Source organism: Rhodococcus sp. ACPA4, from assembly GCF_002300185.1.
GTDB lineage: Bacteria > Actinomycetota > Actinomycetes > Mycobacteriales > Mycobacteriaceae > Rhodococcus_F > Rhodococcus_F globerula.
On the sequence record NZ_NSDY01000002.1, the window covers coordinates 1,044,124 to 1,268,762 of the forward strand.

A 224,639-nucleotide genomic window follows, 5' to 3' on the forward strand; every position below is an offset into this window, starting at 1 on the left:
CGCGTCGACGGCCGGTTCGGCGCTCGAAGTTCCCGACGACCTGGTCCGTCTGTCGGTTGGTATCGAAGATGCCTCCGACCTGGTCGGCGATATCGAGCAGGCGCTGGCGTAACTCTGTGCTGTGCGCCTTTGTCAACCGCGGGCGGTTGACAAAGGCGCACAGTGTCAGTCGTCCGGCCACCCTGCCAGGGTGGTGACCCGGAACTCCTGATCGACCAGGCGGGCCGGGCGATCCAGCTTGTGCAGCCAATCGATGGCGGAGCCGCTCATTCCCACGGCTACCCGGCTCAGTGCTGCTGCCTCCGCACAGGATTCGGCTATCACCGATACCGTGCGCCACATCGATGTTGCCGTCGATTCCCGGGCAAGCGGCTTGACGGTGCTGGCCGTCGCGATGCCGCACCCGGAAGGAACGGCAACCTGACACGTGGGGTCACCCGGGAGATCTTGAACCTGAATCTGCCAGCCGCCTTCCGGCGACGGTCCGGCCACGGCTATGTCTCCGCCCAAGGCAACGAGAACCCCGCAGCCGAGAAGTTCGGCTGTGGTTGCGGCGCAATGGTCAGCCGAACTGGCGCGCGCAGTGGCGGATAGATCGAGGACAACGTCGGCCGGGCTGAACACCCGGTTGCTCTCGACGCGGATCTTCCACCAGGAGTGTGGATCTCGCGAGCCTGCCGTTGGGGTGAGTTTGCCGTCGGTGAGGCGCGCGATCGCGAGTGCGTCCGTGAGGAAATGCGCAAACATCGGCGTTATGGGGGCGCCGTCGACCTCGAGAGCCGGGCCGGATCCGAATGTGCGGATCTCGGAGTCTGCGCGATCGCGATTGGTGGCCGCGTCGGCAGCGCTCAGATAACCCCGCACGAGACTGGCGGCGGAGGCGAGGGCGCCGGGATCGGTGACGACTACGCGTGCCTGGACGCCCCAGGTGAGCCATTCGGTTGCGGCGCGTGGTGCGTTCACGAACCGTTCGAGACGGCGTCCGGAACTCCGAACCCGCTGGCTACGACCAGTCGTGATGCGGCCGCATGCTTCGAGGTGGTGTCGGTGGAGATGGCCGTCGTGGTGGAACTGTCGGTGGGGTTGGAAACGAGGGATAAGCCACCACTTGCGATGGCGCCCGCAACAGCCGTCGCAGCAAGCGCGAGGTGAACGGGTCGGTATGCCGAGGTGCGAGCCCGAGTGGGCCGTGTCCGATCGTCGCTCATGTCCACAGCCTGCCCGCCGAACCTGAGAAAAGCCTTGGGGTATGTGGTCATTTGGGTAACGTCTGACGTGATAAATGAGACATTGGTTACAGGTTGGTGTGCCACCGGGGATATCGAATGCATGTTCGAAACCCTAGGCGGTGCCACCGACAGGTTCGGCCGGCTCGTGGATCGATCAGTTACCGGAGGTTTTTGATGGCAGTGAGTGTCCTGGCGATCACTGTGTCGATCGGTACTGCACTGGGGGTGATAGGAGCAACACTGGGGACGCCCGCCGAGGCGAATGCAGCTCCCGCCGCGGAAATCTCACTCGCGGCCTGGGGCGGGCCGGTGCGAGCACAAGAGAATCCGGAAGGGCTTGTGCCCTCGGTGCCGTCCAATTTTCCCGGTGCTGCTCTGGCGCCGGTTGGCGCGGTCGCGGTATTTGCTCCGTGGGTCAAGAAAGCGGGCGCAATCTGCCCGGAGATCACGCCGGCGGTGGTGGCATCTCTGTATTCGACGCGCAGTGGCTTTCAATACGGCCCCGGCGCAGAAGTGTCGGACGAGGGTGGGCGCGGACCTGGCCGATTCACCACAGCAGCGTGGACGGCGTACGGCAAGGACGGCGACGGCGACGGCAAGATGGACATCTTCGGTGTCGCAGACCCCGTAATGACGTCCGGCTACCGACTGTGTGAACTGGTGAAGCAGGCCCAGGCGTGGCAGCAATCAGGGGAGGTCCAGGGCGATACCGTCGAACTGGCGCTGGCAGCCTACGACGTCGGGCCCGAGGCAGTGCGGGCAGCGCACGGCGTTCCGCAGGATCAGACTGCGGCACCCTTCGTCGCGCAGGTCACGTCCTTGCAGGATTCCTTTGCCCTGATGCTTGCGCCGTTCAATTACAACAATCTTGCGGCCGCGGTGGGCGGTGTAGTCCAAGCCGGACTGAAATTCCTCGGACTGCCGTACGTGTGGGGCGGAGGAAACATCAACGGTCCGTCGATGGGCGGGTTCGACTGCTCGGGACTGACGTCGTACGCCATCCACGCCGCAACCGGGATCACTTTGCCACGCACGTCGGAAACCCAATGGGGTGTCGGCGTCGAGATTCCCCTCGATCAAGCGCAACCAGGTGATCTGCTGTTCGGAAACTGGCAGGCAGGCGGCCCCGGACACGTCGCGATCTACGTCGGAAACGGGCAGATGCTGCACGCGCCGACCTTCGGCGACGTAGTGAAAGTCGGTCCGATCTTCGCCGGTATGAAGGCGCGACGAGTGATCTAGGCAAGAAAAAACGTCGCCCGGACGAGTATGTCCGGGCGACGTTTGTTTCGTGTGTAACCGATCAGCTGTGGTACGGCTCCGCGCTAACGAGGGTGACCTTCATGGTGCCGCCGTTAGGCAGGTTGTACTCGCGAGTCTCGCCTTCCTTGGCCTCGAGAAGTGCGCTACCCAGCGGAGAGTTGGGGGAGTACACCTCGAGCTTGGCGTCACGCGCGCCCTCTTCGCGGGTTGCGATCAGGAAGGTCTCGGTGTCGCTCTCGTCGCCGTCGTAGTACACCTTCACTACCGAACCCGGGAGTGCAACACCGGACTGAGTGGGTGCTTCGCCGACCTTTGCGCTGTTGAGCAGATCCTGAAGCTGGCGGATACGAGCTTCCTGCTGCCCCTGATCCTCACGTGCAGCGTGGTAGCCGCCGTTCTCCTTCAGATCGCCCTCTTCGCGACGCTCGTTGATCTCGGCGGCGATGATGGGGCGGTACGCGATGAGCTGGTCGAGTTCCTTCTTGAGCCTGTCATGTGATTCCTGCGTAAGCCAGGTCACCTGGGTCTCGGTCATCTCGATCACTCCCTAGTAGTCGGAGCCGGGGGCTCCCTCGACAGATCACTGCGACAGCAATGAACTCACCGCAACAGCACTGAACTCACTGCAACAGCAATAAACAACGGCTCGAACGCGCCTGGGCTAGGCGTGATCTTGCCGTCAGCGCTGCGCTCGACGCCAACCTGGCCGTCAATGCAGCAATACACGGTTCCACCCGGAACCGTGTACCAAGCAATTCTATCACGCAGGACTACCCGCCCTGTCGGAACTCAAACGTCGGACAGGGCGGGTAGTAGGCGCAGTCAGTTTTTGGTCAGATACTCCGGGACGTCGAGGCTGCATCCGAAGACGTCGGCCATGCCTGGTGGGAGGGACGTTTTGATCTCGGTGTTGAACTCCAAGGTCTGGTACGTCGTAGCGGGAACGTAAACCTCGCGTCGACCGGTTTCGGATCCGCCCTTGGAGCGGGCGCGAACGATGCACACAGCTTCCTGGCTCGGATCGTCACGCGTGACGGTGAACCGGATCTTCATGGTCGAGTCGTCGGCGATGTCGTACGAGATCGTTTCGGTCGTGATCTCTTTCACCGAGAATTTGGTGTATCCGACGTAGGCGATACCGGTGCCCACAACGATGACGAGGGCGGTCAGAGCCCACACGATCCACTTCTTGGAACCGCCCGTGCGAGTCGCGCTCGGGTACCGATCTTGGGGAAGCGTATTACTCATCACTCTGCTCTCGAAGACTCGAGTTCGTGTTCTACGCAACCGCGGACTGGGGTCATGGCTGCATCAGGAACTCTCGGGTGGAACTATAGAGGACGCGCCCACTGGCGCTGCCGGTAGGTTTGACGGCAAGAGTTCGGAGCAGACGCCGGTAACGGCTACAGGTGAAGTTGAGGTGAACGAACACGTGAGCGGATTCCGGCTCATGGCCGTCCATGCCCATCCCGACGACGAGTCGAGCAAGGGTGCGGCCACCACCGCCCGTTATGCAGCCGAAGGCCATGAAGTGATGGTCCTGACGCTCACCGGGGGTGAACGTGGCGACATTCTCAACCCGGCCATGGATGTCCCCGGCGTCCGCGACCGCATCAGCGAGGTGCGCCAGGAAGAAATGGCGGAAGCTGCGCGGATTCTGGGCGTCAAGCACCGCTGGCTGGGCTTCGTCGACTCGGGCCTGCCCGAGGGTGATCCGTTGCCGCCGCTTCCGGAGGGCTGCTTTGCGCTGGTGCCGCTCGAGGAATCGACGCGCGCACTCGTCAAGGTGTTCCGCGAATTCCGTCCGCACGTCATCACGACGTACGACGAGAACGGTGGATACCCGCACCCCGACCACATTCGGTGCCACGAGGTGTCGATGGCTGCGTACGAAGCGGCTGCCGACCCGGAATATCATCCCGAGGACGGCGAACCGTGGGAGATCAAGAAGGTCTATTACTCGCACGGCTTCATCCGTAAGCGTCTCGAACTTTTCCAAGAGGAGTACGAGCGCCGCGGCGAGCCGTTCCCCATGGCGGATTGGCTCAAGAAGTGGAAGACCGAGCGCGGTGACATGATGGTCCGGGTCACCACCCAGATCGCCTGCGGCGATTACTTCCCCCAGCGCGACGACGCTTTGCGTGCGCATGCGACGCAGATCGACCCCAACGGTTCGTTCTTTGCGGTGCCGCTCGATATTCAGCAGAAGATCTGGCCCACAGAAGAATTCGAACTCGCGAAGACGCGGGTTTCTACGTCCATCCCGGAAACCGACCTGTTCGCAGGTCTTGAAGAGGACGTCTGAAAGTGAATGCACTATCCGCCGAATTGGTAATCGGCACAACACAATTGCTTGCACAGAGCCCGAGTAACCCCTCCGGCCCCGAGTTCGGCAAGTCGTCGCCGGTCGGACTGGTTGTCGTCTTGGCATTGTTCATCGGTGTGATCCTGTTGGTCGTGTCGATGAACCGTCAGCTCAAGAAGTTGCCGGAAACTTTCGAACCCGAACACCCGGAAGCCGATCAGCAGTTGGATGAAGGAACGGATCGTGGTGCGATCGCCACCCCGGAAACGGATGCCGGCGACGCATCAGCCGAGAAGACTCCCAAGCACGATTCCTGACGCGAGCGAGGTAGGGCACATGGACCCACGGATGAAGAACAATCTGGGTGGGTCCACCAGTCCCTACCTTCGTCAGCACGCCGACAATCCGGTCCACTGGCAGCAGTGGGGGCCGGAGGCCATGGAGTGGGCACGCGAACGTAACGTGCCGATTCTGTTGTCGATCGGATACTCGGCGTGCCACTGGTGCCACGTGATGGCCCACGAATCGTTCGAGAACGACGACATCGCGGCGATCATGAACGACAACTTCGTCTGCGTGAAGGTGGACCGCGAAGAGCGGCCTGACATCGACGCCGTCTACATGAATGCCACGGTCGCGATGACCGGTCAGGGTGGCTGGCCGATGACGTGTTTCCTGACTCCTGACGGTTCGCCGTTCTACTGCGGCACGTACTACCCGCCGGCGCCGCGCGGTGGAATGCCTTCGTTCATACAGCTTCTCGAAGCGATTGCCGAGACATTTGCCAACCGTCGCGGCGAGGTCGACGATGCTGCGTCGTCGATCGTGACGGAGTTGGCGCGCGCGTCGGGTGGAATCCCGTACAGCGGTGCGCCGATCGATGCCGCGCTCCTCGACGCAGCGGGCCAGGCAGTATTGGCGGATGAGGACCTGCCCCGCGGCGGTTTCGGCGGCGCCCCGAAGTTTCCGCCGTCCGCGTTGCTCGAAGGACTGCTGCGGCAGTTCGAGCGGACCGGTTCGAACAATATTCTCGGTGGACTGCAGCGCACTGGTGAAGCCATGGCGCGCGGCGGTATCTACGACCAGTTGGGCGGCGGTTTCTCCCGTTACTCCGTCGACGCGGAGTGGGTGGTTCCGCATTTCGAGAAGATGCTCTACGACAATGCGTTGCTGCTCCGGTTCTACGCGCACTGGGCACGTCGGACGGGTTCCGAGTTGGCGGCCCGCATCACGGAGGAAACCGCAGGATTTATTCTCGGCGATCTGCGAACCGAAAACGGCTGCTTCGCTTCGGCTCTGGACGCGGACACCAACGGCGTCGAAGGATCGACCTATGTGTGGACGCCCAGCCAGCTGATCGATGCGCTCGGCGAGGACGACGGACGGTGGGCGGCAGAGTTGTTCCGCGTCACCGCCGACGGAACCTTCGAAGATGGTGCATCGGTGTTGCAGTTGCTCAGCGATCCCGACGATTGGTCGCGCTGGCAGAAGGTTTCCGACGCACTGCGCGCAGTGCGAAAAGACCGTCCGCAGCCTGGCCGAGACGACAAAGTCGTGACCGCATGGAACGGGCTCAGCATCACCGCCTTGACGGAAGCCGGGCTTGCACTGAATCGACCCGAATGGATTGACGCTGCACGGGTGTGCGCGCACACCCTTCTCGGCCTGCATCTCGTTGACGGCAGATTGCGCCGCGCATCTCTCGGTGGCGTTGTCGGTGAGCCCGCCGGGGTCCTCGAGGACTACGCAGCCCTGGCCACCGGACTCCTCGCGCTGTACCAGGCAACCGGGGAATCGGAGTGGCTCGACACCGCGCGGCAGTTGCTCGACCTCACTCTCGATCATTTTGCCGACCCAGCCGAGCCCGGAAGTTGGTTCGACACAGCAGATTTTGCCGAAAGCTTGGTGACCCGACCCCGCGATCCGATGGACGGCGCAACACCGTCGGGAGCGTCAACTGTCACGGAGGCGCTGTTGACGGCGGCTGCGCTCACCGAGCCCGAGCGCGCCTCTCGCTATGCCCAAGCCGTATCCGACTCCCTTGCACGCGCATCGTTGCCGCTCGAGCGTGCTCCGCGCTCGGCCGGGCATTGGCTTGCGGTGGCGGAAGCGTCGCTGCGCGGGCCGATCCAGGTAGCTGTTGTGGGTGACGGTGATCTGCTGGACGCGGCCCGTCGCCTCGCCCCCGGCGGCGCCGTGATCGTCGCAGGTGAGCCGGATTCCTCACCGCTGCTGGCAGATCGGCCTCTGGTCGACGGCGCTCAAGCGGCCTACGTCTGCCGAGGCTTCGTCTGTGACCGCCCGGTCACAGACGAAGCAGGCTTGGCGCTTGCGCTGGCGCACTGACCTGGTCAGGACTTGGCGTGCCGCTTTGCCAACATCCAGCGCGAGATCTTCATGTCGCGCGCCTTCCGCTCGATGGTCAGTAGATCCAGTGGTGCGCTGAACTTCTGAACTGCCATCGATTTGACGCTGCTGAACTCGCGCAGTCCGTCTGCCCCGTGGATGCGGCCGAATCCGGAATCACCGACACCGCCGAACGGGAGGGCGGCGATTCCGGCAAATCCGAGAACCGAATTGACGGTGACCACACCACATTCGAGTTTCTCGGCAATTGCCCGCCCCTTCGATGTGCTCTTCGTGAACACCGACGCGCCCAATCCGTACTTCGACGCGTTGGCGCGCTCGATGCCTTCGTTCATGTCGGCAACCTTGTTCACCACGACGCTCGGTCCGAACGTTTCCTCGGTGACCGCGGTGGAATCTTCCGGTACGTCGGTCAGGACGATCGGGTCGATGAACGGGCCACGGAAGGACTCGAGGCCGCCGAGAACAGCTTTGGCTCCTCGGCCGAGCGCGTCTTCGATCTGACCTCGCACGATCGCCGTCTGCTTGCCCAGCGTCATGGGGCCGTAGGTCGAACCGGCGCGGGCATCGCGCAGCGCCGCAGTGAGTTTCGACAGGAAGGCGTCGTAGACCGGGGCGGCGACGTAGATGCGCTCGACACCGGCGCAGGTTTGTCCGGCGTTGCCGACCGCACCGAATGCCGCGAAGGCTACGGCGGCATCAAGGTTGGCGTCGGAATCCACCAGCATGGCGTCCTTGCCGCCGCACTCGGCAACCAGGGGAGTCAGGGTATCGGCGCAGGCAGCCATGACGCGTTTTGCGGTGGCCGTCGAGCCGGTGAACGCAATCTTGTTCACCCCGGACGAACACAGCAGTGCGCCGGTCTTGCCGTCGCCGGTAATGGTTTGGAGGACAGGATGTCCGGGTGCTGCGAGGTTCCACAGGCGGGCCAGTTCGACGCCGACGCCTGGTGAGAGTTCGCTTGGCTTGAAGACGACGGCGTTGCCGGCGGCCAGTGCGTACCCGATCGATCCCATCGGTGTGTACAGCGGATAGTTCCACGGACCGATTACACCGACGACGCCCATCGGCCGATAGCCGACGGAGGCGGATTGGTTGGCGCTGATCAGGCCTGCACCGACGCGTCTGCGGCGCAACACCTTCTGTGCGTTGCGGGCGGCCCAGTCGAGATGTTCGACTGCCAACATCACTTCGAGTAGCGCGTCGTCGCTCGGCTTTCCGGTTTCCGTGGAGATGATCGACGCCATCGAATCCGCGTGGGAGGCAATGGCAGCCCGGAAGTCACCGAGGACTTTCTTTCGCCCTGCAAAACCGAGTTGATCCCACCACGCCGCTGCGGTGTGTGCTGCGGCCACGGCCTTGTCGACCGCCTGCTGATCGGCGACGGGGTACTGCGCGATCACGGTGTCATCGCGAGGGTCGAGGCTCGCGAAGGTGGGATCGCCTGACGTCGGATCTGTGGACGTGCTGTGTCGGCCGAGCTGTTCGGTCATATTTCTCAGATCCTCCAGGAGTCGACGCATCACATATATGTGATGTGATTTACTGTGCTGGTAGTCACAGTATGCGTCGGACGGAGGTCCGACAAGCCTCCAGCCATTTCTCACCCGGGAGTTTTCGATGCACATGGATTTCACGCAGGAGCAGTCTGATTTTGCCAAGTCGGTGGCCGCGTTCTGCAAGAAGGAAAGCGGTACGCGCGAGCAGCGAGACCTGCTGACCGATCACGGAGCGCACAACCACAATCAGGCGTACTACGAGAAAATGGCGGAACTGGGATGGCTTGGACTGACTGTGCCGGAGGAGTACGGCGGATCGGCCGGCAGCACGGTTGACCTGTGCATCTTCCTCGAGGAAGCGGCCAAGGGGATGGCGCCGATCGGCGGACTCGGCCCGACGGTCATCACGGGGGCGGCGTACGAGAAGTTCGGCAGTCCGGCGCAGAAGGAAGCGGTACTCGGCGGCATCGTCCGAGGGGCTTCGCAGTCGATCTCGATGTCGGAACCCGAGGCGGGCTCGGACGTCGGTAACTTGAGTTGCCGTGCCGAGAAGGTCGACGGCGGATGGCTGATCAACGGACAGAAGACGTGGTGCTCCAATGCGCACTTCGCCGAGAACATCCTGCTCGTCGCGCGTACGTCGAGAGGTGAGGGCAAGCACGAGGGCCTGACGATGTTCCACGTTCCGGCAGATATTTCCGGCCTGAAGATCAGCGGAATCGACACGATGGGCGGCAAGGAGGTCAACGACCTCTACTTCACCGACGTCCTGCTGCCTGACGACGCTGTGGTCGGCGAGGTCGGCAACGGCTGGCGTCAACTCATGGCGGGGCTCAATATCGAACGGCTCATCCTGGCGGCGATGATGCTCGGAACGGCGCAGCGGGCTTTCGATGACACCCTCGAATTCATCACCACCCGTAAGCAATTCGGGCGTCCTGTCGGTTCGTTCCAGGCGCTTCGGCACCGCGTCGCGGATCTGGCTACGGAGATCGAATGCGGCCGACTGCTGGTCTACAGCGTCGCCAGGATGGTCGACGCCAATCCGATGAAGATGTTCCCGCGCGAGGCGTCGATGGCAAAACTGAAGCTCACCGAAACCGCCAAGAAGGTTGCGCTCGAGGGCATGCAGATGATGGGCGGGTACGGTTACGCCACGGAATTCGACATGGAGCATCATGTGCGAAAGACTCTGGTGTCTTCCATTTATGGTGGTACCAACGAGATTCAGCGAGACATCATCGGCAAAACGTACGGACTGTGAGGATCGGTTGTGGCAACGTCTGCACGCACTCGGAGGGTGACGTCTGAGCTGAGGAGACGGCCACAGCTGTCCGAGGATGTGGCGAACCATGTTCGCAACCTCATCATGTCCGGGGAGGTTCGTCCGGGCGAGTTCGTTCGCCTCGACGAAACCGCAGCCGACCTCGGGGTCAGCGTCACGCCAGTTCGGGAGGCTCTGGTCGCGTTGCGCGGCGAGGGGATGGTCGAGTTGGTTCCCCACCGTGGCTATCTGGTATCGCCGCTCAGTCGCCAGGACATCGAAGACATCTTCTGGTTGCAGGGGCAGATTGCGGTCAAATTGGCGTTGCGGGCCGCTGACAAGATCACCGCTGACCAGCTTGCAGAGTTGGTCGAGCTCAATGCCGATTTACGGGCAGCGGTCGACGCGTCGGATGCGGCTGCGATCGAGCAGTGCGAATTCCAATTTCACCGCCTGATCAATCTTGCTGCGGGCGGGGCAAAATTGGCGTGGTTCCTGTTCGGTGCAATCCGCTACACCCCGGCGCGGCTGTACGCGACCGACGCGGGCTGGGGTGAGCTTGCGGTGTCGAGCCACGACAAGTTGATCGAGGCGTTCGAGAAACGAGACCTCGAGCAAGTGGACGCGCAGATGCGAGTTCAGTTCTCCGACGGTGCCGCTCGTCTGCTCGCCCACCTCGACAACATCGGCCTCTGGGACTGAGCTTCGAGTAGGGCCCTCAGGACGGCGGCATTGCCGGAGCGAGCAGGATCGCCGCACATTCGGCAACCAGTTCGTCTTCCGTGACGTCGATGTATCCGTCGAGCCATGCGCTCAGCGTTTGAGCGAGGCCGCCGACCAGGAAGGTTGCCGTCAGCGTCAGCTGGCCGCTGTCGCCGAGTCGGTAGAAGCTCTTGGCGTTGGCGGCGAGGAGACCGATGAATATCGTGGTCGACGCCCGGCGTTTCTCGACGAGGAGCGGGCTTGTGAGCGCGCTCGAGAAGAGTAGTCGCCCGCGCCTTGGGTCGCGGGCAACGGTGCGGACGATGTTGGCTATGGCCGCCACTGCCTTGTCTCGTTCGGCGTCGGCCGCGTCCACTGCTGCCTGGGTGGAGACGGCGATATCCGTGATGACCGTGTCGTACACCGCGGAGATCAGGGCGTCGCGGTCGGTGAAGCTCTCGTAGAAGTACCGGGCAGCTACACCAGCCTGTTTGCACACCCCACGCACTGTCAGTTCGGGTTCGGCTGATCCCATCAGTTCGAGCCCGGCTTCGATCAGCGTCTCGCGGCGCGCAGCGACGCGGAGGGCGCCGTCGACGCCACCGTACAAACGCGGTTGGTCATTCATGTAGACCATCTTGGCATCTCGAAGCTATTGACATCGTGAGGTTTCAGCGCTTCACTCATCTGAGAACACGCGTTCGCAGATATCCGACTCGAAGGGGTTAATGCCGTGACGGTGAGTAGAGATTCGATCGACATCGATGCTGAGGTCGAGAAGGCGATGTCCGGGTTGGGACTGTTGGCCGCCGGCGCAAACGTAATCATGCAACTTGCGCGCCCCGCGGTGGGTTACGGCGTGTACGAGAGCAAGGTCGAGACCGGCAGGTTGGACCGTCATCCGGTCAAGCGCACTCGCACAACGCTGACCTACCTGGCGGTGGCAAGCCTCGCCACCGAGGACGAGAAGAAGCAGTACCGGCGCGCAGTCAACGGAGCACACAAGTATGTCCGTTCGGACGAGAACAGTGCCGTCGAGTACAACGCGTTCGATCCCGAACTCCAGTTGTGGGTTGCTGCCTGCCTGTACCGCGGCTTCGAGGACGTCTACAAGGCACTGTACGGAGACCTCGACCCCGCAACCCAGGACGCCTTCTATCAGCGTAGTTCAAGTTTCGGCACCACCCTCCAGATGCGCCGCGACATGTGGCCGGTGGATCGAGACGCATTCGAGGTCTACTGGAACGAGAACCTGAACAAGGTCAGCATCGACGACACGATCCGTGAGCACCTGTACGGGATCGCGTCGGCTACTTTCACCCCGAAGTTGTTGCATCCCTTGGTCGGACCGCTCAATCGCTTTCTCGCGACGGGATTCCTGCCGCAATCCTTCCGGGACGAAATGCGCCTCCCGTGGTCCGAACGGAGGCAGCGCGGATTCGACCGATCGATGCGCGTCGCGGCGGCAGTCAATCGAGTTACCCCGAAGGTCATTCGCATGTTCCCGTACAACTTCTACCTGTGGGATGTGCGTCGCCGGATAGCCAAGGGGATTCCGTTGGTCTGACGGGACAGTCCACAGTTCAGACGAGGTTCTTGCTTCGCTTGATCCGGCGACGGAGGTCGCGCATCTGAATGGTGTTGCCTGCCTGCCGGATCGATCGAGGTATGAATCTGTTGACGAAGGACACGAAGATGAAGAGATGTTCGAAGCGTCGACGGTCGTCCTCGGTCCACTCGAGTCCGAGTTGGTCACGGTAGATCGGGGGAAGAAACCCGATTGTCAGAAATCGCAGCAGGTTTCGAAACACCAGGCGCAGTGGCCAGGCAATCATGCGTAAGTCGATCAGATCGTTGAGATACCGGCTGGTGCGTTCGTCGATGATCACACGTTCACAGCCGAGGTTCCAGTACCGTTCGAAATCCGCGCGCGTGGCCGGCCACATCTCTTCGGTAACCTGCAGAGTGGTTCCCAGAGTAGAGGCGGATTGGTAGAACGACTCCGCCTGTTCTTCGGACATCACACCGTGCAGCAACTGGTGACTGTCTTCGAATCCGATGAACAGGCAAGCCGCGACCCATAATTGGAGTTCACGGTTGAAGGCGTTGTACTTGACCGGGCTGTTTGCATCTGACCGTACGTGCCGGTGCACCGAGTTGACTGCTTCGCGGTACGCCAGACGCTCTTCCTCGTTACCCAGAATCGCGACAGTCAGATATTGCGTGGTGGTCCGCGCGCGTTTCCACGGATGTGCCGTCAGAGCACCTGACTCGACCTTGCTTTCCATGACGCCGTACGCCACTTCCGGCCAGCCGAGTTGCAGGACGACGTTGGCGGCGGCGCCGGCAAACGACCAGAAGTCGAGCGCATCGGTGATGTGAGCAGGTTTCCTGGCCCACCGCCGGCGCAGGCCGGTGATGGTGATTCGCGTCTGATCGGTTCGAAGTGACGACTCGGTCTGTTCGGAATCCAGGTAATGAGTGGGCATCGACCCTCCTATTTCGTCTCTACATTGCTGACGAGCCACTGGTCGTTCGATCGGACCATCGAGATGACCATCCGATACTTCTGCGCATTCCCTTGCGGCGCAGCAACATTTTTGGCTTCCTGATCGACGAACACCAGAACTGTTGCCGATGAACTGTCCATGGACTCGATACCTACGTGTGCCGCCGTAGCGGTTGCCTGCCCCTGCCCGCCGGCGACGACATCGCGCAGCGAATCGACCATGGTTCGGTAAGTGCCGGCAAACTCGTCGGTCGACATGGAGGCAATCGAGTCCTTGTTCGCGTCCAGATCCTGGTAATCGAAGGAAGACATGATGACCGAGTATTCGCGGGCAGTGTCGAGAGCTTCCTGGCGCAGAGTGTTGTCCTGGCTTTCCGAATACATCTGAAATCCCCACGCCGCCACTGCTGCGACCAGTGCCAGCGCCAATACGGCAGTCAGGGCGGTGCGCGGCGTCTTCAGGCGTCGCAGCAACGACGGACGGTCCGGCTGGTCACCCGATTCCTGCTCGGTCGTTTCCATCAGTGTGCTTTCAGCGGGTGCCATTTCCCAGTCCTTCCAACATCGATCTCCAATAGTTCAGTGCGTCTACGCCGGTCGGAATGAGAATGGGATCATCGACAACCGGCGGGCCGATCGGCGTGCCGGGGATGGTGGCATTCTGCAACCCGAGATCGTTCGGTCGCGGAGCATTTCGCGCTCCGCGTTGGACCAGATCATCGGCCGGTGGGCAGTACATCGCGAGGTTCGGGCTGGTGGGGGAGAGATCACCGACTTCGCGCCTGGGAGTGTCGTAGTTGCATACCGGTCCTTGTGTGGCGACCAGCGCAAAATCGGCGCGATCACCCTTCACGATCGAAGCCAGATCCGCGAGGCCTCGAGGGATCGTGACCAATCCCGTTTCCAGGGCATCCGTGCGGTCGGAGATGATCGGAGCAACTGTCACGAGATTGGCCAAGACGGCTCCAAAAGTGTTGTGGTACTGGTCGAACAACTGTTGTGCACTGCTCAACGCTGCCGGTGAATGATCGGTGAGGTAGATCAGTACCGGCGCGTTGGAATCGAGTTGCTCGGTGAAGTTCTTGGCAGCCGACATCCCGCGGACAAACGAATCCGATTGTGTTGACATGGAATCAACCAAGGTCGAGGTGCGTGAGAGCAGCGCCGCGAGTTCCGCGGACTGATCGTTCAACTGTGCGGACAGCGTCCCACCGTTCTCGATCATCGTGGACAGACTTGGGCCGAGTCCGTTGAACGAGTTTCCCAATTCGGTTCCGATGTCGCTGATCGCCTGCGGATCGAGACCCTCGAGCACATCCGACGCCTGAAGCATCAACTGGCTCATCTGAACCGGCTGTTGATCCGCCGGCATCGCGATCTCGTCGCCGTCCTGAAGGTAAGGTCCCTGATCGGTGTTGGGATAGATGTCCACGTTCTGAATTCCGGCGGCAGTTCCCATCGTCACTTTGGCAACACTGTCGGCGGGTATCTCGGCGTTTTCGTTGAGCGAGAGCTCTACGCGAGCGGAACGGGTACTCGAGTCGAGAGCAACCTCGCTGACCTTTCCCACCTGCACCCCGCGGTACGTGACCACCGTTCCCGCGGTCAGGCCGAAAGCGTCGGACATGGTGGCGTGAAGCCGGATGTGATCTCCGAAACCTTGTGGACCGACGACGTAGACGATGCCGAACGGAATGACGACGGCAGCGGTGAGCGCAAACAAGACAAGTTGCACGAGCGCAAGACGTTTCATCGTCGGCCTCCCTGCAGAAGATCGGTCAGAGTTCCGGGCGCCGCGATAGCTGCTGCGCCGCCGGCCATCCCACCGGTCCAGAGTTTGTCGATCGTGCCGGGAATGTCGAGGGCGCCGTCGAACATCAGGTAGTCGCCGCGCACCGCATAGGTGAAACTTTCGAGCATTCCGTTCATATTTGCCAGTGTCTGGCCCATCTCGGAGTTGAACGAATCGAGAGTCCCGACAACGGTCGACGCATCCTTGAGCATGCTGTCGAACCCGCCCGGAGAGGAGTCGAGAATCGTGTTCGCGTTGACGGCGAGTTGAACCGTCGAGTTCAACAGGCTGGAAATCTGATCCTTCTGACCGACAAGAATCGACACCACCTGAGGGACGGAATCCAAATAGTTGTCGATGATCTCGCGTTGTCCGGCGAGCTGCGAGGAGACCCGAGCGGCGAGATCGACGGCCTCGTTGAACTCGTCCTGATGACTACTGGCTTCCGCCATGAGGGAGGTGAGAGTATCGGTCAGGGAGCGCACCTCACCGGACCGGCCGGAGAACGCAGTGTTGAGTTCTCTCACGACGGTATCGAGTTGGTCGATGCCGCTCCCGGTGAGAACTGTCCCGAGTGTCGCGAGTGCACTTTCCACCTGCGGGCCGATCTCGGTGCGGGACTCCGGAATGGTGTCACCGTCGCTCAACACCGAACTCGATGGTACTTCCGGCAGAAGTAGTCGAATGAACGGATTACCCAGCGCTGAGGGAAGTTCGACGGATGCTTCGACATTGTCCGGCAACTGAGTCGCAGTGTCCAGACTCAGACTCACCCGGGCTCCGACCACGTCTGCGGACAGTGCGGATACCCGTCCGATCACCTTCTGACCACTGCGGACGTCGGCTCCCAGAACAAGACCGTCAGCGCCCGCCAACTGCACTGCCACGGTGTACGCATCACCGTCTGCCGAGCGGCCCAACGGAAGATCCTGGATACCGGCGCTGCAACCGCCGAACGCAAAGACCACCGCGCAACCAACACCTACTGCCGCGACTGCGGTGACTATCCGAACAGACTGCCGCATCAGTTGCCACCTCCCGAGGCCACGCCGCCGGATACCGCAGACGCGATTCCGAGCGGATCGGACTCACTGAGCGGGAAGGAAATGGGGTTGGTGAAGCCGGCGCCGGTGCAGATCGGCAGCTTGTACGTCTCGCACAACGGTTGCGCCACAGCAAATTGCGTCAGTGCTGTCGAGACATTGAGTCGAATACGTCCACGCTGATCGGGGCCGATGGTGCCGGACAGGTTTGCCATCATCAACGGCACAAGGTCCATGAATTCGGCGAGACCCGGTTGTTTTGCCGCCAGTACGTCGCCGAGGACCGCAACGTTGCCGGCGATGGCACCGACGTCGTCGCCGTGAGTGGTCATGAAGCGCTCCAGCTGATCGAACACTACCTGTAAATCCTGAAGTGGTTGGGAGATGTCCATGTTCTGGCTCGACCACTGATCACCCAATTGGCCCAAGTCGCCGACCAGTTCGTCGAGACTGACCTGCCGGGCGTCGAGAGCGGCCATCAAGGTGCTGAGGTTGTCGACGAGTGCGCCGATGTCTTCGGACCGAGCACCGACTACTCCCGTTGCCGTACTGAGGTTTCGGATTGCGGTGTTGAATTGATCGCCCTGGCCCGCCCACCCGGCCGCACCGCGACTGACAAGATCCCCGAGATTGCCGCCGTCGCCGGCAAATGCTTCGGCCAAGGTGCTGACGCTTCCCATCAAACCGTCGAAATCGATTGGGGAATGTGCGCGTTCGACGGGAATCTGATCGCCGTCTTCCAAAGTGTCTCCGCCGGTGTACGCCGGTCCGAGTTCGATGTGGCGATCACTGATCACCGAAGGATTGAGAACATACGCCGACGCATCTGCCGGAAGTTCCACGGAGGTCGGCATGGACATCGCCACCCGAACCGATGTTCCGCGGGGCTCGACCGACGTGACTGTCCCGACGCCGACACCGAGAACTGTGACCTTGCTTCCCTCGTAGATCCCCCCGACGTAACTGAAATCGGCGTAGACGGTCGTCGACTGATCGGTTCGTCCGAAGATGTACCAGCCTGGCAGCGCGATCGCGAGGGTCACGACGAGCAGGGCAGTGACAGCTTTTCGTGGATTCACTTGCAGCCCTCCATGATGCCGAGCGCGCAGAGCAGATTATCCGGGATCACGGCTGCCGGTGCATTGACGTCGGTCCAGTCGCCCGTGCCGGTGGCGTCGGTGACCGAGCGCAGTGCAGACGGAAGACGTGTCATCAGCAGGTCGATCTGATCAGCATTGTTCTTCAGCGTTGTGGTGACGGCGACCAGGTTGTCTGTCAGTGCTCCGAATTCGCCCTCGTGCGCGGTGAACGTAGTGGAAAGCTTCGAGATGATGATCGTCAGGTTGTCGACGAGTTGAGTGAGGGCGTCCTTGCGCATGGCAAGTGTGCGCACGATGGTCTGAGCGTTTGCGGCCGTGTTCACTATCGAATCAGTCTGCGCCACAGCCATGTCCGACAGCTCTCGCGACATCGTCAGGATTTGGTCGATCTGCTCGCCGTTCTGTGCGAAGGCTGCGGAGGCACCACTGATTCCGGCCAGCGCTCGGCCGACCTGATCGGAGTCGGTCGGAATCACCTGCGAGAGAGTGTCCATCATCGACTCCATCGCTTGCAGATCTACGCCGGTTGCCGCGTGGGTTGCGTCGGCGCTGACGTCGTCGAGGCTGTACGGCACCGTTGTTCGCGAGAGCGGGATGACGCGTCCGTCGTTGTCGTCCACAACACCGGCAGGCACCACTTCGAGGTAACGCTTACCCAGGACGGTCTTGAGTCGGACGGTGGCGGTGCTCTGGTTGCCCAACGGTTGATCCTTGTCCAGGCGGAAGCTGACGATCACGTGGTCTCCGGCAAGTTCGATGGAATCCACCCGTCCGGCGGGAACTCCGGCTACGTACACCGGGTCGGTGTCGGAAAGTCCACTGGCATTGGCAAATTCAGCTGTGTATGCCGACGTTCGAACGTTGTACCAGAGTTTCGGAATACCCAGCGCGGCAGCCAGTCCGACCACCAGAACAAAGATCCCGAGGCTGCCCAACGCCAAAGCCGTTCCGCTGCCGCTCTGGCGACGGTCCCCTTTGAACAGAAAGAGCATGATGCCGACAAAAACGTCGATCAGCTTGACCAGAAACATCATGAGCACACCGGCGAATGTGTTGCGCCGAAGATATTGGCTTCCACGTCCCCTGCCTTCAGTGTGAAATTGCACAGATAAAGATTGATGAAACTTCCGTAGCTGCCGATCCTGTTTGCGGCATCGGCAAACTGGGGGAGGTTCGCGACAAGTCGATTGAATTCGTCGGTGCTCGCAATCCAACCGGCGGTAACATTTTCGAGTTGTGCAACCGTCGTGCCGAAAGATCCGTTCGATCCGGTCATCAGCTGAGCCAACGACGAGACGGTGCGGTTTCCCTGATCCAGAAGTGTGGCAAGTTGGTCGTTCTGTTCGACAACCGAGGTACTGAGACCGTTCAAACCGTCAAGGAGGCTGACCATTTCGGGTTGGCGATCGTCGACGGAGGTGAGGAGTGTGTTCATGTTCGTCAACAGTTGCGCAAAAACATCTTGGCGGTCGACGAGACCTGATGTCATGACGGCGATCTGGTCGAGAAGCGCGGAGATCGCGCCACCTTGCCCGTTGAACGTTTCGACAAAACTCCGAGTGAGTGTGTTGACCTGCTCGGGTTGTAATGCGGCAAACAGTGGTTTGAAGCCGTTCATCAACGCGGTCAGGTTGATCGGGGGCGTTGTCTGCGTCAGCGGAACAGTCCCACCAGGTTCCAGCGTTCTCGCTGACACCGATGCTGGTCCCGAGTGCGCATCGTCATTGTGAGTCAGTGCGAGGTAGCGGGCGCCCAACATGTCGCCGTAGCGGACGGTAGCCCGAACGTCGGACGCGAGAGAATACTGCGATTCGATCTCCACGTCGACGATCGCTTTGCTTGTGCCACCACCGTTGTCGGCAAACGCGACCGAGTCCACCCTGCCGATCCGGACACCCGACATGGTCACCGGATTACCGGGATTCAAGCCCTCCACGTCCGTGAACTCGAACGAATAGGAAGCGGTGTCCCCACGAACCGGTACCGACAGCGTGTTTGCCACGAACGACGCGCACGCGAGCCCGGTGATACAGAACAGTGACAAGCGAACTACCTGAGCGGTCCGAATTTTCACGGAATACTCACCTCGTTTCCCCGGACCAACGGCCCCAACATGAGAGTTGTTGCGGGGTTGGGAGCGGTGGCATCGCCGGCCGTGTTGTCGAGTGGCGTGTTGTCGAGTGGCGGGTTGCCGAGCAGCTGATCCTCGAGAAAGAGAAGCGCTGAGGCTTCGTCAGCGCCACCGGTAACCGGAATCAGAGTGGTGCCCGAACTCAGATTGGTACCCGAACACTGCGCGCCGCGCTCATCCACGTACTGAGGGCAATCCTCGCCTGTGTACGGAAGCGGATCGGCAAACGTGGGAACTGCTGTGATGTTGAATTTTCCGGTGGAGAATACCCGCGCACCGGCGGCGCCGAAAGCGCCGGCATTGGCCAGAGTGGAGCGTAGGCCTTCGGGGTTGGCTGCTGTTGTTGCGAGTATCTTTCCGGTGGAGTCGATGACGGTGATGATGTTGCCGGTGTTCTCGGCGACAAAGTTGTCGAGCGTCGCGGCGAAGACCGCGGCCGCACTCATCGACCTCTCGAGGTTTTCCTGGTTGGCGACCATGCTGTTGGAGACTGACGTGGCCGCTGCAAGGGTGTCGAGTATGTCGGGAGTTGCGCGGTCCAATGCGTCGACAACCGACGTGAATTCCGGTGTCGAATCGAGGAATTGGTGTGCCGCCGGTGTCAGCACTGCCGAGGCGGCGCTGAGATTGTCGATAGTGGCACCGATTTCGGCGCCGTTCCCGTCCAAGGCCTGACCCAGCGCGGTCAGAGCGGTGTGCATTTTCTCGGGGCGCATCGCGGTGAGTACCGACACCAGTTCGGTGTACACGTCGTAGAGTGCGACGGCTTCGGGACCGGTGTCCATGGGGATGGTGTCGCCCTGCGACAGCGTTGTCTGACTCTGGGCATTCGGATTGTCGACAAGCTGCATGTAGATGTCGCCGAAAAATGTCCGGGGTACTACCCGTGCCACGACGTCTGCCGGGATCTTCGACGCTTCACCGGTATCGATCTGCAGCTGCACCACCGATTCTGTAGTACCCGAATCGATGTCGCCGATGCGGCCGATATTGACCCCGTGGTATCGAACCGGGGCCTCGCCACTGATCAACCCGGCGTCGGCAGGAACCGCGACGTACACATCGGTGCTGCGTTCGAGATTGCCCGAGCCGCGCAACACCATGGCGACGGCGGCGACGACGGCTACCGCTATAGCCACCGCGCCGCGCAGTGCGTAGGCCATCTTGGTGCGCGTAGTAAGTCTGTCCACGGCTCAGACCCCCATTCCGGGGATTTGGGGAACGAGACCCCACAGGCCGAAAGTCATGATGACGTCCAGGATTCCGATCGCCAGGATTGCAGTGCGGAGCGCGCGGCCGGCCGCCTGACCCACACCCGCCGGTCCACCGGAGGCGTAATATCCGTAGGCGCAGTGCACAAGCGCGACAACGGCTGCGAAGACCACGGCTTTGAGACCGGAGTAGAGAAGATCCTGTGGGGAGATCGCGAGGTGGAAGAAGTAGTCGTACGTTCCCGCCGATGCGCCATTGAAGAACACGACGACAAGGCGGGTCGACAGGTAGCTGGCCAGCAGACCGATCATGTAGATCGGAATGACGCAGATCATTGCCGCGATCACCCGAGTGCCGGCGAGGAACGGGATGGATCTGATCGCCATCGAGTCCAAGGCATCGATCTCGTCGGAGATGCGCATGGCGCCGATTTGCGCGGTAAAGCCCGTTCCGACCTTGGCGGCCAACGCAATTGCAACAACAACCGGCGCAAGTTCACGTGTGTTGGCAACGGCCGACAGCATTCCGGACAGTGAGGTCATGCCCACGAGTTCGAGTCCTCGATGCATTTCGACACCCAGCATCATTGCGGCTGCCAGGGACATCGCGAACACGATGCCGATAGTTCCGCCGCCCGACAGCAGCGAGTTCGTGCCGAAGCTGACTTCGCTGATCTGACCGAGTACATGCTTGCGATACTTGGTGAGGGCAAACGGAATTGACGCGACTGTACGGACGTAGAACGTCACATGCTGACCGAGCGACACCAAACCGTCGGCAGCGGTCCGCAGCGGTCTGCTCGCCTGGTGGGCTCTGATCCGTAGATCGACGAGCGACATCAGAATTCACCGACTGCCGGAACTATCACGGTATACAGCGCGGACAGAACCGTGTTGGCGATGAAGACCAGAGCAAAGGCGATGACCACGGCTTCGTTGACGGCATCGGCGACGCCGCGGGGGCCGCCCTTGGCGTGGAGTCCTTTGAAGGTGGCGACCAAAGTCGAAGCGATACCGAAGATCGCGGCCTTGACCAAGGCCATGACAAAGTCGGATGACCGGCCGTACTGGCTGAACGTCGCCATGAATGTTCCGGCAGGCAGATGCTGAACGTAGATGTGGTAGAGGTAGCACGCAATCACTCCGCCGAACGTGACCATGGAACATAGAGCTAGGGAAACAACTACCGCTGCAACCAATCTCGGAGCAACAAGACGCTCGATGACGTCGATACCCATGACTTCCATGGCGTCGATCTCTTCGCGGATCTTCCGTGAGCCCAGATCGGTGCAGATTGCCGATCCGGCAACCCCTGCCATCATCAGCGCGCACACCAGTGCTGCGGCCTGACCCACGATGATGAACGCGACAACTGCACCGGAGTAACCGCCTGCGCCGATTCGCCCCGCGAGCTCACCGACCGATACCGCGATGAAGACCCCGATCGGGATCATGAGCAGCAGGGACGGACCGGTGCTCACCCGGCCGATGAAGAGCGTTTGAGTTATCGTCTCGTGCAACGAGAGCCGCCTGCGGATGATGGCCGTGAACAGGCCGAACAGTGCCTGCACCGAGAATCCGATCAGGTAGCCGCCCTCGAGCGCTACGTCTCGTACCGGGCCTTTCGAGGCTGGCAGTTCGTACGTCACCTGGTTCTATTCCTTTGCAGCTCAAGTTCTTTCATTGAAGATGTCGAGTGTGTTCAGGCGTCGAGACGGGCCGACGTGCAGGGGTGCGATCGTGGCGGATTATGTGTGAATCATTTCACAGCAACTCGCGTGCGGCAATAGTTATGTGAATGGGAATTCTTCTCAGAACTTGTCTGGTTGGCGACGGAAACTTGATATAACTACAGTTGAAAGCTGCATCTTCGAGTGCGTGCACGGTAGGTGCGCGCAAGATGTGTATGACTATTCTCGATAGGGAAGCAGGCCGGAGACAGTGACAACAAGAGACCTGAGGGTTGCTCCGGCCGTCGGTCGGAGTCGTGCGGTCGAAGCAAAGAAGAGACCGAAAGACCGCAAGGCACAAATTGCGGCCGCAGCGGCAATCGCCTTCAGTGAGCGCGGCTACCACGGTGTCAGTGTCGAAGACATCGCGTCGTCGGTGGGCATCTCGCCCTCGGCTCTCTACCGCCATTTTCCGAAGAAGTACGCACTGTTTCAGTATTCGGCGCTGTCGTTGATGGAAGCGCTCACCGAGGCTCTCGATGCGGTGGAGAGCAGCGGGCAAGATGCCGATCGGCTTCCGCGCGATCTGCTGGCTGTAATCCGAACCACGATCAGCAATCGCCGGACCGCGGGTATCTACCGTTGGGAGAGCAGGTTTCTCGAACCATCAGACAAAGCGGTGATTCGCGAGCATTCGATTCTGATCAATCGCCGGGTGGGTGCCCATTTGTCACCGTCGGACACTCCGGTCAGTGAGCGCGACGCAAGGCTTGTGGTGGCCGCGATGTTCAGCGCGATCGGAAGCATCACGGCCCACAATCTCGTCTTGCCGCAGAAGACAATTGAACGCATCCTGCTGAGTGCATGTGTGGCGATAGATCAGGCGAGATTTGCGCGAGGTCGCCAGGACAATCCACAAAGCCGCCGCTCGGTGCTTGCGCCGCTGGGGGACAACAAGCGGGAGCGTCTACTGCATGAAGCGGTGCGGCTCTTCGACTCCCATGGCTACCACGACGTCAAGATCGAAGAGATAGCTGCCGCAGCTGGTTTGAACGCGTCCGGCATGTACCGATACTTCCCGAGCAAAGCCGACCTTCTCTCCGCCATCTTCTACCGGGCTGCAGATCGCCTGGACGTCGCTACGGTGTCGGTGCTGGACGCGTCGGATTCGCCGGCCGAGGCACTGGCATCACTGTCGTTGATGTATGTCGACTTGTCTTTTGCGCAACACGAGTTGATGTCCATCTACTTCTCCGAGATGCACAATCTGTTGCCCAGTCATCGAAATGACTTGAAGAGTCGGCAAAAACTCTACGTGGTCGAATGGGCGCGATTGCTCCGTGAGATCCGACCGGAGCTCACGGAGCCCGAGAGCATGTTCGTCGTGCATGCTGCGCTGAACGTGGTTCCCGATGTCGGCCGTCTGCTCGGATTCGATCCTGGGCCGGAGAATGTGTGGAAAGTTCACTGCTTGGTTTCGGCAGTTCTGTTCGGTGGACCAGCGCAGCGGTGATGCGTCAGTTGAAGACGACGAGCCAGACGGCGATGTAGTGGCAGATTGCCGCGACGACCGTTGCGGCGTGGAAGAACTCGTGATGTCCGAACGTCGTGGGCCACGGGTTCGGCCATTTGGTGGCGTAGAGAATTGCTCCGACGCTGTAGAGGATTCCGCCGACCAGTAACAGCACCATCGGCGCGACGCCAACCTGGTGGGTCATCTCACCGGCGACGGGCACGATGGCCCATCCCAGAATCAGGTACAGCGGCACACCCACCCACTTAGGGGCTGTCGGCCACAGCATCTTGAGCGCAACGCCTGCGAGTGCACCAGCCCAGACGACCGCAAGGACGACAGTGCCGGTCTCGCTGGGCAAGCCCAGCATCGCAAACGGTGTGTAGCTGCCCGCGATGAACAGGAAGATCATCGAATGGTCGGCGCGCTTCATCCAGATGCGGGCGTCGACGGTTTTCCAGTGGATGCGGTGATAGGTCGCGCTGATGCCGAAAAGGCCACAGATGGTGATGCTGTAGATCGCCGTGGCCAAGGCCGCCTTGGCTCCGACTTGAGCGCCCGCCACCGCGACGAGAACGATGCCCGCTACGACGGAAACGCAGAGTGCCCACAGATGGATCCATCCGCGCATGCGTGGTTTGACCGGAAGTGCATCCAACCCGAGTGCTGTCATCGTTTAACTCCTTTCGGCAACGCTGCCAGAACCTACGGTACCGTAGGTTACGTGTCAGTAGCATAACCTACCTGCAGCTTTTCGACGCGCCCATAAAGCGTGACGGCGCTCGCAAGTGGGGACAAGGTCCCGGCGTAGTCTTTGTCACCATGGTGATGTCACGGTGAAGGTGCGCGGACTGCTGTACAGCATCTACGAGCGACGGCTCTTGAAGCATTTGGATGGACTCACCCATCCGAGGCACGTCGCGGTGATGTGTGACGGTAACCGACGCTGGGCGCGCGAGAACGGTTTCACGGACGTCAGTCACGGGCACCGGATGGGCGCACTCAAGATCTCCGAACTGCTCGACTGGTGCGATGCCGCCGGAATCGAGATGGCAACGATCTACCTACTCTCCACCGAGAATCTGCGCCGGGACCCCGAAGAGTTGGACACACTCCTCGAAATCATCACCGATGTGGTCGAGGAGATTTCCGGGCCGAGTAAGAACTGGAGCGTGCAGATCGTCGGCGCTCTGGATCTGTTGCCGGCCGAGCAGTCGCGGCGCCTTCGTGATGCCGCGGACGGAACCGAAGGCCGCACCGGAACTCACGTCAACATCGCGATCGGATACGGCGGCCGCCAGGAGATCGCCGACGCCGTTCAGTCGCTGCTGAGTGAGAAGCTCAGCCAAGGACTCAGTGGCGACGAACTGGTCCAGGCGATCACCGTCGACGGTATCGACAGTCACCTCTATACGTCAGGTCAGCCCGATCCCGACCTGGTGATCCGCACGTCGGGGGAGCAGCGGCTTTCGGGATTCCTGTTGTGGCAGAGTGCCTATTCGGAGATTTGGTTCACCGAGGCGTACTGGCCCGAGTTCCGCCGGGTCGACTTCCTCCGGGCCCTTCGTGACTATGCGGCAAGGCACCGCCGGTTCGGCGCCTGAGCAGTATCAGAGCTTGCGCAGGCGCAGCCGGTTGATCGTGTGATCGGAGTCCTTGCGCAACACCAGCGTTGCTCGCGGACGGGTGGGGAGGATGTTCTCCACCAGGTTCGGTTGATTGATCGAGTTCCAGATGTCCTTGGCGGCGCTGGTCGCGTCGCGGTCCGATAGTCCCGAGTAATGGTGGAAGTGCGCGTTCGGGTCGGCAAACGACGTTTTCCGTAGTGCCAGGAACCGTTCGATGTACCAAGCTTCGATGTCCTCGATCCGGGCATCGACGTAGATGGAGAAGTCGAACAGATCCGAGACCATCAGACGCGGACCGGTCTGCAGCACGTTGAGGCCCTCGATGATGAGGATGTCGGGCTGACGGATCAGGTGGAATTGGCCGGGGATGATGTCGTACAGAGTATGCGAATAGACCGGGGCCGCTACCTCTTCGGCGCCCGATTTCACCTCGGTCACGAATCGCAGGAGTTTGCGGCGATCGTAGCTCTCGGGAAAACCCTTGCGGTGCATCATGCCCCGACGGTGCAGTTCTTTGGTGGGGTACAAGAACCCGTCGGTGGTGACAAGATCGACGCGCGGGTGATGGTCCCATCGGGCCAGGAGTGCTTGCAGCACACGGGCCGTCGTGGATTTGCCGACGGCCACCGAACCGGCCACGCCGATGACGAAGGGAACTTGTCGATCGGGGTGTTTCTCGCCGAGGAACGTTGCGGTAGCGGCAAACAGTCGCTGCCTTGCGGCAACCTGTAGGTGGATCAGTCGAGCCAGCGGGAGGTACACCTCGGCAACTTCCTCGAGGTCGATCTGCTCACCGAGGCCGCGGAGGCCGTACAGTTCGTCCTCCGTCAGGACGAGCGGAGTCGACTTACGCAGTGTGCGCCACTGCTTACGGTCGAACTCGACATACGGGCTGGATTCGCCGGCGCGTGCCATCAGCGCAGCTCGCCGGTGCCGAGGAACTGTGATGCCGTTGGTACGGGCGAAGCGTGCGAGCAAGCCAGGCGCGAGTGCGCACGATCCAAGTGCATAACCGAATTGTGCTTGGTGCCACGTAAGGAGTTGTCGTCGGGTCGCATTCCGGGCGCGGGCGCTAGGCTTGTGCCTTATGGATCCAGACTCGCTCGTTCGCCGATATCTGCTGCTGGGACTAGGTTTCGATCGACTCGAGGAAGGGTTTGTCGACGCGTTCACCGGCGATCCGGCACTCCGTCAGCAAGTTGAAAATGCAACGAAGCCCGATCCGGGCGTACTCGCCCGCACCGCTCGAGAGCTTCGCGCCGAGTTGCCGGCAAGTGGTCTGAACGCCGACCGGGCTCACTTCATCGACGTTCACCTACGGGCTCTCGAATGCTCCGGCCGCAAGTTCGCGGGCGAGGAGATCGGGTTTGTCGACGAGGTCGAGGCCTACTTCGACGTGCGAATTTCGAAGGGAAACGAAGACGCATACGGCGATGCTCACCGCCTGATGGGTGAGGTGCTACCAGGCCCGGGAACGCTGGTGGAGCGCGTGCAGGCACATCGCAAGGCCGACGAGATTCCGGCTGCGAAACTGGCCGAGTGCGTCGACGCGATGTCCAGTGCCCTGCGTGATCTGGTGCGTGGCACGTTCCCGCTGCCGGCGTCGGAAACCGTCGAATACGAAGTGGTGGGGGACAAGCCGTGGTCCGGGTTCAACTACTACCTCGGTGACTATCGCTCCAAAGTTGCGATCAATTCCGATCTCCCACAGTTCATGGCGAATCTGCCGAGACTGATTGCCCACGAGTCGTATCCGGGCCATCACACCGAACATTGCCGCAAGGAAGCCGGATTGGTGGGTGCCGGGCAACTCGAGCAGACGCTCTTTCTGGTGAACACGCCGCAGTGCCTCATGGCAGAGGGCCTGGCGGATTTGGCACTCGAAGCGATAGTCGGCCACGACTGGGGACTGTGGGCGCAGGAGATCTACGCGGATCTGGGGCTGGCATTCGACGGAGAGAAGGCCCAGCAACTGTCGGCGGCATCGGGCCAGCTGATCAGTGTGCGGCAGGACGCTGCGCTGATGCTGCACGACGAGGGACGCAGCCACGACGACGTTGCCGGATTCCTCGAGCGGTGGTCACTGTCGACGCCGGAGCGGGCACGGCAGTCGCTGCGATTCCTGTCCTCCCCGTTGTGGCGGGCGTACACCAGCACGTACGTCGAGGGATACCGGTTGCTCGGCGGGTGGCTCGATCAGGCTGCAACGCCAGCCGACCGTACAGACCGATTCCGGCGTCTGTTGGACGAGCCGCTGGTGCCGAGCTCACTGCGTTCGGCACCGGGTGGAGACACGTCGGGTGACCTTCGTAGACTGGACACATTCGATCCCGCATCCACCTTGGAGATTCCTCGATGACCGCTGTGCCTGGCTCCGACGTCAACTCTGCACCACTCGCCGAACTCGACCCCGAGGTCGCCGAAGCTATGGCGGGTGAATTGGCTCGTCAGCGCGACACTCTCGAGATGATCGCGTCGGAGAACTTCGTCCCCCGCTCGGTTCTGCAGGCTCAGGGCAGCGTCCTGACCAACAAGTACGCCGAAGGCTACCCGGGACGCCGTTACTACGGTGGCTGCGAGAACGTCGACATCATCGAGGACCTCGCCCGTAACCGTGCCAAGGAACTCTTCGGCGCCGAGTTCGCCAACGTGCAGCCGCACTCGGGCGCACAGGCCAACGCTGCCGTTCTGATGGCTCTGATGAACCCGGGTGAGAAGCTGCTCGGCCTCGACCTCGCTCACGGTGGTCACCTCACGCACGGCATGAAGCTCAACTTCTCCGGCAAGTTGTACGACGTCGCGTCCTACGGCGTGAGCAAGGAAGATCACCGCATCGACATGGACGAGGTGCGTACCATCGCCCTCGCCGAGAAGCCCAAGGTCATCGTCGCCGGTTGGTCCGCGTACCCGCGTCAGCAGGACTTCGCAGCCTTCCGTGCCATCGCCGACGAGGTCGGTGCGTACCTGTGGGTCGACATGGCGCACTTCGCCGGTCTGGTTGCCGCTGGTCTGCACCCGTCGCCCGTCCCGTACGCCGACGTCGTGTCCTCCACCGTCCACAAGACCCTCGGTGGCCCGCGCTCCGGCCTGATCCTGGCGAAGAAGGAATGGGCCAAGAAGCTCAACTCCGCAGTCTTCCCCGGCCAGCAGGGTGGACCGCTCATGCACGCCATCGCAGCCAAGGCCGTCACCTTCAAGATCGCTGCCGGTGAAGAGTTCAAGGACCGTCAGGTGCGTACCCTCTCCGGCGCCCGCATCCTCGCCGAGCGTCTCGGCAACAAGGACGTCGCAGATCAGGGCATCAGCGTTCTGACCGGTGGAACCGACGTCCACCTCGTTCTCGTGGACCTGCGCAACTCCAAGCTCGACGGCCAGCAGGGTGAGGACCTTCTGCACGAGGTCGGCATCACCGTCAACCGCAACGCAGTTCCGTTCGATCCCCGCCCGCCGATGACCACCTCCGGTCTGCGTATCGGCACCGCAGCCTTGGCTACTCGCGGATTCGGCGACGCCGAGTTCACCGAGGTCGCCGACATCATCGGCACCGCCCTCGCCGGCGATGCCGATCTGGTTGCCCTGCGCGCCCGCGTTGCCAAGCTCGCTCTCGACGTTCCGTTGTACGACGGCCTCGAGGACTGGGGCTTGCTCAGCAAGAACGTCTAAGCAGTAGTTCCCGACAGCCCGGTACCCGTTGTGGTGCCGGGCTGTCGGCGTTCTTACGGCGCCTACGATGGGCCAATGGCTCAGTCGCGGACAGTTGCATTGGCACTCGGTTCCGGTGGCGCGCGAGGCTACGCCCATATCGGTGTCATCCAGGTGCTCGAGGAACGTGGCTACTCGATAGTCGGAGTGGCAGGTTCGTCGATGGGTGCGTTGATCGGTGGGTTGTACGCAGCCGGAAAGCTGGACGAATTCACCGAGTGGGCGACGACGCTGAAGGCCCGCGATGTTGTTCGGTTGCTCGACGTATCGATGTCGGCACCCGGGGCGATCCACGCGGAGAAGGTGCTCGGGCGGGTTCGAGAGATCCTGGGCGAAACGTGCATCGAAGACATGCGCATCCCGTTCACCGCCGTGGCCACCGACCTGGCGGCGGGTAGGTCTGTGTGGTTTCAGCACGGGCCGGTCGACGCCGCGATTCGTGCGTCCATCGCTATCCCCGGAGTCATCACTCCCTTGGTTCTCAACGGCCGGGTGCTGGTGGACGGCGGCATCCTCGATCCGCTTCCCGTCGCGCCGACGCTCTCGATTCGTGCAGATCTGACGATCGGTGTCAGTTTGGGCGCGGACGCCCGTGAGAATCGCACGCCCGCTCGGGTGGGTACGGAGCCACGGCCCGTCGACGAGTGGGTCGGCCGATTCAAACGGGGCACCGCCCAGTTTCTCGATCGGGAGACAGTGAAGTCTGTGGTGTCTCGATTCGGTGGTCACTCGACGGGCCTGGGTCTTGAAGAGGTGGGCCTGGATGAGGTGAGTGTGGATGACGTGAGTGTGGACGAGGTGAGCCTGGACGAGGGAGTCGTCGATACGGGTCGTGATATCGCTCCGAAGATCGGGCGTTTGGAGATCATGGGTCGTTCACTCGAGGTCGTGCAGTCCGCGCTGGCCAGGTACCAGCTCGCGGTGTATCCACCGGACATTCTTATCCAGGTACCCCGCAAATCGGCCAGGAGTCTCGACTTTGCGCGGGCTACCGAGATGATCGCGATCGGTCGGGCTTTGACCGAGTCGGCGCTCGATGCCGAGGATTTCTGAGCTCACGCGTCGATAGTGCGGACGGCGTCGACAAGCACCTCTGGGTCGGTAAATGACACGAGTGGCATTTTGTAACCTGGCGTTCACGCATTGTGTGTCGGAATTCGTGGCGGGATGGCCCGAAGCACAGTACCGTCGGCAGTATCGAGTAGCGCAGAAGTTACTTGTGCGGGAGGTTCTGATCGTGACTGAAACATTCAGTGCGAGGGGGCCGGCGCCCGGCCCTCGTGTCACCTGACACAAGAGCCGACCGGTCCAGCGAGAACTAGTTTGTGCGGCGTAGCGCAGACCTAGGAGCCCACCGTGACTGCATCACGCTCCGTTTCTGCCCACTCGATTCCGGGCAGTATTTCAGCCGGTAATTCAGCCGGGAGTCATTCGGTAGATGCACTTCGCACGTATGTCTTGGATACGTCGGTCTTACTGTCCGATCCGTGGGCCGTCACAAGATTCGCCGAGCACAATGTGGTTCTGCCCCTTGTTGTGGTCAGTGAACTCGAAGGCAAGCGACATCATCACGAACTGGGATGGTTTGCGCGAGAAGCACTCCGCATGCTCGACGACCTCCGGATCGAATACGGCCGGCTCGACCGTCCGGTGCCGATCGGTAGCGAGAACGGTACCTTGCAAGTCGAACTCAATCACACTGATCCCGCAGTACTCCCCGTCGGATTCCGCACGGACAGTAATGATTCGAGGATACTTGCCTGCGCGCTCAATCTTGCGGCCGAAGGCAAAGATGTAGTCCTGGTCAGCAAAGACATTCCGCTCCGAGTCAAAGCGGGCGCCGTGGGGCTTCCCGCCGACGAGTACCACGCGCACGACGTCGTTCCCTCCGGGTGGACCGGTATGACTGAGTGTGATGTCGCGTCGACGGACATCGACGAACTGTTCTCCGAGGGCTTTCTCGATCTCGAGGAGGGGCGAGATCTGCCGTGTCACACCGGGGTTCGGCTGCTCGGCGGTTCGTCCAGTGCCTTGGGGAGGGTGACACCGGACAAACGGATTCAGCTTGTCCGCGGTGAGCGCGAGGCATTCGGTCTGCACGGCCGCAGCGCCGAGCAGCGGATTGCACTGGAACTGCTGATGGACGAAAGCATCGGAATCGTCTCTCTCGGCGGCAAAGCGGGTACCGGAAAGTCGGCGCTGGCCTTGACCGCGGGACTCGAAGCGGTGCTCGAGCGTCGAAGCCAACGCAAGGTGGTGGTCTTCCGGCCACTGTATGCCGTTGGCGGACAGGAACTCGGATATCTCCCGGGCAGCGAGAGTGAGAAGATGGGCCCGTGGGCTCAGGCCGTCTTCGACACACTCGACGGGTTGGCGTCACCCGAAGTTCTCGAAGAGGTCCAAGCCCGGGGGATGTTGGAAGTCTTGCCGCTCACGCACATTCGTGGACGTTCTCTGCACGATTCGTTCGTGATCGTCGACGAGGCGCAGTCCCTCGAACGAAATGTGTTGCTGACGGTGCTTTCTCGACTCGGAACCGGATCGCGAGTGGTGTTGACGCATGACGTCGCGCAGCGTGACAACCTGCGAGTCGGCCGCCACGACGGTGTTGCCGCCGTGATCGAAAAGCTGAAGGGGCATCCACTGTTTGCGCATATCACGCTCACTCGAAGCGAGCGTTCGCCGATCGCCGAGTTGGTTACCGAAATGTTGGAGGAGTTCGGACCGACTCCCTGAGAATAGTTCTCCCCGTGCGGCATGCTTGCCGCACGGGGAGTGGCTCAGTTCTCCAGCGGTCCCAATTCCGCGTTGAGGACTTCCTGGACAACGCGCATAGCAGCGAGTCCGGCCGGGGCGCCGCAGTACGCGCTGGCATGTATCACGGTTTCGACGATCTCGGTGCGCGTCAAGCCATTTCGCAAAGCGGCACGGACGTGGCCTTTCAGTTCGTTCTCCGCCCGCAGAGCGATCAGCATTCCCAGATTGATCAGACTGCGGCTGCGTCGATCGAGGCCTGGACGCGTCCACACCGATCCCCACACGTTGGCCGTCACGAAGTTCTGCAATTCTTCGCTGTCGGTTCCGCGGGTGCGCTCGAACGCTGCGTCGACAAAATCGGCACCCATGACTTCTGTGCGCACGGCCAGTCCGGCGTCGAAGGAATCGGATGTGTTGTATTCGGTCATCGGGCGAGTGCTCTCTTCCGGCAGGTGTTGTCAGGCCGGAGCCAGCCTACTGCGAGAGCCGATACCCAACACCGCCTGCCCGATCGCGGTCACCACACCCCACGCAACGTCGCGCAGCGAGAAGTAGTCCCGCCACACGGCGATCTTGCCGTCGCGTAATTCGAAAGTTCCACACACCCAGAACTCGATGCGCAGTGGTCCGACGGTCAGGATGTCGGTGCGTTCGGTGAGGACGGTGAACTCGTCGCCGATGATGTGATGCATGTCGGCCTCGAACTTGAGTGACGGCTTCGTGACCATTCGAAGCGCCCGGACCACGGCATTTCTCCCGCGCAACGTCGGCAGCGAGACGTTCTGCCAGATGATGTCCTCGGTCATCAACTCGGCGGCGCCGTCCACATCGAAATCGGTGAGGGCGCGGAACATCTTTCGAACTGTGGTGACCGAATCAGTGTTCATCGAAACCCCTGTTCATCACGAGCCTGTGTTCATCACGAGCCTGTGTTCATTCGGTGCTCTGACAAATGTGCCCAAACCGTCGCTGTCGAAGTATCCCAAGGTTAGCGAGTTTCCGTCGAATATGGCTCGGGATGGTTCTGTTCGATCGACTATCTGGGAGATCCCGTGAGGTCAGCTACCGAATCCGGTGAACTCGAGTGATCCCAGGGATCCTGTGGTGGGTTGTTCGGGTGTGATCGGGGCCTCGGCGACATTGACGGTAACGACAAGGGTCAGGTCGGGATTGACGCCGTTGGTGGCGTTGAGGGTGAACGTGTAAGAGCCTGCAGCGGCGGGTGTTCCGGACAGTGTTCCGTTAGTGAAAACCATGCCGGTGGGCAGTTTTGCCGGGTCGATCACTGTGATGGTGGGGGCAGGGTTACCGGTGACTGTGAATTCACGGGTAAGTGCTGTTCCGGCAACAGCATCGAGCGTCACGGGTCCGGCATCGGTGAACATCGGGGCGGCGGGTGCTGCTGCGACGATGAGGGTGGCGTTGAGCGTTGCCGGATTTCCGACGCCGTTGGTGGCGCTGACCGTGAAGGGGAACGATCCTTCGGTGGTGGGTGTTCCGGTCAGAGCCCCAGTTTCACTGAGCGTGAGTCCGGCCGGGAGTCCGGTGGCGGTGACAACGGGGGTGGGGTTTCCGGTGGTGGTGAACGCGTGGGAGATTGCTGTTCCGGCAATACCGTTTACGGTGACGGGGCCCGCATCGGTGAACGCAGAAGCGGTTGCAGTTTTCAATGCCAATGAACGGTTGCCGCCGCCGGCGATGGCGGTGTAGCCGGTGCCGGTCGGGGCGGGAAGCTGCCCACCACCGCTGCTTCCCCATTCTGCGATGGTGCCGTCGGCAGTCAAAGCCAGTGAATGGAAGTCGCCGCCACCGATGGCGGTGTAGCCGTTGCCCCTTGGGACGGTGCCTAACCCGTTGCCACTTTGTCCCCAGGTTGTGATCGTGCCGTCGGCGGTCAACGCCAACCCATGGAAACCTCCTGAAGCAATAGTGGTGTAGCCGTTACCGGTCGGAGTGTTGGTCTGACCTTCGTAGTTGTATCCCCAGCCGACGATGGAGCCGTCGGCGGTCAACGCCAACGAATGAAGGCTGCCGGCTGCGATGGCTTTATAGCCGTTGCCAGGAAGCGTGTTGGCCTGTTTCCAGTAGTTGTAACCCCAGCCCACGACGGTGCCGTCGGCGGTCAACGCCAACGAATGGTAACCGCCGGCCGCGATGGCTTTGTAGCCGTTACCAACTGGGATGTTAGCGAGTTGCCCGAGGCTGCTGGCTCCCCAAGCCACGATGGTGCCGTCGGCGGTTAACGCCACTGAATGAAAGGCGCCGACGGCGATGGCTTTGTAGCCGCTACCGGCCGGGATGTTGTCGAGTTGACCGTCATTGTTGTTCCCCCACCCCACGATGGAGCCGTCGGCGGTCAACGCCAACGAATGGGAGTAGCCGGCCGCGATGGCGGTGTAACCGCCTCCCGCCGGGAAGTTGTCGAGCTGCCCGTTGTCGTTGTTTCCCCCTACCCCGTAGCCCCAACCTGTGATTGTGCCGGGATCGGTGACCGGCACACCTTCCGCCGCGGCAGTGGTCGCAGCGGCGAGGGCGAGTGCTCCAGCGGCAATGAGAGCGGTGAGCCCTCGCAGTCGTCTGCCTCGGTGAGATCTGTGACGGTGATCGAGTGGTGCCATCGTGGTGTGCCTTTCCTGGCGGATTCCGCCGGGAGGGCGGTGCGGTCACGGTTAGTGACCACGCAGTGACGATAACGGGCGGGGAGGCACAAAACGCCCATTTTTGCTGGCCATTTTAGGCCAGATGGCATTGATGGCCGAAAATGGCCTTCTATGCCGAGCTGTGAACAGAGCGCCCCACGCGGCCCAAGGCAAGCATTTGAATCAGTGCGAATTGAATGTGCCGGTGCGGAATTAGCCCGCGGTGATCCGTTGTTGAGGCATGCAGCAGTCGCGGAGTGTCGCGATACTCGACGAAGGAGCACAAGAATATGCGCATCGGAATTATCGGAGCTGGTCAGATCGGTGGAACGCTTACCCGCAGGCTGACCGCGCTTGGTCACGACGTGCGCGTCTCGAACTCTCGGACGCCCGACACTCTGGCAGACCTCGAGGCGGAAACCGGTGCAAAAGCGGTACTGAACACCGAAGCCGCCGAAGGTGCAGACCTGGTGATCGTGAGCATCCCGCAGAAGAACGTCGTGGACCTTCCCGCCGGCATTCTCGCGGGCGCTGCCGACGGCGCTCCGGTGATCGAGACCAACAACTACTACCCGCAGCAGCGAGACGGATTGATCGCCGCAATCGAAGACGGTCAGGCAGAAAGCGATTGGGTGCAAGAGCGCCTCGGAGTTCCGGTCTTCAAGGCATTTAACGGAATCTGGTGGAAGCACCTGCTCGAGAAGGGTCTACCGGAAGGGTCGAGCGGCCGCATCGCGCTCCCCATCGCCGGTGACGACGAGCTGAAGAAGCAGGTTGTCTTCGACCTGATCAATCAGCTCGGCTTCGACCCCGTCGACGCGGGCACCATCGAAGACTCCTGGCGCCAGCAGCCGGGAACTCCGGTCTACGGCAAGGATTTTGGTCGCGACGCTACGTTGAAGGCGCTGGCGGAGGCAACTCCCGAGCGCACGGACGAGTGGCGAGCTGTCGCGGAGTGACTGACTGACCTGTGCCTCGCGGCGGTTCGCGAATGCGGAACCGCCGCGAGGCCGGTGGGTTAGTCCTTGACCTTCGCCATCGCGAGCACGTCGAGGCGCTTGTCGAGCTCGGCTTCGCTGAGCTTGTCCGGAACCAGTCCGCGCTCGAGCACAACCTGCCGAATCGTCTTTTTCTCCTTCAATGCTTGCTTGGCAACGGACGCGGCTTCCTCGTATCCGATAGCCGAGTTGAGTGGCGTCACGATGGACGGCGAGGACTCGGCAAGGGTCTTGAGGTGTTCCTCGTGCGCAACCAAACCGCTGACACACTTGTCCGCGAACAACCGAGAAACGTTGGCCAGCAACGTGAATGACTCGAGTAGATTACGTGCCATCATCGGGATGTAGACGTTGAGCTCGAAAGCGCCGGCAGCGCCGCCCCACGCGATGGCTGCGTCGTTTCCGATCACCTGTGCGGCTACCTGCGTAACAGCCTCCGGCAGAACCGGATTGACCTTGCCCGGCATGATCGAGCTACCCGGCTGCAAGTCGGGGAGCGCTATCTCGCCGAGGCCCGTCAACGGTCCCGAACCCATCCAGCGAATATCGTTGGCGATCTTCGTCAGTGAGACCGCGATGGTGCGCAGGGCACCTGACGCTTCCACCAGTCCGTCACGGGCAGCCTGCGCCTCGAAGCTGTTCTTTGCCGGGGTCAATGCGTCGACGCCTGTCGACTTGACCAGTTCTGCAACAACTTTGGGCCCGAATCCGTCCGGCGCGTTGAGTCCGGTACCTACTGCGGTGCCGCCGATCGGTAGTTCGCCGAGTCGGGGGAGCGTTGCCTTGATTCGTTCGATGCCTGCCTCGATCTGGCGGGCGTAACCGCCGAACTCCTGGCCGAGGGTCACCGGAACTGCGTCCATCAGGTGGGTGCGTCCGGACTTGACGACGGACTTCCACTCCGCGGACTTCGCGGCGAGTGCAGCGTGCAAATGCTCCAGAGCCGGAACAAGATCCGTGACGGCGGCTTCCGTCGCTGCGACGTGCGTGGCCGTCGGGAAGGTGTCGTTGGAGGACTGTGACATGTTGACGTGATCGTTCGGATGCACATCCACGTCGTTGGCCTGTGAGATCGACGCGATGACCTCGTTGGCGTTCATGTTGGAACTGGTGCCGGAGCCGGTCTGAAAGACATCGATGGGGAACTGATCGTCGTGCTTGCCGTCGGCGATTTCATTGGCTGCCGAGATGATGGCATCGGCCTTGTCCGCGTCGAGCAGGCCAAGATCTTTGTTGACCTGCGCACACGCGGCTTTGAGAAGGCCCATCGCACGAATCTGAGTGCGTTCGAGAGGTCGGCCGCTGATCGGGAAATTCTCGACTGCGCGTTGGGTTTGCGCTCGCCACAGTGCGTCGATGGGCACCCGAACTTCACCCATGGTGTCGTGTTCGATCCGGAACTGCTGTTCGTTGCTTTCCGTCATGGTTCCAGAGTAGGGGCCTTCGGCCCCTGTGCGCCTTTTTGGTAGCGGTGACTACCAGAAAGGCGCACAGGGCGGAGCCTGTCAGAACGTCGGCGGAACCGCGCCCTCTTCGCCGTCGAAGTCCACCGAGCTGTACTCGCGGAGCTTCTCGAGGCGGTGGTACGCGTCGATCATGCGGACGGTGCCGGACTTGCTGCGCATCACGATGGACTGCGTACTGGCGCCGCCGCCGTAGTAGCGGACACCGCGCAGCAGGTCACCGTCGGTGACGCCGGTGGCGCAGAAGAAGACGTTCTCGCCCGAGACCAGATCCTCGGTGGTCAGGATGCGATCGAGATCGTGACCGGCGTCGATGGCCTTCTGACGCTCTTCGTCGTCGGTGGGAGCCAGCTTGCCCTGCAACGATCCGCCCATGCAGCGCATGGCCGCAGCGGCGATGATGCCCTCAGGGGTGCCGCCGATGCCGACGAGCATGTCGGTGCCGGACTCCGGACGCGCTGCGGCGATAGCGCCGGCAACGTCACCGTCGGAGATCAGGCGGATACGAGCGCCCGTGTCGCGAACGTCCTGGATCAGCTGGTTGTGGCGAGGACGGTCCAGGATGCAGATCGTGATGTCGGAGACCGACGCCTTCTTGACCTTGGCGACGCGCTTGATGTTCTCGGCGATCGGCGCGCTGATGTCGATGACATCTGCAGCGTCCGGTCCGACAGCGATTTTCTCCATGTAGAACACAGCAGACGGATCGAACATCGCGCCGCGCTCGGCAACAGCCAACACCGAGATGGCGTTGGGCATGCCCTTGGACATCAGCGTGGTTCCGTCAACCGGATCGACAGCGAAGTCGCAGTCCGGGCCGTCGCCGTTGCCGACCTCTTCGCCGTTGAACAGCATCGGCGCTTCGTCCTTCTCGCCTTCGCCGATCACAACGATGCCGCGCATGGACACCGAAGAAACGAGCTGACGCATCGCGTCGACGGCAGCTCCGTCGCCGCCTTCCTTGTCGCCGCGTCCTACCCAGCGACCTGCAGCCATCGCGCCGGCTTCGGTGACTCGGACCAATTCGAGAGCAAGGTTACGGTCCGGGGTCTCACGATGAATGCTGCTGGCCGTCATGTGCGGTGCCTCCTGGCGCGGTCGCGGTCGACGGGGTGTGTCGACGCAAGTGGTTTCTACAGGCGTGATTGTCCCAGATGGGAGCCACTGTGTGCGCTGCTGGGTCAGGGGCGTGGTGATTTGTCACGCTTAGGGGTACCGGGAATCGTTACAAGCGGCCGGTACCTGGATACTGGGAGTGTGGCATCGAAGAAACCCCGCATTCTCGAAGACAACAAAGACATGGTCTGGTCTCTCGTACCGCTGGTGCTGTTTTGCATCATCATCGCGGGCATCGCCAGCCAGTGCACGTTCAGCCCCGGAGGCCCCACCCAGGGGCCGATCCCGAGCGTCGACATCGACGCAGCGCTGAACTACGACGCCAAGGAACTGGGTTTCCCGATCCGCAAACCTGTAGTTCCCGAGGGCTGGACCCCGAACTCGGGTAGTCGGAAAGTGATCACCGGCGACGGCGGCGGCGATTCCAGCACTGTGGGATTCATCACGACCAACGGTAGCTACATTCAGCTGACGCAGAGCAATGCCGAAGAATTCCCCCTGGTGTCCTACGTAGCAGGCGGACAGCGTTTCGCGACGGGTGTCGAGGACATCGACGGCCATACCTGGAACGTCTTCGGCGGCGAGGGCGTCGAATCGATCTGGGTTACCGACGTCGACGGAGTTCGTCTCCTGATCACCGGCGCCGCTCCGGCCGAGGACTTCACGACCTTGGCGCGCAACGCCGGCCAGGCCGAGCCGATCGTCCCCTAGCTACTCGTCCGACGCGGACAGCCTCTACTCGTCCGACCCGGACAGCCTCTACTCGTCCGACCCGGACAGCCTCTACTCGTCCGACCCGGACAGCCTCTACTCGTCCGACGCGGACAGTGCCGTCTCCACACGAGCCCTAGCGCCCGCCAGGTGCTCCTCACAGCGCTTGGCGAGCGCTTCGCCACGCTCCCACAGGGCCAACGAGGCGTCGAGGTCCAGACCGCCCTGCTCGAGGATCTTCACGACGCCCACCAGTTCGTCGCGGGCAGCTTCGTACCCGAGTTCGCTGATGTCGACGTCTGCGGGGTTGTTCTCGGCGTTGCTCATTTTTCTCTTCCCATTACTGCGGCGCGAACAGCGCCGTCTGCAAGTCGAACTCGTATCTGCGTGCCGGGCGGCGCATCCTCGACCGAGCGCAGCACTTCCGGATCTCCGTCGGCGATGATGCGCTGCACCACGGCATAGCCCCGGGCCAGTGTGGCTGCCGGACCAAGAGTTGTCAGGCGTGCCCGTAAGTGCTCGACGGTTCGGGATTCGGAGTCGATCAGCCTGGTGACATCGCGTCGGCCTGCGGCTTGCAGTCGTTCGATTTCCTCGGCCCGACGGTCGATGGCCAGTAGCGGCGACGCCATCACGGGGCGGGTGCGCAGTTGCTCGATGAGGTGCGATTCGCGCTTGACCCAGCTGCGTAGCGCTGCGGCACTGCGATCGCGGAGTTCGGAGACCAGCGCTGCTTCCGCAACGGCGTCGGGAACTACCCGCTTGGCAGCATCGGTAGGGGTGGCGGCGCGAAGGTCGGCGACGTGGTCGCTCAACGGACTGTCGGGTTCGTGGCCGATTGCGCTGACGACAGGAGTCGTACAGGCGACGATGGCCCGGCACAATGCTTCGTCGGAGAACGGAAGCAGATCTTCGACGCTTCCGCCGCCGCGCGCGAGGATGATGACATCGACTTCGGGGTTCGCGTCGAGATCCTTCAACGCCTCGATGATCTGAGGCACGGCTGTCGGACCTTGAACTGCGGTGTTGCGCACAGCAATTGCGACAGCGGGCCAGCGACGATGGGCGACGGACACGACGTCCTTCTCGGCAGCACTGGCTCGTCCGGTGATCAGCCCGATTGTCCCGGGCAGGAACGGCAGCGGACGCTTGAGCCGGGGATCGAACAGCCCCTCGGCGGCAAGCAGTGCGCGTAGTCGTTCGATGCGCGCGAGCAGTTCACCGATGCCGACGGCCCGGATCTCGGTTACGCGCAGCGAGACGGTGCCGCGTCCGGTGTAGAACGAGAGCTTTCCGAACATCACTACCCGAGAACCTTCCGTCAACGGGACGGGAGAGTTGTGCAGTAGTTGCGGTGAGCACGTCACGGACAACGACATGTCGGCCGACGGATCACGAAGAACCAGAAACGCCGTCCGGGTGCCGGGGCGCGCATTGATCTGGGTGATCTGGCCCTCGACCCAAATGCTGCCGAGACGGTCGATCCATCCTGCGACCTTGGCCGAGACGGTACGAACCGGCCACGGTTGTTCGGGGGAGCTGGCACCCGAACCTGTCGGGCGTTGCTGTGCGGGCGGACGCTGGGCGGAAGTCACTTTGCCTTGGCTGTGGTGATGCGGTTGGTCAACATGGTGACGTACGGCGCGCGCGAACGAGTTGCGTTCTCGTAGTCGAGCAGCGTCGTCAGGTTCTCGACGCTCAACGACTTGATGCGGGCACGCAGCTCCGCGAGCGTGAGGTTGGCGTAGTCCAGTTCGGCAACAATGGGCGGTTCCGACGCAGCAGTGTTATCGGTATCACTGTCGAGATCAGCCTCCGCGTCCGGTTGGGGCGCGGTATCAGCTGTGGGATCGACCGAGTAGAGAGCGAACCGTCCGGCGTTGGTCGGGCTCTCCCGAGTCTTCGGCGACGACGGCTTCACGTCCTCGTCGAAAACGGCCCACTCCGGCTGCTCGTCGTCGCCGGACCAGCTGAGCAGCGCAAACGCCTGATCGCCCTTGATTGCGAGCGACGTGATGGACTGCTGTAGCCGCATGCTCGTCTGGAGCATCTGACTGACGGCGGTCATGGGCAGGGCGACTGCGGTTTCCGGAAGCTTCTTGGCTTCTTCCAACGCGGTGACGGCGAGTCCTGCAGCCACACGTGCCACGAACGGGGGTCGAATCATTCCAACAGCTTGCCGTAAAGCACCGACAATCGGTAGCCGACTCGGCGCTAGCGCGGAGGTAGACCTTCGCCGAAGTGTTGCACAAGGAAGCTGCCAGTAGGCTGGTGCCATGTCTTCGGCTGTTCCTCTCAATCTCGGTATCGCGCACTCCGCGGATTCGGCGTCCATTCGCAAGGGCACAGGCAAGCGGGTACTTCTCGCTGAGCCACGCGGCTATTGCGCCGGCGTCGACCGGGCGGTGGAGACCGTCGAAAAGGCGCTGGAAAAGCATGGCGCGCCCATCTACGTGCGCAAGGAAATTGTTCACAACCGTCACGTCGTCGAGACGTTGGAAGATCAGGGAGTGATCTTCGTCGACGAAACCGACGAGGTTCCCGAGGGTTCCCTTCTGGTCTTCTCCGCGCACGGCGTCTCACCGGCCGTCCACGAATCGGCTGCCGAACGCAATCTGCGCACCATCGACGCGACGTGCCCACTGGTCACCAAGGTGCACCAGGAAGCAAAGCGGTTTGCACGAGACGACTACGACATCCTGCTCATCGGCCACGAAGGCCATGAGGAAGTCGAAGGCACCGCAGGTGAGGCACCCAACCACGTCACGATCGTCGACGGCCCCGACTCTGTGGATGCGGTCACTGTCCGCGACGAGAACAAAGTGATCTGGCTGTCGCAGACCACGTTGAGCGTCGACGAGACGATGCAGACTGTCGCTCGTCTGCGAGATCGCTTCCCGAATCTGCAGGATCCGCCGTCCGACGACATCTGCTACGCGACGCAGAACCGTCAGGTCGCGGTCAAGGCCATGGCGCCCGAATGCGATCTGGTGATCGTGGTCGGCTCGCGCAACTCCTCGAACTCGGTTCGGTTGGTCGAGGTCGCACTCGGTGCGGGCGCCCGGGCGTCGTACCTGGTCGACTATGCCCGTGAAGTTGATCTGAGCTGGCTCGAGGGCGTCGAGACGGTCGGAATCACGTCCGGCGCTTCCGTCCCGGAGGTGCTGGTTCGCGGAGTGATCGACCTGCTGGCAGATCATGGTTTCAAGGATGTGCAGTCGGTGACCACAGCCAACGAGACGCTGGTGTTTGCGCTACCGCGCGAGCTGCGAGCAGCTCGCACCTAGTAGTCGCTACGAAAAACCCCGAACCAGCACACACAGGTTCGGGGTTTTTCGTTTGGTACAAGTGCGTCAGGTCGGCGTTTCGTCGCGGTCGCGGTAACGCACGCGCGGAGCCGGGTAGGCCGGCAGGTCCGCGCCCGCTGGGCGCCGACGCGGGGGGAGCGGCACGTCGTCGGCCCCACCTGAGGCAAAGAACGGTTCCATGCGTTCTTCGGAGGGGCGACCGGCTTCAGTGGTACGACGCTCTCCATACGACGGGTACTCGCGGCGCTCGCCGTACGAAGGGGAGTCGCTCCGCTCGCTGACCGGTTGGTTGCGTCGCGGCGGTTGGTAGCGATCGTGGTCTGGTTGGTAGCGATCGTGGTCGACGGGAGTGGAGCTACGACGCGGTGGTGTGCGATCAGGCGCGGCAGCCGGGCGGTACGACGGCCGCTCGTTGTAGACGGGACGTTCGCTGTACGCCGGGCGATCGGCCTCGCGTCGCCGGGGTTGCGGCGGGATCAGGTCCGTTGCCTCTGCGGCATCCGGTCGGCTCGGTTCCGGCCGACGGCGACGACGTTGCGCAGAATCGTCGCCCGTACTACGTGAGCTCTTGGCCGGCGGCGTGTCGCGCCGGGTTCGGGTGGATCGAACCGGACCCGTCGGACGCTGCTGCAGCAGGAAGTAACGCAGGCAGCCGATAATCAGGACCACGATGCTGGTAGCCAGCATGACGGGGAAGCGGTCTACCAGCGGGTATGCGATGTTGATGGCAATGTCGCGGAGTGAAGTGCTGTTTTCCTTGCCGATCAGGGTCTGAGCAACCGGTACCGCGACCAGAAGCAGGAGCGGGGGCTGCGCCATCGCCGTGAACAGTGACTTGTTTGCGGCGGCAACCACGGCGAACAGGCAACCGAGGAAGTAGAACGTCGAGAAGACGGAGGTCAGCTCGCCGCCACCGCCGGATGCATCGATCAGGACACCGATCGAAGTGACTCCGGCAGCGAGCAGAATGACTCCCCACCAGGGCAGGCCGGGGACTGTGACGACCAGAGATCGTTTGTCCAGCGGTACCCCGGAGCGAGCACGTTGGGTTGCAGACACACATTGACATTAGCCGCTTTCTCGGTGTGAGCAGTGTTTGTGCCGGTCGTGGCTTCGGGTTTATCTGTCGGTGGGGTCCTCTACCGTCACTGGAATGAAGATCCTGCACACGTCCGATTGGCACATAGGTCGCACTTTCCATGGTGTGGACTTGTTGGCCGATCAGGCGAGTGTGTTGAACACCATTGCGGCTCTGGTCCGTGAACACGGCGTGGACGTCGTGGTTGTTCCGGGGGATATCTACGATCGCTCCATTCCCAGTTCCGACGCGGTCACGGTGTGCAATCGAGGGTTCGAGGCCATACGTGATGCCGGGGCGATCATCGTCGCCACGTCCGGCAATCATGATTCGGCCGTGCGCTTGGGTGCCGGTGCGTCGTTTGCCGCGGCCGGCGGGCTGCATCTGATCACTCGAGTTGGTCAGGTCGATTCACCGGTTGTGGCCGAGGACGAGTTCGGTCCCGTGGTGTTCTACGGAATTCCGTATCTCGAACCGGAGATTACGAGAGTCGAGTTGGATGTGCCCCGTGCGCGTAGCCACTCGGACGTTCTCGGGGCGGCTATGGCCCGGGTGCGGGCAGACCTGACGGGTCGGCAAGAGAGTGACCCGAAAACCCGGTCGGTGCTTTTGGCACATGCCTTTGTAGTCGGCGGCGAGGCGACGGGTGAGGAGCGTTCCATTTCTGTGGGTGGCGTCGAGACGGTGTCGGCAGCGGAGTTCGACGGTGTCGATTACGTCGCGCTGGGGCATCTCCATTCGCCGCAGATGTTGTCGGAGCGGGTCTGGTATTCAGGTTCGCCGTTGCCGTACTCGTTCGGTGAGCGCAGCCATAGGAAAGCGGCGTTGTTGGTTGAACTCGACGGCAGCGGCCTCGTCTCGACGTCGCGTCTCGATCTTCCGATTGTTCGGGGATTGCGACAGTTGACGGGCACCCTCGAGGTGTTGCTGAGCTCGTCGGATTACGACGATGCCGAGGATTGTTACGTCTCGGCGCTGCTTACCGATCCGGTTCGCCCGATCGATGCGATGCGCGCGTTACACACGAGGTTCCCGTTTGCCGTCCATCTCGAATGGCAGCGGCCAGAAGGTAATTCGGAACTCAAATACCGCGACGCAGTGCGTGGTCGAGACGATATCGAAATCGCCCGGGGGTTTGTTTCCGCGGTCCGCAGCGAGCCTACCAAGGGCGAAATCTCTCTGATGGAAGATGCACTCGGTTCGGCTGATCGAGCCGACGAAGCCACAGCTGAACTGGGCGTGAGCGCGTGAGACTTCATACGCTCCAGGTCAGGGCCTTCGGCCCGTTCGCTGACACCGTCACGGTCGATTTCGACAGGCTGGGGGCCGACGGACTTTTCCTGTTGCACGGTGATACCGGCGCGGGCAAAACCACTGTCCTCGACGCCGTGGCCTTTGCGTTGTACGGCCGCGTGCCCGGTGCTCGAAACGAGGGCAAGCGGTTGCTGTCCGATCATGCTCCGGTCGGGTCCGTACCGCAAGTGACGCTCGAAGTGACCATCAGCGGTCGACGCCTCAAACTTGTTCGTAGTCCAGAGTTTTCGCGTCCGAAAAAACGTGGATCCGGTTCGATCGTCGAGAATGCCAAGGCAACTCTGACGTGGCTCGACGGCCGCGGCGAGAACCTCTCGCGAATTCCGGATATCGGCGACGAGATCAACCGACTGATGGGAATGAGCGCCGATCAGTTCTTCCAGGTTGTTCTGCTCCCACAAGGGGAGTTCGCCAAATTCCTTCGCGCCGAGAACGAGGAGCGCGGCAAGCTGCTCGAGCGACTGTTCGACACCAAGAAATTTGTGTCGGTCGAGGCGTGGTTCGACGAGAAGAAGAAAGCCAGTGCCAGCGCTCTCGCCGACAAAGAGCAGGCCGTGCAGGTCTTACTTGCGCGCGTCGAGACTGCGGCGGGTTTGGAAGTGGGAGCGGAAGCGCATCCGCTCGAATGGTCGCGCAAGTTGCTCGCGGAGGCGCAAGACGGCCGCGATCTGGCAAACGGAGTACTCGAGAAGTCCAAAGCTGCTGCAGCGGAGGCAAACCGAATTCTCGGGATTGCCGAGCGTACTGCGGATTTGGTGCGCCGTCGAGACCGTGCGCGCGCAGAGATCATTGCACTGGACGAGGGGTCGGCAGACCTGGCGGTCATTGCAGACGAGTTGGCTACAGCCACACGGGCGCAACCGGTTTCGGTAATCTCTCAGGATTCGGATTCGGCGCAACGGGCAATGGCGTCGGCACTCGCACAGGCTGAGAAGGCGGTGACGCTCTACTCCGAGCACGGCGGTCCCGACATCTTCGGTGGGGGAGGGTGGCCGGCGCGAGACGGTGAACGCGGCGAGGTCTTGGCCCAGGTCCGAGACTGGCGAGACGAGATCGTGCGACTGGATTCGGTGGCCGAGCAGGCGCGGATCGCGGATGCGGCGGAGTCGGAGATCGGCACACTGTCGGCGCGGCACGCCAAGATGATCGCCCGCACCGAGGATATCGCCCGCCAGCGCGCGCAGCTGCCGGAACAATTGAGCTCTGCCGCATCGGAACTCGCCGATGCGCAGCGCTGCGAAGCGTCGTTGCCGGGCCTTCGAGCTGCCTACGCAGCGGCGGCGGACAGTGCTTCGGCTGCGCGCGACATCGTTGGTGTGCGGGCAAGGGCCGAGGCAATGCGCGCCACAGTGCTTGATGCGCGGGACGCACATCAAGCGGCGCGCGGTCGCTGGCTTGATCGCGTGCAAACGCGTATCGAGGGAATGGCGGCGGAACTGGCCGGTTCACTGAAACCGGGTGACGCGTGCCAGGTGTGTGGTTCTCCGGAGCATCCCGCACTTGCGCAGCCCGGAACCGACACCGTGACCGAGGTGGACGTGGAGAAAGCCGCAGTTCTCGAACGCGCCGCAGAAGGTGCTTTGACGGTCGTTCTCGAGCAGGAGAGCGCTCTGGCGTTGGAGATCGAGCGTTTGATCGCCCGCGGCGGCGATGGTGATGTCACGGAACTCGAGGCAGTGCGAGAGCGGGCACAAGCGGCGCTCGAGAGTGCAACATCCATGGCGCGTCGGGCAGCCGATTTGGCTGCAAAGGCAGCGGAACTCAGCGGCCGCGACAACACACTCGAGCAGGAGTCCTCAGCGTTGGCCACGGAAGCGGCCACAGTCATCGAGCGTATCTCTGCTCTGACGCTGCGAGCGCAGGAGATTCGCGCCGCGATTGTCTCTGCAGCGGGCGAGGATTCGAGCATCTCCGCCAGGCGGGCCCGGTTCGAGACCTGGGCAAACGCAGCTGTGACGGCTTCGGAAGCCCGCGACGACGCGGCCCGAGCACAGGCTCGAGCTGCCGAGTTGTCGGCCAAACTGGTTGATGCAGCACTCTCCGCTGGTTTCGAGTCGGCTCCGGCCGCGCTGGCAGCTGTTCGGACGCCGGCACGCATCGCGGCTCTAGAGGCTGAGGTTGCCCGGGCACGTGATCGCAGAGTAGCCGCGAGGTCAGTTCTCGACGACCCAGATGTTGCTGCAACGGCTGATGTTGCGACTGTGGACGTGGATGGACCGGCGCTGGTTTCGCGTGAATGTGCGGCGGCGGTCAACGAGGCTGTGGCAGCGGCGTCCTTGGCCGAGAATCGGGTTTCGGACCTCGAGCGGCTCAACGGCCAGCTCGAGAAAGCCTACGAGGCAATCGCGCCGCAGCGTGCGCGCCACGACGAGTTGGCAGCGCTGGCAGACGTGATCGCGGGCAAGGGGCAGAACAACCGCAAGATGTCATTGCGGTCGTATGTGTTGGCGTCGCGGCTCGAGGAAGTTGCACTGTCCGCGTCGGTTCGGTTGCGTCGAATGTCCGGTGGACGATACGAATTCGTTCACAGTGACGAAGCCGGATCCCGTGGTCGCCGCGGTGGGCTCGGGCTTGATATCCGTGACGATTTCACGGGCGTCGTGCGGTCGGCAAAAACGCTGTCGGGCGGTGAGTCCTTCTTGGCGTCGCTGTCTTTGGCATTGGGGCTTGCCGATGTTGTTGCGGCTGAATCCGGTGGCGTTGTGCTGGACACCATGTTCATCGACGAGGGATTCGGAACGCTCGATGCAGACACACTCGACTCGGTGATGGGTGTACTGGACGAACTTCGCGACGGTGGACGTGTTGTCGGGATAGTCAGCCACGTCGACGAAATGCGACAGCGAATCCCGAGTCGCCTGCACGTCATTCGGGGACGTGCAGGCTCCTCGGTAGAACTGATTGCCGGCTGATCAGGCCTTCTGGTCTCCGGCGGTGTTTGCGCCGTTCTCGGACTGTTCGACCAGATCGGCCGCGTCGCCCTTCGGCATAGGTTCGTTGTCGGTTGCGCGTTCGTCGATCTGCTCGCCGATGTAGCGGATGACGACGGCGGCGACAGCGGCCACGGGGACTGCGAGGAATGCGCCGATGATTCCGTAGAGGGAGCTACCCGCCGCGACGGCGAGAAGCACGATAACGGCATGGAGCTTCATCGACTTGCTTTGCAGGACAGGCTGAAGGACGTTTCCTTCGATTTGCTGCACCAGCAGGATGATGATCAACACGATGATCGCCGTGGTCAGGCCGTTGGCTACCAACGCAACCAACACCGCAAGGGCGCCGGCAACAAATGCGCCCACAATCGGAATGAAGCCGCCGATGAAGGTGAGAATCGCGAGCACGGGTGCCAGAGGGACGCCGAGGATCAACAGTCCGGCGCCGATGAACACTGCGTCGATCAGACTCACCAGAGCCTGGGTGCGGATGAATCCACCAAGGGTGTCCCACATGCGCGTCAGAACTTCTTCGAGGTGCCGTCCGGCCTTTCCGCCGCCCACCGCATGGAGCCACGGGATGAACCGCGGGCCGTCCTTGATGAAGAAGAACGACAGGACCAGAACGAGGCCCAGGGTGACGAGAAGGGAACCAGCGGTACTCACGCCACTGAAAACGCCTGAGGCGATAGCGGTTCCACTTTCCTGGACCTTGGCGACAACTGAATGGATGGCGTTGTCGATCTGATCGTCTTGCAAGTTCAGCGGCGGTCCTTGGAGCCAGTCCTGAACTTGGTTGATGCCCTCGGTTGTCTTGTTCGCGAGTTCAGGGGCCTGCCCGACTACCGACGGGATGATCCCGGCGATCACACCTGCGAGCACTCCGATCGACAGCAGCAGGGTGATGCCGGCGGCCGCTGCCGGCGGTAATCCGCGTTTGACCATTTCGCGAGTTGGCGGCCACATGACAGTCGCAAGGACAATCGCCAGAGCCACGGGCAGCACGATTACCCACAGCTTTTCGACGAGCCAGCCGAAAATCAATGCGCCGATCGAAATGGATGCCAAGACCAATGACCATTTGGCGAGCCACAGGCCGCCCTGTCCGATGATCTCGCCGCGGTCGCGTGTACGCGCGGGAGCCGGCCCAGCTACCTCGTTGCCTTGCTCGCTCACTGATCGTCCTTTCGGTCGGCGTGGGGTTCTCCCCGCCGATGTAATTGACGTGGTTTCGCTTGCCTGATCGTAACGCTGTCCGGTTTGGTGCAGTACGCGCGACGCTAACGGTTGATCGGTATCTGGCGGCGTCGGTGCGCGGCTACCATTTCCGTTATGAGAATTGCAGCAGCAGTTGTGGCAGCAACAATCGTCGTTCTGGGTCTCACCGCGTGCAGCGAGGAACAGACGAACGATGCACAGGACAAGGTCAACAGCGCGATCACCAGTGGGCAGCAGGCTTTCGAGACTGCAAAAGAGTCAGCGGGCAATGCCATCGATCAGGGAAAATCTGCCCTGTTCGTGGCAACGTTCCGCGGTGCGTACGCGCCGTTGGCGGCTGATCGTGATGACGCGGACATCGAGAAGATCCTGACGACAACGTGTGACGAAGTCGCGAAGGGCACCGACGAGGCAGAAGTGAAGGCAGAGATCATCACTCTGGCGGAAAACAACGGAACTGTTCCGACTCAGGAGCAGGCCGACCACATTTACTCTCTGGCCAAGGCAGCCTGCCCCTGATCGTCAGTCAGCAGCAGCGGGCACCAGGATTGCTGTCCGCTGCTGCGTGACGTCGACGCCAGAACTCACGCTCGCTCAGAAGCGGCGCATCGGTGTGGTTCCGCCGGGTGTGTTCGACGTACCGGGCGTAGTCCAGATCGCCCATCACCGAACGGATCCACCACAGGATGCCGCGCAGGGTTGTTGCGACGTGTGCAGTCATGATCAGTGCCCACCCGCATGTGCGGCGCCGGGTGCGCGAACCTTACCCGCCTTGATGAGCTCGTCCCATTCCTTCTGAACTTCCTTTTCTGCCGGTGTCGGGATGAAGCTCGCGGGACCGAAGATCTTCGACGGTTCCTCGGGGGATTCGGTTGTGGGTAGTCCACCGGCCCTGATTGCCTTGATGCACACGATGATTCCGGCAATCACCACGACGATGACGAGTGACGCGAAGATGATCGACAACGTGCCCTGAATGAACGTGTTGCGAATGACGGCGTCGATTGCTTCGGGAGTCTTCGCGGAGCCGTGCGACGTCTCACCTGCGGCCTTCGCATCCTTGAACACGTTGTGCTGAGCCCAGTATCCGATTGCCGGATTGTCGGAGAAGATCTTCTGCCACGACGCCGTCATGGTGACGATCAAGTCCCACACCAACGGAACTCCGGGGATCCAGGCCCACTTGAACAGTCCCTTTTTCATCACGATCGTCATGACCACTGTCAGTGCGATGGCTGCGAGTAGCTGATTGGCGATTCCGAACAGGGGGAAGAGCGTGTTGATGCCGCCGAGTGGATCGGTGACGCCCATCAGCAGGATTGCGCCCCAGGCCGCAACAACGATCAGCGAGCAGAGCCACGCACCGATGCGCCACGACGGATCCTTGAACTTCTTTGCGGGACCGCCGAAGTTACCCAGTGAGTCCGAGAGCATGAACCGCGCAACTCGGGTGCCGGCGTCGATGGTCGTGAGAATGAAGAGCGCCTCGAACATGATCGCGAAGTGATACCAGAACGATTTCAGTGAGTCACCACCGAACACGTCGCTGAGGACTTCGGACATGCCGAACGCCAGCGTCGGAGCGCCGCCCGTTCTCGAGATGATCGATTCCTCTCCGACGGCCTCAGCTGCCTGAGACAGGACGTCGGGGGAGATGGGAGCGATTCCGAGGGGCAGGTTGTTGACGTATTCTGCTGCGGTTTCCGGTGTTCCGCCGGTCAGTGCGGCGGGAGCGTTGAGCGCGAAGTACAGGTGCTGATCGAGGATGCAGGCGGTAACCAGGGCCATGATGGCGACAAACGATTCGGTCAGCATGCCGCCGTAGCCGATCATCCTGGTCTGGCTTTCCTTCTCCAGCAGCTTCGGTGTGGTTCCCGACGCGATCAGTGCGTGGAACCCCGAGAGTGCGCCGCAGGCGATGGTGATGAACAGGAACGGGAACAGTGCGCCGGCGAAGGCAGGTCCCTCTCCGTTGGAAGCGAACGGCGTAACGGCAGGCATGTTCAGTGCTGGTCGCGCAACCAGAATTCCGATGGCCAGCAAGGCAATTGTGCCGACCTTCATGAACGTCGACAGGTAGTCGCGGGGTGCGAGGAGAAGCCACACGGGCAGGACAGAGGCGGCAAATCCGTACGCGATCATCAGCCACGCGATGGTGACCTTGGACAGCGTGAACCAGTCTGCGCCCCAACCGGTATCGGCGACCCAGCCGCCGGAGACGATGGCCAGCAGCAGCAGGACCACGCCGATCAGCGACACCTCGGAGACCTTGCCGGGGCGAAGGTAACGCAGGTAGACGCCCATGAACAGTGCGATGGGGATGGTCATCGCGATAGAGAAGACGCCCCAGGGACTTTCGGCGAGCGCGTTGACAACCACAAGTCCGAGAACGGCGATGAGGATGATCATGATGACAAAAACGCCGATCAGTGCCGCGACGCCGCCGACGAGGCCGAGTTCTTCACGAGCCATCTGACCGAGGCTGCGGCCGCGTCGTTTGGACGAGATCCACAGAACCAGGAAATCCTGTACGGCACCGGCAAAGACGACTCCGATGATGATCCACAGAGTGCCTGGCAGATAACCCATTTGCGCGGCCAGGACCGGACCGACCAGTGGGCCGGCGCCCGCGATGGCTGCGAAGTGGTGACCGAAGAGAACCCGTCGATCCGTCGGCATGTAGTCCGCGCCGTTTTCCATGATTTCGGCAGGGGTGGCGACGTCGTCGCGTGGTTTGACGATTTTGCGTTCGATCAACCGCGCGTAGAACCGATAGGCGATCAGGTAGGTGCAGATTGCGGCCAACACGAACCAGACGGCGCTGATGTGTTCGTTTCGCACTATCGCGATCATGTACCAGGCGAGGCCGCCTACCAGTCCGATGACCAGGAACACGAAGCGCGCAGTCGGCGAGATGGGGGTGCGGTCCACCACGCCGACGGGTGGCAGGTCAGGGTCTGTTTTCAGGTACTCGACATTCGGTTCCGGCGCCGTCGTCAGGCTCATCGTCGAACTCCGTCCACTAGTTCAGATGTGGCCGCCGTCACAGCGGGCCATCTGTCACTGTAGGACTAGAAGAGTGAATCCGCGCGGCACCTGGCCGGTATTTCAGAATCGATGGGCGTCGGCGTCGATCCAGTCGGTGAGCCAGCTTTGTGGCGGGGAGTCGAGGAGTTCGCCAGGCATGAGCCAGTCGAAGAGATCGGCATACGTCCGGGTTGTGAGGCCGTCGATCCGGCGGTTGAGCATCGCCGGTTCCAGCTGATCGAAGGAGTCGATACCCATCGACGCGATCATCTGTTGCGCGCTTGCGACGGTTGCCTTCTGGAATCGATACACGCGTTCGCTCTTGTCGGGGATGTCGAGCGCACGGGTGCGGGCCGGGTCTTGAGTCGCAACGCCGACGGGACAGCGGTTGGTGTGGCACATCTGGGCCTGAATACAGCCAACGGCAAACATCATGGCGCGGGCGGCCATCGTGAAATCGGCTCCCTGAATGATGCGTTTGACGATGTCGGAGCCGCTGGCAACCTTGCCGGACGCGCCGACCTTCACGAGACCCCGTAATCCCGTCCCCACCAACGCATTGTGGACCAACATCAATCCCTCGGTCAGCGGCATACCCATGTGGTCCTCGAACTCGACCGGACCTGCTCCGGTTCCGCCCTCGGAACCGTCGACGATGATGAAGTCGGGCGTGACGCCGCGCTCGATCATCGCCTTGCAGATGCCGAGGAACTCACGACGCGAGCCCACGCAGAGTTTCAGTCCGACCGGCTTGCCGCCGGACAATGTCCGCAGAGTGTGAACGAAGTCGACCAGTTCGACAGGGGTACTGAATGTGGTGTGCGCAGGCGGCGATATGACGGTCTGGCCGACGGGAACGCCTCGGGTGTCGGCGATTTCGGGGGTGACCTTGACTCCGGGAAGTACCCCACCCAATCCGGGCTTGGCGCCTTGCGAGAGCTTGATCGAGATGGCCTTCACCTGGTCAAGAGCCGCACGCTCGGCAAAGCGGTCCGGATCAAATTGCCCGTCAGCGGTTCGGCACCCGAAGTATCCCGACGCGATTTCCCAGATCAGATCGCCGCCGTGTTTGCGGTGATGCGGACTGATGGCTCCTTCGCCGGTGTCGTGGGCAAATCCGCCCTTCGCGGCGCCGGCGTTGAGTGCCTCGATTGCGTTGGCGGACAACGACCCGAAGCTCATCGCGGAGACGTTCAGAAGAGCGATGTCGTACGGTTTGGTGCAATCGCGTCCGCCGAGACGCACTCGCGGAATAGTGTCGGGGGCCTTGCGGGCCCGGATCGAATGTGTCATGAACTCGTAGCCGATTGCATTGACGTCGCGCTCGGTCCCGAACGGTTCCTCAGCCAGAGTGCCCTTTGCGCGTTCGTAGACCAGATCGCGCGTCTCGCGATCGAATGGCGTTCCATCGGTGGATGATTCGACGAAGTACTGCTGAATCTCCGGTCGAATCTTTTCGAGCAGAAAGCGGGCGTGTCCGATGACGGGATAGTTTCGCAGAATGCTGTGCCGCCGTTGACTCAGGTCGTAGGTGCCCACCATTGCCACAGCGAGCGCGACGACAGCGATCACCCACCACCCCGGGGCGACGACGCTCGCAAGCGTCGCGGCTCCGAGACCAACTATCCATATGGCGAGCACGATCAGCATCCGGGTCACACCGCGAGCGTAGGCGCTCACTACGACACGGCAACGCCTGCTTCCGTTAGGTTCCTCAGTAGAGGAACCGAAACCGAATTTTTGGGGGAACGATGACCGAACCGCAGGAACCTAAACCGACTTACGGCGAGACACCGAGTTACGACCAATCGGGCAACGCCGGCCAGCAGTATCAGCAGTACCCGACCGAGCAGTATCCGTCAGGTCAGCAGTACGGCACGCCGCAGCAGTACGCCGCCCCGCAGTCCTACGCGCAGCCTCAATACGGTCCGCCGAAATCGAATGCAGGTTGGGCCGTCGCCGCGATCATCTTCTTCTGGCCCGTCGCGTTTGCCGCGTTCAATCATCTGCACGATATCTACCCGAAGTGGGCGATGGGCGATCACCAGGGCGCGCAGTACGCGTCAGAGCGGGTGAAGAAGCTCGGCCAGATCGCGCTCTTGATTGCCGTCATCGGATGGATTCTGCTGATCGCGTTCTACGTCATCTTCCTGGTCGCGGTCGTGGCGTCCGTCGACAACTACAACTACAACTGATCACCTGCGGCGACGTGACGGTGGGGCGAGTACCCGTCGCGTCGCCGCGAGGCCGTAGAATCCACAGACCGTGAGCCTTACCCTCGGAATCGTCGGACTGCCCAACGTCGGCAAGTCCACCCTTTTCAATGCACTGACCAACAACGACGTGTTGGCTGCGAACTACCCGTTCGCGACCATCGAACCCAACGTCGGCCTGGTCGAGCTGCCCGATCCGCGGCTGCAGAAGCTCGCCGAGATCTTCGGCTCCGAGCGCATCCTTCCCGCGACCGTGTCGTTCGTCGACATCGCCGGAATCGTGAAGGGCGCCTCCGAGGGCGCAGGCCTTGGAAACAAGTTCCTCGCCAACATTCGTGAAGCTGACGCAATCTGCCAGGTAGTGCGCGTCTTCGCCGACGACGACGTCATCCACGTCGACGGCAAGGTCGACCCGGCCTCCGATATCGAGGTCATCGAGACCGAGCTCGTGATCGCAGACATGCAGACACTCGAGAAGGCTCTCCCGCGTCTGGACAAGGAAGCTCGCAAGAACAAGGAGCTCAAGCCTGCCCACGACGAGGCACTCAAGGCTCAGGCCTTCCTCAACGAGGGCACGACGCTCTTCAGCGTCAAGGACAAGCTCGACTTCTCGCTGCTGCGTGAACTGAGCCTGCTCACCACCAAGCCCTTCCTCTACGTTTTCAACGCCGACGAGTCTGTGCTCACCGACGCAGCGAAGGTCGAAGAACTGCGCGCATCCGTCGCTCCGGCCGACGCCGTGTTCCTCGACGCGAAGGTCGAGCAGGAACTCCTCGAGCTGGACGAGGAAGACCGCCAGGAAATGCTCGACTCGATCGGTCAGACCGAGCCCGGCCTGCACGCGCTCGCGCGCACCGGCTTCCACACCCTCGGGCTGCAGACCTACCTGACGGCCGGTCCGAAGGAAGCGCGCGCGTGGACCATCCACAAGGGTGACACCGCGCCCCAGGCTGCCGGCGTCATTCACACCGACTTCGAGCGCGGCTTCATCAAGGCTGAAATCGTGTCCTTCGACGATCTCGTCGAGGCGGGTTCCATGGCCGCAGCCAAGGCTGCCGGCAAGGTCCGCATGGAGGGTAAGGACTACATCATGGCCGACGGCGATGTGGTGGAGTTCCGCTTCAACGTGTAGTGGTGCTGTGTTTCCCCAGGTGGGCAGTGCGATCCTCCGGCAAAAAAGCTGGTGAGAGTACGTTTTCCGTCGTCCTGTGTTCGCTTCGTGCGCACCCCGTATTAGCCCCGGAACGGCTCGCGATGGGGCTAGAACCGGGCTAGCAGCACCGACCTCGAATACGAAAGAACCCCGCCGTGAGTACGGCGGGGTTCTTTTGTTGGAAGGCGTACTTACTGGGCTGCGGCCTCGCGGTTGACGATCGACACGATGCTGTCATAGGTCAGCGACATACCGAGGGATGCCGTGATGCAGCCAGCTGACTGTGTTCTCGACATCTCACATCTAGCATCGGTGTACGTGTCGTGGTTTTCTTTGTATCTCTCAATAGCGCCAAGGACATCGGACCTGGCCTTGCTCTTAGGAAGCTCCTCGGCATCGCGTGCGAACGAGTCGATCCCTGCGTTCTGAAGTCCGAGGCACGTAGCTTGGTATGCCGCGTTCAGGTTGCCGCAGTTCAGCCCGAGGAACTTAGAGTATTCGCTTTGTAGGTACTTCCAGTTGGTCACACCCGTCTCCGCGACCGAGGCCATTGCTGCAGATGTCGCGGTAATGTCGGCGGAGTTCTGTATCACCGATGCGTGGTATTTCTCCCAGATAGGTCCACTGCACTCGTCAGGGTTCACATTCGCGTCGTAAACCGATTTATCAGCGAGAATCGCGTCGAGTCGCCGCTGAGCATCCGCACGTTGCTCGGCCGACAGAGATTTGTCCATTGATTCCCTGAGCGTCTCACTCTGCCTCAATTGCCGCTCACCCATTCCCTGATACGCATCACACGCCTTCGCGCGGAGAGAGGCGTCCTCGGCGACGGTCTGAGTGGGGGCTGAATTGACATCATTCGCGGTTCCACTCCCACATCCAGCGAGTCCGCATATAGCAAGGGCAGCAAACGCACCCGCAAACAATCTCTTCATTCTGACTCCTGAAAGGAAGAGCCCAGCGGAATCACCGGGCGATAATGCCAGAATTGAACCATGCGTCCGGTTTTAGTCGAGCGATTGGGATGGAGGGAAGTGATCGTCGCGGACGTATCGCTCGGAAATGCCTGTGCCGTTGCGCGTGCTGTGGTTGGTAACTACTGGCCTGCAACGCCTTTTAGACAGGCCCACCGAGCCAGCGAACTGGTTCGCCGTGCCGGGTGTGCGTGTGTGCGCACCCGGCACAACGTCAAGCATTAGCGCTTCAATTTCGTGCCTGCGGCAGCTCTGCGGTTGGGGTTGGGCCTGGCTGCGAAGGTCAGCTTCTTTTGCTGAACGTCCAAACTGGGCGTGATATCGAAACGGCGGTTGGGCTTTCCGCGATATCCCACGGCACCCTTAACGACCACGCCCCGGCCATTCGGCGTCTTGAACTCAGCACCGACCTTCACGCCCTTGAATTCGCCGGTCTGGCCGACGGCAAGGTTTCTAGAGAAGGAACCCGGCACGTAACTGTTGCCGATACCCGTCACCACTTTCTTGGCTCCGGTCTTCGTCGCAGCCTTGGTCGCAGTGCGAGCACCCTTGGCCGTAGAAGCGATCTTCGTCCCCGCGCCAGAGAACCGGCCAAGGCGGTCTCGGCGCTGATTTCTCTTCCGGGCCATGTCAGGCACAACCTCTCGCTGCGAGTTCGTCAGCCAGAGCACGTAGGCCAGCGGGATCGCCCATCGGAGGCGTCTTGCCGCGATAGCGACCGCCCTCGCTGAGTGAGGCATCTTCCAGGCCCGGAGGCGTCAACCCTGGACCCCAGCCATATTCGCCTGCAACCGCTTCAGAGTTGCGCGCCATCACGACCACGCCCAAGTCGGCGCGGTGTAGGTCGTACCAGCAGTTACCTGAACCACGCACGCAGCAGAGCGGTATCGAACACCACAGCCGAAACTCCGCTGGAAGAAGCTGTCCTGCAGCGGGTACCGCTGGTCACGGCCAGCCAAGAGCCTGAGGCCCTGATATGCGGGGTTCACATGCTGACGGAAAGCAACAGGATTCAGGCTGCTATTCGGCCCACCTGTCGCAACTACGGCCAGATAACCCTGTGGCACAAAGTAGCTGGGGATAATCCACACAGGTCCGTAGCTGCCGGAAACTTCCAGACCACCGAACTCCGCTGGAGCAACTTGACCGACGATATTCTCGGTCGTCAAGTAGGCCGGGGCGCTGGCCGACGGAATGAAGTCGAACTTGCTGACAACTCCGTTGGTCTCGATCCCAGCACGGAACGTCGATATCTCTTCAGCCTCTGCAGGATTGCAGAGAACGATTAGGCGAGTGTTGCCGCTCGTGCCGAATCCCTTGCTGCGCACCTGATTGATCGCGTCCACCAAGTCGCCCGGATCAACCACTGCATTCCCAGACGCAAGATAGTGCGAGTTGCTCGCCAGAAACGTCCTTCCAGCATGCGGGGGCGGCGTCATGCCGTCGGTACCGTTCCACAGGCCGAAAACGCGGTGGCCATGCTCGTTCAAGCCCTGCGTCGGGTTGAACAACCGCCGCAGCACTGTCCCGGTGACCTTGCGATTGTCGGCCTCGAGCGCACTGTTGATGCTGGCTTTTACCTGTTCTGCTGATGCGGCTCGAAGGAACTTCCAGGTCATACGTGACGCAAGGTCGTAATCCTTGAAGTCATAGCCAAGGAGGAGGGCGTCGGGATTGCTGTGAATTCCTTCCGGCTCGCCGTACTCCGATGCTTCCTCGAAATTTTCAGCGGCGACCTGCTGCGGAATCGCGTCGCCGACATTTGTAGTCGAGTAGCTGATCAGTGAAGCCAGGGCGGACCGCTGACGGTTATAGAGCGACATTGCCGTGGCGACTTCATTCCAGATACTCGCTAAATCGACGCCGTCGGCAGTTTGATTCACCAGAACGTCGCCCTGCGCGGAATAACCACCGTCGCCACCTGAAGCAAACAATGCAGCAACGGCCTCGACGGTTGCCAAACTGGCGGCGGTAGCGGGGTGTGAGAGCAACGGGCGGGAATTCCAAGTGCGGGTATCAGCTGAACGAGTAGTGGTCATTGGGTGCTCCAATTCGATGATCAGCGAGAAATCGCTGTAAGACGGGCGATGGAACCAAGCACCTGCTCTGGTTCTGGGAAGCCGGTCTCCGACCGAACTGAAATACGACGCGACACAACCGCGTGGCAGAAAATGAGAGCACTGCTCTCCTTATGTAAGTGTACCACCCTGTGCAGCAACAGATTTGGGCGAAGCATGCTCAGTGCTGCGCGTCGTTGTGTGGTGGCTACATCCCGTGGTAGGTTGCTTTCAACGCGCCGGCTTAGCGGCCAGATGTGTGGGTGACCTGGGGTCATCATGTGAGAGCGGAGCTCTGCATCAGTTCCAGAAATTTCTGGGAGATGCATTGAGTTTCGCTCTTTTGCGTTCTCCCGGATTGAACCGAGAGGAATCCGCAATGTCTCGTCAAGCTTCTGCGACGCTAGACCCCGCCGCGATCGCAGTCACAAAAATCGAAGTTGGCCCTGCTCCCGTCGTGCCGGGGATCGAACCTATGGACGTCAACGACCTGGACGAACGCCAGGTGTTCGCCTACTTGAGTGCGATCAATGCGCACATTACGCGCCGAATGGTACGAGTTTCAGTGTTGCGCAAGGATCTTCGTGGGGTTCGTCATGGGAACAAGAATCTCTTCTCACGTCGTTCGGCGTTGGCATGGATGACTGGCGGTGCAGCATGAATGCAATGTTTGACGAGGCGGCCTGGACACGAGCCGAGGCTGATCGTATCGGCGCGATGATTCGCGATGTGGAGCGCTTCGATCGCGGGTTCGGCAAGACCGAGCTGGGGAATCGCAAGATGCTGAGGTTGGTAGACCGGCATCGCGCGGCTGCTCGGTTCTTCGGTGAGCCGGATGACCCTGGCTTCTGCCTCTTTTCGAGTACTCCGACGATTGGCGAATTCAGCTCTAACAACCCCGACCATCTGCTCGCGCCAATCGTCTTGCCCGCGTGGGATCAATGCCTTGCCTTTGTAATCCGTGGTACCTGGACGGTCGAGAAACTGCTCGGTAGCGGTGAACTGTTGGAGAAGGCCGGAACCATGAATCCCGAAGTGAAGAGCCGACTGAAACGCACCCGTTGCTCTTGGCATGAAGGGCCGATCAGGCCTGACCGAGACGGCGGAACACGTTGCTCACTATTGACGGTGACTCGCGGTCAGTACGTCGGTGTGTGGTGGGTGTGCGCTCACTGCCGTGAGAGTCTCGAGCGTCGGCACCCCGGGAGCCTCAGTTGGTGCGTCCCGGCGAGGGAGCCCTCATGATTGCCGTGCGGTGGGTGGGATTCAACCAGCGAGCAGTCTCGACGCAATCTCGGATATTCCGAGCTGGAATGGGTGAGAAACTCCTCGCTATTCCATTGAAAAGTATTATGCAGCAACATAACCCGTGTTTATGGCGGTGGTAGGGTAGGCATTGCCTTGGTAATGGCACAGCAAAACGCCCGTCCTACCTTGGGCAAGGAGTTCGACGGGCGCCTGCTGAATATGAAATCGGCTTCCGAGATCGCGACTTTTTCGGGCTGGTTCCCATCTTCATTTGAAAGGGTCAACCGTGGCTAACAATACCAGTACCGTTGTGCCGGTACAAGTTACAGAAGCTTCGAGCGTTGCGGACGTATGGCGGGCTTTGGGCTTCCAATCCAACGAGATTGCGTCTCTGCTTGCTGTAGATCCAGCGACGCACCGCACCGACTCGAAGCTGCACCCTCTCGTGGAATACGAAGCTGCCGAGCTGGATATCCCCGACGACGTCAATCTGTACTTTGGAGTGAATCCTCGACGTGAGGGTCTCGAGTACGGGCGCGGTGGTGAAATCGACGTCACCCGCGTGGTGACTCTGTTTGCCGACCTGGATGTTAAGGGCGGTGCCCTCGGGTCGATAAAGGAATGCCACCGTGTGGTGGGGAAGCTGACCAACGCTCTCGGTATCAAGCCTGTGGTGCTCATCGAGACCGGGCGAGGACTCCAACCGTTCTGGCGAATCGCCAATACAGTGAGTTCCCCGAACGTGATCCACGACGAAGATGACCGGCTGGCCTGGAAGATCCTGCTCGCACGCTTCGGTGGCCTGGTGCAGCAGATCGTGGACGAAGTACACCCTGGCGCGAGGATCGACGACGTGTACGAGCTTGCCCGTGTGTTGCGATGCCCCGGTTCGGTGAATAACAAGTACGACGATCGACCCATCGTGACAGCAACCGTCAACGCCGAGGCTCGCGCCGTCAGCCGGAATAAGCTGCTCGCGACGTTGGATCGGCGAGACGCTCGTTCGCTGGGAGGTCCGGTGAGCCGACCGACTCCTAAGGTTGCGACCGATCTGGAAGATGCCGAACAGGGATTCAGGCGGTCCCCCGCTGGGACGCCAATTACGACGACATGGGCGCGGCCCTGCGGTGGCACTGCAACTACCGCGACATGATGGACAAGTTCGCGCACGGTACAGATGACGACACGTCGGCTCATAACCTGATGCGGAACCGCGTATTCCACGCCATCAATTGCGCCACCGAAGGAGAAGCTGGTCTCGGTTTAGCGCTCGGCCTGATTCGTGACGCATATCAGGAGACGATGAAGCTTCGTCGCGAAGGCGAGCTGGCTGGTGAGGGGCGTTCGCAGGTTGCTGCTGAAGACGACTTCAATCGGGCGGTCAAGGGTGCCGTCTCGTCGGCGCGGTATCAGGCTCCGGCAGACGGAGATCGCGAGCGTATCGCGCTGACTGCTTCGGCTGAAGTGGAGGCCTGACATGTTCTACGACCTCATAGAGAACCAGGACGGCACTCAGAATATGCGCTTTGGATCGGCCGACTCTTCGGCCGAGACGAAACCGACAGGAAGGGGTGATGAGCAGAGGCGACGCTCGCGGCTCCTCCGTGCAGTCGATGACGGCGATGTGAGGCACGCCAGGGCGCAGATGGAAGCAGAGGCTGTGAATCACTGGCCTAATCCGAACGAACCCACGAAGGTCGCTAGGAAGCTGGTCGAACGGAAGGCGTTCAGCGGTGGCTCTCCGCTCTTCTGGCAAGAGGATTGGATGATCTGGACCGGCTCACACTGGAGCCGCGTCGGTAAGAACGATGTCAGCTCAGACCTTCGGAAGATTTTTGAGAAGGGGATGTATCTCAAGTCCGCGAAGAATGACGACGGCATGGAGCAAACTCCGCTTCCGTGGAATCCCAACCGGCGCAGTCTAGGTGAGGTGATGGATGCGCTCCGTGACATCTCTCTGGTGAAGAGCGACACGCCAGTGCCCGCGTGGATCAGCGCCGACGGCACGGTCGCGGGTGGCCACGTCTACGGCGACCCGCAGCATTGGATCGCGTTCAAAAACGGCCTGTTCCGCTGGACCGATCGAGAGTTCGTTGCGTGTACGAGGGAGTTCTTCAACGAGTCGTCTTTGCCGTTCGCGTACGAACGAGATGCGCCAGCCCCGGAGCTGTGGCTGCGGAGCTTGAAGCAGTGGTTCGCAGACGACCCGGAAGCGATTCAGCTCCTGCAGGAGTGGTTCGGGTATGTGATTTCGGGGCGTACGGACTTGCAAGCCGCGCTCTACATTCAAGGCGTCGCTGGATCCGGCAAGTCCAAGGTTCGCGGTGTGCTGGAGATGCTCATCGGAAAGACGAACGTCGGACCGATGAGTACCAGCCAACTGACCAACGACAACTTTGGTCTGGAAGGTGCAATCGGCAAGTTGTTGTTGTCGTTCCCTGACGCAACGTTCGGCGCGAACGCGAGAAACACAGTTGAGAAGTTCAAGGAGATCATCGGAGGCGATGCGATTGCCATCCGAAGAAAGAACAGAACTGACTGGAGTGGAACGCTTCCCGGCCGGATGATGTTCACGTCAAACCACGCGCCGCATTTCCCCGACAACTCCGGTGCTCCGCTGGATCGCCTCTATACCTTGGCGATGAACCGCAAGTTCCGCGGGACGGAGGCCATGAATTCCGGGCTGGACGAGGAACTGAAGGGAGAAGCGTCGGGGATTCTCAACTGGGCTTTGGACGGACTGAATCGCCTGAACGCTCGAGGGCGGTTCGTGCAACCGGAGTCCGGCCGCGAAGTGCTACAGGATGCCGCCGAGATCGGTTCACCCCTCGGAGCTTTCGTCCGCGAGAGCTGCGAAGTCGGCCCCGAGCGATGGGTTTGGACGAAAGACCTCTATGTCACCTACAGAACGTGGTGTGAGCAGAACGGTCATCGACCGTTGGCGAGCAACAAGTTCGGAGCTGAGCTGAAGTCCTACATGCTTGCATCGCATCCCGACGCCCATCGCGACAAGAAAGACAAGGGGGAGGACAGGAAGCCGACGTACTACGGGCTCGCTTTGAAGGAACCTGAGTCGCGGACTATTAGGTACAAGACCGCGAACTGACCGTTGAATCGCAGAGCGTCAGTGGCGCAGCATAAGTGGATCGCTGACGGTCTGCAGGTCTCGACTGCAGTCACAGGGGTTGACGTAGCAGTGACGTAGCTTGACGGTGCTGGTTGTTCAGCACTACGTCACGCATTTGTGCAGGTAAAGGGCTATTTTTAAACAGTTTGACGTAGTTGACGTAGTAAAAGTGTTGTATCTGGTTATATAGAAAATTAACAGGGTGCTGGTGTGTGGGGCATCGTGTATGGGGCAGTGGGGGTGTATTTACGTTACAAGCCCCAAGGGTAGGTGGTTACTACGTCACACCACGTCAAGGCCAAAATATGCCTCTTACCTGCACAAATGCACGGCACAGTACTACGCCACAAGTGCGTCAAGCACTACGTCAGACGTGCTCCGCGGCGGTCGATACACACCTCGCGGACAATCCGAACACCAATCAACGAGAGGAATCTCAATGTTCGAACAGAATGAATCTCAGAACCCATCGAATCGTATTGTGGAGTGGAAGGACGGCAGAACCCCTCGGCCAGAAAGCATTTGCACTGCGCACAGGTCCAACGGCGTTCCTTGCCGCAAGCAGCGCGTCACCGGTGCGACGGTCTGCACGACTCACGGAGGCCGAGCTCCCCAAGTGAAGGAGAAGGCGCGCATCCGGCTTGAGATGGCTGGCGACAAACTCGCAAAAGAATTGCTGCGCATAGCTATTGATGATCCTGACGTTCCCGATGCTCTCAGGCTTGCGGCTGTGCGAGATGCTCTCTCGCGGATTGGCATCACCGAGAAGACGGCCGTCGAAGTTCAGGTCGGTCCGACGAAGCCTTTCGAGGAATTGCTCACGGATATGTTCGTCGGTGGCAGCAGAGCCGAAAGCCGTGCAGCGCGAAGCGTTGTGGACGAATCCGCCTTCGGCTGGATCGACGCCGAACTGGTAGATGACGGAGGTGACGACTTGGATGGCCACAACCGCGACGACGTTGACTCGAGGTCGGCGCGTCCTGCTGTCAGTGAATTACCTGCGCCGGTAGTCGTTCGCGATGCCGTTCCGATGAATGGTCTTCTCTCGCTTGAGGATGCGTTGAATCAGCTACGTGACACATCGCCGCCACCCGCGCCGTACGCGCGCCGCCGCAGGGGCAGGTAGGCCGTTCGTTGCCGTCTGAGCGTCCTGTGTGCGGGCTTGCGGTGGCTGGGTGCGCCCGCGCACAGGTTGGCGAGAGGTCAAGCGCACATCCGACGTGTGAATCCCGAAATCTCCTGTGAAATCGCCATTTTGGGGCTAGATCAGGGCTAGGAGTGGGTCACTCTAGCCGATCCGTGCAGGTGAAACATCAAGTCTGACAGCGTAAATGGCGTGTGAGCTGAACGTTTGGACATGTACGCTGGCGTAGACAGGTTGCGGGACAATGGATTAGAGGAGCGGGAATATGGGAGCCAATCGCTACGCGATCAGGGAGCAGACCACAGGGCGCTATCAGGCGCGGTGGTATGACGACGCAGGGAAACGTCGCAGCAAGACGTTTACAACCAAGACTGAGGCCAAGAAGTTTCTCGACAACATCAAGAGCGATCGCAATCGTGGCGACTACATCGACCCCAACGAAGCTCGCCGCACCTTCCGTGAAGTAGCGGAACTGTGGTTCGGCAGTCGCAACCTGCGACCAAAGACGGCGCGGTCGTACCGGACGATCTTGGATCAGCGGCTCTATCCCACCTTCGCGGATCGGCCAATTGGCAGCATCACCACCTTGGATATCGCTGCGTGGATCACCGACCTGTCGTTGCACGGCAAGCGGATCAACCACAACAACAAGGGTGAGGCAGACCTGTCCAACACGAACACCCTGCGAGACCAGCAACGTAAGGAACGGCTTGCGGAGCAACGACGACAGAACGGCGAACCTGAACCGGTAGGCGCTCCGCTGGCAGCGGGCACGGTGGGGAACGCAGTGCGAGTGATGAACCAAGTTCTCGACGCAGCAGTGCGAGCACGGTACCTGCGTGGCAATCCGGCTAACGGACTCACTCGCGACGACATGCCCAAGCATCACCGTGAGGAGCCGGCGTTCCTGACTGCTCGTCAGGTGGAACAGTTGGCCGTTGCGATGGAAGGGCTTGTGCGCGAGGGGGTTAACGCCGACGACGCTTCAGGACTGGGGCTGCTGGTTCGGTTTGGGGCACAGACTGGAATGCGCGCTGGCGAGATATGCGGCCTCCGGTGGGAGAACGTGGACTTCTTGCGGAATCGGGTGACGGTCTCAGAGTCCATCAGCACCATCAACTCGGGGGAGTGGTACGTGGTGCCGCCTAAGACCAACAAGACGCGCACCGTGCCGCTACCGGCAGCATTGGCCGATGCCCTGGCCACCCACGCGGAAGGTCAAGCAAAGCGTGGAGCCTTCGACCCGGATATGTACGTCTGGCCGACCCCGCTCGTCAGTGCGAACAGTCCCTACGGTTCGACGCCGATGCACTGGGGCCGCGACTTCTATCTGACCTACTGGAAGAAGGCAGTCCAGCTCGCGGGAATGCCGAGCAAGCTGCGCGCTCACGACCTTCGGCATACCTGCGCGGCCTTGCTGATTGCCGCCAACGTACCTGCCAAGGCGATCCAGGCGCATCTGGGTCACAGCTCGTTCAAGGTGACGATGGATATCTACGGCCATCTGTACGAAGACGCCAGCGATGCCGTTACCGATGCAATGGGTGCTGCATTCGCAGCCCCGGCAGCAACACCGGAGCCAACGAACGTGCGAGCAATCAGGGGTTAGACCTGGTCTGCACGATCTTTTGCTGCCAGGTGTCGGCGATGTCACCAGGCAAATCGATGTTTTCCAACACTTCGCGTTTGTCTTGCTGATTCAGCCAAATCAGGAAGCTACGGTCTACGACATTCAGTTGTCGATGTGCCGAGTCGTAGTCAAAAACGATCGGGGTCATTCCATGCTGTACTTGTAGGCTAGCGAATGCTCGCAGCGCCTGTGTGACGTTTCCTGCGTTCAGGTCTTCGCCGCGAGGATGGTATGCCGCGAGGATACGGCGAATCTCACGCAATTCAAGCCCCGTCTCGTGTTCCGATACCGGCGTCATGATGATGGGAACAAGTAGCCATTTATACATCTGAAGATCAGTTGACCCGAAACCCTGTGCAAATCCAACCAGAAAGTCCATATACCGAGCAGACTGTCTATTTACAACATCTCGAACGATAGCTTTGGCATCCCCGCCGATGGTTCTCTTGACTTTGACCGTCTCGTATATATCGCTCTGTTCGAGCGCTTGGAAGCAGCTCTCTTGCACGACATAAATGCTGTCGTATGATTCGTCGACTAATGAATTCTTAAAATTGTCATCAAATTCCACATTGATGAGTTGCTCGCCCTGGTGAATGGCATCAAGAAGTTCGGCACTGCTCCACTTATCCGCGTTGATCGTGGTCACGCGGCCGGTGAGGTCACCGTTGTACTGGACCAATCTATTTTCCTGTAGCCAAACTCCGATAATGATAAACGTGTACTTTGAGCTTTCATGAAAAGCTTTTAATGCAACTGCGAAGCGTTTCTGGGTTTCGTCCGGCAAGTAGTGAAAATCTTCCAGAACTATCCATCCTGTAAATTTTGCGCGTTCCAGGGCTGTGATTATGTCATTTACATCGGCTGGATCCAACTCCAAGGCAACTTCGGTCACCTCCTTGCCTCGGGCACCTGTAAGCTCAGTGCCTACTTCTGCATCTACACCATTGCCGAACAATCTGGCCTTAAATCCACCCTTCGCGGTGATTTTAGCTTCCCCGGATGTTGCAATGGTTGTCGACTGCTCGACGGTGTACCCGAGTTGCTTAAGGACTGAACTCATCAGTTGCGGTAGGTTCCAAGTGTTCAGACACGTTACGACGACGTACTCAGACGGATCCAGGTGGTTCTTCCGCAGTGATGTTTTTCCCTGCTTCGAGCTCCCGTAGATAACCAAATGCTTGTCTCTAGCCAGGCTGTTCACCATCTCGGTATCGACGGATTTGCGGTATGCGTAGTTGAGCGGTATCTCGCGACTGATTCCGAACACCTCGGACGTCTTGTATGTCTTTGCCATGGACACATCTTGCCTGACTGTCCGGTTTGCAGATCTAGACGCGCCGGTCTGGGGCTAAAACGGGGCTAGCGGTGCGCGTTGAACTCACATTTGTGCAGGTAGGCGCGGAAAGCGAGTTTGGGCTAGCGTTCCGCTTCAACGTCTAAATCCTCTGTACTGTCGCAGGGCGATTATGCGCTCGCGTGGGTTATCAGCCGCGCGTATGCATAATCGCCCTGCGGCGTCTGGTCCTCACCCCACAGGCATCTCGCTGAGCGTCCGACGTGTGACAAACCGCCGCGGTCTCCCGGACAACGGGTCGGTGAATTCGAGTTCCCTCGCGAGCAATTGGAGTGGGAGGGAATGATCATCCGGCGCGTCGGGCAACAGGTCGGGGTATCGCCGGTCGCCCAGGATCCCGGCGCCGAGAGCCGCCAAATGCACCCGCAACTGATGCATCCGTCCGGAGTGCGGACGTAGAACCGTGTGCAGCACAGTACGTCCGGAGGCGCTCACGCCCGTCCCTCGCGCCTCGATCATGGTCTCGGAGTTAGGTTCACGGTTGTCGTCGACGAGGACCCGCAACTCGCCGCGCCGAGCTTCGATGTGGTTGCGGTAGACGAGGGGACCGTTGGATTCGCTGAGCCCCGGTGCGCCCTGGACCCACCGGGGCGGTCGCGCCGACACCGCCTCGTAGACCTTCGTGACCTGCCGCTTCTCGAACAGTGACTGGTACGCGCCGCGCGTCGCGGGGCGGGCCGAGAACATCACCACGCCTGCGGTGCCGCGGTCGAGTCGATGGATCGGGGTCAGATCTGGGTTGTCGAGGCGGACCCGCAGTCGGACAAGCGCAGACTCGCGCAGGTAGCGCCCACTGGGGGTGGTCGGGAGAAAATGTGGCTTGTCGATCACGACGAGGTCGTCGTCGACGTGCAGGATCTCCTCGTGGAACGGCACCGGGTCCTCCGCCGGTAACTCGCGGTAGTACCAGACGAACCGGTGCGCGCTGAGCTCGGTGCTCCGGCAGATCGGGTGGCCGTCGATACCCACGAACTCGCCGTCGTCGAACCGCCGATATAAGTTTTCGGCGTCCAGATGGTCGAACTTCGCCACGACGTACTCGGCGATCGTCGCCCACGGCCCGGACGGTGGGATGCGTAGGCGCGTCGGGCCAACTCCGTTCTTGACGGGCAGCGGTGGGGACATGGACACGCAGGTCATCATCCCATCGACTGCTGATCAGCGGTGATTCGGTGTGGGCCTTGACGGAGACGTCCCCGCGGGGACGCCGGGACCAACTCGGAGCGGTGGCCACCCAGAGATTCTCGGTTCAGGAAAATCCGAAGTGCGCGTCTGATTCCTACACGTGACGACCCGAGGCCCTCAGCCGGGACAGCTGTTCGACCAACCTGAGGCGATGTTCTCTGAACCTCCGGACTGCATCACCGTTGTCGGTGAGTTCCGCGTCAGCCAGTAGGTATTCACAGTTGTCCAGCTGATCCGCCAAGGTCATCACCTGAAGTCACCTTTCATCGCCTGAATAAGTACCGATTCAGAATGCGGGCGGGGGACGGCTGGAGACATCCGCTGAACTACCTATCCAGGTACCTATAACGGCGTCCTCGCCATCGTCGGTAACGATCCAGCGACACCTGCGGTCAAAGTTGCGCATGGTTCGCCTGTTGTCGTAGATACTTCACCGGTGAATCCGACAAAACGGACCGTCCTTTCTGCTGTATCGATGGTGATGCTTGTTGTCGCGGGATTGCTGGTCGCGGCCCCGGCCAGCGGCGCTGAGCCGTCGGCCTGGCGGTACACGATGGTGGCGTTCAGCAATGCCAGCGATCGCGACATGGATGTATTCGAGTCCGCGGACGGCACTGGATTCCAACTCGTCAAACCGTCGGCGTATCGGCCCCCGTCCGGGCTGGTACGTGATCCGAGCATCTTCCGGAATACAGACGGAATGTATTACCTCACCTACACAACGGGCGGAACGAGTATCGGCTTCGCACGCAGTAGCGACCGCATCACCTGGACACCTCTGGCGAACTATTCACTCCCGTTCTGCTGTGCCTTCATGCCAGGCACCGGGGACGGCACGGGTTCAGCGAGCCCGCCGGGTTTCTCGGGGTCGGCCGGCTTCAGCGACGGCCCGTCGTTGTCACCGTTCGTCACCAAAGCCTGGGCGCCCGAGTGGTTCGTCGACGGCGGCCGCGTCAACGTCATCGTGTCTATGTCGACCGGTGGAGGATTTGTGCCGTATCTGATGACGGCACTGGAACCGTCGCTGCGGTTGTGGAGCCTGCCTGTTCCGCTCGCCGGGATCGGTGCGGACCACATCGACACCACCGTGGTCAAGGTGGGATCGACCTATCATGCGTTCACCAAGAACGAGACGAAGAAGGTCATCGAGCATGCGGTCGCGCCGTCGGCGACGGGACCCTATTCCTTTGTCCCGCCGGGAAATTGGGGCACCTTGGTGGAGGGCCCAGCCTTGGCTCAGTTGCCGGACGGCACCTGGCGGCTCTATCTCGACGCCTATACCGAGGGGAAGTATCTCTATTCCGACAGCACGGATGGGTTGAGCACGTGGTCTGACGCGCAAGAGCTTCCGGGTCTGTCCGGGACGGTGCGCCATATCGGAGTGATGAGAGAGCCGGCGTAGCGGCGCCTACCCGCAGGGCTGCAGATTCAGGCTGCGGGGACGTGCTCCCTGACGTCCTGAGCCTGTGCCGTCATCCAATCAGCCAGCACTTGGCAACCCGTGCGTCCGCTGGCGTCGAAGGCCTCGCTCGCATAGCTGACATGCCGGCCGCCACGGGGGTTCCGGATCTGAAAGCGTCGCCAGCTCACAAGGCTCGGTAGGTATCCGAGGACTTCGAGGAAGGCGGTGCGTAGGCGTCGTAGATCTTTGCGCCATTGGCTCGGGCTGAATCGAGTCTTCTGCGCGTTCTGAAATGTGTTGCTGCGGAGCAGTTCCCACACCTTGTTCGCCCACACTCGCGCTTGGGTGAAGGACATCCAGCCAGTGAGGTCGGCGATATCACGAATGTAGCTGTCGTCGCTGGCATTGCAGATCAAGTCCTGCGGATGCCCGATCCACTTGGCCGGAATCCAGGACGGAATTTCAGGTCCGTCGCCGGCGACGCCGTACCCGTCGCAACCTGGGAGAACCCCCACTGGTTGCTGCGGATCGGAGATCAGCCCGATCCCGATGATGTTGCTGCCGTTCGCTTCTGGCAGGGCGGTGCGAATAACCGAGCATCCCTGGGAGTATCCGATGAGCATGACGGGTCCGCGGACCTCGGCGAGAGCTGCCAAGAGTGCCCGGGCGCCCATTTCGGTGCTCCGGCGAAAACTGGAGCCGCCGTCGGCAACAGGTCCGTACGATGCGGGGTAGCTCACCCACTTCGCGTCGAACCGATCGTCGAGTTCACGTGTGACAGCGCTCAGTAGTCCGACAACGTGGGTGCGGGTGTCACCGTCGTACGACTCGCCGGTGCCGCCGACTGCAAAAACCGTTACCTCTGTCATGTTCACCATGGTCTACGGCAATTCTGAGAGGTCTGCGATCAAAGCCTGAGAGAACGCTGGCAATCCCGATATCCTGCAGAATCGTTATAAAGGGCGCAACATCAAAGATATGACGACGGCATATCGCTCTCGGAAGAAGAAGGTTTCCATCGTCGGCGCCGGCAGTGTCGGCACGGCTATCGCCTATGCGTGCCTCATCCGCGGATCAGCGGACGTACTGGCCCTCTACGACACAAACGCCGCGAAGGTGCGAGCGGAAGTGCTCGATCTCAACCACGGCACTCAGTTCACCCCACCGTGTTCGGTGGACGGTGGTGACGACATCGCGGTCACCGCAGGGTCCGATCTGGTTGTAGTGACAGCCGGAGCCAAACAGAAACCCGGCCAGTCCCGTCTCGAGTTGGCGGCGGTCAACGTCAAGATCGTGCAGACCTTGACGGAGCAACTTCTCTCGCAGTCGCCCGAAGCAATCATTCTTTTTGTCAGCAATCCCGTCGACATCGCGACGTACGCAGCGGTTCAGGCCGCGGGTCGGCCGTACCGTCACCGGATTTTCGGATCCGGGACGGTGTTGGATACAGCACGTCTGCGCTTTCTCATGGCGTCGAAGTTGGGCGTGGCGGTCGAGAATGTGCACGCCTTCATCGTTGGCGAGCATGGGGACTCCGAAATTCCTTTGTGGTCCAGCGCCACCATCGGCGGGGTTCCGGCGACGGCATTTGTGGGTCCTTCGGGGAACACACTCGACAGCGCGATCCGTGACGAGGTCGCGACCGCGGTGGTGCAAAGCGCGTATCAGATCATCGAGGGCAAGGGCGCGACCAATCTGGCCATCGGATTGTCGAGCGCCTTCATGGTGGAGGTGGTGTTGCGCGACGAGCAGCGGGTGCTGCCGATTTCGACCCTGCAGAACGGGGTGCACGACCTCGAAGGGGTATGTCTGTCGTTGCCAACGCTGGTTGGTGGCGGCGGAGCCGGCCGAGTGCTGGAGGTGCCGTTGTCGGAAGGTGAACGCGAGGGTCTGCATGCGTCGGCGCGGGCATTGCGCGACGTTCAGGATTCTCTCGGATTGTGAAGTGCTGCCGTGACGTATATCGGGCATATAGGATCGGTTAATGATTAGTTTTCTGATTCGCGCCGCGATATTCCTCGGGTCTGCCGCGGTCGGACTTCTTGTTGCGACGTGGTTGCTTTCGGGGTTTTCTGTGAGCGCGTCGGGTTTCATCACGGCGGTTGTCATCTTTGCGATCGCGCAGTCGGTCCTGTCGCCGTTCATCGCCAAAATGGCTAAGCGCCACGCGCCGGCATTCCTCGGCGGAATCGGGTTGGTCTCGACTTTCGTCGCTCTGCTGATCGCATCGATTTTCGGCGGGCTGACAATCACCGGTGTGTCGACGTGGATTATGAGCACGGTCCTCGTGTGGCTTGTCACGGCCCTCGCGACTCTGCTGCTCCCACTCATCTTCGTGCGTAAGAAAGTTGCGGAGAAGAAGGCTTAGCGATGCACCCGGATATCGGAATGGACTACACAGTCCTGGACTGTCCGGATCCGGCTGCGCTGGCACGCTTCTACGAACAGGTTCTCGGATGGAGAATTGTTCGCGCGGAGGATGATTGGCACGTCATCGAAGGCCTGCCAGGTCAACGACTCGCGTTTCAACTTGCCCCGGGTTTTGTTCCGGTGGACTGGCCGAAGGTGGGTGTGGGAATCCACCTCGATCTCCTGGTAGAGGCTTTCGACCCGGCCGAGGAGTGGGTACTGAGCCTCGGAGCGCAACGCGTCGACGGGATTGCTGAGCATCCGACTTTCCGGGTCTACCGCGACCCGGTCGGCCATCACTTCTGCCTGTGCCTGCGCGATTGAGTTCTGTCTCGACGGCGGCAGCGTCACGGTGGATAATTCCGTCAGACTGATCGCCCCGAGAACTTCTGGAGAGACGACTATGGCTTCACCGAATTCCGACGAGTTTCTTGTCGAACGCTCCGCTGTGATCAATGCGGAGGCTGCCACAGTCTTCGATCTGATCAACGACTTCCACCGCTGGACCACCTGGTCCCCGTGGGAAGGACTGGACCCGGCGATGCAGCGGACATACTCGGGACCGGATTCCGGTGTTGGTGCGTCGTACGCCTGGTCTGGCAACAAGAAGGCCGGTTCAGGCTCGATGAAGATCACCGAATCGGTGCCGGGTAGCCGTGTTGTCTTGGATCTTTCCTTCCTCAAACCGTTCAAAGCGCAGAACGTCACGACGTTTCTTCTCGAACCGCAGGACAGTTCGACTCGGGTGACATGGCAAATGACAGGGAAGAAGAACTTCTTCTTCAAGATTTTCGGATTCATTTTCAGCATGGACAAGATGGTGGGCAAGGACTTCGAGAAGGGCCTTGCACAGTTGAAAGCCGAAGCCGAAAAGGGCTGATGCCGCGGTGGTACCGTCACCCGGTGTTACGGATGACGCCCACCGACGCCCAAACTTTCTGGATTTCGGAAAAGATCCCCAACGATCAACTCCTGCTGTACTGCTTCGAGGGGCAATCGGAATCGCTCGAGGATGTACGACGCGCGGTCCTCGATCGCGCGTCGTCGATTCCGGATCTGTGCGTGCGGATTCGTGAAGTGCCGTGGCATCTGGATTATCCGCTGTGGGAACCGATGCCGGTCGACCAGTCGTTGGTCGTGACGCATCGACTTCCCGACTCTTCGTGGGAGCAGTGCATCAACGCGATCGAGGTGTTGCTCGAGAACCACGTCAATCCGCGCGCGACACCCTGGCTGCTGCATCTTTTCGAAGGCGTGCGCGGCGCACCGCGCTGCGACGGCCCTGCGTTGATTGCCGTTCTGCAAGTGGCTCATTCGCTGGCGGACGGCAAGCGGGCGAGTGCTGTTGCCCGCACGCTGTTCTCGGCAGACGAGCCGAAAAGCACAGAGATCGACAGACGCTCGATCAGTTCGGTAGAAATACTCGCCCGGGCAGCACTGCGCCTGCCCGGCCAGATCTACCGACTGTTTCGCGACGGCCGCGCGGGTCATCAGGCTCAGCTACAACTCCAGGCCGATACCGAGTCGGGAGTTGTTGCGCCGCAGGCCCCGAACCGTCCGAAGGTTACCTCGAACATCGCCCCGGATGCGCACAGGCTTGTTCGGATGGTCGTGCGCGACGCGGCAGATCTCCGAGCCGACGGGGTCTCCGTGACAGTGGGGGCGATGACGGCTATCTCGGTGGCCATGACCAAGTACCTGCTGGCCGCCGATGGCGTCGTTCCTCCTGAGTTGGGCGCGGAGGTCACGATCGCGAAGGATGGAAAACCGAAATCGCGCAACCACTTCCGGAACGCAGGTGTCGGTTTGTTTCCGGAGGTGGCCGATCTTCGCGAGCGAGCCGAACGCATCACGGAATCGCTGGCCGAGCGCCGAGCGCGAGCAGCGCACCCATCCAGTGCGGCGTCGGACCGGGCGCTCGAGGCTGTTCCGGGGCCGCTGATTCGTTGGGGCGTGCAGCAATACGACTTCACCGCGATTCCCGAGACGGTGACGGGTAATACGGTGGTGTCGAGTGTTGCTCGCGGAGCCGCGGACTTGGTGTTCGGCGGCGCAACGGTGCGATTCACGGCAGGGTTTCCGAGCCTGTCGCCGGTCATGTCACTCACTCACGGTGTCCATGGAATCGGTGACACCGTGACCATCAGCATCACAACCAGTCCGTCGGCGATTGCGGATATCGATCACTACGAACAGTTGATGCATGACGCGATCGACGAGGTGCGCGATACCTTTGCGCGGCGGGTCTGATGTACTGGCACTATGGGATTCACGCGCGCGGAGTTGGAGTCGTATCGCGACGCCGAGATCGACGATCTGATCGGACCGGGTTGCCGATTGCTGTTCGTGGGTATCAACCCGGGATTGTGGACGGCGGCAACTGGTGCGCATTTTGCGAGGCCGGGTAACCGTTTCTATCCGGCGTTGTTGCGGGCAGGCATCATCGAACGCCCGATAGATCCGTCAGACGGTATGTCGGCAGCAGACACGCAACACCTGATCGATCGGGGAGTGGGCATCACGAATCTCGCTGTGCGGGCAACGGCGCGCGCCGATGAATTGACGCCGGAGGAGCTGGCAGCGGGTGGAGTTCGGGTGCGAAACGTCGTGCAGGAAACCAAGCCTGTTGTTGTTGCCTTCGCCGGGATCACCGCCTATCGAACAGCTTTCGGCAACAAGAAAGCCAAGGCCGGCCATCAGGACCATGATTTCGAGGGGGCGAAACTCTGGATCGTGCCCAATCCGAGTGGGCTCAATGCGCACGAAACGGTGGATACGCTCGCCGCTAAATACCGCGATGCGGCCCGGGACGCCGGAATCCTGTAACTGATAGCGGAGTTCGGTAAAAGCGGCGTGAACTAGGCGCTACAGTGCAGATATGTCATTTCTTTACAATATCTTTGTAGTTATTCATCTGCTCGGTATGGCGGCCCTTGTCGGTAGCTATTTCACAGTCCTGAAGGCTCCGAAGATCACCGAGGTCATGGTTTGGGGCGCGCGCGTCCAGTTCCTGTCCGGTCTCATCATCGTCGGACTCGGCGAAGGCGCCCTGGACAAGAATTACATTCACGCGAAGATCGCTGTGAAGCTTGTACTTTCACTGGCCATCGTCGCGTTGGCGGAGATCACGCGGGCCAGGCAGAAGAAGGGGCAGCCAAACCCCAACCTGGTACACGTGGTCGGCGGACTGTCCGTCGTGACTGTTTTTGTAGCTGCTCTCTGGACCTGACAAACCCACAAACAAGCCCCGGCGAATCGGAATTCGCCGGGGCTCTTTGCTATCGGACTGTCTACAGACCCGGACGCTTGCCGATCGTCAGGGTTACCTCTCCGGTATGGGCAAAGAAGTCGTTGCCCTTGTCGTCTACGACGATGAACGCGGGGAAGTCCTCGACGTCGATCTTCCAGACGGCTTCCATACCCAGTTCGGCGTACTCGAGGATGTCGACCTTCTTGATGCAGTCGAGTGCCAGACGAGCCGCCGGTCCACCGATCGATCCGAGGTAGAAACCGCCGTGGGTGTTGCACGCGTCGGTGACCTGCTTGGACCGGTTTCCCTTGGCCAGCATGATCATCGAGCCACCAGCGGCCTGGAACTGCTCGACGTACGAGTCCATGCGGCCGGCCGTGGTCGGGCCGAACGAACCGGAGGCCATTCCATCCGGAGTCTTGGCAGGTCCGGCGTAGTACACCGGGTGATCCTTGAGGTACTGCGGCATTTCCTCGCCGGCGTCGAGGCGCTCTTTGATCTTGGCGTGCGCGATGTCGCGGGCCACGACCAACGGACCGGTGAGCGACAGACGCGTCTTCACCGGGTGCTTGGACAGCTCGGCGAGGATCTCGGCCATGGGCTTGGTGAGGTCGATCTTGACCGCTGCGCCCTTGCCGGTTCCGGAGATTCCGTCGGTTTCGGAGTCGAGCTGCGCGTCGGTGACCTCGGGCAGGAAACGGCCCGGGTTGAATTCGAGCTGTTCGAGGAAGACACCTTCGGGCGTGATCTTGGCCTTGGCCTGACGGTCTGCGGAGCACGACACGGCAATGGCAACGGGCAGCGAAGCGCCGTGGCGGGGGAGACGGACGACGCGGACGTCGTGGCAGAAGTACTTACCGCCGAACTGTGCGCCGATGCCGATCTTCTGCGTGAGCTCGAAGACCTTCTTCTCGAGTTCGTGATCGCGGAAGCCGCGGCCCGTGATGGCGCCTTCGGTGGGGAGCTCGTCGAGGTAGTGCGCGGACGCGTACTTGGCCGTCTTCATCGCGAACTCGGCAGACGTGCCGCCGACGACGATCGCGAGGTGGTACGGCGGGCACGCTGCGGTACCGAGCGAGCGGATCTTTGCCTCGAGGAACTGCATCATCGAGTCGGGGTTCAGGATCGCTTTGGTTTCCTGGTACAGGTAGGACTTGTTTGCGCTGCCGCCGCCCTTGGCCATGAACAGGAATTTGTACGAGTTCTCGTGTCCGGCAGCAGTATCGGCATACAGCTCGATCTGTGCGGGGAGGTTGTTTCCGGTGTTCTTCTCGTCCCACATCGTGATGGGGGCGTTCTGCGAGTAACGCAGGTTGAGGCGTGTGTAGGCGTCGTACACACCGCGGGCGATGGACTGCTCGTCATCACCGGGGGTCAATACGTGCTGTCCGCGCTTGCCCATGACGATTGCGGTACCGGTGTCCTGGCACATCGGGAGAACACCAGCGGCTGCGATGTTTGCGTTCTTCAGGAGATCGAGAGCAACGAACTTGTCGTTGTTGGACGCTTCGGGATCGTCGAGGATGCTCGCCAGCTGCGTCAGGTGGTCGGTGCGCAGGTAGTGGGAGATGTCGTGCAGAGCCGTTTCGGTCAGCAGACGCATCGCTTCGGGCTCGACCTTCAGGAAGGTCCGACCGTCCGGGCCTTCGACTGTCGACACCCCTTCAGTGGTGAGCAGTCGGTACTCGGTGGTGTCCTCACCGATCGGCAACAGGTCCTCATAGAGGAAGTCGGCCATCTTTTCTCCTGAACAAGGGTGCGTGCGAAGGTCTCGTTCAGGTTATCGTTGGGGGTTTTCCTCGATTACGCCGGGCGGTCGGACGGTAGTCGTGACTGGGTCGTTTGCCCTCGAAACGGAACATTTCGGGCAATAATGTCCATCTGTGCTCGGCAACTCGAGGGACGTTTTCATGAGAGGTATCCGCATAGCGCGTGCATTGATCGGTGCTGCGACGGCCGCAACCGTTCTCTTTGTCGTGTCGTCGCCGGCAGTGGCCGAGACGGGCGGTCCACGCGTGATCAGCGCCGTACCCGCGCAAGGCCGCCTCGTAGACATCGTCGTGTATTCACCGTCGATGGATCGCGGAATTCCGGTCCAGGTGCTTCGCCCAGCCGACACGTCGACACCCGCGCCGACGCTGTATCTGCTCAACGGGGTGGATGGTGGGAAGAACGACGCGACATGGTCGGTACGTACCGACGTGCCGGAGTTCTTCGCCGACAAGCACGTCAACGTGGTCACTCCGTTGGACGGGGCGTTCAGCTATTACACCGATTGGTTGCGGCCGGATCCGGGGCTCGCACAGATCAACGACAACAACGGCGTGAACAGGTGGACCACGTTTCTCACGTCGGAACTGCCGCACGTGATCGACGAGTATTTCGATACGACGGGCGAGAACGCACTCGGGGGGATCTCGATGGCGGGTACATCTGTGTTGAATCTGGCGATGAGTGCGCCGACGGTCTACAACAGCGTCGCTTCGTTCAGTGGCTGCGCGATGACCAGTCCCGGTCCGGGACAGGATTTCGTCAAAGTGGTCGTCGGGATCGGTGGGGGTAACCCCGAGAACATGTGGGGGCCGTACAACGACCCCGCGTGGGTTGCACACGATCCGGTGGTGAATGCGGAGAAGCTACCGCGAATTCCGATGTACATCACGACCGCAACGGGCATCCCCGGCCCGTACGACACGTTGGCAGATCCGCGAATCGACAACGACGTCGCGGTGCTGGCAGCGACGCTGGCTCTGGGTGGGGGCATCGAGGCTGCGACACATTTCTGCACAATGCAGTTGGCGGATCGCACCACCGCACTGGGCATGGATAACATCCGATACAACATCAAACCGGCCGGTACCCACTCGTGGGGCTACTGGCAGGACGACCTGCACGATTCGTGGCCGATGTTTGCCGCGTCCCTCGGCTTGTAAGGACTTTTGCATGCGTATGTCTCAGATCGCACTGGCGTGTGCCGTGTCGCTGGCGTCGGTCGTGGCTCTCCCGATCGTTGCGAGCGCGGACGAAGCAGCGCCGCCGGCACAAACCGTGTCCGCCGATGCGTCGCCGCGAATCGCCGCGACCACTTCGGTGTCGGAGCGGGAAGTGCTGCTCGACGTCGACAGTCCGGCGATGGGCCGCACGATGGCCGTGCGGGTGTTTCTCCCGGCCGATAGTTCGGAGCCTCGGCCCGTTCTGTACCTGCTCGACGGAAACTCGGGCCAGATCGAGGACAACAACTGGTTCGAACCGACGAAGGGCAATGCTCGGGAGTTCTTCGCGGACAAGAACGTTTTTGTGGTTGCGCCGATCGGCGGAACCGGAACCATGTACACCGATTGGCAGGAAGACCACCCGAAATTCGGCAAGCTCAAGTGGGAGACATTCCTGACCAAGGAATTGCCGCCATTGATCGACGGGGCGTTCGACACCAGTGGGCGCAACGCGATCGGTGGCATCTCGATGGGGGCCGAGGCCGCGCTCATGCTTGCCCAGCGGGCACCGGATCTGTACGACGGGGTAGCTGCCTACAGTGGGTGCTACACGACGGTGGGTGGATTCGGTAAGGCTCTGACGGATCTTGTTGTCATCAACGGAATGGCCACATCGGAGCAGATGTGGGGTCCGGTGGACAGCCCCGCGTGGCGCGAGCACGACATCTTTGCCAACGCGGACAAGCTTCGCGGCACAAAGGTGTACCTGTCATCGGGCACAGGATTGCCGGGTCCCCACGAAACACTCGAGACGCCCGACCTTGCTCGGGTCGTTGTCGTCGGTGGTGTCATGGAACTCGGTGCCAATCTGTGTACCGATCAGATTTCCGGTGTTCTCCGCAGTCACGGCGTCGATGTCACGCGCAGCGCGCAACCGGTGGGCACACACGGTTGGCCGTATTGGTCCGACGAACTGGCGCGTTCCTGGCCGGTGATCGAGTCGGCTCTGTTCGACTGAACTACCCGATGATTTCCGGCGGCCGGGACGGTCTATCCCTGTGAAGACCGTCCCGACCTAAGGAGTAGTCATGCCCTCGATCACCCCGTGCCTGTGGTTCGACACGCAAGCGGAGGAAGCAGCACAGTTCTACATCTCGGTTTTCGGCAAAGGGAAAATCATCGGAATCGAGCGATACGGCGAGGGATCGCCGTCCGGTCAACCGGCAGGGTCGGTCATGACGGTGGTGTTCGAACTCGACGGACAGCGATTCACCGGGTTGAACGGCGGACCGATGTTCACGTTCTCGGAGGCGGTGTCGTTCGAGATTCCGTGCGCCGACCAGGCTGAAGTCGACCACTACTGGTCGGCTCTGACCGAGGGCGGTGAGGAAAGCCAGTGCGGTTGGCTCAAGGACAAGTTCGGTCTGTCGTGGCAGGTGGTGCCGAACCGATTGATCGAATTGATGCAGGATCCCGATCGCGCAAAAGCCCAGCGTGTGATGGACGCGATGATGCAGATGAAGAAGATCGACGTGGCAGAACTCGAACGTGCCGCACTCTGAGAGTCGACTGTGAGTGTCGACGCAAACCTGGCGGGCACGTCAGCAGCGTCGGTACACTTGAATGAGTGAATTTTCAGCTAACTGCGGCGATGGGTGACGGCCTTATATGAGTTTTTCAACCGTGTCCGATGCTGCTGTCCTGAACACGGCCCCGTCTACCTCGCGTCCTCGCGTTCACGCGTACATCGACATCGCGGTGGTCATCGCGGTTCTGGTGGGAACCAATCTGATTGCGCACTTCACCACGGTGTGGGCGAGCATCGCGACGGTTCCGATCTCGGCGCTTGTGCTCCTCGCGATGAGCAAGCGCAGAGGGCTGGGTTGGGCGGAGTTGGGTCTGTCCCCGAAGCATCTCAAAAGCGGTTCGAAGTACGCACTCATCGCGGTCGGACTGGTTCTGACCGTCGTGGCGGTCGGCGCGTTGCTGCCGCTGACCAGGCCGTTCTTCATGGCTGATCGTTACGCGACCATCTCGGGCGCCATCATCGCGTCGATGATCATCATTCCCCTGCAGACCGTCATTCCGGAGGAATTGGCATTCCGCGGTGTCCTGCACGGGACGCTTAACCGGGTCAGTGGCTTCCGGGGCGTCGCCGCAGCGGGTTCGTTGACGTTCGGGCTGTGGCACATCGCGTCGTCGATGGGTCTGACCAGTGGAAACGCGGGGCTGTCCGGCTTCCTCGGTAATGGGGTCGTCGGCCAGATCGCCGGTATTCTCGGCGCGGTTCTGGCTACCGCGGCGGCCGGTCTCGTCTTCACCTGGCTTCGCCATCGAAGTGGCAGTCTTCTTGCGCCCATCGCATTGCACTGGTCCCTGAACGGCGCGGGCGCTTTGGCCGCAGCGTTCGTGTGGCACGCCACCATGAACTGATCCGGACAATTCGAACGCGCGGTATCGCCGCGACTGTGATTTGCTCAATGAGTGATACAGCTGCATCGGGGCCATATCTTCCACATTTCCGGTAGCCCGACGGTCGAGGGCGCGGCCGACGCGCTCGTCTCCCTCCCCGACGGTGTGCTCGCGATCGACGACGCCGGTGTTGTGGCTTTCTGTGGTGAATTCGACGCGTTGCCGCAGCATCTGCACGGCGGCGACGTCCACGATCATCGCCCAGGGTTTCTGCTCCCCGGATTCATCGACACTCACGTTCACTTTCCGCAGATCTACGCCGGTGACGCCTACGGCGGTGGACAACTACTCGAGTGGCTCGATCTCTGCGTGTTCCCCTCGGAATCACGATTGGCCGATCCGGAATTTGCCGCGCACGCCGCTGCCGCGTTCTGCGCTCGCCGGATAGCCACCGGAACTACCGCGGCAATGGTCTTCGGTTCCGCTTTTCCGCATGCGCAGGACGCGTTGTTCGCGGAAACTCAGCGAACCGGGCTTCGCCTCGTCAGCGGCCGTGGCATCCAAACCACGGGGCCCGAATCTGCAGCAGCGCTCATCACGTCCGAGGACGACGCGATCACACTGACCCGCGACGAGATCGATCGGTGGCACGGTGCGGACACCGGTGACGTTGACACTGCTCTCCTGCACGTTGCCGTCGTACCGCGGTTTTCTCTGGCCGTAACGACGGAGACCTTGAAGAATCTGGGGGAGTTGTACGACTCGGTGCGAGGCCGTGGCGTGTACTTCCACAGTCACCTCAACGAGAACAACAGGCCGGGCACAGGCGAAGTGGCGACGACGCTCGAGCGTTACCAGGTTCAGTCGTACCTCGATACGTACGACGGCAAGTTCCTGCCAGGCTCCGAAGTCGGTGGCAAGTCTTTCCTCGGACCCCGCGCAATTCTTGCGCACTCCGTCCACTGCCAGGATTCCGAATTGGCTCGGATGGCGGAGACCGGAACGTCGATTGCTCATTGCCCGACGTCGCAGCAGTTCCTCGGTTCCGGCACGATGCCGTGGAAGCGAACGGTGGCGGCGGGAGTCAACATCGCGATTGGTTCGGACTTCGGCGGCGGCGACGAATTCCTCCTGTCGCGGGTTCTGGGCGACGCTTTCAAAGTGCACATCTCGGAGGAGGGCGACAGCGCGCTTTCGCTCCACCCGGCCGAATTGCTGTTCACGGGAACACTGGCCGGAGCGCGTGCGCTGGACATGGAGAACCGCATCGGAAACCTCGACGCCGGTAAAGAAGCAGATTTCCTCGTCGTTGATCCGGCCGGGTGGCCGGCGCTGGGCAGTCTGATCAACTTCGGCACGCGGTCGCCTGATCCGATTCTGGCGCGTGATCAAACTCTGTTCGGATTGTTGATGGCGATGCGTGAGCCGGCGATCTCGCACGTGTACGTCCAGGGTCGCAGGGTGTCGACCTGACGTGTCCGGTTCGGCGACGGTTGTCACGGCCTATCACCGCCCCGAGAACGGTGGCGACGAGCTGTTCGCTGAGTGGGCCGCTCAGGCCGTCGTAACGGCAAAATCGGCTCGGGGTTATCTCGGCAGCGCAGTCAGTGACGGTTCAGAGCTTTCCGATTACGGTGTGTCCCATACCTTTTCCGGCGTCGACGAGCTGCATGGCTGGCTCGACTCTCCTGAGCATGCACGCGTCGTGGAGGACGGTGTGGCGCGCGGGGTCCGGGCCAAGAGTTCGGACCTTGTCCTTGTGGACGATGCCGTGCCGCCGCCCGGCATCGGCGTGTACGACCACACGGTTGTCGCCGGACGGCAAGACGAATTTCTGCGGACCCAGCATCGCCTGATCGCGGAAAGTTCGCGTTTCTCGGGGTACGAGAGTGCATTGCTGCTGTGCTCGACTGCCGATGCGACGCGGTGGCAATCGGTTCTGCGCTTCCGGACGGAACCGCAACTGTCCGCGTGGATGCGATCGGAGCAGCGGGCGGCGGTGTTGCCTGCGCTTCGCGAGGAGTTGGCGGAAGACTTCACCGAATCCGTGCGCTCCACCCCTTTCGGCACGATCTTGCGCACCGAGAACGGGCAGACGCGGGCGACTCCGAACTGGAAGACCGCGATGATCATTCTTCTGGTCCTCTACCCGACAGTGATGACGTTGTCGCGATTTCTCGGTCCGGTGCTCGACGGGATCGGCGCACCGCCCTGGCTGTCGATGTGGCTGAGCCAGATCGTCAGCGTCGGGGCGATGACGTGGTTCCTGATGCCGGCGGCGACGCGTCGGTTCGGTCGATGGCTCGACCCGTTCGACGGAGCGAAACTACGCACGAACGTCCTCGGCACCGCCGCTGTCCTGGCGATATATGCCGGGACGCTCGGGCTGTTCGCTTCCGTGAAGTGGTTGCAGTTCTGGGACTACTTCGACTGAATCCTGCCGCGCCGGAAGTACGTGATCGGTCCGAAAAAGTTGATCGCGATGATCGCTGCCCATTTGGCCTTACTGCCGTTGACCGCCGCACGATCGCGCTTCGCGAGATCGGCCCAGGCGGCGATTGCCAGAATCGACTGGATCGACCCCATCACGATCACAATGCGTCGTTGGCGCGGTGAGAGTTCACTCCATGACTTCTTGTTGCGGCTCATGACATCAACTGTGCCCGATGCGTCTGCAACGGCCCGGACATTTGGTGTGAATAGCATCACGTTCTGGGAGGTCGGGTTTGTTTCGGGCTTCGTTTCGATCGGCCTCGACAGGCATCAATGTTCTGTTAATCGCAGCCGTGGCTGAAGAGTTGCGCGGCATGGCGTCCGTGCGCCGATCGGCCTCGCGGGGAATCGTCCCATTCCTGGTCAGGGCGGCGCTAGTGCTGAAACAGGAACAATTAAGTTAGGCTTACCAACATCATTTGGCCGAATTGAGAGATTGCGAAGTAATAACCACTAATGGAAACCGTGTTCGGATATCGTTAAAAATAGGGCGAATTATCTCGATCGGATCACGCCTCCTGGGCGTTACCTGTGAATATGCGTTTGCCGCCTAGGTCCGAAGATGTAACGTCCCGGACACATTTGGTGTCGCGGAAGTAACGGAAGACCTCTAGTCTTAGCCCAGCAGGTCAGCAAGAGGGCCTGTTAGACCACTGATGTTTCATCTTCGACAGGAGTTAACACATGACCAGCGCTGAACTCTCGGGCCAGTTCTCTTTCATCACCGACTTCCTCAGCAACGCATCTGACCTGTTCAGTGCTCTGACGTTCTTCACGTCGCTCAGCTGATAACTTCCGGCCGCTACGGCCGATGACGATGGCCCTCGAAACGAAAGTTTCGGGGGCCATCGTTTTTGTTGTCGCTGGTCACGGCGGTGGTGTGGCTGGTGTTGGTCAAGTGCAAGGCGGTGGCCTTGTGACTGTGGTGCAATCGAGTGAATAAAGAAACTCGACTTTCCGCCTAGATCGGGCGGGATACGCCGATGATCGGAGCAGTGTGCACGTCTCACGAAGAAGTTTGTTCAAGTACGCGGCCGCAGGTTCTGCCGCCGCTGGACTGGCCGCGCTCAGTGGCACGGCGACGGTGGCCAATGCCGGCTCGCTCGGAACTCTGCTCGACTACTCCGCCGGGGTCCCGTCGGCGCAGTCGATTCGGGCGGGCGGCTACGCGGGCGCGATCCGCTACGTATCCGACCGCCGCCCTGACGCAAACTGGATGGTGGGGAAGCCAGTCAAAGCGGGTGAAGTGAACGCTCTGACAGCAGCGGGACTGCAGGTCGTGTCCTGCTATCAGTTCGGAAAAAGTGCGACGGCCGATTGGCGTGAAGGCCGCGAAGGCGGCAAGAGGCATGCAACACGGGGCCTCGAATTGCACCGTCAAGCGGGTGGACCCGAGGGGCGTCCGATCTACGCGTCCATCGACGACAACCCGTCGCCGGCCGAGATCAACAACCTCATCAGGCCCTATCTCGAGGGATGGGCGTCGGTGGTCGGCAATCAGAATCTTGGTATCTACGGAAACACCGGCGTGCTCGACGCGATGATCGGCGTGGGGGTCGGAACCTGGTACTGGCAACATAATTGGGGCTCGCCGAAGGGCTACGTCCATCCTCGGGCGCACCTGCATCAGTTCGAGATCGACAAGCGCACGGTCGACGGTATCGGCGTCGACCTGAATTCGATCCTTGCCCTCGACTACGGGCAGTGGTCATTGGCCGGTTCGATCGTGCCCAACATTCCGATCGGCTCTATCGCACCATAGCGCCGAATTTTGCCAACCAGGCGCGGGCATCCTCGGGAAGGTTGCCCGCGGCTTCGGCGGCCAAGCACCAGGCTTTGGTCATCGCCAGGAAATTCATCGGGTTGTATGCGTCTTCCTCGCGGGAGAACAATCCGTCTCCGGCGTAGTGCAGGATCGTGATGTTCGCGGCGCCGTGAGTGGATCCGTCGCCCGGGTCTTCCATAGGATTGTCGATTTCGCAGATGATCCACCCGCGCTCCTCGTCGATCACGTACCAGTTTGCGGGGAACTCCGTCATGCGTTTTCCCGGGAACTCGGTCATCGTGCGGGTAACCCACTTACGCACTGCCTCACGGCCGTTGAGGGTGCCGAAGGCATGCTCGACGTAGACGACGTCCTCGGTGAACATGTCGGCAAACGGATTCCAATCGCCGCTGCGCGTGCATTCGACGACGGTGTTCTGGAAACCCGTAAAGGCCTGATCGAGTTCAGCGCGTGTCCATGCCATGTGTGACTCCTCGGGTAGACGACCGAGTCAAATTAGAACATGTTCTCGTGTCCGAGAGGTGCGGATTCGGCCGATCTTGTGTTGCGGTACCGTCGTTGACGGGTCGGGACCCGTATTTGCGAGAGGAAATATTTTCATGGAGTTTCTCATCGACTTCATCTACACCCTGCTGTCGAAGCTGCAGATTGCCGGCAGCATCGAAGGCGCTTCGGAGAAGTAGCACCTCCCGCAGTTCTTACGGCCGTGTCATTCTTGCGGCCGCGACGTGGTTGATTCCCTGTGCGGCGCTTTCCGTTTGGGAATCAACCACGCGAAGATCATCGCTACGGCCGCCGCGACAATCGAAATCACGAACGTGGCTTTGAACATATCGAGCGTGGGGTAGACGCGGTCGTGGACCATGATGGTGGCACCGGCAAGCACAACGCTCACCACGGCGGCGGAACTCGAGGTTCCGATCGACCGCATCAGTGAGTTCAAACCATTGGCGGCAGCCGATTCCGTGATCGGAACCGAGCTCATGATGAGGGCCGGCATCGCCGAGAATGTCAGTCCCACACCAGCTCCGATCACCATTCCGGCCAGCGCGACTTGCCACACCGCGGACGTCGCGAAGAGGGCGGCGACGTAACCGAGTCCGATGACCAGCGATCCGGTCAGCAAGGTGATGCGCGGACCCTTCCAATCCGAGATGCGGGCGGAAACGGGGGAGAGTGCCATCATCACCAGTCCGGCGGGTGCGAGTACCAGGCCGGTGGTCACCATCGACAATCCGAATCCGTAGCCGGTGTCCTTCGGAGCCATGAGAAGTTGTGGCAACGACAGCGAATTCCCGTACATCGAAAAGCCGATGGCAATGGATGCGAGGTTGGTGAACAGCACTTGTTTACGTGCCGCGATTCGCAGATTCACCAGCGGCGCACTGCGTCTGAGCTCCCAGAAGCCCCACGCCACGAAGATGACGACCGACGACGCCAGTAGCCCCAGGGTCTTGGGATCGGTCCATCCCCACGTGCCGCCCTTGGTGATCGGCAGGAGCAGGGCGATCAGGGCAGCGGCCAGGCCGAGGGCGCCGACGAAGTCGAAACGTCCCGGTTTGCGGACGGATGACTCGGGAATGACGAAGAACACCAACAACATACAGAGGCAACCCAGAGCCGCGGACACGACAAACAGGAAGTGCCAATCGGCGCTCTGAGCGATGAGCGCGGCGATAGGCAGGCCGACAGCGCCGCCGACGCCCAGGGTGGCGCTCATGACGGCCATCGCGCCGCCCACCTTCTTCGGTGGCAGAACGTCACGCAGGATGGCAATGCCCAGCGGGATGGCACCAACGGAGGCGCCTTGGAGCGCGCGCCCGATCACCAGCACGATGAGCGACGACGACAGCGCGCAGATGACGGAACCGAGAACCACCAGGCCGAGACTGACCAGGATCATGCGTTTCTTGCCGAACATGTCGCCGAGGCGGCCGCTGATCGGGGTGATGACAGCAGCGGCGAGAAGCGTAGCGGTGATGGCCCACGACGTGTCGGCCGGCGACGCGTTCAGCAGGCTCGGTAGCTGAGGGATGATCGGGACGACCAGCGTCTGCATCAGGGCGACGACGATCCCGCACAGGCCGAGGACAGTGAGGATCAATCGTGGGCGCGGGGACACTGTCGCGTCGACGGCTGTATCCGTGTTCGACGGATGGGCGTGAACGGACATTCGGCTCCCGAAGTATGTGGGTAGCGCTTGCCACCTATTCTGTGCACGCTACACATTCTGTGTATCCTGCACAACGTGACGAATGCGCACGGACAAAAGCCGGACCCAGACCGCGACCTTGTCGACATCGAATACGAGTTGACGCTGTTGTCGCGGTATCACGCCCTGGCACAGCGCGCCGAACTTCATCTGGACCGCTCGGCATACCTGCTACTCGGGCGCCTGGAACTACAACAACCGATGAGCTTGAAAGAGCTGTCTTGCGCCTTCGGATTGGACATCTCGACCATCAATCGGCAGATCGGCGCTCTCCGTCGCCAAGGCTTGGTCGAACGCGTCGAAGACCCGGACGGCGGACTCGCGAGAAAGGTCCGCCCCACCGAGTCCGGTCTGGCACAACTGCGCGCGGACCGTGAACATTCGACTGCCGGTGTGGCAAAGGTGGTGCGAAACTGGACGCCGGAGTCGCGTCGGGCGTTGGGTGACCTACTGCGGCACTTGAACCAATCGGTGGAAGAACTCGAAGGTCGGACCTGGCCGCGGCCGGCACCCGACGATCACGTCTGAGTGTGAGCTAGCGTCGAATCCGGTTCGGGCGCAATCACAACCAGTTTCGGCCGGTCGTCCGGCGACGAGTGATTTCCGCGCCACGACATCAGTGACCACCGAGACAGCGCGGAAAACGCCGATCCGAGACTGGCAAAGGAACCAGAGCTCAGGATCGACCCGGCCGAACCGATGCTGCCGATCGACAGTATCGAGAAGGCGCTGCCGATCGACAAGATCGAGTGAGTGCTACCGATCGAAAGAATCGATCCTTCGGAGCGGATCGACAGAATTGATCTGGAATGTCCCATTCCTTGGTCTATCACGAGCACTGCACACACAAAAGAGGCCCGCCGAAAATTCGGCGAGCCTCTTTGCGTCGTTTGTGGATCAAGCCACTGCGAACATACCCACGGTCGGCAGGAAGCTGCAGGTGATGCGATCTGCGCCTTCGGGCTGGGTGGTCAGCGAACCGCTGATCACGGACAGCACGCGTCCCGGGCCGGTGTCGGCGATAGCCGACAGGGTGGCGGGGCCGTCCGGGTTGATGCGAGCGGCCGTGGTGAGATTCTGCGTAGCGCTGCGACCGTTGTCGATGTTGATCCAGGTGACCGTCAGCGGGACGGGCTGGTCATCGGTGGCCGGAGCAGTGCCAAGCGCGGTGAAGACAAACCCGGCCTGACCTGCGGCAGGTCCCGGAGGCGGCAGGTGTGCCGGGCCGGGAACGGCAAGTGCGGTGCCGACGGAATCAGCCGTCGCGGAGATGCAGCCCTTACCCAGAGTCGGGTACAGGAACTGTGCGATGACGGGTGCGTTCTCGTCCGGAATCGCCGGTCCGCCGCCGCCGCTGCCGTCGAGGAAGGTGATGACCTTCTCGAGCGTCGCCTTGATCTCGGGCGGGAGTCCGGCGGAATTGAGAATCGCGCGAGCCTGTGCGAGCAGATCGGCCTGCGGATTGCCGGCAACCTGGGTGACGCCCTGGGCGTCGACGGGTCCTGCGGCTGCGCCGATGATGGCGGGAGCAAACGATGCCAGGAACTCGATCGGCACACTGTCCGGTGTGGGGGCGGGAGCCGGATCGGCCATTGCCTGTGCCGGCAAAGCCAGTCCTGCTGCTGCGGCAATTGCGACGGCGGTGAACGCCTTACGCATACCTCGGGTTCGAAGCACTGTTTCCCCATCCTTAGTCAGACCGCGCAGGCGCCGTAGCGACCGCGTTGACGGCTCGAGGGGTCACTCTATGTAAGAGAGCCCCGGGTTGTACAGCCGTTCAGTTTCTGAGCAGCTACGGATCCCGGTGGAGTCTATTACATGACTGGCCTCGAAATGATTGCTTGCAGACCATACCCTGTGACAGAAGTGATCAATGTGAATATTGATGCAACTGTTATGTCGGTTTAGGTGGTTTCAGGCGTTAGTTTTTTGCCGAATCTGCGACGAGCGCATCGATTCTCCGAGCAAACTTCACGTCGAGTTCGGTAATGCCGCCCGCCGAATGTGTAGACAGTGTGTAGGTGACTTTCCGCCACCGGACGTCCATGTCGGGATGATGATCGGCGGCTTCGGCAGCTGCGGCGACGTCCTGAAGCAGCGCGACGGCTTCGGGAAATGTCGCGGATTCGACGACCCGCGTAATTGCATTATCGGATCTGTGCCAGTCGGGCAGTTCCGCGAGAGCAGCGTCGATCGCGGAATCGGACATCACGGAAGCCATACTCCATCATGGTGTCATGAGCGACGAGGCTGCAAGGGCTGGCGGGGCTGCCGACGAGTACGAGATAGTGGCCGGTGCAATCTTCCGTGATGGCCGGTTGTTGCTGGCGCAGCGCATCCGCCCGCCGGAGTTGGCGGGGATGTGGGAGCTTCCGGGTGGCAAAGTCGAGGCGTTCGAGACGCCGCAACACGCTCTCGAGAGGGAACTGGCAGAAGAATTAGGTGTTGTTGTCCGCTGCGGGCGTCGAATCGGCGTCGACGTTGCACTGGGTCGCGGACGAGTTCTGCGAGCGTATCGAGTGGACATCCTGGCCGGGGAGCCCGCGGCACTGGATCATGCGCAGCTTGCGTGGGTGGACGCCGACGATCTGGAAAAGTTCGACATGGTGGTGAACGATCAGGCGTGGATACCGGATCTGCTCACCGAATTGCGCAGGCTCAGGCTGCCCGAGCCATCTTGAGGCCGACCTTGAGTTCCTTCTTGGAGGCGCCGTTGTTCTCGAGCTTCCGCATCCGCATGATCACGACCGGACACTTCACGCAGCGAGTCTTCTTGCGGCAGCACTTCTTCTTGGGCTTGAGCTGCGAAACTTTGCTTGGCTTAACTTTTCCCATGTGGCACTGCGTCTTTCCTTCAACGGCGATGGCGGAGAACCGCACTGCAGACAAGGTTAGCGTAACCTTAAAAGCGCTGAATTGCCAGCAAAAGATTTACCTGCTGCAGTAGTGGCGAAAATCACTATCTGCAGGTCGTGGCCGTGATAGAGGACGCACTTTGCGCGAGCAGGTCTTCGGAGCGAGTAGTATTTACTAGGCCGCGGTGCCTTCTCGAGGCGATTCGTGCACGTACTCGGATCACACATTCGTGCAGCGGCCACCAGAAGAGCCGTGCGATGCGAGTTTCGCGTGGCCGATTACTTAGCCGAATTACTCAGCCAGGAGAGCCATCGCGTGACCACCACCAGCTTCCGTAACGTTGCCATCGTCGCACACGTCGACCACGGCAAGACCACCCTCGTTGACGCCATGCTTCGTCAGTCCGGCGCCTTCGAGGAGCGCGCCGAGCTGGTCGATCGCGTCATGGACTCAGGAGACCTCGAGCGCGAGAAGGGAATCACGATTCTCGCGAAGAACACCTCCGTACACAAGCGCAACGACGACGGCTCGATCACCGTCATCAACGTCATCGACACCCCCGGCCACGCCGACTTCGGTGGAGAGGTCGAGCGCGGCCTGTCCATGGTCGACGGTGTCGTTCTGCTCGTCGACGCTTCCGAGGGCCCGCTTCCTCAGACGCGCTTCGTGCTGCGCAAGGCGCTTGCTGCGTCGCTGCCCGTCATCCTGGTCGTCAACAAGACCGACCGCCCTGACGCCCGCATCGAAGAGGTTGTCTCCGAGGCACAGGATCTGCTCCTCGACCTCGCATCGGACCTGTCCGACGAAGCCGCCGAAGCCGCTGAGCTCGCGCTCGGTCTCCCCGTCCTCTACGCCTCCGGCCGTGAGGGCAAGGCCTCGACCGTGCAGCCCGAAAACGGCCAGGCACCCGACGCTGAAGACCTCACCGCACTTTTCCAGGTTCTGATGGAGTACGTCCCGGCCCCCAAGGGCACGTCCGACGCACCCCTGCAGGCTCACGTCACCAACCTCGACGCGTCCGCATTCCTCGGCCGCCTCGCGCTGGTTCGTATCCACAACGGTGAGCTGCGCAAGGGCCAGACAGTGTCCTGGTGCCGCGAGGTCGACGGCGAGCCCGTCATCACCAAGACCAAGATCACCGAACTGCTCACCACCATCGGTGTCGAGCGCGTTCCGGCAGAGGTTGCCTACGCAGGCGACATCTGCGCAGTGGCAGGCTTCCCGGACATCATGATCGGCGACACCCTCGCTGATCTCGAGAACCCGGTGCCGCTGCCCCGCATCACCGTCGATCAGCCGGCCATCTCGGTCACGATCGGCACCAACACATCGCCGCTCGTCGGTCGCGTCAAGGGTCACAAGCTGACCTCGCGCATGGTCAAGGCTCGCCTCGACCAGGAGCTCGTCGGTAACGTCTCGCTCAAGGTCCTCGACATCGGTCGCCCCGATGCGTGGGAGGTCCAGGGTCGTGGAGAGCTCGCTCTCGCCATCCTCGTCGAGCAGATGCGTCGCGAGGGCTTCGAGCTCACCGTCGGTAAGCCGCAGGTTGTCACCCAGGTCGTCGACGGCAAGGTCCACGAGCCGTTCGAAGAGCTGACCATCGACAGCCCGGAGGAGTACCTCGGCGCCATCACGCAGCTCCTCGCAAACCGCAAGGGCAAGATGGTCCAGATGTCGAACCACGGCCAGGGCTGGGTTCGCATGGAGTTCATCGTTCCTTCGCGTGGACTCATCGGTTTCCGTACGGAATTCCTCACGGATACCCGCGGAACCGGTATCGCCAACGCCGTGTTCGACGGTTACGGCCCGTGGGCCGGCGAGATCCGTGCGCGCCACACCGGTTCGCTCGTTTCGGACCGCTCCGGCTCCGTCACCCCGTTCGCCATGATCCAGTTGGCTGACCGTGGAACGTTCTTCGTCGAGCCCGGCGCAGACACCTACGAGGGCATGGTCGTGGGCATCAACCCGCGTCAGGAAGACCTCGACATCAACGTCACCCGCGAGAAGAAGCTAACCAATATGCGTCAGTCTTCCGCAGACGTGATGGAGACCCTCGCAAAGCCGATCAAGCTCGAACTCGAAGCAGCCATGGAATTCTGCTCCGGCGACGAGTGCGTCGAGGTCACCCCGGAGGACGTCCGCGTCCGCAAGGTGCACCTCAACGCAACCGAGCGCGCTCGTGAGCGTTCACGCAGCAAGTCCCGCGACAAGGCTTCTCTGTAGTCTTTCGCAGTAACAATCATGACAAGGCGAATGTGCCTTTTGCTCGGTGTTCTTCCGGCAAAAGGTACATTCGCCTTCATGGTTTCCAGGCATCGTGTTGGTTGGGAAACCGTGGACTCAGGCTGCGCGTGCCTGAAAACGGAAGGATATCTCTGTGGTTGCTGGACGTCGGTACCTGGCGTTGGCCGTGGCGGTGACAGCGTTGTCTCTGACGGCGTGCACTGCTGATCCACCGCCGCCTGTCGAGAGCACCGAGACGGTCAAGCCGACTACGACGCCCGTCACGCCGGCAATGCGGGTGGTGTCGGTGGCTATCGACCAGGTGGGTGACGGATTCAATCCCCACCTCCTCGCCGATTTGTCCCCGGTGAACTCTGCCGTCGGTAACTTGGTGTTGCCCAGCGTATTTCGTCCGATCAGCTCGCCCGTGCAGCCCGGCCAGGCCGAGTGGGTCCTCGACGACTCGTTGGCCGTTTCCGCGGAAGTTGTCTCGGAGGCGCCGTTCACGATTCGCTATCAGCTCCGCAACGAAGCGCAGTGGTCCGACGGCGCACCGATCGCCGCCGAGGATTTCCGCTACCTGTGGCAGCAGATGATTTCGGTTCCCGGTGTTGTGAACCCGGCCGGGTACCAATTGATTTCGGACGTAACCTCGTCCGGTGGAGGCAAGACCGTGAACGTCGTGATGCGCGCGGCGTATCCGGCGTGGCGTGAACTCTTCACGGATCTTCTTCCGTCCCACCTTGTGAAGGACACCCCCGGCGGTTTCAGTACCGGTTTGAGTGAGGGAATTCCGGTGTCGGGGGCGCACTTCCACGTGCGCTCCGTCGACCGTGGCCGAGACGAGATCATCCTCGAACGCAATGACAGGTTCTGGGGAGAGCCGTCGGACCCGGATCAGATCGTGATGCGCCGGGCCGGGTCGGCTGCGCAGTTGGCTGAAGCGATGCGCACCGACGATTCGCAGATCGCGCAGATTCATGCGGGTAGTGCTACCGACATTCAGCTGTCGGCGGTTCCGGGAGTGAGCACGGCCTTTACGTTTGTGCCGCGCACCCTCGACATGACGGTCAACGGACGCAGTGCCATGTTTGCCGACGTCCGGGTCCGCAAAGCTGTTCTGGGACTTCTGGATTCCGATCTTCTGGCAGTAGTGGCCGCGGGCAGTGAATCTGCTGCGGTTCCGGCAAAAGCGCAGATCCTCTCGCCGTCCGATCCCGGCTACGTACCGACGGCGCCGCCCAAGCAGAGTCGTGAGCGTTCGATGGAGCAATTGGTGGAATCCGGCTACGTCGTCGTGCCGCCGGCGGGACCGGTCGTGGTCGGGGGAACAAACGGAAGCGTCGTCCGTGACGGCAAGCCGCTCGAACTGACGCTCGGGGCGCCGGAGAACGACGACATCGCGATCGCGGTGGCCAACACCGCTGCCGATGAACTGCGGGACGCAGGAATTGCGGCCACCGTGAAATCCCTTCCGGCAGAAGAGCTGTACGGTAAGGAGCTCACGACGGGGAGCGTAGACATGGTGGTCGGCTGGATCCGCGCCGGCGTCGACCCTGCCACGTCGTTGGCGTCTCGGTTCAGTTGCCCCCTGACTCCCACCGTGCCGGTAACCACTACCGAGACTCCGGAGTCGACGTCTACCGCGCCGACGCCGACTACGGCCCGCGAGTCCGATTCGGAAGCGCCGAGCAATATTTCAGGACTGTGCGACCCTTCGCTGCAGCCGCGGATCGACGAAGCGCTCAGTGGGATCGGTGATTTCGGGGCGCTGATCGCCGACGCCGAACCCAAGCTGTGGGATCTCGCGGCGGTTCTGCCTATCGTGCAGGATCGCACGTTGGCCGCACTCGGAACCGGAGTCGAAGGTGTCACCCTGACCAGTCCGGTTCAGGTTGGAATATTCGGTGACGCAACCAACTGGGTGAGGGTGAAGGAATGACCGTCGTAAAGAAGAGACTGCTGCTGGTTCACGCGCATCCCGACGACGAAACGATCACCACCGGCGGCACCATCGCCAGGTACGTCGACGAAGGTGCCGAGGTGACCGTCCTGACCTGCACGTTGGGTGAGGAAGGGGAGGTAATCGGTGATCGGTGGGCCGGACTGGTTGCCGACGCCGCTGATCAACTCGGTGGCTACCGGATTGCGGAGCTGACCGCGGCGTTGTCCCGTCTCGGTGTGAGTGAACCCCGATTCCTGCTGGGAGCCGGTCACTTTCGTGATTCCGGAATGGCCGGGACGCCGTCAGCTGCCAATCCGCGGGCATTCGTCAACGCCGATCTCGACGTTGCGGTTCGCGCCGTGGTCGAGGTGATCCGGGAACTGCGCCCGCATGTGGTAATCACGTACGACACCAACGGCGGGTACGGCCATCCCGATCACATTCAAGCCAATGCCATCACAACCGCTGCCGTTGCCGCGGCCGGAACATCGGTCTATCCCGAGGCCGGCGAGCCGTGGAGCCCTCAGAAGTTCTACTGGACCGTGACCGAACGTAGCTCTCTGGAGCGGGCAATCGCGTCGATCGCTCAGGTGCCGGCGCAGTGGCGGCTACCTGAGCCCGGTGAGCTTCCCTGTGTGGTCGACGCGGACGTCACGACGGCGATCGATGTGAGCGCCGTTCTCGAGTCCAAGGCCGGCGCGCTGTCCGCGCACGCCACGCAGGTGACTGTCGCGCCGAGCCGCACCGAGTTCGCGTTGTCCAACAACGTCGTACAGCCCATCGTGCCGGTCGAGCATTTTGTGCTTGTCCGCGGCGAGTTGGGCCCGGTTGACGCAGACGGCCGTGAGGGCGACCTCTTCGGTGGGATCTCATGACCAGTGCTTCACCGGACGCAGTCGAAACACCCGACGGTAGATTTGCGTTTCTCGACCCGGTCATCCTCGGCGTCTTGATCTTCGACGGATTTCTGTGCGCCGTACTGTCGGTCATCTTTCTCCCGAGCTACCTCGGCACCACACCGTTTCCGGTCAGCATCCTGGTGGCAGCCGTGTTCAACCTCGGGTTGGTCATCGCGGCGCGGACAGTGACGACAACCGGTAAGGCAGCGCTTCCGCTGGCCGGTTGGATCGCCGGATTCCTTTTCTGCATGGTTGGCGGGCCAGGCGGCGACGTTCTGGTGTTGTCGTCGCCGCTCACTTTCCTGCTGCTTGTCGGCGCGCTGGCACCGGCGATCGTCTTTTTGTTTCGAGTGGCAAGCAAGGCGCTCGCGTCTATCGATACTTCGAAGCGTTCATAAGGGACACTTGCAGTGTGGCTGAACTAGATCTTGCGGGCGTCACGATCGCCCTGACCGCGGAGCGTCGTTCGGAAGAATTTGCGACGCTCCTCGAACGGCGAGGTGCGGAGACGGTCCGGACCCCGGTGATTCATGTGCTTCCTCTGGTTGACGACGCTGATCTGCGAGTTCAGACCGAGGCATTGATTGCGGATCCGCCGGAACTCGTGGTGATCAGCACGGGAATCGGGTTCCGCGGTTGGCTGGAGGCGGTGGAGTCGTGGGATCTGACGGAGCAGTTTCTCGGCGCGCTGAACCGGACTCGCATCGTGGCTCGCGGTCCGAAGGCGATGGGGGCGATCCGCGGCGCGGGCTTGCGTGAGGAATGGTCGCCGTCCGGGGAGTCGTCCGAGGAAGTGCTGAGGCACTTGGCCAGCGAGGGCGTCGACGGCGTTCGCGTGGCCGTTCAACTGCACGGGATCATCACCGAATGGGAACCGCTGACCGATCTGAGTGCGTCGTTGACCGACATCGGCGCGGTGGTCACGGCAGTCTCGGTCTACCGGTGGATTCGGCCGCCGGATCAGTCGCAGGTGCGTGCACTGGTCTCCGCTGTGCGTTCGGGCAGTATCGACGCGCTCACTTTCACCAGCGCCCCGGCAGTGTCGTCCATGCTCAGCACGGCCAAGGAGATGGGGGAGTTGGAACGCTTCGTCGCGGCGATGCGAGACAACGTGCCCACCTATTGCGTCGGCCCGGTGACGGCCGCACCGTTGGAACTTCTGGGCGTGCCCACCATCCAACCGGAACGCTCGCGCCTCGGTGCGTTGGCGCGGTTGATCATCGAGGATTTGCCCAGACGTCGCGCGCTCCGGGCGTGACGGCTTCGATCAGACCCCACGCATTCTCGGCGGGCAGGTCGATCACGTCGTAGCCGCCGGTGCCTGCCGGGGTTGCGGCGATGACGGTGGCAACTCCGGCGCGTCGCTGGAAGAACGTTTCACGGACCGTCCAGCCGATCACGCCGTCGGCTTCGAGGCTGTGCCGTTTGCGGTCGAGGGAGCCGCTGCGGGTGATGAGCCAGCCGGGTAGTACCGCGTGGCCGAGTCCGTTGTACCGGTCGAAGGCAAGCCCCGCTCCGCCCACAGCGAGCACGACGACGGCGACCCAGACATAGGTGGGCACGTGAACTCCGAAGATCAGGCAGACCACTGCCGCGACCGCAACGGCCACAGCAGGGAACAGGGCTCGGGTGTATCGGCGGCGGCGGGCCGCCCCACCGTGGGGAATGAGCGGAACGGACGCCTGCCGGCTGTCGCCGATGACCGTTGCCATGACGCGTTCTGCTTCGGCCCGTGGGCCTTGCGGCAGCAGGAGCGAGGATTCTTTTTTCTCCGCACTCACTCCCGTCATGATCGCGTCCAGGCGCGCACCGCCTGCAAGTCGAAGCAGGAGAGGTTCTTTGAGCGTCGTACCGCGCAGCCGGGCCCGGTCCAACGTTGTCGCCCTGGTCTTGAGCAGCCCGTGGCTGACGTGCAGGATGCGACCGTTGTCGGTGAGCGTCATGTCGCCGAACGCGATCAGATACTGAATGCACGCAAAGGCGCTGGAGAGGATGAGCAGTGCCACCAGCAGAACAATGACCAGCACGGTGATGCCGAGGCCTTCGAGCGATTCGACGCTTCCGGTGACCGCGGACGACTTCGCGATCGCAGAGCCGATTCCGTATTGGAACGCGATGCCGACGATTGCCGCGATGATCGCGATGCCGGTGAAAGAGAAGGGCGCAAACCGAACCCAGCTCACGTGCCAGTGCCCGATTTCGACGTCCGCAGACACCGGCGACGTCGGTGTGTCGAGCGTGGGCTTGCCGCGAGACTCGCTCAGCAAGGCTGCGCGTAGATCCGGAACCAGCGCACTCGAGAGTGCGTTGAGCTCGAATTTGTTGGAATCATGGCCGTTTCCGGCACGCTGCCCCGTGCCGATTCGCACGATCGACAGCCCCAGCACGCGGTGCAGGACTCCGGCTTCGACGTCGACGGACCGGATGCGACTGCGCGGCACCGAGAGCAGCTTCTTCTGGAAGACGCCGGTGCGCAGCTGAACGTGGACGGGGCCGATGCGATAGGTGGTGGTGAAATACCGCAGGAGGCCGTAGATCACGAGCAGCGTGACAACACCGAATCCCCAGTAGTGGTTGCCGCTCTGGCTGCCGAGAACAAAGGAAATCAGCAGGACCGGAAGCAGTTTGACCACTTCGTTGATCGGATGGACCAGCAGCATCCGTCGGTCGAGGCGAAGCCACGGCTGTTCCTGCTCCGCGGCCTCGGCGGCTGCGGATTCTGCTTCGTCGGGAATGTCGATCATGAGTTTGTCGATTTCGTTCATGTCGCGTCGCTCGAATTGGTCCCGGCGATTGCAGTCAGTTGTGCAACTGTACGGTCGGCCACGTCCTGATCGAGGGCGGAGATCTTCACGGCACCTGCCGACGATGCCGTAGTCACGGTGACGGTAGCGAGCCCCAGCATCCGGTCGATGGGGCCACGTTCGGTGTCGACGGTCTGGACCCGCGAGATCGGGGCGATGCGTCGTTCCTGCGTGAACCAGCCGGTGCGGGTGTACACGGCGGTGTCGCTGATTTCCCAGCGATGCACCCGGTAACGCCACATCGGCACCATCAGAATGTGTACCGCTGCGCAGAACACGGTGACCGCACCGACTGCCCCCACCACCCAGGTCGGCAGGCCGGAGATCAGGATCGCGCAGACAATTTCGGCGACGATGACCGGCGCCCAGAAAAGCGCTGCGGTGATGGCCCACAATCTGGGTGCTTTGGTGCTCGGACGCCACAGCGGATCGGCCATGGTGATGGTGTTAGACGCGGTCATGGTGCTTACTTTGGTCGAGTTGAGGCGTTCTGTCGACAACCACCCTATGGTGGAGTGTGGCGACCATGAAGGGAGCACGTGATGACTGAACAGGATTCGGCATTCAGCTCGGAGGCACCGGAGTCCGATGCTCTGGAACAGGCAACACCGGTAGATCCGAATACTCCCGACGAACCTGACCTGACCGATATTCCGCTCGACGCGCCCGCGGCCGATGTTGTCGATCAGCGGCGTGAAGTTGCGATCGACGAGGAGTATCCACCTAGCTGAGTTCTGGTACTTCCGGCACCGAGTGGCAGTAGTCGTCGGGTATGGCGCATGATCGCTAGGTGAACCGAACTGGTGATGACTCCGTCAAACCCACGATGCTTCCGATGCCTGGACTGTCCGCGTCGGCAACTGGGACCGCGTCGCCGAGCCCATCAGCGATGCGACGCGTGCTGCGCCGCGCTCGCGACGGCGCGACGCTGAACGTGGACGAGGCAACGACGCTGCTGCAGGCCCGGGGAACCGACCTCGCGGACCTGTGCGCGTCGGCGGCCAAGGTTCGGGACGCGGGTTTGTTAGCCGCCGGCCGCCCGAATACGGTGACGTACTCGCGCAAGGTGTTCATTCCGCTGACCCACCTGTGCCAGGACAAGTGCCACTACTGCACGTTTGTCAAGGTCCCTGGCAAGTTGCGGGCCGAGGGACGCGGCATGTACCTCGAACCGGATGAGATCCTCGAGATTGCTCGTCAGGGCGCTGAATTAGGTTGCAAGGAAGCACTGTTCACCTTGGGGGATCGTCCGGAAGCGCGCTGGCCGGAAGCAAAGCAGTGGCTCGACGAGCGTGGATACGATTCGACTCTGGACTACCTGCGGGCGATGTCGATTCGGGTGCTCGAGGAAACCGGTCTTCTTCCGCACCTCAACCCCGGTGTGATGAGCTGGCAGGAACTTTCGCGCCTCAAGCCGGTGGCGCCGTCGATGGGCATGATGCTCGAGACCACCGCTACCAGGCTGTTCACGGACAAGGGTGAATGCCATTACGGCAGCCCGGACAAGGACCCGGCCGTCCGGTTGCGGACCCTGACCGATGCGGGTCGCCTCAACGTGCCGTTCACCACCGGCATTCTGGTCGGCATCGGCGAGAACTTTGCCGAGCGGGCCGAGTCGATCATGGCGATCCGTAAGTCGCAGAAGGCTTTCGGTCATATTCAGGAAGTCATCATCCAGAACTTCCTGGCCAAGCCCGACACTGCGATGCGAGACTCCCCGGACGCCTCGCTTGACGAGTTCCTCGCGGCGATCGCCGTTGCTCGTCTGCTGCTCGGTCCGTCGATGCGGATTCAGAGCCCGCCGAATCTGGTCTCGAACAGCGAGTGCCTGGCACTTCTCGGCGCGGGCGTCGACGACTGGGGCGGGGTATCGCCCCTGACTCCCGATCACGTCAACCCCGAGCGTCCGTGGCCCAACCTCGAGACTCTGGCAGCGATCAGTGCGGAAGGCGGCTTCACGCTCACCGAACGCACCGCCGCTCAGCCCGCCTACGTCCTGGCCGGTGCTCCCTGGATCGACCCGCGGATCGCCGGTCACGTTCAGGCACTTGCCGATCCGAAGACCGGACTGGCCAAACTCGACACCAAGCCGGTGGGCCGGCCGTGGCAGGAACCGGACGAATCCTGGGAGTCGAGCGGACGCGTCGACCTCAATACCGAGATCGACACCGACGGCCGCAACACCGAGACTCGCAGCGACCTGGGCAGTGCCTTCGGTGACTGGGAAACCGTGCGTGAGCAGGTTCTGGAATTGAGTGCTCCGGTTCGCGTCGACACGGATCTTCTTGCGGCACTGCGCAGTGCCGAGCGTGATCCCGCCGGGTGCTCGGACGACGAATACCTGGCGCTGGCGACCGCGGAGGGCCCAGGCCTTGAAGCCGTTGTGGCACTGGCAGATGCGCTCCGCAAGGATGCCATCGGCGAAGACGTCACCTACGTCGTGAACCGGAACATCAACTTCACCAACATCTGCTACACCGGCTGCCGATTCTGCGCATTTGCGCAGCGCAAGGGCGACGCCGACGCTTTCACGCTCTCGGCCGAGGAAGTAGCGGACCGGGCGTGGGAGGCGCACGTCGCCGGCGCCACCGAAGTCTGCATGCAGGGCGGAATTGACCCGGAACTACCGGTCACCGGTTACGCGGATCTGGTGCGTGCGGTCAAGAAGCGCGTACCGTCGATGCACGTCCACGCGTTCTCGCCGATGGAAATCGTCAACGGTGCTTCACGTAGTGGTGAGAGCATCCGCGACTGGCTCACTGCGCTGCGCGAAGCCGGTCTCGACACGATCCCCGGTACGGCAGCGGAGATCCTCGACGACGAGGTGCGCTGGATTCTGACCAAGGGCAAATTGCCGACGGCGGAGTGGATCGAAGTGGTCACCACGGCGCACGAAGTGGGCCTGCGATCGAGTTCGACCATGATGTACGGGCACGTCGATCAGCCGCACCACTGGGTCGGCCATCTCAACGTGCTACGTGGAATCCAAGACCGTACAGGCGGATTCACGGAGTTCGTGTTGCTGCCTTTCGTGCATCAGAGCGCCCCGCTGTATCTGGCGGGTGCGTCCCGTCCCGGCCCGACCATTCGCGACAACCGCGCGGCGCACGCGCTTGCCCGCATCATGCTGCACGGGCGGATCTCCAACATCCAGACCAGCTGGGTCAAACTGGGTATCACCGGAACGCAGATGATGCTCAACGGCGGCGCCAACGACCTCGGCGGAACCCTGATGGAAGAGACCATCTCCCGGATGGCCGGGTCCGAGCACGGCAGCGAGAAGACCGTCGCAGAACTGCGGGCGATCGCCGAAGGCATCGGTCGACCGGCTCGTGAGCGCACCACCACGCACGCGCGTCGTGACGGGGTGGCCGTCTGATGGCAGACATCCTGGGTGATCGCCGAGTAGTCGAGGTGCTCGATCGAGCGGTCTGGGGCATCAACCCGGTCCTCGACCTCGCGTACAGCGATCCGTTCGGCATCAAGCGTCGTAGTTTCGAGCCCACGGACCCCGAGCGCAGCGCGGCAGAGACAGTTCTCGACGCCGTTGCCTGGGTTCTGGACGTGATCAAGTTCCCCGGTACCGCGGCGTGGTCCGTCATGACGGATGAGCAGCGATCGAAATGGTGGACCACCCGACTTGGCGCCCTCAACACGGTCGCTGTGGCATTTCCCGGAATTTTCGGGGTTTTGCTCAACCGGTTTCCGATCCAGGACTTGCTGGCCTTTGCCAACCAGGCTGTTGTCCTGGTGGCCGTCGCCCGCGAGCACGGCGTGACGGAACGTGATCAGCAGGTTGACCTCCTGGCGTCCGTTCTCTGTCGCCGAGAAGTCAGCACTCGCGATCTGCTGGACGATGAGGACTTCACCGAAAAGGCTGTCACCAGTACGGATGGGACATGGCGACCATTCGCTCTGATCGGAACGCTGTGGCAAACCGCACAAACTTTTCGAGCAATCGGCGACGAACTGCATAAGCGTCCTCTGCGCACCAAGCCGTACGAGATCGTCGGGAAGATTCCGGTGATCGGCGTGGTCGCGGACTATTTCGGTGAGCGCGGCGCGCTTGTGCGGGCCGCGTCCGCGGGCGAGAAGTGGATCGCGATTCGGTCGCGGAACGCCACCACAGTAGGCTGAAATGTGTTAAGTCGCTTGCGCGCAGCAGGCGCACCTCTGGAAGGCAGGGAGAGAAGGCAGTGACCTACACGATTGCTGAACCGTGTGTAGATGTGATGGACAAGGCATGTATCGAAGAATGCCCCGTCGACTGCATCTACGAGGGTGGACGCATGCTCTACATCCACCCCGACGAATGTGTCGACTGCGGCGCGTGTGAACCTGTCTGCCCTGTCGAAGCGATCTTCTACGAAGACGACGTTCCGGAGCAGTGGAGCCCCTACATCAGCGCAAACGTCGATTTCTTCGACAACCTCGGCTCACCGGGTGGAGCCGCCAAGCTCGGCAAGGTCGACTACGACACGCCGTTCATCAAGGCGCTGCCTCCCATGGGTGAGGAATAGAGATCTTGTCTCGTACTCCGGTGGCCGCCGGGCTTCCCGATTTTCCCTGGGACTCCCTGGCGGATGTCACAGCCACGGCACACGCACATCCCGACGGCATCGTGAATCTGTCGGTGGGCACCCCGGTGGATCCGGTGGACCCGCTCATCCAGGAAGCTCTTGCATCCGTTGCGGAGATTCCGGGCTACCCGACCACCCACGGCACCCTCTCCCTGCGTGAGGCGATCGCCGCGTCACTCGATCGGCGATACAACATCCCCGATATCGACCCGGCGGCAGTGCTGCCCGCGATCGGTACCAAGGAAATGATCGCGTGGCTGCCGACCCTTCTGGGTCTAGGCGGCGACGATCTTGTGGTCATTCCGGAGTTGGCATACCCCACCTACGAGGTTGCCGCGAAGCTCGCAGGCGCTCGGATCTTGCGGGCCGACGGCTTGAACAAGCTCGGTCCCGAATCGGCGTCGCTGATCTTCGTGAACTCACCGTCCAACCCCACCGGCAAGGTTCTCGGTCTCGAGCACCTGCAGAAGGTGGTGGCGTGGGCACGTGAGCGCGGAGCCATCGTCGTATCCGACGAGTGCTACCTCGGCCTGACCTGGGAATCGGACGCACTGTCCATCCTTGATCCCCGTGTGAACGACGGCGACCTGACCGGTCTGCTGGCCGTGCACTCACTGTCGAAGACATCGAACCTCGCGAGCTATCGCGCCGGTTTTGTCACCGGAGATCCGGCATTGGTCGCGGAACTTCTCGAAGTCCGCAAGCACGCTGGAATGATTCTGCCGCTGCCCATCCAGGCCGCGATGGAAGCCGCGCTCGGCGACGATCTGCACGAGAACGTGCAGCGTGAGCGTTACCGTGAGCGTCGGACCATCCTGCTCGACGCGGTGCGCAGTGCAGGATTCACCGTCGACAATTCCGAAGCCGGCCTGTACCTGTGGGCTACGCGGGGCGAGGCCTGCCGGGACACTGTTGCCTGGTTCGCGGAGCGAGGCATCCTGGTTGCGCCGGGCGAGTTCTACGGCCCGACCGGCGGTCAGCACGTGCGGATCGCACTGACCGCCACGGACGAGCGGATTGCCGCTGCGGCAAAGCGGCTGACGACAAGCCTTTAGTGGCCCTTAAAGGCTTCGGCTAACCACCAGGATCCGCCGTCGCTGCTGATCTTGGCGTCGATGACAAGCGGGCCACTACGTGGCCCGCTTACCCATGTACGCACGGCGTCCAGGTCTCGGGCCGTGCGTACCGTGAGGCCGTCGGCGCCGTAACCGCGGGCAATGGCCGCGAGATCGGTGTCCGGGAAGGTCACGGTAGTGCGGTCAGTGTCTGGGTCGGTGAAATGATGGACTTCGGCCCCGTACACGCTGTCGTTGTAGACCACGATCAGCAGGGGAAGTTTCAGCCGCGCAACGGTTTCCAGCTCCGAAATGCCCATCAGGAAGCCGCCGTCGCCGAGGGCTGCAACGGGCAGACGATCCGGCTGCGCCAACGCGGTGCCGATAGCGGTGGCCAATCCCAATCCGATGGACTGGAAAGCCTGCGTGAAACAGAAACCGAAGTGATCCGGCACCGACAGGTAGGCGCTGGGGTATCCCATGAAGTTCCCCGAATCCACAGACACCGTGCGCTCCGTGGGGAGGATGCTGTCGAGTTCGAGTGAGAGCAACCGGGGATCTATCGAGTGCTCGGTGCTGAGATCCTCGAACGGAACCTGACTCCACTTCGATTCCGTCGCAATCGAATCCCGAACCGCATCGGTGCGGTAGCCGACCCGGACGGGTGCCTTGTCGAGTGCGTCCAAGGCGTCGGTGGCCGTGGCCGCGCTGTCGCCGACAATGCCGAGGTGGATCGGCCGGTGGGCACCCAGTGCGGCGGAGTCGAGATCGATTTGAACAACCGTCGTGTCTTTGCCGATCAGATGTCCCTGGCGCATGGTCCACATGTTGAGCGCGCATCCCCATCCGACAACAAGGTCGGCGCCGGCGATGAGTTCCGCGGATCGAGGGGACGAGAACCCGCCGGAGATGCCGAGGGAGAAAGGATCCGAGTGGAACAAGCCGTTAGCAACGGCAGATGTCGCAACCAACGCGCCGGTGTGGCGGGCAAGTTCCGCGATCTCAGGTCCGGCGTCACGAGCACCGCGTCCGGCCACGAAAACGGGGCGGTCGGCGGCGGCAAGTAGTTCGAGGAACTTTTCGAGCGCGATCCCATCCGGCCGAATATGTTGGAGTGCAGGCGCATTGGGTGGCGTGTTTGCACTGGCCGCGATCTGGCTTTGCATATCGAGCGGAAGATTCAGTACGACGGTGCGGCGCTCGCGCCAGGCAGTATTGAACGCTCGAACGGTATCCGCGACAGCAGAATCCGCGCTGTGTACCCGCTCGGCCACTGCGCCCACGCTCCGAGCGAGACCGTCCTGGTCGATCTTGAAGTTGGATTGCACTGCCGCGCCGGCGGTATCGGCGGTCAGCACGATGAGCGGGGTGCGACTCTTGGCGGCTTCGGTGATGCCGGTCAGAGCATTGGTCAAACCACATCCCTGATGGGTGGTGACCACGGCGACCGTTCCGGACATGCGCGCGTAGGCATCGGCCATGGTGGCAGCGCCGCCCTCGTGCCGGGCGGCGACAAACGGAACTCCGTGCCGCCGTAGCGCATTGGTGACGGTGAAGTTTCCGCTGCCGACTACCCCGAACGCATACCCGACGCCCAACTCTGCGAGGGTGCGTCCGACCAGGTCGGCAACGGTATTCACGAGCGTCACGAGCGCTCGACCAATGCAAAGACCCGGGCCGGACTGCCGGTTCCCCCGACGATCGGCAGGGGTGAGACCACGAGTACAGCGCCGAGTGTCGGCAGCTTGTCGACATTCAGCAACTGGGTGAGTCCGTATTTGTTGTTGCCCAACAGGTAGTAGTGCGCCGGAAACATCGGCTCGAAACCGCCTGCGGCGCCGGCATCGATTCCCACCGTCTCCACTCCGAAACCGCTGATCGGACTCGATTCGGCCAGCCACTTCGCTGCCGCTGCCGAGATACCCGGGGTGTGCGGGCCGTCGGCGTCGGCGTTGGCAAAGCGCTCCGGGTCGCCCACCCGCGAACCCCATCCGGTGCGCAGGATCAGCCACGCGCCCTCGGGAAGGGGCTCGTTCTCTGATTCCCAGGCTTCGATGTGCTCGGGTTCGAGCACGAAGTCCGCGTTCTTCTCGACCTCGGCGGTGACGTCGATGACGGCGATGGGGCCGATCAACCGGTTCGGCGGGATCTGATCGACGCTCAGCCCGTCGCGGCCGCTCACCCAGTGCGTCGGTGCATCGAGGTGGGTTCCGGTGTGCTCACCGGTGTGCAGATTGTTCCAGCTCCACATCGGACCGGCGTCGTCGAAATTGCTGACGGGTTCGAGGCTGGCGGGGATGGTGTTGGCAAACGGCTCGGGCAGCGACAGGACCGGGGTGGTGGAACTCAAGGGGGCGGTGAGGTCGACGATCTGGATGGACTGTGAACCGATTTTTGTGAGCAGGTCGTTCAGTGTGGTCATGAGCCATCCTTCGATTCGAGCGCTGCGGGTGTATTCGCACACTATCGAGGGCATTCCAGGGGAGATACTGAAGGTAGGCGTTTTTCGGTTACGGAGGGCGATATGGACGGCGTTACCGCAGTTCCGATTCCGGCCAACGAGCCGGTTCATTCCTATGCGCCCGGTAGCCCCGAGCGGAAAAGGCTCCGATCGGCTTTGCGGACTGTGTCCGACGAGCACCTCGAGATTCCGCATGTGATCGGTGGAGTGGAGGTGCGCGGCTCGGGTGCGTCGGTTGATGTTGTCGAACCGCACCGCCGCGCCCACGTCCTCGGCACGTTTCACAACGGCACCGGTGACGACGCTGCCCGGGCGATCGAGGCCGCGTCCGCAGCAGCACCGGGTTGGCGCGAACTGTCGTTCGACGACCGAGCTGCCGTGCTTTTGAGAGCTGCCGACCTTCTGTCCGGGCCCTGGCGCGAGCGGATCGCGGCGGCAACGATGTTGGGTCAGTCGAAGTCGGTGCAGCAGGCCGAGATTGACGCGCCTTGCGAGTTGGTGGACTTCTGGCGATTCAACGTGCACTTCGCGCGTCAGATCCTGGAGGAACAGCCGCAGTCGTCGCCGGGCGTCTGGAATCGGATGGACTACCGGCCGCTCGAGGGGTTTGTCTACGCAGTCACGCCGTTCAATTTCACCGCGATTGCCGGCAATCTTCCGACCGCCCCGGCGCTGATGGGCAACACCGTTCTCTGGAAGCCGTCACCAACTCAGAGCGTGGCGGCGTATCTGACGCTGCAACTGCTCGAAGAAGCGGGTCTGCCTCCTGGCGTGATCAACCTGGTGACCGGCGATGGCCCGGACATTTCCGCAGTGGCACTGCAGGATCGACGTCTCGCGGGAATTCACTTCACAGGTTCGACCCGAACATTCAAGTCACTGTGGGCGCAGGTAGGTGCGAACATCGACAAATATGCAGGTTATCCGCGTCTGGTCGGCGAGACCGGCGGCAAGGACTTTGTTGTCGCGCATTCCTCGGCGGACCCGGAGATCCTCACGACTGCGCTGATCCGAGGTGCCTACGAATACCAAGGTCAGAAGTGTTCGGCGGCCTCACGCGCCTACATCCCCCGAAGTCTGTGGACATCGATGCGGGACGGCTTTCTCGGGCAGGTCGACGCAATCAGCTACGGCGACGTCAACGATCTCGAGAACTTCGGCGGCGCCGTCATCGACCGTCGGGCGTTCGACAAGAGTGCGGCGGCAATCGAACGGGCGGGGGCCACCGCCGGTATCACGATCGCGGTCGGCGGCAAGTCCGACGACAGCGTCGGATACTTCGTGCGGCCGACGGTCCTGCTGGTGGACGATCCACGTGACCAGGCCATGACCGACGAGTATTTCGGTCCGATCCTCTCGATTCACGTCTACGACGACGATTCCTTTGCCCAGATCCTGGAAGAGGTGGATGCTGCGACGCCATACGCGTTGACGGGATCGATTTTTGCCACCGACCGAGCGGCAGTAGCTCAGGCAACCGCCGCATTGCGATTCACGGCCGGCAATTTCTACGTCAACGACAAGCCGAGCGGAGCGGTAGTGGGGCAACAACCTTTTGGTGGCGCCCGCGGATCCGGCACCAACGACAAGGCGGGTTCGCCCATCAACCTGTTGCGCTGGGTGTCGGCCCGTACGGTCAAGGAAACCTTTGTCGCTCCGACGGACTACCGATATCCGCACCAGGGGAACGAGACGTGAAACCGTCTGCTGTGCTTACCAATTCGCTACGCCCCGTCATCCTGGCGGCCGCTCGTTCTCCTCGATGCGAGCATGCGATTACCCGGGCGCCGCTCAGCTGTCAAGTGGTGAACCGGTTTGTCGCCGGCCGCGAGCGCAGTGACGCGATAGCGGTGGTGAGCCGATTACTCGACGACGGTCGGTACGTCTCCGTCGACTTCCTGGGAGAGAACGTCACGGACGCAGGGTCGGCGCGGGCAACCGTGCACGAATACCTGTCGCTGATCGAGGAATTGGGGAAGTTTTCCGGCGCGCTTGCTCCGGTACCGCCGGTCGAGGTGTCGGTGAAACTGTCGTCGTTGGGCGCAGAGTTGAATACCGATGTAGCCGCCGAAAACGCTCGAACTATTTGCGCGGCAGCTCAGTCCGCCGGAGTGTGGGTGACCGTGGACGCGGAGGATCACACCACCACCGATGCGACGCTCGCGACCGTGCGATCGTTGCGCGCCGATTTCCCGTGGCTGGGCACTGTCCTGCAGGCCTACCTGCGGCGCACCGAATCGGATTGCCTCGCTTTCGATGATGCGCGGATCCGGCTGTGCAAGGGTGCGTACAACGAGCCCGAGGCGGTGGCCTATATCCGGCGCGAGGATGTGACGGCGTCGTACCTGCGGTGTCTCGATATCCTGTGCCGGGGAACGGGATACCCGATGGTGGCGTCGCATGATCCGGTGGTGATCGCGGCGGCGGCGCGGATGTTTTGTGGTGTCGAGCGATTCGAGTACCAGATGTTGTTCGGTATCCGGGAACCCGAGCAAGCACGGCTGGTTGCCGAGGGGCAGCACGTCCGGACATATGTTCCGTACGGCTCCGCGTGGTACCCGTATTTCATGCGCAGGCTCGCGGAACGGCCGGCGAATCTTGCGTTCTTCCTGCGCTCGGTCGTGGCCAGACAGTGATGCTGCGACGCAGTGGGATTTCTGCGTTGTGAGATGCTGTCAAAATGCTGCTTCGATCACTGAATCCCCTTGCCATCGCCCGCGGCGACGACGTCGACGACGCGATCACCATCGGGGATACGGTTCTCTCGCGCAGCCATATTCTCGGCGCTGCCACGTCGGTGGCAGAGCGGGTTGCGCAGGCCGAGCGTGTTGCGGTGCTGGCGACTCCCACGGCAAAGACCATCCTGGCGGTAGTCGGAGCGCTCATCGCAGGCGTCACTGTTGTGCCTGTGCCACCGGATTCGGGAACAGCCGAACGTGAACACATACTGAAGGACTCCGGCGCCCAGGCGTGGCTGGGGGAGACCGACGAATTGTGCGTCGGCCTGCCGGTGGTTCCGGTTCGCCTGCACGCCCGTTCGTGGCACAGCTACCCGGAACCGGCGCCGCAATCCACTGCATTTGTCCTCTACACCTCGGGAACGACCGGACCGCCGAAGGGTGTGCTGCTGAGTCGGCAGGCAATTGCCGCAGGTATCGATGCCTTGGCGGAGGCCTGGCAGTGGACACACCGAGACACCGTTGTCCACGGATTGCCTCTCTTTCACGTCCACGGACTGATCCTGGGCGTGCTCGGACCACTACGAGTGGGCAGCCGGTTGGTCCACACTGTGAAACCGACACCGCAGGCGTACGCGGACGCCGGCGGCTCCCTCTACTTCGGGGTGCCGACGGTGTGGTCGCGAATTGCCGACGACGAAGCGTCGGCGCGGGCGTTGGCTTCGGCCCGGCTGCTCGTCTCCGGTAGCGCACCGCTGCCCGTGCCGGTATTCGAGAAGCTGCGCGCCCTCACCGGCCACGCGCCTATCGAGCGGTACGGAATGAGCGAGACCATGCTGACCCTCAGCACCCGTGCGGACGGCGAGCGTCGGCCAGGCTGGGTGGGTTTACCGGTGCGCGGGGTCGAGACCCGGTTGCGCGACGAGGCCGGTAACGACGTGCCTCACGACGGCGAGAGCATCGGTGGACTTCAGGTTCGTGGACCCATGCTGTTCGACGGATACCTCAATCGCCCTGATGCCACTGCCGAATCGTGGACCGAGGACGGTTTCTTCAAGACCGGTGACGTCGCGGTCGTCGACGAGGGGGGATTCCACCGCATCGTGGGCCGTGAATCCATCGATCTGATCAAGACGGGTGGCTTCCGAGTGGGTGCCGGCGAGATCGAGACGGCCATCCTGGGGCATCCCGGTGTCGCTGAGGTCGCGGTTGTCGGCGTTCCCGATCCTGATCTCGGCCAGCGGATCGTGGCATGGGTTGTTCGGCGGCCCTCAACACCCGAGGTCACAGAACCGGACCTCGTGGATCTGGTGGGTGCGCAGTTGTCCGCGCACAAGCGTCCACGCGAAATTTGGTTTGTCGACACCCTGCCGCGGAACGCGATGGGCAAGGTGCAAAAGCGCTTGTTACTGCCCGAATAATCTTGTTTGGTTGGTTTTTCTGTGTTTTTCGCTACACTACCCGCCGGTAAGACTTGCTCCAGTTGCGTGCGCAACTGGCATCGGAGGGACAGGTTTCATGGCGGGCGGACGGCATTCGAGCGCTGACAGCGGGCGATCATTCGGTTTTTACGCAGTCGGCGGGATGGTTGCGCTGGCGCTCGTTGCCACCGGAATTGTCGTCTTCAAGTCCGTGCAACCCGATACCTGCGACAGCGTCGAAGACTTCACCCTGGCAGCAGACCCGTCCATCGCGCCGTCGATATCCGAGGTGTTGGCCGGAACCACCCCGGAGCAGACGGACTGCATGCACGTCGTTGTCGAAGCAGCACTGCCAGGCGACGTGGTCGGACGATTGGGTAAGGGCGCCGATGCACCGGATCTGTGGATTCCGGACTCCACGTCGTGGATCAGCAAAGCAGCCCTCACCGCGGCCGGTCCGGTTGCCGCCGCCGGCGGTTCCATCGCGACGTCTCCAGTGGTGCTGGCATCCGGGGGTGAGGAGTTTGCCGACTGGCTGTCGGTGCTCCAAGTGCCCGATCTTGCCCTCGGCAATCCGCTGTCCACCGGAATCGCGTCCGCCCCGATCCAGGCTGCACTGGCCGAGAGTGGGAGCGGCGCGGATGCCGTTCGCACAGCTTTGGTGCCGCACGCCCAGGCCGAAAGTGTGCGCGCCGAGGACCAGCCTGTCGGCGCGAAGATGCTGACCGAACTTGTCACTACCGGCAAGGTAGGAGTGTCGACCGAACAGCAGGTCACCCAGTTCGCAAACACCGCCATCAGCGCGACGGTACCGTCCACCGGAACTGTGCTGATGGACTATCCGTTGGTGGTAAGTGCCTCGGCGCCCGATCGTCATTACGCCGCGGCGCAGAAAGCAAAAGTCCTCGCGACGCTCTTCGAGAGCCCGGAGTCACAGGAAATACTGGCTCGCAACGGTTTTCGCGACCCGTCCGGCCAGGGACAGGTAGATGGGGGCGTCGGAGCTGTCCAGGCCTTGCCGGTGCCGGACCAAGCCGCACTCGACAAGACGCTCGGATCCTGGGCATTGTTGGCTAAACCGATCCGTACTCTCGTCGCGATCGACGTGTCGTCGTCGATGGACTTCCCGGCCGCCGGTGGGAAGACCCGTATGGACCTCACGACAGCTGCCGCGCTCACCGGCAACCAGGTGTTCCCGGACAGTGTCGCAGCCGGACTCTGGGCCTTTTCCCAGGGCATGAACGGAACCCAGGACTACCAGGAACTGGTTCCGATTCGCCGCTACGACACCATGGTTGGTGGATTAACGCAGCGAAGCCTCATGGCAGAGCAGACCAAGACCTTGACGAAACTCAAGCGCGGCGCAACGGGCCTCTACGACACCACACTCGCGGCGTTTCGGAAGGTTCAGGAATCGTACGACCCGCGCGCGGTCAACAGTGTGATCATCCTGACCGACGGTGCTAATGAGGATCCGGACAGCATCACGCGCGAGCAGTTGCTCGACGTGCTCGAACGGGAGCAAGACCCAGCGCGACCGGTGATCATCGTGACCATCGGAATCACCGACGACGCCGATGCGGCTGCGCTGGCAGACATTTCACGCGTCACCGGCGGGTCCACCTACATCGCCCGTGATCCGTCGGAAATTTCCGGCGTATTTGTCAACGCATTGGCTCACCGCGGCGCTTAGCGCGTCAGGACGAGCGCATCACCGTCGGTGACGGCAATGGTGTGTTCGCTGTGCGCTGTGCGTGATCCGTCGGCCGAGCGGATGGTCCATCCGTCGTCGTCGAAGATGATCTTGTCGGTTGTGAGAGCGAACCACGGTTCGATCGCGAGGGTCAGTCCGCGTCGAAGTTTCATGCCGCGACCTGCGCGTCCGATGTTGGGGATGTGCGGATCTTCGTGCATGGTGCGGCCGAGACCGTGGCCACCGAATTCGGTATTGACGGGGTAGCCGTAATCGGCTGCGACAGCGCCGATCGCAGCGGAGATGTCGCCGAGGCGATTGCCTGGCCGGGCGACTGCAATAGCTGCGGTGAGGGCACGTTCGGTGGCTTCGATGAGGCGTTGGTCCTCGGCGCGGGGAACGCCGACGATGAGACTGCGCGCCGAGTCTGCAACCCACCCGTCGATGGAGACCGCGATGTCCATGGTCAGCAGATCGCCGTCCTGTAGCACGTAGTCGTGTGGAAGTCCGTGCAGCACTGCGTCGTTGACGGACAGGCAGATGACGTTGCGGAAGGGTCCACGTCCGAATGACGGTGAGTAGTCCCAGTAGCAGGACACGGCGCCGCGTTCTTCGATCAGGTGGCGGGCGCGGTGCTCGAGGTCGAGGAGATTGACTCCGGGCTTGGCGCGAGCAGCGAGATCGGCGAGTAGTTCGGCGATGAACGCGCCGGTGACGCGCATTGCTTCGATCTCGTTGGTTGTTTTCAGTTCCACCACAGGAATTTCCTTTCGGGCCGGTATTAAAATACCACCATACGGTACTCTGGTCGCATGGTGCGACTTCCGTTAACTCCGGCCCAGCTTGCTGTCGGTCAGCAGTTGGGCGCCTATCTGCGTCAGGCCCGCGGTGGTCGCACGCTTGTCGATGTGGCGGAGGCCGCCGCGATTTCGCCGGAAACACTGCGCAAGATCGAGACCGGGCGCATGCCGACGCCGGCGTTTGTCACGATTGCCGCACTCGCCGATGTGCTCTCGGTGCCACTCGACGAGCTTGCCCGGATCTGCCTCGCCCGCGTGACTGTTTAGGCGGCTTCGGGGCTGACCCACGGTATCGGAAGTGGCGGGGCGACCGACGAATACCGGTGGCCGGTAGGCGTTGTGGTCGTGAAGGAGTGCCTGGTGCCGGGTGCGTGATCGTCGGTTTCGGCGTACCAGTCCAATCCCTGTTTGGCGTAATTGCATGCCGCGCACAGTCCTGCACCGTTGGCTGCGCTGGTGGCGCCGCCTCTCTGGTAGTCGCGAATGTGGTCGCGATGACGAACGGGTGCGTCGCACCACGGTGTGCGGCAGCTTCGATCGCGGAGGTCGATCAACTGCGCCAGTCCCTTCGGGAAGATTCTGGACTTGGATTCCATAGCTGTCAGCTCTCCCGTGGAGGGGCAGGCATAGAGTCTCCGGATGTCTTTGCCGGACTGCGCAATCCATTCCCGGGCAATGCCGGCGGGGATAGGTCCGTAACCGTTGACGTGTGCGGGGTCTGTGGCATCGCCGAAGAGTGCTTGGTCGGAAATCACAAGATTCACTGTGACGGGTGTGGGCGTTGCGCGCCCGATTCCGGTGACTCGCTCGACGACGAGATCGGCCATGATCTGAGTGCGAGTGCGATCATCGCCACGCGCGAGGATGGAATCTGCATCTCGCATCAATGTGGCGTGAACGGCAACCCCTTCCGTGACAGGGAGCAGAACACTGAGGTAGCACATAGTGTCGGGGGCCGGGCGTGATGTCACCCGCCGGTCACCTACGGCTTTGCAGGCGCGCCGGACTACGCTTTCGGCATCTACCTCGGCGGTGCGTGCGCGGATTCTGGCGGTCAATTGTTGGTCTCCGCAGCCGGCCAGGTTATCTGCGTCGCAGCAGAACTCGCGATCGAGTGCGGCGCGATCTTGGACAGTGAGGCAGGCGGTTTCGCGCATGAGAATGGTGGCCCGCTGCTCGTTGATGGCACCGTAGATCAATAGTTTGAGTGTGTAGGGCATCTCGTCGTTCAATGCGCGGGCAAGACTCAGGTGTTGAGTGCCTGACCAGACTGATTCGCGACGAGCGAGAGCAACTTGGGCGTTGATTCCGCGACCTTGATGTGCAACTGGAACGCCGCGTTCACCACGGCCTTTGCGAGTGGAAGCATCCAGATCAGCAGCTAGCAATGCTTGTGCGCCTGCGCAACTGGCTTTCAGTTCCTCGAGTGCGCGCAGCAAGTCTATGCGTGCTGCATTGTCGACGGAACGATCCATGTCGATGAGTACTGAACGAAACTGTTTAATCGTGTGGTCGGAAACTGCGGTCGTCATCATTGCCCCCCGGTAATGTCGAACGTGTATTCGATCTTACCGTCGAACATCCACCTGCGCAATAGCTTTGACCAGAAAGAAGGTCTTTGGCTCGAGGACATTGACGTGCGCCGCAGATTGGGACCGATACGGTGTCCTCATGCTCCGCCGATGGTTCGCAATCATGATCGTGGTACTCGCTGTCGCCGGCATCTGGCAGCTGACCACCCCTGACCGTCCTGTTGCCGTAATCGTCGACGCCGAGACTCTGGAGTGCGCGACCCCGTATCCCATCGGCCCACTCCAGGCGACACCAAGGGCGATTTCGGTCGGGCGGTGGAACTGCTGAACCGCTCGTCCTCGCACAGGACCGGGTTTCCCGGCTGCGGCGACAACTACAGCTTGGCCGTGCTGGAGGAATTCTGGTTGGTCGACGACCGAGGCCGCGCAGTACGGCCGGGGTATCCCTCCGACTCGTGTGGATCACCGAAACCCGGTGGCCTGGCCGCTGTCAAAGAATTGACGTCGGTCGGCAGTACCGAACATCGAATACTGTTGTCCGACGATCAGATCTACGAACTGTCGAATTGCCGGCCGACGTACCAACCTCCGACAACAGGTACCACGATGCCGACGTCGCTGTTGGCGGGCGGCGTTTTCTGTCGATTCTCCTCCACCGAATTTGTCGGTACATCGTCTACAACGGAGCGACAGGCATCGGACGACCTGTTGGAATCATTCCGGTAGGCCTGCGCGACCGCGAGTTTGCGTATCCGAGCGTGGCGATCACTGCAACAAGGAGCTCGAATGAATTCGTGGGATGTGGCTGCCGATGGAGTGATGCCGCTGCCGTCGGGGCGGCTGGTTCGGGGTAGGGGATTGCGCAATCTACTACCTGACGGGCCACTGCCCGATTTCGGGTTGTATGCACAAGCGCGTCAACCGTCTTCGTTTGAATGGGAAAGCCGATGGATACGCTGGCCCGACTTCTGGCTGCCAAGCGATCGCCCGGAGTTTCGGCGTGCCCTGGAGGAGCTCTTGCTGCGATCCGAAACCGAACGGGTGGAGATTGCGTGTGGCGGTGGGTTCGGTCGTACGGGAACAGCGTTGGCTTGTCTGACGGTGCTCGACGGTGTTGCCGCCGAGGGAGCGGTTGCCTACGTGCGCGAACACTATTCGCGACGAGCAGTGGAAACTCCGTGGCAGCGGCGGTTCGTTTCCAGATTCGCGTAACTCGGGAGTCCGCTAACTGGTTTCTGCGAGCGCCTTGGTCCTGCGCCACCGCGAGTTTGCGTATCCAAGCGCGGCGATCACCGCAAAAAGGACTGCCGTCGAGATCAACTGATCCCGGGCGTCTTCGTCGAACAGCATGAGGACAACAAACGCTCCGAGCATCGCCAGTGTGGCGTAACTCAGGTATGGGAACAGCCACATGCGGATGGTCAGTTTGCCTTCGGCTTCGAGTTGCTTCCGCAGCCGAAGGTGGGAGATCACGATGAAAATCCAGATGACGAGCAATGCGGCGCCGACTGCATTGAGCAGGATGCCGAGGAGGTCGTCTGGCAGAAGCCAGTTGAGCATGACGGAGACGAAGCCGAAGAACACGGACAGCAATACCGCATTGGTCGGAACTCCCGTGCTCGAGAGTTTGGCCATGAATGCGGGGCCGTCGCCGCGTCGTGACAGAGAGAAGGCCATGCGTGAGGTGCCGTAGATGTTGGCGTTGAAGGCCGACAGCAAGGCAACAACCACAACAAGTTCCATGAACCCGGCAACACCGGGGATGTTGGCCAGATTGAGGACGGAGACAAAGGGGCTTGTCTCGAGATCGGGATCGTTCCACGGCAGAACCAACACCATGATCGAGATAGCGCCGATGTAGAAGACGCTGATACGCCAGACGACGCTGCGGACGGCGAGCGCGATGGAGCGTTCCGGATTCTCCGATTCCGCCGCGGCGATGGTGACGATTTCGATACCGCCGAACGCGAAGGCAACAACAAGAAGGCCGGCAGCGACACCCGAGAACCCGTTGGGCATGAACCCGCCCTGGCCGAAGAGGTTCGAGGTTCCCACCGGGTCAGTATCGGGAAGCAGGCCGAACACCAGCAATACGCCGATGATCAGGAAGCCGATGATGACGGTGACTTTGATTGCCGCGAACCAGAATTCGAACTCGCCGAAGTTACTGACCTTGGCCAGGTTCACGATGGCAAAGAACACCACGAAGACGAGCGCGATCATCCATTGCGGTATCGACGGCAGCCATTCGTTGACGATGGCGGACGCCCCGGTGATCTCGGCGCCCAGAACCATGATGAGCATGAACCAGTAGAGCCAGCCCATCACAAAACCGGCCCACTCGCCGATCCCGAGGCGCGCGTAATGCGAGAACGAACCACTGGCGGGAATCGCAGCGCCCATCTCGCCGAGCATTCGCATCACGAAGACGACTACGGCGCCCGCGATGATGTAGGACAGTAGGACCGCGGGACCGGCCGTCGCGATACCGACGCCCGTTCCGAGAAACAGGCCGGCTCCGATGGCGGAGCCCAGGCCCATCATCGTCAGATGGCGGACCTTGAGACCCTGGCCGAGAGCGGTGGTCGTTTCTTCGGGGGCGTCGGTATTACTCATCAGTCGTTGGCGTGAAGTGCGGCATTCAGTTCGACGCCGGTGCCCTTCCACGGCACGACCTCGACGGCACCCGAAACCGAGTTGCGACGGAACAGCAGATTGGACTTGCCGCTCAGAGCCAATGCCTTGACGACGGTTCCGTCGGGGCCGGTGACCTTGGTGCCTGCGGTGACGTACAGACCGGCTTCGAGGACGCAGTCGTCGCCGAGGGAGATGCCGAGTCCGGCGTTGGCGCCGAGGAGGCAACGCTTGCCGACGGAGATCGTTTCCTTGCCGCCACCGGACAGGGTGCCCATGATTGATGCGCCGCCACCCACATCGGAACCGTCGTCGACGACAACGCCTGCGGAGATGCGGCCTTCGACCATGGAGTTACCGAGTGTGCCGGCGTTGAAGTTCACGAAGCCTTCATGCATGACAGTGGTGCCGGAGGCGAGGTGTGCGCCCAGGCGGACACGATCGGCGTCGGCGATACGGACACCCGAGGGGACGACGTAGTCGACCATGCGGGGGAACTTGTCGACGCTGAAGACGGTGACAACGCCGCGGATGCGCAGACGCGAGCGGACCTGCTCGAAGCCTTCGACAGCGCAGGGCCCGAAGTTGGTCCACACAACGTTGGCGAGGAGGCCGAACTGGCCGTCGAGGTTGACGCCGTGCGGAGCGACGAGGCGGTGGGAAAGCAGGTGAAGGCGCAGGTAGACGTCGTACGCGTCGACGGGAGCCTTGGAGAGGTCAGCGATGGTGGTGCGGACGATGACCTGCGAAACCTCGCGTGCCTCGTCGGTTCCCGCCAGCAGTGCGAGATCGGAAGGAATGTCTGTTCCCTCGACGTTCTCGGTACCGGTCGTCTCGAATGTTCCCAGCTCCGGTGCGGGGAACCAGGTGTCGAGGACGGTACCGTCCGCGGTCACGTTGGCGATACCTACTGCTGATGCTCCGTGTGCGCTCACAGGACTAGAGATTACTGGGTGCGCTGGCTGCGGGCTTAGGCTGGTGGCCGTGAGCATCCTCGATCTTGCCTCCGACCCCATCGATCTGACGGCCGCTCTGGTCGACATTCCCAGCGTTTCCCACGACGAATCCGCTATCGCGGACGCCGTCGAGGTTGCGTTGCGCGAGCAGACCAGCGGCTTCGAGATCATTCGCAACGGCAATGCGGTTCTGGCCCGGACGTCGCGCGGATTGCCGAGTCGGGTGATGCTTGCCGGTCATCTCGACACAGTTCCGATTGCGGACAATGTTCCGTCTCGTCGTGAGGGTGACATCTTGCACGGGTGCGGCACCGTGGACATGAAATCCGGCGACGCAGTGTTCCTGCATCTCGCGGCGACGATCGAGAATTTGGCCCACGACCTGACGCTGGTGTTCTACGACTGCGAGGAAATCGCCGCCGCCTACAACGGCCTCGGACGGATCGAACGCGAGATCCCGCAATGGCTTGCGGCGGATGTCGCGATTCTGGGCGAGCCGACGGCCGGGTTCATCGAGGCCGGGTGCCAGGGAACGATGCGCGTGCGCTTGACCGCGTCAGGAACCAGGGCGCATTCAGCGCGGTCCTGGTTGGGGGACAACGCGATTCACAAGTTCGGTACCGCGTTGGAGCGGATGTCGGCCTATGCGCCGCGTTCGGTGGATATCGACGGTTGTGTCTACCGCGAGGGGCTCTCAGCAGTGCGGATTTCCGGCGGCGTCGCGGGGAACGTGGTGCCGGACGCAGCCGAGATGGACGTCAACTTCAGATTTGCACCTGATCGCAGTGAGGAGCAGGCCGAGGCTCACGTGCGGGAAGTCTTCGACGGCTTGGATCTCGGATTCGAGATCACGGACTCGTCGCCTGGCGCTCTGCCCGGCTTGGCCAATCCGTCGGCCGCCGCCTTGATCGAGGCTGCGGGCGGACAGTTCCGGGCCAAGTACGGCTGGACCGATGTGTCCAGATTCTCGGCTCTCGGTATTCCCGCGGTGAATTACGGCCCCGGCGATCCGAACCTGGCGCACAAGCGTGACGAGCACGTCCCGGTGCAGCAGATCACCGACGTCGCGGCCGTGCTGAGGAAGTATTTGTCGGCCTGAGCGTTAGCCTTGCGTGCATGGCACCAGAGAAGAATTCAGCCTCCAAGAAGCACAGTTCGTCGATCAAGCACCGCGGTCCTGTTCAACTCCGACGCAAACGCAAGGATGAGAAAACCACCACGGACCAGCGTCTGCTCGACAAGCGCGGCCCCACCGACTGGGTCCATACCGATCCGTGGCGTGTGCTGCGCATCCAGAGCGAATTCATCGAAGGTTTCGGGGCGCTGGCCGAGGTCCCTCGTGCGGTTACCGTGTTCGGTTCGGCACGTACCGGCGTCGATCATCCCGAGTACCAGGCAGGCCGTGAGCTGGGAACAGCGTTGGCCGAAGCCGGGTACGCCGTCATCACTGGTGGTGGGCCGGGAGTCATGGAAGCCGCCAACCGCGGTTGCAGCGAGGCCGGTGGCTACTCGATCGGACTCGGCATCGAGTTGCCGTTCGAGCAGGGGCTCAACGAGTGGGTCGACCTCGGCATCAACTTCCGGTACTTCTTTGCCCGCAAGACGATGTTCGTGAAGTACTCGCAGGCTTTCATCTGCTTGCCTGGCGGCTTCGGAACGCTGGACGAATTGTTCGAAGCTCTTACTTTGGTGCAGACCCATAAGGTCACGCGCTTCCCGATTGTCCTGTTCGGCACGGAGTACTGGTCCGGATTGGTCGAGTGGATCCGAAACACACTCGAGCATGACGGAAAGATCTCCGAAGGTGATGTGAATCTGCTGCACGTCACTGACAGTGTGGAAGAAGCAGTCCGGATAGTCGCCGAAGCCAATCTAGGCGTCGACGAGGCCGCCGATCTGGGGAAGGAAGAAGAATGGTGACCGATTCCGACAAGAAGTACTCGATCTGCGTCTACTGTGCGTCGGGTCCGGTGGACGAGTCGTTCCTGGCTTTGGCCGCCGAGGTGGGCACCGCGATCGGTCGACGTGGGTGGCAGTTGGTTTCGGGTGGTGGCAACGTCTCGATGATGGGTGCTGTCGCGGAGTCGGCTCGGGCTGCGGGCGCGTGGACTATCGGCGTCATTCCGAAGGCGTTGGTGCACAAGGAAGTTGCGGACGTCGACGCGGACGAGTTGATCGTCACCGACACGATGCGTCAGCGCAAGCAGTTGATGGAGGACAACGCGGACGCGTTCATCACCTTGCCTGGCGGTATCGGCACGTTGGAGGAGTTGTTCGAAACGTGGACCGCCGGCTACCTCGGGATGCACAGCAAGCCTGTGGTCCTGCTTGATCCGGTGGGGCACTACACCGGACTGCTCGAATGGTTGGACAAATTGGACGGCACGGGGTTTGTGGGCCGGAAAGCTTTGGATACGTTGCTGGTCAGGACTGATGTCGAGGCTGCGCTCGACGCTTGTGTGAGCTCCTGACCAAGTGCGTGACGGGTCACCTTACCGTGGAGTAAGGTGGCCCCGGGGGTGGCCGTCGAGTCGCCGGATACGTGATTGGGGAGACATGAGTTCGGAAGCACGCGACAAAGTTGGCATGCTGGATCTGGCGGCGAAACTCCCGTCGATGATCACCGAGGTGCCGATACTCCTGAAGGGGGCGTCCGGCCTGCTGCGCAAGCCTTCGGCCGCGATGTCCATCGGACTCATTCTCCAGCAGAACGCCGCAGCGCATCCGACTCGTCCGTTCATCCGGTTCGAGGGCCATGCAACAAGTTACGACGACGCCAACGCGCAGGTCAACCGATATGCCGACGTGTTGCGCACGCGCGGCGTCCAACGCGGCGACGTCGTGGCGATCCTCGGCAAGAACACTCCGGAATCGCTGCTGATCGCCTTGGCTGCCGTCAAACTCGGTGCGGCAGCGGGAATGCTGAATTACAACCAGCGTGATGATGTTCTTGCACACAGTCTTACGCTGCTCGGCGCACGCGTGCTTGTTGTCGCCGATGCGAGCGAAGAAGCGCTCGAATCATTGCCGGAAGGGTTTACCGGACCGCCGCAACTTCTGGTCAGCGAGCTCGACGACCTGGCAAAAACCGCCGACGCAACCAATCCGGCTGTGACGGCCCAGATTCTTGCGAAGGAAAAAGCGTTCTACATCTTCACCTCGGGTACTACCGGAATGCCCAAGGCCAGCTTGATGACTCACTTCCGCTGGCTCAAGTCCATGTCCGGTCTCGGGCTCATGGGTGTTCGGTTACGTCCGTCCGACACGCTGTACTGCTGCTTGCCGCTCTATCACAACAATGCTTTGACGGTGTCGTTGTCTTCGGTGCTGGCTTCGGGTGCGACGCTTGCCATCGGCCGGCAGTTCTCGGCGTCGAGATTCTGGGACGATATCGCGCTCAACAAAGCCACGGCCTTCACCTACATCGGAGAATTGTGCCGGTACCTGCTCAATCAGCCCGAGAAGCCCACCGACCGTGACAATTCCGTTCAACTGATGGTCGGAAACGGGCTGCGGCCGGAAATCTGGAAGGAATTCACGGAGCGTTTCGGTATCGCGCGAGTTGCCGAGTTCTACGGTGCAAGCGAATGCAACATCGCCTTTGTGAACGCGCTCAACGTCGATCGGACGGCCGGAATCTGCCCGTTGCCGCATGCCGTCGTCGAATTCGACGAGGAAACCGGTAAGGCGTTGCGTGGTCCGGATGGACGGTTGCGCAAAGTCCCGACGGGGTCCGTTGGACTACTGCTTTCCAAAATCACCGACCGAGCTCCGTTCGACGGGTACACCGATGAAGCCGCGACCAACAGCAAATTGGTGCGGGGTGGTTTCAAGGACGGTGACACCTGGTTCGACACCGGCGACCTCGTGCGCAAGCAGGGGTGGAGCCATGTGGCCTTTGTCGATCGACTCGGTGACACATTCCGGTGGAAGGGTGAGAACGTCGCGACCACCGAGGTCGAGGGTGCGCTCAGTTCACATCCGGTGATCGAAGAGGCCGTCGTCTACGGCGTCGAGATCCCGGGTACCGACGGGCGGGCCGGTATGGCAGCAGTGACCCTGCGCGACGGTCATTCCTTCGACGGCAGTGACATCGCCACCCATTTGTACGGAAAGCTCCCCAGCTACGCCGTGCCGCTGTTCGTTCGCATCGTCGACTCCCTCGAACACACCAGCACGTTCAAATCGCGCAAGGTGGAGTTGCGCAACGACGGATACGACGTCGGCGCAGACACCCTGCACGTCCTCGCCGGCCGTGAGAGCGGCTACAGCGATTCGTACGACGGTTACGTCGACGAGGTGGCCGCAGGCTCGGTACCCAAGGGCTAGACCGCGTTCCGTCATGCCAGTATGAAAGGCATGTCTTCATTGGCCGGTTCATCCGCGCAGTCAGATCCGGCGCCCACTCTGTGCGGTCGACCGGTCGCGGTCGACCGTGCATTGGTCATGGCGATCGTCAACCGAACACCCGACTCGTTCTACGACAAAGGCGCGACGTTCTCGGATTCTGCCGCGATGGCTGCGGTGGATCGAGCGGTCGACGAAGGCGCCGATCTGGTCGATATCGGGGGAGTGAAGGCCGGCCCCGGCGATCTGGTCGACACCGACGAGGAGATCAGGCGCGTCATTCCCTTTGTCGCGGCGATCCGCGACAAGTTCCCGGATTTGTTGATCAGCATCGACACGTGGCGCAGCGACGTCGCCCGTCTCGCGCGTAAGGAAGGTGCCGATCTGATCAACGACACCTGGGCCGGCGCCGATCCGGAATTGGTGATGGTCGCCGCCGAAACGGGGGCGGGCATCGTGTGTTCACACACCGGCGGTGCGGTGCCGCGGACGCGTCCGCACCGCGTCCGATACACAGATGTGGTTGCCGATGTGGTGAGCGAGGTTGTCACCGCCGCCGACCGAGCCCTTGCATTAGGCGTGCCACGCGATGCGATTCTGATCGATCCGACCCACGACTTCGGCAAGAACACCTTTCACGGGCTCGAGTTGTTGCGAAAAGTGGACATTCTTGTAAACACCGGGTGGCCAGTGCTGATGGCGCTGAGCAATAAGGACTTTATCGGGGAGACTCTGGGGGTAGAGCTTTCCGAGAGGCTGGAGGGAACATTGGCAGCGACAGCAATGGCCGCGGCGGGCGGTGCCCGAGTGTTCCGGGTGCACGAGGTGGCATCTACGCGCCGCGTGGTCGACATGGTGGCGGCAATTCAGGGCCGACGCGCCCCTGTTCGAACAGTTCGGGGGCTGGCATGAGCATTACCGGCACTGGGTCCACGCGCACGTGGTCCGAAGCCAACAGCTGGGATCACCCCAGTTGGACGGTCGAGGAACTCGAGCGAGCCAAAGCAGGCCGCACCGTCTCCGTGGTGCTGCCGGCGCTCAATGAGGAGGAGACCGTCGCATCGGTGGTCGACACCATTCATCCGTTGCTCGGCGGGTTGGTGGACGAACTTGTCGTCCTTGATTCCGGGTCTACCGACCGCACCGCGAAGCGGGCACGGGCCGCAGGTGCACGGGTGATCAGCCGCGAGTCCGCGGTGCCGTCGCTGCCTCCCGCAGCCGGCAAAGGCGAAGTCCTGTGGCGCTCCATCGCGGCCACCACGGGTGATCTGATCGCGTTCGTGGATTCCGATCTCATCAATCCGGACCCGGCGTTTGTTCCGAAGCTGTTGGGTCCATTGCTCACCGTCGACGGTATTCACCTGGTGAAGGGGTACTACCGGCGTCCGTTGCGCGTCAGCGGGACAGAAGACGCCAACGGCGGTGGGCGGGTCACCGAGTTGGTGGCGCGGCCGATGCTGGCTGCCCTGCGACCAGAACTCACCGCCGTTCTGCAACCACTGGGCGGTGAGTACGCCGGAACCCGGGAGCTGCTCTCCGCCGTGCCGTTCGCACCCGGCTACGGAGTCGAGATCGGGCTGTTGCTCGACACCTACGACACCCTGGGGCTCAGCGCGATCGGTCAGGTCAATCTCGGTGTCCGGAAACACCGTAATCGGCCGCTTGCCGATCTGGGCGTGATGAGCCGGCAGATCATCGGGACGATGCTGCGGCGCTGTGGCGTCGAGGATTCCGGCGCCGGATTGACGCAGTTCCTGGTCGACGGTGATTCGTTTGCACCGGCTACCACCGAGGTGTCGCTTCTCGACCGACCGCCGATGAATTCGATTATCCGCAGCGCGGGGGTCTGACCGCAGCGGAACGTGTATGGGAGTATCGGGTCATGTTGACGATCCTCCTGTACCTGATTGTCATGGCGCTTGTCGGCGGGATGATTTTCCTTGCCGCGAGTGCAGTATTCGGGCGCTCGGAAGAACTGCCGCCGCTTCCTCCCGGCACCACAGCGGCTGTGCTTCCCGCGGAAGGTGTGACAAGCGCCGACGTCGACGCATTACGATTTCAGCAGGTTCTGCGCGGGTACAAGGCCAGTGAAGTGGATTGGGCCCTGCACCGGCTCGGGATGGAAATCGACTCTCTCCGTGCGCAATTGGAAGCAAGATCGGATGCTGCCCCAGAAGTGGAGCACCAGGAGGCGGCGGCCGTGAGTGGCTCGGAGGCGGCGGCCGTGAGTGACTCGGCGGCGGCGGCCGTGAGTGAGCGCCCGGACGATGTCTGACGGAATTGTTCGCTGCGACTGGGTGATCGAATCACCTGGAGACACGCTGTACCGCGATTACCACGACCAGGAATGGGGGCAACCCCTCCACGGTCGTGACGCCCTGTTCGAGCGACTCGCACTCGAAGCATTTCAATCAGGATTGTCGTGGATCACGATTTTGCGAAAGCGTGAGGCTTTCCGATCGGCGTTCGACGGATTTGTTCCCGGGAAAGTCGCCGAATACGGCCAAGCGGACGTTGACCGCTTGCTCGCGGATTCCTCGATAATTCGCAATCGGGCCAAAATCGAGGCAACAATTTCCAATGCGCGAGTTCTCGTGAATTCACCGGAATTGGATCTCGATGCGTTGCTCTGGTCGTTTGCACCGCCCCGCCGCACCGCACGACTCGCTTCAATTGCAGACGTTCCCGCTATCACCGAAGAATCAACCGCCATGGCCAAGGAACTCAAACGGCTTGGCTTCAAGTTTATCGGCCCTACCACGGCATATGCGCTCATGCAGGCCACCGGAATGGTTGACGATCACATTGCCGAATGTTGGGTTCCACCGGTAGTGCCGTAGTAGTGCGGACACGCGTAAATGTGACTCAGATTCCCGGTTCGGGGGCGGATAGGGAACAATGGAGGCTACGAGCCTCGCTGATCGTTGGCGGGGCGCACCGTTTTGTCGACGCGCAGTGAAGTGCAGCGCAGATCTGGAGGGAGCAGAGGATGGCGGCCATGAAGCCCCGGACCGGGGACGGTCCCCTCGAAGCAACCAAAGAGGGACGAGGAATCGTCATGCGGGTTCCACTCGAGGGTGGCGGACGCCTTGTCGTCGAGCTGACCCCGGATGAAGCTGCTGCGCTGGGTGTGGAACTTACAAACGTCACCAGCTAGTCGGGTCCAGGTAGGAAATGCACCCAGGCTCCGCAACCGATCTTCGGTGCGGGGCCTGAAGTGTGTGTTGGTCTGGGCGCGTGTACGAGTCGAGCCGGAAGGGCAGTTGTGTGCTTGCCGAAGTGATCGATCTGCTGGCGTGCCCGCAGTGCTATGTGGACCAGCAGTGCAGTCTTGAACTCGATCTGATCGACCGCGCCCTCGAATGTGCCCGAGGCCACCGATTCGACATCGCCAGGCAGGGCTACGTTTCCCTGATCAGCGGTGGGTCCACCAAATTCACCGGCGACAGCGCCGAGATGATTGCGGCCAGATCCAGGCTGCTCGGTAGTGGGCATTTTGATCCGCTGATGGAAGCGGTTACGGCGGCGTGTGCTCGCTCAGGGGGTGTCGACCCGGCGCGGATTGTCGAAATCGGCTCCGGCACAGGACAATATCTCGAGCATGTGATCAGCGGACTCCCGGATTCTCGGGGAATTGCCCTCGACGTCTCGAAATTCGCGGCCCGGCGAGCAGCCAAGGTCCACGACAGAATCGGGTCGATCGTCGCGGACGTGTGGCAGCCCCTGCCGATTCGTGACGGCGTGCTCTCTCACGTGCTCTGTGTGTTCGCTCCGCGCAACGGTGAGCAGTCCCACCGCGTTCTGGCCGACGAGGGCGTTCTCGTGGTTCTGACGCCCACGGACAGGCATCTGCGTGAGCTGATCGAGTTGCTCGGCATGGTTCGCGTCGACGACAAGAAAGTGGAACGGCTCGGATCGTCCATGGCCGGACTGTTCGAGCGTGAACACTCCGAGGGCGTCGAGTTCACCATGCACCTCACGCACGACGAGGTTCTCGATCTGGTGGGCATGGGGCCTTCCGCGCGGCATCTTACGGCGCAGCAACTCGAAGCCTCGGTAGCGGAACTGCCCGAACTCACACCGATCACCGCGTCTGCGACGATCTCCAGTTACCGCAAGGTCAACCACGGCGTCTGATCGCGTCGTCGTAGACGTCGATGGTTTGTCTGGCGATCTCGGCCCACGAGAAATGCTCGATCGCGCGGACCCGGCCGGCCCGCCCCATCGCGTCGGCACCCGTTTTGTCGGCAACAACCTCGTTGACCGTCGCGGCCAAGGATTCCTCGAAGGCAGCAGGCTCGTACGCGTTGTAGTGGACGAGTCGCCCGGTCACGCCGTCGTCGACCACCTCGGGGATTCCGCCCACATCCGAAGCGACAACAGCGGTTTCGCAGGCCATGGCTTCGAGGTTGACGATCCCCAACGGCTCGTACACCGACGGGCAAACGAAGACTGTTGCGGCCGAAAGTATTTCGCGGATCTGTTCGGTGGGCAGCATCTCGCGAACCCAGAACACGTTGCCGCGGTGCGCGGCGAGGGCCGCTACTGCCTGCTCCGTCTCGGCCGCTATTTCCGGTGTATCGGGAGCGCCAGCACACAGGACAAGCTGGATGGACGGGTCGAAATCGTGTGCCGCCGCGATCAGGTGGCCGACGCCCTTCTGACGTGTGATGCGGCCGACGAACGCCACGATCGGTTGGCTGACATCGACGCCGATCGCCGTCAACGCAGACGCTTCGCCGGTTCCGGCCGGACCGGGATGCCACACACTCGTGTCGATCCCGTTGCGAACCACATGGATACGGCTCGGATCGAGCGACGGGTACGCGTCGAGGACGTCGGCGCGCATCCCGGCACTGACCGCGATGACAGCGTCGGCATGCTCCACGGCCGTGCGCTCGGACCATGACGAGACGCGGTAGCCGCCGCCCAACTGCTCGGCCTTCCACGGACGCCGGGGTTCGAGCGAATGTGCGGTCAGAATGTGGGGGACGTCGTAGAGCGCCGACGCCAGATGCCCGGCCAGTCCGGTGTACCAGGTATGGGAATGGACAATATCGACACCGCTTGCGGCCGCAGCCATCCGAAGCTCGGTGGACAGCGTTGTCAACGCGGGGTTGGCGCCGTCCAACGCGGGATCGGGGGAGTGGACGATCGCGTCGTCGCGCGGCGCTCCCATGCAGTGAACGTCGACGTCGACGAGCCGTTTCAGCTGAGCGACCAGCTCGGTGACGTGCACGCCTGCACCGCCGTAGATCTCCGGTGGGTATTCCTTGGTCATCATCGCGACTCGCACCGGCTAAACCTAACCGCCCGTGGTCGATCCGGCTACCGGCCGGCGCACTTCGAGAGTGTCGCGGCCCGCTTCGCTAGCGGGACCACCGGAGTGCGGATAGGTTAAGCGTGTGAGAAGCCAGCCGCATGTGCTTGGAATCGTGCTCGCCGGGGGCGAGGGCAAACGTCTCTATCCGCTGACGGCGGATAGAGCTAAACCAGCGGTGCCGTTCGGCGGCGCCTATCGACTGATCGACTTCGTGTTGAGCAACCTGGTGAACGCGGGCTATCTGCGTCTCTGTGTGCTCACGCAATACAAGTCGCATTCACTCGACCGACATATATCGCAGACGTGGCGGTTGTCCGGGTTTGCGGGTGAGTACATCACCCCGGTCCCGGCGCAGCAGCGACTCGGGCCGCGCTGGTACACCGGCAGCGCCGACGCAATCCTGCAGTCGCTCAACCTCGTTTACGACGAAGACCCCGAGTACATCGTGGTGTTCGGCGCCGACCACGTGTACCGCATGGACCCCGAGCAGATGGTGCAGCACCACATCGACTCCGGTGCGGGAGTGACCGTCGCCGGTATCCGGGTGCCGCGTAGTGAGGCGTTTGCCTTCGGTTGCATCGACAGCGACGAGTCGGGACGCATCACGCAGTTCCTCGAGAAGCCGGCTCATCCGCCCGGCACCCCCGACGACCCCAATTCCACCTTTGCCTCCATGGGTAACTACGTGTTCACCACGAAGGTATTGGTCGACGCCATCCGCGCAGACTCCGAGAACTCCGATTCCGATCACGACATGGGCGGCGACATCATCCCCGCCCTCGTCGCAGCCGGCGAAGCCTCGGTATACGACTTCAAGGACAACGTCGTTCCAGGAGCGACCGACCGCGACCGCGGCTACTGGCGCGACGTCGGCACCCTCGACGCCTTCTACGACGCACACATGGACCTCGTCTCCGTCCACCCCATCTTCAACCTGTACAACCGCCGCTGGCCCATCCGCGGCGCCACCGAGAACCTGGCACCGGCCAAGTTCGTGAAGGGCGGCCTCGCTCAGGAGTCGATAGTCGGCGCCGGATCGATCCTGTCCGCCGCCACGGTGCGCAACTCGGTTCTCAGCTCGAACGTGATGATCGAGGACGGCGCCACCGTCGAAGGAAGCGTCCTGATGCCAGGAGTGCGCATCGGCAAGGGAGCAGTCGTGCGCCGCGCCATCCTCGACAAGAACGTTGTTGTCGGTGACGGCGAAATCATCGGCGTCGACCTCGAACGAGACCGCGAACGATTTGCGATCAGCTCCGGTGGAGTCGTCGCAATCGGTAAAGGCGTTTGGATCTAGCTAGAGCTTGCTAGCGCAGAGCAGTCCTTCACCGAGCGGAAGCAACACCCGAACCAGACGCTTGTCGTCCGCGATGGCCTTGGCGGCTTCGCGGACGGCCACCGTCGTGGCATCACGGGCCGACGGGTCGGCGACGCGACCACCGGCAAGAGCGTCGTGCAGCACGATCACACCGCCCGGACGCAGCAACCGGATACCTTCACGCACGTAGTGCGGCTGATCGACCGGGGTGCAATCGACGAAGACCAAGTCGTATCCACCGTCGGCGAGGCGCGGCAACACGTCGAGTGCATTGCCGTTGATCAACCGGGTGCGAGCGGGAGCGATTCCACTTTCACGGAACGTCAATTTGGCTGCGCGCTGATGCTCGGGTTCGCTGTCGATAGTGGTCAGGACACCGTCGTCGCGCATACCGTGCAGCAACCACAGGCTGCTCACACCGGCTCCTGTACCGACCTCGACCGCCGTCCTCGCGCCGAGCATGCGGGCGAACATCGCCAGTGTCGCGCCGACTGCGGGCGTCACGGGTGCGGTGCCGAGGTCCAACGCTCGGTCCCGCGCCGCGGTAAAAATCTCGTCCTCGGAAACAACGTCCTCGACGTGGCGGAGTATCTGTTCGGCGTGGGTCACGCTCATGAGGTTATCGGGCCGGTCGCATTGACGCTGCAAGGCGCGCACCCTGACAGATTCTCAGGAATCCCTCAGCCTCTTCATATGGCATGCACACCGCGGTACGAGAGGGTATGTACATCGCCGGAAGTGCACGGAACATCCGGCGGCGATGGATGAGCTGATCAAAGGTGATCCGGGAACAAAACACCTCGGTGTTCGGTTGTTCGAATCATCACGTGAGCTGACCGCGCGGTGCGAAAAGACCAGGAGGATCCACTTATTTTCCAGATCAACGACGAGCCTCGCCCTCGAGAGTCGGAAGTAATGACGACGGAATCGGCTGTGGATTCCGAATTGATCGGTACTGCTGTTTTCGACGCAACGGGTGAGAAGTCGGCCATGCCGTCGTGGGACGAACTCGTCCGCCAACACGGTGACCGCGTGTACCGCCTTGCGTACCGCCTGTCAGGCGACGCGCAGGACGCAGAAGATCTGACCCAGGACACGTTCATTCGTGTGTTCCGTTCCCTCTCCGACTACCAGCCGGGCACGTTCGAAGGCTGGCTGCACCGCATCACGACCAACCTGTTCCTCGACATGGTTCGCCGACGCAACCGCATCCGCATGGAAGCGCTCCCGGAGGACTACGACCGCGTACCGTCGGCCGGTCCGGACCCCGAGCAGATTTACCACGACGCGCGTCTCGACGCCGATCTTCAGGCCGCGCTGGACTCCTTGGCACCGGATTTCCGGGCCGCTGTTGTGCTGTGTGACATCGAAGGTCTGTCGTACGAGGAAATCGGTGCCACACTGGGAGTCAAGCTCGGAACGGTTCGGAGCCGTATCCACCGTGGACGACAAGCGATTCGCGATCATCTGGCAGCAGCACAACGCGCCGGTGATTCCGAACGTGTCGGCGTCTGACGGGGGAACGTTGGTCAATCATCTGGAGGGACGAATGACGGAGGCGCGGGCACCCCGCCAGTTCGGTTCGACCGAACACCTGGCAAGTGAGGCAATTGCCGCCTACGTCGACGGAGAACTTCGCATGCAGGCCTATCTTCGGGCCTCACACCACATCTCCTTGTGTGCTGAATGCACGGCTGCGGTCGATGCACAGCAACAGGCCCGTGGTGCGCTCCGGCGGAGCGGCGAGATGACGATGCCACTGTCGCTTGTCGGACTGCTCAGCGCAATTCCGACCTGCACCACCAATACTGCCGATACCTCACCGGGATCGGACGCCGGTTTCGGCGCGATCGGCAAACGCCTTTCACGCCGCTGGCGTAAATGACCTGTCCTTTCGGCCCAGTCAGCGACGCCGTGCATCCACCGATCAGTGATACTGGAACGCGTGACTGACGGACAGAGGGGGCATTCCGGCGTGGATACCGATACTTCGGCGAACGGTTCGGTTACTTCGGCAAACGGTTCGGTGGATCGACCGGCAGACGCGCCTGTTCTGGAACCCCGCCCGGTGTATCGGCCGCAGATCGATCCGGCGTCGCAGCAGGCATTCAGTAGGCCGAGCGGCGTCGACGGTTCCTTCTCCCAGGCAGCTGCCCGGAGCGTGCAGACGCCCGGTGTTGTAGTCGGTTCGCCCGATCCGGTTCTCGCAGAGGCGTTCGGTCGCCCCGAGGGCGCCACGGAATCCATCGGTCGTGATCCCGAAGCCGACACGGAATCCGAACCCGAAGACGAAGTCCCGAACGACCCGTGGCGTGATCCGGCGTCGTCGGTGGCTCTTGGTTCACCCGCGCAGGAAACCCAACCCGAAAGTTTGCCTCCCGCACCGAAACTGGATGTCCGAGACGTACTGTTCGGGCGTAAGGTCGCGCCATCCGCGCTGGCTGCACTCGCCGGAATGGCACTTGTGATTGCCCTGGTGGGCGGACTGCTCGCGACGGTGATCACCGCCGACCGAAGTTCCCTCACCAGTTCGCACGTCACGTTGGTGCAATCCGGCGGGGGTGAACAGCCGCAATCCGACGTCGCGAAGGTCGCCGACGCGGTGCTGCCGTCCGTTGTCTCCATCCAAGTTGCCGTCGGCGATCAGGGAAGCACCGGTTCGGGCGTCGTGATCGACGACAAGGGATACATCGTCACCAACAACCACGTGATCTCCTCGGCCGCTCCGCCGGCCCAGAACGCTCGGATCCAGGTCATCTTTTCCGACGGCACCAAGACCGACGCTCAGATCGTCGGCCGCGACGTGAAGACGGACCTCGCGGTGCTGAAGGTGTCGGCGAGCAATCTGACGGTTGCACAACTCGGACGCTCCGAAGACGTCCAGGTAGGTGACGACGTCGTGGCCGTCGGTTCCCCGTTGGGTTTGAGCAAGACTGTGACACGCGGAATCGTCAGCGCCCTGAACCGTCCGTTGCGGTTGTCCGGAGAGGGCACCGATACCAACGCGGTGATCGACGCCGTCCAGACAGACGCGGCCATCAACCACGGCAATTCCGGTGGTGCTCTGGTGGATGCGGAAGCCCGCGTGATCGGCATCAACACCGCGATGCTCAGCGAATCGGGTGGTTCCGTCGGGCTCGGTTTTGCGATCCCGATCGACACGGTCACCGAGGTGGCGCAGGCCATCATTCGAGACGGTTCGGTACGCCACCCGGATATCGGCGTCAATGTTCGCACCGTCGTCAACGACGCCACCAGTGGTGCTGCGGTCGCCAACGTCCGTGACGGAAGCCCGGCGCAACAAGCCGGAATCGTCGAGGGTGACGTCATCGTCAAGGTCGGGGACAGGCAAGTGACAGGCGCCGACGAATTTGTTGTGGCGGTCAACGCCGCGTCGATCGGTCAGCCGGTCAACGTCGCGTTGATCCGCGAGGGACGCCAGGTAGACATATCGGTCACGCCGGTTTCGGACTGAGGGAACCTACGAGGTTGCTGTGAGGTTGATCCGGACCTGCGCGCAACAACCGGACACACAGTAGGCTTGCCCTGTGTTTGGCAACATCGGTTGGGGCGAGTTCATGATCCTCCTCGTAGCGGCTCTGGTCATTTTGGGACCTGAGCGGCTTCCGGGCGCGGTCTCCTGGGTTACACGATCACTGAGGCAGGTACGTGAATATGCTTCCGGAGCCCAGAATCAGCTCAAGGAAGAACTGGGCACCGACTTCGAGGATCTGCGTAAACCACTCGCAGATCTGAACAAGCTGCGCGGGATGACCCCGCGCGCTGTGATCACCCAGCATCTTCTCGACGGAGACGACTCCCTCTTCACCGGAGACTTCGACAAGAAGTCCCAAAGCGGTGTCAAGCCCCAGGGCGGCAGCGGTGTGAAGCCCCAGAGTGGCGCTCAGGAACCGATGTCACTCACGAAGGACAAGCCTCTCGCAGCCGGAGAGCGTCCACCGGTCGACCTCGACGCAACCTGAGCGCAACCCGCTACATATTGCGCACAGTGTTGATGCCGAGCGACATTCCGGCGAGTCCGCGCTGACGGACGGCCAACTTGTCCGCGATCTCCGTCAATGCCTTCGCGGCAGCGCTCTCCGGTGCACTCAGCACGATCGGCGTGCCGGCGTCACCGGCTTCACGAACCGACGGATCGAGCGGAATCTGGCCGAGCAGCGGAACCTTCGCGCCGACTGCCTTGGTGAGGCGATCGGATACCGTCTGGCCGCCGCCCGTTCCGAAGACATCCATGCGGGTGCCGTCCGGCAGTTCGAGCCACGACATGTTCTCGACGACGCCGGCAACACGCTGACGGGTCTGTAGTGCGATGGCACCGGCGCGCTCGGCAACCTCGGCGGCTGCTTGCTGCGGAGTGGTGACCACCAGAATCTCGGCGCTCGGGATGAGCTGGGCCACCGAGATGGCGATGTCACCCGTTCCGGGCGGAAGGTCAAGCAGAAGGATGTCCAGATCGCCCCAGAAGACATCGGCCAGGAACTGCTGAAGCGCGCGGTGCAGCATCGGGCCACGCCACACGACCGGGGTGTTGCCCTGAGTGAACTGGGCGATGGAAATCATCTTCACGTCATGCGCGACGGGCGGCATGATCATCTTCTCGACCTGCGTTGGCTTGGCGTCGGTACCGAGCATACGAGGGATGGAATGACCGTAGATATCGGCGTCGAGAACACCGACGGACAGGCCGCGTGCTGCTAGTGCCGCCGCGAGATTGACTGTCACACTGGACTTTCCGACGCCACCCTTGCCGGAGGCGACGGCGTACACACGGGTGAGGGAGCCGGGCTGGGCGAAGGGGATCACCGGTTCGGCGGAGTCGCCGCGCAGCGACTTGCGAAGTTCCGTGCGCTGCGCGTCGTCCATCACGTCGAGTTCGACGCGAATGGCACCAACACCGGCGACGTCGGCAACTGCCTTGGTGACGCGCTCGGTGATCTCGGTGCGCATCGGGCACCCTGCGGTGGTGAGGTAGATCCCGATGTCGACGCTGTTGTCTTGCGCGAGCGTGATGTTCCTGACCATCCCCAATTCGGTGATGGGTTTGCGGATCTCAGGGTCGAGAACTCGCGCGAGCGCGGAGCGAACGTCGGACTCGGTCAGTGCGGACATGACTCCATGGTAGGTGTCGGCAGATCAGTGAATGCGAGGCAGGTCCGATGCGGCGGGCACGATGCCGGTGGAGTAACCGGCAGTCCAGGCCAGGACGTTGGCGACATAGGCAGCCGAGTTGTTGTAGCGATGGATTGCTTTGGCAGCCTGGGTGAGGTCCTGCATGTTCAATCCGCCGTCGCACAGGTACTTTCCGGTGGTCAGTGCCGAGTCGAAGAGGTTCTGCGGATCGGAGATGCCGTCACCGTTGCCGTCGCCGGCGTACTGCGTCCACGTGGACGGGATGAACTGCATCGGGCCGACTGCGCGGTCGTAGACGGTGTCGCCGTCGAGTGCGCCGCCGTCGGTGTCCATGATCACGGCCTGGCCGGGGAGGCTGCCGTTGAGGGGCAGTCCGATGACAGGTTCGAACAGGTTGCCGTTTGCGTCGGCGTCCTTGCCGTCGTGGGCGTGGCCGGATTCGACGCGGCCGATTCCTGCCATCAGGGTCCACTGCATGTTGCAGGTGGGGTTCTCGACAGCGAGGATGCGCTCGGCGTTCTGATAGGCGGCGACGCTCACGCTGGGGATGCCGAGTGCGCCTTCGGCCATCGAAGCGGGCAGTGGGGGTGTGGCCTGGACCGGTGCGAGCGGGGCGGGCTCGGCAACTACCGGCGCTGCGGCAAGGTCGGCGACGGGAAGGATCTGAGCTTGCGGCTCCTGCGTGGCCTGGGTCTCGAGTGACCCCACGGCGGTTTCGGCGCTGGCGGCATTGACGAAAGGCATATCGGATGCCGCTCCGGCGGAGTTCGCTGCTGTAACCAAACCGATAGGAATGAGGCCGGAAAGCGCGATGACCGAGTTGCGACGGATGTGCGAATCTGTCTTCTTGTTGTGCCGACCCACTGTTACTGCCTCCTGGACCCCGAAATCGGGGTTTTCCGTTCAATGACGGAATCGAGGCTACCTGATTTGTTGCACTTCCGTTACTCAACCGTGATCTAAGTGGGCAGATCTGTGCCGTCGACGCAGTTCAATCGTGATTTTTCCGGCGCGAGCGTTATCGCGACGTGACCGTTATGCGACGGGCATGAACGGCAAACCCGGCAGCAGTGGTGCGGGCGCGGGCGCGGGCGCGGGTGCCGGTGCGGCAGCGGGTGAGGGCGCCACGGCTGGGGGCGGGGCATCGGATGTAGTCGCCGGAACGGACGGCGGAGTTGCCGTCGTGGCGTCGGTGGTGGGGGCCGGCCCGGTGGTCGACGCCTCAGCGGTCGGAATGGCGCACGGCAGGTGGATTCCGGGCTGCAACTGCGCGAGCGCTACGGGATCCGGGAGGATCACGCACATGTCGTCTGGCCACGTCCAGCCTGTCGGCGTCAGAATCGGCCACACGAGGCCGCGCGACGTAAGTACCGGCAGTGGGATGATCGGTCCGGTCGGAGCCTGTGGTGTGGTGTTGGGACCGGGCGCGGCGGGTGAGGCTAGTCCGGGTGCTGACGGGTTCGGTGTGGTGGGGAGTACTCCGGGTGGGATCAGCGCTTGGAGATCCGGCGAGAGTGCCGGCATGTCAGGCAGCCCGGGGAGTAGTGGCGCGGGAGTAGCTGCGGCCGTTGCCTGATCGCCGTCCTTCTTCTCGGCCGTCGGATCGACTGCCGCCGCAGCAGCGAGAATGGCCGCAGTCGACGTGGCGTCGGAGCTACCGGCGTTGATGCTCCCGGTGTTGATTCCGCCGGTGTACGGCAGCGATCCGGACGGGAGGACTCCACTCTGGTACGCCGTCGACCACATGATGACGTTTGCGGCGTACGCCGCGGAATTGTTGTATCGGAGAACGGCTTTGGTCTCCTGATCGAGGTTGCGGAGATCGAGCCCGCCGCTGCAGAGATATTTGGCCGCCGAGAGTGCCGCGTCGAACACGTTGTTGGGATCGGTAACACCGTCGCCGTTGCCGTCACTGGCGTAGTGCGCCCACGTCGACGGAATGAACTGCATGGGGCCGACGGCGCGGTCGTGGGTCGGGTCGCCGTCGATCAGGCCCTTGTCGGTGTCGGTGATGATCTGGTTGCCGGCCAGGCGGCCGTCCAGCACCGGGCCGAAGATCGGCGTCACAGTGGTGCCGACGGAGGTGGTGCGTCCACCGTTGGCATGGCCCGATTCGATTCGGCCGATGCCGGCCAGAAGATGCCACGGGACGCCGCAGCCTGGTGCCTCCGTCATCATCACCAGTTCCGCGGAGCGGTAGGCGTTGAGGACGATCTCGGGGATGCCAAGTGAGGTCAGGACAACTGTTGCGGCCGCGGGGTCCAGTGCGGTGGATGTTGCGGTAGTGCTCGGTGGTGCCGATCGTTGCGTTCGCACCGTGCGAGGTGTCGGAAGGAAATCGGGGCTGTCCGCTGCGTTCACGGCGTTACCTGCGAGTGCAATGGGTATCGGTGATCCCGTTGCAGGGGCACTACCTGCGGTAAGGGCTGCCGGTCCGGTGGCCGCGAGTAGGCCCCCCAGTAGCGTGGACGCTGCGATAAATCCTCGTACGCGCACGATTCCCCTTTGCTGGTAGCCCGGGTTCGGAGTACCCACCGATATATATAAGAGTCTGTGACTTACGTTACATATCGGTCTCGGTCTATGCAGCAAAACTCAGTAAACCCTCAGCTAAGAATCCCGGCTGTCGAGACTCTTTTTCGAGGAACCTGATTCGCGATGCTTCTTCTTCGGGGGCGGTTCGTGTTCGGCGGTGAGGAGCAATTTGATCTCGTCGAGTTCGCGTCGCAGATAGTCACGAGTCGCGACTTCGCCGAGGGAGATACGCAGAGCAGCGAGTTCCCGGGCGAGGAACTCCGTGTCGGCTTTGGTCTGTTCGGCGCGAATCCGGTCCTCTTCGAGCGAGACCTTGTCTCGGTTCTCCTGCCGATTCTGGGCCAGGAGGATCAACGGTGCCGCATACGCGGCCTGCGTCGAGAACGCCAGGTTGAGCAGGATGAACGGATAGGGATCCCACTGCAAGCTGACCGCAAAGACATTGAGTGCGATCCAAACGATGACGATGATCGTCTGAATCGCCAGGTAGCGACCCGTGCCGAGGAAACGCGCAATACGCTCGCTGACCCGGCCCACCGCTTCGACATCGAAGTCGATGTGGAACCGCCGACTCCCACGGGGAGTCTCTAGGCGCTGACGGGCGCTGGAAGACCGATCGCTCATCGGACCAACCCCTCGTCGTCGGAATCGTCTTCGCGCCAGTCCTCGGGCAGAAGGTGATCGAGAACGTCGTCGACGGTGACCGCGCCGATCAGGTGGTTCTCGTCGTCCACCACCGGTCCGCACACCAGGTTGTACGTCGCGAAGTATCGCGTCACGACAGCAAGCGAATCGTCGGCGCCGAGACTGGGTAGGTCGCTGTCCAGAATTCCGCCGACCAGGCTCGCCGGCGGTTCACGTAACAACTTCTGCAGATGAACACACCCGAGGTAGCGTCCGGTCGGCGTGGCCGTCGGCGGGCGCACGACAAATACCATGCTGGACAACGCGGGCGTGACGTCGTAATTGCGGGCCCGGGCGAGAGCTTCCGCCACCGTGGTCGACGCCGTCAGTACCACCGGTTCCGGCGTCATCAAACCACCAGCCGTATCAGGGGAGTGTTCGAGGAGTCGGCGCACCGGTTCCGAGTCCTGCGGGTCCATCAACTGCAGCAACGATTCCGCTTCGGTTTCGGGCAACTCGCCCAGGAGGTCGGCAGCGTCGTCCGGGTCCATCGCCTCGAGGAGGTCGGCCGCCCGTTCCACTTCGAGGTGCATGAGGAGATCGGTCTGATCGTCGGCAGGCAGTTCCTGCACGACGTCGGCGAGACGCTCGTCGTCGAGAGCTACGGCTAGCTCGTGTCGGCGCTTTTCCGGAAGTTCACGCATCGCGTTGGCGACGTCGGCCGGACGCATGCCCTCGTACTGCAGCAGCAGGTGGGCGACGCCCTGCCCCGGCAGTGACAGGTCACTCTGGGTAAGTCCGGCAACGTGCTGCCAGTCCACGATGTGGATCGCGGCCCGGCGTCCCAGGCGTCCGCGATGGCCACGGACCGCTACCTTCGACACCACCCAATCGCGGGTGCGCCTCGATTCGATACCCAGATCGACAACAACGGCGTCGACGCCGTGGAGTTCGGTCAACTCCGGGTCGTCCACTCGCACATGTGAATCGAGTACCTGTGCAAGAGCGAGAACTTCGCCGGGGCGCTGGGTGAATCGCCGGATACTGACATTGCCGGTCGTCAGTGTGACGGCACTCGGTTCGATCGCGGTGACACGCAACATCGGCACGAAAATGCGTTTGCGCGTGAACATTTCGATCACCAAACCGAGCACCCGCGGTTGCTGGCGACCGATGCGGACCGTGATCACGACATCGCGCACTCGCCCGATCGACTCACCGTCGGGGCCGAGGACAACCAGGCCGGCCAGCCTGGCTGCAAATACCTTGCCTGCTGCTGCCATGATTGCAAGGCTAATTCCTCACGCGTCATTATCTGCAACAGAGACGCCGAAAACGTACGAGTCGATACCTCTGAAGGGCACTCAAAAGAGATGACATCACGTAACCGATCCCGCCGATCAGTTCTCGCCGTTCCCGGCAGCAGTCGCAAGATGATCGACAAGGCAAAGGGACTGCCGGCCGACGAGATCTTCCTCGACCTCGAAGACGCGGTCGCACCGTTGGCGAAGCAGGCCGCACGCGAAGCCGTCGGTGACGCGCTGGCCGAGGACGGATGGGGCAAGCAGGTCAAGGTGGTTCGGGTGAACGACTGGACCACCGAATGGACGTACGCCGACGTCGTCGAGGTTGTCGGCCGGGCGGGTGCTCACCTCGACGCGATTCTGCTGCCCAAAGTTCCCGATGCGAGCCACGTGCAGGCACTTGATCTGTTGTTGACCCAGGTGGAAAAGGCCAACGGCCTCGAAGTGGGACGAATCGGCATCGAACCCCAGATCGAGAACGCGATCGGCCTGACCAACATCGACGCGATTGCCACGGCCAGCCCGCGGGTCGAGGCCTTGGTCTTCGGGCCGGCAGATTTCATGGCGAGTTTGAACATGCGCACCCTGGTGGTCGGAGAGCAGCCGGACGGCTACGACCGTGGTGACGCCTATCACCACATCCTGATGACCATTCTGATGGCTGCGCGGGCGCACGGGGTTCAGGCCATCGACGGTCCGTACCTCCAGATCCGTGACGTCGAGGCGTTCACGCGCAGCGCTGCCCGCACCGCTGCATTGGGTTTCGACGGCAAATGGGTACTGCACCCGACTCAGATCGAAGCGGCCAACGAGGTGTTCAGCCCCAGGCAATCAGATTACGATCGCGCTGAATTGATCTTGGACGCCTACGCATTCCACACCTCCGCGGCCGGCGGTGGGCGGGGAGCGGTGATGCTCGGTGACGAGATGATCGACGAGGCAAGTCGCAAGATGGCGCTGGTGATTTCCGCGAAAGGCAGGGCAGCGGGTATGGCCCGGACAACGGAATTCACTCCGCCAGAACACGCCTGATCAGCTGCGGTCGAACAAATCGGGTAGGTAAAGGGCACAATAGGTTTGTACGTCTCGCGTTGTTCAGTCACGGATGACGCGCCCGAAACAAGGAGCACGATCACCCATGTCCAATCCGCTCGCACAATCGCCGAATGGGTCGCGCCGTGGAGCGTTGCCGACACCACCTTCGGGCTGGCCGATCGGGTCGTACCCCACCTATGCGGAGGCACAGCGCGCCGTCGATTACCTGTCCGATCAGGAATTCTCGGTCCAGGATGTCACCATCGTCGGTGTGAATCTGATGCAGGTCGAACGGGTTCTCGGCCGGCTCACGTGGCCGAAGGTGATCGGTGGCGGTCTGGTGTCCGGCGCGTGGCTGGGCGTGTTCTTCGGCCTTCTGTTGGGTCTTTTCACGACCAGCTTCATCGGGCCACTGATCACGGGCATCGTCGGCGGCATCATCTTCGGCGTGATCACCACAACCATCCCGTACGCAGCGACGCGCGGCCAGCGAGATTTTGCCTCGACCATGCAGTTGGTGGCCGGTCGGTACGACGTGCTGTGTGAGCCGAAGACCGCCGAGGCTGCCCGCGATCTCCTCGCGAAGCTCGCGATCTGATCGGTTCAGTGCACGGTGAGCGCGAGGGAACCGTGACGCGTGTACTGACCGATCGCGCCCTCGGTCGGGCGACCCTTGCGCGTCAGTTCCTGCTGGAGCGGGCTGACGTCACTGCCTTCGAAGCCGTCGAACACCTGGCCGGTCTGCAGGCGCAGGCCCCGACGCCGCCGTACCTTGCTCTGTGGGCTCGTGTCAAAAACTTTGCGGCAGAAGAGTTGTCGACACTGATCGAGCGTCGGCAGGTGGTGCGTCTGGTTGCGATGCGCGGAACGGTATTTGTGATGTCGGCCGCTGATGCCGCACCCTTCCGTGGCACGGTTCAGTCGATTATGGACCGTGATCTGCACACCAACACCGCGCACCGGGCGGCGCTGAGCGGAATGGATCTGGCCGCTCTTGCGCAGGCCGGCCGCGAACTTGTTTCCGAGGGGCCACTTACGCAGATGCAGATGAGGCCGCTTCTGGCCGAACGCTTTCCAGGGCGCTCTCCGGAAGGGCTCGCGCACGGTATCAGGGGACTCTTGCCGATGGTCCAGGTACCGCCTCGCGGGTTGTGGGGTAGATCGGGACCGCCCGCGTTGACCACGCTGGAGAGTTGGCTGGGCACAGAGCTGGATTCGACTCCTGTTCCAGACGCCCTGGTGTTGCGCTATCTCGCTGCCTTCGGTCCGGCGAGTGTGAAGGACGCCCAGGCGTGGTCGGGATTAACCAGGCTGGCAGAGGTTTTCGAGCGACTGCGTCCGAACCTGATTACGTTCGTGAACGAGAAGGGGACGGAACTGTTCGACCTGCCAGGCGCTCCACGCCCGGACGACGGCACACCACCGGTCCGGATCTTGGCTCCGTTCGACAACATTCTGCTCTCGCATGCGGATCGCTCGCGAATCATGGATGAGCAGTACCGAACTCGGGTCTTCACGGTGAACGGAATAATCAAACCCGCCGTGCTGGTACGAGGGAAGGTTGTGGGATTCGCCGCAGAATCCGCGAAAGGTGATACCGCGCGATTGACGGTGTCACTGTTTTCGCAGCAGTCGAAAACCGCCATGTCATCCATCGAGAGGGAAGCGCGTTCATTGCTGCGATTTCTGCATCCGACGATCTCCAAGCACGAGATATCCGTCGAAATTCTCACCTAGCAAAACAGGCGTTCTGAAGCGCCCCGGCCTCTGCGCTGCGATCAGCGCCGTGATGGTGCTTAGATGGACGCGTGTCTGACAGTGTTGTGTCCTCCGTCCGCGCGCACCTCGTTGCCAATATCGAGGGGCCGGAGCCGGCTGCGGCCTCGGTGACGTTCCTGGGTGTCGAGCCGCTGGACGTGCTCAGATTCGAATCTCCCGACTCAGTGGTGCACTACGCAACACTGGGGTGCTCGCGGCACCCCATGGGCGATCCGGGTGATCTGGTCGCCGATCCCACACGCGGACCCCGGGCGGAACTGGTGCTCTCGCTGCGCGGCGGCACCGGTATTGCGTCGGGAATCGCGCGCACCTTGGCTGTTCTGGCGGCGGCCCCGTCGGTCGAGGGCATCGTGTTGCTCGACGATGCGCTGCTCGACCTCGGGGAGCCCCTGTGGAAGGGCGCAGCTTTTACTGCAGTCCTTCTCAGTGACAGCGGGATTGAAGATCTGACGCTCCCCGAGCCGATGGATCCGGTTCGGTTCCTCGCCGTGGTCCCCATAACCGGTACCGAAGCAGCCTGGGTCCGTCTGCGCGGTGCAGGTGCACTACGTGAAGCCTGGGCTGAGGCGGGCATCGACGTCCGAGATCCGCACCGAGCGGCGGCGTCGCTCTAACTGCCGTGTCGCTCCGATCTTATTGTGCGGCTTCGTTATCGAGAAGGTCGGCCAGATTCTCCAGGCTGGCCTGCTGGGATCGGCCGAATGCCTTGGTGACGAGCGGGTCTGCCATTCTGCCGAACACTCCGCCAAGGCCACTTTCGCTGTCGAGTCGATAGGTGACGCGCGTACCCTTCTCGACTTCCTCGCACGTTGTGGTCAGCGTGAAAGCGACGGGGCTTTTGACAGACTTTGCCGAACTTCGCTTGGGCGCATCGTATTCCGTGAACTCGGCGGTCCAGTCGATGCGCTTGCCGAGTATTCGGCTGGCTCCCTGCCAGCGGGTCCCCACTCCTATCGGGCCGTCCGTGATCTGCCGGGATTCGACAATCGAGTTGTCCCAGTTCGGCCAATTCTCAGCGGTGCTGAGGTACTGAAAGACTTCCGGAACCGGGCGCGAAACGATTACTGACTGCTCAACTGTAGGCATCGTAGCTCCTCCGAATTTGCTTGTGGCAAGGTATTTTTCGGGTGCGGTGATTTCGATGCGAGGGACCCGCGGGTACACGTGATACGTGTTGGTACCCACAACTCATTGTCCGCTTGCACTGTGGCTAAGTACAGAGTCAGAGCCAGTTGTTTCGGCGGAACAGAAAGAACAACCCGACACACACCGATGCGATGAACACCATCACCATCGGATATCCGTACTGCGAACCCAGTTCCGGCATGTTCTCGAAATTCATGCCGTAGATGCCGGCAATTCCGGTCGGTACGGCCGCGATAGCCACCCATGCCGAAATCTTGCGCATGTCGGTGTTCTGCTGCACCGCGATCTTTGCCAGAGCAGCGTCCACGAGCGAACTCAGTACTTCGTCGTACTCGGAGATGCGTTCGGAGACGATGGTGTGATGGTCTCGGACGTCGCGGAAATAGCGTCTGATCTCCTTGGGGACCAACCCGCCTGCTGGTTGTGTCAGTTGCAGGAGTGGCATGCCGAGCGGGGTGACCGACCGTCGAAGTTCGACGATTTCCCGTTTCAGCAGGTAGATGTGCTCAACCGCCACGCTGTTACGTGGGTTGAACACCAACTCTTCCATATTGTCGACGTCCTGCTCCACCAGTTGTGTCACGGACAGGTACGTGTCGACGACGTGGTCGGTGATGGCATGGAGAACGGACCACGGTCCCATGGCGAGACGCTCGGGTAGCTGTTCGAGGGCTTTGCGGACACTCGCCAGTTCGGAATGGTCACCGTGCCGAACCGTGACGACAAAATCCGGACCGACGAACACCATGATCTCGCCGGTCTCCACGATTTCGTTGGCCGTCTCCACGGAATCGTGCGGAACGTAGACAACGGTTCGAAGGACGAGAAACATGACGTCGTCGTAGCGTTCGAGTTTGGGTCGCTCGTGTGCGTGGACGGCATCCTCGACCATCAACTCGTGTAGGCCGAAAGTCTTTGCCACGTCCTGCATTTGGGATTCGTCGGGAGCATGGATCCCAACCCAGACGAATCCCTTTCCGCGTCGGCGCACTTCATCGAGAGCGGCGTTGTGAGTGAACTTTCCCGGGAGCCTGGTGCCGTCCACGTACACAGCACAATCCACAATGGCACGAGCTGCGGGGACGGGAATCCTCGGCAACGGTGGCGGAGCTGATTTGCCGTTCGACCAGTTCGGTAGTGACGGCACTGTGTCTACTCCCTCCGCAGATAGGCGAAGCGCACTATTGCTGCCGCGCAATCGTACGTCAGGATCTCAGGCAATCGACCGGAGCGAGATGGTCTTGCGGATTGCTGACAGACTGGAGCGGTGCGAATAGACCTTCACACCCACTCAAACGCATCAGACGGCACGGACACCCCCGCCGAACTGGTGCGCGCTGCTGCCCACTCCGGACTCGACGTTGTCGCGCTCACCGATCACGACACCACCGCCGGCTGGGCGGAGGCGGAGCGCGCACTGCCTGCCGGGCTCGGACTCGTCCGTGGCATGGAAATGTCGTGTGAAGGCGAAGGTGAGGACGGGTGGCCGGTCGCGGTGCACCTCCTGGCGTACCTGTTCGACCCGGACCACCCCGAGTTCGCCAAGGAACGCGAGCGGCTACGCGGCGAACGGGTCGAAAGAATCCGCACGATGGCGACTCTGATGGCCCGCGACGGGCTGCCGATCGACCCGGACGAGATCCTCGCGTCGGCTGGTCCTTCTGTGGGGCGTCCGCACATCGCAGCGGCTCTGCTGCGGGCCGGCGTGGTCTCGAGCATCGGTGAAGCCTTCAAGGACTTGTTGGCAACCCGCGGGCGCTACGACGTCCCGAAATACGACACGCCGATCGACTACGCCGTCGAACTGGTCGCAGCGGCCGGGGGAGTGACGGTGATCGCTCATGGTCGTGCGCGCACCCGTGGTCGTGTTCTCGCTCTAGGCCACATTCGCGATCTGGCGGCCTCCGGACTCGGCGGACTCGAAGTCGATCACCCGGATCATGCGCCCGCAGATCGGACTCTCCTCCGCGGACTGGCCGGCGAACTCGGCCTCGCGGTGACCGGATCATCGGACTACCACGGAGACAACAAGACGATCGACCTCGGCGACGAGCTCACCGACCCCGCCGACTTCGAGGAATTGATGTCGGCGGCAACAGGCGTCGAGGTGCTGAAACACTGATGTTGGACACGACGCTCTACCTCACGGTTTTCATCACTCTCTTTGTCATCATGGACCCGCCCGGAGTCATTCCGGTGTTCCTGTCCCTGGTCGGCCGCAAGGACCGTGCCGACCGTAATCGCGCGGCGTGGCAGGCCCCGGCAGTGTCACTCGCCGTTATTTCCGTCTTCGCGGTCGGCGGGCAGGCAATCCTCAACTATCTGCACATCGGCATACCCGCATTGCAGGGCGCCGGCGGGTTGCTCCTTCTGCTGATCGCTCTCGAACTACTCACCGGCAAGACGTCCAACCGTCCGCAGGGTGCCGACGACGTCAACGTGGCCCTGGTCCCGCTGGGTACGCCCATGATGGCCGGCCCCGGCGCGATCGCCGCGGTCATCGTCTTTGTCGCCCAGGCAGACGGTGACGCGGCGTCGTACCTTGCGATCGCCTTGGCGATCATCTCGATTCATCTCGTTCTGTTCATAGTGCTGCGATTCTCGACCGCATTGATCCGTGTGCTCGGTGTTGGCGGAATCTCGCTGCTGGCCCGCATCGCAGGTTTGCTGCTTGCCGCCATCGCCGTTCAACTCATCGCGGAGTCCGTCCGCGGATTCATCACGGGAGCGTAGATCGTGACTTACGACAACAACGGTTACGACAACAACAGCTACGACGCATACCGGGACGACAACTCGTACGACTACGACGACCGCTACGACGATTACTACGATGCTCCGGACACCAAGCAGTGGGCGTTGATTCGTGGTCTGCGTGCGCTCAGTGGGACCGTCGCGGCAGGAATCGTTGTTCTCACAGTCGTGGTGATCGCGTCGGCGTATCTGGGAGGCAATCGGGGCTTTCCCGGACCGGGCACCACATCGATCACCGCGCACATCGTGGCGTCGGTAGTGGCGCTGGTCGCACAGATCTTCTGTGACCGTCGCCGCGGCGTTGCCGCAATAGCCGCGTCCGTGGTTGTGCTCGTAACTGCCGGGGTGCTGCTGGTGACGCAGTGGTGGGGTTAGGAACCGAAGGATTTGATTGTGATCGCGCGCAGGTGGCAAACTGGAGGGACTTCGTAGGCGGCGCCACAGCCCGGCCATGAAGAAATTGCATGGATCTGCCAGGGCTCACCCGCCCAACACCATGACGCTTCGGATGTATTGCGGCCAACTTTCTTGCGCACCCGAATGCTCTTCTTCTCTGCAGTTGTTCACGGAAGAAAAGACTCTGACCGTTGCTAACGTTCTTTTTCGGCCGTCAGATCACTACTTCCCAGTAACCCAGCCCCGAGTGCGGCTGGTCATATCAGGAGTGTCATTGTGTCCCTTGTGACTGAAGCCATCAACGTACCCAAGGTCGAGCTGACCGACGAAGAAATCTTTGCCGCTCACGTCGGTGGCAAACTGTCGGTCGAGACCACCGCGCCGCTCGATACGCAGCGCGCTCTGTCGATCGCGTACACGCCGGGTGTGGCTCAGGTGAGCCGCGCCATCGCCGCTGACGAGACCCTTGCCGATCGCTACACGTGGACCAATCGACTGGTTGTCGTCGTCAGTGACGGCACGGCGGTTCTCGGTCTGGGCGATATCGGACCCCGCGCATCGTTGCCCGTCATGGAGGGCAAGTCCGCTCTGTTCAAGAGCTTTGCCGGACTGAACTCCATCCCGCTGGTGCTCGACACCACCGATCCCGACGCGATTGTCGAGACCCTGATCCGTCTGCGTCCGAGCTTCGGCGCGGTCAACCTCGAGGACATCTCGGCGCCGCGCTGCTTCGAGATCGAAAAGCGTGTCATCGAGGCACTTGACTGCCCCGTCATGCACGATGATCAGCATGGCACCGCGATTGTGGTTCTTGCTGCGCTCAAGGGCGCCGTGAAGGTGCAGAGCCGCGACATCACCACGCTCAAGGTTGTCATCTCCGGTGCGGGTGCAGCGGGTGTCGCGTGTGCGAACATTCTGCTCGCCGCCGGTATCAGCGATGTCGTCGTGCTCGACTCGAAGGGCATCATCTCCAGCGAGCGCAGCGACCTCAACGAGATCAAGGTAGAGCTGGCGTCGCGCACCAACCCGCGCAGTGTCCACGGCGGTGCCGTCGAGGCTTTGGCCGGAGCGGACGTCTTCCTCGGTGTCTCGGCGGGCAAGATCCCCGAGGAGCTCATCGCGTCGATGGCTCCGGAGTCGATCGTGTTTGCGCTCTCGAACCCGGATCCGGAGATTCACCCCGAGACCGCGTCGAAGTACGCGGCGATCGTGGCTACGGGCCGCAGTGACTTCCCGAACCAGATCAACAATGTGCTTGCCTTCCCCGGTGTGTTCAAGGGCGCGCTCGACGCCGGCGCCCGTCGCATCACCGAAGGTATGAAGCTCGCTGCCGCCGAGGCGATCCTGTCGGTGGTCGGCGACGAGTTGGCTGTGGACAAGATTGTTCCGAGCCCACTCGACCCTCGCGTGGCGACCGCAGTTGCGGAAGCCGTCGCGGCCGCAGCGCACGCTGAGGGCGTGACCAGCTAAGAGGGACTCCTCGAAAGCCCCGGTCGAAACCCGCACACAAGGTTTCGGTCGGGGTTTTTGCGTGGGCAGCTACACGCGTGCGAGGTTCGGGGTGCGTCGCAGTCTGCCGGTTCCCGGGACGGAAGCCCACACGACCAGTGCAAGTACGCCGTCCACGATAAGCGCAACCACCGCGACCAAGATTGCGCCGACAACAACGCGGTCGTACTTGTACAGCGCGATTCCGTCGAAGATGTACCGTCCGATGCCGCCCAGATTGACGTAGGCGGCAACAGTCGCGGTCGCGATGACTTGCAGTGTGGCGTTTCGGAGCCCACCCAGAATGAGCGGAAGCGCATTGGGAACCTCGACGCGCAGCAGTACTTGCGTCTCGGTCATTCCCATGGCGCGCGCCGCGTCGACGACGTCACGGTCGACACTGGCGATGCCGGCATACGTTCCGGCTAGCAATGGCGGAATGCCGAGGATGACCAGTGCGAGGATCGGGGGCATCACTCCCAGTCCCATGAGCAGGACGAGGAACGTCAGCAAGCCGAGCGTAGGTAGTGAGCGCAGTGCGTTGACAAGACTGACCACCACGATCTGGCCGCGTCGTAGATGCCCGATGATCAGGCCGATCGGGACCGCGATCACCGCGGCGAAGGCGACGGCCAGCAGGCTGTACCAAAGGTGCTGCAGGATTCGGGTGCCGATTCCGGTGTCGCCGCTCCAGTTGTCGGGATTGGTCAGGTACTCCCAGGCGCCGGTGAAGATACTCATACCGGCTCGCCTTCGGCCGTGACGATCGCGGGGACCTTCGATGCGGACGGAGTTCTGGTCCACGGGGTCAAGAACCTGCCGAGCAGATACAGGATCAAGTCGAGGGCCAGTGCCAGGACCACGATGGCGATGATGCCGGCCACGATCTGGTCGGGGTAGTCCCGGTCGTAGCCCTGTTTGAACAGCACTCCGAGTCCGCCGATTCCGATCAGCGAGCCCACCGACACCAGCGAAATGTTGGTCACCGCAATCACTCTGACATTTGCGATCAGAACCGGCAGCGCAAGGGGCAGTTCGACGGTCAACGCCCGCCGCAGCGCGGTGAAGCCGATGGCCGTCGAGGCATCGATGACGTTGGCGGGTACCGAATCCAATGCTTCCGGGACCGCGCGGACGAGTAGTGCGGTGGAATACACACTGAGCGCGATGATGACATTGAGCGGATCGAGTGTCTTGAGTCCGAAAATCTGCGGGATGGTGACAAACAGTGCCAATGACGGAATGGTGAACGCAATGCTGGCCAAGGTCAACGTGATTCGGCGCAGCCATCGGATATTCCGAATTGCCGTGCCGACGGGAAGGGCAATGACCAAGCCCACCGCCAACGGCACCAGTGCGAGATACAGATGTGTTCGCGTGTAATCCAGAACCGTCGAGAAATTGTCGATGAGCCAGCGCACGCCGCTACACCCCGAATCCTTCGGTGAAGGCGAGTCGATTGCGTTCCTGGTCCTCGCGCCGACGCTGCTCGGCCAATTTGGCCACAACCTCGGAGCCCAGAATGCCGCCGATCACCGCACCTTCGGCATCCACGGCAACACCGATTCCCGACGGTGACGAGATGGCCGCGTCGAGCGCCTGCCGAAGATCGCCGCCCGGGCCGAAGAGAGAGCCGCCGGCTGACGTCGACTGTGCCAGAGTGTGTCCGGCGCGTATGCCCTCGACACCGGTGACATCGATCCAGCCTAGGGGTGAACCGGACTCGCTGACAACGAGCACCCATTCACCCAATTCGAGTCTCAGGGATGTCAGTTCCAACTCGGTGGCCGTCCGGATGGAGTGCAGCGGCACCTCGTCCGCGCTGCGGAAGGACAGTCCTCGATATCCGCGATCACGTCCGACAAAACCGGCCACGAAATCCGTAGCCGGCGCGGCCAATACGTCGCGCGGCGCCGCCACCTGCTGCAGTCGACCGCCCGGGCCGAAGACCGCGATGTGGTCGCCCAGTTTGACGGCTTCGTCGATATCGTGCGTGACAAAGACGATGGTCTTCTTCAGTTCGCTTTGCAGGCGCAGCATTTCGGCTTGCAGGTCCTCACGAACCACCGGATCGACGGCGCTGAAGGGTTCGTCCATCAACAGAATCGGCGGATCGGCAGCCAACGCGCGGGCGACACCCACTCGCTGCTGCTGCCCGCCGGACAACTGCGCCGGGTAGCGCGTCGCCAGTGACGGATCGAGACCCACGCGTTCGAGAACACCCAGTGCGGCTTTACGTGCGGCGCGGCGAGATTCACCCCGCAGCACCGGAACCGTTGCGACGTTGTCGACGACGGTCCGGTGCGGCAACAGCCCGGCATTCTGGATGACGTAGCCGATACCGAGTCGCAAGGTCACCGCGTCGGTCTGCGAGATGTCGCGGCCGTCGACGCGGATTGTGCCCGACGTGGGCGTGATCATCCGGTTGATCATCCGCATCGACGTTGTTTTGCCACACCCGGACGGACCGACGAACACCGTGAACGACTCGGCCTCGATGGTGAGATCGAGTCGATCAACTGCGGTGGTGCCGTCCGGGAACTGCTTGGTGACTCCCTCGAAGGTGATCACGTGGGTTACGAGACCGGCTTGTCGAGGCCCTGCGCCGAGATCCACGCCTTGGCTGCTGCGGCCGGTTCCGTCTTGGCGTCGCCGGACACCGCCACGTTGAGATCGAGCAGTTCCTCGGTGGTCAGCTTTGCCGAGACCGCGTCGAGGACGGCTGCGAGCTTGTCGGACGATGCCGATGCGCGCAGCACCGGCACGACGTTCTGGGCGGGGAAATTGTTCTTCGGGTCTTCGAGGACAACAAAGTTGTTGGCCGGAATCGACGCCGACGTCGTGAAAATGTTTGCGGCGGTGATGTCACCGGATGCGAGTGCCTTGACCGTTGCCGGGCCACCGCCGTCCGCGATCGGGACAAAATTGGAGGCCGAGATGTCGAGTCCGTAGTTTGCCTTCAACCCGGGCAGGCCGACGGGGCGCTCCTGGAATTCGGCCGGCGCGCCGAACTTGACCTCGGCGGAATGCGGCGCCAGGTCGGCGATGGTCTTCAGGTTCCACTTGTCGGCCGTTTCCTTGGTGACGACTACGGCATCTTTGTCCTCCGCCGACGCGGGTGTGGTGATGGCCAATTCGCTACCCAACGCGGCCGGCAGAGCCGCCAGGACGTCCGCGGAACTGGTCGCGGTGGCAGCGGGATCGAGATACTGCAGAAGATTGCCCGTGTAGTCGGGGATGAGGGTGATCGAGCCGTCCTTCAACGCCGGAATGTAAGCCTCGCGGCTACCGATGTTGAACGAAGTGGACACGTCGAAACCGTTGACGCGAAGTGCTTCCGCATAGATGTTGGCAATGATCTCGGACTCGGTGAAGTTTGCCGAACCCACGACGACGGTGTTGGGGTCCGAACTGCTGTCGCTGTTGTCACTGCTGCCACACGCAGTGAGCGCAGCGAGTGAGAGGACAGTTGCCGCTGCTACGAGCAGACGGCTGGAACGAAATCGTGAGGTGCGCATGTGCGTCCTTCCGTGTTTCGGGCGTCGACAACCATTCCCGTCACCCGAGTGTCACTCGAGTAGGACTGGTTACCGCGCATCGCCAGGCAAGTGTAACGATAGGTACCGACAAGGCACGGTATTCGATCAGTGGGAACGGAATGTGAGGGTTCGGTGCTATCTGCACGCGCGAGGTATTCGACAGTTGTTGCAGCAGTGCTGGTCCTGCCCGTTCTGACCGGATGCAGCACCGGCGATTCGGTGATAGGGAACGACGCCGGTGCCCCGACCGAGCAGGTAGTCGTGGCGTCGGGGGAGTCGGTGGAGGGTTCGGTCCTGGCCGAAGTGTACGCAACCGTGTTGGCGTCGTCGGGGGTGCCAAGTCGAGTCGAGGAACTCACCGGCGGACGGTCGGACGCACTTGCTGCGCTCGATGCCGCGCGTGTGACGTTGGTACCCGAGTTCACCGGTTCACTACTGACTTATTACGAACCGCAGAATCCGGCCCGCACCGCTGACGACGTCTTCGAAGCGTTGAGTCGTTCTCTGCCCGAGGGTCTTTCGGTTGCAGACTATGCAACCGCAGAAGACCGGGCCGTCGTGGCGTTGGGACGCGATTCCGCATCGGGGACTCAGTCGCGCACCCTCGGGGCATTTGCACCCTCGTGCGCCGAGACCGTTGCCGTTGTATCACCACGGTTTATCGAAGATGGTGCACTGGAACAATTAGCGGAAGGCGCTGACTGTACTTTTGCGCGCGTCGAGCAATCGGCAGCCGACACATCGGACACTGCTGCGACCGAACCCACCGCCTTCGGAACTACGACGCTCTCGCCCCTGGCTCAGTCAACCGCTGTCACAGTGCTGGCCGATCCGGATCACATCCTGGCTGCGCAGAACGTCGTTCCACTGTTTCGGACCGGTGCATTGAGTGATCCCGCAGTCAAAGCGCTCAGTGTTGTTGCGGGTGAACTGTCCACGACAGACCTTGCCGCGATGATCGACCAGGTCCGACGCGGGCAGGCAACGCCGTCAGCGGTGGCGCGATCCTGGTGGGACACCCGTCAATGACTGGCCGCATCGGCTGAATTGTCCGCTGCCCTGGCTCCGTGTGATTCCAGGAATTGCCCCAGATCGGCTACTGCGTCGGCGGCTTCGGTGACCAGCGACGCCTGGGCGTGCGCGACATGCCACAACCGTGCGTATTCGACCAGTGACACGTCGACGCCGGCCGCGGTGAGTTTGTCTGCGAACTCCACGACCTGAGGGTAGAGGACTTCGCCCGATCCGATGTGAATCCTTGTGGGCGGCAGTGTTTCGAGGTTTCCATGCATGGGTGCGTAGCCGGGATCCGTGCGGTTGCCGTGTCCGAGGTAGGCGTCGGCGGCGTCGAACGACCAGCCGGTGTTGACGACCAGATCGGCTTTCTTCCCGGCGCTGCGATCCCCGGGATCCACCCAGGGTGAGATCAGTGCCAACGCCCCGGGCTGTACGCCGTGACGCTCGATGAGGCGAAGTGCCGTTGCGACCGCCAAACCGCCGCCGGCGCTGTCACCGGCAATGGCAACCTGCTCGGGCCGGTAGTCGAATTCGGTGATCAGTTGCATGTACGCCGCTGCGGCGTCGTCGAGCGCTGCGGGATAAGGATTCTCGGGAGCGAGCCGGTAATCCAACGTGAAGACAGCGCGGGAAGATTCGCGTGCCAGATGTGCTGCCAGGCTGCGGTGTGTGCTCAGCGAGCCCAGCGTGTAGGCGCCGCCGTGCAAGTAGAGCACTGCCGACGGGCGTTCGGTTGCTCCGACCGTGATCCGCTCGGCGGGTCGGCAGGCGAGTTCCAGCGGACGCACAACGGCGCCCGCTGGAATCTGCTGCAGGGGAGCTCCGGCCTCGAGCAGTAGACGCTGAACCCGATACGGCAGTCGCGAGTTGAAGGCCAGACGGAAGTAAGGCTTCAACAAGAAGGCGACAACGGGTAGCGGAAGGGTGAACGTGCTCACCGGCAGGGCTCCTGACTGTGTGAAAGTGGAAAGCTCAGTGGGACTTGGGCATCACGCGGCCGGCGATGGTGGCCACGACGCGTTGGTATCCCGAACCGACCAGGCGGACCCAGGCGTCGAGTGCGATGGCGTCCATGCCGATGAGGACGCGTGGCTTGCCCTTGCGAACCCCGTTCACGATGGTCTTGGCTGCATCCTCAGGAGTGGTGCGCGCCAACTTGCGATCGAAGAACTCGGAGAACGACGCGAGGTCCTCGCCCGGTCCGGCAGTGGCGTTGCGCGCGATGGCCGTCTTGATTCCGCCGGGGTGCACGCAGGTCACCTTCACCGGGCTCTTGGCGATCAGCATCTCCTGGCGCAGTGACTCGGTGAAGCCGCGAACTGCGAACTTTGCCGAATTGTATGCACTCTGACCGGGCATCGACAGCAAGCCGAACAGGCTCGAGATGTTGATGATGTGGCCGTCGCCGGATGCGATGACATGCGGCAGGAATGCTTTGGTGCCGTTGACAACTCCCCAGAAATCGACATCCATGACGCGTTCGAAGTCCTTGAATTCGGACTTCTCGAAAGTGCCGTGGTACGCGATACCCGCATTGTTGTAGATCTGGTTGATCTTGCCGAAGTGGGCGGCAACCGCGTCGGCGTACTCGAGAACCGCTTCGCGCTGGGTGACGTCGAGGTGGTCCGACTTCACCTGGGCACCAAGAGCTTCCACGAGGCGGGTGGTCTCGGTGAGGCCGACGGTGTCGACGTCGGAGATCGCCAACTTCGCACCCTGCCCGGCCAGGTTCAGTGCGAGTGCGCGGCCGATACCCGATCCCGCTCCGGTGATGACAACAACCTTGCCAACAAAATCACTCATTGTGCTACTGCTTTCTCGTCGTCGAGGTCGATCTGTGATGTGGTTCCGGTGCCGACTGCGCCGAGATCGGACGTGGCGACGCTACGGTACGCCGCGAGGTCGAAATGCTTGGTGGCATTGCGGAACTGGAAGGTGAAACCGGGCCACAGGGTGGTGTTGTTTCCGTGCTTGTCCATGTACCAGCTGGCGCAACCGCCGTTGTTCCAGACGCTCTTGGACATCGCTGCCTGCAGGTCCTTGTTGTACTTTTCCTGCTTTTCGCTGCGAACCTCGATGGTGCCGATGTCGTACTTGTCGATGGTGGCGATCGCGTCGACGAGGTAGTTGAGCTGCGATTCGATCATGAACACCATGGACGAGTGGCCGAGACCGGTGTTGGGGCCGACGAGGAAGAACATGTTGGGGAAGTTGGCAACGGCTGCGCCCTTGTATCCCTGCATGCCGGTGTCCTCGAAGACCTCGGCGAGCGAGCGTCCGTCCTTGCCGAAGATTCCCGCAAAGGTGGGGGAGTCGGTGACGTGGAAACCGGTGGCCACGACGATGGCGTCGATCTCACGCGTGGTTCCCGTCTTCGACACGATGCCGGTGGCGGTAACTTCCTCGATTCCTTCTGTCACCAGGTCGACGTTGTCCTGGGCAAGGGTGGGGAAGTAGTTGTTGGAGATCAGCATGCGCTTGCAGCCGATCTGGAAGTTGGGGGTGACCTTCTTGCGAAGGGCCTTGTCCTTGATCTGGGCCTTGAGATGACGCTCGGCGGCAAACTGCAGGGGCTTCATGAAGATCGGCGCCTTTGCCAGGCCGACAACCTGGGTCTCGCGCATCCAGTAGATGCCGGTGCGGCACAGCTTCTGGAAACCGGGGAGGTACTTGAACGCGAGGTGCTCGATCTTGGTGTACTCGCGATCTGCGCGGGGCAGAATCCACGGCGCGGTGCGCTGGTACACGTCGAGCTGTGACACCTTCTTGCCGATGGCCGGGACGATCTGGATGGCCGACGCTCCGGTGCCGATAACGGCGACGCGCTTGCCGGTCAGGTCGGCGTCGTGGTTCCAGCGTGAGGAGTGGAAGATCTCGCCCTTGAAGCCGTCGATGCCCTTGATGTCGGGGAGGGCGGGCTCGCACAGAGCGCCTACAGCCGACACGACGATCTTGGCGACAAACTCGCCCTTGGTGGTGGAGACCTTCCAGTGTGCGCGATCGTTGTCCCAGTGCGCGGAGAGAACGTCGCAGCCGAAGATGTGCTTGTCCAGTACCTTGTGACGGTTTGCGACGGACTGGATGTACTTGTAGATCTCGGGCTGAGTGGAGAAGGAACGCGTCCACTCGGGGTTGAGTGCAAACGAGTACGAGTACAAATGCGACGGCACGTCGCACGCAGCGCCCGGGTAGCTGTTGTCACGCCAGGTTCCGCCGACGTCGTTGCCTCGCTCGACAACTACGTAGTCGGTGATCCCGGCCTGCGCCAGTTTGATGGCAGCGCCGAGACCGGCAAAACCGCTGCCGATGATCAGCGTGTTCACGTAGCGCGTATCCGCGGCAGATGCTGAAGTATCTGTAACTGGGAGACTCATGTATGGAACGATATGCCGTTGTTGACGAACGGTCAATAGCTTATTGACGTTTATTCAGTAGTCTGTCGATTATGGACGGAGCCAAGCGCACGCGACTGAGTCCGGACGAACGCCGAGCGCAACTGATCGACCTCGGCGCTCGCATGCTCGCCGAACGGCCACTCGAACAGATATCGGTCGAAGACATTGCCGATCAAGCCGGTGTCTCCCGAGGCTTGCTGTTCCACTACTTCGCGTCCAAAAGCGAGTTCCACCTAGCGATAGTCCGGCACACCAGCCAACAGATGCTCGCCCGAACCGAGCCAATCGAAACCGATGATCCGATCGCGACATTACGGTCGGTTCTGGCATCGTACGTCGATTACGTCACTGAAAATCGCACTACGTATGTCTCGTTGTTGCGGGGAACCGCCAGCGGAGATCCGCACATGCGAGAAGTGTTCGAACAGACCCGCGACGTCATGGCGGCGCGAACTCTCGATCAGCTACCCACCATCGGGTTGCCGAGAACACCGCAGGTCGAGCTGGCAGTACGAGGCTGGATCGCGTTTGTCGAGGAAGCAACCATCAGCTGGCTCCGATCCCCGGCAATCAGCCGCGAAGAACTCATCGAGCTCACGGTGAACGCTCTGCCCGCTCTTGCGTCCGCTGCCGCAGGGCTGACCGTCACGCCGGAACTGCTGCGATAGCACCGGCGAACAGAGAAAAGGCCGGGCCTCACACTCCGTACGGAATGTGAGGCCCGGCCCCTACTTCAAGAAATCAGTTGGTCGGCAGGAATGCCTCGTCGAGGATTTCCTGCTGCTCGACGGCGTGAACCTTGCTCGAACCCGAGGAAGGTGCAGACATCGAACGACGCGAGATGCGACGGATACCGCTCAACGTGCCGGGCAGGAGTTCCGGCAGAGCCAGGCCGAGGAACGGCCATGCGCCCTGGTTGGCCGGCTCTTCCTGAACCCAGCGGTACTCGGTTGCATTCGGGTACCGGTCCAAGGTTTCCTGCAGGCGACGCTTCGGCACCGGGTACAGCTGCTCGACGCGCACGATGGCGACGTCGTTGCGGTTGTCCTTGTGCTTCTTCGCCAGGAGCTCCCAGTACAGCTTGCCGCTGACCAGCAGAACGCGCTTGACCTGATCGCGCGACTCTTCGCCGCTCTCGATGTTCGGCTCTTCGAAGACAGACCGGAACTTGCCGGTGGTGAAGTCTTCGACGTTGCTGACCGCAGCCTTGTTACGCAGCATCGACTTGGGCGTGAAGACCACCAGCGGGCGGCGGATGCCGTCGAGGTGATGGCGACGCAGCAAGTGGAAGTAGCTTGCCGGGGTGGACGGAACGGCAACCGTCATCGAACCCTCGGCGCACAGCTGGAGGAAACGCTCGATGCGGCCGGACGTGTGGTCGGGGCCCTGTCCTTCGTGGCCGTGCGGCAGAAGCAGCACGACGTCGGAGAGCTGACCCCACTTGGCTTCACCCGAGCTGATGAACTCGTCGATGATGGTCTGCGCGCCGTTGACGAAGTCACCGAACTGCGCTTCCCACAGCACAAGAGCGTCCGGGTTGCCCACGGAGTAGCCGTATTCGAAGCCCAGACCCGCGTACTCGGTGAGTGCGGAGTCGTAGACCATGAACTTGCCACCGTTGCCGGCGTTGGCAGCGATCTCGGCGATCGGGCTGTACTCGTTGCCGGTCTTCCGGTCGATCAGCACAGAGTGACGCTGCGTGAACGTTCCACGCTTGGAGTCCTGACCCGCAAGGCGAATCAGTGCACCCTGCTCGGCCAGTGAACCGAACGCGAGCAACTCGGCGAACGCCCAGTCGACGTGACCCTCGCGGGCCATTTCGCGTCGCTTCTCCGCGACAGGCTTGACACGCGGGTGGGTGGTGAAGCCCTCCGGAACGTTGACAAACGCGTCGCCGATGCGCTCGAGAACGTCGGGAGCAACAGCCGTCGTGAGGCGAGCCGGGGGAGTCTGGTCGAGTTCGACGGACTCCGACGGTTCGGGCTGGAACTTCTCGAGCTCACGGACCTCGTTGAAGACCCGTTCGAGCTGGCCCTGGTAGTCGCGAAGTGCGTCTTCGGCTTCCTTGAGCGAGATGTCACCGCGACCGATGAGGGACTCGGTGTAGCTCTTACGAACGCTGCGCTTGGTGTCGATGACGTCGTACATCGCCGGCTGGGTCATCGACGGGTCGTCGCCCTCGTTGTGACCGCGGCGGCGGTAGCAGATGAGGTCGATGACAACGTCCTTGCCGAACTTCTCACGGAAGTCGACAGCCAGCTGAGCAACCCAGACACATGCCTCGGGGTCGTCGCCGTTGACGTGGAATACCGGTGCGGCGATCATCTTCGCGACGTCCGTGCAGTACTCGGACGAGCGTGAGTGCTCCGGTGCGGTGGTGAAACCGACCTGGTTGTTCACGACGATGTGCACGGTGCCGCCGGTGCGGTATCCGCGCAGCAGCGAGAGGTTCAACGTTTCCGCGACAACACCCTGACCGGCAAATGCCGCGTCACCGTGAAGCATGAGCGGGAGAACGGTGAAGCCCTCTTCGCCCTTGTCGAGGATGTCCTGCTTGGCGCGAACCAGGCCTTCGAGAACCGGGTCGACGGCCTCGAGGTGCGACGGGTTGGCCGTCAGGGACACGGCGATGTCGTTGTCACCGAACATCTGGATGTAGGTGCCCGAAGCGCCGAGGTGGTACTTCACGTCGCCGGAGCCGTGAGCGGCGGCCGGGTTCATGTTGCCCTCGAACTCGGTGAAGATCTTCGAGTACGGCTTGCCGACGATGTTGGCCAGCACGTTGAGGCGACCGCGGTGCGGCATGCCGATGACAACCTCGTCGAGCTGATGCTCGGCAGCCTGGTCGATGACGGCGTCCATCATCGGAATGACGGTCTCGGCACCCTCGAGCGAGAAGCGCTTCTGGCCGACGTACTTGGTCTGCAGGAAGGTCTCGAAAGCCTCGGCAGCGTTGAGCTTGCTCAGGATGTACTTCTGCTGAGCAACCGTCGGCTTGGCGTGATGCCCTTCGACGCGATCCTGGATCCACTGACGCTGATCCGTCTCGAGGATGTGCGTGTACTCGACGCCGACGTGGCGGCAGTACGCGTCGCGAAGCACGCTGAGCACGTCGCGCAGCTTCATCTTCTCTTTGCCGTGGAAGCCGCCGACCTTGAACTCGCGGTCCAGATCCCACAGCGTCAAGCCGTGGCTGATGACGTCGAGGTCGGGGTGGCTGTGGAACTTGTCCTTGACGAACTGCAAGGGGTCCGTATCGGCCATGAGGTGGCCGCGGTCACGGTAGGCCGCGATCAGTTCGAGAACGCGGGTGTTCTTGTCGACCGCGCCTTCCGGCACGTCCTTGCGCCAGCGAACCGGCTCGTACGGGTTGCCGAGTGCGTGGAAGATCTCGTCGTAGAACTCGTCGCTGATCAGCAGGTTGTGGATCGTGCGAAGGAAATCGCCCGATTCGGCACCCTGGATGATGCGGTGGTCGTACGTCGACGTGAGCGTCATCAGCTTGCCGACGCCCATCTCGGCCAGCTTCTCGTCGCTTGCGCCCTGGAACTCGGCGGGGTACTCCATCGCGCCGGCACCGATGATGGCACCCTGGCCCTTCATCAGGCGGGGGACGGAGTGAACCGTGCCGATGCCGCCCGGGTTGGTCAGCGAGATGGTCACGCCGGTGAAGTCTTCGCCGGTGAGCTTGCCTTCACGGGCGCGGCGGACGATGTCTTCGTACGCGGCGTGGAACTGGACGAAGTTCATCGCCTCGGTGTTCCGGATAGCGGCGACGACCAGTGAGCGGTTGCCGTCCTTACCGGGAAGATCGATCGCCAGTCCGAGATTGGTGTGCTCGGGGGTGACCGCATGCGGCTTGCCGTTGATCTCGGCGAAGTGGCGGTTCATGTTGGGGAACGCGTTGACGGCCTGGATGATCGCGTAGCCCAGCAGGTGGGTGAACGAGATCTTGCCGCCGCGAGTGCGCGCGAGGTGGTTGTTGATGACGATGCGGTTGTCGAACATCAGCTTCGCGGGGATCGCGCGAACGCTGGTAGCGGTCGGGATCTCGAGCGAGGCCGACATGTTCTTGACTACTGCGGCTGCCGCGCCGCGAAGAACCTTCGTCTCTTCCGCGCCGCCGGCCGGAGCCGGCTTCGCGGGAGCGGCCTTGGCGGCCGGGGCGGGCTTGGCCGCAGGCGCTGCGGCGGGCTTGGCCGCGGGCGCTGCGGCGGGCTTGGCCGCGGGCGCAGCGGCCTTCGGTGGAGCCGGGGGTGCGGGCGGAGCGGCCTTAGGAGCAGCAGGCGGAGTGCGCACAGCGGCGGGGGCGGCTGCGTTGCCGTTCGTGGCAGTTCCGTTTCCACCCCCCGTGTTCGCCGACTCCGGCGAGTAATCGGTCAAGAATTCGTGCCAACTCGGATCCACGGACGACGGATCGTCCTGGAAGCGTTGGTACATCTCGTCAACCAGCCACTGGTTCTGTCCGAATTGGGATGTAGAACTGCTGCTCACGGCAGGTGTTCGCCTCGTTTCTATTTCGGTACCCGATCAGAGCGCCTATATACATGAGATTAGCCCGAGCGTGTGACCAGCAATTGTGCGGCACACAATTTGTGATCTGTCTCACGGCGGCGCGTAATCTTTCGACTTCGCGACGCCACTCGGCGGTACAAATCTGTCACTACTGCCGTGCGACGGGGTTACCTTCGACGACAGTTCTCGCTGACAGATTATTCCCTTCGCGCGCCCGAGATGCATCCCAGAGTCTCGAGTAGTGACCATTGGCATACCGCAGGAGCGCGTGCGGGCCGTATTCAACGATACGTCCCCGGTCAACTACGACAATCAGGTCGGCACGTGCGGCCGTCGCGAGGCGGTGTGCAACAACGATCGAGGTCCTTTTCCGGGTGACCGACCGACTTGCTTCGAGGACCATTTTCTCGGTCGCGGGATCAAGCGTCGCGGTCGCTTCGTCGAGCAGCAGGAGGTCCGGGTCGACCAACTCGGCGCGCGCGAGTGCGATGAGCTGTCGCTGTCCGGCCGACAGTCCCTGTCCGCGTTCCCCGACCGGATGATTCATGCCGCCGCGCATGTCGGCGATCGCGCGCAGTGCACCGACGGCGCGTGCGGCCTGCTCGATATCGACATTCGACGCGTCAGGTCTACCGAAGGCGATGTTCTCCGCGACGCTGCCGGTGAACAGATGCGCTTCCTGCGGTACGACGCCCAACCTGTGGCGGTACTGCGATAGGTGAAAATCACGGATGTCGGTGTCGTCGACCTGCACTGATCCGCTGGTCGGATCGTAGAATCTGGCCAGTAGTTTGACCACCGTCGACTTCCCGGCGCCCGTCCGTCCGACCAGCGCCACGGTTGTTCCGGCCGGGATGTGTAGGTCGATATCGGTGAGGGCGTCGACCTCGGCGCCGGAATATCGAAAGCCGACATCCCGCAGATGAACGTCGCCGTCCAGGTGTCCGTCGAGGGAGATCAGGTCCGCGGAGTCGGCTGTTTCGATGGAACTGGGCGTCCGGAGAAGATCCCCGATCCGCTTGAGTCCCACGTTTGCCTGTTGGTAACCGTCGAACACCTGTGAGAGTTGCTGAATCGGTCCGAACAACAAGCCGAGGTACAGAACAAAGGCGATCAGAACACCCGCGGACGTCGAGCCGTCGGACACCTGACGGGCTCCGACGAAGACCACACCCGCAAGTGCGAGATCGGAAAGAAACGCGATGAACGGGAAGTACAGCGAAATTGCCCGCTGTGAACGCATCCGTGACCGGCGGTAGCTTTCGGCGCGCTCTGCAAATCGGCGTGCGGCGCCCTCTTCCCGGCGGTAGGCCTGCGCTGCCCGCAACCCGGTGATGTTCTCCTGGAAATCCGCGTTGACCATGGAGATCCGCTCGCGGGACTGGCTGTACGCCACTGCGGAGAACTTTCGGAAGATCAAGGTCGAGATGATGAGCGGCGGAATGACGGCGAGCGCCACCAACGCCAGGGTCACATCGGTGACGAGGAGGGCGATCGCAATGCCCCCTATCGTCAGGACACTCACGATTGCGGTCGACATTCCGGTCTGGATGAACGACGACAGTGCGTCGACGTCCGTGGTCATCCGGGTCATGATCCGCCCGGACAGTTCGCGCTCGTAGTAGTCGAGACCAAGCCTCTGCAGGTGTGCGTAGCTGCGGATACGTAGCCCGAACAGGACCCGCTCGCCCGCTCGGGCGGTGAGGACCGTCATCACAGCGACTATCGCCCAGCCCGCCACCACCAGCAGCGCGCCCAGTATCGCCGCGACGGTGAGAGTCCCTGAGTTCTTGTCGACAACCCCGTGGTCAATGGCGTACCGAACCAGTGACGGGAAGGCAATCGTCGCAGCGGAATCAAGAGTCAGGCACACGACGACTGCCGCCAGAATCCAGCGAACTGGACGGAGTATCCGTAGAAGTGAGAACTGCGGATCGGACTCGCGAAGTTGTGCGGTGTCGGTGGTCGGAGCCTCGCGCAGCGGTGGCAACGCGTCGAGCGCAGCCTCCAACGACGGCGTGATGGCCAGAGCACCGGCCGCACCTGCCGAATCGGCAGGCGATACCGCAGGCCACAGTTGCTCGGCAGTGGGTTCGGAGTGGTCTGGATCGAATGGTTCGATGTCGGTAAGTGCAGGGTCGATGGCTGCCGGCTCATCGCTCGAGGTGGCGAAAAGGGCCCGAAACAGTGGGCACCGCGCTTCCAACTCGTCGACCGTGCCGGAGTCGATGATCCGCCCCTGGTCGAGGACGGCAATTCGATCAGCCAGGGTCAGGGTCGATCGGCGGTGCGCAAGGATGAGAGTTGTCTGCCTCCGCCTGGCCCGGAACGCGTCGAAGATCGCCGCTTCGGTGGCAGCATCGACGGCCGAGGTGGCGTCGTCGAGGATGAGGATTCGAGGGTTTACGAGTAGGGCGCGCGCGAGCGCGATGCGCTGACGTTGCCCGCCTGAGAGCGTCAGACCGCGTTCACCGACAACGGTGTCGTAACCGTCCGGAAGCGCCTCGATGAACTCGTCGGCGTGGGCCATTGCGGCCGCTGCGCGGATGTCGTCGGCGGACGCGTCCGCGCGGCCTAGGGCGATGTTGGCGGCGACGGTGTCGGAGAACAGGAACGGCTCGTCGAAGGCCAGGCCGATTGCAGCGCGGAGTTGCTCGCTGCGAAGTTCGCTGATCGGCAGCGACGCGTCGGCGCTGTCGAGACTGATGGTCCCGGACTCGGGCGCGTAGAAGCGGGGGAGCAGCAGCGACAGTGCTGTTTTTCCCGAACCGGCTGGTCCGACGACGGCGACGGTCTCGCCTGGTTTGATCTGCAGGTCGAGACCGGACAAGACACGGCGGTCGGAATCGAAGCCGAAAGTGACGTCGTCGAACGTGACCCCGAGCGGTCCGTCGGGGAGATCGAGCGGATGGTCGGGTTCGGCGATGTCGGGCCCCGCGCCGATTACGTCGTAGACGCGTTCGACGGCGGCGCGGGCGAGTTGTGCCATCACCACGACGGAGGACAGCGTGCGCGTGACCGCGGTCATCGTCACGATGTAGGTCGCGAACGCGAGGAAAGTACCGATGGTGATCTGGCCGTGGAGTGCAAGATAACCACCGACAGCGATCACTGCCACCTGTCCCAGTTGGGGTAGTGCGGCCATCGTCGGCGTGAAACGGGAGTTGATCCGGGCCACGCGCATCCGTTCGCCGTAGAGCGTTCGGCCGTGTTTCTCGAGTTGATCGATTGCTCGTTCTTCTTGCCCGAATCCCTTCACCACCCGAACCCCGGTGACGGTTTCCTCGACGTGCTGGGCGAGGTCGGCGGCGCGCTGCTGCGCCGACCAGGTGGCGGCGTACAGGGTCGGTCGCATCAGGAAGACCACAAGCCCGACAGCGGGGATGATCGCCAGCGCGATGAGGGTGAGCAGGGGCGAGAGCCACGTCATGATGCCGATGGCCAGCACAAATTGCAGCAGGGCGCCGGCGGACATCGGGACCATCGCGAGCAGACCCTGCACGAGTTGCAGATCGGAGATCGAGCGCGAGACGACCTGCCCGGTGCGGATGTCGTCCTGCCCGCGGCCGTCGAGTCGCTGCAAGGAACCGAGCAACGCGAGTCGCAAGTCGTGCTGGACGTCGAGTGAGAGACGACCGGCCAGCATTCGTCGGCCGTACTGGCAGGCGAAGCGCACGATCGCCAAGCCGGCGATGGCAAGTGCGGTGAGTGTGATGACGGTGCCGGCGTTCTGCTCACCGGCCGCATCGAGGGCATAGCGGGTGAGCAGTGGGAAGGAAATGTCGATGGTTGCGGCGACCACCGTCACGGTGAGCGCGCCGATTGCCAGCCGGCGGTGCAGCCAGCAGGCATGGACCAGTCGGCGTATCCACCCCGGGTTGTCAGCGATCGTGTTCATCTCGATCCACGGTAGACCCGGGGGCAGACACGCTTGATCACTCAGGTGATGTCGCGCATCCTGGTGCGCAGCCAGCCGCCCCCGACGAGTGCGACGACCCATGCGGCGAGGATCATCGCTGCACCCGGCCAGGAACTCAACACGTCGATGTCGATCGAAGGCGCGGCATTGACCAGCACTCCGAGGGTGGCCGACACCGGCAGTGCCTTGCCGATACCGTCGGCACCGACGGCAAAGGCCAAGGCTCGCAGAATCCATTCACCGAAGACGAACCAGCCGACCACGGACAGCATGCCGACCACTTGTGAGCCGGCGAGCAGTGTGACGCCTGCACCGATCAGTGCCCACAGCGCGCAGGCGACTATTCCGACGCCGCAGATCGCAAACAGATCCGCGGTGAAGCTGAAGTCGCGAGTGAACAGGATCATCGCGCCGACGGCAACGACCTGCACTACCAGTGCGTATCCGACCGCGAATGCGGCAACAACACCCAATTTGGCGGCCAACACCGCGTCGCGTCCGCGGGCGGTGACGAACGTCGTGGTGAATGTGGCGTAGGTGAATTCGTTGCCCGCGGCGGTTGCACCGAACAACGCCGCAAAGACGAGGGCGATGGTGGTGGGTCCGCCAACCGCGATGGCAGTGGACACGAGATTCACGTCGAACGCGGTGTCGGCTCGCTCGGCAATGGCCTCGACAATCGGACGAGTGAACGACGCGGCCGCGAGCGCAACAACGACTGGTGCCACAGCGAGTGCCCACCAATAGCGCAGCGAGAGGACCTTCTTGATTTCTGCTTGTGCGAGCGTCGTCACCGGTGGCCTCCCGACGGTCCGTAGGCGGTGGGACCGTAATAGCCCGACGGTGGACTGTAGTGACCGGATGGCGGGCCGTAATGGCTGGATGGCGAACCGTGTCCGGGATGGCCGGTGGCATAGTGCGGTGTGGTCATGGCCACGAACAGTTGCTCGAGATCTGCGTGATCAGCGACGACACTGAAGATCGTGACGCCGGAGGCTGCCGCAACCGGAGCAAGTACGTCGCTGTCGGTGCCGCTGACGGCGAGTCGGCCGTCCGGTGCGATCGTGGCCGCCGTGATCCCGCGGGCGGCCAGCGCCGTCGCGAACAGCGCGGGGTTGGAGCACGAGACCATCAGTCGACTCCGATGTGATGCGCGGAGGGCCTCGACACTGCCGTCGTAGACCAGAGAACCGGCGCTCAGAAGCACCAGGTTGTCCACGACGGGTTCCACCTCGCGTAGCGCCTGGCCCGTGATCAGCACGGTTCGCCCGGACTCGGCAAACGTCGTCAAGAACTGCTGTAACCAGGCCGTGCCTTCGGGGTCGAGTCCGTGGGTGGGTTGGTCGAGCACCAGGATTTCCGGGTCCCCGAGCAGCGCGGTGGCAAGTGCGAGCCGTTGCTGCATTCCCAATGAGAAAAGTCCGGTTCTCCGGTCGGACGCCGAACTGAGTCCGACTGCCGCGAGAACCTGTGTCGCTCGCTGGGCGGGCAGGCCGATCGCGGCAGCGTAGATGTCGAGGTGAGCGCGCGCCGTCCGCGCTGGATGGAGGCCACGTGTGTCGAGGACGGCACCCACAGTCCGGGCGGGCGATGCCAATTTCGAGATGGGGAGACCGTTGATCGTCGCGGATCCATCGCTGGGCGTCACTAAACCGAGCAGCATGCGCAGAGTCGTGGTTTTTCCGGCGCCTGAGGGGCCGAGCAAGCCGGTGATCGAGCCGGCGTGGACGTCGAAGCTCAGGTCGTTGACCGCCCGTGCCGCTTTGAACGTCTTGGTCAAACCGCGAACTTCGATGGGCGCGGAGACCCGCCCCGGTGCACTACTGGTCAAAGATGCTCCCGCGTCGACGGACGTTGTGTTGTGTCGAGCCTACGTTCTCGGCTGTTATCCGCGGAGTACCCGAGTGGTGGTGGCGGGATCGGGCGCGAAGTCGTCCTCGGGGAGTATGACGAGGTGATCGGTCCAGCGCACCGGGGCTGGGCCAAAGGCGTCGCGGGCATTCTTGACGACGCCCTTACCGATGACGCGGTTACCGGCGCCACCGATGACCGCTCCGATCCCGGCGGGCACCAGCTTGCCGAGTATGAGTGCGCTGCGCTTTGCGGCGTACTTCATCACGAACTTGCGGACCAGCGTGCTGTTCATTCCGCGCATCGTGGAACTCGGGATTTTGCTGGTGATCGCGGTGCCCCAGTTCTTGGCGGTTACCCCGGTGACCTTCTGGACGATTTCCATGCCGGATTCGCCGAGGGCGACAGCGAGGACGAGGGCGCGTCGTTGTTGGTGGTTCTCGATGGAGATTCCGTGGACCGACGCGACTGCCAGCGTGAGAAGTGCCGATGCTTCGAGGAAGAATGCCGACTCCGCGCCAACCGCGGCGATCGATGCCACAGTTCCGACGCCGGGGATTGCGGCTGTGGCGCCGACCGCGCTGCCGCTTCCTGTGACGGCCAGGAGAAACATCTTCTCGAGTCGATCGATGATCTGGGCCGGAGACTCGTCCGGATGCGAGTGCCTGACGTGCTCCACGTACTTGGCGACGGCCGGCGCCTGGAGGCGGCTGCCGTTGTCGAGTACCGAGATGAGGATTTTCTCGACCCGCCCGGCGTCGTTGCTGCTTGCGTTGTCGATCGACTTGGCCATCGCTCTGCCCCTCCACAGGTGTCCACTCTGCAATCGGTGAACTTCGCTGTCGAGGATAGGTGAAGTTTTACAGCGGAGCAGGTGGCCTGCGCCATAGGCTTGTGCTGTGTAGTACGAGAGGGAAGGGGACTGCTGTGGGAACCGATGCTGTGGGAACCGATGCTGTGGGAACCGTAGTGTGGCCGACGCTGGTGTATGCCGATGCCCGAGCGGCTGTCGATTTTCTGGTGAAGGCCTTCGGCTTTGTGGAGAAAGCGCTGTACGCCGACGGTGACGTCGTTGCGCATGCTCAGCTCGACTGGCCCGGTGGCGGTGGGATCATGCTGGGTTCGCCCCGTGCCGATTCGTCGATTGCCGGTCTACCGCCGGGAGTAGGTTCTGTGTACATCGTTGTCGACGATGCCGACGGCCTCCATGATCAGGCTGTTGCCGCCGGTGCCGTGATCACGCAGGGTCTTCGCGACGAAGATTACGGTTCGCGGGGTTTCACCTGTCGTGATCCTGAGGGCGTGTTCTGGAGTTTCGGAACGTACGGCGGGGAGTAGTTCTTTACCCGATCTCGGGTTACCGTGTCGCCCAATGTTCTTGCGGCACTACCTCGCTCGGGATCGGGGGATGTGGCGGTGTGCCGTCTCCGAACGGCCGGCCGCCGAGCTGTTCGCGGCCATGTGGTTCGAGCCAGTGCGTCAGTTCGGGTCCCTTGGGAACGATCTGGCTGGGATTGACGTCGGAATGAACGATGTAATAGTGCTGCTTGATCTGGGTGAAGTCGATGGTGTCGCCGAACCCGGGGGTCTGGAAGAGGTCACGGGCATAGTCCCACAGCACCGGCATCTCGGTGAGTTTGCTTCTGTTGCACTTGAAGTGGCCGTGGTAGACGGGATCGAATCGGGCTAGCGTCGTGAACAGTCGGACGTCCGCTTCGGTAATGGTGTCGCCGACCAGGAAACGTTGCCGTGCAAGGCGTTCCGTCAGCCAGTCCAGTCGCGCGAACAGTTGGTCGTATGCCTTGTCGTAGGCTTCCTGGGATCCGGCAAAGCCGCAGCGATAGACACCGTTGTTGACGTCGCGGAACACTTGTTCTGCAACATCGTCGATTTCGGTGCGGAGAGCCTCCGGATACAGATCCGGTGCCCCTTCTCGGTGGTACTTCTTCCACTCGGTGGACAGATCCAGTGTGATCTGCGGGAAGTTGTTTGTGACGACCTTGCCGGTCGCGATCTCCACCATCGCCGGCACCGTGATGCCGCGCGAGTAATTGGGGTCGCGGGCAAAATATGCGTCCTGGAGTCGGGGGATTTTCAGAACCGGATCGACGCCGCCGGGGTCGAGATCAAAAGTCCAACTGCGTTTGTCGTGGACCGGTCCGCAGATTCCCATCGACAGAACGTCTTCCAGACCGAGGAGCCGGCGGACAATGATGGCGCGGTTCGCCCATGGGCAGGCGCGCGCGACAATTAATCGATAGCGATTCGGTTCGACGGGATATCCGTCGCGGCCGTCCTCGGTGATACGTGCGGCGATGTAGTTGGTGTCGCGAGTGAATTCGCGGCCTTCTTCGACAAATGTTGCAGAATTATCCGCGTTCATGGAGATTCCTCTCGATCGCGTGTCTCTACACAATACGTCGTTGGACCTGCGCCGTGGTGTGTATTCCCAGGACGGTGAAATCGAGTGCGCGTGCGATTGCAGCGCCGCCGAGATGTCCGCTCGGGATGCGGAGTTGCGGTATCAATCCGGCGTCGAGAGCGTCTTCGGCAGCGAGAAAGACTGTTCCGCAAGCCAAACCGCGCCGCCGGTGCGCGGGATCGGTGAGCACGGTGAGATCCGCGACGAATCCTTGGAATTCGCGGTAGGCCGCGCAGGCGAGGGGTTGGTGATCATCCCCGAGTGCTGTGAACCAGTGGTCCTTGGCGCTCAGGTCGGCAACTGTGGCGTCGTCGGGTGGGCAGGATCGGGCCACGCTCATTGCGTCGGATCGCTCGCGGCTGATCAGAAGTTGTTCTGCGGGTGTGTGATCCGTGTAGTCGGGAAGGAATGCGAGCTCGGTGTGCGATGTGAGTCGGCCGCCGTGATCCTTGGTGAGTTCGAGAAGTCGCGTTGGTTCCAGCAGTGATGCGGCGGCCTCGTTCGCGGTGCGCTGCGTAAACCATTGCGGTCCGACGACGGCTGCTGCCTCGGCGAGTTGCAGTACGTGGATCAGATCGTTGTGATCGTCGTCGACGCGAGCGGTATGCGCCGGACGCAATGCGGAGTCGCCCAAGCCCAGTTCTCGGGCCCACGCGAGTCGGATGATGTCGAGATGATGGTCGTCCACTCGCTACACGCTAGTCCGGTTCGGGTGGGTTGATCGAGATGGCCCGGCGTCGTATATTCCATGTGGACTATTTCAGGTGGAATAGTCAAGAAATAGTCAATGTTCTTGTCCGGAGAGGGGGATCTCATGGGTGATGTGTCATTGACGCCCTTGGGAATCACCGTTCTGGGCCTGCTGTCCGAGCGTTCGATGCACCCGTACGAGATGTATCAACTCGCCTCGGTCCGCCGGGGGGATCAGCTTGTGAAGATCAAGCCGGGCTCGCTCTATCACACGGTGTCGAGGCTGGAAAAGCAGGAACTGCTCACTTCGATCGGGACGGATCGTGAAGGCAATCGGCCGGAGCGGACGACGTACGAGATCACCGATCGAGGCCGGAGCGCCCTCGAGCACCAATTGCGTGAGATGTTGGCGGTTCCGGTCCGGGAGTATCCGCGCCTGCCTCTTGCGCTCGCAGAAATGCATAACCTGTCCGCCGCAACTGCGTGTCGGATGCTCCGGATACGTCTCGCGCATCTCGACGAGACGATTGCGAAATTCGAGGCCGACTACGAAGCGTTGAAGGCCGCGGAAAAGCCACGAATCTTCACGGTGGGCGCCGATTACGCCCACGCACTGACCGTCGCCGAACGAGAGTGGATCGGCGTGTTGGTGACAGACATCGAGAGCGGCGAAATGCCCTGGCTCTCACAAGAACTTCTCGACCGGCTGGCCGGCTCAGCAGGCTCGTCCGCACTATCTAAGGACTGAAGATGGAAAAGCAGGTCAATCCCTGGCACGCGCTGTGGGCGCTGTGTATCGGGTTCTTCATGATTCTCGTGGACAGCACGATCGTTGCGGTGGCCAATCCGGCGATCATGGAGGACCTCGGAACCGACATCAACAAGGTGGTCTGGGTAACGAGCGCCTACCTTCTGGCTTACGCTGTGCCGCTGCTGGTTACGGGTCGATTGGGTGATCGGTTCGGGCCCAAGAACCTGTACATGATCGGACTCGTCCTGTTCACCGCCGCTTCATTGTGGTGCGGTTTGTCCGGCAGCGTCGAACTTCTCATCGTTGCAAGGGCTTTCCAGGGCTTTGGTGCCGCGATGATGACGCCGCAGACGATGGCCGTCATCACCCGTACCTTTGCGCCGAACAAGCGCGGCGCGGCCATGGGTCTGTGGGGCGCCGTTGCCGGTGTTGCCACCCTGGTCGGACCGCTCGCCGGTGGCGTTCTGGTCGACAATCTCGGCTGGGAATGGATCTTCATCGTCAACGTCCCGGTTGGTGTGATTGCCTTCCTGCTGGCGTGGAAGCTGGTTCCGTCGCTGCCCACGAGCGAACACAAATTCGACATCCCCGGGGTGATTCTCAGTGCCGCGGGCATGTTCCTGCTGGTGTTCGGAATCCAGGAGGGAAGCTCGTACGACTGGAACGGATTTGTGTGGAGCCTGATCGGCGCGGGCGTGCTGCTGCTCGTCGTGTTCGTCTTCTACCAGTCACGCAACAAGAACGAACCACTGCTGCCGCTCGGACTCTTCAAGGATCGCAACTTCTCACTCGCCAACGTCGCCATCACGGCAATGGGCTTTGCCATCACGTCGATGGTGCTGCCGCTGATGTTCTACACCCAGGCGGTACGCGGACTCTCGCCGACACAATCGGCATTGCTGCTCGTTCCGATGGCCGTGCTGACGGGTATTTTTGCGCCGATCGTCGGCAAACTCGTCGACAAGACGCACCCTCGCTACATTGCCGGAACCGGCTTCGCGTTGTTTGCCATCGCACTGGGTTGGCTGGCGATGGTGATGACCCCCGATGTCGCGATTTGGGAGCTGTTGCTGCCGATCGGCCTCATCGGATTCGCGAATGCGTGCATCTGGTCGCCGCTGGCCGCCACAGCCACGCACAATCTTCCGCCCCTGCAAGCGGGTGCCGGAGCCGGTGTCTACAACACCACACGCCAGGTGGGTGCGGTTCTCGGTAGCGCCGCGATCGGCGCGTTGATCACCGCGCGGTTGGCTGCACAGGGCCTCACCGGCGGCAGCTCCGAAGCCGGCGTCGGACATCTGCCCGAGGTAGTCCGCGAACCGTTCAGCACCGCGATGTCGCAGTCCGTGTGGCTCCCGGCCGCGGTACTCCTCGTCGGATTCGTGGCGTCGGTGTGCTTCGAACGGCCGCAGCGCGGCGACGCCCATGACACGGCGATGGCTGTCAGCGCCGAAGCGAGTCGGGAAACATCACTGAAGGATTGAGAAAGTCGTCCCGGCTCAGATGGGGCGAGCGCAGGCGCACTGGGTTGCGGCCAAGGTGCATTCTCCTTGTGTAGCGTCGTGCGTTGCACCGGCGGTCGACGGGGCGGGCATTTCGGTGCTCGCCTCGCGAGGCCACAGCACCCATCCCGAGGCGGCTCCCACCGCGGCAAGGGCTGCGAGGATGCTCCAGGTGAGCGCGAATCCCGCGCTGGTGCCAACCCATCCGGCAATCGGATAGGTGAACAGCCAGGCGAGGTGCGACAGGGAGAATTGGGCTGCGAACACTTCCGGAATACCTGCGGGGTCTACCGACCGTCGAAGTACCTTTCCGGTCGGGGTGACGATCATGGCCATCCCGGCGCCGATGAGCGCCCACACCGCGGCGGTGAGAATCCACGTGAACACACCGGCAACGGCGAGGGACGCTGCCGCACTTGCGCTGAAGACCAGGACGACGGAACCTGCTGTCATCACGGTGCGTTCGGCGGTTCGGTCGAGGACGCGGGGAAGAGCCAGCGCGGTCAGCAACGTACCGCTACCCGATGCGGCCAGCATCCAGGCCACGTCGGATTGGGTTCCGCCGAGTTGGTCGCGGACGTAGTTGACGGTGTTGACCACGACGATCGAGCCCGCTGCTGCCACCACGAGATTGAGTGCCATGATGCCGCGCAGTCGCGGCGTGGTCACGAAGATCCGCACTCCCGACGCGATCCGGTCCCACGCGTTTCGGTGAGTGCTGGGACGGGCGTTGGGGATTCGGGTGGCCAGCACGAGCAGCGCGGAGACGGCAAAGCCCACGGAGGTGGCGACAAAGAGCAGGTTGAACGTCATGAAGGACAGCGCTACCGCTGCGAGAACCGGGCTGAGCAGGCTTTCCATCGTGTAGGCGACCTGCGATGCCGACAGTGCGCGGGTGAAATCGGCCTCGTCGGTCACGATGTCCGGGATGACCGCCTGGAATGTGGGTGTGAACGCTGCCGACGCAGCTTGGAGAACACCCACCAGCACGTAGATGTGCCAGATCTCGCTGACGAAGGGCAACGCGAGCACCACCGATGCGCGAATGACATCGAGTGCGACGAGGAAAGCCCGTCTCGGCAATCGGTCGACGTACGCCGCCGCGAGTGGGGCGATCAGGACGTACATGGACATCTTGATCGTCAACGCGGTGGCGAGCACCGCCCCTGCGGACGGTCCCGCCAAGTCATACGCGAGCAGGCCGAGTGCCACCGTCGCCAACCCAGTGCCGAACAGTGCGATGATCTGGGCGCTGAAGAGTAGGCGGTAGTCGCGAATCGCGAACAGACGCAGGCTGTTCCGTTCCGGTGCGGTTCTAGCGGTCCGGTTCATCTGGTTTCACTCCCGCGACAAGATTGAAAGCTCCGGTCAGGACGTTGAGGGCGACGATCCCGACTACATCGGCGATCTCGCGATCACCGTAGCCGTACGCTCGAAGGCCCGCGATGTGTTCGTCGGAAATCGAGGCAGGCTCCCGATAGACGCGAAGTCCGAGGTCGATCATTGGCTGAGTTTCGCTCGCTTCATTGCCCGGCTGAGTTGCAGATAGCCACCCAGTACGGCGGGCGAATGAGCCATCGCGGCGACCATGTCACCGACCTGTCCGTGACGGTTGACGAGTTCGGCGAGAAGGTCTTTCGATGCACCGACAGCGGTGGCCGGTGTGAGAGATGCAAGGCGCGACATAATGAGTCCTAAGTCGTTCCGCCGGTGGTGGGTTCGGCCGGTGATCGCCGGCCGAACCCACCACCGGAGTTGGTCAAGAATTGACGGTGGAGTGAACGGTTTCAGGCTCTTCGACCTTGGTCGACCGCATCACGACCGCGGTGATTGCTGCGCCCACCACTGCGATGACGGCGGCACCGAAGAACACTGCGGAGAACCCGTTCGTCAGCTCGGTCGGATTGCCGAGTTGATCAGCGCCGAACACCGCTGCAATCGCAGTCATCACCGCGAGACCGACAGCCGAGCCGACCTGGTAACTGACATTGACGATGCCCGAAGCCAATCCGCCTTCTTCCGGGCGCGCGGCCGAAATCGCCGTACCCAGTGAAGGAATGAACGCCAGCGTCATACCGGCCGCGGCCACCAACGATGCCGGCAGCACGTCGACCCAGAAGTTACCGGTGGGCCGGATCAACGACATCCACCCCAATCCGATTCCCAGCACCAGCAAACCGGCGACGATCATTGCTTTTGCACCGAACCGCGCCATGGCCCGTGGCGCGACGACGATCATGCCGAGCATGACGAAGATCGTCATCGGCAGCAGAGCCGCGCCGGCGGGGAAGGCGCTGTATCCGAGCACTTGCTGCAGGTACAGGTTCAGGAAGAACCACATCGGTATCCAGGCCGCGCCGAGGACGAGCTGAGCGACGTTCGCGGCACCGAGGTTGGGCGCCTTGAAGATTCCCAGCCGCACCAGTGGTTCCCGACGCTTGGACTGGATCAACACGAATGCGCCCAACAATGCGGCCGAGACGGCGAGCGCAAGCCACGTCTGCCCGGATCCCCAACCGACGTCAGGTGCTCTGACGATGCCGAAGACTCCGACGGCGAGGCCTGCGGTGACCGCCAGTGCGCCGAGGAAGTCGATCGATCCGGTGCGTGCCGGTGCATTCGGCATCAGGATGGGCGTAGCGATCAATGCGATGACTGCGATGGGGATGTTCAGATAGAAAACCCAAGGCCAGCTGGCGTATTCGGTTATGGCGCCGCCGAGGAACACTCCGGCAGTACCGCCGGCCGGCGCCGCGGCACCGTAGATGGACAGCGCCTTGGTCATCTCCTTTTGCGTGCTGCCGAACAGCATCATCAGCAGGGTCAGGGCGGACGGCGCGATGAGTGCTGCTCCTGCGCCCTGAACTGCGCGACCGGCAAGTTCGACGGCGACGTTGCCGGCGGCACCGGCGACGACGGAACCGATCAGCAGGATCAGCCAACCGGCGGTGAACACTCGGCGCGCGCCGAACAGATCCGACAGGCGCCCGCCGAGGAGGAGCAGCCCGCCGAAGGCGATGACGTAGGCATTGAAGACCCAGGTCAGGCCTTCCTGGGAGAAGCCGAGATCGCTCTGCATCTGGGGGAGAGCGACACCGATGATCGAGGTGTCCATGATGACCATGAACTGAGCGGCGGCGATCAACGCCAACGCCCACCACTTACGGTTGGATCTAGGTTGTGTGGACATTCTGAGTTCCTTACGGGTACGGGGTATGCATCATGTTTGCGAGGTCTGGGAGTGTCATAGTCGAGGCGTCGCGACATCGGGGCTGCGGATCGATGAAATGCCCGGAAATAGTGTGCTTTTCGAACTCGATCGGCCGGCGCTCGGCGTAGGTGCGCATCGGATCTCCTTCGAGTGAATTCGGAGTGATTTGTTTTGTTCGTTGCATACCCTAGGGGGGTATGGTAGAAATTGCAACGGGTTCGACTTCAAGAAGTGAAGAACCCAACGCAGACGGCAACGGAAGTGCCGTCGACCCAACCTTTGGAGGGCAAGATGTTCAGCGAAAACGGCTACACATTGGAATTGGCAACGTCGGAGGCGGCCGTCGGCAGTCGCGTACCCCTGCAGTTCCGGATCGTGGATGCGACCGGATCTCCGTTGATCCGGTACACGGATACTCACGACAAGCAGCTACATCTGATCGTGGTCGGCCGCGACCTGACCGGATTCCAGCACGTGCATCCCGAACTGGACGCGTCCGGAACCTGGCATGTTTCAGTAGATTTCGCCCATGCGGGGGAGTATCGGGTCTTCGCTGACTTCACCCCTGACGGTGGCGACGGAATCACGCTGAGCGCGGATGTACACGTTTCCGGCGCCTATGACCCGCGGCCGTTGCCGGCCGCAGCCGCCACGACGACGGTCGACGGCTACATCGTCTCCCTCGACGGCGCAGCCCACGCCGGCCAGACATCGAAGCTCACGCTCTCGGTCAGCCGAGGCGGTCACCCGGTCACAGACTTGCAGCCCTACCTCGCCGCCTATGGGCATCTGGTTGCGCTGCGCGCCTCCGACCTCGCGTATCTCCACGTCCACCCGGACGGCCATCCCGGTGACGGTGTTACCCCAGCCGGACCGGCAATCACCTTCTACGCCACCATGCCGAGCGCTGAGGATTACCGATTGTTCTTGGACTTCAAACACGACGGAGTGGTGCGTACGGCCGAATTCACTCTGACTGCCGACAATGCGACCGCGCCCGTGTCAGAGCACGCACACGCTCACCACGGGCACTGAACTCGAACGCCGACATGCAGAATGAGACTGCCCCGTCAATTGCCAGACGGGCGTGGGCGGTAGCCCGGCATCCTGTGGTTCTCGCCGCGGCACGCTGTGCGGCAAGGTGCGCGCTGATTGCCCTGCAGGACAACCGAAGCCGAAAGGTTCACAGCGTCTAGTTGTCAGCGCCGAAGGGAGTCGGGAAACATCACTGCACGATTGAGAAAGTCGTCCGGATCGAAGGCTCGCTTGATCGCCCACATCGCGCCGATGTCCTCCGGCGTGAGCGCCATGTCGAGGTAATTGCGTTTGAGCGAGCCGACTCCGTGTTCGGAACTGATATTTCCGCCGTAGTGACGCACCAGTTCGAGAATACGGAGGTAGACGGCGTCGGCGTCGGGGCAATTCAGGACGTTCAGATGGATGTTTCCTTCGGCCACATGACCGAACAGGATCGGGATCGCTTCCGATGCGTATTCTGCGACAACGCCGACCGCCGAGTCCGCGAATGCCGCCAGTGTGTCAAGGGGGAGTGCCGCGTCGAACTTGAGAGGTGGTCCGAACAATCCTACGACTTCCGCGAAACATTCACGTGCAGACCATAATCGGGCCGAACCGGCCGTGTCGAGCGCTACGGCGGGCGCATCCGGTGGATTGATCCGGTCCATGATTGCGCTCACGTCTTCGGAAGGGTCGTGGGCGCCGGATACCTCTGCCAGCAGATACCATCGGCGTCCCGTCGGAACGCCGGCGCCAAGTCGGTTCGCAGCAAGTTCCAATCCGCGGCCGTCGAGTAGTTCAAGCGCGTCGACGCCGCCGACGGTGCGCAGAATGCGTCCCGCGTCGACAACGGCGCCCAGTGAATCGAACCCGGTGAGTGTTGTGACGCGGTGTCTCGGCACGGGGTGAAGTGCCAGGTCGACGCGTGTGATCACCCCGAGAGTGCCCTCGCTGCCCACCCAGAGCGCCGGCAGGTTGTAGCCGGAGTTGTCGACGCGGACGGCTACCTCACGGCGCACGGTGGTGCCGTCTGGAAGAACAACTTCGAGTCCGGTGACCTGCTCCGCCATGTTGCCGTATCGAACCGTGTGCAGCCCACCGGCGTTGGTGGCAGCCATACCGCCGATTGTCGCGGTATCACGCGACGCGATGTCGACGCCGAACTTCAGTCCGGCGTGGGCAGCAGCGGAATGTACTTGTGCGAGTGTCACTCCCGCGTCGACGGTGATCCTCCCCGCGGCGGCATCGACCTCGCCGATTGTTGTGAGACGTTCGGTGGAGAGCAGGACGTCGTCGTGTTCGGGCACGGTTCCGGCGACAAGTCCGGTGCGTCCACCCTGCACGGTGACGGGTGCGCCGAATTGTCGGCAGATGTTGAGTGCTGCGGCTACTTCGGCGGTGTCGGCCGGGCGGACCAGGGCCTGGGCGCGTCCGCTGTATCTGCCCGTGTGATCGACCGAGCGGGAGCGCAGAACATCGGGATCGTCGGTGACGAACCGTTGTCCCACAACGTCGGCAAGCGCTTTTCTCAGACCGTCCACTCCCTGATCGTATGTCGCCCGCGGTGCGGCAAGGTGACGGCCATGACTGCTTCCGAAACGCATCCCACCCGTCTCGAGCGAATCATCACCGATGGCGGTGCCGAGGTTGCTGTGCTGACGTTTGCTCACGGACCGCTCAATTTGTTCGATCAGGCGATGTTCGACGCAGTGATCGCCGATATCGCGTCGTTGACGGCTGCGCCGCCGCGCGCGGTGTTGCTGAGGGCCGAGGGCAAGGTCAACTCGGCCGGCGTCGACGTCCATGTTTTCGACGGTTTGACCGCCGAGCAGGGCGCCGAGTTGTGGCGCGAGCTTTTTGCGCAGATCTGCCATCCACTCGAGGCACTGCCGTGTCCGGTGGTCTACGCCGCGCATGGGTTGACGCTGACGGCTGCGTTCGAGATTTCGCTGGCCTGCGACATCATTCTCGCCGCGCCCAAGGCGAAGTTCGGTTTGGTGGAGACAGTGGTCGGGTTGACGCCGTCGATGGGTGGGCCGCAACGCCTGGCCGAGCGTGCGGGTTCCGGACGCGCTCGCGAACTGGTGATGACGGGCGATCTGTACGACGCGGCGACGCTTGCATCATGGGGTGTGGTCAATGCCGTTCACGACGATGTCGACGCAGCCGCGCGGGCACTGGTAGCGCGGTTGGCTGACGGGCCGACGCGGGCACATGATGCGACCAAGCAGATCGTGGCGGCGTGGCGTTCCGGCGGTATCGCTCATGCCGATGCGGTGACACCGACAGTGTCGGGGGCGCTGTTCGAGACCGAGGACCTTCGCGGCGCTGTGCGCAGCTTCCTCGATGTAGGTCCAGGAAAGGCCGTCTACACAGGCAAGTAAGCACACGGGTATCGCCAGAGTGCTCCACTACCTGTGACTCACGTCATATAGTCGAATGGCGCGGGTGTGGGTTGGTCACGGTCTGTGGAGGTACAGATGCGGTCGAGGCTTGTGGAGTATCACTGTTCGAATGGGCTGCTCACGGATACGCGGGTCAGTCGGGCGACGGACGGTCTGCTGCGTTACCGGCAGTTGGATCCGTCGTTGTCGGAGTTACTCGACGTTGCGGTGCACCGGTTCGCCGGGCGAACTGCGGTCGAGGAAGTGCACGGAGAACAGGTCACCTACGCCGAACTGTGGGCTGAAGCGTCTCGGGTGGCCGGCGGGTTGAAGTCGCGGGGAATCGAGATCGGCGATCGGGTGGCCATCCGGTTTGCGGCCGGCGTTCGGTGGCTGGAAGCGTGCCTCGGAGTCATTCTGGCCGGTGGGGTTCCGGTGTCTCTCGGCATGGCGTGGGGCGACGCGGAGGTTTCCGCGGTGATTGCGGACAGTGGATCGGTGTTGGTGCTCGATGGGGAATTGCCGCACGGGGTTCCGTTCATCGACGACGGTGCTGCGCCGGACGAGTTGGCGGTTCTGGCGTACACGGCGGATCCGTCCGGCGCGATGCTTGGCGTCGAATTGAGCAACGAGAATGTGCTCTCGACAATCGAAGGGCTTCTGCATTCGCGTGACTACGGCGTCGAGGGTGTGCGGAATCTTCTGGTGGACAGCGATTTTCGATCCGTCCGGGAGCTTGTTCATGTGCTCGCCACGTTGGTGATCGGCGGCACCGTTGTTGTGGCGGGTGATTTTTGGCGTGAGTCCGCCCATACCGTCGACATTCTCACCGGGCGCCCCGAGGATCTCCTCGAACCACGATTGCTTGCGGTGGGTCCGGCGGCGCGAGCAGCCTCGCGATCGGTGAAGTGGGTGGACTGCAGTGGGTCTCCGGTAACGGCCGAGCAGGAAGACAAGCTACTGGCGGCGTTTCCGGCCGCTCAGCATGTGATGGGTTGGGGAAAGACCGAGACGTGTGGCGGAGGTCTGATCTTGCCGATCGAATCGGCTTCGACACATTTGGGGAGCGTGGGAATCGCTTTCGGCGGAATGGAAGTCGCGTTGTACGGCCCCGACGCACCGGGGGGATACGGCGAACTGTGGTGCCGCGGGCCGAGTGTCGCGCGTCGGTACTGGAATTCGCCGGAAGTGACGTCGTCGCGTTTCACGCAGGGCTGGTTCTGCACCCATGACACCGCACAGATCGATGCGGAGGGCTTCGTCCGTATTGTCGAACGAAACGCAGCATGAGCATGCGCGGTGTCGAAAGACTACGAGAGGGAGATGCATGGCAGACGAGGTTCTCACCGAGCGGCGTGGGCGGACGCTGATCATCACGATCAACCGGCCCGAGGCACGAAACGCGATCAACGCCGCGGTCAGCCACGGATTGGCAGCAGCTGTCGAAGAACTCGACGGTAACGACGAGCTGTCGTTGGCAGTGCTGACCGGTGCGGGCGGAAATTTCTGTGCCGGTATGGATCTCAAGGCGTTTGTGGCCGGCGAGAACGTGCTGGTTCCTGGCCGCGGTCTCGGTTTCACCGAGGGGCCGCCGCGAAAGCCGATTATTTCGGCGGTCGAGGGCTTTGCCTTGGCAGGCGGCACCGAGTTGGTGCTGGCCACCGATCTGGTGGTTGCCTCTCGCGAAGCCAAGTTCGGTATCCCCGAGGTCAAGCGGGGTCTGGTCGCAGGCGCCGGCGGATTGTTCCGTCTACCCAAGCGCATTCCGTATCAGAAGGCCCTGGAATATGCCTTGACCGGAGACGCTTTCACGGCGGAGGAAGCGCACTCGTACGGTTTTGTGAACACACTGACAGAACCAGGTCAGGCGTTGGACGGTGCGCTGGATCTTGCCGACCGCATCAGCCGTAACGGTCCGCTCGCCGTCACGGTCACCAAAGAGATCATGGTCAAGGCCGCCGGATGGTCGGACGACGAGGCATTTGCCAACCAGATGCAGTTGTTGGCACCGATTTTCGTATCCGAGGACGCACGTGAAGGCGCGACGGCTTTTGCCGAGAAGCGCGCGCCGGTATGGAAGGGTCGGTAACACGACATGGCTACACCAGTTGCCGAATTGCACATGCACATCGAGGGTTCTCTCGAGCCCGAGCAGATCTACCGCCTCGCCGAGCGAAATCGAATGGACTTGCCGTACAAGGACATCGAAGATCTGAAGTCACGGTACGAGTTCTCGGATCTGCAGTCGTTCCTCGATCTGTACTTTGCCAACATGGCCGTTCTGCGTACAGCCGAGGATTTTGCGGATCTCACGCGGGCGTACTTCCGCCGTGCTGCCGCTGCCGGGGTCTCGCACGCCGAGTTCTTCTTCAACCCGCAAGCGCACGTGGTCCGGGGTGTTCCGTTGACCGAGGTTCTCGACGGAATCATGGACGCCGTTGCATCGAGCGAGCGGGAGTTCGGACTCAGCAGCAGCGCGATTGCCGCGATTCTGCGCGATCAACCCGTCAGAGATGCCGAGGAGATCTTCTCGGAGATCATCCGGTTGCAGGCTCCGATTGTCGGTCTGGGCCTCGATTCTGCGGAGGTGGGTAACCCGCCGTCGCTCTTCGAGGACGTGTTTGCGCGGGCTCGCGCCGAGGGGCTTCACGTGGTCGCCCACGCCGGTGAGGAAGGCCCGCCGGAGTACATCTGGCAGGCGCTCGACATCCTCGGTGCTGAACGTATCGATCACGGTGTCCGCGCACTCGAGGATCCGGCGCTTGTCGAGCGGTTGGTCGACGAGGAGATTCCGCTGACGGTCTGCCCGTTGTCGAACGTTCGTCTTCGGGTGTTCGACAAGCTCGAGGATCATCCGTTGCGAACGATGCTCGACCTCGGGCTGATCGTGACGGTCAACTCCGACGATCCGGCATATTTTGGCGGGTACGTCGACGACAACTTCGCCGAACTCGGTCGAGCAATCGGGCTGACCGAGTCCGAACGTGAGACGTTGGCCCGCAATTCCATCAAGGCGTCGTTTGCCAGTGAATCGCGGAAAGCGGAATTGCTGCGTTAGCGAAGCGAACTCAGGCGCCGAGCACTTGGCGTAGGTAGTCGTTGTCGAACACACGATCCGCGTCGTACTTGTCTCGCACAGCAATGAAGTTGTCGAGTTTGTCGTACGTCGGGCGTAAGTCGTCGATGGTCCGGTTGTGCATTTTCCCCCAGTGCGGCCGGCCGTCGACGGCCTTTGCCATCGCTTCGACTGCGGCAAAGTACTCGGTCTCGGACCGGCGGTGATACTGGTGCACGGCGACGTACGCGGTATCGCGTCCGTTGGCGGTGGAAAGCCAGAGGTCGTCGGCGGCGGCAAAACGAACCTCGACGGGGAACGCGACGTTGGTTCCAGTCCTTTGCAGCCACTGATTAATCTCGTGGAGTAGACCTTTGACGTGTTCGACCGGGACGGCGTATTCCATTTCCTTGAACTTCACGCGACGCGGCGATGCAAAGACCCGATAGCTGCGGTCGGTAAATTCCCGGGCGCCGAGCAGGCGTGACGATATCTGGTTGATGGTGGGGATCGCGGCCGGCGCCAGGGTGGCGATGCGGTTGACGCCCTCGAAGAGCGTGTTCGACATGAATTCGTCCTCGACAAAGGTTCGGATCGCGCTGACGGGCTTCAACGGTGTGTCGCCGGGCAGGCGTGTGTTCCGTTTGGTGAGGACCCGATCGGTGTGGGGGAACCAGTAGAACTCGAAGTGGTCGACGGTGCGGCACTCGTCGTCCAGGGTGTCCAAAATGTGGGACAGCGTGTCGGGTTTTTCGATGGCGCGCAATGTGAACCGAGGCGAACACGCGAGGGTGACCTTGGTGATGATGCCGATTGCGCCAAGGCCGATGCGGGCAGCTTCGAACAGTTCCGGATTTTGATCCGCGGACGCGGTGACGATTGCTCCGTCGGCTGTCACGATTTCGAGGCCGTGAATCTGCGTCGCAAGTCCACCGAACGCGGCGCCGGTTCCATGGGTTCCGGTGCCAAGGGCTCCCGCGAGAGATTGGGCGTCGATGTCGCCGAGGTTGGTCATGGCGTACCCGCGTTGCCATAACGCCTCGTTGAGGGCGCGCAGGCGCGTGCCTGCGAGAACCGTCACCAGCGCCCCGTCGTCGGTGGGGGTGATCGATTCGATCCCGGAGAAGTTGTCGAGGCTGACAAGAACTCCGTCTGTGACCGCCGCACCTGTAAAGGAATGGCCAGCTCCGACTGCCTTCACGTGCCACCCTCGTGTTGCGGCTTCGACGACAAGTGCTGCGAGTTCACGGGTGTTCCGCGGGGTTGCCCATTGTCGTGGTGAAGCCCTCTGAGTGCCTGCCCAGTTCTGCCAGATATCCGAAGCCATTGGACAATCATGTACTTGGACGTTCGTCCAAGCAAGCATTGTGCCTAGTTTTTCCGATCTCCGTTCTAACATCATGGGATGCTCAACAGGCTTCCGGCGGACGAGCGCCGCACACAATTGATCGAATCCGCCATTTCCATTGCCGAACAGCGCGGCGTGAGTTCAGTGACGGTCCGTGCTGTAGCCGAAGAGGCGGGCGTATCGCTCGGCGTAGTTCACTACTGTTTCGAGAGCAAAGAGGAGCTCATCGCCGCGATGGGCGAGACGTTGATTGTTCAGCTCAGCGAATCGCTCCAGCATGCCTTCGGGCAGGTTCGCCACGCGCCTGACCTGACCGGGATCCAAGGGCTGAAGGAACTGCTGCACATCGGGTTGACCGGGATGTGGCCGCTCATCGAGGTGACGCCTGATCGGCAGTTGCTGACCTACGAAATCACCGCGCAAGCTCTGCGTAGCCGCAACCTCGGGGCCGAGCGTGCCGGTGCCGTCGCCAGCGATCAGTACCGGATCATGGACGAGCATGCCATTGCATTTCTCGAAGAATGCGCCACGATTTCCGGAACTGTCTGGACAGAGTCTTTGCAGTCGTTGGCGAGATGGAGTCTGGCGATGATCGACGGATTGGTCTTGCGCTGGCTGGTTGATCGTGATTCCGACGCCACCATTGCGGAATTCGGCGAAATGGTTCAGGTCATCGCAGGCAAGGCGATCGAGGCGCAGCACTGACCCCGTCATGGACATGCGTCCAATTCAGGTGTTGACTTGACCGCGACGCCGCGACGATGGGACACACGTGACCACAACACTGGATCGACTGACATCCGCTACTGCTGATTTCGACCCGCCCCTGGCCGCTCTCGACCTGACAACTCTGCGCAGCAATGCTGCCGATCTGATTCGCCGGGCCGGGGGAACACCGGTGCGCGTTGCGAGTAAGTCGGTCCGGTGCCGCGCCGTTCTCGAGGAAACACTGGGCGGTGGGCTCACCGAGCAGGGTGGCTTTCGTGGAATCATGGCCTACTCACTGCGGGAGGCATTGTGGTTGGTCGGTCTCGGCGCCCGCGACATCCTGATGGGATATCCCACCGTGGATCGTGGAGCGTTGGCCGAACTCGCCGGTGATCCGGTTGCGATAACGGCGATCACGCTGATGATCGACGACGACGCTCAGCTCGATGTCATCAGATCAGCTGCGCCAGGCGCCGCGCCGATTCGGGTGTGCCTCGACGTGGACGCGTCCCTGCGGATCGGGCCGATTCACCTGGGGGTACGACGCTCTCCGCTCCGCGAACCGAATGATGTTGCCGCACTGGCTGTGCGTGCGCGGTCCCGTGGATTTTCCGTCGTCGGTGTCATGTTCTACGAAGCGCAGATTGCCGGACTGCCGGACACCAGCGCGCCGATCGGCTGGGTCAAGAAGGCCTCCGCCCGGGAACTGTCACACCGGCGAGGTGCTGTCGTTTCTGCGGTCACGGATGCGGTGGGCACCCTCGAGATCGTGAACAGTGGCGGTACCGGATCACTCGAAGTCAGTTCTGCCGATCCGGTGGTCACCGAGGTGACGGCGGGTTCGGGGCTGTATGTGCCGACGCTCTTCGACAGGTACCGGGCCTTCCGGCCGGACCCCGCCCTGTTCTTCGCACTCTCCGCGGTTCGCAAGCCGACCCCGAAGGTCACCACCCTCTTCGGCGGCGGGTACATAGCCTCCGGACCGGCCGGCGCCGCGAGGGTTCCGAAACCGATGCGCCCACTCGGTCTGAAATTGCTCCGCAACGAAGGCGCAGGCGAGGTGCAGACGCCGGTCACAGGACGGGTTGCCGGCGACATCGCGATCGGTGACCGAGTGTGGTTCCGCCACGCAAAGGCCGGCGAATTGTGTGAGCGTTTCGACCACGTGAATCTGGTCGATGCCGACGGCACCGCCACCGCGGTACCGACGTATCGCGGCGACGGGCAGTGCTTCGGCTAGCCGGCTGTCAGGCGCATGAAAGCGCCGAGTTCCACCAGTCCCGCCGGCGTGGTCGGCATGTACTGCGTCAGTGCATACGACCGGACGATGATGGCGCACCATTTTCCGCGTGAGACAGCAACATTGAGGCGGTTGCGCGAGAGTAGGAATGACATGCCTCGTGGAACGTCCTCGATTGCGGACGCTGCCATCGACACAATGGCGACTGCCGCTTCACGTCCCTGGAACTTGTCGACGGTACCCACCTCGACGTCGGTGAATCCCGCTTCGGTGAGATCGCGCTCGATGGTGCCCACCTGGGCGTTGTAGGGCGCGACCACCAGAATGTCCGCCTCGGTCAGGGGCCGGGTGCCGTCGAACTCGCTGGGATCGGTCCATGGCGTGCCGAGGAGTTCGCGGATCTGCGTCACGATGACGGCAGACTCTTCGGGGGAGTACGTCGAGTTGCCGGAATGGTCGACGTACACCGTGTGTACGCCCGCTGCCAGACCGTCGAGTTTCCGTGCAGCGCTTACCGTTTCCTGGGACAGCAGCTTGCCCTCGTAGGACAGCGCCGACACCGGCGCGCACAGGTCGGGGTGCATCCGCCACGTCTTTTCGAGGAAGTATCCCAACTCCGGCGGCAGGGCGCCGTGCCCTTCGGCTAGCCAGCCGAGAGCGGATTCGTCAACAGGTTCGGGATGAGTTCCCTGGCTGACCTGCGGCAGTTGTTGCGGATCGCCGAGCAGCAGCAGATTCCGAGCGGAGACGGCAACGGCAATGGTGTTGGCCAGCGCGAACTGTCCGGCTTCGTCGACGACAAGGAGATCGAGGCTGCCAGGGGGCACTCGATCGGTGTTCGCAAAATCCCACGCGGTGCCACCGATGACGCAACCAGTGGATTCCGCTTCGGACAGGAAGCGGGGGAACTCCTGGGGCGTGATGTCGGTCCACTCCGCAATTCGGCTCCGGCTGCCCTTCTTGGCGACCAGAGCCGGATCGAGGCCGGCCTTGACTATGCCGCCCAGCATGTTCTCCACCACCGAATGCGATTGCGCAACAACACCGATACGCCACTGGTGCTGCTCCACCAGAGCCTTGACCACTCGCGCCCCGGTGTACGTCTTACCGGTACCGGGTGGGCCCTGCACCGCAACATAGGAGTCGTCCAGATCGAGGACGGCAGCCGTGATCGCGGACGCGTAGTCGTTGCCTTCGCCGACCGGTGGAAGCGCGTCGCCGGACAGGGTTCGAGGCGTGAGTCGACGCAGAATGTCGACCGCCGCGCGGCGCGGCAACCCGGGCAATCCGTCGCAGGCTTCTGATGCCGCTGCAGCGATGGACTTTTCCATCGGCACCGTCGGAATAGGGCGTCCGGGAGCCAACGCAACGGGAGTCTCGGAGAACTCGTCACCTCGGAGTAGTTCCTCGATGGTGACAACGTCGAGATTGCCGGATTTTTCGACCGAGACTATCTTCACGCCGTTGGTGCCGCGCTGCGCCGGATTGTCGCCGGCAACGGCGTCGGGAGAGGGAACGTCGTACAGCGCGAACATGTCGGTGCCGGGGCTCAACGTCGTGCCGGTGCCCAGGGTGCCCGTCAACTGGATGTGCCGTCGCGGCTTCTGCCTGGCGGTGTTCTTGTGCCAGTCTGCTTGAATGTCTGGCACGTCGACCACCATCACGTCACGGACATCGACAAGATCTTCGATGGGGGCCGACAAGCGATCGAAGTGCGCCCACCAGTGCGGCTTTTTCTCTCGGCTGTGGTACCCGACCGCCGCAGCGAGGAGGGCTGCGGCGTGTTGCTCGGCGGTTCGCGTCGGGCCGGCTTTGTGCCCGGCGAATTCACGCAATGCGATTTCGGTTTCGGTGAGGTCTTCGACGGGCAGGGTGATCTGTCCTGTTGGCTGACGCAAGGTGATGTCGTGTCGGGCTGCGCGATCGACCAACCAATTGCGCAGTCGGAGAGTCGATTCGCAGTCGTACTCGTTGTAGTCGGAGATACCTTGCAGCAGTTCACTGGCTTCGTCGTCCTTGCCACGCTCGCGTAGCTCGCAGTAGTCGGAGTACGCAACCACGGACGCCGCGGCATTGACGACGTCGCCGTCGCGGCCGTGTTCCCCCATGTACAGCGGTTCGAGTTTCTTGATGCTGTACGAGCGAGCTCCGATTCGCATGGCCGAGCGAACGAGCGGATACAGATCCACGAGCACACTCTCGCGCAGCAGCGTGTCCACTACCTGCTCGCCCACGCCGTGACGCGCGGCGAGTCGCAAAAGTGCGGACTTCTCGTAGGCCGCGTAGTGATAGACGTGCATGCCCGGATGAGCCTCGCGCCGCGCGGTCACGTAGTCGAGAAAATCGACGAGCGCTTGGCGTTCACCGGCGCGGTCGTGTGCCCAGAACGGCTTGAACACGTAGTTCTCCGCCGGACCTTCGACGACGCCGAACAGGTACTCCAGCCCCCAGTCGGTGGAACCGTCCTCCGCCCACAGGGGATCACCCTCGAAGTCGAAGAAGATGTCTCCGTCGTCCGGCACGGGTAGCCCCCCGAGCACGGACGCGTTGTAGATGTGGAACTCGGCCTCGCCGGATTGTTCCTGGCGCAACTGCAACGCAGCCTGCGCGCGCAACTTGTCCAGAGTGTCGCGGCGGATACCGTCGACGGGTTCGGTGCTGACGGCCAGTTGCTCGATCGACCCGATGCCGGCGGCAATCAACTGCATCCGCTGATTGCCCCGGAGACCAGCCACCAGGAGCAGGTCACGATGGTTCTCGACTTCCACGCTGCATGTATCGCACCGTCCGCAGCGCAGGTACCGGCCGTCGAGCCACTCGGCGGGTGTTCCCTCGGCGTGATGTTCGTCGAGAACCTGCTCTAGCTTGGCTCGGCTTGCCGAGAACACCGGCGCGATGTCACCGATGTCGTGGGACGACGTGCTGCCGTCGCCGAGCATCAGATGCACCTGGTCGGAGGCGGCGATTGCGTTGCGGCCCAGCGCGTCCGCATAGGCGGCCAACTGCAGGAGTGCCGATACCTTCGCGTGCCGCGACAGCTTGCTGTCGTACACCGCGTACCGATCGCCCTCGCGCACCAGGAAATCACAGAACCCCAGGAACCGGCCGTCGAAGAACGTTCCCTGGTAGATGACGGGGGCACCGGAGCGTAGGGCTTCGACGGTGGCGAGTGCTGCTTCGGTAAGCCCGGCGCGGGTGTGTTCGGGCCGTTCCATGACAACCACACCGTCGCCGTGTTCGGCGATGAACCGCTCCAACTGTTCGCGCTCGTGGTGTTGACCGAGCGCGGACGTTCGTTCCAGCATCGGATCGGCGTCGACGCCCTCCGCCTTGATCAGCCCGGTTCGCGCGTCGAGTCGCCGCAGTAGGCCGAATTCGCATGTAGCGGCCGCCGAGAGGTCACTGGCGCTGTAGATGATCTGATCATCGAGGAGGAACACAGGGGCGATTGTGCCAGCGATGACCGACAAAACGGCGGGTTGGACATGTCAGGCACGTCGCAATGCCCGTGAGCCAGGCAGAATGTCCACCATGCCCTTTTTTGACGGTCGACGCGGTCAGGTCCATTTTCGGCGGTGGCCCGCTTCCTGCGACGAGTCGCTGGCGATGTCACTGGTGTTCCTGCACGGGCTGGGGCAACACAGCGGTCAGTACCACCGATTTGCGGACGCTCTCACGTCTTCCGGCATCGAGGTCTGGGCGATCGACCACACCGGGCACGGACTGTCCGAAGGGGAACCGGGCGTGGCGGCGCCGTTGTCCGATCTCGCCGCTGATGCCGCGACCTTGGCGGATATCGCCCGCGAAGCGCTACCAGGTATCCCGCAGGCGGTCATGGGGCATTCCCTCGGCGCCGTGACCGCGCTGTCGATGCTGACGCATCAGGATCATCATTTTGTGTCGGCTGTCCTGTGTGGAATCCCGCGCAACGCGGTTGCCCAGAGCGGGTGGGCGGACTTGGCCGATTCCGGGATCCCGGTTCTGGTGGTGCACGGCGTCGACGACCGGATGGCACCGATCGAGCCGGTGCGCACCTGGGCGTCGGCGCTGCCGAATGTGGAGATGCGGGAATTCGAGGATGCGGGCCACGACCTGTTGCACGAGAAGGTGCACACCAGCGTCACTGCCGTGAGCCGCGATTTCCTTCTCGCGCACAGTCGTTGAATCAGGCGAGTGCGTCGAGCACTTCCTTGGACGTCACCGGGTGCGAGAACATCGGGTAGTCGTAGGTGATGGCGTTCTCGTGTTCTGCTGCTGAGGTTCCAGCGACGCAGTCGGTGAGAGTGATGACGCGGTAACCGTTTTCGTAGCCGGTGCGCATGGTGGACTCGACACAGCAGTTGGTCAGGAATCCGCCGAGGATGATCGTGCGGATTCCCTTGCTGCGCAGGATGAAATCGAGGTTGGTGCTCGCGAAAGTATCGAGACCGCGCTTGCCTTCGACGAGGATGTCGCCGTCCTGTGGAGTCAGTTCGTCGACGATTGCCGCTCCCCAGCTGCCCTTGACGAATGCCTTTCCGTCCACGACGCCCTTGAGGATTCCGTACGGGTGCGAGGTGATCTCGTTGTAGCCCTCGGCAAACGTGATCGGCGCGTGCATAACTGTGACACCGGCGGAGCGAGCGGCCTCGACCAGTGCCGTGGTGTTCGCCAGTAGTCCGGTCGATTCCATCACGGGAGCGACAGCGTCATGAAGGACGCCGCCTTCGGTGGTGAAGTCGTTCTGGTATTCGATGAGCACGACTGCGGTGGTTGCGGGGTCCAACTCGAGCTTTTCGGTCATGTCGACACCTTTGGTTGTGTGTTTCGGGCCACTTTCATTAAACAGTTTGTCTGACAAGCAGGCAAGAGGTAGCGTCGGCGACATGGACATAACTCCGCTCTCGCGTATTCCGCTGAGCCTTGCGGTGTCCGGCAGGCTCCGAGACGCGATTCTCGACGGGTCTCTACCGGTCGGCGAGTCCTTGCCAACGGAGCAGGAACTGGCACAGGCTTTTTCGGTGGGCCGCTCCACCGTCCGCGAAGCGCTGCGCGTACTTCAGGCGCAAGGGTTGGTGACCGGTGCCGACACCGTGTCGACGGCGCGTCCCAAGGTGACGCACGAGAACACAGCCGATTCTGCAGCCACGGCGTTGAGCACGGCTGTGCAGGTGGGTGCGGTTCCGCTTCCGGACTTGGTCGAATTGCGGGTGCTCCTCGAAGCCGCGGCACTGCGCGGTGTCCGTGAGGTTCCTGGTGCTGCGCGCGTTGCCATCGAGGAGATGCGTCGCGCCACCGAGAACAACAACGCGTCCGCGTTCCACGACGCGGATGTCGACTTTCACGTCGCCTTGGCGGGTGCCAGCGGGAACCGCGCCTTTGCGCTGGTGATGACGGTTCTGCGCGAGTGTATCGCCGGTTATCTGATGAGTGAACTCGCGGCGGTCGAGGACTCGGCGGCCACTCTCGGGGTGCTGCTCGCGGAACACGAAGCCATCGCCGATGCGATTGCGGCCGGTGAATCCGATTATGCGGCACAGCTTGTCGAGAAGCATGTGCGAGGTTTCTACGAAGGACACTCGAAATGACGACAACGGTGGACATGTTGGGAGACCGACTGCGGGAAGTGCTGGGGGAGAAGGCGACCACAGATCCCGATCGGATGGGCGCCTATACCCGGGACCAATCCTTGCTGACCACCGCCGGTGTTCCGGCGGCTCTGGTCAAGGCAACGTCAGTCGATGATGTCGCCGCGGCGATGACGGTTGCCCACGAACTCTCCATTCCGGTCGTGACACGCGGCGCAGGAACCGGTTTGGCCGGTGCTGCCAATGCTCTCGACGGGTGCATTGTGCTCAGCGTTGCGGGTATGAATCGCATTCTCGACATAGATGCCGCGGCCCGCACGGCAACAGTGGAGCCTGGTGTGATCAACGGCGATCTTGCGGAGGCGGCTCGCGCACAAGGACTTTGGTATGTTCCGGACCCCGGTAGCCGGGCAATCTCGAGCATCGGCGGTAACTTGGCCACCAATGCCGGTGGTATCTGTTGCGCCAAATACGGGGTCACAGGCGACCATGTCGCGGCGCTCACCGCAATTCTCGCCGACGGTCGCGTGATCCGCACCGGAGCAAAGACTCGCAAGAATGTGGCCGGTCTGGACCTGACCCATCTCCTGGTTGGTTCCGAGGGGACGCTTGCCGTCATCGTCGAAGCCACGATGCGGCTGCGGACCGCGCCCACGGCTGCAACCACGGTTGTTGCGTTCTTCGACTCGGCGGAGAAAGCGATCGAGGCGGTCCTGGCCGTCGCCGCGGTTGCCGAACCGTGTCAATTGGAGTTGATGGACGCAGTGACCATCGACGCTGTAAACCGCTTCACGAGAATGGGTCTCGACGAATCGGCAGGGGCGATGCTTCTCATTCAATGCGACGGTAGATCTGCCGTGCAGGAAGCGGCAGACTGCGCGGCGGCCTGCACGCGCGTCGGCGCAACCGAGGTGTTCCACACCGACGATCCCGAGGAAGGTGACGCGTTCACCGCCGCGCGTCGCATGGCGTTGCCGGCGCTCGAGGCGATGGGAACCGTGCTACTCGACGACGTTGCCGTCCCGGTACCGGCGTTGCCCCGAATGCTCGAACGTATCCAGGACGCGGCTGAGCGGCACTCGGTGACCATCGGAACCTTCGGTCATGCGGCAGACGGAAATCTCCATCCCACCATCGTGTTCGACGCCGGGGAACTGGGCGCGCAGGATCGCGCGCGTGGGGCGTTCGACGACATCGTGCATGCGGCACTCGAACTGGACGGCACGATCAGCGGTGAGCACGGCATCGGAGTTCTCAAGGCGCCGTACATGTCCGACATGATCGGTTCCGTCGAACGTGAGTTGATGCTCTCGGTGAAAGCCGCCTTCGACCCGAGGAACATCCTGAACCCCGGTCGCGGTATCTGAGCAGTCATACAGAAATGGCCCGGTTCGCCAACTGGCGAACCGGGTCACATTCTTGCTGTGAGATCAGGCGTACAGATCCGTGATCGCACCCTTGTGTGCTTCGTGAATGATGTTGCGCTTGAGCTTGAGCGTCGGGGTCAGTTCGCCGCCCTCCTGGGTGAAGTCGACCTCGAGGATCGTGTACTTCTTGATCTGCTCCGGGTTCGAGACCTTTTTGTTCGCGTCCGCGACCGCTGAGTCGATTTCGGCGATCAGGTCAGGATTCTTGATCAGATCGGCGATGGGGCTTCCGGCCGGCAGGCCGTTGCGCTCGACCCAACCGGGCAGGGTTTCCAGGTCGAGTGTGATCAGTGCGCCGATGAATGGTTGGCCGTCACCGACCACGAGGCACTGGCTGATCAGAGCGTGAGCGCGGAGTGAATCCTCGAGACCGGCCGGTGCGACGTTCTTTCCGCCTGCGGTGACGATGATTTCTTTCTTGCGCCCGGTGATCGAGACGTAGCCTTCGTTGTCGATCGATCCGAGGTCACCGGTGTGGAACCAGCCGTCGATGATCGACTCTGCAGTGGCCTTCTCGTTGTGCCAGTAGCCGGCAAAGACCACCGGACCCTGCACCAGGAGTTCACCGTCGTCTGCGATGCGAGCGGCATGACCGTTGATCGGCTTGCCCACGGTTCCGACGCGCTGCGCGGCGGAGGTGTTGACCGTGATGGCGGCGCTGGTCTCGGTGAGGCCGTAGCCCTCGTAGATCGGGATGCCGACGCCACGGAAGAAGTGACCCAGGCGGGCTCCGAGTGCAGCGCCGCCGGAGACCGCACGTTCGCAGTCGCCGCCGAGGGCCGCACGCAGCTTCGAGTACACAAGCTTGTCGAACACAGCGTGCTTGAGCTTGAGTGCGATGCCGGGGCCGCCCTTTTCGAGCGCTTCGCTGTACTCGATGGCCGTTGCTGCTGCCTTGTCGAAGATGCTGCCCTTGCCGCCGTCGACTGCCTTCTGGCGTGCCGAGTTGAACACCTTCTCGAATACTCGCGGAACCGAGAGAATGAAGGTCGGCTTGAACACGGCAAACTGCTCGAGGAGTGTCGTGAGGTCCGACGTGTGGCCAACGGTGACCTTGGAGTCGAAGGCGCCGAAGGAGATTGCCCGCGCGAAGACGTGAGCGAGCGGCAGGAACATCAGGGTCTTCTTGCCGGGAACCATGGATTCCGGCATGGCCAGGCGGCACGCGGCGGACTCTGCGTAGAAGTTGGCGTGTGTCAGCTGGACGCCCTTGGGGCGGCCAGTGGTGCCGGAGGTGTAGATCAACGTTGCCGGCGATGCGGCCGTGACCTGGTGACGACGGGTTTCGAGTTCTTCGTCGGTGATTGCGGCGCCGCGACTCGTCAGGTCTTCGAGAGCGCCCGATTCGATGACGAGGACCTCACGAAGCGCCGCGGCGGCTTCGGTGACGTCCTTGATGTTCGTGGCGTGATCGGCAGTCTCGACGATCAGCAGAGACGTAGCCGAATCCTCGAGGATCCACTGCGCCTGATCGGGGGAAGAGGTTTCGTAAATGGCGACGGTGCAGCCGCCGGCTGTCCAGATCGCGTAGTCGGTGACAACCCACTCGTAGCGTGTTGCCGAGAGGATAGCGACGCGGTCGCCGAGCTCGACTCCGGACGCGATCAGCCCCTTCGCTACGGCTGAGACCTGCTTGGCGAATTCGGCTGCTGTGACATCGACCCACGCGCCGTTGACGAGTCGCTGGAACGGCACGAATGTGGGGTCTTCGCTGGCGTGCCGGAACACCGAATCCGCCATTGACGCGTTCTCCGGAATTGTGAACGTCTGTGGAACTGAAAACTCACGCACTTTGACCCCTCCAGTGACTACCGATAACTTCGATGTGCATTGCATCACATTAGTCGTTATTTTGCACTGTCGTTACTATTCGGTAGATCCAGTTGGGCCCCGACCAGGGAATTAGTGTTACTCGATGTTGCGGGTTACTTATGCGGCGCGCTCCAACGACCGCCCGTGGATCGACAGCCAGCGCCTGATTGCGTAGTCCAATCTGTCTGAATCCACTCCCAGTTGCTCCGCGGTTGCTGCGAGTATCTCGGCCGCGTCCGTCAGAGGTTCCGTCGTGCCGAGTGTTGTGCTGATGAACGTGTCGGCGGCGGTGCCCAGATCGGTGTGGGGGATACCTGCCAGCATCAGCAGATGTGCCCAGGTGACTTCCGCGTCGTCGCCGCACGCTTCGGTCCACGCTTGCCGGACGGCGTCGAGTGAGTGATCGGAATCAGCGGCGGCGAGAAGATCTTCGACAGAGTTGATGTGCAGGTGATGCAAGCGCTCGGCGACCTGCTGGATGTGTCGTGCCTCGATCGGAACGCCGGTCGCGGTGTATCGACGCTTGTACGAGCCGATCTTGCCGGCCCATTGGTCGGAACTGCCCGCTTCCTCGAAGGTTCGGAGGAGTTCACGTGCGCCGTCGGTCACTGGTAAGGATTCACGAGCTTGCCGGTAGGCGAGGTACCGGTCGACGACGGCAACTTCGCTGTGGCCGCAACTGGACTGCACGGACTCGATGATGCACAGGGCCAGGCTCGCGCGGTAGGCGTCGGAAGCCACCCATGCAGAGGGGTCGCCTAATCGGTCGCGGCATGCTGCTGCGACTACGTCGACGGTATCGGTCGAGATGCTCACGATGTCCTCCAGAAAACTGCCTGTGTCGTTTCTGCTCCACACGGGCTATCGGCACCGAGGCGCAAAATGTTGCACACATCACACAAGTTTTCTGAAAAGTCGAGAAGTTCATCCTTCGAGCAGGTCAACGACCTCGGAGTCGGTCAGCTGATGGAAGTCGTCGAAGGCCGCGCCGACCCCACCGAGTATCGCCGGAACGAAGGGACATATGACGCGGTCGGCCGAATCGGCAAGCAGGCGGATCGATTCCGGTGATGCGACGGGGACGGCAACGATCACTCCCGTTGCACCCTGCGCCCTGGCACATGCCGACGCCACAGCGGCACTCGCTCCCGTCGCCATTCCGTCGTCGACGATGACGGCCGTTCGCCCGCTGAGCGGAACTGCCGGGCGGCCGGCCCGGAGGAGGTGTGCCCGACGCTCGAGTTCTGCTCGCTCGGACTCTTCGACCCGCGCCAGCGCTTGCGGTGATACCCGCTCGGCGGCAATCACGTCGTGGTTGAGTACGCGGGTGTCACCTTCGCCGATGGCACCGAGAGCCAGTTCGGGATTTCGGGGGGAGCCGAGTTTGCGTACTACGAGGATGTCGAGCGGTGCATCCAGCGCCGACGCGACCTCGATCGCGACAGGAACGCCGCCGCGCGGCAGTCCGAGAACGACGGGATCGTGGAGTCGCGCGGCGTCCAGCGACCGGGCGAACATCGCAGCAAGGGCCCGGCCTGCGGCAAATCGGTCTCGGTACTGTGCCATAGCTGTCCTGATTGAGGTGTGACCTCGATACTTCCGACGCTACTCGGTTCTCCCGTCACCGTTCGGTAACTGTGAACCGACGCAGTGAGAGGGCGGGATTCTTTTCGCGGACCTCGTCGATTCGGCTGCGGCTGACCTGCGCGGTCGCCACACCCACTTGCTCGCCGAGAGAGCACAGCACCACACCCATGGGGTCGACGATCATGCTGGCACCGGCGCCGCCGCGGGCGCTTTGATCCGCTGCGGCGATGTACATGGTGTTCTCGATCGCGCGCGCCCGGATCAGCGTGGTCCAGTGGTCTTCCTTCAACGGCCCGGGTACCCACTGCGCCGGTAGGAGCAGGACGTCAGCGCCGGCGTCGACGATCCTGCGGGTGACTTCGGGGAACCGGAGGTCGTAGCAGGTCTGGAGACCGAAGGTGAAGCCGTCGCACTGAAAGGTCTGTGGGTCCTCGATCTCGCCAGGCGCGATCACTGCCGATTCGAGGTAGCCGAACGCGTCGTAGAGGTGAAGCTTGCGATACGTGGCAACCAATTCGCCGCGCGGGTCCATTGCGACAAGCGTGTTGGAGATCCTGCTCACGTTGGGCAGACGTTCGTTCATTCCGGCGACGACGAAGATCCCGAACTCCGCGGCAATGGCGGACAGCCCGGTTCCGAAGTCACCGCCGAGGTCCTCGGCGGACTCGATCAGGCGCTCGTCGCTGCGCGGCGGCGTGAACATCGAGTACTCGGGAGCGACCAGCACTTTTGCGCCCTGACCAGCGGCATCGGACGCCAGAGTGCGCAGTGACTTCAGGTTCGCCTCCTTGTTCATGTCGGGGGCGAACTGGGCAACGGCAACGACGGTCCGAGAGGGGCTGTTGGCGGCGTCTTCTGTCATGGTTCTTACGCTAGGCGAAACGCCCGGTGAACGCGGATACACCGGAATAGTTCAGCAGGTCGGTTCTCGTGTCTATACTCCTTCGGCTAAACTGCTGGTCAAATGAGTGATATTGAGCGTGACCCCGAACCCCCAACATTTGCCGACCTCGACATCGATGATCGGGTACTGAAGGCACTGTCTGACGTGGGCTACGAGTCGCCCTCGCCGATCCAGGCTGCCACCATTCCGCCGCTGCTCGAAGGCAAGGACGTCGTCGGACTTGCCCAGACCGGTACCGGTAAGACCGCGGCCTTCGCGGTTCCCGTCCTGTCGCGGATCGACACGTCGATCAAGCAGACGCAGGCACTGGTGCTGGCTCCGACACGTGAGCTCGCGTTGCAGGTTGCCGAGGCATTCGGCAAGTACTCCGCGCACATCCCCGGCCTCAACGTCCTGCCGATCTACGGCGGCCAGAGCTACGGTGTCCAGCTGTCCGGCCTGCGGCGCGGCGCGCACGTTGTGGTCGGTACGCCCGGTCGTGTCATCGACCACCTCGAAAAGGGCACTCTGGACCTGACCAACCTCAAGTACCTCGTTCTCGACGAGGCCGACGAGATGCTCAAGATGGGTTTCCAGGAGGACGTCGAGCGCATCCTCCGCGACACCCCCAGCGAGAAGCAGGTTGCCCTGTTCTCCGCGACGATGCCCGGTTCCATCCGCCGCATCTCGAAGCAGTACCTGAACAACCCGGTCGAGATCACGGTCAAGTCCAAGACCTCGACGGCGTCGAACATCACGCAGCGCTACATCCAGGTCGCGCACCAGCGCAAGCTCGACGCGTTGACCCGTGTCCTCGAGGTCGAGGCCTTCGAGGCGATGATCATCTTCGTCCGCACCAAGCAGGCCACCGAAGAGCTGGCAGAAAAGCTGCGCGCTCGCGGGCACTCCGCTGCCGCCATCAACGGTGACATCGTGCAGACGCAGCGTGAGCGGACCATCGGTCAGCTCAAGAACGGTGCACTCGACATCCTCGTGGCCACCGACGTCGCTGCGCGTGGTCTGGACGTCGACCGCATCTCGCATGTCGTGAACTACGACATCCCGCACGACACCGAGTCATACGTCCACCGCATCGGCCGTACGGGTCGCGCCGGACGCCAGGGTGACGCGCTGCTGTTCGTCGCTCCGCGTGAGCGTCATCTGCTCAAGTCCATCGAAAAGGCAACCCGCCAGCCGCTGGCCGAGATGCAGTTGCCCAGCGTCGACGACGTGAACGCGCAGCGTGTTTCCAAGTTCGGTGACTCCATCACCGAGAGCCTGGCATCGGAGAACCTGGCGCTGTTCCGCAAGATGATCGAGGACTACGACCAGGAACACGATGTTCCGCTCATCGACATCGCTGCCGCCTTGGCAGTGCAGTCGCGTGACGGCGACGCCTTCCTGCTCGCTCCCGAGCCGCCGGCACCGCCGCGTCGTGAGCGTGAGCCGCGCGAACCGCGTCCGCCGCGCCGATTCGACGACGGTCCGGCTCCGCGTTCGCGTGGACCCGAGGGCCAGGAGTTGGCGGCGTACCGCATCGCGGTCGGTAAGCGTCATCGCGTAGTGCCGGGTGCCATCGTCGGTGCCATCGCCAACGAGGGCGGCTTGCGTCGCAGCGACTTCGGACACATCAGCATTCGTCCCGATCACTCCATCGTGGAGTTGCCGGCAGATCTGTCCAACGAGACCCTCGAGGCTCTGCGACGGACGCGTATCTCCGGCGTCCTGATCCAGTTGCAGCCTGACTTCGGCCCGCCGCAGGGACGCCCGAGCGGCCGCGGTGGTCGTGACGACCGTGGTGGACGCGACAGTCGGGGTGGCGGACGCGATCGCTACGACAGCTGATCTTCTTCTCGAAAACTAACAGGCGCTGCTCCCCGTTCAAGGGGAGCAGCGCCTGTTTTTTGTAGCCTGTTTCTGTATCAGAGGGTGCTGGGCTCGAGATCGTGGGAATCTTTACTGCCGGTGTTGAATTGGGTTCGGTACAGCTCGGCGTACCGACCGCTGTGAGCGAGCAGTTCGGTGTGCGTTCCGCGCTCGATGATGCGGCCCGCTTCGACGACCAGGATGAGATCGGCCGCGCGAATGGTGGACAGGCGGTGCGCGATCACGACTGCTGTCCGGCCGGCAAGAGCTTCACCGAGTGCTTCCTGAACCGCAGCTTCGGAGGTCGAATCCAGATGGGCGGTGGCTTCGTCGAGGATGACAACGCGAGGTTGGGCGAGCAACAACCGCGCGATGGTCAGGCGTTGACGCTCGCCGCCGGATAGTCGATAGCCGCGCTCGCCGACAACCGTGTCGAGTCCTTCCGGCAGTGACGCGACCAGAGCGGTGAGGCGCGCTCGCTCGAGGACCTCGCGGAGTTCGGTCTCGGATGCACCAGGTCGTGCGAGTAGCAGGTTGGACCGGAGACTCTCGTGGAACAGGTGTCCGTCCTGGGTGACCATACCGACGGTTTCGCGAATGGAATCGGCGCTGAGGTCGCGGACGTCGACGCCGGCAAGTTCGACGGAACCCGAATCCACGTCGTAGAGGCGCGGAATCATTTGGGCGATGGTGGATTTACCGGCACCGGATGTTCCGACGAGCGCAACCATCTGGCCGGCTTCGGTGCGGAAGGACAGTTCATGGAGTACGTTCTCGCCGCCGCGGCTGTCGAGAATCGCCACTTCTTCGAGCGATGCGAGGGACACTTTGTCCGCCGACGGATATGCGAACTTCACGTTCTTGAACTCGACGGACACGGGCCCGTCCGGTACAGCGACAGCGTTGGGCTTCTCGGTGATCAACGGCGCGAGATCGAGTATTTCGAAGACTCGCTCGAAACTGACGAGGGCGCTCATGACGTCCATTCGGGCGCTCGCGAGAGCCGTCAGCGGGGAGTACAGCCGAGTCAGCAGCAACGCCATCGAGACAACGGCACCGGCGTCCAACTGCCCGCGCAAGGCGTAGTAGCCGCCGAGGCCGTAGACGAGGGCTAGAGCCAAGGCTGAGACGAGCGTCAGGGCCGTGACGAAAACGGACTGAAGCATGGCCGTCCGCACGCCGATGTTGCGCACGCGTCGGGCACGCACCGCGAACTCGACCGACTCTTGTGTCGGGCGTCCGAACAGTTTGACCAGCGTTGCGCCCGGCGCCGAGAAACGCTCGGTCATCTGGGTGCTCATCACCGAATTATGGTTGGCGGCTTCACGATTGAGAGCCGCCAGCCGGGCACCCATGCGCCTGGCCGGAATCACGAAGATCGGCAGGAGCAGTAGTGCGAGGACGGTGATCTGCCAGGAGATGCCGAGCATGACGATCAGCGTGATCACCAGCGTGACCAGATTGCTGACCACTCCGGACAGGGTGTCACTGAACGCGCGTTGGGCGCCGATGACGTCGTTGTTGAGGCGGCTGACCAAAGCTCCCGTGCGCGTGCGGGTGAAGAACGCGATAGGCATTTTCTGGACGTGGTCGAACACCGTGGTCCGCAGGAGCAAGATCAGGTCTTCACCGATACTTGCGGAGAGCCAGCGCGTCAGCAGTCCGAGTGCGGCTTCGAGAATCGCCACAATCGCAATCAACACCGCCAGGATGACCACAACCTTGACGGCGTCGCCGCCGACTATCGCGTTGACCACCCGGCCTGCCAGGACCGGTGTTGCGACGGCGAGTGCCGCCGTCACCACGCTCAGAAGGAGGTACCAGCTGAGGTTGCGTTTCTGCGGAATCGCGAACGTCGCGATTCTTTTCAGCGTCGCCTTCGAAAAAGGCCGCTTGTCGTCTTGCGCGTGCATCGCGTTGTACATCGCGTTCCACGCGGTGACTTCCATACTCATGTGTCAGGCCCTTCGGTCGCCGGCCACGAAGATTACGCGGCCGGTACGACACGAAGGTAAAACCTCGAGTGTGCTTGAGGTCAAGCCCACTACTTGGCTACGTCTACCACCACACGCGTGGGGTTCGTCAGCAGCGTCACCGAGAATGGCTGCTTTTCCGTTACGCCGACGAACGACTGTGTGACACCTTCGAAGACCGACGACCCGTTGACTTCGGTGACAACTCCACCAGCGATTCCGGGGACGGGGTTCGGGCCGGAGTACTGTTCCACGCCGCTGTCGAACGGGTAGGCGGAACCGTCGATCAGCACCTGGATTATTGCGCCGCCGGCAATCTCCATGGGCTTGCCGCTGCCTTCCTGAACAGCCGCGTCGACGTACTTGACGCGCCATCCGGGGGTTCCGGTTCCACCCATCTCGTACACGACGCGGTCGAAGTTCTCGTGCGAGCCGATCCGGACGTCGGTGACGGTCAGCTTCGATTCTGCGACGGCTGCGGCGGTTTTGTCCGAGCTGTCGGTTGGCGCGGGTTCTGCGGCTGCGGCGCTCGTGGTCGCGGAGACCGAGGTGGTGACGGCGGTCGGTGTGGTCTCTGCGGTCTGTGAGCACGCGGTCAGGCCGGCCCCCACGATGATGGCAGCGATGGCGGCAACTGATTTAGTCCGGTTCGTTGTCATGGTTCGATCGTAGGACTCTCAGTCCGTGGCTCTGCGACGGCGTGCGCGGAGTTACCTAACCGATATCGCCGTCGACGTAGAGCCAGCGGCCGTCGATTCGAGCAAATCTGCTGCGCTCGTGGAGGTTTCCGCGTTCGGTCCCGTAGGAGTAGTGGGCGCGGAATTCGACTGTGCCGTCGGAATCGAACAGGCTTCCGCGCTCGGTGGAAAGAATCTCGAGCCCGGTCCAACGCTGGTGCGGGTCCAGATCCAATGTGGCGGGACGGTGATCGGGATGCCAGGTCCGTTTCAGATAGTCGGTGTCCATGAGGGCAAATGCCGTGTACCTCGAGCGCATGAGAGTTTCAGCGGTCGGTGCGGACGCACCACCCTCGAGATATTTGCCGCAGCAGTCGGCGACGGAATTGCCGGTGCCACACGGGCAGAGTTGGGCGGTAATGGGGCGGCGTGAGGTCACCACCCCATTACAGCACGCGAGCTCAGACCAGCTTGCTTTCGTGGTTGTCCCAGTACGGCTTACGAAGATCTCGTTTGAGGATCTTGCCCGTCGGATTCCTCGGGAGTATCTCGACAATATCGATACTGGTGGGGCACTTGAACTTTGCGAGACGCCCCTGGGTGTACGTGATCAGTTCGGCTTCGGCGATCTGGGTGTCGGCATGCAGGACGACCACGGCTTTGACGGTTTCGCCCCACCGGTTGTCCGGTACGCCGATTACGGCGACTTCGGCGACGGCGGGGTGCTCGACGAGGACTCGTTCGATTTCGGGTGAGTAGACGTTCTCTCCGCCGGTGATGATCATGTCTTTGAGGCGATCTTCGATGAAGACAAATCCCTCGGAATCGGCGCGGCCCATGTCGCCGCTGCGCAGCCAACCGTCCGGTGTGATTGTTTCAGCAGTGGCTTCGGGCTTGTTGAGATATCCCGGCGTGCATTGCTCCGATCGCCACCAGAGTTCTCCGACGGTTCCGGCGGGGGTGTCCTCGAGAGTGACGGGATCGACGATGCGCATCTCGACCCCCGGAATGGCGGTGCCCGCCGATGCCATGCGTTCGACTTGCGATTCGTCGCGGTGGACGTCAGGCATGAGAGCGGTGACAACACCGGCCATTTCGGTCATGCCGTAGACCTGGACGAACTCGGTGTCCGGCCAGGCCGCCAGCGCTCCTCGCAGCAAAGGCAGAGGCATAGGGGCTGCGCCGTAGGTGATGCGTTTGAAGGCGCGGAAGGCGGCGACGGCCTGATCGCCTGCTGCCAGGACACCGGCGATCACGGGTGGCACCAGGAATGCGATGTTTGCGCCTGCGGCGAGGCCGGCGAAGATCGACGGTCCGTCAGCTTCGCGGGTGAAATAACAGCGTCCGCCTGCGTGAATTGCCATGATGGCGTAGCAGGTTCCTCCGACGTGGAACATCGGCATGGCGACCAGGAATATGTCGTCATCGTGTTTCGGTAGGAGTTCGAGGACATTGTTGCTGTGCGCGAACAGGTTTCGGTGGGTGAGTTGAACTCCCTTGGGGCGTCCGGTCGTTCCGGAGCTGTAGAGGATCAGGGCTGTGCTGTCGGCGGTGACTACGGGACGAGCTGCCAACGGCGGGGCTTCGTCGAGCCACGGTTCGAATTCGTCGTTCTCGCTACCGACGGCGATGATCAGTTCGACGGCGGTGAGGCGATCGCGCATGGCAACGACCTGAGGGAGGAGTTCGTTACCGACAAATAGGATGCGTGCCCCGCAGTCGCCAAGGATGTAGTCGAGTTCCTCGCCGGCGAGCCGCCAGTTCGGAATGGCATTTGCGGCCCCGAGTAGTGAAGCGGCATAAGTGATTTCGAGACAGGAGAGATGGTTCTTGTCCAGGAAGGCGACGGTGTCTCCCGGTCCGATCCCGGATTCGGCGAGTGCGCCCGCGATGCGCAGGATGCGACCGTGCCACTGCGCCCACGTATAGGTGGTTTCCTGGAACGTCACGGCCGGTTCTTCGGGTTTGACGCTCGCCCAGTGTTCGAGTTGATCGAAGATGATTGCAGTGGCGGCGTCGGACATCGGACCACCTTTCTCGAGTGATGTGTGTCACAAGGCTAGTGGGCGGTTGGCGTCCGCATGTGTGTTTTCCGTTGACAACTCAGGGGAGTCCCTGTGGAAATCAGGGTGGTCCCTGATAGCGGTGGCGCCGAGTAGACGACAGGATGGAGCAGTGCCAGTTGGCGCCCGCGTGCTGTGGGGTGCTCGATCCATCGAAGAAGTTCCATCGAAGAAGTTCCACCGACGAAGACCCACCGAAGTGAAGACGAAAGGCGATCATGAGTTCGCACGCCCAAGATGTCGCGGCCCGCGCTGTCGGCCTGTCCAAGACGTACGGCACCGGGGATACCCAGGTGCATGCACTCAGCGCTGTATCCGCCGATTTTGCTCGGGGTGAGTTCACGGCGATCATGGGCCCGTCGGGTTCGGGGAAGTCGACGCTGATGCATTGCCTGGCCGGTCTGGATTCGGCGAGTTCCGGTTCGGTGCTCATCGGTGACACCGAATTGACCGGACTGTCGGACAAACAGATGACGGCGCTACGACGCGACCGCATCGGATTCGTTTTTCAGGCGTTCAATCTGGTGCCGACGCTGACGGCACTCGAGAACATCACGTTGCCGCTCGATATCGCGGGGCGCAAGGCCGATCCGGCGTGGTTGGACAATGTACTGACGAAGCTCGGTTTGAAGGACCGCCTGGATCACCGGCCGGGTGAGTTGTCGGGTGGGCAGCAACAGCGTGTTGCGTGCGCGAGGGCTCTGGCCGGTCAGCCCGAGATCATTTTCGGGGATGAGCCAACGGGCAATCTCGATTCGCGTTCCTCCGGTGAGGTTCTGTCGATTCTGCGGTCCGCGGTGGACGAGTTCGGTCAGACCGTGGTGATCGTGACGCATGATCCGCGCGCTGCTGCGTATGCGGATCGCGTCGTATTTCTGGCGGACGGCAAGATTGTCGACGAACTGCGTGAGCCGACGGCCGATTCCGTTCTGGATCGGATGAAGCGTCTGGATGCTCCGCAGGTTCCGGTCAACGTAGAAGCCGGAGCTTGACGATATGGCTTCGATAACCAATTCGCCGATGCGCAAGGTGTCGTTGCGTAACCTGGCGGCGCACAAGGTGCGGTTGGCGCTCACCGTGTTGTCGGTGGTGCTTGGTACGGCGTTTGTCGCCGGGTCGTTTGTGTTCACGGATACGTTGCAGAAGACGTTCGACTCGATTTTCGAGAACACCGCTCAGGGCGTCGACGTCCGGGTGTCGATGCCGGATCGCAACACCAGTGGCGTTCCGATCGAGGATGTCGACAAGCTGGCAGCCATCGACGGAGTTCGTGCCGTGGCACCTGCGGTGAGTGGACAGATCGTTCTGATCAACGCAGACGGTGGTGCCGTGCAAACAGGCGGCGCTCCGAGCATCGGTACGTCGTACCTGCCGGCAGAGCGGGCGATCACACCGCCCGATCCGTACTCGGAAGGTGGCCCACCTGAGGCTGCCGGGGATATCGCATTGAATGCGAGTGCGATGGAGAAGGCGGGTTTGTCGGTCGGCGACCAGGCTCGGATACTGGTGCCGGCAAGAGGAATCGTCGATGTCACGGTGACAGGTATCTACGAGGGGTCCGGTAGTGACACCGGAGGTTTCATCGGAGCGTTGTTCACCGACGAGCAGGCACGCAGCCTGTTCACGGACGGTAAGCATGTCGACTACATCGACGTAGCCGGTACCGGTCTGTCGCAGACCGAGATGCAGCAACGGGTGGAGCAGGTCTTCCCGGACTTGCAGGTGCAGACCGGAGACGAGGTCCGTGAGGAGACCAAGGCCGAGGTCGATACCGCGCTCAGCTTCATCAACTACTTCCTGCTGGCGTTCGGCGCTATTGCTCTCTTGGTCGGCACGTTCATCATCTACAACACCTTCTCGATGATCGTGGCGCAGCGGCTGCGTGAATTGGCACTGTTGCGTGCCGTGGGTGCGAGCCGGGCTCAGGTCGGCCGATCCGTCGTCACCGAAGCGCTGATCGTCGGATTGATCGGCAGCGTCATCGGATTGCTGGCCGGTATCGGACTGGCCTACGGGTTGCGCGGGTTGCTCAATGCCTTCGACGTCGGATTGCCGGAGGGCTCGCTGCAGGTCAGCCCACGGACGGTTGTTGTCGCGTTGGTTGTCGGCGTTGTCGTGACGACGCTCAGTGCCTATGCGCCTGCGCGGCGGGCGTCCAAGGTTCCGCCGGTTGCCGCGATGCGCGAGGAGTTCGCTTCTACCGGTGACTCGCTCCGTGTCCGGACGCTGATCGGCGCAATTCTCGGTGTTCTCGGCGTCGTCCTGGTGGTTGTCGGTTCGAGGGGCACCGGTCAGGGTGCGGCGCTGACCGTCGGCGGCGGAGCCTTTGCGCTGATCATCGCAGTTCTGCTCGGTTCTCCTGCGCTGTCGCAGCCCATCGTGGGTGCGCTCGGTGTTGTCTTCGCGAAACCGTTCGGCTCGGTGGGCCGTCTGGCGCGTACCAATGCGGTCCGCAATCCTCGTCGTACCGCGGCCACGGCCTTTGCCCTGACCTTGGGCTTGATGCTGGTGACGGTCATCGGGGTGTTCGGTTCTTCGGCCAAGGCGAGTATCAATGCGCTGATCGACGTTGGCGTGACCGCGGATTACATCCTGACGGGTCCCAATGCGGTGGGCGTGCCGCGAGGCGCAGCCGACGCAGTGCGCGCGCTCCCGGATGTGCAGAGTGCAACGTCGCTGCACGGGGTTCGGGCGACCGTGAACGGACAGGACGAGCAGGGTGCGTCGTTGGACGGTCCGATCGACGGGGTGCTCGACTACAACATCGTCGACGGAACTGCCGACCTGTCCGGAAACAACATGATGGTCTCGCAGACCACGTCGACCGACAACGGCTGGACAGTCGGATCGACGCAGACATTGGTCGGCGCGGACGGGACCCAGTACCCGGTTGTTGTTGCAGGAGTGTTCGAGGATAACCAGTTGATCGGTTCGTGGATCGTCTCGGACGAGGCGTATCAGGCCTTGATGCCGGTAACCAGCCTGCCTGATTTTGCGGTTCTCGTGAAAGCGAAGCCGGGTGCCGATGTGACGGCCTTGCGCGGCGAACTCGAGCAGGCCACGGAAAAGTACGTGGTTGTCCAGGTTCAGGATCGTGAGGAGTTCAAGGGAACCCAAGGGCAGCAGATCAATACGTTGCTTGCGATTTTGTACGGACTCCTGGCGCTGGCGGTGGTGATCGCGATTCTGGGCATCATCAACACCTTGGCTCTTTCGGTTGTGGAACGCCGTCGAGAGATCGGCATGCTGCGGGCGGTTGGTATGCAGCGGGCTCAGATGCGGCGCACGATCTACCTCGAATCCGTTCTCATCGCGGTCTACGGTGCGGCCGTCGGTGTGGTGCTCGGCATCGGATTCGGTTGGGGATTCGTCAGCACGCTCCGGGATCAGGGCCTGGGCGAGATCACGATTCCGTGGGGTCAGGTTGCGTTGATGCTGGTCGGTTCCGGCATCGTCGGTGTGCTCGCGGCACTGTGGCCGGCCAATCGAGCGGCCAAGACGAAGCCGCTGGAGGCTATCGCAGACCTCTAGGCGGCGGAGCCGCACGTGCGCACTTTTGGCTGTTCACGCTGCCAAAAGTGCGCACGGGTAGCGTTGCTACCCATGATTACTCTTCAAGAAGTCGGCGATCGTGAATCCTGGCGCTGCTGGCTGTGTGACGAGCCCGTCGACCCCGATATGTCGGTGAACGATCCGCGTGGCCCGAGTGTCGACAGCATCAACACCGCCAAGAAGGGCGGCAAGTCCAAGGGCGGTGTGGAGCGACTCGCACACCGCGCGTGCAACACCAAGAAGGGTGCTGTCAAACCTGTTGTGGCGTGGCCGGATCGGTTGTTCGTGGTTGATCCCGCGCCGATCATCGGTGTTGTGGAGCAACTCGAACGTAAAGGCGGCCGGGTCGCGGTTGCACGTTGCCCCGGCAAGGACGACGCCCAGGACGCGTCGGAGTGGTTGCTCGATCGGCTCTCGCGATTGGCTCCGGATCTGAACGTCGAAACGAGCATCGACCCAGCTGGTGGTGGGTTCCTTTTGGTTTTGAAAACCGTGTAGTCGGATTCGGTCCGCCTTTTCTCCGGGTGTCCTAGCCTTGTCGTGAGCGATCGGGGTACGGTCGAGTCGAACATGAATCCGGTTTCGAGTGCGAAGGAATCACGATGAATCTGGCGTTGACCGACGAGGAACTGGCGTTCCGGGACGAAATGCGGACTTTCTTCCGCACACAGATTCCTGAATCGACCAGGAACGCGTACGCCCACGGGGAAGAGCTGGGGCGCGACCGGATGGTCGAGTCGCAGCAAATCCTCAACGCCCACGGCCTGGCCGTGCCGCACTGGCCGGTCGAGTGGGGCGGAAAGGATTGGACTCCGGTTCAGCACAACATCTGGCTCGACGAGCTGCAGTTGGCGTCTGTTCCGGAGCCACTTGCGTTCAACGCGAACATGGTCGGACCGGTCATCGCGGCTTTCGGTTCGCAGGAACAGAAAGAGAAGTTCCTCCCCGCGACGGCCAACCTCGATATCTGGTGGTGCCAAGGATTTTCGGAGCCAGAGGCAGGTTCCGATCTCGCGTCGCTCAAGACCCGCGCTGTCCGTGACGGTAACGACTGGGTGATCAACGGCCAGAAAACCTGGACCACGCTCGGTCAGCACGCAGACTGGATCTTCTGCCTCGTTCGCACCAATCCCGATGCGCCCAAGCGGCAAGCGGGAATCTCGTTCATCCTGGTCGATCTGAAGACGCCGGGTGTGACGGTCCGTCCGATCAAACTGATCGACGGTGGCTACGAGGTCAACGAGGTCTTTTTCGAGGACGTCCGCGTTCCGGGCGAGAATCTGGTCGGCGAGGAGAATCAGGGCTGGGGCTACGCCAAGTTCCTGCTCGGCAACGAGCGCACCGGTGTCACCCGCGTCGGTTTCTCCAAAGTTCGTGTGGCTCAGGCAAAAGCGCGTGCAGCCGAAGTCAAGGTCGGGAACGGGACGCTTCTCGAAGACCCCTTGTTCGCCGCGCGTCTGGCCGAGCTCGAAAACGAGTTGCTTGCGCTGGAGCTCACCCAACTGCGTGTTGTCGCAGGGTCCGCGGACGGTAAGCCGAACCCGGCTTCCTCCTTGCTGAAGTTGCGTGGCTCCGAATTGCAGCAGGCCAGCACCGAGTTGCTGATGGACGTCGCCGGCCCCGATTCGCTGCCGTTCGACGCTGGCACCGACATCGCGTCGGCGGGCTGGGCACAGCACTCGGCCCCGGCTTACCTGAACTACCGCAAGGTATCCATCTACAGCGGATCGAGCGAAGTGCAGCGCAGCATCATCGCCTCCTCGATCCTCGGATTGTGAGGCGTGGCATGGACTTCGAACTCAATGACGAACAGAAGCTTCTTCGTGACACCACCAAGGATCTTCTCGCACGTAGCTACGACGCGGAAAAGCGAAATGCCACTACCGATGCAGACCCTGGGTGGAGCCCGCAGGTGTGGAAGCAGTTGGCGGAGGTCGGACTGCTTGGTCTGACGTTCTCGGAGGACGACGGCGGAATGGACGCGGGTCCCGTCGAGATCGGTGCCGTCATGACCGAGATCGGTCGCAGACTTGCGCCCGAGCCGGTTCTGGACGCAGTCGTGACGCCGGGTGGCCTGATCTCCGAAGGCGGCAGCGCCGAGCAGCGATCGTCCATCCTTCCTGGAGTCGCCGAAGGTGTCACGTTCCTGGCGTTTGCCGATCAGGAACCTGGAATTCGTTGGCCTGCAACGCAGCGCGCGACGACGGCAACGCCGGCAGGTGACGGCTGGATCATCACCGGCATCAAGAATCCGGTCGGCCACGGTGGGACTGCGGACATCCTGGTTGTGAGCGCGAGCTTGCCGAGCGGCGGAGTGGGCCTGTTCCTGGTCAAGAGTGACGCATCGGGTCTGGAGCGCAAGTCGTACGCAACTCACGACGGTTTGCGTGGTGCGCAGGTCGAGTTCACCGATACTCCCGCCGAGGCGCTCGGTGAGGGCGGCGACGCTTCGGCTCTGATCCAGGCCGCTCAGATCCGTGAGCAGGCCGCCTTGTGTGCCGAGGCTGTCGGGGCGATGGAAGAGGCACTGCGCCTGACCACCGAATACCTCAAGACCCGCAAGCAGTTCGGGGTTCCGCTGGCCAAGTTCCAGACGCTGACGCATCGCGCAGCAGACCTGTACGTGTCACTCGAGTTGGCGCGCAGCATGAGTTTGTACGCGACTATGTCGCTGGCCGACGGTGTGGTCGATCCGGTCATCGCGTCTCGGGTCAAGTTGCAGATCGGGCGATCGGCGCGGCTGATCGGTCAGGAAGCAATTCAGATGCACGGCGGCATCGGTATGACGGCGGAGTATCCGGTGGGTCATTACGTCAGCAGGCTTGTTGCCATCGAACACACTCTCGGCAGCACCGAGGATCACTTGCGTGTGTTGGCTGTGGGCGTTGCCGACCATGAAATGGTCACTGCGGTCTGATCTTTCACGAGAGCTGATCGGGGTCGCATTCCGCAGTCGCGGGGTGCGGCCCCGATTTTGTCACTGTCCGGCCCGGAGCACGTCCAACCGGATTCGGCGCGCTTCGATGTGTGCGGCGGTCTCGGTGAACGCCCGTTGCCAGTCGGTGGACGCAGTGCGCTCGGCCGCGTCCAGCAGTAGTGCACCGGCCTCGAGGGGGAACCTGGCTTGCGCGCTTCGCAGCGTCGAGTAATGGCTGTGGCGAGAGTGGATGCCCAGTTCTTCGCCGGAGGCAGCGTGTTTGGCGGCTTCGCATTCGAGGGCGCTGACAAGTTTGTGGGCAATCGCCAGAGGCCAGGGGCGGTCGATGCCGTCCAGCAGGGCACTGCCGTCGACGCCGAGAAGGTAGCTGTCGGCATGGCCGGCAAGGATGTACGCGATCCGTTCGCGGGGATGTGCAATTGCGACGACGCGGCGGTCGGTGTTTCGGCCGTCCCGCTCGAGTAAAGCCGATGCCCAGGCCGGGTTCTTCTGCAGAACTGTTGCGGCGGTCCACGATTCGGTCATCACTTCGTGCCATTGTTTCTCGATGGGAATGCGAAGAACGTCGTGTGGTGAACCGATCATCGCTTCCCATAATGCCAAGGGAGTAGCCGTGACCACTTGTCGCAGCCACCATTTGCCGATTCCCTTGTACTGGGCCCCGACATCTTCGATACCGTCGCGTGGGGCTTTGTCGTCGAGTGAACCGGGCAGCCGAATGACGAGGCGAGGCCGTAGGGGTTTGGTCTCGAGCCGCACCCAGGTGTGAGCCCGGGTAGCCATACGTTCGGCAAACGGGGACTCGGGAAGTTGGCGGAGCAGTTGGATCGAACGCTCACGGACCGGCGGCGACAGATCGTCGAGTCCGCGTTCGAGAATGTCGTAGTCGTGCTCGCCCAGGCCGACGCTCAACCGGCTCAGGAACTCACGCCGTAAATCTGCGGGTTCGTTGTCCCACGCGATGTCGAGTTCTTCCGTTGCGAGTGCGGGGTCAACTGTTCGGATGTAGTCGAACCAGGCAAGGCGGTCGTCCGGGTCGGGTGAGAGCCACAGTTCGTCGCGACGTGACCCGACCCGACGCAATTGCGCCCAAGCAGGATTGTGGTCTGCAAGATACTGTCCGCGCGGGCCGGCGAGCCGAAGGAGTGCCTCGCGATGTTCGAGGTGGGTGCGCGCCGCTTCCATGAGCGCGGGAACAGTTGGTGCGGGGGCAACGTATCGGTAGGTTTCGGCAACCTCGAACCACTCGGGTAATGACGGTGACCGTGTCTCGAGCAGTGACGTCATGTGCGTGATCGCCGACGCGGGGAGCGTCGGACGCTCTGCCGTTCTGTCGGTTCGCAGCGAGATCACTTGCCTACGGTAAGGCAGGGGTGTGTCGACTTTCACTCGGGGTATCGGCGCGGATGTCGAGATTCTGGGAGAGTGGACAGCGGCACCTGGGAGGCTTGACATGGCAGAAATTCACGGCGTCACGGTGGGTGATGGAACCAGTGGGGCGGAAGTTAACAGTGGTGCAGATGTGTCGGTTGCCGAACGTCGTGCCCTGATTTCCAGCCATGTTCGAACCTGGTGTGAAGCAGGAATCGTCGAATCGAATCGCCCTGAGTTGTCCACCGAAGTCGCGCTGTTGTTGGCCGGTGGCTACGTCGACGACGAGACCAGGGCGATCATGGCCGATCGCCGCGCGGTCGGACGGTCGTTCCCGGATATCGGTGGTTGGTCCGAACTGAGGTACCTGACGGACGAGTACACGCGAACATGTCGACGGCTGAGCGCTGCCCGAATCGGTCCGGTGCAGGTTGTTCTGGAACGACGTGTGCAGGCCCTGGAGAAACGCGTCAACACCGCGCGCTCGGCGGTCGTTCGGTCCAATCGCCATTTTGCCAGCAGCGTCCGCGCTATTCGCAAGGATCGGCGTGACGGATTACATCTCGACGTGGAGCAGCGCGAAGCCCTGTTCGTCGGACTCACTCGTACGCCGGTTCCGGCGAAGTCGACTACTGGACTGGGCTCCGTTGCCGGTAGCGGGAGCGCGGCACTCGACAAACTCGCCGGACGGTTGGCAAGTATCGAGGGTTCCGGAGTCCTCGCCGACGCCGGCCGTCGTGTGGCCGAGGTGCTCGACGGCTTGGCGCCACACGACGACGGCGGCCTGGCCGGGAAATATGACGCGCTGCTCTATCTGGCCGGCAACGTGTACGACCGCATCGAGTCATCGAATGCCTGGCATTCCGATCATTTTGTCGTCCAACGCAATCAACTTGACCTTGCCGACGAGATCACCCAGATATCCGTGGATACGGTTGCGTTGCGGTCGATTCTCGCCGAACTCGACGAGGCCGCTGGCCTTGCGCGCGCCGAGGCAACCCGAGCGTCGATCGACTCGCGAATACGGGCCCTCGGCGCAGTGTGGGATCAGTTGGTCGAGCGAGTTGCGGCATTGGCGCGGATCGGTGACCTGGTCTCCCGGGCCGAAGATCAGCTGAGTTCGCAGCGCGCGGTTGCACATGCCGCGAGCTTGGACAGCCGCATCGACGACCTGCTCGCGCGGTCCGGATCGCGGGAGTTGTCGGCAGCCAACACGCACTATGTCGGGGATCAATTCGACGGTGTCGAGGAGTTGATGTTCGCCCACCGTGCGGCGCTGTACGGCGACATCGCACTTCTGACCTCTGGGAACGAGCGGCCCGCACCTTAGGTGTTGAAGCGAGGGCGCGGTAAGGTCGAGGTAAGTAGCCGGCCGTGAGCCGGATTCGCCGGGCGTTGGACGCGACAATTGTTCGCTGGCGCCTCACCCGCAGGCCGATCTGGCGATACCGGGCGCAACAGCTTCAAGAAAGTCGACCATGGAAGACACCGCAAGTCGTGGCATCAACGCGTTCATTTCCGAAGTAACCCAGCGTGGGGGCCAGGCCGTGCGGTTGACGCATTCGCGCCGCAACCCGGTGCAGGTGACGGGCAATGACGGCAGTACCCGCATCGTCCGGGTTCGGTCCAAGCTCGATGGTGATTGGCAGGCCAGGCGCCAGGACGAGTCGATCGAGAGCGACGACACTCGCTCCGAGTTCTGGGTTTTTGTCGATCTTGCGATTACGCCTCACCAGTTCTTCATGCTGCCGTCGGTGGAGGTGGCGGACGATATCCGGTCCGAGGTCGATCTGTGGATGATGGACACCCCTGGTCGCACCCGGACGGGGCATCACGCGATTGCGCGTGGACGAGTTGCCCACGGTCATGACCGCTGGGACGTTCTGGGCGTCGCTGCGGTCAAGGATCCGAGCATCCAGGTTGCAGCGCCGGTAGCACCGAAGCGCGCGAAGACTGCGGTTGTCGTCAAGAAGCGTCGTGCGAGCGCCGCCGACGACGAGATCCCGGTGATCGATCTGCGCGTCGAGGTGAGCGCCGATTGCCACGGGTACCGCTGGATCGGTCGATTCGACGAAACGAGCGGTGTACTCGAAATCATGCGTGGCCCCATGGAGGGACGAAGGTTCCCCAACCCGACAGCTGCTGCGAATGCTGTCACCGGACATATTTCCGGAGATATCGAGAGCTACGACGGTTGGGTGTTCTGGACTGTCGACGGCGCCGCGTTGGGTTCGCGGCACCGCCGAAGCGCCTAAGCTCCCGTCACTGCGCCTAAGCTCCCACTGCTGCAGACACTTGTTCGAGCAGGTCGAGCTCATCCGACGTGAGCACCAGATCCGGTGCGTCGAGTAGCGCCGGAAGCTGTTCCACTCGGCTGACGCTGGCAATGGGCGCGGTGATACCGGGCCGGGTCAGCAGCCAGGCCAAAGCGACGGTCGACATTTCACAGGTGTGATTTTCGGCGATCTCGGCAATCGCGTCGACCACCGCCAGGCCTGCGTCGCTGAAGTAACTTGCCGTGATGCGTTCGCGGGGACTTCCGTCGATATCCGCGCGGGTTCGGTACTTTCCGGTGAGGAACCCGGACGCGAGTGCAAAGTAGGGAAAGACGCTGATGTTGTTGTCGGTGGCGATCTTCGCGAGCTCCGGTTCGTACGATTTCCGGTGCACCAGGTTGTAGTGGGGCTGCAGCGCTATGGGTCGCGCGTACCCGTTCTCCTCGGTGATTCGCAACCATTCGCGCACGCGTTCGGGGGTGTAGTTCGAGATTCCGAGGTATCGAACCTTGCCGCTCTCGACCAGTGCGTTGAGCGCTTCGAGAGTTTCCTCGAGCGGTGTACTCGGATCGTCGAAGTGTGCGTAGTACAGATCGATGCGGTCGGCTTGGAGGCGGCGAAGTGACGCGTCCGCTGCTGCGGCGATGGTTTCTGCCTTCAACCCCTTGAAATCGGGGTGGCTGCCGACCTTGGTGGCAACGACTATGTCGTCCCGGAGGCCACGATCGGTGATCCACTTTCCGATGATGGTTTCGGATTCTCCGCCGGAGTTACCCGGAGCGGAGGCGGTGTACGAGTCCGAGGTGTCGATGAAGTTCGCGCCGGATTCGGCAAAGGCGTCGAGTATCTCGAAGGACGTCGCCTCGTCGGCGGTCCACCCGAAGGGGTTGCCGCCCAAGGACAACCGAAAAATGTCGATATCCGAGCTGCCGATTTTCGCCACTGCGCAGAACTCCCGTCGATGCAACGTCGACGCCATTCGCCGACGTTCGAACCGTACCGCGTAGCAGTCTCGTAGGGGGTGTGGCGTCCGGAGAGCGGGTCGAAATCGTTGCTGTTCGTGATTGCCTCTGGCGGTGTGGGGTATGGCCAATTGGTAATGAACCTTGTTCGACGGACTGTGAGAAGGAGAGTCCGATGTCGATGGTCAGTGAAGCGACGCGGGTAGTAACGGGCGCGGCGAGCGTGACCACCAGTGCGGTGGGAGCCGTGGGTGGTGGCGTTGTCGGAGGAGTGAACGGCGGAATCCGGGGCGCGGTCGGTGGCATGCGCGACGGTATGCGAGCAGGAAGCAAGTCGACGCCGACGGCTGTTCTCACACTCGCGGCGATGGGTGCTGCCGGTTTGGTCGAGTGGCCGATCCTACTGGGCGTGGGCGGCGCGGCCGTCGTGCTACGGCAGTGGGATCGTCCCGACGGTGAGCGGGATCGTCACGGTGAGAGAGAAGGTGAGCCGAAGAAAATCGAAAAGACTGCGAGAGCGGAACTGGGTGCCGCCCAGACGCCTGGTTCTGCGCAGGTGGCAGGTGTGGGCACGCCGGAAAAATATACGACCAAACCGGGACCGGTGGCGTGAGTATGTTCCCAGCCGGACTCACCGGACTTCTGTCCACGCCGTTTCGATCCACGGCCGAGCGCCAATTGATCGGACGGGCCTTCAGTACGGCCATTGCGGCCGCGGGAATTGTTCCGGCACTGGCAGGTTCGGTGACGCGGGTACCGAACCTGCCTGGATCGTCGTTGCTCGCGGCCGGCGTCTCGGTCCTGCATCATCAACCGGCTCTGCGTCAGCAGTTGGAACGTATGCTCGGGCGCGAATTGACCGATCTGATCCTCGAATCGGCCAAGTCGGTGACCGACGTGGTGACACAGGCCCCTGCGGCGTTGACGGTTGATCTCGGCATGCGGTCGCTGCTGCTCGGCGAGGCCTGGAGCCTGCGTAATGCATCGCAGGAGTGGGGTGTTGCCGTGTCGTCGGAGGTGCCGGACGGTGAGAGCCGCGGGCAAGGTGAGCGTCACGCGGAGCGAGTAGCGCTGGCCCAGTTGGCAAGTGGTGCTGTGATCGGTGCTGTCACACAGAATTCCGAGATCGCATCGACGGCAGTGCGCGTTGCGGCGCCGAGGGCGTTGCGGATTTCCCGAGAGGCGTTTGCCGCAGTACTGACGAGGGAGCTGTGGCAGCGCGAGGGATCGCTGGTTGTCGACCCCGGTGCCGCTCGGCGGCTCGACCGGGTCGACACAGTTCTGATCGATCCGCGTGTACTCCTCACACAGGAGCTTCGGGTGGCAGACATCCGCGGTGTCGCGGACTCGGACCGGGTTCATATCTGGAACCGTTCGCGGCGAAAACTGGGAAACGACAAGCTTACTGTTGGCTGGCATCGGATCGGCGGCGCGGATGTGCTTGTGCGTCCCACCCGCAAACCGTTGGCACAAGCCGTAGTAGCGGAATTGCGGATTGCTGGGGTGCGCGCCGTCAGCCTCGATGTCGACACTCTCGGGTCTCTGCGCGGCGGTTTCGACGAACTCCTCGAGGTTCCCGGCGACAGCGACCGAGAGGTCGACCGGGCTTTGGAATCGGCGCTGACGACGCTGTCGGAAGCCCGCGCACATGTCTGCGTGGTCAGTTCAGTCCGCCTCTCCGGGCCCGCTGTGCTCAGGATCGGTGTGGCCGAGCCTGATCGGGCGCCGCCGTCGGCGGATATCCTCGAACACGACCTTGCCGGAGTATGGCGCGTGCTGCATGCTCTGCCGGCGGCGCGGGCGGCGACGAGACGCGGCGTCGAATTATCCAGCGGTGCTTCGGTCCTGGGTGCATTGGTCATGCTTCCCGGCGTACGCGGACGCGGGCCGGGGCCGATTACGGTCGGGGCCGGCGCCGCGCTGTGGACCGGGTTCAGGTTGGCGCGCTCGGCAGTCGGTGTCGAAGTACCCGAAGGTTCCTCGCGTAACGACTGGCATGAACTGGGTACCGACGAAGTGCTACACGAACTACCGTCGCCCGACGAGAAGGCGCCGGCTGAAACACGATCCGGAAGCTTGGCGCGCGTCGCTGCGCCGGTCCGGGTGGGCCGTGACGTTCTGGATGCGGTCCGATCCGAGTTGTCGGATCCCTTGACGCCGGTGCTGGCGACGGGATCGGCGGCCAGTGCAATTCTGGGCTCGCCGATCGATGCATTTCTGGTGGGCTCCGTATTGACCGGCAATGCCACTCTGTCTGCGATCCAGCGACTGCACTCGGAACATGTTGTTCGTGAACTACTTCGGGTGCAGGAGCCGTTGGCGCGACGGGTATCGAACGGGTCGGAGCCTGAGCGGGTTCCGGCAGATCAATTGAGAATCGGCAATATCCTCGTTCTCGAATCCGGAGATGTGGTGCCTGCCGACGCTCGGCTTCTCGACGTCGATTCGCTCGAGGTCGACGAATCCTCTTTGACCGGAGAATCCATGCCGGTCGAGAAACAGACCGACCCCACTCCAGGAGTGCCGGTGGCCGAGCGAAGCTGCATGATCTACGCTGGCACAACCGTCGTTGCCGGCGCGGCTCGCGCAGTGGTGACCGCCGTGGGCTCGCAGACCGAAGCGCGCAAAGTCGATGTCCGGGCACCGCAGCGTGGCCCCGAAGTGGGATTGACGCACAGACTCCGAGATCTCACCCGAAAAACGCTCCCCGTCAGTCTCGGCGGCGGGGCGTTGGTGACCGCGCTAGGACTGCTACGTGGCACAGCGCTACGGCAGGCGGTGACCGGTGGCGTCGCTGTTGCCGTTGCCGCTGTGCCGGAAGGTCTGCCGTTGGTTGCCACGCTGGCGCAGCAGGCCGCTGCGCGCAGACTGACCTCGGTGGGAGCGCTGGTACGTTCACCGCGTTCGATCGAAGCGCTGGGTCGTGTGGACGTGGTGTGCTTCGACAAAACCGGAACGCTGAGCGAGAACCATCTGCACGTCGCGGCAGTAGAGCGGGTCGACGGATGGCGGGGAAATCGGATTCTGGAAGTTGCCGCGCGAAGTGCCTTGAGTAACAGTGGAGATCAGGTCTTTCACTCGACCGACGCGGCTGTTGTCAGTGCAGCCGACGACGTTTTGGCGCATCCACTTGTATTCGAGGATGCGGAAGCGTCGGCGATGGTGCCGTTCCGATCCGGCCGGCCGTATTCTGCCGCGCTGATCGGGCATCGGATTGCCCTCAAAGGTTCACCCGAGTTCGTTTCGCATGCAGCCGCATCGAAAAAGCGTGTGTCCTCAGGGCATGTCAAGAAGATGGCAAAGCGCGGACTCCGGGTCATCGCGGTGGCTCAGCGTGAGCTGTCCGAGTCGGCCGCTCAGCGTGCTGCGCAGGATCCCGAGTTTCTGGAAGAGTGCTGCGCACATGATCTGGAGCCGGTGGGACTGCTCGGGCTTTCCGACACCCTCCGCTCCGATGCCGGGCAACTTGTCGCGGAACTTCGCGATCGGGGACTGGGCGTGCGGGTCATTACCGGCGATCATCCACTGACCGCGGCAGCGGTTGCGGGGGAGTTGGGGTTGGACGTGGACCCGGATGACGTGCTCACCGGTTCGGAGTGGGAGAACATGTCCCACACCGAAAAGGAGGCAGCGGTCGCGGAACGAACCGTGTTCGCGCGGATGACACCTGAGCACAAGGTGCAGGTTGTCCATGCTCTGGAGTCCAGTGGCTCGGTGTGCGCGATGGTGGGTGACGGCGCTAACGACGCTGCAGCGATCCGCGCTGCCAGCGTGGGTATCGGAGTTGCGTCCAGCGGAAGCGATCCTGCCAGGGGCGCCGCGGACATCGTCCTTCTGGAAGGTCGGGTCAGTGGACTGATCGACGCGCTCGACGAAGGAGCGCAGTTATGGCAGCGGGTGCGCTCCGCGGTGGGTGTCCTGCTCGGCGGTAACGCGGGTGAAGTGGCGTTTGCCTTGATGGGTAGCGCTTTGTCCGGGATATCTCCGCTCAATGCGCGGCAGATGTTGCTGGTCAATCTTATGACCGATGCGTTGCCCGCCGCGGCATTGGCAGTGAGTACGCCGACTGCCGAGGGCCGCAGCGATACGCCGGCCACGGACGCAGACGCTTTGTGGCGCACCATTGCCGTCCGCGGCGGCGCAACCGCGGCCGGTGCTCTGTCCGCGTGGATTCTTGCCCGGATGACCGGTCGAGCGCGGCGTGCGTCGACGGTGGCTCTGGTGGCGTTGGTGGGTACTCAGCTCGGTCAAACCTTGATCGAATCGAGAAGTCCACTGGTAGTCGCGACGGCTGTGGGGTCTGTTGGGGTGCTCAGCATTCTTGTCAGTACCCCGGTCGTGAGCCAGTTCCTCGGTTGCACTCCACTCGGTCCGCTTGCCTGGGCACAGGCAATCGGATGTGCGTGCGGCGCAACGACTCTAGCTGCCGTCGCCTCGCCCGTCATCGAGCGGTTGGTGCTGCCCGAGAACAAGAGCTGAAACACAGATGGCCCCCGCCGGAATTATCCGACGGGGGCCATCTGTCTGCTGTGATTACTGCTGCGCGACTGCGCGCTTCATGCCACGCTCGACGGCCGCGATGATCTGCGGACGCAGTTCGGCGGCAGGCACGATCGCATCCACCGATCCGACCTCACGGGCGCGCTGGATGTTGTGGATGGCCTCGAACTCCGATGCCACCTCGCCGAGCTTGTCGGAGCGCACTGCGATGCGCTGGGCACTCAGTTCGACTCGCAGGCGTGCCTTTTCGGTGTCGTCCTTCGCTGCGGCAAGATCCGATTCCAGCTGCTGAACCTTCGGGTCCTTGTTGGTGCGGGTGTTCACGTCGCGAGTGAACACCACCGCTGCGGCGGGTGCGCCGCCGAGGACGGACGCAAACGATCCTTCCACGGCCAGAACTTCCATGTTGTCGTTGAGTGCTCCGGAGAACACCACAAACGCGCCACCGTGGTAGCGGGAGACGACGCAGAACACGATCGGGCCGTCGAAGTTGACGATGGCCCGGCCGATCTCGGCGCCGTATTCCAGCTGAATGTTGCGCAGCGACTCGGGGGAGCCGTCGAAGCCGGACAGGTTGGCCAGCACCACGATCGGACGGTTGCCACTTGCAGCGTTGATGGCGCGGGCCGTCTTCTTCGACGAGTTCGGGAACAGCGTTCCCGACGTCCAGGTGTCCGGACCGTCGGCGGGGAAGTGTCCCTTACGCGGAATTGCGCGAGACTCGATGCCGACAACGGTGACCGGGTATCCGGAGAGGTGCGCGTCGATCACCACGGAGGTGTCTGCGCCGGCCATGTCGGCCCACCGCTCGAGCACGGAGTGGTCCTGGTCGACCACCGAACGCATGACCGTCCGAATGTCGAAGGGCTTCTTGCGATCCGGGTTCTTGACGGACGAGAAGACGTCGCCGACGGTCTCGAAGTCGCTCGACGGGTGGGTGTGCGGGAAACTACGCACGTCACGGTCGACCGGGTCGGCTGTGTTCGCCCGACGCGGGAAGCGTTCTCCGGGAGCGAGGTACGAGTGCGCGTAGTGGCGGAACAGGATTTCGCACGCGGCCGTGAGGTCGGGTGCCCAGTACTGTGCCTGGCCGTTGGGGCCCATGACGCGGTCGTAGCCGCCGATGCCGAAGTTGTCTTCAGCCGAGACACCACCGGAGTAGTCCAGTGACTGCTTGCCGGTCAGAACCATGGCGCTGTCCGGGGTCATCACCAGAATGCCCTTGGTGTGCATGAGCATCGTGGCTTCGGCGTTCCAGTACGGCTGCGCGCCGACGTTGATGCCGGTGACAACGATGTTGATCTCGCCGCCGTTCTGCGTGAACGTGATGATCCGGCGCAGGCCGCGGGAGACCCAGTCCATGTTCTCGGTGCCGCTGTCCATGGAGATGGTGGCACCGGAGGACAGTGCAAACCACTCGACGGGCACGTTCAGCTTCTCAGCCAGGTCGATGGCAGCGACAACGCGGGAGCACTCGGCCTCGGCAACAGTTCCCAGTGCTTTCGTGGGATCACCGAACAGTGCGACGCGGGTCATGCCCTCGGGGTAGCGAGGTGTCGGCGTGTTGACAAGTCCGACAACAATTCCGGCCTTGTTGAGGCCGAACGGGCGGTCGACGGGAGCCAGAACTCCGGCGTCGTCGAAATCGTGCTCGACGAACGTGCCCTTGTTGCCGGTGAGGAGTGGCACCAGTTCGTACGGGTAGACGGTGCCGCGAGCGCGTGAGCTCTGCACCTTCTGGGCGTACGAGTCGAGGGGGAGCAGCGGCTCGGTGGGCGGGGTGGTCTTGTTGATGACCACCCCGGCGCCGGCGCGGTACGAGAAGCGCAACGCAACTTCCTCGGGCGCTCCGCCCTTGGGATCCTTGAGACGCGTGATCAGGGTGATCTCTTCGATTCCGGCGCCGACGGTGAGGCGGGCGGCGTTCTGTGCGATCACGGAGAATCGATCAGCGGGAACGTCGGCAAGTGGCCACACGTAGAGAACAACCCGGTTGGCGGCAAGACGACGCTTGTCGCCGCGTTGGCTCTGGGCGCGGCGGATACCGTCGAGGCACGCGGCGAGGGTGCGTTCGATTGCGGGAAGCGCAACCATCCGGCCTTCGTCGTCGAGTTGCGGTGTCACGTCGCGAATCTCGGCCAGCGCGATCAGACGCTCGTCCGACGGGTTTTCCTTGGCGGAGAGGTGGAACAGGTAGGTGTTCTCCGGGGCGGGAAGGCGCTTGCCGTTGAAGTTCTTCAGACGCCACATGTCGAGACGCTGACCGGTCAACGGGTGCATGTCGCGAATGATCTGGTCCTCGACCAGTTCTCCGGCAACAGGGCGGAACGTGACCCAGCGGACCGGATCACCGTTCGGGTTGCAGACGATGACCGTCACGCGGCGTGAGCGGTTGACGGTCTCGTTGCGAGAGAGCGCAGTTCGGAGTGTCTCGACAAGAGTGTCACCGTCGGCCGGCTGATTCGGCCAGTCGAGGTAGATGTCGATCACCAGACCGCGACCGGCCGGGGCGTCCTGCGCGATCGTGGTGACGTCGTCGAGAGCGGTTCCGAGAGCGTCGAATTCGGCTACGGTCGAGACCAGATGGAGACCGTCACCCTTGAGGTCGAAGTTACCGGTGACAAAGCGACGGTCGACATGCTCGAATGCCCGCACGTCCTCGAAGGAGTGAATCTTGTAGTAGCGGCGCGTGATGACCTCGACCAACGGTCCGCCGTCACGGCTACCCAGACCGATCTTGCGGCCCAAGAGATCGAGCAGCGGTTCCGGCGTTGCCACGAGATTGGCGATCCGCTTGGCGCGGTCTGCAGCGTCCGGCTGCTCTTCGAGGTACGCGATGTTTCCGCGCACACCGTCGTACACGTCTTCGCGAACCTTGCGGATGCGCGGCTCGTCGAAGAACCGGAATCGAAGGTTGCGGGCGACGTCACCGATAACCGGGAAGCGCACCTGCGTTGCCACGATCAGCCGGTCGAGGACCTCGTTCAGTTCCTGCGCCGAGCAGCCGGGAGCCTTGTCGCCGGCGAGCCAGCCTTCGAGAAGTGCTGCGATGACCGGGATCTGGGCTTCCATGCGCTGCAATGCGAGGAAGAGTCGGTAGACAGCTTCTTCGACGGCGACACGATCGTCGAGATCGGTGACGTCGTAGTGGCGCAGGGCGCGCTCGAGGCGAGTGCGGAACGACGCCGGGACGCCCTCACGTTCGACGTCCAGCGAATGCAGGAACGTGTGGAAATGCTCGCGCGGGCTGTGGACGGACTCGTCCTTCTCCGTCTCGCCTGACGTGGGCTTGTTGCGGGAGAGCTCGCAGATATCGGCGAACGTGGTCAGAACGGCAAGTTCCGCCTGCACCAGTTCGCGATCTTCCGACTCGAGAGCGCTGCGCAGTGCGTCGTACTCGGCGAGAACCGCATTGGCATGCTTGCCGCTGACGTCGTAACCGCTGATCATCGCGGTCAGGGCTTCGAGCTGGGCCAGAGCGTCGGAGCGGGTGTCCGAACCGGAAGTCGAAGCGGACAGATCGAATTCGACGCGCGGAGCCTTCTCGGTGACAGCTTCGTCGCCTACCTGATCGACACGCAGCAGCGGTGCTCCCGCGTCGACCTGCGAGTTGACCGTCGCAAGGACCTCGCGGACCTTTCCGGCATACGGCGCGCGAACCGCGGTTTCCATCTTCATGGATTCGAGAACCACAAGGGTAGAACCGGCTTCGACGTCGTCTCCGACGGAAACCGGCACTGCGACAACCACAGCGGGAGCGGGCGCGCGGACAACACCGGCGTCGTCCTGGCTGATCTGGTGGCTGATGCCGTCGACCTCGACGAGGTAGCGCGACGGGCTTGCGACGGAGACAATGTGGAAACGTCGATCACCGATGACCAGGCGTGACTCGAAGTCGCCGAGCCGATCGACGTCCACCTCGACATCACCGGCATCGCCGTCGACGCGATAGCTGTGCGGACCGGTACGGCCGACGGTCAGCTTGTACGCCTGACCTTGGTAGTTGAGCTCGACGGTGCGGCCGATCGCGTGGTTGGCGCGGGGACGGCCACCACGGGCGGACGCGAGGAATGCTGCGCGCTCGAGCGATTCCTCGGCGTCGTAGGCGTCGATCGCGGTGGCGACAAGCGCGACGTCGGCGCGACGCGTCGTGGAATCCAGAGCGCCGGTGCGGTCCAGCCAACCGGTGTCGGCGGACGCCGAGATGACCTCGTCACGATCGAGAAGATCGAGGAGGAACGACTTGGTAGTGGTGCCGCCGTCGAGTACGACGGTGGTTTCCCGCAACGCCGTGCGCAGGCGTGCGAGGGCTTCCGGGCGGGTGCGTCCCCAGGCGATGACCTTGGCGACCATCGAGTCGTAGTCGGGAGGAATGACGTCGCCAGCCGCGATTCCGGTGTCGACGCGGATGCCCGAGCCGAGGGGGAACTTCAGCAACTGGACGGTGCCGGGTGCCGGCGCAAAATCGTTGTCGGCGTCTTCGGCGTTGAGACGAGCCTCGACGGCGTGACCGAATGCGGGCGGGCAATCGCCGACCAATTCCTCACCGCTGGCAACAAGGATCTGCAGCTTGACCAGGTCGATGCCCGTGGTGACCTCGGTGATGGGGTGCTCGACCTGCAGGCGTGTGTTGACCTCGAGGAACGTGAACAGCTTGTTCTCGGGCTGGTACAGGTACTCGACAGTGCCTGCGCCCTGGTATCCCGCAGCCTTGACGAGTTCTGCCGACACCTCTTTGAGGTGATCCGACTGCTCTTCGGTCAGGACGGGGGAGGCAGATTCCTCGATGACCTTCTGGTTGCGACGCTGAATCGAGCAGTCGCGGACGCCGGGGGCCCAGACATTGCCGTGGTTGTCGGCGATGATCTGCACCTCGACGTGGCGTGCGTCGGTGACCAGGCGTTCGAGGAATACGACGGGATCGCCGAAGGAACGTTCGGCCTCACCCTGCGTGCGCTCGAGTGCAACTTCGAGTTCGTCCTCGGCCCAGACCTTGCGGATTCCTCGTCCACCACCACCACTGCGAGCCTTGATGATCAGCGGGTAGCCGATGGCCTGTGCGTGACGACGAGCGTCGGCGCGCGTGTCGACCGGCCCACCGCTCCACGGCGCGACGGGGACGCCGACCTTCTCGGCGAGGATCTTCGCGGCAACCTTGTCGCCGAGCAGTCGCATGGCGTCGGCGCTGGGGCCGATGAACGTGATGCCAAGTTTTGCCACGATCTCCGCGAAGGCCGGATCTTCGGCGACAAAGCCCCAGCCGACCCAGACTGCGTCGGCCTTGGCTGCAAGCAACGCCCGTTCGAGTTCGACGTAGTCGAGATACGGACTGCCGGTTCCGGTGCTGCGCAGCGTTACGCCCTCGTCTGCCTGGCGAACGAACATGGCCCGACGCTCGGCCTCTGTGTGCAGTGCAATGACGCGAATGCCGTAGTCGTGTTCAGCATTCAGTTCGCGTACTGCCCTGATCAGGCGGACTGCGGCCTCACCTCGATTGACCACTGCGATTCGTTTGAACATTGTCACTGCCACCGTCCTTGATGAGATTCATACGTCGCGTACGACGCGATATGGGCTGATCGTGCGTCACATACCGTCATGCTGTGGTTTTGACTTGCTCCGGGTTGTGGGCACTGCTGCTGTGACAAAAACTGCGGTGATGCGAATTGCTAGCCCCCGGATACGCATCTGCAGGTGTTTGCCATGTGGGTTCGTGAGTCCGGTGACGCCGAGTGCACGCGTCACGCCTGTGGCATGGACTCAGAACCGCTCCAATCACGAAATAGCAACATAGTGTTTCTGCCTCCAGGGAGTCCCTGGTTTATCTAAGGATGCAGTATGTGCGCCCACATGTCACCTGGGCGAATTCAAGAATATTAGTCAACGTGAACTGCGGTAACGCTTATCGTTTAATTGGCTGTGCCACAGACACTTTCGGCGTTGTGATGCGGATCACGGAGCGCCGAGTCGGGGCCGAAAACGAATACTCGTGGGTAACAAATTCGATTCTGGCGCAGTAGTTTTGAATTTGCCCTATGCTACTGGCCAGTGTTACCCGTCGGTACTACTGGCGAGTACGTTAACGCCACGCAAATGCAGAGCAAGGAAATTGCGTCTCACAGGTTTAATCGGATCTACCCCGGCGCGGCCCCGAGTGACTCGCGGCAAGGGTTCAACCCAGGCCTCACTGCGATGACTGCCAGTTACGTTGCTGTAGAAGTGCTTTCGGGCTCGCGGGGATCTGAGCTCTCAACCGGAAGTCGAGCCTCCAGTTCGTCGAGATGGTGAGTGATGTCGTCAAGTCCGGACTGGGGAAGATTCAACTGGTTACCGAGTGTGCTTGCCCCCGTGCGGAAATACCGGACCAGGGGGGCGTACTTGGCGGACAGCCTTGTTCGCGTCGGCTCGCCGAGATGCTTCACGCTGCCCGCGTTGTCGACGAAATCGCTGAATTTGACGAGAAATACGGCGGGATCTTCAATTGCCGCCACGACATGATCCTGATAACTGACAGTATTTCCATCTTGACTGTCGTTGATCGGATTAGTAACGGCTGCAACGATATTCGCTACTCGACTGCCGAAGGTATTCGAAATGGCCTGTGACGCTAACTGTTGGAGTAAGGATTTGTCCTCTTCGGAGGTCGGGTGGCCGGACAACAGTTCGATAACGGCGCGGGGTTGATCTTCCACCGTGTCGTGGAGAGCCGTGGCCGCCAGAACGTCGGCATCGACGCATCCGTATCGGAGGAGCCTGAGAACATTGCGCAACGGGTGGACGATATAGGGGTCCTCCGGGTTTTTGATTCCGTTCTTGCGGTTCTGGTCGATGTGAGCGAGCGCGGCTACATTCATCGCTTGCTGCAAGGCTTCGACGGAAATGGACGCCCGCTCCGCTGCCTCCAAGACTGCGAGCGCAAGGAGTGCTGGGTCCATCTCTTTGAGAGCGATAGCGTCGAAAGTGTGGCTGATCGATGTGGTGTCGTGCATAGGAACCTCTCGTTTGTGGGGCAGGAAATGACATGTGTTGTTGCCTCGAGTCCTCCTGTGTATCTCGGCTTTGGCAACTAGTCTGAGGAAATGACAGTCGATCAGGCGTTGGACAGCGATTTTCTGACACTTGCCGATCCGTATCGGCGAGAGCTTCTGGCGCACTGCTATCGCATGATGGGTTCCATCCATGATGCTGAGGACCAGGTCCAGGAAACATTCATCCGCGCGTGGCGGGGGTTCGACGGTTTCCGCGGCCAATCGTCGTTTCGAACCTGGCTTTATCGTATCGCGACGAATACGTGTTTGACCGCCTTGGAAGGGCGCGCCAAGCGACCACTTCCGACAGGGTTGGGTGCGCCCAGTTCGGATCCATCCGACGAGTTGATCGAGCGCAATGAGATCGCCTGGCTCGAACCTATCGCCGACTCGTCGCTGGGTGATGTGAACGATCCGGCCGTCATGGTGGTGCAGCGAGATTCGGTGCGGTTGGCATTGATCGCGGCGCTGCAGCATCTCTCTCCGAGGCAGCGAGCGGTATTGGTGTTGCGCGACGTGTTGCAGTGGAAAGCGGCAGAGGTAGCCGAAGCCCTCGATACCACCACGACCGCGGTCAACAGCGTTCTACAACGAGCGCGCGCACAGATCAGCAATATCGCGCCTACCGAAGACACTCTCATCGAACCCAGTTCCGGGGAAGCGCGAACATTGCTGCGTGAATACGTCCGTAGCTTCGAGAGCTACGACGTCGACGCCATCGTCGCGCTGTTCACGCGCGACGCGGTCTGGGAAATGCCGCCGTTCGAGGGTTGGTACCGCGGCCCCGAGGCGATCGGCCAGCTCATCGGGGACAAATGCCCGGCCGACGGGCCAGGGGCAATGCGTCTACTACCTACATCGGCCAACGGTCAGCCGGCGTTCGGGCTCTACATGCGTCAGGAGGACGGCATTCACCATGCCTTCCAGCTGCATGTTCTCGACGTCACCGAGTCGGGGATATCGCATGTGACCTGCTTCTTCGATCTCAGCCTGTTTCCCAGGTTCGGTCTACCGGCCGAGCTGTAATAAATCAGGGGTTGCACGCGAAACCCGCGCACAACCCCTGACGGTTGCAGTCTTACTGCGGATTCGCCACTACTGGGGATTTGCCGCAGCCGGGTCCATCCACATGACCTCCCAGACGTGATTGTCGAGGTCGCGGAATGCACGTCCGTACATGAAGCCGTGATCCTGAGGCTCCATCCACTTGGTGCCGCCGGCCGCGATGGCTGCATCGACAAAGCTGTCCACCTCTTCTCTGCTCTCTGCAGAGATGCACATGAGGGCTTCGCGGGCTTTCGACGTGTCACAGATGTCGTCCGCGATGAAGTCGCCGAATCGGGGCTCGTTCAGGAACATGACAGTCGCCGCATCGCTGACG

At 62.3% G+C, this 224,639-nt stretch carries 210 protein-coding genes (2 of these 210 only partly in view); 113 read left to right on the forward strand and 97 right to left on the reverse strand.

Going from position 1 to position 224,639, the window contains the following annotated elements; translation table 11 throughout:
- Positions 1-112 carry the 3' portion of a cystathionine gamma-synthase gene (locus CJ178_RS28185; RefSeq protein WP_045069354.1) on the forward strand. Its footprint begins 1,061 nt before the window's first position, so 112 of the gene's 1,173 nt are visible here — the last part of the coding sequence; the start codon falls outside the window, past its left edge; the stop codon is at positions 110-112.
- A gap of 53 nt (positions 113-165) precedes the next feature.
- On the opposite strand, the gene CJ178_RS28190 is transcribed toward CJ178_RS28185, so the two are convergent.
- Both CJ178_RS28190 and CJ178_RS28195 read right to left on the reverse strand, forming a co-directional pair.
- Positions 166-963: an FAD:protein FMN transferase gene (locus CJ178_RS28190; RefSeq protein WP_033234529.1), complete on the reverse strand. Its 798-nt coding sequence runs from the start codon at positions 961-963 to the stop codon at positions 166-168.
- Positions 960-1,259 (reverse strand): hypothetical protein, encoded by a 300-nt coding sequence (locus CJ178_RS28195; RefSeq protein WP_239654783.1) that lies wholly within the window; start codon positions 1,257-1,259, stop codon positions 960-962. The genes CJ178_RS28190 and CJ178_RS28195 overlap by 4 nt, the downstream gene beginning before the upstream one ends.
- 144 nt (positions 1,260-1,403) lie before the next feature.
- Here CJ178_RS28195 and CJ178_RS28200 point away from each other — a divergent pair, with 144 nt between their 5' ends.
- Positions 1,404-2,471 carry a C40 family peptidase gene (locus tag CJ178_RS28200; protein ID WP_095888497.1) on the forward strand — a complete coding sequence of 356 codons (1,068 nt, stop codon included), beginning with the start codon at positions 1,404-1,406 and terminating at the stop codon, positions 2,469-2,471.
- 61 nt (positions 2,472-2,532) lie between these two features.
- Here the strand turns inward: CJ178_RS28200 and greA are convergent, their stop codons facing one another.
- Together greA and CJ178_RS28210 are read right to left on the reverse strand one after the other, a co-directional pair.
- Complete coding sequence (gene greA / locus CJ178_RS28205; protein ID WP_033234619.1) at positions 2,533-3,027, reverse strand: transcription elongation factor GreA; 495 nt, start codon at positions 3,025-3,027, stop codon at positions 2,533-2,535.
- A gap of 287 nt (positions 3,028-3,314) precedes the next feature.
- Positions 3,315-3,740 (reverse strand): DUF4307 domain-containing protein, encoded by a 426-nt coding sequence (locus CJ178_RS28210; RefSeq protein ID WP_033234528.1) that lies wholly within the window; start codon positions 3,738-3,740, stop codon positions 3,315-3,317.
- 184 nt (positions 3,741-3,924) lie between these two features.
- On the opposite strand from CJ178_RS28210, the gene mca reads away from it, so the two are divergent.
- From mca to CJ178_RS28225, 3 genes are read left to right on the forward strand one after another with little or no spacing between them, the layout of a single operon-like run.
- A complete protein-coding gene (gene mca, locus CJ178_RS28215; protein ID WP_033234618.1) occupies positions 3,925-4,797 on the forward strand; it encodes a mycothiol conjugate amidase Mca in 873 nt (290 codons plus the stop codon).
- Between the two features lie 2 nt (positions 4,798-4,799).
- Positions 4,800-5,114: a hypothetical protein gene (locus tag CJ178_RS28220; protein WP_033234527.1), complete on the forward strand. Its 315-nt coding sequence runs from the start codon at positions 4,800-4,802 to the stop codon at positions 5,112-5,114.
- Positions 5,115-5,133: 19 nt separating this feature from the next.
- Positions 5,134-7,143 carry a thioredoxin domain-containing protein gene (locus CJ178_RS28225; RefSeq protein WP_095888498.1) on the forward strand — a complete coding sequence of 670 codons (2,010 nt, stop codon included), beginning with the start codon at positions 5,134-5,136 and terminating at the stop codon, positions 7,141-7,143.
- 5 nt (positions 7,144-7,148) lie between these two features.
- Here the strand turns inward: CJ178_RS28225 and CJ178_RS28230 are convergent, their stop codons facing one another.
- Positions 7,149-8,657, reverse strand: coding sequence for an aldehyde dehydrogenase family protein (locus tag CJ178_RS28230; RefSeq protein WP_095888499.1), 1,509 nt, complete (start codon positions 8,655-8,657; stop codon positions 7,149-7,151).
- Positions 8,658-8,784: 127 nt separating this feature from the next.
- On the opposite strand from CJ178_RS28230, the gene CJ178_RS28235 reads away from it, so the two are divergent.
- The gene (locus CJ178_RS28235; protein WP_095888500.1) at positions 8,785-9,927 is read left to right on the forward strand and encodes an acyl-CoA dehydrogenase family protein; all 1,143 of its coding nucleotides are present in this window, start codon (positions 8,785-8,787) and stop codon (positions 9,925-9,927) included.
- A 9-nt stretch (positions 9,928-9,936) separates the two neighbouring features.
- Positions 9,937-10,629: a GntR family transcriptional regulator gene (locus tag CJ178_RS28240; protein WP_033234523.1), complete on the forward strand. Its 693-nt coding sequence runs from the start codon at positions 9,937-9,939 to the stop codon at positions 10,627-10,629.
- 16 nt (positions 10,630-10,645) lie between these two features.
- Here the strand turns inward: CJ178_RS28240 and CJ178_RS28245 are convergent, their stop codons facing one another.
- A complete protein-coding gene (locus CJ178_RS28245) occupies positions 10,646-11,266 on the reverse strand; it encodes a TetR/AcrR family transcriptional regulator (protein WP_052683598.1) in 621 nt (206 codons plus the stop codon).
- A gap of 147 nt (positions 11,267-11,413) precedes the next feature.
- Between CJ178_RS28245 and CJ178_RS28250 the strand changes: the two genes are divergently transcribed.
- Entirely contained in the window at positions 11,414-12,196 is a 783-nt protein-coding gene (locus tag CJ178_RS28250; protein WP_045069871.1) for an oxygenase MpaB family protein, read from the forward strand.
- Between the two features lie 16 nt (positions 12,197-12,212).
- Here the strand turns inward: CJ178_RS28250 and CJ178_RS28255 are convergent, their stop codons facing one another.
- From CJ178_RS28255 to CJ178_RS28300, 10 genes are read right to left on the reverse strand one after another with little or no spacing between them, the layout of a single operon-like run.
- Entirely contained in the window at positions 12,213-13,118 is a 906-nt protein-coding gene (locus tag CJ178_RS28255; RefSeq protein ID WP_045069357.1) for an oxygenase MpaB family protein, read from the reverse strand.
- Positions 13,119-13,126: 8 nt separating this feature from the next.
- Positions 13,127-13,684, reverse strand: coding sequence for a hypothetical protein (locus CJ178_RS28260; protein WP_045069359.1), 558 nt, complete (start codon positions 13,682-13,684; stop codon positions 13,127-13,129).
- Positions 13,671-14,891, reverse strand: coding sequence for an MlaD family protein (locus CJ178_RS28265; protein WP_045069360.1), 1,221 nt, complete (start codon positions 14,889-14,891; stop codon positions 13,671-13,673). Before CJ178_RS28265 ends, CJ178_RS28260 begins: the two co-directional genes overlap by 14 nt.
- Positions 14,888-15,955 (reverse strand): MCE family protein, encoded by a 1,068-nt coding sequence (locus CJ178_RS28270; RefSeq protein WP_257013487.1) that lies wholly within the window; start codon positions 15,953-15,955, stop codon positions 14,888-14,890. Before CJ178_RS28270 ends, CJ178_RS28265 begins: the two co-directional genes overlap by 4 nt.
- Entirely contained in the window at positions 15,955-17,052 is a 1,098-nt protein-coding gene (locus CJ178_RS28275) for an MCE family protein (RefSeq protein ID WP_033234518.1), read from the reverse strand. The genes CJ178_RS28270 and CJ178_RS28275 overlap by 1 nt, the downstream gene beginning before the upstream one ends.
- The gene (locus CJ178_RS28280) at positions 17,049-18,104 is read right to left on the reverse strand and encodes an MCE family protein (RefSeq protein ID WP_033234615.1); all 1,056 of its coding nucleotides are present in this window, start codon (positions 18,102-18,104) and stop codon (positions 17,049-17,051) included. Before CJ178_RS28280 ends, CJ178_RS28275 begins: the two co-directional genes overlap by 4 nt.
- The gene (locus CJ178_RS28285) at positions 18,104-19,147 is read right to left on the reverse strand and encodes an MCE family protein (protein WP_033234517.1); all 1,044 of its coding nucleotides are present in this window, start codon (positions 19,145-19,147) and stop codon (positions 18,104-18,106) included. The genes CJ178_RS28280 and CJ178_RS28285 overlap by 1 nt, the downstream gene beginning before the upstream one ends.
- Entirely contained in the window at positions 19,144-20,394 is a 1,251-nt protein-coding gene (locus tag CJ178_RS28290; protein WP_033234516.1) for an MCE family protein, read from the reverse strand. The genes CJ178_RS28285 and CJ178_RS28290 overlap by 4 nt, the downstream gene beginning before the upstream one ends.
- Positions 20,395-20,397: 3 nt before the next feature.
- Positions 20,398-21,255 (reverse strand): MlaE family ABC transporter permease, encoded by an 858-nt coding sequence (locus CJ178_RS28295; RefSeq protein WP_033234515.1) that lies wholly within the window; start codon positions 21,253-21,255, stop codon positions 20,398-20,400.
- Positions 21,255-22,064 carry an MlaE family ABC transporter permease gene (locus CJ178_RS28300; protein WP_033234514.1) on the reverse strand — a complete coding sequence of 270 codons (810 nt, stop codon included), beginning with the start codon at positions 22,062-22,064 and terminating at the stop codon, positions 21,255-21,257. The genes CJ178_RS28295 and CJ178_RS28300 overlap by 1 nt, the downstream gene beginning before the upstream one ends.
- 292 nt (positions 22,065-22,356) lie before the next feature.
- Between CJ178_RS28300 and CJ178_RS28305 the strand changes: the two genes are divergently transcribed.
- Complete coding sequence (locus CJ178_RS28305; protein ID WP_033234513.1) at positions 22,357-23,598, forward strand: TetR/AcrR family transcriptional regulator; 1,242 nt, start codon at positions 22,357-22,359, stop codon at positions 23,596-23,598.
- A gap of 4 nt (positions 23,599-23,602) precedes the next feature.
- Here the strand turns inward: CJ178_RS28305 and trhA are convergent, their stop codons facing one another.
- Positions 23,603-24,271 carry a PAQR family membrane homeostasis protein TrhA gene (trhA, locus tag CJ178_RS28310; RefSeq protein WP_033234512.1) on the reverse strand — a complete coding sequence of 223 codons (669 nt, stop codon included), beginning with the start codon at positions 24,269-24,271 and terminating at the stop codon, positions 23,603-23,605.
- Positions 24,272-24,434: 163 nt separating this feature from the next.
- Here trhA and CJ178_RS28315 point away from each other — a divergent pair, with 163 nt between their 5' ends.
- A complete protein-coding gene (locus CJ178_RS28315) occupies positions 24,435-25,202 on the forward strand; it encodes an isoprenyl transferase (protein ID WP_033234511.1) in 768 nt (255 codons plus the stop codon).
- A gap of 6 nt (positions 25,203-25,208) precedes the next feature.
- On the opposite strand, the gene coaA is transcribed toward CJ178_RS28315, so the two are convergent.
- Positions 25,209-26,141, reverse strand: coding sequence for a type I pantothenate kinase (gene coaA / locus CJ178_RS28320; protein ID WP_033234510.1), 933 nt, complete (start codon positions 26,139-26,141; stop codon positions 25,209-25,211).
- Between the two features lie 172 nt (positions 26,142-26,313).
- Between coaA and CJ178_RS28325 the strand changes: the two genes are divergently transcribed.
- From CJ178_RS28325 to CJ178_RS28340, 4 genes are all read left to right on the forward strand, one after another.
- Positions 26,314-27,585, forward strand: a complete 1,272-nt coding sequence (locus CJ178_RS28325) for a hypothetical protein (protein WP_045069373.1) — start codon at positions 26,314-26,316, stop codon at positions 27,583-27,585.
- On the forward strand, positions 27,582-28,889 hold the full coding sequence (gene glyA / locus CJ178_RS28330) for a serine hydroxymethyltransferase (RefSeq protein ID WP_033234509.1): 1,308 nt from the start codon (positions 27,582-27,584) through the stop codon (positions 28,887-28,889). The genes CJ178_RS28325 and glyA overlap by 4 nt, the downstream gene beginning before the upstream one ends.
- A gap of 75 nt (positions 28,890-28,964) precedes the next feature.
- Entirely contained in the window at positions 28,965-29,981 is a 1,017-nt protein-coding gene (locus CJ178_RS28335) for a patatin-like phospholipase family protein (RefSeq protein ID WP_095888502.1), read from the forward strand.
- Between the two features lie 303 nt (positions 29,982-30,284).
- A complete protein-coding gene (locus CJ178_RS28340; RefSeq protein WP_179300856.1) occupies positions 30,285-31,664 on the forward strand; it encodes a PhoH family protein in 1,380 nt (459 codons plus the stop codon).
- A gap of 44 nt (positions 31,665-31,708) precedes the next feature.
- Here CJ178_RS28340 and CJ178_RS28345 read toward each other — a convergent pair whose 3' ends face one another.
- The 3 genes from CJ178_RS28345 to CJ178_RS28355 all read right to left on the reverse strand — a co-directional run bounded on the left by CJ178_RS28345 (position 31,709) and on the right by CJ178_RS28355 (position 34,303).
- A complete protein-coding gene (locus tag CJ178_RS28345; protein WP_095888503.1) occupies positions 31,709-32,113 on the reverse strand; it encodes a carboxymuconolactone decarboxylase family protein in 405 nt (134 codons plus the stop codon).
- A 30-nt stretch (positions 32,114-32,143) separates the two neighbouring features.
- The gene (locus tag CJ178_RS28350; protein ID WP_033234505.1) at positions 32,144-32,572 is read right to left on the reverse strand and encodes a limonene-1,2-epoxide hydrolase family protein; all 429 of its coding nucleotides are present in this window, start codon (positions 32,570-32,572) and stop codon (positions 32,144-32,146) included.
- A 171-nt stretch (positions 32,573-32,743) separates the two neighbouring features.
- Entirely contained in the window at positions 32,744-34,303 is a 1,560-nt protein-coding gene (locus CJ178_RS28355) for an RCC1 domain-containing protein (protein ID WP_095888504.1), read from the reverse strand.
- Between the two features lie 278 nt (positions 34,304-34,581).
- On the opposite strand from CJ178_RS28355, the gene CJ178_RS28360 reads away from it, so the two are divergent.
- Positions 34,582-35,283 carry an NADPH-dependent F420 reductase gene (locus CJ178_RS28360; protein ID WP_257013489.1) on the forward strand — a complete coding sequence of 234 codons (702 nt, stop codon included), beginning with the start codon at positions 34,582-34,584 and terminating at the stop codon, positions 35,281-35,283.
- A gap of 59 nt (positions 35,284-35,342) precedes the next feature.
- Here CJ178_RS28360 and CJ178_RS28365 read toward each other — a convergent pair whose 3' ends face one another.
- A complete protein-coding gene (locus CJ178_RS28365; protein WP_095888505.1) occupies positions 35,343-36,746 on the reverse strand; it encodes a class II fumarate hydratase in 1,404 nt (467 codons plus the stop codon).
- An 81-nt stretch (positions 36,747-36,827) separates the two neighbouring features.
- Positions 36,828-37,862 carry a class II fructose-bisphosphatase gene (gene glpX / locus CJ178_RS28370; RefSeq protein ID WP_033234502.1) on the reverse strand — a complete coding sequence of 345 codons (1,035 nt, stop codon included), beginning with the start codon at positions 37,860-37,862 and terminating at the stop codon, positions 36,828-36,830.
- Positions 37,863-38,042: 180 nt separating this feature from the next.
- Here glpX and CJ178_RS28375 point away from each other — a divergent pair, with 180 nt between their 5' ends.
- Positions 38,043-38,612, forward strand: coding sequence for a DUF4245 domain-containing protein (locus tag CJ178_RS28375; protein ID WP_033234501.1), 570 nt, complete (start codon positions 38,043-38,045; stop codon positions 38,610-38,612).
- Positions 38,613-38,708: 96 nt separating this feature from the next.
- Here CJ178_RS28375 and CJ178_RS28380 read toward each other — a convergent pair whose 3' ends face one another.
- Genes CJ178_RS28380 through CJ178_RS28390 form a run of 3 tightly spaced genes read right to left on the reverse strand, consistent with a single transcriptional unit; the run spans position 38,709 to position 40,779 of the window.
- A complete protein-coding gene (locus CJ178_RS28380; protein ID WP_095888506.1) occupies positions 38,709-38,939 on the reverse strand; it encodes an exodeoxyribonuclease VII small subunit in 231 nt (76 codons plus the stop codon).
- A complete protein-coding gene (xseA, locus tag CJ178_RS28385; RefSeq protein WP_045069395.1) occupies positions 38,936-40,207 on the reverse strand; it encodes an exodeoxyribonuclease VII large subunit in 1,272 nt (423 codons plus the stop codon). Before xseA ends, CJ178_RS28380 begins: the two co-directional genes overlap by 4 nt.
- A complete protein-coding gene (locus CJ178_RS28390) occupies positions 40,204-40,779 on the reverse strand; it encodes a lipid droplet-associated protein (protein ID WP_033234498.1) in 576 nt (191 codons plus the stop codon). The genes xseA and CJ178_RS28390 overlap by 4 nt, the downstream gene beginning before the upstream one ends.
- Before the next feature lie 109 nt (positions 40,780-40,888).
- Between CJ178_RS28390 and CJ178_RS28395 the strand changes: the two genes are divergently transcribed.
- Complete coding sequence (locus CJ178_RS28395) at positions 40,889-41,899, forward strand: 4-hydroxy-3-methylbut-2-enyl diphosphate reductase (RefSeq protein WP_033234497.1); 1,011 nt, start codon at positions 40,889-40,891, stop codon at positions 41,897-41,899.
- Between the two features lie 66 nt (positions 41,900-41,965).
- Here the strand turns inward: CJ178_RS28395 and CJ178_RS28400 are convergent, their stop codons facing one another.
- Complete coding sequence (locus tag CJ178_RS28400; protein ID WP_033234496.1) at positions 41,966-42,979, reverse strand: DUF6542 domain-containing protein; 1,014 nt, start codon at positions 42,977-42,979, stop codon at positions 41,966-41,968.
- 94 nt (positions 42,980-43,073) lie between these two features.
- Here CJ178_RS28400 and CJ178_RS28405 point away from each other — a divergent pair, with 94 nt between their 5' ends.
- Both CJ178_RS28405 and CJ178_RS28410 read left to right on the forward strand, forming a co-directional pair.
- Positions 43,074-44,249 carry an exonuclease SbcCD subunit D gene (locus tag CJ178_RS28405; RefSeq protein WP_095888507.1) on the forward strand — a complete coding sequence of 392 codons (1,176 nt, stop codon included), beginning with the start codon at positions 43,074-43,076 and terminating at the stop codon, positions 44,247-44,249.
- Complete coding sequence (locus CJ178_RS28410; RefSeq protein WP_095888508.1) at positions 44,246-47,224, forward strand: AAA family ATPase; 2,979 nt, start codon at positions 44,246-44,248, stop codon at positions 47,222-47,224. The genes CJ178_RS28405 and CJ178_RS28410 overlap by 4 nt, the downstream gene beginning before the upstream one ends.
- Here CJ178_RS28410 and CJ178_RS28415 read toward each other — a convergent pair whose 3' ends face one another.
- On the reverse strand, positions 47,225-48,421 hold the full coding sequence (locus CJ178_RS28415) for an AI-2E family transporter (protein WP_045069406.1): 1,197 nt from the start codon (positions 48,419-48,421) through the stop codon (positions 47,225-47,227). It lies immediately after the preceding gene.
- Between the two features lie 156 nt (positions 48,422-48,577).
- Between CJ178_RS28415 and CJ178_RS28420 the strand changes: the two genes are divergently transcribed.
- Positions 48,578-48,982: a hypothetical protein gene (locus tag CJ178_RS28420; protein ID WP_033234492.1), complete on the forward strand. Its 405-nt coding sequence runs from the start codon at positions 48,578-48,580 to the stop codon at positions 48,980-48,982.
- Positions 48,983-48,989: 7 nt separating this feature from the next.
- Here the strand turns inward: CJ178_RS28420 and CJ178_RS28425 are convergent, their stop codons facing one another.
- From CJ178_RS28425 to CJ178_RS28435, 3 genes are all read right to left on the reverse strand, one after another.
- Positions 48,990-49,184 (reverse strand): YbdD/YjiX family protein, encoded by a 195-nt coding sequence (locus CJ178_RS28425; protein ID WP_033234491.1) that lies wholly within the window; start codon positions 49,182-49,184, stop codon positions 48,990-48,992.
- Positions 49,185-49,186: 2 nt separating this feature from the next.
- Positions 49,187-51,469 (reverse strand): carbon starvation CstA family protein, encoded by a 2,283-nt coding sequence (locus CJ178_RS28430; protein WP_033234490.1) that lies wholly within the window; start codon positions 51,467-51,469, stop codon positions 49,187-49,189.
- A gap of 102 nt (positions 51,470-51,571) precedes the next feature.
- Complete coding sequence (locus CJ178_RS28435) at positions 51,572-53,149, reverse strand: FMN-binding glutamate synthase family protein (RefSeq protein ID WP_095888721.1); 1,578 nt, start codon at positions 53,147-53,149, stop codon at positions 51,572-51,574.
- Between the two features lie 92 nt (positions 53,150-53,241).
- Here CJ178_RS28435 and CJ178_RS28440 point away from each other — a divergent pair, with 92 nt between their 5' ends.
- Positions 53,242-53,685 carry a CD225/dispanin family protein gene (locus CJ178_RS28440; RefSeq protein WP_033234489.1) on the forward strand — a complete coding sequence of 148 codons (444 nt, stop codon included), beginning with the start codon at positions 53,242-53,244 and terminating at the stop codon, positions 53,683-53,685.
- A 70-nt stretch (positions 53,686-53,755) separates the two neighbouring features.
- Positions 53,756-54,835 carry a redox-regulated ATPase YchF gene (ychF, locus tag CJ178_RS28445; RefSeq protein ID WP_033234488.1) on the forward strand — a complete coding sequence of 360 codons (1,080 nt, stop codon included), beginning with the start codon at positions 53,756-53,758 and terminating at the stop codon, positions 54,833-54,835.
- A gap of 212 nt (positions 54,836-55,047) precedes the next feature.
- Here the strand turns inward: ychF and CJ178_RS28450 are convergent, their stop codons facing one another.
- The 3 genes from CJ178_RS28450 to CJ178_RS28460 form a co-directional block, all read right to left on the reverse strand.
- Positions 55,048-55,791 carry a hypothetical protein gene (locus tag CJ178_RS28450; protein WP_095888509.1) on the reverse strand — a complete coding sequence of 248 codons (744 nt, stop codon included), beginning with the start codon at positions 55,789-55,791 and terminating at the stop codon, positions 55,048-55,050.
- Between the two features lie 260 nt (positions 55,792-56,051).
- Positions 56,052-56,459, reverse strand: a complete 408-nt coding sequence (locus CJ178_RS28455; protein ID WP_257013491.1) for a hypothetical protein — start codon at positions 56,457-56,459, stop codon at positions 56,052-56,054.
- Between the two features lie 183 nt (positions 56,460-56,642).
- Entirely contained in the window at positions 56,643-57,869 is a 1,227-nt protein-coding gene (locus CJ178_RS28460; RefSeq protein ID WP_179300857.1) for a hypothetical protein, read from the reverse strand.
- Positions 57,870-58,362: 493 nt separating this feature from the next.
- On the opposite strand from CJ178_RS28460, the gene CJ178_RS28465 reads away from it, so the two are divergent.
- The 7 genes from CJ178_RS28465 (at position 58,363) to CJ178_RS28495 (ending at position 65,015) form a co-directional block, all read left to right on the forward strand.
- Positions 58,363-58,548, forward strand: a complete 186-nt coding sequence (locus CJ178_RS28465) for a hypothetical protein (protein ID WP_095888511.1) — start codon at positions 58,363-58,365, stop codon at positions 58,546-58,548.
- Positions 58,545-59,132, forward strand: coding sequence for a hypothetical protein (locus tag CJ178_RS28470; protein ID WP_095888512.1), 588 nt, complete (start codon positions 58,545-58,547; stop codon positions 59,130-59,132). The genes CJ178_RS28465 and CJ178_RS28470 overlap by 4 nt, the downstream gene beginning before the upstream one ends.
- 289 nt (positions 59,133-59,421) lie before the next feature.
- Entirely contained in the window at positions 59,422-60,288 is an 867-nt protein-coding gene (locus tag CJ178_RS28475) for a hypothetical protein (RefSeq protein ID WP_143547548.1), read from the forward strand.
- Entirely contained in the window at positions 60,288-60,611 is a 324-nt protein-coding gene (locus CJ178_RS28480) for a hypothetical protein (RefSeq protein WP_179300858.1), read from the forward strand. The genes CJ178_RS28475 and CJ178_RS28480 overlap by 1 nt, the downstream gene beginning before the upstream one ends.
- Position 60,612: 1 nt before the next feature.
- Entirely contained in the window at positions 60,613-62,241 is a 1,629-nt protein-coding gene (locus CJ178_RS28485) for a DNA primase family protein (protein ID WP_095888515.1), read from the forward strand.
- Positions 62,242-62,908: 667 nt separating this feature from the next.
- Positions 62,909-63,388 carry a hypothetical protein gene (locus CJ178_RS28490; protein ID WP_143547550.1) on the forward strand — a complete coding sequence of 160 codons (480 nt, stop codon included), beginning with the start codon at positions 62,909-62,911 and terminating at the stop codon, positions 63,386-63,388.
- Positions 63,389-63,671: 283 nt separating this feature from the next.
- Positions 63,672-65,015, forward strand: a complete 1,344-nt coding sequence (locus CJ178_RS28495; RefSeq protein ID WP_095888517.1) for a tyrosine-type recombinase/integrase — start codon at positions 63,672-63,674, stop codon at positions 65,013-65,015.
- Here CJ178_RS28495 and CJ178_RS28500 read toward each other — a convergent pair.
- The gene (locus CJ178_RS28500; protein ID WP_095888518.1) at positions 65,005-66,333 is read right to left on the reverse strand and encodes a hypothetical protein; all 1,329 of its coding nucleotides are present in this window, start codon (positions 66,331-66,333) and stop codon (positions 65,005-65,007) included. The two genes, CJ178_RS28495 and CJ178_RS28500, sit on opposite strands and share 11 nt — an antisense overlap.
- Positions 66,334-66,564: 231 nt before the next feature.
- Positions 66,565-67,536 (reverse strand): pseudouridine synthase, encoded by a 972-nt coding sequence (locus CJ178_RS28505; protein WP_095888519.1) that lies wholly within the window; start codon positions 67,534-67,536, stop codon positions 66,565-66,567.
- A gap of 517 nt (positions 67,537-68,053) precedes the next feature.
- Between CJ178_RS28505 and CJ178_RS28510 the strand changes: the two genes are divergently transcribed.
- A complete protein-coding gene (locus CJ178_RS28510) occupies positions 68,054-68,980 on the forward strand; it encodes a glycoside hydrolase family 43 protein (protein ID WP_095888520.1) in 927 nt (308 codons plus the stop codon).
- Positions 68,981-69,006: 26 nt separating this feature from the next.
- Here the strand turns inward: CJ178_RS28510 and CJ178_RS28515 are convergent, their stop codons facing one another.
- Positions 69,007-69,849 carry a PE-PPE domain-containing protein gene (locus CJ178_RS28515; protein WP_095888723.1) on the reverse strand — a complete coding sequence of 281 codons (843 nt, stop codon included), beginning with the start codon at positions 69,847-69,849 and terminating at the stop codon, positions 69,007-69,009.
- A gap of 109 nt (positions 69,850-69,958) precedes the next feature.
- Between CJ178_RS28515 and CJ178_RS28520 the strand changes: the two genes are divergently transcribed.
- The 7 genes from CJ178_RS28520 (at position 69,959) to CJ178_RS28550 (ending at position 74,618) form a co-directional block, all read left to right on the forward strand.
- Positions 69,959-70,924, forward strand: a complete 966-nt coding sequence (locus CJ178_RS28520; protein WP_033234485.1) for an L-lactate dehydrogenase — start codon at positions 69,959-69,961, stop codon at positions 70,922-70,924.
- 40 nt (positions 70,925-70,964) lie between these two features.
- Positions 70,965-71,348 (forward strand): phage holin family protein, encoded by a 384-nt coding sequence (locus tag CJ178_RS28525; RefSeq protein ID WP_033234484.1) that lies wholly within the window; start codon positions 70,965-70,967, stop codon positions 71,346-71,348.
- A 2-nt stretch (positions 71,349-71,350) separates the two neighbouring features.
- Positions 71,351-71,713, forward strand: a complete 363-nt coding sequence (locus CJ178_RS28530) for a VOC family protein (protein WP_045069430.1) — start codon at positions 71,351-71,353, stop codon at positions 71,711-71,713.
- Between the two features lie 79 nt (positions 71,714-71,792).
- Positions 71,793-72,269: an SRPBCC family protein gene (locus tag CJ178_RS28535; RefSeq protein ID WP_033234482.1), complete on the forward strand. Its 477-nt coding sequence runs from the start codon at positions 71,793-71,795 to the stop codon at positions 72,267-72,269.
- Positions 72,270-72,301: 32 nt separating this feature from the next.
- On the forward strand, positions 72,302-73,639 hold the full coding sequence (locus CJ178_RS28540; RefSeq protein ID WP_095888724.1) for a WS/DGAT domain-containing protein: 1,338 nt from the start codon (positions 72,302-72,304) through the stop codon (positions 73,637-73,639).
- A gap of 12 nt (positions 73,640-73,651) precedes the next feature.
- Positions 73,652-74,215, forward strand: coding sequence for a mismatch-specific DNA-glycosylase (locus CJ178_RS28545; RefSeq protein ID WP_095888521.1), 564 nt, complete (start codon positions 73,652-73,654; stop codon positions 74,213-74,215).
- 52 nt (positions 74,216-74,267) lie between these two features.
- Positions 74,268-74,618, forward strand: a complete 351-nt coding sequence (locus CJ178_RS28550; protein WP_095888522.1) for a hypothetical protein — start codon at positions 74,268-74,270, stop codon at positions 74,616-74,618.
- A gap of 61 nt (positions 74,619-74,679) precedes the next feature.
- On the opposite strand, the gene CJ178_RS28555 is transcribed toward CJ178_RS28550, so the two are convergent.
- Positions 74,680-76,377 carry a fumarate hydratase gene (locus CJ178_RS28555; RefSeq protein WP_033234479.1) on the reverse strand — a complete coding sequence of 566 codons (1,698 nt, stop codon included), beginning with the start codon at positions 76,375-76,377 and terminating at the stop codon, positions 74,680-74,682.
- Positions 76,378-76,549: 172 nt separating this feature from the next.
- Between CJ178_RS28555 and CJ178_RS28560 the strand changes: the two genes are divergently transcribed.
- The 6 genes from CJ178_RS28560 to CJ178_RS28585 all read left to right on the forward strand — a co-directional run bounded on the left by CJ178_RS28560 (position 76,550) and on the right by CJ178_RS28585 (position 82,418).
- Positions 76,550-77,572: an alpha/beta hydrolase gene (locus CJ178_RS28560; RefSeq protein ID WP_095888725.1), complete on the forward strand. Its 1,023-nt coding sequence runs from the start codon at positions 76,550-76,552 to the stop codon at positions 77,570-77,572.
- A gap of 10 nt (positions 77,573-77,582) precedes the next feature.
- Positions 77,583-78,590 (forward strand): alpha/beta hydrolase, encoded by a 1,008-nt coding sequence (locus CJ178_RS28565; protein ID WP_045069438.1) that lies wholly within the window; start codon positions 77,583-77,585, stop codon positions 78,588-78,590.
- 70 nt (positions 78,591-78,660) lie between these two features.
- On the forward strand, positions 78,661-79,134 hold the full coding sequence (locus CJ178_RS28570; RefSeq protein ID WP_033234476.1) for a VOC family protein: 474 nt from the start codon (positions 78,661-78,663) through the stop codon (positions 79,132-79,134).
- A 106-nt stretch (positions 79,135-79,240) separates the two neighbouring features.
- Positions 79,241-80,005, forward strand: coding sequence for a CPBP family intramembrane glutamic endopeptidase (locus tag CJ178_RS28575; RefSeq protein WP_033234475.1), 765 nt, complete (start codon positions 79,241-79,243; stop codon positions 80,003-80,005).
- Positions 80,006-80,056: 51 nt separating this feature from the next.
- Positions 80,057-81,457, forward strand: a complete 1,401-nt coding sequence (locus tag CJ178_RS28580) for an amidohydrolase family protein (protein WP_033234474.1) — start codon at positions 80,057-80,059, stop codon at positions 81,455-81,457.
- A 1-nt stretch (position 81,458) separates the two neighbouring features.
- Positions 81,459-82,418 carry an antibiotic biosynthesis monooxygenase gene (locus tag CJ178_RS28585; RefSeq protein ID WP_033234473.1) on the forward strand — a complete coding sequence of 320 codons (960 nt, stop codon included), beginning with the start codon at positions 81,459-81,461 and terminating at the stop codon, positions 82,416-82,418.
- Here CJ178_RS28585 and CJ178_RS28590 read toward each other — a convergent pair.
- On the reverse strand, positions 82,406-82,633 hold the full coding sequence (locus CJ178_RS28590) for a PLDc N-terminal domain-containing protein (RefSeq protein ID WP_033234609.1): 228 nt from the start codon (positions 82,631-82,633) through the stop codon (positions 82,406-82,408). The two genes, CJ178_RS28585 and CJ178_RS28590, sit on opposite strands and share 13 nt — an antisense overlap.
- Before the next feature lie 841 nt (positions 82,634-83,474).
- On the opposite strand from CJ178_RS28590, the gene CJ178_RS28595 reads away from it, so the two are divergent.
- Positions 83,475-84,239 carry a DUF1906 domain-containing protein gene (locus CJ178_RS28595; RefSeq protein WP_033234472.1) on the forward strand — a complete coding sequence of 255 codons (765 nt, stop codon included), beginning with the start codon at positions 83,475-83,477 and terminating at the stop codon, positions 84,237-84,239.
- Here CJ178_RS28595 and CJ178_RS28600 read toward each other — a convergent pair.
- Positions 84,226-84,726: a nuclear transport factor 2 family protein gene (locus CJ178_RS28600; protein ID WP_095888523.1), complete on the reverse strand. Its 501-nt coding sequence runs from the start codon at positions 84,724-84,726 to the stop codon at positions 84,226-84,228. The genes CJ178_RS28595 and CJ178_RS28600 overlap by 14 nt on opposite strands.
- A 246-nt stretch (positions 84,727-84,972) precedes the next feature.
- Positions 84,973-86,436: an MFS transporter gene (locus tag CJ178_RS28605; protein WP_095888524.1), complete on the reverse strand. Its 1,464-nt coding sequence runs from the start codon at positions 86,434-86,436 to the stop codon at positions 84,973-84,975.
- Between the two features lie 75 nt (positions 86,437-86,511).
- Between CJ178_RS28605 and CJ178_RS28610 the strand changes: the two genes are divergently transcribed.
- Positions 86,512-87,003 (forward strand): MarR family winged helix-turn-helix transcriptional regulator, encoded by a 492-nt coding sequence (locus CJ178_RS28610; protein WP_045069445.1) that lies wholly within the window; start codon positions 86,512-86,514, stop codon positions 87,001-87,003.
- Here the strand turns inward: CJ178_RS28610 and CJ178_RS28615 are convergent.
- From CJ178_RS28615 to CJ178_RS28625, 3 genes are all read right to left on the reverse strand, one after another.
- Complete coding sequence (locus tag CJ178_RS28615) at positions 86,994-87,293, reverse strand: hypothetical protein (protein WP_045069448.1); 300 nt, start codon at positions 87,291-87,293, stop codon at positions 86,994-86,996. The two genes, CJ178_RS28610 and CJ178_RS28615, sit on opposite strands and share 10 nt — an antisense overlap.
- Positions 87,294-87,372: 79 nt before the next feature.
- On the reverse strand, positions 87,373-88,134 hold the full coding sequence (locus CJ178_RS28620) for an Rv1157c family protein (protein ID WP_033234469.1): 762 nt from the start codon (positions 88,132-88,134) through the stop codon (positions 87,373-87,375).
- 262 nt (positions 88,135-88,396) lie between these two features.
- Positions 88,397-88,696: a 4a-hydroxytetrahydrobiopterin dehydratase gene (locus CJ178_RS28625; RefSeq protein ID WP_095888525.1), complete on the reverse strand. Its 300-nt coding sequence runs from the start codon at positions 88,694-88,696 to the stop codon at positions 88,397-88,399.
- Between the two features lie 16 nt (positions 88,697-88,712).
- On the opposite strand from CJ178_RS28625, the gene CJ178_RS28630 reads away from it, so the two are divergent.
- A complete protein-coding gene (locus tag CJ178_RS28630) occupies positions 88,713-89,156 on the forward strand; it encodes a (deoxy)nucleoside triphosphate pyrophosphohydrolase (protein ID WP_045069456.1) in 444 nt (147 codons plus the stop codon).
- Here the strand turns inward: CJ178_RS28630 and CJ178_RS32940 are convergent.
- Positions 89,134-89,310, reverse strand: a complete 177-nt coding sequence (locus CJ178_RS32940) for a hypothetical protein (RefSeq protein WP_092807195.1) — start codon at positions 89,308-89,310, stop codon at positions 89,134-89,136. The two genes, CJ178_RS28630 and CJ178_RS32940, sit on opposite strands and share 23 nt — an antisense overlap.
- 336 nt (positions 89,311-89,646) lie before the next feature.
- Here CJ178_RS32940 and typA point away from each other — a divergent pair, with 336 nt between their 5' ends.
- From typA to CJ178_RS28660, 5 genes are all read left to right on the forward strand, one after another.
- The gene (typA, locus tag CJ178_RS28640) at positions 89,647-91,554 is read left to right on the forward strand and encodes a translational GTPase TypA (protein ID WP_033234466.1); all 1,908 of its coding nucleotides are present in this window, start codon (positions 89,647-89,649) and stop codon (positions 91,552-91,554) included.
- 154 nt (positions 91,555-91,708) lie between these two features.
- The gene (locus CJ178_RS28645; RefSeq protein WP_033234465.1) at positions 91,709-93,496 is read left to right on the forward strand and encodes an ABC transporter family substrate-binding protein; all 1,788 of its coding nucleotides are present in this window, start codon (positions 91,709-91,711) and stop codon (positions 93,494-93,496) included.
- Positions 93,493-94,374 (forward strand): N-acetyl-1-D-myo-inositol-2-amino-2-deoxy-alpha-D-glucopyranoside deacetylase, encoded by an 882-nt coding sequence (gene mshB / locus CJ178_RS28650; RefSeq protein ID WP_095888526.1) that lies wholly within the window; start codon positions 93,493-93,495, stop codon positions 94,372-94,374. Before CJ178_RS28645 ends, mshB begins: the two co-directional genes overlap by 4 nt.
- A complete protein-coding gene (locus CJ178_RS28655) occupies positions 94,371-94,796 on the forward strand; it encodes a hypothetical protein (RefSeq protein WP_033234463.1) in 426 nt (141 codons plus the stop codon). Before mshB ends, CJ178_RS28655 begins: the two co-directional genes overlap by 4 nt.
- A gap of 14 nt (positions 94,797-94,810) precedes the next feature.
- Positions 94,811-95,656 (forward strand): uroporphyrinogen-III synthase, encoded by an 846-nt coding sequence (locus CJ178_RS28660; RefSeq protein WP_095888527.1) that lies wholly within the window; start codon positions 94,811-94,813, stop codon positions 95,654-95,656.
- On the opposite strand, the gene CJ178_RS28665 is transcribed toward CJ178_RS28660, so the two are convergent.
- Positions 95,616-97,163 (reverse strand): PH domain-containing protein, encoded by a 1,548-nt coding sequence (locus tag CJ178_RS28665; protein ID WP_179300859.1) that lies wholly within the window; start codon positions 97,161-97,163, stop codon positions 95,616-95,618. The two genes, CJ178_RS28660 and CJ178_RS28665, sit on opposite strands and share 41 nt — an antisense overlap.
- Positions 97,160-97,663 carry a PH domain-containing protein gene (locus tag CJ178_RS28670; protein ID WP_033234460.1) on the reverse strand — a complete coding sequence of 168 codons (504 nt, stop codon included), beginning with the start codon at positions 97,661-97,663 and terminating at the stop codon, positions 97,160-97,162. Before CJ178_RS28670 ends, CJ178_RS28665 begins: the two co-directional genes overlap by 4 nt.
- 81 nt (positions 97,664-97,744) lie before the next feature.
- Here CJ178_RS28670 and CJ178_RS28675 point away from each other — a divergent pair, with 81 nt between their 5' ends.
- From CJ178_RS28675 to dapC, 5 genes are all read left to right on the forward strand, one after another.
- Positions 97,745-97,933 (forward strand): hypothetical protein, encoded by a 189-nt coding sequence (locus CJ178_RS28675; protein WP_033234459.1) that lies wholly within the window; start codon positions 97,745-97,747, stop codon positions 97,931-97,933.
- 95 nt (positions 97,934-98,028) lie between these two features.
- Complete coding sequence (locus tag CJ178_RS28680; protein ID WP_045069893.1) at positions 98,029-100,581, forward strand: bifunctional FO biosynthesis protein CofGH; 2,553 nt, start codon at positions 98,029-98,031, stop codon at positions 100,579-100,581.
- Positions 100,581-101,339 (forward strand): hypothetical protein, encoded by a 759-nt coding sequence (locus tag CJ178_RS28685; protein WP_033234457.1) that lies wholly within the window; start codon positions 100,581-100,583, stop codon positions 101,337-101,339. The genes CJ178_RS28680 and CJ178_RS28685 overlap by 1 nt, the downstream gene beginning before the upstream one ends.
- A gap of 59 nt (positions 101,340-101,398) precedes the next feature.
- Positions 101,399-101,722: a ferredoxin gene (fdxA, locus tag CJ178_RS28690; protein ID WP_033234456.1), complete on the forward strand. Its 324-nt coding sequence runs from the start codon at positions 101,399-101,401 to the stop codon at positions 101,720-101,722.
- A gap of 5 nt (positions 101,723-101,727) precedes the next feature.
- On the forward strand, positions 101,728-102,837 hold the full coding sequence (dapC, locus tag CJ178_RS28695) for a succinyldiaminopimelate transaminase (RefSeq protein WP_095888528.1): 1,110 nt from the start codon (positions 101,728-101,730) through the stop codon (positions 102,835-102,837).
- Here dapC and CJ178_RS28700 read toward each other — a convergent pair.
- Together CJ178_RS28700 and CJ178_RS28705 are read right to left on the reverse strand one after the other, a co-directional pair.
- Positions 102,834-104,486, reverse strand: coding sequence for a thiamine pyrophosphate-binding protein (locus CJ178_RS28700; RefSeq protein ID WP_095888529.1), 1,653 nt, complete (start codon positions 104,484-104,486; stop codon positions 102,834-102,836). The genes dapC and CJ178_RS28700 overlap by 4 nt on opposite strands.
- Positions 104,483-105,259 (reverse strand): cyclase family protein, encoded by a 777-nt coding sequence (locus tag CJ178_RS28705; protein WP_095888728.1) that lies wholly within the window; start codon positions 105,257-105,259, stop codon positions 104,483-104,485. Before CJ178_RS28705 ends, CJ178_RS28700 begins: the two co-directional genes overlap by 4 nt.
- Before the next feature lie 102 nt (positions 105,260-105,361).
- Between CJ178_RS28705 and pruA the strand changes: the two genes are divergently transcribed.
- From pruA to CJ178_RS28725, 4 genes are all read left to right on the forward strand, one after another.
- Positions 105,362-106,996, forward strand: a complete 1,635-nt coding sequence (gene pruA / locus CJ178_RS28710; RefSeq protein WP_095888530.1) for an L-glutamate gamma-semialdehyde dehydrogenase — start codon at positions 105,362-105,364, stop codon at positions 106,994-106,996.
- Complete coding sequence (locus CJ178_RS28715; protein ID WP_095888531.1) at positions 106,993-107,934, forward strand: proline dehydrogenase family protein; 942 nt, start codon at positions 106,993-106,995, stop codon at positions 107,932-107,934. The genes pruA and CJ178_RS28715 overlap by 4 nt, the downstream gene beginning before the upstream one ends.
- Before the next feature lie 44 nt (positions 107,935-107,978).
- Entirely contained in the window at positions 107,979-109,397 is a 1,419-nt protein-coding gene (locus CJ178_RS28720; RefSeq protein WP_095888532.1) for an acyl-CoA synthetase, read from the forward strand.
- A 97-nt stretch (positions 109,398-109,494) separates the two neighbouring features.
- Entirely contained in the window at positions 109,495-111,090 is a 1,596-nt protein-coding gene (locus CJ178_RS28725) for a substrate-binding domain-containing protein (RefSeq protein ID WP_045069479.1), read from the forward strand.
- Here CJ178_RS28725 and map read toward each other — a convergent pair.
- Complete coding sequence (map, locus tag CJ178_RS28730; RefSeq protein ID WP_033234450.1) at positions 111,087-111,848, reverse strand: type I methionyl aminopeptidase; 762 nt, start codon at positions 111,846-111,848, stop codon at positions 111,087-111,089. The two genes, CJ178_RS28725 and map, sit on opposite strands and share 4 nt — an antisense overlap.
- A gap of 54 nt (positions 111,849-111,902) precedes the next feature.
- Between map and CJ178_RS28735 the strand changes: the two genes are divergently transcribed.
- Complete coding sequence (locus tag CJ178_RS28735) at positions 111,903-112,157, forward strand: helix-turn-helix domain-containing protein (protein ID WP_045069480.1); 255 nt, start codon at positions 111,903-111,905, stop codon at positions 112,155-112,157.
- On the opposite strand, the gene CJ178_RS28740 is transcribed toward CJ178_RS28735, so the two are convergent.
- Positions 112,154-113,365, reverse strand: a complete 1,212-nt coding sequence (locus CJ178_RS28740) for an HNH endonuclease (RefSeq protein ID WP_095888729.1) — start codon at positions 113,363-113,365, stop codon at positions 112,154-112,156. The genes CJ178_RS28735 and CJ178_RS28740 overlap by 4 nt on opposite strands.
- 196 nt (positions 113,366-113,561) lie before the next feature.
- Here CJ178_RS28740 and CJ178_RS33405 point away from each other — a divergent pair, with 196 nt between their 5' ends.
- Genes CJ178_RS33405 through CJ178_RS28750 form a run of 3 tightly spaced genes read left to right on the forward strand, consistent with a single transcriptional unit; the run spans position 113,562 to position 114,634 of the window.
- On the forward strand, positions 113,562-113,750 hold the full coding sequence (locus tag CJ178_RS33405; protein WP_233364204.1) for a hypothetical protein: 189 nt from the start codon (positions 113,562-113,564) through the stop codon (positions 113,748-113,750).
- On the forward strand, positions 113,738-114,148 hold the full coding sequence (locus CJ178_RS33410; protein WP_052683601.1) for a hypothetical protein: 411 nt from the start codon (positions 113,738-113,740) through the stop codon (positions 114,146-114,148). The genes CJ178_RS33405 and CJ178_RS33410 overlap by 13 nt, the downstream gene beginning before the upstream one ends.
- A gap of 60 nt (positions 114,149-114,208) precedes the next feature.
- Positions 114,209-114,634: a protein-tyrosine phosphatase family protein gene (locus tag CJ178_RS28750; RefSeq protein WP_045069483.1), complete on the forward strand. Its 426-nt coding sequence runs from the start codon at positions 114,209-114,211 to the stop codon at positions 114,632-114,634.
- A 12-nt stretch (positions 114,635-114,646) separates the two neighbouring features.
- Here CJ178_RS28750 and CJ178_RS28755 read toward each other — a convergent pair whose 3' ends face one another.
- Positions 114,647-116,038 carry an amino acid permease gene (locus tag CJ178_RS28755; RefSeq protein WP_095888533.1) on the reverse strand — a complete coding sequence of 464 codons (1,392 nt, stop codon included), beginning with the start codon at positions 116,036-116,038 and terminating at the stop codon, positions 114,647-114,649.
- Positions 116,038-116,991 (reverse strand): 2,3,4,5-tetrahydropyridine-2,6-dicarboxylate N-succinyltransferase, encoded by a 954-nt coding sequence (gene dapD, locus CJ178_RS28760; protein ID WP_033234446.1) that lies wholly within the window; start codon positions 116,989-116,991, stop codon positions 116,038-116,040. The genes CJ178_RS28755 and dapD overlap by 1 nt, the downstream gene beginning before the upstream one ends.
- A 49-nt stretch (positions 116,992-117,040) precedes the next feature.
- On the opposite strand from dapD, the gene dapE reads away from it, so the two are divergent.
- The 10 genes from dapE (at position 117,041) to CJ178_RS28810 (ending at position 125,496) form a co-directional block, all read left to right on the forward strand.
- Entirely contained in the window at positions 117,041-118,111 is a 1,071-nt protein-coding gene (dapE, locus tag CJ178_RS28765) for a succinyl-diaminopimelate desuccinylase (protein ID WP_257013499.1), read from the forward strand.
- A 17-nt stretch (positions 118,112-118,128) separates the two neighbouring features.
- Complete coding sequence (locus CJ178_RS28770) at positions 118,129-118,932, forward strand: TIGR00730 family Rossman fold protein (RefSeq protein WP_045069488.1); 804 nt, start codon at positions 118,129-118,131, stop codon at positions 118,930-118,932.
- Positions 118,926-119,483, forward strand: coding sequence for a TIGR00730 family Rossman fold protein (locus CJ178_RS28775; RefSeq protein WP_045069490.1), 558 nt, complete (start codon positions 118,926-118,928; stop codon positions 119,481-119,483). Before CJ178_RS28770 ends, CJ178_RS28775 begins: the two co-directional genes overlap by 7 nt.
- 85 nt (positions 119,484-119,568) lie before the next feature.
- Positions 119,569-121,341 carry a long-chain-acyl-CoA synthetase gene (locus tag CJ178_RS28780; protein WP_095888535.1) on the forward strand — a complete coding sequence of 591 codons (1,773 nt, stop codon included), beginning with the start codon at positions 119,569-119,571 and terminating at the stop codon, positions 121,339-121,341.
- Positions 121,342-121,371: 30 nt separating this feature from the next.
- Positions 121,372-122,271 (forward strand): dihydropteroate synthase, encoded by a 900-nt coding sequence (gene folP, locus CJ178_RS28785; RefSeq protein ID WP_095888730.1) that lies wholly within the window; start codon positions 121,372-121,374, stop codon positions 122,269-122,271.
- Positions 122,268-123,209, forward strand: a complete 942-nt coding sequence (locus tag CJ178_RS28790) for a glucosyl-3-phosphoglycerate synthase (protein WP_095888536.1) — start codon at positions 122,268-122,270, stop codon at positions 123,207-123,209. Before folP ends, CJ178_RS28790 begins: the two co-directional genes overlap by 4 nt.
- A 32-nt stretch (positions 123,210-123,241) precedes the next feature.
- Positions 123,242-123,634: a DivIVA domain-containing protein gene (locus tag CJ178_RS28795; protein WP_033234440.1), complete on the forward strand. Its 393-nt coding sequence runs from the start codon at positions 123,242-123,244 to the stop codon at positions 123,632-123,634.
- On the forward strand, positions 123,627-124,199 hold the full coding sequence (locus CJ178_RS28800; RefSeq protein WP_095888537.1) for a DNA-3-methyladenine glycosylase I: 573 nt from the start codon (positions 123,627-123,629) through the stop codon (positions 124,197-124,199). Before CJ178_RS28795 ends, CJ178_RS28800 begins: the two co-directional genes overlap by 8 nt.
- 149 nt (positions 124,200-124,348) lie before the next feature.
- Complete coding sequence (locus tag CJ178_RS28805; protein WP_003945169.1) at positions 124,349-124,516, forward strand: DUF3117 domain-containing protein; 168 nt, start codon at positions 124,349-124,351, stop codon at positions 124,514-124,516.
- A 110-nt stretch (positions 124,517-124,626) separates the two neighbouring features.
- Positions 124,627-125,496: a putative RNA methyltransferase gene (locus tag CJ178_RS28810; protein WP_095888538.1), complete on the forward strand. Its 870-nt coding sequence runs from the start codon at positions 124,627-124,629 to the stop codon at positions 125,494-125,496.
- Here the strand turns inward: CJ178_RS28810 and glgA are convergent.
- Positions 125,480-126,655 carry a glycogen synthase gene (gene glgA, locus CJ178_RS28815; protein ID WP_033234437.1) on the reverse strand — a complete coding sequence of 392 codons (1,176 nt, stop codon included), beginning with the start codon at positions 126,653-126,655 and terminating at the stop codon, positions 125,480-125,482. The genes CJ178_RS28810 and glgA overlap by 17 nt on opposite strands.
- Before the next feature lie 109 nt (positions 126,656-126,764).
- Between glgA and glgC the strand changes: the two genes are divergently transcribed.
- Entirely contained in the window at positions 126,765-127,979 is a 1,215-nt protein-coding gene (gene glgC, locus CJ178_RS28820; RefSeq protein ID WP_033234436.1) for a glucose-1-phosphate adenylyltransferase, read from the forward strand.
- Here the strand turns inward: glgC and CJ178_RS28825 are convergent, their stop codons facing one another.
- Positions 127,980-128,615, reverse strand: a complete 636-nt coding sequence (locus CJ178_RS28825) for an O-methyltransferase (protein WP_033234435.1) — start codon at positions 128,613-128,615, stop codon at positions 127,980-127,982. It abuts the gene before it with no gap.
- Positions 128,616-128,915: 300 nt separating this feature from the next.
- Here CJ178_RS28825 and sigE point away from each other — a divergent pair, with 300 nt between their 5' ends.
- From sigE to tatB, 4 genes are all read left to right on the forward strand, one after another.
- Positions 128,916-129,515 carry an RNA polymerase sigma factor SigE gene (sigE, locus tag CJ178_RS28830; RefSeq protein WP_033234434.1) on the forward strand — a complete coding sequence of 200 codons (600 nt, stop codon included), beginning with the start codon at positions 128,916-128,918 and terminating at the stop codon, positions 129,513-129,515.
- Between the two features lie 34 nt (positions 129,516-129,549).
- A complete protein-coding gene (locus CJ178_RS28835) occupies positions 129,550-129,885 on the forward strand; it encodes a hypothetical protein (RefSeq protein ID WP_033234600.1) in 336 nt (111 codons plus the stop codon).
- Positions 129,886-129,945: 60 nt separating this feature from the next.
- Positions 129,946-131,475 carry a S1C family serine protease gene (locus tag CJ178_RS28840; RefSeq protein ID WP_373557493.1) on the forward strand — a complete coding sequence of 510 codons (1,530 nt, stop codon included), beginning with the start codon at positions 129,946-129,948 and terminating at the stop codon, positions 131,473-131,475.
- Between the two features lie 73 nt (positions 131,476-131,548).
- Positions 131,549-131,983: a Sec-independent protein translocase protein TatB gene (gene tatB / locus CJ178_RS28845; RefSeq protein ID WP_033234432.1), complete on the forward strand. Its 435-nt coding sequence runs from the start codon at positions 131,549-131,551 to the stop codon at positions 131,981-131,983.
- Positions 131,984-131,993: 10 nt separating this feature from the next.
- Here tatB and CJ178_RS28850 read toward each other — a convergent pair whose 3' ends face one another.
- The 5 genes from CJ178_RS28850 to CJ178_RS28870 form a co-directional block, all read right to left on the reverse strand.
- Positions 131,994-133,130, reverse strand: coding sequence for an Mrp/NBP35 family ATP-binding protein (locus CJ178_RS28850; RefSeq protein ID WP_033234431.1), 1,137 nt, complete (start codon positions 133,128-133,130; stop codon positions 131,994-131,996).
- A 24-nt stretch (positions 133,131-133,154) separates the two neighbouring features.
- Positions 133,155-134,015, reverse strand: a complete 861-nt coding sequence (locus tag CJ178_RS28855; RefSeq protein ID WP_095888540.1) for a lytic transglycosylase domain-containing protein — start codon at positions 134,013-134,015, stop codon at positions 133,155-133,157.
- Positions 134,016-134,186: 171 nt separating this feature from the next.
- Positions 134,187-135,647 carry a lytic murein transglycosylase gene (locus CJ178_RS28860; protein WP_257013502.1) on the reverse strand — a complete coding sequence of 487 codons (1,461 nt, stop codon included), beginning with the start codon at positions 135,645-135,647 and terminating at the stop codon, positions 134,187-134,189.
- Positions 135,648-135,761: 114 nt separating this feature from the next.
- Positions 135,762-136,310 carry a DUF1003 domain-containing protein gene (locus CJ178_RS28865; RefSeq protein ID WP_033234429.1) on the reverse strand — a complete coding sequence of 183 codons (549 nt, stop codon included), beginning with the start codon at positions 136,308-136,310 and terminating at the stop codon, positions 135,762-135,764.
- On the reverse strand, positions 136,307-137,593 hold the full coding sequence (locus CJ178_RS28870; protein ID WP_033234428.1) for a magnesium transporter MgtE N-terminal domain-containing protein: 1,287 nt from the start codon (positions 137,591-137,593) through the stop codon (positions 136,307-136,309). Before CJ178_RS28870 ends, CJ178_RS28865 begins: the two co-directional genes overlap by 4 nt.
- A 90-nt stretch (positions 137,594-137,683) precedes the next feature.
- On the opposite strand from CJ178_RS28870, the gene CJ178_RS28875 reads away from it, so the two are divergent.
- The 4 genes from CJ178_RS28875 (at position 137,684) to CJ178_RS28890 (ending at position 141,042) form a co-directional block, all read left to right on the forward strand.
- Entirely contained in the window at positions 137,684-138,646 is a 963-nt protein-coding gene (locus tag CJ178_RS28875) for an HpcH/HpaI aldolase/citrate lyase family protein (RefSeq protein WP_033234427.1), read from the forward strand.
- A gap of 106 nt (positions 138,647-138,752) precedes the next feature.
- Positions 138,753-139,247: a general stress protein gene (locus CJ178_RS28880; protein WP_033234426.1), complete on the forward strand. Its 495-nt coding sequence runs from the start codon at positions 138,753-138,755 to the stop codon at positions 139,245-139,247.
- A gap of 32 nt (positions 139,248-139,279) precedes the next feature.
- A complete protein-coding gene (locus CJ178_RS28885) occupies positions 139,280-140,386 on the forward strand; it encodes a winged helix DNA-binding domain-containing protein (protein WP_179300860.1) in 1,107 nt (368 codons plus the stop codon).
- Positions 140,387-140,457: 71 nt separating this feature from the next.
- On the forward strand, positions 140,458-141,042 hold the full coding sequence (locus CJ178_RS28890; protein ID WP_033234425.1) for a suppressor of fused domain protein: 585 nt from the start codon (positions 140,458-140,460) through the stop codon (positions 141,040-141,042).
- A 19-nt stretch (positions 141,043-141,061) separates the two neighbouring features.
- On the opposite strand, the gene CJ178_RS28895 is transcribed toward CJ178_RS28890, so the two are convergent.
- Positions 141,062-141,514, reverse strand: coding sequence for an SRPBCC family protein (locus CJ178_RS28895; protein WP_033234597.1), 453 nt, complete (start codon positions 141,512-141,514; stop codon positions 141,062-141,064).
- A 136-nt stretch (positions 141,515-141,650) separates the two neighbouring features.
- Positions 141,651-142,721: a magnesium and cobalt transport protein CorA gene (locus CJ178_RS28900; RefSeq protein ID WP_045069510.1), complete on the reverse strand. Its 1,071-nt coding sequence runs from the start codon at positions 142,719-142,721 to the stop codon at positions 141,651-141,653.
- Between the two features lie 120 nt (positions 142,722-142,841).
- On the opposite strand from CJ178_RS28900, the gene CJ178_RS28905 reads away from it, so the two are divergent.
- From CJ178_RS28905 to CJ178_RS28920, 4 genes are all read left to right on the forward strand, one after another.
- Complete coding sequence (locus CJ178_RS28905) at positions 142,842-143,696, forward strand: PHP domain-containing protein (RefSeq protein WP_033234423.1); 855 nt, start codon at positions 142,842-142,844, stop codon at positions 143,694-143,696.
- Positions 143,693-144,307, forward strand: coding sequence for a MarC family protein (locus CJ178_RS28910; RefSeq protein WP_165826381.1), 615 nt, complete (start codon positions 143,693-143,695; stop codon positions 144,305-144,307). Before CJ178_RS28905 ends, CJ178_RS28910 begins: the two co-directional genes overlap by 4 nt.
- A 3-nt stretch (positions 144,308-144,310) precedes the next feature.
- The gene (locus CJ178_RS28915; RefSeq protein WP_095888541.1) at positions 144,311-144,703 is read left to right on the forward strand and encodes a hypothetical protein; all 393 of its coding nucleotides are present in this window, start codon (positions 144,311-144,313) and stop codon (positions 144,701-144,703) included.
- A gap of 297 nt (positions 144,704-145,000) precedes the next feature.
- Positions 145,001-146,194, forward strand: coding sequence for an NAD(P)-dependent malic enzyme (locus CJ178_RS28920; RefSeq protein ID WP_045069512.1), 1,194 nt, complete (start codon positions 145,001-145,003; stop codon positions 146,192-146,194).
- 69 nt (positions 146,195-146,263) lie between these two features.
- Here CJ178_RS28920 and CJ178_RS28925 read toward each other — a convergent pair whose 3' ends face one another.
- From CJ178_RS28925 to CJ178_RS28940, 4 genes are read right to left on the reverse strand one after another with little or no spacing between them, the layout of a single operon-like run.
- Positions 146,264-146,953 carry an ABC transporter permease gene (locus CJ178_RS28925; RefSeq protein ID WP_095888542.1) on the reverse strand — a complete coding sequence of 230 codons (690 nt, stop codon included), beginning with the start codon at positions 146,951-146,953 and terminating at the stop codon, positions 146,264-146,266.
- On the reverse strand, positions 146,950-147,633 hold the full coding sequence (locus CJ178_RS28930) for an ABC transporter permease (RefSeq protein WP_033236696.1): 684 nt from the start codon (positions 147,631-147,633) through the stop codon (positions 146,950-146,952). The genes CJ178_RS28925 and CJ178_RS28930 overlap by 4 nt, the downstream gene beginning before the upstream one ends.
- A gap of 4 nt (positions 147,634-147,637) precedes the next feature.
- A complete protein-coding gene (locus CJ178_RS28935; RefSeq protein ID WP_095888543.1) occupies positions 147,638-148,783 on the reverse strand; it encodes an ABC transporter ATP-binding protein in 1,146 nt (381 codons plus the stop codon).
- 5 nt (positions 148,784-148,788) lie between these two features.
- The gene (locus tag CJ178_RS28940) at positions 148,789-149,730 is read right to left on the reverse strand and encodes an ABC transporter substrate-binding protein (RefSeq protein ID WP_033236698.1); all 942 of its coding nucleotides are present in this window, start codon (positions 149,728-149,730) and stop codon (positions 148,789-148,791) included.
- A gap of 153 nt (positions 149,731-149,883) precedes the next feature.
- Here CJ178_RS28940 and CJ178_RS28945 point away from each other — a divergent pair, with 153 nt between their 5' ends.
- Positions 149,884-150,780 (forward strand): glycine betaine ABC transporter substrate-binding protein, encoded by an 897-nt coding sequence (locus tag CJ178_RS28945; protein ID WP_095888733.1) that lies wholly within the window; start codon positions 149,884-149,886, stop codon positions 150,778-150,780.
- Here the strand turns inward: CJ178_RS28945 and CJ178_RS28950 are convergent.
- Genes CJ178_RS28950 through CJ178_RS28960 form a run of 3 tightly spaced genes read right to left on the reverse strand, consistent with a single transcriptional unit; the run spans position 150,774 to position 154,142 of the window.
- A complete protein-coding gene (locus tag CJ178_RS28950; protein ID WP_045069518.1) occupies positions 150,774-151,706 on the reverse strand; it encodes an alpha/beta hydrolase in 933 nt (310 codons plus the stop codon). The two genes, CJ178_RS28945 and CJ178_RS28950, sit on opposite strands and share 7 nt — an antisense overlap.
- Before the next feature lie 34 nt (positions 151,707-151,740).
- Positions 151,741-152,571: an SDR family NAD(P)-dependent oxidoreductase gene (locus CJ178_RS28955; protein ID WP_045069520.1), complete on the reverse strand. Its 831-nt coding sequence runs from the start codon at positions 152,569-152,571 to the stop codon at positions 151,741-151,743.
- On the reverse strand, positions 152,568-154,142 hold the full coding sequence (locus CJ178_RS28960) for a flavin-containing monooxygenase (RefSeq protein WP_095888544.1): 1,575 nt from the start codon (positions 154,140-154,142) through the stop codon (positions 152,568-152,570). Before CJ178_RS28960 ends, CJ178_RS28955 begins: the two co-directional genes overlap by 4 nt.
- Before the next feature lie 71 nt (positions 154,143-154,213).
- Between CJ178_RS28960 and CJ178_RS28965 the strand changes: the two genes are divergently transcribed.
- On the forward strand, positions 154,214-154,831 hold the full coding sequence (locus CJ178_RS28965) for a TetR/AcrR family transcriptional regulator (protein WP_033236702.1): 618 nt from the start codon (positions 154,214-154,216) through the stop codon (positions 154,829-154,831).
- A gap of 73 nt (positions 154,832-154,904) precedes the next feature.
- Here the strand turns inward: CJ178_RS28965 and CJ178_RS28970 are convergent, their stop codons facing one another.
- The 5 genes from CJ178_RS28970 to CJ178_RS28990 all read right to left on the reverse strand — a co-directional run bounded on the left by CJ178_RS28970 (position 154,905) and on the right by CJ178_RS28990 (position 165,241).
- Positions 154,905-158,657 (reverse strand): multifunctional oxoglutarate decarboxylase/oxoglutarate dehydrogenase thiamine pyrophosphate-binding subunit/dihydrolipoyllysine-residue succinyltransferase subunit, encoded by a 3,753-nt coding sequence (locus CJ178_RS28970; RefSeq protein WP_033236703.1) that lies wholly within the window; start codon positions 158,655-158,657, stop codon positions 154,905-154,907.
- 169 nt (positions 158,658-158,826) lie between these two features.
- Positions 158,827-162,576: an ABC transporter ATP-binding protein gene (locus tag CJ178_RS28975; RefSeq protein ID WP_095888545.1), complete on the reverse strand. Its 3,750-nt coding sequence runs from the start codon at positions 162,574-162,576 to the stop codon at positions 158,827-158,829.
- Positions 162,577-162,617: 41 nt separating this feature from the next.
- Positions 162,618-163,391, reverse strand: a complete 774-nt coding sequence (locus CJ178_RS28980; protein ID WP_095888546.1) for an ABC transporter permease — start codon at positions 163,389-163,391, stop codon at positions 162,618-162,620.
- On the reverse strand, positions 163,388-164,428 hold the full coding sequence (locus CJ178_RS28985) for an ABC transporter ATP-binding protein (protein WP_095888547.1): 1,041 nt from the start codon (positions 164,426-164,428) through the stop codon (positions 163,388-163,390). Before CJ178_RS28985 ends, CJ178_RS28980 begins: the two co-directional genes overlap by 4 nt.
- Positions 164,429-164,482: 54 nt before the next feature.
- Positions 164,483-165,241: a hypothetical protein gene (locus CJ178_RS28990; protein ID WP_045069533.1), complete on the reverse strand. Its 759-nt coding sequence runs from the start codon at positions 165,239-165,241 to the stop codon at positions 164,483-164,485.
- Positions 165,242-165,417: 176 nt separating this feature from the next.
- On the opposite strand from CJ178_RS28990, the gene CJ178_RS28995 reads away from it, so the two are divergent.
- The gene (locus CJ178_RS28995; protein WP_095888734.1) at positions 165,418-165,786 is read left to right on the forward strand and encodes a VOC family protein; all 369 of its coding nucleotides are present in this window, start codon (positions 165,418-165,420) and stop codon (positions 165,784-165,786) included.
- 19 nt (positions 165,787-165,805) lie between these two features.
- Here the strand turns inward: CJ178_RS28995 and CJ178_RS29000 are convergent, their stop codons facing one another.
- Positions 165,806-166,831, reverse strand: coding sequence for a glutathione S-transferase family protein (locus CJ178_RS29000; protein ID WP_033236708.1), 1,026 nt, complete (start codon positions 166,829-166,831; stop codon positions 165,806-165,808).
- Between the two features lie 25 nt (positions 166,832-166,856).
- Positions 166,857-167,558, reverse strand: coding sequence for a GNAT family N-acetyltransferase (locus CJ178_RS29005; protein ID WP_095888548.1), 702 nt, complete (start codon positions 167,556-167,558; stop codon positions 166,857-166,859).
- Between the two features lie 126 nt (positions 167,559-167,684).
- On the opposite strand from CJ178_RS29005, the gene CJ178_RS29010 reads away from it, so the two are divergent.
- A complete protein-coding gene (locus CJ178_RS29010) occupies positions 167,685-168,308 on the forward strand; it encodes a PadR family transcriptional regulator (RefSeq protein ID WP_033236710.1) in 624 nt (207 codons plus the stop codon).
- 2 nt (positions 168,309-168,310) lie between these two features.
- Positions 168,311-169,795: a DHA2 family efflux MFS transporter permease subunit gene (locus tag CJ178_RS29015; protein ID WP_033236711.1), complete on the forward strand. Its 1,485-nt coding sequence runs from the start codon at positions 168,311-168,313 to the stop codon at positions 169,793-169,795.
- 15 nt (positions 169,796-169,810) lie between these two features.
- On the opposite strand, the gene CJ178_RS29020 is transcribed toward CJ178_RS29015, so the two are convergent.
- From CJ178_RS29020 to CJ178_RS29030, 4 genes are all read right to left on the reverse strand, one after another.
- Positions 169,811-171,145 (reverse strand): MFS transporter, encoded by a 1,335-nt coding sequence (locus CJ178_RS29020; RefSeq protein WP_179300861.1) that lies wholly within the window; start codon positions 171,143-171,145, stop codon positions 169,811-169,813.
- On the reverse strand, positions 171,129-171,317 hold the full coding sequence (locus CJ178_RS33415) for a hypothetical protein (protein ID WP_257013506.1): 189 nt from the start codon (positions 171,315-171,317) through the stop codon (positions 171,129-171,131). Before CJ178_RS33415 ends, CJ178_RS29020 begins: the two co-directional genes overlap by 17 nt.
- Positions 171,314-171,499, reverse strand: a complete 186-nt coding sequence (locus tag CJ178_RS33420; protein WP_230590383.1) for a hypothetical protein — start codon at positions 171,497-171,499, stop codon at positions 171,314-171,316. Before CJ178_RS33420 ends, CJ178_RS33415 begins: the two co-directional genes overlap by 4 nt.
- Positions 171,500-171,572: 73 nt before the next feature.
- Positions 171,573-173,003 carry an MFS transporter gene (locus CJ178_RS29030; RefSeq protein WP_095888549.1) on the reverse strand — a complete coding sequence of 477 codons (1,431 nt, stop codon included), beginning with the start codon at positions 173,001-173,003 and terminating at the stop codon, positions 171,573-171,575.
- A 252-nt stretch (positions 173,004-173,255) separates the two neighbouring features.
- On the opposite strand from CJ178_RS29030, the gene CJ178_RS29040 reads away from it, so the two are divergent.
- Positions 173,256-174,059: a hypothetical protein gene (locus tag CJ178_RS29040; protein WP_095888551.1), complete on the forward strand. Its 804-nt coding sequence runs from the start codon at positions 173,256-173,258 to the stop codon at positions 174,057-174,059.
- A 164-nt stretch (positions 174,060-174,223) separates the two neighbouring features.
- Here CJ178_RS29040 and CJ178_RS29045 read toward each other — a convergent pair whose 3' ends face one another.
- Complete coding sequence (locus CJ178_RS29045; RefSeq protein ID WP_257013507.1) at positions 174,224-175,582, reverse strand: FAD-binding oxidoreductase; 1,359 nt, start codon at positions 175,580-175,582, stop codon at positions 174,224-174,226.
- A gap of 42 nt (positions 175,583-175,624) precedes the next feature.
- On the opposite strand from CJ178_RS29045, the gene CJ178_RS29050 reads away from it, so the two are divergent.
- The 4 genes from CJ178_RS29050 (at position 175,625) to CJ178_RS29065 (ending at position 179,483) form a co-directional block, all read left to right on the forward strand.
- Positions 175,625-176,425 carry an enoyl-CoA hydratase/isomerase family protein gene (locus CJ178_RS29050; protein ID WP_033236715.1) on the forward strand — a complete coding sequence of 267 codons (801 nt, stop codon included), beginning with the start codon at positions 175,625-175,627 and terminating at the stop codon, positions 176,423-176,425.
- A 96-nt stretch (positions 176,426-176,521) separates the two neighbouring features.
- Complete coding sequence (locus tag CJ178_RS29055; RefSeq protein ID WP_095888736.1) at positions 176,522-177,715, forward strand: class I adenylate-forming enzyme family protein; 1,194 nt, start codon at positions 176,522-176,524, stop codon at positions 177,713-177,715.
- Between the two features lie 37 nt (positions 177,716-177,752).
- The gene (locus CJ178_RS29060) at positions 177,753-178,514 is read left to right on the forward strand and encodes a crotonase/enoyl-CoA hydratase family protein (protein WP_033236717.1); all 762 of its coding nucleotides are present in this window, start codon (positions 177,753-177,755) and stop codon (positions 178,512-178,514) included.
- Between the two features lie 6 nt (positions 178,515-178,520).
- Positions 178,521-179,483 (forward strand): adenosine deaminase, encoded by a 963-nt coding sequence (locus CJ178_RS29065; RefSeq protein ID WP_045069556.1) that lies wholly within the window; start codon positions 178,521-178,523, stop codon positions 179,481-179,483.
- Positions 179,484-179,493: 10 nt separating this feature from the next.
- Here CJ178_RS29065 and CJ178_RS29070 read toward each other — a convergent pair whose 3' ends face one another.
- Positions 179,494-180,807, reverse strand: a complete 1,314-nt coding sequence (locus tag CJ178_RS29070; RefSeq protein ID WP_033236719.1) for a D-arabinono-1,4-lactone oxidase — start codon at positions 180,805-180,807, stop codon at positions 179,494-179,496.
- Positions 180,808-180,885: 78 nt separating this feature from the next.
- Between CJ178_RS29070 and CJ178_RS29075 the strand changes: the two genes are divergently transcribed.
- Both CJ178_RS29075 and CJ178_RS29080 read left to right on the forward strand, forming a co-directional pair.
- Positions 180,886-181,533: a TetR/AcrR family transcriptional regulator gene (locus tag CJ178_RS29075; RefSeq protein ID WP_033236720.1), complete on the forward strand. Its 648-nt coding sequence runs from the start codon at positions 180,886-180,888 to the stop codon at positions 181,531-181,533.
- A 67-nt stretch (positions 181,534-181,600) separates the two neighbouring features.
- Complete coding sequence (locus CJ178_RS29080) at positions 181,601-182,776, forward strand: amino acid deaminase/aldolase (RefSeq protein ID WP_092807294.1); 1,176 nt, start codon at positions 181,601-181,603, stop codon at positions 182,774-182,776.
- On the opposite strand, the gene CJ178_RS29085 is transcribed toward CJ178_RS29080, so the two are convergent.
- Positions 182,773-186,216, reverse strand: coding sequence for a TM0106 family RecB-like putative nuclease (locus tag CJ178_RS29085; protein ID WP_095888553.1), 3,444 nt, complete (start codon positions 186,214-186,216; stop codon positions 182,773-182,775). The two genes, CJ178_RS29080 and CJ178_RS29085, sit on opposite strands and share 4 nt — an antisense overlap.
- A gap of 82 nt (positions 186,217-186,298) precedes the next feature.
- Here CJ178_RS29085 and CJ178_RS29090 point away from each other — a divergent pair, with 82 nt between their 5' ends.
- The gene (locus tag CJ178_RS29090; protein WP_033236722.1) at positions 186,299-186,940 is read left to right on the forward strand and encodes an alpha/beta hydrolase; all 642 of its coding nucleotides are present in this window, start codon (positions 186,299-186,301) and stop codon (positions 186,938-186,940) included.
- 1 nt (position 186,941) lies between these two features.
- Here CJ178_RS29090 and CJ178_RS29095 read toward each other — a convergent pair whose 3' ends face one another.
- Positions 186,942-187,559: a cysteine hydrolase family protein gene (locus CJ178_RS29095; protein WP_033236723.1), complete on the reverse strand. Its 618-nt coding sequence runs from the start codon at positions 187,557-187,559 to the stop codon at positions 186,942-186,944.
- Between the two features lie 82 nt (positions 187,560-187,641).
- On the opposite strand from CJ178_RS29095, the gene CJ178_RS29100 reads away from it, so the two are divergent.
- Together CJ178_RS29100 and CJ178_RS29105 are read left to right on the forward strand one after the other, a co-directional pair.
- Positions 187,642-188,343, forward strand: a complete 702-nt coding sequence (locus CJ178_RS29100; RefSeq protein ID WP_033236724.1) for a FadR/GntR family transcriptional regulator — start codon at positions 187,642-187,644, stop codon at positions 188,341-188,343.
- Positions 188,340-189,710, forward strand: a complete 1,371-nt coding sequence (locus CJ178_RS29105; protein WP_095888554.1) for an FAD-binding oxidoreductase — start codon at positions 188,340-188,342, stop codon at positions 189,708-189,710. The genes CJ178_RS29100 and CJ178_RS29105 overlap by 4 nt, the downstream gene beginning before the upstream one ends.
- Positions 189,711-189,773: 63 nt before the next feature.
- On the opposite strand, the gene CJ178_RS29110 is transcribed toward CJ178_RS29105, so the two are convergent.
- The 4 genes from CJ178_RS29110 to CJ178_RS29125 all read right to left on the reverse strand — a co-directional run bounded on the left by CJ178_RS29110 (position 189,774) and on the right by CJ178_RS29125 (position 194,031).
- Positions 189,774-191,561, reverse strand: coding sequence for an AMP-dependent synthetase/ligase (locus CJ178_RS29110; RefSeq protein ID WP_095888555.1), 1,788 nt, complete (start codon positions 191,559-191,561; stop codon positions 189,774-189,776).
- A gap of 138 nt (positions 191,562-191,699) precedes the next feature.
- Positions 191,700-192,398: a hypothetical protein gene (locus CJ178_RS29115; protein ID WP_033236748.1), complete on the reverse strand. Its 699-nt coding sequence runs from the start codon at positions 192,396-192,398 to the stop codon at positions 191,700-191,702.
- Positions 192,399-192,506: 108 nt separating this feature from the next.
- Positions 192,507-193,148 (reverse strand): phosphoribosyltransferase, encoded by a 642-nt coding sequence (locus CJ178_RS29120; RefSeq protein WP_045069571.1) that lies wholly within the window; start codon positions 193,146-193,148, stop codon positions 192,507-192,509.
- Positions 193,149-193,203: 55 nt separating this feature from the next.
- Entirely contained in the window at positions 193,204-194,031 is an 828-nt protein-coding gene (locus tag CJ178_RS29125; protein ID WP_045069573.1) for a carbon-nitrogen hydrolase family protein, read from the reverse strand.
- 102 nt (positions 194,032-194,133) lie between these two features.
- On the opposite strand from CJ178_RS29125, the gene CJ178_RS29130 reads away from it, so the two are divergent.
- Entirely contained in the window at positions 194,134-195,897 is a 1,764-nt protein-coding gene (locus CJ178_RS29130; RefSeq protein WP_033236729.1) for a DEAD/DEAH box helicase, read from the forward strand.
- Between the two features lie 77 nt (positions 195,898-195,974).
- Here the strand turns inward: CJ178_RS29130 and CJ178_RS29135 are convergent, their stop codons facing one another.
- The 4 genes from CJ178_RS29135 to CJ178_RS29150 form a co-directional block, all read right to left on the reverse strand.
- Entirely contained in the window at positions 195,975-197,873 is a 1,899-nt protein-coding gene (locus CJ178_RS29135) for an ABC transporter ATP-binding protein (protein WP_033236730.1), read from the reverse strand.
- A gap of 89 nt (positions 197,874-197,962) precedes the next feature.
- Positions 197,963-198,550: an AMIN-like domain-containing (lipo)protein gene (locus CJ178_RS29140; RefSeq protein WP_033236731.1), complete on the reverse strand. Its 588-nt coding sequence runs from the start codon at positions 198,548-198,550 to the stop codon at positions 197,963-197,965.
- Between the two features lie 55 nt (positions 198,551-198,605).
- Entirely contained in the window at positions 198,606-199,007 is a 402-nt protein-coding gene (locus tag CJ178_RS29145; RefSeq protein ID WP_033236749.1) for a YchJ family protein, read from the reverse strand.
- Between the two features lie 22 nt (positions 199,008-199,029).
- On the reverse strand, positions 199,030-200,592 hold the full coding sequence (locus tag CJ178_RS29150; RefSeq protein ID WP_095888556.1) for a long-chain-fatty-acid--CoA ligase: 1,563 nt from the start codon (positions 200,590-200,592) through the stop codon (positions 199,030-199,032).
- A gap of 257 nt (positions 200,593-200,849) precedes the next feature.
- On the opposite strand from CJ178_RS29150, the gene CJ178_RS29155 reads away from it, so the two are divergent.
- The 5 genes from CJ178_RS29155 to CJ178_RS29175 all read left to right on the forward strand — a co-directional run bounded on the left by CJ178_RS29155 (position 200,850) and on the right by CJ178_RS29175 (position 207,100).
- On the forward strand, positions 200,850-201,623 hold the full coding sequence (locus CJ178_RS29155; protein WP_033236733.1) for an ABC transporter ATP-binding protein: 774 nt from the start codon (positions 200,850-200,852) through the stop codon (positions 201,621-201,623).
- Between the two features lie 4 nt (positions 201,624-201,627).
- Complete coding sequence (locus CJ178_RS29160; protein WP_033236734.1) at positions 201,628-204,162, forward strand: ABC transporter permease; 2,535 nt, start codon at positions 201,628-201,630, stop codon at positions 204,160-204,162.
- Between the two features lie 72 nt (positions 204,163-204,234).
- Positions 204,235-204,681 carry a hypothetical protein gene (locus CJ178_RS29165; RefSeq protein ID WP_045069580.1) on the forward strand — a complete coding sequence of 149 codons (447 nt, stop codon included), beginning with the start codon at positions 204,235-204,237 and terminating at the stop codon, positions 204,679-204,681.
- A gap of 104 nt (positions 204,682-204,785) precedes the next feature.
- The gene (locus tag CJ178_RS29170; RefSeq protein WP_033236736.1) at positions 204,786-205,961 is read left to right on the forward strand and encodes an acyl-CoA dehydrogenase family protein; all 1,176 of its coding nucleotides are present in this window, start codon (positions 204,786-204,788) and stop codon (positions 205,959-205,961) included.
- A gap of 8 nt (positions 205,962-205,969) precedes the next feature.
- Positions 205,970-207,100, forward strand: a complete 1,131-nt coding sequence (locus CJ178_RS29175) for an acyl-CoA dehydrogenase family protein (RefSeq protein WP_095888557.1) — start codon at positions 205,970-205,972, stop codon at positions 207,098-207,100.
- 60 nt (positions 207,101-207,160) lie between these two features.
- Here CJ178_RS29175 and CJ178_RS29180 read toward each other — a convergent pair whose 3' ends face one another.
- Positions 207,161-208,474, reverse strand: a complete 1,314-nt coding sequence (locus CJ178_RS29180; RefSeq protein ID WP_257013515.1) for a DUF5691 domain-containing protein — start codon at positions 208,472-208,474, stop codon at positions 207,161-207,163.
- A gap of 100 nt (positions 208,475-208,574) precedes the next feature.
- On the opposite strand from CJ178_RS29180, the gene CJ178_RS29185 reads away from it, so the two are divergent.
- The gene (locus CJ178_RS29185; protein ID WP_257013517.1) at positions 208,575-209,822 is read left to right on the forward strand and encodes a hypothetical protein; all 1,248 of its coding nucleotides are present in this window, start codon (positions 208,575-208,577) and stop codon (positions 209,820-209,822) included.
- A gap of 148 nt (positions 209,823-209,970) precedes the next feature.
- Positions 209,971-210,747, forward strand: coding sequence for a hypothetical protein (locus CJ178_RS29190; RefSeq protein WP_033236739.1), 777 nt, complete (start codon positions 209,971-209,973; stop codon positions 210,745-210,747).
- A gap of 16 nt (positions 210,748-210,763) precedes the next feature.
- Here CJ178_RS29190 and CJ178_RS29195 read toward each other — a convergent pair whose 3' ends face one another.
- Positions 210,764-211,711, reverse strand: a complete 948-nt coding sequence (locus tag CJ178_RS29195; protein WP_084702989.1) for an aldo/keto reductase — start codon at positions 211,709-211,711, stop codon at positions 210,764-210,766.
- A 194-nt stretch (positions 211,712-211,905) separates the two neighbouring features.
- Between CJ178_RS29195 and CJ178_RS29200 the strand changes: the two genes are divergently transcribed.
- Together CJ178_RS29200 and CJ178_RS29205 are read left to right on the forward strand one after the other, a co-directional pair.
- Positions 211,906-212,343, forward strand: coding sequence for a hypothetical protein (locus CJ178_RS29200; protein WP_045069590.1), 438 nt, complete (start codon positions 211,906-211,908; stop codon positions 212,341-212,343).
- Between the two features lie 2 nt (positions 212,344-212,345).
- Positions 212,346-216,209 carry a cation-translocating P-type ATPase gene (locus CJ178_RS29205; protein WP_095888558.1) on the forward strand — a complete coding sequence of 1,288 codons (3,864 nt, stop codon included), beginning with the start codon at positions 212,346-212,348 and terminating at the stop codon, positions 216,207-216,209.
- 54 nt (positions 216,210-216,263) lie between these two features.
- Here CJ178_RS29205 and CJ178_RS29210 read toward each other — a convergent pair whose 3' ends face one another.
- On the reverse strand, positions 216,264-221,750 hold the full coding sequence (locus CJ178_RS29210; RefSeq protein WP_095888559.1) for an ATP-binding protein: 5,487 nt from the start codon (positions 221,748-221,750) through the stop codon (positions 216,264-216,266).
- A 683-nt stretch (positions 221,751-222,433) separates the two neighbouring features.
- The gene (locus tag CJ178_RS29215) at positions 222,434-223,135 is read right to left on the reverse strand and encodes an HD domain-containing protein (protein WP_172937465.1); all 702 of its coding nucleotides are present in this window, start codon (positions 223,133-223,135) and stop codon (positions 222,434-222,436) included.
- Positions 223,136-223,309: 174 nt separating this feature from the next.
- On the opposite strand from CJ178_RS29215, the gene CJ178_RS29220 reads away from it, so the two are divergent.
- Positions 223,310-224,284 carry a sigma-70 family RNA polymerase sigma factor gene (locus CJ178_RS29220; protein WP_045069594.1) on the forward strand — a complete coding sequence of 325 codons (975 nt, stop codon included), beginning with the start codon at positions 223,310-223,312 and terminating at the stop codon, positions 224,282-224,284.
- A 69-nt stretch (positions 224,285-224,353) separates the two neighbouring features.
- On the opposite strand, the gene CJ178_RS29225 is transcribed toward CJ178_RS29220, so the two are convergent.
- Positions 224,354-224,639, reverse strand: partial view of a VOC family protein gene (locus tag CJ178_RS29225; RefSeq protein WP_033236742.1) — the 3' portion only. 122 nt of this gene lie beyond the right edge of the window; the window shows 286 of its 408 coding nt (coding positions 123-408); its start codon lies off the right edge, out of view; it ends in the stop codon at positions 224,354-224,356.

Bases quoted from the DNA above. Each gene is read 5' to 3' on its own strand.
- CJ178_RS28195 (WP_239654783.1), bottom strand. From the start codon at position 1,259: ATGACCACATACCCCAAGGCTTTTCTCAGGTTCGGCGGGCAGGCTGTG.
- CJ178_RS28200 (WP_095888497.1), top strand. From the start codon at position 1,404: ATGGCAGTGAGTGTCCTGGCGATCACTGTGTCGATCGGTACTGCACTG.
- greA (WP_033234619.1), bottom strand. From the start codon at position 3,027: ATGACCGAGACCCAGGTGACCTGGCTTACGCAGGAATCACATGACAGG.
- CJ178_RS28210 (WP_033234528.1), bottom strand. From the start codon at position 3,740: ATGAGTAATACGCTTCCCCAAGATCGGTACCCGAGCGCGACTCGCACG.
- CJ178_RS28225 (WP_095888498.1), top strand. From the start codon at position 5,134: ATGGACCCACGGATGAAGAACAATCTGGGTGGGTCCACCAGTCCCTAC.
- CJ178_RS28230 (WP_095888499.1), bottom strand. From the start codon at position 8,657: ATGACCGAACAGCTCGGCCGACACAGCACGTCCACAGATCCGACGTCA.
- CJ178_RS28235 (WP_095888500.1), top strand. From the start codon at position 8,785: ATGCACATGGATTTCACGCAGGAGCAGTCTGATTTTGCCAAGTCGGTG.
- CJ178_RS28245 (WP_052683598.1), bottom strand. From the start codon at position 11,266: ATGGTCTACATGAATGACCAACCGCGTTTGTACGGTGGCGTCGACGGC.
- CJ178_RS28250 (WP_045069871.1), top strand. From the start codon at position 11,414: ATGTCCGGGTTGGGACTGTTGGCCGCCGGCGCAAACGTAATCATGCAA.
- CJ178_RS28255 (WP_045069357.1), bottom strand. From the start codon at position 13,118: ATGCCCACTCATTACCTGGATTCCGAACAGACCGAGTCGTCACTTCGA.
- CJ178_RS28260 (WP_045069359.1), bottom strand. From the start codon at position 13,684: ATGGCACCCGCTGAAAGCACACTGATGGAAACGACCGAGCAGGAATCG.
- CJ178_RS28265 (WP_045069360.1), bottom strand. From the start codon at position 14,891: ATGAAACGTCTTGCGCTCGTGCAACTTGTCTTGTTTGCGCTCACCGCT.
- CJ178_RS28270 (WP_257013487.1), bottom strand. From the start codon at position 15,955: ATGCGGCAGTCTGTTCGGATAGTCACCGCAGTCGCGGCAGTAGGTGTT.
- CJ178_RS28280 (WP_033234615.1), bottom strand. From the start codon at position 18,104: ATGTTTCTGGTCAAGCTGATCGACGTTTTTGTCGGCATCATGCTCTTT.
- CJ178_RS28295 (WP_033234515.1), bottom strand. From the start codon at position 21,255: ATGTCGCTCGTCGATCTACGGATCAGAGCCCACCAGGCGAGCAGACCG.
- trhA (WP_033234512.1), bottom strand. From the start codon at position 24,271: ATGACAGCACTCGGGTTGGATGCACTTCCGGTCAAACCACGCATGCGC.
- coaA (WP_033234510.1), bottom strand. From the start codon at position 26,141: ATGGCACGCGCCGGCGAATCCAGCCCGTATGTCGAGTTCGACCGTAAG.
- CJ178_RS28325 (WP_045069373.1), top strand. From the start codon at position 26,314: ATGGATCCAGACTCGCTCGTTCGCCGATATCTGCTGCTGGGACTAGGT.
- glyA (WP_033234509.1), top strand. From the start codon at position 27,582: ATGACCGCTGTGCCTGGCTCCGACGTCAACTCTGCACCACTCGCCGAA.
- CJ178_RS28335 (WP_095888502.1), top strand. From the start codon at position 28,965: ATGGCTCAGTCGCGGACAGTTGCATTGGCACTCGGTTCCGGTGGCGCG.
- CJ178_RS28345 (WP_095888503.1), bottom strand. From the start codon at position 32,113: ATGACCGAATACAACACATCCGATTCCTTCGACGCCGGACTGGCCGTG.
- CJ178_RS28350 (WP_033234505.1), bottom strand. From the start codon at position 32,572: ATGAACACTGATTCGGTCACCACAGTTCGAAAGATGTTCCGCGCCCTC.
- CJ178_RS28355 (WP_095888504.1), bottom strand. From the start codon at position 34,303: ATGGCACCACTCGATCACCGTCACAGATCTCACCGAGGCAGACGACTG.
- CJ178_RS28365 (WP_095888505.1), bottom strand. From the start codon at position 36,746: ATGACGGAAAGCAACGAACAGCAGTTCCGGATCGAACACGACACCATG.
- glpX (WP_033234502.1), bottom strand. From the start codon at position 37,862: ATGACGGCCAGCAGCATTCATCGTGAGACCCCGGACCGTAACCTTGCT.
- CJ178_RS28380 (WP_095888506.1), bottom strand. From the start codon at position 38,939: ATGAGCAACGCCGAGAACAACCCCGCAGACGTCGACATCAGCGAACTC.
- CJ178_RS28390 (WP_033234498.1), bottom strand. From the start codon at position 40,779: ATGATTCGACCCCCGTTCGTGGCACGTGTGGCTGCAGGACTCGCCGTC.
- CJ178_RS28395 (WP_033234497.1), top strand. From the start codon at position 40,889: ATGTCTTCGGCTGTTCCTCTCAATCTCGGTATCGCGCACTCCGCGGAT.
- CJ178_RS28405 (WP_095888507.1), top strand. From the start codon at position 43,074: ATGAAGATCCTGCACACGTCCGATTGGCACATAGGTCGCACTTTCCAT.
- CJ178_RS28420 (WP_033234492.1), top strand. From the start codon at position 48,578: ATGAGAATTGCAGCAGCAGTTGTGGCAGCAACAATCGTCGTTCTGGGT.
- CJ178_RS28425 (WP_033234491.1), bottom strand. From the start codon at position 49,184: ATGACTGCACACGTCGCAACAACCCTGCGCGGCATCCTGTGGTGGATC.
- CJ178_RS28430 (WP_033234490.1), bottom strand. From the start codon at position 51,469: ATGAGCCTGACGACGGCGCCGGAACCGAATGTCGAGTACCTGAAAACA.
- CJ178_RS28440 (WP_033234489.1), top strand. From the start codon at position 53,242: ATGACCGAACCGCAGGAACCTAAACCGACTTACGGCGAGACACCGAGT.
- CJ178_RS28450 (WP_095888509.1), bottom strand. From the start codon at position 55,791: ATGAAGAGATTGTTTGCGGGTGCGTTTGCTGCCCTTGCTATATGCGGA.
- CJ178_RS28455 (WP_257013491.1), bottom strand. From the start codon at position 56,459: ATGGCCCGGAAGAGAAATCAGCGCCGAGACCGCCTTGGCCGGTTCTCT.
- CJ178_RS28460 (WP_179300857.1), bottom strand. From the start codon at position 57,869: ATGACCACTACTCGTTCAGCTGATACCCGCACTTGGAATTCCCGCCCG.
- CJ178_RS28465 (WP_095888511.1), top strand. From the start codon at position 58,363: ATGGACGTCAACGACCTGGACGAACGCCAGGTGTTCGCCTACTTGAGT.
- CJ178_RS28470 (WP_095888512.1), top strand. From the start codon at position 58,545: ATGAATGCAATGTTTGACGAGGCGGCCTGGACACGAGCCGAGGCTGAT.
- CJ178_RS28480 (WP_179300858.1), top strand. From the start codon at position 60,288: ATGGACAAGTTCGCGCACGGTACAGATGACGACACGTCGGCTCATAAC.
- CJ178_RS28485 (WP_095888515.1), top strand. From the start codon at position 60,613: ATGTTCTACGACCTCATAGAGAACCAGGACGGCACTCAGAATATGCGC.
- CJ178_RS28490 (WP_143547550.1), top strand. From the start codon at position 62,909: ATGGCTGGCGACAAACTCGCAAAAGAATTGCTGCGCATAGCTATTGAT.
- CJ178_RS28495 (WP_095888517.1), top strand. From the start codon at position 63,672: ATGGGAGCCAATCGCTACGCGATCAGGGAGCAGACCACAGGGCGCTAT.
- CJ178_RS28500 (WP_095888518.1), bottom strand. From the start codon at position 66,333: ATGGCAAAGACATACAAGACGTCCGAGGTGTTCGGAATCAGTCGCGAG.
- CJ178_RS28505 (WP_095888519.1), bottom strand. From the start codon at position 67,536: ATGATGACCTGCGTGTCCATGTCCCCACCGCTGCCCGTCAAGAACGGA.
- CJ178_RS28510 (WP_095888520.1), top strand. From the start codon at position 68,054: ATGGTGATGCTTGTTGTCGCGGGATTGCTGGTCGCGGCCCCGGCCAGC.
- CJ178_RS28515 (WP_095888723.1), bottom strand. From the start codon at position 69,849: ATGACAGAGGTAACGGTTTTTGCAGTCGGCGGCACCGGCGAGTCGTAC.
- CJ178_RS28520 (WP_033234485.1), top strand. From the start codon at position 69,959: ATGACGACGGCATATCGCTCTCGGAAGAAGAAGGTTTCCATCGTCGGC.
- CJ178_RS28525 (WP_033234484.1), top strand. From the start codon at position 70,965: ATGATTAGTTTTCTGATTCGCGCCGCGATATTCCTCGGGTCTGCCGCG.
- CJ178_RS28530 (WP_045069430.1), top strand. From the start codon at position 71,351: ATGCACCCGGATATCGGAATGGACTACACAGTCCTGGACTGTCCGGAT.
- CJ178_RS28535 (WP_033234482.1), top strand. From the start codon at position 71,793: ATGGCTTCACCGAATTCCGACGAGTTTCTTGTCGAACGCTCCGCTGTG.
- CJ178_RS28540 (WP_095888724.1), top strand. From the start codon at position 72,302: ATGACGCCCACCGACGCCCAAACTTTCTGGATTTCGGAAAAGATCCCC.
- CJ178_RS28545 (WP_095888521.1), top strand. From the start codon at position 73,652: ATGGGATTCACGCGCGCGGAGTTGGAGTCGTATCGCGACGCCGAGATC.
- CJ178_RS28550 (WP_095888522.1), top strand. From the start codon at position 74,268: ATGTCATTTCTTTACAATATCTTTGTAGTTATTCATCTGCTCGGTATG.
- CJ178_RS28555 (WP_033234479.1), bottom strand. From the start codon at position 76,377: ATGGCCGACTTCCTCTATGAGGACCTGTTGCCGATCGGTGAGGACACC.
- CJ178_RS28560 (WP_095888725.1), top strand. From the start codon at position 76,550: ATGAGAGGTATCCGCATAGCGCGTGCATTGATCGGTGCTGCGACGGCC.
- CJ178_RS28565 (WP_045069438.1), top strand. From the start codon at position 77,583: ATGCGTATGTCTCAGATCGCACTGGCGTGTGCCGTGTCGCTGGCGTCG.
- CJ178_RS28570 (WP_033234476.1), top strand. From the start codon at position 78,661: ATGCCCTCGATCACCCCGTGCCTGTGGTTCGACACGCAAGCGGAGGAA.
- CJ178_RS28575 (WP_033234475.1), top strand. From the start codon at position 79,241: ATGAGTTTTTCAACCGTGTCCGATGCTGCTGTCCTGAACACGGCCCCG.
- CJ178_RS28590 (WP_033234609.1), bottom strand. From the start codon at position 82,633: ATGAGCCGCAACAAGAAGTCATGGAGTGAACTCTCACCGCGCCAACGA.
- CJ178_RS28600 (WP_095888523.1), bottom strand. From the start codon at position 84,726: ATGGCATGGACACGCGCTGAACTCGATCAGGCCTTTACGGGTTTCCAG.
- CJ178_RS28605 (WP_095888524.1), bottom strand. From the start codon at position 86,436: ATGTCCGTTCACGCCCATCCGTCGAACACGGATACAGCCGTCGACGCG.
- CJ178_RS28615 (WP_045069448.1), bottom strand. From the start codon at position 87,293: ATGGGACATTCCAGATCAATTCTGTCGATCCGCTCCGAAGGATCGATT.
- CJ178_RS28620 (WP_033234469.1), bottom strand. From the start codon at position 88,134: ATGCGTAAGGCGTTCACCGCCGTCGCAATTGCCGCAGCAGCAGGACTG.
- CJ178_RS28625 (WP_095888525.1), bottom strand. From the start codon at position 88,696: ATGGCTTCCGTGATGTCCGATTCCGCGATCGACGCTGCTCTCGCGGAA.
- CJ178_RS28630 (WP_045069456.1), top strand. From the start codon at position 88,713: ATGAGCGACGAGGCTGCAAGGGCTGGCGGGGCTGCCGACGAGTACGAG.
- CJ178_RS32940 (WP_092807195.1), bottom strand. From the start codon at position 89,310: ATGGGAAAAGTTAAGCCAAGCAAAGTTTCGCAGCTCAAGCCCAAGAAG.
- mshB (WP_095888526.1), top strand. From the start codon at position 93,493: ATGACCGTCGTAAAGAAGAGACTGCTGCTGGTTCACGCGCATCCCGAC.
- CJ178_RS28655 (WP_033234463.1), top strand. From the start codon at position 94,371: ATGACCAGTGCTTCACCGGACGCAGTCGAAACACCCGACGGTAGATTT.
- CJ178_RS28665 (WP_179300859.1), bottom strand. From the start codon at position 97,163: ATGAACGAAATCGACAAACTCATGATCGACATTCCCGACGAAGCAGAA.
- CJ178_RS28670 (WP_033234460.1), bottom strand. From the start codon at position 97,663: ATGACCGCGTCTAACACCATCACCATGGCCGATCCGCTGTGGCGTCCG.
- CJ178_RS28675 (WP_033234459.1), top strand. From the start codon at position 97,745: ATGACTGAACAGGATTCGGCATTCAGCTCGGAGGCACCGGAGTCCGAT.
- CJ178_RS28680 (WP_045069893.1), top strand. From the start codon at position 98,029: ATGCTTCCGATGCCTGGACTGTCCGCGTCGGCAACTGGGACCGCGTCG.
- CJ178_RS28685 (WP_033234457.1), top strand. From the start codon at position 100,581: ATGGCAGACATCCTGGGTGATCGCCGAGTAGTCGAGGTGCTCGATCGA.
- CJ178_RS28705 (WP_095888728.1), bottom strand. From the start codon at position 105,259: ATGACCACACTGAACGACCTGCTCACAAAAATCGGTTCACAGTCCATC.
- pruA (WP_095888530.1), top strand. From the start codon at position 105,362: ATGGACGGCGTTACCGCAGTTCCGATTCCGGCCAACGAGCCGGTTCAT.
- CJ178_RS28720 (WP_095888532.1), top strand. From the start codon at position 107,979: ATGCTGCTTCGATCACTGAATCCCCTTGCCATCGCCCGCGGCGACGAC.
- CJ178_RS28725 (WP_045069479.1), top strand. From the start codon at position 109,495: ATGGCGGGCGGACGGCATTCGAGCGCTGACAGCGGGCGATCATTCGGT.
- CJ178_RS28735 (WP_045069480.1), top strand. From the start codon at position 111,903: ATGGTGCGACTTCCGTTAACTCCGGCCCAGCTTGCTGTCGGTCAGCAG.
- CJ178_RS28740 (WP_095888729.1), bottom strand. From the start codon at position 113,365: ATGGATCGTTCCGTCGACAATGCAGCACGCATAGACTTGCTGCGCGCA.
- CJ178_RS33405 (WP_233364204.1), top strand. From the start codon at position 113,562: ATGCTCCGCCGATGGTTCGCAATCATGATCGTGGTACTCGCTGTCGCC.
- CJ178_RS28750 (WP_045069483.1), top strand. From the start codon at position 114,209: ATGAATTCGTGGGATGTGGCTGCCGATGGAGTGATGCCGCTGCCGTCG.
- CJ178_RS28755 (WP_095888533.1), bottom strand. From the start codon at position 116,038: ATGAGTAATACCGACGCCCCCGAAGAAACGACCACCGCTCTCGGCCAG.
- CJ178_RS28770 (WP_045069488.1), top strand. From the start codon at position 118,129: ATGGCACCAGAGAAGAATTCAGCCTCCAAGAAGCACAGTTCGTCGATC.
- CJ178_RS28775 (WP_045069490.1), top strand. From the start codon at position 118,926: ATGGTGACCGATTCCGACAAGAAGTACTCGATCTGCGTCTACTGTGCG.
- CJ178_RS28780 (WP_095888535.1), top strand. From the start codon at position 119,569: ATGAGTTCGGAAGCACGCGACAAAGTTGGCATGCTGGATCTGGCGGCG.
- folP (WP_095888730.1), top strand. From the start codon at position 121,372: ATGTCTTCATTGGCCGGTTCATCCGCGCAGTCAGATCCGGCGCCCACT.
- CJ178_RS28790 (WP_095888536.1), top strand. From the start codon at position 122,268: ATGAGCATTACCGGCACTGGGTCCACGCGCACGTGGTCCGAAGCCAAC.
- CJ178_RS28795 (WP_033234440.1), top strand. From the start codon at position 123,242: ATGTTGACGATCCTCCTGTACCTGATTGTCATGGCGCTTGTCGGCGGG.
- CJ178_RS28800 (WP_095888537.1), top strand. From the start codon at position 123,627: ATGTCTGACGGAATTGTTCGCTGCGACTGGGTGATCGAATCACCTGGA.
- CJ178_RS28805 (WP_003945169.1), top strand. From the start codon at position 124,349: ATGGCGGCCATGAAGCCCCGGACCGGGGACGGTCCCCTCGAAGCAACC.
- CJ178_RS28825 (WP_033234435.1), bottom strand. From the start codon at position 128,615: ATGAGCGTGACCCACGCCGAACAGATACTCCGCCACGTCGAGGACGTT.
- sigE (WP_033234434.1), top strand. From the start codon at position 128,916: ATGACGACGGAATCGGCTGTGGATTCCGAATTGATCGGTACTGCTGTT.
- CJ178_RS28835 (WP_033234600.1), top strand. From the start codon at position 129,550: ATGACGGAGGCGCGGGCACCCCGCCAGTTCGGTTCGACCGAACACCTG.
- CJ178_RS28850 (WP_033234431.1), bottom strand. From the start codon at position 133,130: ATGTCCGCACTGACCGAGTCCGACGTTCGCTCCGCGCTCGCGCGAGTT.
- CJ178_RS28865 (WP_033234429.1), bottom strand. From the start codon at position 136,310: ATGAGCGATCGGTCTTCCAGCGCCCGTCAGCGCCTAGAGACTCCCCGT.
- CJ178_RS28870 (WP_033234428.1), bottom strand. From the start codon at position 137,593: ATGGCAGCAGCAGGCAAGGTATTTGCAGCCAGGCTGGCCGGCCTGGTT.
- CJ178_RS28875 (WP_033234427.1), top strand. From the start codon at position 137,684: ATGACATCACGTAACCGATCCCGCCGATCAGTTCTCGCCGTTCCCGGC.
- CJ178_RS28880 (WP_033234426.1), top strand. From the start codon at position 138,753: ATGTCCAATCCGCTCGCACAATCGCCGAATGGGTCGCGCCGTGGAGCG.
- CJ178_RS28895 (WP_033234597.1), bottom strand. From the start codon at position 141,514: ATGCCTACAGTTGAGCAGTCAGTAATCGTTTCGCGCCCGGTTCCGGAA.
- CJ178_RS28925 (WP_095888542.1), bottom strand. From the start codon at position 146,953: ATGAGTATCTTCACCGGCGCCTGGGAGTACCTGACCAATCCCGACAAC.
- CJ178_RS28940 (WP_033236698.1), bottom strand. From the start codon at position 149,730: ATGCGCACCTCACGATTTCGTTCCAGCCGTCTGCTCGTAGCAGCGGCA.
- CJ178_RS28955 (WP_045069520.1), bottom strand. From the start codon at position 152,571: ATGAGTGATTTTGTTGGCAAGGTTGTTGTCATCACCGGAGCGGGATCG.
- CJ178_RS28960 (WP_095888544.1), bottom strand. From the start codon at position 154,142: ATGAGTCTCCCAGTTACAGATACTTCAGCATCTGCCGCGGATACGCGC.
- CJ178_RS28965 (WP_033236702.1), top strand. From the start codon at position 154,214: ATGGACGGAGCCAAGCGCACGCGACTGAGTCCGGACGAACGCCGAGCG.
- CJ178_RS28975 (WP_095888545.1), bottom strand. From the start codon at position 162,576: ATGAACACGATCGCTGACAACCCGGGGTGGATACGCCGACTGGTCCAT.
- CJ178_RS28990 (WP_045069533.1), bottom strand. From the start codon at position 165,241: ATGGCCAAGTCGATCGACAACGCAAGCAGCAACGACGCCGGGCGGGTC.
- CJ178_RS29000 (WP_033236708.1), bottom strand. From the start codon at position 166,831: ATGAACGCGGATAATTCTGCAACATTTGTCGAAGAAGGCCGCGAATTC.
- CJ178_RS29010 (WP_033236710.1), top strand. From the start codon at position 167,685: ATGGGTGATGTGTCATTGACGCCCTTGGGAATCACCGTTCTGGGCCTG.
- CJ178_RS29015 (WP_033236711.1), top strand. From the start codon at position 168,311: ATGGAAAAGCAGGTCAATCCCTGGCACGCGCTGTGGGCGCTGTGTATC.
- CJ178_RS29020 (WP_179300861.1), bottom strand. From the start codon at position 171,145: ATGAACCGGACCGCTAGAACCGCACCGGAACGGAACAGCCTGCGTCTG.
- CJ178_RS33415 (WP_257013506.1), bottom strand. From the start codon at position 171,317: ATGATCGACCTCGGACTTCGCGTCTATCGGGAGCCTGCCTCGATTTCC.
- CJ178_RS33420 (WP_230590383.1), bottom strand. From the start codon at position 171,499: ATGTCGCGCCTTGCATCTCTCACACCGGCCACCGCTGTCGGTGCATCG.
- CJ178_RS29030 (WP_095888549.1), bottom strand. From the start codon at position 173,003: ATGTCCACACAACCTAGATCCAACCGTAAGTGGTGGGCGTTGGCGTTG.
- CJ178_RS29050 (WP_033236715.1), top strand. From the start codon at position 175,625: ATGACTGCTTCCGAAACGCATCCCACCCGTCTCGAGCGAATCATCACC.
- CJ178_RS29055 (WP_095888736.1), top strand. From the start codon at position 176,522: ATGCGGTCGAGGCTTGTGGAGTATCACTGTTCGAATGGGCTGCTCACG.
- CJ178_RS29060 (WP_033236717.1), top strand. From the start codon at position 177,753: ATGGCAGACGAGGTTCTCACCGAGCGGCGTGGGCGGACGCTGATCATC.
- CJ178_RS29065 (WP_045069556.1), top strand. From the start codon at position 178,521: ATGGCTACACCAGTTGCCGAATTGCACATGCACATCGAGGGTTCTCTC.
- CJ178_RS29070 (WP_033236719.1), bottom strand. From the start codon at position 180,807: ATGGCTTCGGATATCTGGCAGAACTGGGCAGGCACTCAGAGGGCTTCA.
- CJ178_RS29075 (WP_033236720.1), top strand. From the start codon at position 180,886: ATGCTCAACAGGCTTCCGGCGGACGAGCGCCGCACACAATTGATCGAA.
- CJ178_RS29090 (WP_033236722.1), top strand. From the start codon at position 186,299: ATGTCCACCATGCCCTTTTTTGACGGTCGACGCGGTCAGGTCCATTTT.
- CJ178_RS29095 (WP_033236723.1), bottom strand. From the start codon at position 187,559: ATGACCGAAAAGCTCGAGTTGGACCCCGCAACCACCGCAGTCGTGCTC.
- CJ178_RS29100 (WP_033236724.1), top strand. From the start codon at position 187,642: ATGGACATAACTCCGCTCTCGCGTATTCCGCTGAGCCTTGCGGTGTCC.
- CJ178_RS29105 (WP_095888554.1), top strand. From the start codon at position 188,340: ATGACGACAACGGTGGACATGTTGGGAGACCGACTGCGGGAAGTGCTG.
- CJ178_RS29120 (WP_045069571.1), bottom strand. From the start codon at position 193,148: ATGGCACAGTACCGAGACCGATTTGCCGCAGGCCGGGCCCTTGCTGCG.
- CJ178_RS29125 (WP_045069573.1), bottom strand. From the start codon at position 194,031: ATGACAGAAGACGCCGCCAACAGCCCCTCTCGGACCGTCGTTGCCGTT.
- CJ178_RS29130 (WP_033236729.1), top strand. From the start codon at position 194,134: ATGAGTGATATTGAGCGTGACCCCGAACCCCCAACATTTGCCGACCTC.
- CJ178_RS29135 (WP_033236730.1), bottom strand. From the start codon at position 197,873: ATGAGTATGGAAGTCACCGCGTGGAACGCGATGTACAACGCGATGCAC.
- CJ178_RS29140 (WP_033236731.1), bottom strand. From the start codon at position 198,550: ATGACAACGAACCGGACTAAATCAGTTGCCGCCATCGCTGCCATCATC.
- CJ178_RS29150 (WP_095888556.1), bottom strand. From the start codon at position 200,592: ATGTCCGACGCCGCCACTGCAATCATCTTCGATCAACTCGAACACTGG.
- CJ178_RS29155 (WP_033236733.1), top strand. From the start codon at position 200,850: ATGAGTTCGCACGCCCAAGATGTCGCGGCCCGCGCTGTCGGCCTGTCC.
- CJ178_RS29160 (WP_033236734.1), top strand. From the start codon at position 201,628: ATGGCTTCGATAACCAATTCGCCGATGCGCAAGGTGTCGTTGCGTAAC.
- CJ178_RS29165 (WP_045069580.1), top strand. From the start codon at position 204,235: ATGATTACTCTTCAAGAAGTCGGCGATCGTGAATCCTGGCGCTGCTGG.
- CJ178_RS29170 (WP_033236736.1), top strand. From the start codon at position 204,786: ATGAATCTGGCGTTGACCGACGAGGAACTGGCGTTCCGGGACGAAATG.
- CJ178_RS29175 (WP_095888557.1), top strand. From the start codon at position 205,970: ATGGACTTCGAACTCAATGACGAACAGAAGCTTCTTCGTGACACCACC.
- CJ178_RS29185 (WP_257013517.1), top strand. From the start codon at position 208,575: ATGGCAGAAATTCACGGCGTCACGGTGGGTGATGGAACCAGTGGGGCG.
- CJ178_RS29190 (WP_033236739.1), top strand. From the start codon at position 209,971: ATGGAAGACACCGCAAGTCGTGGCATCAACGCGTTCATTTCCGAAGTA.
- CJ178_RS29200 (WP_045069590.1), top strand. From the start codon at position 211,906: ATGTCGATGGTCAGTGAAGCGACGCGGGTAGTAACGGGCGCGGCGAGC.
- CJ178_RS29205 (WP_095888558.1), top strand. From the start codon at position 212,346: ATGTTCCCAGCCGGACTCACCGGACTTCTGTCCACGCCGTTTCGATCC.
- CJ178_RS29210 (WP_095888559.1), bottom strand. From the start codon at position 221,750: ATGTTCAAACGAATCGCAGTGGTCAATCGAGGTGAGGCCGCAGTCCGC.
- CJ178_RS29220 (WP_045069594.1), top strand. From the start codon at position 223,310: ATGACAGTCGATCAGGCGTTGGACAGCGATTTTCTGACACTTGCCGAT.